214 protein-coding genes, 3 tRNA genes, 2 pseudogenes and 1 riboswitch (1 of these 220 running past the window's edge) are annotated in these 230,145 nt (G+C 64.0%); of the genes and pseudogenes, 75 read left to right on the top strand and 144 right to left on the bottom strand.

Going from position 1 to position 230,145, the window contains the following annotated elements:
• The 4 genes from A3M3_RS0112690 to A3M3_RS0112675 all read left to right on the top strand — a co-directional run.
• Positions 1–985 carry the 3' portion of a fatty acid desaturase family protein gene (locus A3M3_RS0112690; RefSeq protein ID WP_028266655.1) on the top strand. The gene continues 104 nt to the left of window position 1, outside the view, so the window shows 985 of its 1,089 coding nt (coding positions 105–1,089); the start codon falls outside the window, past its left edge; it ends in the stop codon at positions 983–985.
• 135 nt (positions 986–1,120) lie between these two features.
• Positions 1,121–2,086, top strand: coding sequence for a quinone oxidoreductase family protein (locus tag A3M3_RS0112685; RefSeq protein ID WP_028266654.1), 966 nt, complete (start codon positions 1,121–1,123; stop codon positions 2,084–2,086).
• 63 nt (positions 2,087–2,149) lie between these two features.
• Positions 2,150–6,082, top strand: a complete 3,933-nt coding sequence (locus A3M3_RS0112680) for a Pls/PosA family non-ribosomal peptide synthetase (RefSeq protein ID WP_051423338.1) — start codon at positions 2,150–2,152, stop codon at positions 6,080–6,082.
• 79 nt (positions 6,083–6,161) lie between these two features.
• The gene (locus A3M3_RS0112675) at positions 6,162–7,541 is read left to right on the top strand and encodes a M1 family metallopeptidase (RefSeq protein WP_035741720.1); all 1,380 of its coding nucleotides are present in this window, start codon (positions 6,162–6,164) and stop codon (positions 7,539–7,541) included.
• Positions 7,542–7,571: 30 nt separating this feature from the next.
• Here the strand turns inward: A3M3_RS0112675 and A3M3_RS0112670 are convergent, their stop codons facing one another.
• From A3M3_RS0112670 to pheS, 3 genes are all read right to left on the bottom strand, one after another.
• Positions 7,572–8,135 (bottom strand): 4'-phosphopantetheinyl transferase family protein, encoded by a 564-nt coding sequence (locus A3M3_RS0112670; RefSeq protein ID WP_081736908.1) that lies wholly within the window; start codon positions 8,133–8,135, stop codon positions 7,572–7,574.
• A 128-nt stretch (positions 8,136–8,263) separates the two neighbouring features.
• Positions 8,264–10,813, bottom strand: a complete 2,550-nt coding sequence (gene pheT, locus A3M3_RS0112665) for a phenylalanine--tRNA ligase subunit beta (RefSeq protein ID WP_028266650.1) — start codon at positions 10,811–10,813, stop codon at positions 8,264–8,266.
• A 2-nt stretch (positions 10,814–10,815) separates the two neighbouring features.
• Positions 10,816–11,877, bottom strand: coding sequence for a phenylalanine--tRNA ligase subunit alpha (gene pheS, locus A3M3_RS0112660; protein WP_028266649.1), 1,062 nt, complete (start codon positions 11,875–11,877; stop codon positions 10,816–10,818).
• Between the two features lie 177 nt (positions 11,878–12,054).
• Between pheS and A3M3_RS0112655 the strand changes: the two genes are divergently transcribed.
• The gene (locus A3M3_RS0112655) at positions 12,055–12,711 is read left to right on the top strand and encodes an SIMPL domain-containing protein (RefSeq protein ID WP_028266648.1); all 657 of its coding nucleotides are present in this window, start codon (positions 12,055–12,057) and stop codon (positions 12,709–12,711) included.
• Positions 12,712–12,739: 28 nt separating this feature from the next.
• Here A3M3_RS0112655 and pcp read toward each other — a convergent pair whose 3' ends face one another.
• On the bottom strand, positions 12,740–13,390 hold the full coding sequence (pcp, locus tag A3M3_RS0112650) for a pyroglutamyl-peptidase I (RefSeq protein ID WP_028266647.1): 651 nt from the start codon (positions 13,388–13,390) through the stop codon (positions 12,740–12,742).
• 112 nt (positions 13,391–13,502) lie between these two features.
• Here pcp and A3M3_RS0112645 point away from each other — a divergent pair, with 112 nt between their 5' ends.
• Positions 13,503–14,597: an Rv2578c family radical SAM protein gene (locus A3M3_RS0112645; protein ID WP_028266646.1), complete on the top strand. Its 1,095-nt coding sequence runs from the start codon at positions 13,503–13,505 to the stop codon at positions 14,595–14,597.
• An 8-nt stretch (positions 14,598–14,605) separates the two neighbouring features.
• On the opposite strand, the gene A3M3_RS0112640 is transcribed toward A3M3_RS0112645, so the two are convergent.
• Positions 14,606–15,046, bottom strand: a complete 441-nt coding sequence (locus A3M3_RS0112640; RefSeq protein WP_028266645.1) for a (deoxy)nucleoside triphosphate pyrophosphohydrolase — start codon at positions 15,044–15,046, stop codon at positions 14,606–14,608.
• A gap of 145 nt (positions 15,047–15,191) precedes the next feature.
• On the opposite strand from A3M3_RS0112640, the gene A3M3_RS0112635 reads away from it, so the two are divergent.
• Positions 15,192–16,400, top strand: a complete 1,209-nt coding sequence (locus A3M3_RS0112635; RefSeq protein WP_028266644.1) for an MFS transporter — start codon at positions 15,192–15,194, stop codon at positions 16,398–16,400.
• A 50-nt stretch (positions 16,401–16,450) separates the two neighbouring features.
• On the opposite strand, the gene A3M3_RS0112630 is transcribed toward A3M3_RS0112635, so the two are convergent.
• The 5 genes from A3M3_RS0112630 to infC form a co-directional block, all read right to left on the bottom strand.
• The gene (locus A3M3_RS0112630; RefSeq protein ID WP_028266643.1) at positions 16,451–17,368 is read right to left on the bottom strand and encodes a cation diffusion facilitator family transporter; all 918 of its coding nucleotides are present in this window, start codon (positions 17,366–17,368) and stop codon (positions 16,451–16,453) included.
• Positions 17,369–17,446: 78 nt separating this feature from the next.
• Positions 17,447–18,343: a TrmH family RNA methyltransferase gene (locus tag A3M3_RS0112625; RefSeq protein WP_028266642.1), complete on the bottom strand. Its 897-nt coding sequence runs from the start codon at positions 18,341–18,343 to the stop codon at positions 17,447–17,449.
• A 26-nt stretch (positions 18,344–18,369) separates the two neighbouring features.
• Complete coding sequence (rplT, locus tag A3M3_RS0112620) at positions 18,370–19,026, bottom strand: 50S ribosomal protein L20, sunset domain variant (protein WP_028266641.1); 657 nt, start codon at positions 19,024–19,026, stop codon at positions 18,370–18,372.
• A 117-nt stretch (positions 19,027–19,143) separates the two neighbouring features.
• The gene (gene rpmI / locus A3M3_RS0112615) at positions 19,144–19,338 is read right to left on the bottom strand and encodes a 50S ribosomal protein L35 (protein WP_028266640.1); all 195 of its coding nucleotides are present in this window, start codon (positions 19,336–19,338) and stop codon (positions 19,144–19,146) included.
• Positions 19,339–19,451: 113 nt separating this feature from the next.
• The gene (gene infC / locus A3M3_RS0112610) at positions 19,452–20,495 is read right to left on the bottom strand and encodes a translation initiation factor IF-3 (protein ID WP_028266639.1); all 1,044 of its coding nucleotides are present in this window, start codon (positions 20,493–20,495) and stop codon (positions 19,452–19,454) included.
• A 379-nt stretch (positions 20,496–20,874) separates the two neighbouring features.
• Here infC and A3M3_RS0112605 point away from each other — a divergent pair, with 379 nt between their 5' ends.
• A complete protein-coding gene (locus tag A3M3_RS0112605) occupies positions 20,875–21,261 on the top strand; it encodes a DUF1844 domain-containing protein (RefSeq protein WP_028266638.1) in 387 nt (128 codons plus the stop codon).
• Between the two features lie 74 nt (positions 21,262–21,335).
• On the opposite strand, the gene A3M3_RS24940 is transcribed toward A3M3_RS0112605, so the two are convergent.
• The 8 genes from A3M3_RS24940 to A3M3_RS0112565 all read right to left on the bottom strand — a co-directional run bounded on the left by A3M3_RS24940 (position 21,336) and on the right by A3M3_RS0112565 (position 27,563).
• Positions 21,336–22,670, bottom strand: a complete 1,335-nt coding sequence (locus A3M3_RS24940) for an MFS transporter (RefSeq protein WP_051423153.1) — start codon at positions 22,668–22,670, stop codon at positions 21,336–21,338.
• 58 nt (positions 22,671–22,728) lie between these two features.
• On the bottom strand, positions 22,729–23,625 hold the full coding sequence (locus A3M3_RS0112595) for an SseB family protein (protein WP_028266637.1): 897 nt from the start codon (positions 23,623–23,625) through the stop codon (positions 22,729–22,731).
• The gene (gene priA, locus A3M3_RS0112590; RefSeq protein ID WP_028266636.1) at positions 23,625–24,371 is read right to left on the bottom strand and encodes a bifunctional 1-(5-phosphoribosyl)-5-((5-phosphoribosylamino)methylideneamino)imidazole-4-carboxamide isomerase/phosphoribosylanthranilate isomerase PriA; all 747 of its coding nucleotides are present in this window, start codon (positions 24,369–24,371) and stop codon (positions 23,625–23,627) included. Before priA ends, A3M3_RS0112595 begins: the two co-directional genes overlap by 1 nt.
• 63 nt (positions 24,372–24,434) lie before the next feature.
• A complete protein-coding gene (locus A3M3_RS28535) occupies positions 24,435–24,593 on the bottom strand; it encodes a hypothetical protein (RefSeq protein WP_197023217.1) in 159 nt (52 codons plus the stop codon).
• Between the two features lies 1 nt (position 24,594).
• The gene (hisH, locus tag A3M3_RS0112580; protein ID WP_028266635.1) at positions 24,595–25,350 is read right to left on the bottom strand and encodes an imidazole glycerol phosphate synthase subunit HisH; all 756 of its coding nucleotides are present in this window, start codon (positions 25,348–25,350) and stop codon (positions 24,595–24,597) included.
• A complete protein-coding gene (hisB, locus tag A3M3_RS0112575; protein WP_028266634.1) occupies positions 25,347–25,973 on the bottom strand; it encodes an imidazoleglycerol-phosphate dehydratase HisB in 627 nt (208 codons plus the stop codon). The genes hisH and hisB overlap by 4 nt, the downstream gene beginning before the upstream one ends.
• 41 nt (positions 25,974–26,014) lie before the next feature.
• The gene (locus tag A3M3_RS0112570; protein ID WP_028266633.1) at positions 26,015–27,133 is read right to left on the bottom strand and encodes a histidinol-phosphate transaminase; all 1,119 of its coding nucleotides are present in this window, start codon (positions 27,131–27,133) and stop codon (positions 26,015–26,017) included.
• Positions 27,134–27,203: 70 nt separating this feature from the next.
• A complete protein-coding gene (locus tag A3M3_RS0112565) occupies positions 27,204–27,563 on the bottom strand; it encodes a LysM peptidoglycan-binding domain-containing protein (protein WP_028266632.1) in 360 nt (119 codons plus the stop codon).
• A gap of 366 nt (positions 27,564–27,929) precedes the next feature.
• Between A3M3_RS0112565 and lexA the strand changes: the two genes are divergently transcribed.
• The gene (lexA, locus tag A3M3_RS0112560; protein WP_028266631.1) at positions 27,930–28,679 is read left to right on the top strand and encodes a transcriptional repressor LexA; all 750 of its coding nucleotides are present in this window, start codon (positions 27,930–27,932) and stop codon (positions 28,677–28,679) included.
• A gap of 57 nt (positions 28,680–28,736) precedes the next feature.
• Here lexA and A3M3_RS0112555 read toward each other — a convergent pair whose 3' ends face one another.
• Both A3M3_RS0112555 and hflX read right to left on the bottom strand, forming a co-directional pair.
• On the bottom strand, positions 28,737–30,800 hold the full coding sequence (locus A3M3_RS0112555; protein WP_028266630.1) for an ATP-dependent DNA helicase: 2,064 nt from the start codon (positions 30,798–30,800) through the stop codon (positions 28,737–28,739).
• Positions 30,793–32,355 (bottom strand): GTPase HflX, encoded by a 1,563-nt coding sequence (gene hflX / locus A3M3_RS0112550; protein ID WP_028266629.1) that lies wholly within the window; start codon positions 32,353–32,355, stop codon positions 30,793–30,795. The genes A3M3_RS0112555 and hflX overlap by 8 nt, the downstream gene beginning before the upstream one ends.
• Positions 32,356–32,588: 233 nt before the next feature.
• Here hflX and A3M3_RS0112545 point away from each other — a divergent pair, with 233 nt between their 5' ends.
• Positions 32,589–32,780, top strand: a complete 192-nt coding sequence (locus A3M3_RS0112545; RefSeq protein WP_028266628.1) for a hypothetical protein — start codon at positions 32,589–32,591, stop codon at positions 32,778–32,780.
• A gap of 6 nt (positions 32,781–32,786) precedes the next feature.
• Positions 32,787–33,401 (top strand): class I SAM-dependent methyltransferase, encoded by a 615-nt coding sequence (locus A3M3_RS0112540; protein WP_028266627.1) that lies wholly within the window; start codon positions 32,787–32,789, stop codon positions 33,399–33,401.
• Here A3M3_RS0112540 and dapF read toward each other — a convergent pair.
• The 7 genes from dapF to A3M3_RS0112505 all read right to left on the bottom strand — a co-directional run bounded on the left by dapF (position 33,382) and on the right by A3M3_RS0112505 (position 40,446).
• On the bottom strand, positions 33,382–34,350 hold the full coding sequence (gene dapF, locus A3M3_RS0112535; protein ID WP_028266626.1) for a diaminopimelate epimerase: 969 nt from the start codon (positions 34,348–34,350) through the stop codon (positions 33,382–33,384). The two genes, A3M3_RS0112540 and dapF, sit on opposite strands and share 20 nt — an antisense overlap.
• Positions 34,351–34,381: 31 nt before the next feature.
• On the bottom strand, positions 34,382–35,323 hold the full coding sequence (miaA, locus tag A3M3_RS0112530; RefSeq protein WP_051423337.1) for a tRNA (adenosine(37)-N6)-dimethylallyltransferase MiaA: 942 nt from the start codon (positions 35,321–35,323) through the stop codon (positions 34,382–34,384).
• A gap of 7 nt (positions 35,324–35,330) precedes the next feature.
• Positions 35,331–36,863 carry a tRNA (N6-isopentenyl adenosine(37)-C2)-methylthiotransferase MiaB gene (gene miaB / locus A3M3_RS0112525; protein WP_051423336.1) on the bottom strand — a complete coding sequence of 511 codons (1,533 nt, stop codon included), beginning with the start codon at positions 36,861–36,863 and terminating at the stop codon, positions 35,331–35,333.
• 70 nt (positions 36,864–36,933) lie between these two features.
• Positions 36,934–38,175, bottom strand: coding sequence for a hypothetical protein (locus A3M3_RS0112520; protein ID WP_035741714.1), 1,242 nt, complete (start codon positions 38,173–38,175; stop codon positions 36,934–36,936).
• A 129-nt stretch (positions 38,176–38,304) separates the two neighbouring features.
• Positions 38,305–38,865 (bottom strand): regulatory protein RecX, encoded by a 561-nt coding sequence (locus A3M3_RS24935; RefSeq protein WP_051423151.1) that lies wholly within the window; start codon positions 38,863–38,865, stop codon positions 38,305–38,307.
• Between the two features lie 55 nt (positions 38,866–38,920).
• A complete protein-coding gene (gene recA / locus A3M3_RS0112510; protein ID WP_028266622.1) occupies positions 38,921–39,967 on the bottom strand; it encodes a recombinase RecA in 1,047 nt (348 codons plus the stop codon).
• A 239-nt stretch (positions 39,968–40,206) separates the two neighbouring features.
• Positions 40,207–40,446 carry a DUF3046 domain-containing protein gene (locus tag A3M3_RS0112505; RefSeq protein ID WP_028266621.1) on the bottom strand — a complete coding sequence of 80 codons (240 nt, stop codon included), beginning with the start codon at positions 40,444–40,446 and terminating at the stop codon, positions 40,207–40,209.
• Positions 40,447–40,487: 41 nt separating this feature from the next.
• Between A3M3_RS0112505 and A3M3_RS0112500 the strand changes: the two genes are divergently transcribed.
• Positions 40,488–40,985, top strand: a complete 498-nt coding sequence (locus A3M3_RS0112500) for a MarR family winged helix-turn-helix transcriptional regulator (protein ID WP_028266620.1) — start codon at positions 40,488–40,490, stop codon at positions 40,983–40,985.
• Positions 40,986–41,078: 93 nt separating this feature from the next.
• On the opposite strand, the gene A3M3_RS0112495 is transcribed toward A3M3_RS0112500, so the two are convergent.
• The 16 genes from A3M3_RS0112495 to A3M3_RS24915 all read right to left on the bottom strand — a co-directional run bounded on the left by A3M3_RS0112495 (position 41,079) and on the right by A3M3_RS24915 (position 56,656).
• A complete protein-coding gene (locus A3M3_RS0112495) occupies positions 41,079–41,531 on the bottom strand; it encodes a helix-turn-helix domain-containing protein (protein WP_028266619.1) in 453 nt (150 codons plus the stop codon).
• Positions 41,532–41,662: 131 nt separating this feature from the next.
• Positions 41,663–42,166: a CinA family protein gene (locus A3M3_RS24930; protein WP_035741712.1), complete on the bottom strand. Its 504-nt coding sequence runs from the start codon at positions 42,164–42,166 to the stop codon at positions 41,663–41,665.
• Entirely contained in the window at positions 42,163–42,765 is a 603-nt protein-coding gene (pgsA, locus tag A3M3_RS0112485; RefSeq protein WP_028266618.1) for a CDP-diacylglycerol--glycerol-3-phosphate 3-phosphatidyltransferase, read from the bottom strand. The genes A3M3_RS24930 and pgsA overlap by 4 nt, the downstream gene beginning before the upstream one ends.
• A gap of 9 nt (positions 42,766–42,774) precedes the next feature.
• A complete protein-coding gene (locus A3M3_RS0112480) occupies positions 42,775–45,648 on the bottom strand; it encodes an FtsK/SpoIIIE family DNA translocase (RefSeq protein WP_028266617.1) in 2,874 nt (957 codons plus the stop codon).
• Between the two features lie 174 nt (positions 45,649–45,822).
• On the bottom strand, positions 45,823–47,514 hold the full coding sequence (locus tag A3M3_RS0112475; RefSeq protein WP_028266616.1) for a ribonuclease J: 1,692 nt from the start codon (positions 47,512–47,514) through the stop codon (positions 45,823–45,825).
• A 27-nt stretch (positions 47,515–47,541) separates the two neighbouring features.
• A complete protein-coding gene (dapA, locus tag A3M3_RS0112470; protein WP_028266615.1) occupies positions 47,542–48,453 on the bottom strand; it encodes a 4-hydroxy-tetrahydrodipicolinate synthase in 912 nt (303 codons plus the stop codon).
• 98 nt (positions 48,454–48,551) lie between these two features.
• Complete coding sequence (locus A3M3_RS24925; protein ID WP_051423150.1) at positions 48,552–48,950, bottom strand: hypothetical protein; 399 nt, start codon at positions 48,948–48,950, stop codon at positions 48,552–48,554.
• 64 nt (positions 48,951–49,014) lie between these two features.
• The gene (locus A3M3_RS0112460) at positions 49,015–49,503 is read right to left on the bottom strand and encodes a hypothetical protein (protein ID WP_028266614.1); all 489 of its coding nucleotides are present in this window, start codon (positions 49,501–49,503) and stop codon (positions 49,015–49,017) included.
• Between the two features lie 4 nt (positions 49,504–49,507).
• Complete coding sequence (gene dapB / locus A3M3_RS0112455; RefSeq protein WP_028266613.1) at positions 49,508–50,266, bottom strand: 4-hydroxy-tetrahydrodipicolinate reductase; 759 nt, start codon at positions 50,264–50,266, stop codon at positions 49,508–49,510.
• A 172-nt stretch (positions 50,267–50,438) separates the two neighbouring features.
• Entirely contained in the window at positions 50,439–50,894 is a 456-nt protein-coding gene (locus tag A3M3_RS0112450) for a molybdenum cofactor biosynthesis protein MoaE (RefSeq protein ID WP_028266612.1), read from the bottom strand.
• Entirely contained in the window at positions 50,884–51,384 is a 501-nt protein-coding gene (locus A3M3_RS0112445) for a MogA/MoaB family molybdenum cofactor biosynthesis protein (RefSeq protein WP_028266611.1), read from the bottom strand. Before A3M3_RS0112445 ends, A3M3_RS0112450 begins: the two co-directional genes overlap by 11 nt.
• Positions 51,381–51,926 carry a cyclic pyranopterin monophosphate synthase MoaC gene (gene moaC, locus A3M3_RS0112440; RefSeq protein WP_028266610.1) on the bottom strand — a complete coding sequence of 182 codons (546 nt, stop codon included), beginning with the start codon at positions 51,924–51,926 and terminating at the stop codon, positions 51,381–51,383. The genes A3M3_RS0112445 and moaC overlap by 4 nt, the downstream gene beginning before the upstream one ends.
• Positions 51,914–53,134, bottom strand: coding sequence for a molybdopterin molybdotransferase MoeA (locus A3M3_RS0112435; RefSeq protein WP_028266609.1), 1,221 nt, complete (start codon positions 53,132–53,134; stop codon positions 51,914–51,916). The genes moaC and A3M3_RS0112435 overlap by 13 nt, the downstream gene beginning before the upstream one ends.
• Before the next feature lie 39 nt (positions 53,135–53,173).
• Complete coding sequence (locus tag A3M3_RS0112430) at positions 53,174–54,739, bottom strand: molybdopterin-dependent oxidoreductase (RefSeq protein ID WP_035741710.1); 1,566 nt, start codon at positions 54,737–54,739, stop codon at positions 53,174–53,176.
• Positions 54,736–55,938, bottom strand: coding sequence for a sensor histidine kinase (locus A3M3_RS24920; protein ID WP_035741708.1), 1,203 nt, complete (start codon positions 55,936–55,938; stop codon positions 54,736–54,738). Before A3M3_RS24920 ends, A3M3_RS0112430 begins: the two co-directional genes overlap by 4 nt.
• Positions 55,925–56,656 carry a response regulator transcription factor gene (locus A3M3_RS24915; protein WP_035742811.1) on the bottom strand — a complete coding sequence of 244 codons (732 nt, stop codon included), beginning with the start codon at positions 56,654–56,656 and terminating at the stop codon, positions 55,925–55,927. Before A3M3_RS24915 ends, A3M3_RS24920 begins: the two co-directional genes overlap by 14 nt.
• 166 nt (positions 56,657–56,822) lie before the next feature.
• On the opposite strand from A3M3_RS24915, the gene moaA reads away from it, so the two are divergent.
• Both moaA and A3M3_RS0112410 read left to right on the top strand, forming a co-directional pair.
• Positions 56,823–57,953 carry a GTP 3',8-cyclase MoaA gene (gene moaA, locus A3M3_RS0112415; protein ID WP_028266607.1) on the top strand — a complete coding sequence of 377 codons (1,131 nt, stop codon included), beginning with the start codon at positions 56,823–56,825 and terminating at the stop codon, positions 57,951–57,953.
• A 4-nt stretch (positions 57,954–57,957) separates the two neighbouring features.
• A complete protein-coding gene (locus A3M3_RS0112410) occupies positions 57,958–58,224 on the top strand; it encodes a MoaD/ThiS family protein (protein ID WP_028266606.1) in 267 nt (88 codons plus the stop codon).
• A 27-nt stretch (positions 58,225–58,251) separates the two neighbouring features.
• On the opposite strand, the gene A3M3_RS0112405 is transcribed toward A3M3_RS0112410, so the two are convergent.
• The 9 genes and pseudogenes from A3M3_RS0112405 to truB all read right to left on the bottom strand — a co-directional run bounded on the left by A3M3_RS0112405 (position 58,252) and on the right by truB (position 66,398).
• Entirely contained in the window at positions 58,252–58,713 is a 462-nt protein-coding gene (locus A3M3_RS0112405; RefSeq protein ID WP_028266605.1) for a DUF1579 family protein, read from the bottom strand.
• Between the two features lie 173 nt (positions 58,714–58,886).
• Positions 58,887–60,230: a M16 family metallopeptidase gene (locus A3M3_RS0112400; RefSeq protein WP_028266604.1), complete on the bottom strand. Its 1,344-nt coding sequence runs from the start codon at positions 60,228–60,230 to the stop codon at positions 58,887–58,889.
• 153 nt (positions 60,231–60,383) lie between these two features.
• Positions 60,384–62,636, bottom strand: a complete 2,253-nt coding sequence (locus A3M3_RS0112395; protein ID WP_028266603.1) for a polyribonucleotide nucleotidyltransferase — start codon at positions 62,634–62,636, stop codon at positions 60,384–60,386.
• Between the two features lie 254 nt (positions 62,637–62,890).
• On the bottom strand, positions 62,891–63,160 hold the full coding sequence (rpsO, locus tag A3M3_RS0112390) for a 30S ribosomal protein S15 (RefSeq protein ID WP_028266602.1): 270 nt from the start codon (positions 63,158–63,160) through the stop codon (positions 62,891–62,893).
• 187 nt (positions 63,161–63,347) lie between these two features.
• A pseudogene (locus A3M3_RS28075) lies at positions 63,348–63,455 on the bottom strand (tryptophan 2,3-dioxygenase); the annotation flags it as partial.
• A 110-nt stretch (positions 63,456–63,565) separates the two neighbouring features.
• A complete protein-coding gene (locus A3M3_RS0112380) occupies positions 63,566–64,549 on the bottom strand; it encodes a bifunctional riboflavin kinase/FAD synthetase (RefSeq protein ID WP_028266601.1) in 984 nt (327 codons plus the stop codon).
• A gap of 120 nt (positions 64,550–64,669) precedes the next feature.
• Positions 64,670–65,119 carry a membrane protein gene (locus A3M3_RS0112375; RefSeq protein ID WP_028266600.1) on the bottom strand — a complete coding sequence of 150 codons (450 nt, stop codon included), beginning with the start codon at positions 65,117–65,119 and terminating at the stop codon, positions 64,670–64,672.
• Positions 65,120–65,121: 2 nt separating this feature from the next.
• Complete coding sequence (locus tag A3M3_RS0112370; RefSeq protein WP_028266599.1) at positions 65,122–65,475, bottom strand: hypothetical protein; 354 nt, start codon at positions 65,473–65,475, stop codon at positions 65,122–65,124.
• A gap of 2 nt (positions 65,476–65,477) precedes the next feature.
• Positions 65,478–66,398, bottom strand: a complete 921-nt coding sequence (truB, locus tag A3M3_RS0112365; RefSeq protein WP_028266598.1) for a tRNA pseudouridine(55) synthase TruB — start codon at positions 66,396–66,398, stop codon at positions 65,478–65,480.
• 86 nt (positions 66,399–66,484) lie between these two features.
• Here truB and A3M3_RS0112360 point away from each other — a divergent pair, with 86 nt between their 5' ends.
• Positions 66,485–67,639 (top strand): pyridoxal phosphate-dependent aminotransferase, encoded by a 1,155-nt coding sequence (locus A3M3_RS0112360; RefSeq protein WP_028266597.1) that lies wholly within the window; start codon positions 66,485–66,487, stop codon positions 67,637–67,639.
• Positions 67,640–67,669: 30 nt separating this feature from the next.
• On the opposite strand, the gene A3M3_RS0112355 is transcribed toward A3M3_RS0112360, so the two are convergent.
• The 6 genes from A3M3_RS0112355 to rimP form a co-directional block, all read right to left on the bottom strand.
• On the bottom strand, positions 67,670–68,155 hold the full coding sequence (locus tag A3M3_RS0112355; protein WP_035741706.1) for a nucleoside deaminase: 486 nt from the start codon (positions 68,153–68,155) through the stop codon (positions 67,670–67,672).
• Positions 68,156–68,270: 115 nt separating this feature from the next.
• Positions 68,271–68,780 carry a 30S ribosome-binding factor RbfA gene (gene rbfA, locus A3M3_RS0112350; protein WP_028266595.1) on the bottom strand — a complete coding sequence of 170 codons (510 nt, stop codon included), beginning with the start codon at positions 68,778–68,780 and terminating at the stop codon, positions 68,271–68,273.
• Positions 68,781–69,052: 272 nt separating this feature from the next.
• Positions 69,053–71,929 carry a translation initiation factor IF-2 gene (gene infB / locus A3M3_RS0112345; RefSeq protein ID WP_028266594.1) on the bottom strand — a complete coding sequence of 959 codons (2,877 nt, stop codon included), beginning with the start codon at positions 71,927–71,929 and terminating at the stop codon, positions 69,053–69,055.
• A gap of 152 nt (positions 71,930–72,081) precedes the next feature.
• Positions 72,082–72,393 carry a YlxR family protein gene (locus A3M3_RS24910; protein ID WP_231497335.1) on the bottom strand — a complete coding sequence of 104 codons (312 nt, stop codon included), beginning with the start codon at positions 72,391–72,393 and terminating at the stop codon, positions 72,082–72,084.
• 271 nt (positions 72,394–72,664) lie between these two features.
• Positions 72,665–73,645: a transcription termination factor NusA gene (gene nusA, locus A3M3_RS0112335; RefSeq protein WP_028266593.1), complete on the bottom strand. Its 981-nt coding sequence runs from the start codon at positions 73,643–73,645 to the stop codon at positions 72,665–72,667.
• Positions 73,645–74,268 (bottom strand): ribosome maturation factor RimP, encoded by a 624-nt coding sequence (gene rimP / locus A3M3_RS0112330; RefSeq protein ID WP_028266592.1) that lies wholly within the window; start codon positions 74,266–74,268, stop codon positions 73,645–73,647. Before rimP ends, nusA begins: the two co-directional genes overlap by 1 nt.
• 126 nt (positions 74,269–74,394) lie before the next feature.
• Here rimP and A3M3_RS0112325 point away from each other — a divergent pair, with 126 nt between their 5' ends.
• From A3M3_RS0112325 to A3M3_RS0112315, 3 genes are read left to right on the top strand one after another with little or no spacing between them, the layout of a single operon-like run.
• Positions 74,395–75,492, top strand: a complete 1,098-nt coding sequence (locus tag A3M3_RS0112325; protein WP_155854370.1) for a DUF4439 domain-containing protein — start codon at positions 74,395–74,397, stop codon at positions 75,490–75,492.
• 51 nt (positions 75,493–75,543) lie between these two features.
• On the top strand, positions 75,544–76,272 hold the full coding sequence (locus A3M3_RS0112320) for a VIT1/CCC1 transporter family protein (RefSeq protein ID WP_028266590.1): 729 nt from the start codon (positions 75,544–75,546) through the stop codon (positions 76,270–76,272).
• A 35-nt stretch (positions 76,273–76,307) separates the two neighbouring features.
• The gene (locus A3M3_RS0112315) at positions 76,308–77,330 is read left to right on the top strand and encodes an aminoglycoside phosphotransferase family protein (protein WP_035741699.1); all 1,023 of its coding nucleotides are present in this window, start codon (positions 76,308–76,310) and stop codon (positions 77,328–77,330) included.
• 12 nt (positions 77,331–77,342) lie between these two features.
• Here A3M3_RS0112315 and A3M3_RS0112310 read toward each other — a convergent pair whose 3' ends face one another.
• Both A3M3_RS0112310 and A3M3_RS0112305 read right to left on the bottom strand, forming a co-directional pair.
• Positions 77,343–78,140 carry a sulfite exporter TauE/SafE family protein gene (locus tag A3M3_RS0112310; protein ID WP_028266588.1) on the bottom strand — a complete coding sequence of 266 codons (798 nt, stop codon included), beginning with the start codon at positions 78,138–78,140 and terminating at the stop codon, positions 77,343–77,345.
• A complete protein-coding gene (locus A3M3_RS0112305) occupies positions 78,137–79,948 on the bottom strand; it encodes a proline--tRNA ligase (RefSeq protein WP_028266587.1) in 1,812 nt (603 codons plus the stop codon). Before A3M3_RS0112305 ends, A3M3_RS0112310 begins: the two co-directional genes overlap by 4 nt.
• Before the next feature lie 290 nt (positions 79,949–80,238).
• On the opposite strand from A3M3_RS0112305, the gene A3M3_RS0112300 reads away from it, so the two are divergent.
• The 3 genes from A3M3_RS0112300 to A3M3_RS0112290 are packed head-to-tail and all read left to right on the top strand — an operon-like array spanning position 80,239 to position 82,396.
• Positions 80,239–81,030 carry an ABC transporter ATP-binding protein gene (locus A3M3_RS0112300; protein ID WP_081736786.1) on the top strand — a complete coding sequence of 264 codons (792 nt, stop codon included), beginning with the start codon at positions 80,239–80,241 and terminating at the stop codon, positions 81,028–81,030.
• 8 nt (positions 81,031–81,038) lie between these two features.
• Positions 81,039–81,782: an ABC transporter permease gene (locus tag A3M3_RS0112295; RefSeq protein WP_035741695.1), complete on the top strand. Its 744-nt coding sequence runs from the start codon at positions 81,039–81,041 to the stop codon at positions 81,780–81,782.
• Positions 81,779–82,396, top strand: a complete 618-nt coding sequence (locus A3M3_RS0112290; RefSeq protein WP_028266584.1) for a TetR/AcrR family transcriptional regulator — start codon at positions 81,779–81,781, stop codon at positions 82,394–82,396. The genes A3M3_RS0112295 and A3M3_RS0112290 overlap by 4 nt, the downstream gene beginning before the upstream one ends.
• A gap of 61 nt (positions 82,397–82,457) precedes the next feature.
• On the opposite strand, the gene A3M3_RS0112285 is transcribed toward A3M3_RS0112290, so the two are convergent.
• The 5 genes from A3M3_RS0112285 to dxr form a co-directional block, all read right to left on the bottom strand.
• Positions 82,458–83,351, bottom strand: a complete 894-nt coding sequence (locus A3M3_RS0112285) for a GNAT family N-acetyltransferase (RefSeq protein ID WP_028266583.1) — start codon at positions 83,349–83,351, stop codon at positions 82,458–82,460.
• Complete coding sequence (gene ispG, locus A3M3_RS0112280; RefSeq protein WP_028266582.1) at positions 83,314–84,480, bottom strand: flavodoxin-dependent (E)-4-hydroxy-3-methylbut-2-enyl-diphosphate synthase; 1,167 nt, start codon at positions 84,478–84,480, stop codon at positions 83,314–83,316. Before ispG ends, A3M3_RS0112285 begins: the two co-directional genes overlap by 38 nt.
• A gap of 66 nt (positions 84,481–84,546) precedes the next feature.
• Complete coding sequence (locus tag A3M3_RS0112275; RefSeq protein ID WP_028266581.1) at positions 84,547–84,840, bottom strand: YciI family protein; 294 nt, start codon at positions 84,838–84,840, stop codon at positions 84,547–84,549.
• 74 nt (positions 84,841–84,914) lie between these two features.
• A complete protein-coding gene (locus A3M3_RS0112270; RefSeq protein ID WP_028266580.1) occupies positions 84,915–86,246 on the bottom strand; it encodes a M50 family metallopeptidase in 1,332 nt (443 codons plus the stop codon).
• 17 nt (positions 86,247–86,263) lie between these two features.
• Positions 86,264–87,448 carry a 1-deoxy-D-xylulose-5-phosphate reductoisomerase gene (gene dxr / locus A3M3_RS0112265; protein ID WP_028266579.1) on the bottom strand — a complete coding sequence of 395 codons (1,185 nt, stop codon included), beginning with the start codon at positions 87,446–87,448 and terminating at the stop codon, positions 86,264–86,266.
• A gap of 38 nt (positions 87,449–87,486) precedes the next feature.
• On the opposite strand from dxr, the gene A3M3_RS0112260 reads away from it, so the two are divergent.
• Entirely contained in the window at positions 87,487–88,956 is a 1,470-nt protein-coding gene (locus tag A3M3_RS0112260; protein ID WP_028266578.1) for a lipase maturation factor family protein, read from the top strand.
• Positions 88,957–88,974: 18 nt separating this feature from the next.
• On the opposite strand, the gene A3M3_RS0112255 is transcribed toward A3M3_RS0112260, so the two are convergent.
• From A3M3_RS0112255 to A3M3_RS0112225, 7 genes are read right to left on the bottom strand one after another with little or no spacing between them, the layout of a single operon-like run.
• Positions 88,975–89,811 carry an HpcH/HpaI aldolase/citrate lyase family protein gene (locus A3M3_RS0112255; RefSeq protein ID WP_028266577.1) on the bottom strand — a complete coding sequence of 279 codons (837 nt, stop codon included), beginning with the start codon at positions 89,809–89,811 and terminating at the stop codon, positions 88,975–88,977.
• Positions 89,808–90,341 carry a MaoC family dehydratase gene (locus A3M3_RS0112250; protein ID WP_051423147.1) on the bottom strand — a complete coding sequence of 178 codons (534 nt, stop codon included), beginning with the start codon at positions 90,339–90,341 and terminating at the stop codon, positions 89,808–89,810. The genes A3M3_RS0112255 and A3M3_RS0112250 overlap by 4 nt, the downstream gene beginning before the upstream one ends.
• A complete protein-coding gene (locus tag A3M3_RS0112245; protein ID WP_028266575.1) occupies positions 90,338–91,090 on the bottom strand; it encodes a CoA transferase subunit B in 753 nt (250 codons plus the stop codon). Before A3M3_RS0112245 ends, A3M3_RS0112250 begins: the two co-directional genes overlap by 4 nt.
• Before the next feature lie 2 nt (positions 91,091–91,092).
• Positions 91,093–91,860, bottom strand: a complete 768-nt coding sequence (locus A3M3_RS0112240) for a CoA transferase subunit A (protein WP_028266574.1) — start codon at positions 91,858–91,860, stop codon at positions 91,093–91,095.
• A 19-nt stretch (positions 91,861–91,879) separates the two neighbouring features.
• The gene (locus A3M3_RS0112235; RefSeq protein WP_028266573.1) at positions 91,880–93,055 is read right to left on the bottom strand and encodes an acyl-CoA dehydrogenase family protein; all 1,176 of its coding nucleotides are present in this window, start codon (positions 93,053–93,055) and stop codon (positions 91,880–91,882) included.
• Positions 93,056–93,057: 2 nt separating this feature from the next.
• Entirely contained in the window at positions 93,058–95,187 is a 2,130-nt protein-coding gene (locus A3M3_RS24905; RefSeq protein ID WP_051423146.1) for an acetyl/propionyl/methylcrotonyl-CoA carboxylase subunit alpha, read from the bottom strand.
• Positions 95,188–95,191: 4 nt separating this feature from the next.
• Positions 95,192–96,799, bottom strand: a complete 1,608-nt coding sequence (locus A3M3_RS0112225) for a carboxyl transferase domain-containing protein (protein ID WP_028266572.1) — start codon at positions 96,797–96,799, stop codon at positions 95,192–95,194.
• 153 nt (positions 96,800–96,952) lie between these two features.
• On the opposite strand from A3M3_RS0112225, the gene A3M3_RS0112220 reads away from it, so the two are divergent.
• Entirely contained in the window at positions 96,953–97,582 is a 630-nt protein-coding gene (locus A3M3_RS0112220; protein WP_035741691.1) for an SACE_7040 family transcriptional regulator, read from the top strand.
• Positions 97,583–97,658: 76 nt separating this feature from the next.
• Here the strand turns inward: A3M3_RS0112220 and A3M3_RS0112215 are convergent, their stop codons facing one another.
• The 3 genes from A3M3_RS0112215 to pdhA (A3M3_RS0112205) are packed head-to-tail and all read right to left on the bottom strand — an operon-like array spanning position 97,659 to position 101,238.
• Positions 97,659–99,065 (bottom strand): dihydrolipoamide acetyltransferase family protein, encoded by a 1,407-nt coding sequence (locus tag A3M3_RS0112215; RefSeq protein WP_028266570.1) that lies wholly within the window; start codon positions 99,063–99,065, stop codon positions 97,659–97,661.
• Positions 99,062–100,072: an alpha-ketoacid dehydrogenase subunit beta gene (locus tag A3M3_RS0112210; RefSeq protein ID WP_028266569.1), complete on the bottom strand. Its 1,011-nt coding sequence runs from the start codon at positions 100,070–100,072 to the stop codon at positions 99,062–99,064. The genes A3M3_RS0112215 and A3M3_RS0112210 overlap by 4 nt, the downstream gene beginning before the upstream one ends.
• Positions 100,072–101,238, bottom strand: coding sequence for a pyruvate dehydrogenase (acetyl-transferring) E1 component subunit alpha (gene pdhA / locus A3M3_RS0112205; RefSeq protein WP_028266568.1), 1,167 nt, complete (start codon positions 101,236–101,238; stop codon positions 100,072–100,074). The genes A3M3_RS0112210 and pdhA (A3M3_RS0112205) overlap by 1 nt, the downstream gene beginning before the upstream one ends.
• Before the next feature lie 194 nt (positions 101,239–101,432).
• Here pdhA (A3M3_RS0112205) and A3M3_RS0112200 point away from each other — a divergent pair, with 194 nt between their 5' ends.
• The 3 genes from A3M3_RS0112200 (at position 101,433) to A3M3_RS24900 (ending at position 103,105) form a co-directional block, all read left to right on the top strand.
• A complete protein-coding gene (locus tag A3M3_RS0112200) occupies positions 101,433–101,912 on the top strand; it encodes an Lrp/AsnC family transcriptional regulator (RefSeq protein ID WP_028266567.1) in 480 nt (159 codons plus the stop codon).
• Positions 101,913–102,087: 175 nt separating this feature from the next.
• Complete coding sequence (locus A3M3_RS0112195) at positions 102,088–102,501, top strand: DUF4383 domain-containing protein (RefSeq protein ID WP_028266566.1); 414 nt, start codon at positions 102,088–102,090, stop codon at positions 102,499–102,501.
• 28 nt (positions 102,502–102,529) lie between these two features.
• Entirely contained in the window at positions 102,530–103,105 is a 576-nt protein-coding gene (locus A3M3_RS24900; RefSeq protein WP_231497249.1) for a hypothetical protein, read from the top strand.
• Between the two features lie 171 nt (positions 103,106–103,276).
• Here A3M3_RS24900 and A3M3_RS0112185 read toward each other — a convergent pair whose 3' ends face one another.
• From A3M3_RS0112185 to rpsB, 6 genes are all read right to left on the bottom strand, one after another.
• Complete coding sequence (locus A3M3_RS0112185; RefSeq protein ID WP_028266565.1) at positions 103,277–103,861, bottom strand: DivIVA domain-containing protein; 585 nt, start codon at positions 103,859–103,861, stop codon at positions 103,277–103,279.
• 21 nt (positions 103,862–103,882) lie between these two features.
• Positions 103,883–104,806: a phosphatidate cytidylyltransferase gene (locus A3M3_RS0112180; protein WP_028266564.1), complete on the bottom strand. Its 924-nt coding sequence runs from the start codon at positions 104,804–104,806 to the stop codon at positions 103,883–103,885.
• Positions 104,806–105,363, bottom strand: coding sequence for a ribosome recycling factor (gene frr, locus A3M3_RS0112175; protein ID WP_028266563.1), 558 nt, complete (start codon positions 105,361–105,363; stop codon positions 104,806–104,808). Before frr ends, A3M3_RS0112180 begins: the two co-directional genes overlap by 1 nt.
• Positions 105,364–105,464: 101 nt before the next feature.
• Positions 105,465–106,202 carry a UMP kinase gene (gene pyrH, locus A3M3_RS0112170; protein ID WP_028266562.1) on the bottom strand — a complete coding sequence of 246 codons (738 nt, stop codon included), beginning with the start codon at positions 106,200–106,202 and terminating at the stop codon, positions 105,465–105,467.
• A gap of 159 nt (positions 106,203–106,361) precedes the next feature.
• A complete protein-coding gene (gene tsf / locus A3M3_RS0112165) occupies positions 106,362–107,198 on the bottom strand; it encodes a translation elongation factor Ts (protein WP_028266561.1) in 837 nt (278 codons plus the stop codon).
• Positions 107,199–107,319: 121 nt separating this feature from the next.
• Positions 107,320–108,183 (bottom strand): 30S ribosomal protein S2, encoded by an 864-nt coding sequence (gene rpsB, locus A3M3_RS0112160; protein WP_028266560.1) that lies wholly within the window; start codon positions 108,181–108,183, stop codon positions 107,320–107,322.
• A gap of 432 nt (positions 108,184–108,615) precedes the next feature.
• On the opposite strand from rpsB, the pseudogene A3M3_RS27470 reads away from it, so the two are divergent.
• Positions 108,616–109,128: pseudogene (locus A3M3_RS27470) on the top strand (M23 family metallopeptidase); the annotation flags it as partial.
• Between the two features lie 12 nt (positions 109,129–109,140).
• On the opposite strand, the gene A3M3_RS0112155 reads toward A3M3_RS27470, so the two are convergent.
• A complete protein-coding gene (locus A3M3_RS0112155) occupies positions 109,141–110,331 on the bottom strand; it encodes an acyl-CoA dehydrogenase family protein (RefSeq protein WP_028266559.1) in 1,191 nt (396 codons plus the stop codon).
• Between the two features lie 379 nt (positions 110,332–110,710).
• Here A3M3_RS0112155 and A3M3_RS0112150 point away from each other — a divergent pair, with 379 nt between their 5' ends.
• The 3 genes from A3M3_RS0112150 (at position 110,711) to A3M3_RS26975 (ending at position 112,817) form a co-directional block, all read left to right on the top strand.
• A complete protein-coding gene (locus tag A3M3_RS0112150) occupies positions 110,711–111,397 on the top strand; it encodes a hypothetical protein (protein WP_028266558.1) in 687 nt (228 codons plus the stop codon).
• 96 nt (positions 111,398–111,493) lie between these two features.
• Complete coding sequence (locus A3M3_RS0112145) at positions 111,494–112,366, top strand: SGNH/GDSL hydrolase family protein (RefSeq protein ID WP_028266557.1); 873 nt, start codon at positions 111,494–111,496, stop codon at positions 112,364–112,366.
• Positions 112,367–112,496: 130 nt separating this feature from the next.
• A complete protein-coding gene (locus tag A3M3_RS26975; RefSeq protein ID WP_051423145.1) occupies positions 112,497–112,817 on the top strand; it encodes a hypothetical protein in 321 nt (106 codons plus the stop codon).
• A 2-nt stretch (positions 112,818–112,819) separates the two neighbouring features.
• On the opposite strand, the gene A3M3_RS0112135 is transcribed toward A3M3_RS26975, so the two are convergent.
• Both A3M3_RS0112135 and A3M3_RS0112130 read right to left on the bottom strand, forming a co-directional pair.
• On the bottom strand, positions 112,820–114,091 hold the full coding sequence (locus A3M3_RS0112135; protein WP_028266556.1) for an MFS transporter: 1,272 nt from the start codon (positions 114,089–114,091) through the stop codon (positions 112,820–112,822).
• The gene (locus A3M3_RS0112130; RefSeq protein WP_028266555.1) at positions 114,088–114,546 is read right to left on the bottom strand and encodes a MarR family winged helix-turn-helix transcriptional regulator; all 459 of its coding nucleotides are present in this window, start codon (positions 114,544–114,546) and stop codon (positions 114,088–114,090) included. Before A3M3_RS0112130 ends, A3M3_RS0112135 begins: the two co-directional genes overlap by 4 nt.
• Before the next feature lie 287 nt (positions 114,547–114,833).
• Between A3M3_RS0112130 and A3M3_RS24890 the strand changes: the two genes are divergently transcribed.
• The 8 genes from A3M3_RS24890 (at position 114,834) to A3M3_RS24880 (ending at position 123,554) form a co-directional block, all read left to right on the top strand.
• Entirely contained in the window at positions 114,834–115,730 is an 897-nt protein-coding gene (locus A3M3_RS24890; protein ID WP_051423144.1) for a prephenate dehydratase, read from the top strand.
• A 506-nt stretch (positions 115,731–116,236) separates the two neighbouring features.
• Complete coding sequence (acsA, locus tag A3M3_RS0112115) at positions 116,237–118,081, top strand: acetate--CoA ligase (protein WP_028266554.1); 1,845 nt, start codon at positions 116,237–116,239, stop codon at positions 118,079–118,081.
• The gene (pdhA, locus tag A3M3_RS0112110) at positions 118,078–119,079 is read left to right on the top strand and encodes a pyruvate dehydrogenase (acetyl-transferring) E1 component subunit alpha (protein ID WP_051423143.1); all 1,002 of its coding nucleotides are present in this window, start codon (positions 118,078–118,080) and stop codon (positions 119,077–119,079) included. The genes acsA and pdhA (A3M3_RS0112110) overlap by 4 nt, the downstream gene beginning before the upstream one ends.
• Positions 119,076–120,056, top strand: coding sequence for an alpha-ketoacid dehydrogenase subunit beta (locus A3M3_RS0112105; RefSeq protein WP_028266552.1), 981 nt, complete (start codon positions 119,076–119,078; stop codon positions 120,054–120,056). The genes pdhA (A3M3_RS0112110) and A3M3_RS0112105 overlap by 4 nt, the downstream gene beginning before the upstream one ends.
• 7 nt (positions 120,057–120,063) lie before the next feature.
• Entirely contained in the window at positions 120,064–121,428 is a 1,365-nt protein-coding gene (locus A3M3_RS0112100) for a 2-oxo acid dehydrogenase subunit E2 (RefSeq protein ID WP_231497248.1), read from the top strand.
• The gene (locus A3M3_RS0112095) at positions 121,425–121,667 is read left to right on the top strand and encodes an acyl carrier protein (RefSeq protein WP_028266550.1); all 243 of its coding nucleotides are present in this window, start codon (positions 121,425–121,427) and stop codon (positions 121,665–121,667) included. Before A3M3_RS0112100 ends, A3M3_RS0112095 begins: the two co-directional genes overlap by 4 nt.
• A gap of 226 nt (positions 121,668–121,893) precedes the next feature.
• Positions 121,894–122,682 carry a TetR/AcrR family transcriptional regulator gene (locus A3M3_RS24885; protein ID WP_051423142.1) on the top strand — a complete coding sequence of 263 codons (789 nt, stop codon included), beginning with the start codon at positions 121,894–121,896 and terminating at the stop codon, positions 122,680–122,682.
• 41 nt (positions 122,683–122,723) lie between these two features.
• Positions 122,724–123,554, top strand: coding sequence for a glucose 1-dehydrogenase (locus A3M3_RS24880; RefSeq protein WP_081736785.1), 831 nt, complete (start codon positions 122,724–122,726; stop codon positions 123,552–123,554).
• A 277-nt stretch (positions 123,555–123,831) separates the two neighbouring features.
• Here the strand turns inward: A3M3_RS24880 and A3M3_RS24875 are convergent, their stop codons facing one another.
• From A3M3_RS24875 to A3M3_RS0112065, 4 genes are all read right to left on the bottom strand, one after another.
• On the bottom strand, positions 123,832–125,181 hold the full coding sequence (locus A3M3_RS24875) for a phosphoribosyltransferase family protein (RefSeq protein WP_035742789.1): 1,350 nt from the start codon (positions 125,179–125,181) through the stop codon (positions 123,832–123,834).
• A gap of 86 nt (positions 125,182–125,267) precedes the next feature.
• Positions 125,268–125,942 (bottom strand): BON domain-containing protein, encoded by a 675-nt coding sequence (locus A3M3_RS0112075; protein ID WP_028266549.1) that lies wholly within the window; start codon positions 125,940–125,942, stop codon positions 125,268–125,270.
• Between the two features lie 333 nt (positions 125,943–126,275).
• Positions 126,276–126,683 (bottom strand): DUF302 domain-containing protein, encoded by a 408-nt coding sequence (locus A3M3_RS0112070; protein WP_028266548.1) that lies wholly within the window; start codon positions 126,681–126,683, stop codon positions 126,276–126,278.
• 33 nt (positions 126,684–126,716) lie between these two features.
• Positions 126,717–126,974, bottom strand: coding sequence for a metal-sensitive transcriptional regulator (locus tag A3M3_RS0112065; RefSeq protein WP_028266547.1), 258 nt, complete (start codon positions 126,972–126,974; stop codon positions 126,717–126,719).
• A gap of 122 nt (positions 126,975–127,096) precedes the next feature.
• Here A3M3_RS0112065 and A3M3_RS0112060 point away from each other — a divergent pair, with 122 nt between their 5' ends.
• The 5 genes from A3M3_RS0112060 (at position 127,097) to A3M3_RS0112040 (ending at position 130,751) form a co-directional block, all read left to right on the top strand.
• On the top strand, positions 127,097–127,714 hold the full coding sequence (locus A3M3_RS0112060) for a rhodanese-like domain-containing protein (RefSeq protein WP_028266546.1): 618 nt from the start codon (positions 127,097–127,099) through the stop codon (positions 127,712–127,714).
• Positions 127,711–128,469 carry a sulfite exporter TauE/SafE family protein gene (locus A3M3_RS0112055; RefSeq protein WP_028266545.1) on the top strand — a complete coding sequence of 253 codons (759 nt, stop codon included), beginning with the start codon at positions 127,711–127,713 and terminating at the stop codon, positions 128,467–128,469. The genes A3M3_RS0112060 and A3M3_RS0112055 overlap by 4 nt, the downstream gene beginning before the upstream one ends.
• A gap of 22 nt (positions 128,470–128,491) precedes the next feature.
• Entirely contained in the window at positions 128,492–128,833 is a 342-nt protein-coding gene (locus A3M3_RS0112050) for a rhodanese-like domain-containing protein (RefSeq protein WP_028266544.1), read from the top strand.
• Between the two features lie 32 nt (positions 128,834–128,865).
• Complete coding sequence (locus tag A3M3_RS0112045; protein ID WP_028266543.1) at positions 128,866–129,162, top strand: rhodanese-like domain-containing protein; 297 nt, start codon at positions 128,866–128,868, stop codon at positions 129,160–129,162.
• 176 nt (positions 129,163–129,338) lie between these two features.
• A complete protein-coding gene (locus tag A3M3_RS0112040; protein ID WP_028266542.1) occupies positions 129,339–130,751 on the top strand; it encodes a rhodanese-like domain-containing protein in 1,413 nt (470 codons plus the stop codon).
• A 130-nt stretch (positions 130,752–130,881) separates the two neighbouring features.
• On the opposite strand, the gene A3M3_RS24870 is transcribed toward A3M3_RS0112040, so the two are convergent.
• From A3M3_RS24870 to A3M3_RS24860, 3 genes are all read right to left on the bottom strand, one after another.
• Positions 130,882–133,059: a transglycosylase domain-containing protein gene (locus A3M3_RS24870; RefSeq protein WP_231497247.1), complete on the bottom strand. Its 2,178-nt coding sequence runs from the start codon at positions 133,057–133,059 to the stop codon at positions 130,882–130,884.
• A gap of 322 nt (positions 133,060–133,381) precedes the next feature.
• On the bottom strand, positions 133,382–134,278 hold the full coding sequence (gene lgt, locus A3M3_RS24865) for a prolipoprotein diacylglyceryl transferase (protein WP_035741683.1): 897 nt from the start codon (positions 134,276–134,278) through the stop codon (positions 133,382–133,384).
• 62 nt (positions 134,279–134,340) lie between these two features.
• Positions 134,341–135,855, bottom strand: a complete 1,515-nt coding sequence (locus A3M3_RS24860; protein WP_051423140.1) for a DHA2 family efflux MFS transporter permease subunit — start codon at positions 135,853–135,855, stop codon at positions 134,341–134,343.
• 41 nt (positions 135,856–135,896) lie between these two features.
• Here A3M3_RS24860 and A3M3_RS0112020 point away from each other — a divergent pair, with 41 nt between their 5' ends.
• On the top strand, positions 135,897–136,430 hold the full coding sequence (locus A3M3_RS0112020) for a MarR family winged helix-turn-helix transcriptional regulator (RefSeq protein ID WP_028266541.1): 534 nt from the start codon (positions 135,897–135,899) through the stop codon (positions 136,428–136,430).
• Positions 136,431–136,757: 327 nt separating this feature from the next.
• On the opposite strand, the gene A3M3_RS0112015 is transcribed toward A3M3_RS0112020, so the two are convergent.
• The 5 genes from A3M3_RS0112015 to A3M3_RS0111995 form a co-directional block, all read right to left on the bottom strand.
• A tRNA-Ile gene (locus A3M3_RS0112015) sits at positions 136,758–136,831 on the bottom strand.
• 92 nt (positions 136,832–136,923) lie between these two features.
• Positions 136,924–138,120: a glycosyltransferase gene (locus A3M3_RS0112010; protein WP_028266540.1), complete on the bottom strand. Its 1,197-nt coding sequence runs from the start codon at positions 138,118–138,120 to the stop codon at positions 136,924–136,926.
• A gap of 110 nt (positions 138,121–138,230) precedes the next feature.
• Positions 138,231–139,136, bottom strand: coding sequence for a DMT family transporter (locus A3M3_RS0112005; protein ID WP_028266539.1), 906 nt, complete (start codon positions 139,134–139,136; stop codon positions 138,231–138,233).
• Positions 139,136–139,759, bottom strand: a complete 624-nt coding sequence (locus A3M3_RS0112000; protein WP_028266538.1) for a CDP-alcohol phosphatidyltransferase family protein — start codon at positions 139,757–139,759, stop codon at positions 139,136–139,138. The genes A3M3_RS0112005 and A3M3_RS0112000 overlap by 1 nt, the downstream gene beginning before the upstream one ends.
• Positions 139,760–139,809: 50 nt before the next feature.
• Positions 139,810–140,658, bottom strand: coding sequence for a phage holin family protein (locus A3M3_RS0111995; RefSeq protein ID WP_028266537.1), 849 nt, complete (start codon positions 140,656–140,658; stop codon positions 139,810–139,812).
• A 176-nt stretch (positions 140,659–140,834) separates the two neighbouring features.
• On the opposite strand from A3M3_RS0111995, the gene A3M3_RS0111990 reads away from it, so the two are divergent.
• From A3M3_RS0111990 to A3M3_RS0111980, 3 genes are read left to right on the top strand one after another with little or no spacing between them, the layout of a single operon-like run.
• On the top strand, positions 140,835–142,064 hold the full coding sequence (locus A3M3_RS0111990; RefSeq protein ID WP_028266536.1) for a multidrug effflux MFS transporter: 1,230 nt from the start codon (positions 140,835–140,837) through the stop codon (positions 142,062–142,064).
• 43 nt (positions 142,065–142,107) lie between these two features.
• Positions 142,108–142,287 carry a hypothetical protein gene (locus A3M3_RS0111985; RefSeq protein ID WP_028266535.1) on the top strand — a complete coding sequence of 60 codons (180 nt, stop codon included), beginning with the start codon at positions 142,108–142,110 and terminating at the stop codon, positions 142,285–142,287.
• Between the two features lie 59 nt (positions 142,288–142,346).
• Complete coding sequence (locus A3M3_RS0111980; protein ID WP_028266534.1) at positions 142,347–142,754, top strand: hypothetical protein; 408 nt, start codon at positions 142,347–142,349, stop codon at positions 142,752–142,754.
• A 48-nt stretch (positions 142,755–142,802) separates the two neighbouring features.
• Here A3M3_RS0111980 and A3M3_RS0111975 read toward each other — a convergent pair.
• Positions 142,803–142,875: transfer RNA gene (locus tag A3M3_RS0111975), tRNA-Asn, on the bottom strand.
• Positions 142,876–143,298: 423 nt separating this feature from the next.
• Here A3M3_RS0111975 and A3M3_RS26970 point away from each other — a divergent pair.
• A complete protein-coding gene (locus tag A3M3_RS26970) occupies positions 143,299–145,911 on the top strand; it encodes a fibronectin type III domain-containing protein (protein WP_231497246.1) in 2,613 nt (870 codons plus the stop codon).
• Between the two features lie 65 nt (positions 145,912–145,976).
• Here A3M3_RS26970 and A3M3_RS0111965 read toward each other — a convergent pair.
• From A3M3_RS0111965 to A3M3_RS24845, 13 genes are all read right to left on the bottom strand, one after another.
• Positions 145,977–146,049 (bottom strand) — tRNA-Asn (locus tag A3M3_RS0111965).
• Between the two features lie 62 nt (positions 146,050–146,111).
• A complete protein-coding gene (gene dnaG, locus A3M3_RS0111960; protein WP_028266533.1) occupies positions 146,112–148,079 on the bottom strand; it encodes a DNA primase in 1,968 nt (655 codons plus the stop codon).
• A 62-nt stretch (positions 148,080–148,141) separates the two neighbouring features.
• Positions 148,142–149,452 carry a deoxyguanosinetriphosphate triphosphohydrolase gene (locus tag A3M3_RS0111955; protein WP_028266532.1) on the bottom strand — a complete coding sequence of 437 codons (1,311 nt, stop codon included), beginning with the start codon at positions 149,450–149,452 and terminating at the stop codon, positions 148,142–148,144.
• Positions 149,453–149,565: 113 nt separating this feature from the next.
• Positions 149,566–150,747 (bottom strand): tRNA dihydrouridine synthase DusB, encoded by a 1,182-nt coding sequence (dusB, locus tag A3M3_RS0111950; protein ID WP_028266531.1) that lies wholly within the window; start codon positions 150,745–150,747, stop codon positions 149,566–149,568.
• Between the two features lie 46 nt (positions 150,748–150,793).
• Positions 150,794–151,405: a response regulator transcription factor gene (locus A3M3_RS0111945; protein ID WP_028266530.1), complete on the bottom strand. Its 612-nt coding sequence runs from the start codon at positions 151,403–151,405 to the stop codon at positions 150,794–150,796.
• Positions 151,402–152,571, bottom strand: coding sequence for a sensor histidine kinase (locus A3M3_RS0111940; protein ID WP_028266529.1), 1,170 nt, complete (start codon positions 152,569–152,571; stop codon positions 151,402–151,404). The genes A3M3_RS0111945 and A3M3_RS0111940 overlap by 4 nt, the downstream gene beginning before the upstream one ends.
• Before the next feature lie 22 nt (positions 152,572–152,593).
• Positions 152,594–153,370, bottom strand: a complete 777-nt coding sequence (locus A3M3_RS0111935) for an ABC transporter permease (RefSeq protein WP_028266528.1) — start codon at positions 153,368–153,370, stop codon at positions 152,594–152,596.
• Positions 153,367–154,305 (bottom strand): ABC transporter ATP-binding protein, encoded by a 939-nt coding sequence (locus A3M3_RS24850; protein WP_051423137.1) that lies wholly within the window; start codon positions 154,303–154,305, stop codon positions 153,367–153,369. The genes A3M3_RS0111935 and A3M3_RS24850 overlap by 4 nt, the downstream gene beginning before the upstream one ends.
• Before the next feature lie 104 nt (positions 154,306–154,409).
• Positions 154,410–155,834, bottom strand: coding sequence for a YibE/F family protein (locus A3M3_RS0111925; RefSeq protein WP_035741681.1), 1,425 nt, complete (start codon positions 155,832–155,834; stop codon positions 154,410–154,412).
• Between the two features lie 166 nt (positions 155,835–156,000).
• The gene (locus A3M3_RS0111920; protein ID WP_028266526.1) at positions 156,001–157,374 is read right to left on the bottom strand and encodes an FAD-binding oxidoreductase; all 1,374 of its coding nucleotides are present in this window, start codon (positions 157,372–157,374) and stop codon (positions 156,001–156,003) included.
• A gap of 215 nt (positions 157,375–157,589) precedes the next feature.
• The gene (locus A3M3_RS0111915) at positions 157,590–158,564 is read right to left on the bottom strand and encodes a GNAT family N-acetyltransferase (RefSeq protein ID WP_028266525.1); all 975 of its coding nucleotides are present in this window, start codon (positions 158,562–158,564) and stop codon (positions 157,590–157,592) included.
• 2 nt (positions 158,565–158,566) lie between these two features.
• Positions 158,567–159,952, bottom strand: coding sequence for a glycine--tRNA ligase (locus A3M3_RS0111910; RefSeq protein WP_028266524.1), 1,386 nt, complete (start codon positions 159,950–159,952; stop codon positions 158,567–158,569).
• A 115-nt stretch (positions 159,953–160,067) separates the two neighbouring features.
• Positions 160,068–161,141, bottom strand: coding sequence for a DMT family transporter (locus tag A3M3_RS24845; protein WP_051423136.1), 1,074 nt, complete (start codon positions 161,139–161,141; stop codon positions 160,068–160,070).
• A 24-nt stretch (positions 161,142–161,165) separates the two neighbouring features.
• On the opposite strand from A3M3_RS24845, the gene A3M3_RS0111900 reads away from it, so the two are divergent.
• Complete coding sequence (locus tag A3M3_RS0111900; RefSeq protein ID WP_028266523.1) at positions 161,166–161,396, top strand: RNA-binding S4 domain-containing protein; 231 nt, start codon at positions 161,166–161,168, stop codon at positions 161,394–161,396.
• Positions 161,397–161,463: 67 nt separating this feature from the next.
• On the opposite strand, the gene A3M3_RS0111895 is transcribed toward A3M3_RS0111900, so the two are convergent.
• The gene (locus A3M3_RS0111895) at positions 161,464–162,132 is read right to left on the bottom strand and encodes an alpha/beta hydrolase (RefSeq protein ID WP_028266522.1); all 669 of its coding nucleotides are present in this window, start codon (positions 162,130–162,132) and stop codon (positions 161,464–161,466) included.
• A gap of 69 nt (positions 162,133–162,201) precedes the next feature.
• Here A3M3_RS0111895 and A3M3_RS0111890 point away from each other — a divergent pair, with 69 nt between their 5' ends.
• The gene (locus A3M3_RS0111890) at positions 162,202–163,044 is read left to right on the top strand and encodes an SGNH/GDSL hydrolase family protein (protein WP_051423135.1); all 843 of its coding nucleotides are present in this window, start codon (positions 162,202–162,204) and stop codon (positions 163,042–163,044) included.
• A 66-nt stretch (positions 163,045–163,110) separates the two neighbouring features.
• Positions 163,111–163,506, top strand: a complete 396-nt coding sequence (locus tag A3M3_RS0111885) for a hypothetical protein (protein WP_028266520.1) — start codon at positions 163,111–163,113, stop codon at positions 163,504–163,506.
• Position 163,507: 1 nt separating this feature from the next.
• Here A3M3_RS0111885 and metX read toward each other — a convergent pair whose 3' ends face one another.
• Positions 163,508–164,629, bottom strand: coding sequence for a homoserine O-acetyltransferase MetX (metX, locus tag A3M3_RS0111880; protein WP_028266519.1), 1,122 nt, complete (start codon positions 164,627–164,629; stop codon positions 163,508–163,510).
• A 13-nt stretch (positions 164,630–164,642) separates the two neighbouring features.
• Positions 164,643–164,758: riboswitch (SAM riboswitch) on the bottom strand.
• 213 nt (positions 164,759–164,971) lie between these two features.
• On the opposite strand from metX, the gene A3M3_RS26965 reads away from it, so the two are divergent.
• Positions 164,972–167,332, top strand: a complete 2,361-nt coding sequence (locus A3M3_RS26965; protein ID WP_231497244.1) for a S8 family peptidase — start codon at positions 164,972–164,974, stop codon at positions 167,330–167,332.
• A 58-nt stretch (positions 167,333–167,390) separates the two neighbouring features.
• On the opposite strand, the gene A3M3_RS0111870 is transcribed toward A3M3_RS26965, so the two are convergent.
• Positions 167,391–168,707 (bottom strand): bifunctional o-acetylhomoserine/o-acetylserine sulfhydrylase, encoded by a 1,317-nt coding sequence (locus tag A3M3_RS0111870; protein WP_028266518.1) that lies wholly within the window; start codon positions 168,705–168,707, stop codon positions 167,391–167,393.
• A gap of 245 nt (positions 168,708–168,952) precedes the next feature.
• Between A3M3_RS0111870 and A3M3_RS0111865 the strand changes: the two genes are divergently transcribed.
• The gene (locus A3M3_RS0111865) at positions 168,953–169,591 is read left to right on the top strand and encodes a VOC family protein (RefSeq protein ID WP_028266517.1); all 639 of its coding nucleotides are present in this window, start codon (positions 168,953–168,955) and stop codon (positions 169,589–169,591) included.
• A gap of 191 nt (positions 169,592–169,782) precedes the next feature.
• Here A3M3_RS0111865 and A3M3_RS0111860 read toward each other — a convergent pair whose 3' ends face one another.
• Positions 169,783–170,547, bottom strand: a complete 765-nt coding sequence (locus A3M3_RS0111860) for a CPBP family intramembrane glutamic endopeptidase (protein ID WP_028266516.1) — start codon at positions 170,545–170,547, stop codon at positions 169,783–169,785.
• Positions 170,548–170,686: 139 nt separating this feature from the next.
• Between A3M3_RS0111860 and A3M3_RS0111855 the strand changes: the two genes are divergently transcribed.
• The gene (locus tag A3M3_RS0111855; protein ID WP_081736783.1) at positions 170,687–171,367 is read left to right on the top strand and encodes a histidine phosphatase family protein; all 681 of its coding nucleotides are present in this window, start codon (positions 170,687–170,689) and stop codon (positions 171,365–171,367) included.
• A gap of 19 nt (positions 171,368–171,386) precedes the next feature.
• Here A3M3_RS0111855 and A3M3_RS0111850 read toward each other — a convergent pair whose 3' ends face one another.
• The 11 genes from A3M3_RS0111850 to tdh all read right to left on the bottom strand — a co-directional run bounded on the left by A3M3_RS0111850 (position 171,387) and on the right by tdh (position 182,774).
• On the bottom strand, positions 171,387–172,178 hold the full coding sequence (locus A3M3_RS0111850; protein WP_028266514.1) for a DeoR/GlpR family DNA-binding transcription regulator: 792 nt from the start codon (positions 172,176–172,178) through the stop codon (positions 171,387–171,389).
• A gap of 23 nt (positions 172,179–172,201) precedes the next feature.
• Positions 172,202–173,041, bottom strand: coding sequence for a class II fructose-bisphosphate aldolase (locus A3M3_RS0111845; protein WP_028266513.1), 840 nt, complete (start codon positions 173,039–173,041; stop codon positions 172,202–172,204).
• On the bottom strand, positions 173,038–173,991 hold the full coding sequence (locus A3M3_RS0111840; RefSeq protein ID WP_028266512.1) for a 1-phosphofructokinase family hexose kinase: 954 nt from the start codon (positions 173,989–173,991) through the stop codon (positions 173,038–173,040). The genes A3M3_RS0111845 and A3M3_RS0111840 overlap by 4 nt, the downstream gene beginning before the upstream one ends.
• Positions 173,988–174,944, bottom strand: a complete 957-nt coding sequence (locus tag A3M3_RS0111835; protein WP_028266511.1) for an ROK family protein — start codon at positions 174,942–174,944, stop codon at positions 173,988–173,990. The genes A3M3_RS0111840 and A3M3_RS0111835 overlap by 4 nt, the downstream gene beginning before the upstream one ends.
• An 8-nt stretch (positions 174,945–174,952) precedes the next feature.
• Positions 174,953–175,900 (bottom strand): SIS domain-containing protein, encoded by a 948-nt coding sequence (locus tag A3M3_RS0111830; RefSeq protein ID WP_028266510.1) that lies wholly within the window; start codon positions 175,898–175,900, stop codon positions 174,953–174,955.
• A 204-nt stretch (positions 175,901–176,104) separates the two neighbouring features.
• Positions 176,105–177,328: an imidazolonepropionase gene (gene hutI / locus A3M3_RS0111825; RefSeq protein WP_028266509.1), complete on the bottom strand. Its 1,224-nt coding sequence runs from the start codon at positions 177,326–177,328 to the stop codon at positions 176,105–176,107.
• 11 nt (positions 177,329–177,339) lie between these two features.
• Entirely contained in the window at positions 177,340–178,437 is a 1,098-nt protein-coding gene (locus tag A3M3_RS0111820; RefSeq protein ID WP_028266508.1) for an NAD(P)/FAD-dependent oxidoreductase, read from the bottom strand.
• An 80-nt stretch (positions 178,438–178,517) separates the two neighbouring features.
• Entirely contained in the window at positions 178,518–178,988 is a 471-nt protein-coding gene (locus A3M3_RS0111815) for a pyridoxamine 5'-phosphate oxidase family protein (protein WP_035741678.1), read from the bottom strand.
• 80 nt (positions 178,989–179,068) lie between these two features.
• Positions 179,069–180,469 carry a 6-phospho-beta-glucosidase gene (locus tag A3M3_RS0111810; protein WP_028266506.1) on the bottom strand — a complete coding sequence of 467 codons (1,401 nt, stop codon included), beginning with the start codon at positions 180,467–180,469 and terminating at the stop codon, positions 179,069–179,071.
• Between the two features lie 5 nt (positions 180,470–180,474).
• On the bottom strand, positions 180,475–181,683 hold the full coding sequence (locus tag A3M3_RS0111805; protein ID WP_028266505.1) for a glycine C-acetyltransferase: 1,209 nt from the start codon (positions 181,681–181,683) through the stop codon (positions 180,475–180,477).
• A 44-nt stretch (positions 181,684–181,727) separates the two neighbouring features.
• The gene (gene tdh / locus A3M3_RS0111800) at positions 181,728–182,774 is read right to left on the bottom strand and encodes an L-threonine 3-dehydrogenase (protein WP_028266504.1); all 1,047 of its coding nucleotides are present in this window, start codon (positions 182,772–182,774) and stop codon (positions 181,728–181,730) included.
• Between the two features lie 113 nt (positions 182,775–182,887).
• Here tdh and A3M3_RS0111795 point away from each other — a divergent pair, with 113 nt between their 5' ends.
• Entirely contained in the window at positions 182,888–183,820 is a 933-nt protein-coding gene (locus A3M3_RS0111795; RefSeq protein ID WP_028266503.1) for a LysR family transcriptional regulator, read from the top strand.
• Positions 183,821–183,904: 84 nt separating this feature from the next.
• On the opposite strand, the gene A3M3_RS0111790 is transcribed toward A3M3_RS0111795, so the two are convergent.
• The 5 genes from A3M3_RS0111790 to A3M3_RS0111770 form a co-directional block, all read right to left on the bottom strand.
• Positions 183,905–184,516, bottom strand: coding sequence for a hypothetical protein (locus A3M3_RS0111790; protein ID WP_028266502.1), 612 nt, complete (start codon positions 184,514–184,516; stop codon positions 183,905–183,907).
• Positions 184,517–184,708: 192 nt separating this feature from the next.
• On the bottom strand, positions 184,709–186,217 hold the full coding sequence (gene gatB / locus A3M3_RS0111785; RefSeq protein ID WP_028266501.1) for an Asp-tRNA(Asn)/Glu-tRNA(Gln) amidotransferase subunit GatB: 1,509 nt from the start codon (positions 186,215–186,217) through the stop codon (positions 184,709–184,711).
• Positions 186,217–187,812, bottom strand: a complete 1,596-nt coding sequence (gene gatA, locus A3M3_RS0111780) for an Asp-tRNA(Asn)/Glu-tRNA(Gln) amidotransferase subunit GatA (protein ID WP_028266500.1) — start codon at positions 187,810–187,812, stop codon at positions 186,217–186,219. The genes gatB and gatA overlap by 1 nt, the downstream gene beginning before the upstream one ends.
• A 4-nt stretch (positions 187,813–187,816) precedes the next feature.
• Positions 187,817–188,113 carry an Asp-tRNA(Asn)/Glu-tRNA(Gln) amidotransferase subunit GatC gene (gene gatC / locus A3M3_RS0111775; protein ID WP_028266499.1) on the bottom strand — a complete coding sequence of 99 codons (297 nt, stop codon included), beginning with the start codon at positions 188,111–188,113 and terminating at the stop codon, positions 187,817–187,819.
• A gap of 146 nt (positions 188,114–188,259) precedes the next feature.
• The gene (locus A3M3_RS0111770) at positions 188,260–189,732 is read right to left on the bottom strand and encodes a CitMHS family transporter (RefSeq protein ID WP_028266498.1); all 1,473 of its coding nucleotides are present in this window, start codon (positions 189,730–189,732) and stop codon (positions 188,260–188,262) included.
• A 219-nt stretch (positions 189,733–189,951) separates the two neighbouring features.
• On the opposite strand from A3M3_RS0111770, the gene A3M3_RS0111765 reads away from it, so the two are divergent.
• Both A3M3_RS0111765 and A3M3_RS0111760 read left to right on the top strand, forming a co-directional pair.
• Positions 189,952–191,751 (top strand): sensor histidine kinase, encoded by a 1,800-nt coding sequence (locus A3M3_RS0111765; protein ID WP_028266497.1) that lies wholly within the window; start codon positions 189,952–189,954, stop codon positions 191,749–191,751.
• Positions 191,748–192,422 carry a response regulator gene (locus A3M3_RS0111760; RefSeq protein ID WP_028266496.1) on the top strand — a complete coding sequence of 225 codons (675 nt, stop codon included), beginning with the start codon at positions 191,748–191,750 and terminating at the stop codon, positions 192,420–192,422. The genes A3M3_RS0111765 and A3M3_RS0111760 overlap by 4 nt, the downstream gene beginning before the upstream one ends.
• A gap of 51 nt (positions 192,423–192,473) precedes the next feature.
• Here the strand turns inward: A3M3_RS0111760 and A3M3_RS0111755 are convergent, their stop codons facing one another.
• Both A3M3_RS0111755 and A3M3_RS0111750 read right to left on the bottom strand, forming a co-directional pair.
• Positions 192,474–192,866 carry a RidA family protein gene (locus tag A3M3_RS0111755; RefSeq protein ID WP_028266495.1) on the bottom strand — a complete coding sequence of 131 codons (393 nt, stop codon included), beginning with the start codon at positions 192,864–192,866 and terminating at the stop codon, positions 192,474–192,476.
• A 64-nt stretch (positions 192,867–192,930) separates the two neighbouring features.
• Complete coding sequence (locus tag A3M3_RS0111750) at positions 192,931–193,443, bottom strand: GNAT family N-acetyltransferase (RefSeq protein ID WP_028266494.1); 513 nt, start codon at positions 193,441–193,443, stop codon at positions 192,931–192,933.
• A 361-nt stretch (positions 193,444–193,804) separates the two neighbouring features.
• Between A3M3_RS0111750 and A3M3_RS0111745 the strand changes: the two genes are divergently transcribed.
• The gene (locus A3M3_RS0111745) at positions 193,805–195,160 is read left to right on the top strand and encodes an LLM class flavin-dependent oxidoreductase (RefSeq protein WP_028266493.1); all 1,356 of its coding nucleotides are present in this window, start codon (positions 193,805–193,807) and stop codon (positions 195,158–195,160) included.
• 17 nt (positions 195,161–195,177) lie between these two features.
• Here A3M3_RS0111745 and A3M3_RS0111740 read toward each other — a convergent pair whose 3' ends face one another.
• The 10 genes from A3M3_RS0111740 to A3M3_RS0111695 form a co-directional block, all read right to left on the bottom strand.
• Complete coding sequence (locus A3M3_RS0111740) at positions 195,178–196,353, bottom strand: AAA family ATPase (RefSeq protein ID WP_028266492.1); 1,176 nt, start codon at positions 196,351–196,353, stop codon at positions 195,178–195,180.
• Entirely contained in the window at positions 196,350–197,183 is an 834-nt protein-coding gene (locus tag A3M3_RS0111735) for an inositol monophosphatase family protein (RefSeq protein ID WP_028266491.1), read from the bottom strand. Before A3M3_RS0111735 ends, A3M3_RS0111740 begins: the two co-directional genes overlap by 4 nt.
• Positions 197,180–199,441 carry an NAD-dependent DNA ligase LigA gene (gene ligA, locus A3M3_RS0111730; RefSeq protein WP_442853102.1) on the bottom strand — a complete coding sequence of 754 codons (2,262 nt, stop codon included), beginning with the start codon at positions 199,439–199,441 and terminating at the stop codon, positions 197,180–197,182. The genes A3M3_RS0111735 and ligA overlap by 4 nt, the downstream gene beginning before the upstream one ends.
• 70 nt (positions 199,442–199,511) lie before the next feature.
• Complete coding sequence (locus tag A3M3_RS0111725; protein ID WP_028266489.1) at positions 199,512–200,171, bottom strand: dihydrofolate reductase family protein; 660 nt, start codon at positions 200,169–200,171, stop codon at positions 199,512–199,514.
• A gap of 35 nt (positions 200,172–200,206) precedes the next feature.
• On the bottom strand, positions 200,207–200,827 hold the full coding sequence (locus tag A3M3_RS28070; protein ID WP_035741673.1) for a hypothetical protein: 621 nt from the start codon (positions 200,825–200,827) through the stop codon (positions 200,207–200,209).
• A 91-nt stretch (positions 200,828–200,918) separates the two neighbouring features.
• Positions 200,919–201,728, bottom strand: a complete 810-nt coding sequence (locus A3M3_RS24830; RefSeq protein WP_051423133.1) for a PP2C family protein-serine/threonine phosphatase — start codon at positions 201,726–201,728, stop codon at positions 200,919–200,921.
• Between the two features lie 106 nt (positions 201,729–201,834).
• On the bottom strand, positions 201,835–202,998 hold the full coding sequence (locus A3M3_RS0111710) for an adenylate/guanylate cyclase domain-containing protein (RefSeq protein WP_028266487.1): 1,164 nt from the start codon (positions 202,996–202,998) through the stop codon (positions 201,835–201,837).
• On the bottom strand, positions 202,988–203,623 hold the full coding sequence (locus A3M3_RS0111705) for a PH domain-containing protein (RefSeq protein WP_028266486.1): 636 nt from the start codon (positions 203,621–203,623) through the stop codon (positions 202,988–202,990). The genes A3M3_RS0111710 and A3M3_RS0111705 overlap by 11 nt, the downstream gene beginning before the upstream one ends.
• A complete protein-coding gene (locus tag A3M3_RS0111700) occupies positions 203,616–204,524 on the bottom strand; it encodes a biotin--[acetyl-CoA-carboxylase] ligase (protein ID WP_028266485.1) in 909 nt (302 codons plus the stop codon). The genes A3M3_RS0111705 and A3M3_RS0111700 overlap by 8 nt, the downstream gene beginning before the upstream one ends.
• Before the next feature lie 47 nt (positions 204,525–204,571).
• Positions 204,572–205,477, bottom strand: coding sequence for an SDR family oxidoreductase (locus A3M3_RS0111695; RefSeq protein ID WP_028266484.1), 906 nt, complete (start codon positions 205,475–205,477; stop codon positions 204,572–204,574).
• A 211-nt stretch (positions 205,478–205,688) separates the two neighbouring features.
• On the opposite strand from A3M3_RS0111695, the gene A3M3_RS0111690 reads away from it, so the two are divergent.
• The 13 genes from A3M3_RS0111690 to A3M3_RS0111630 all read left to right on the top strand — a co-directional run bounded on the left by A3M3_RS0111690 (position 205,689) and on the right by A3M3_RS0111630 (position 221,202).
• Positions 205,689–207,272 (top strand): acyl-CoA carboxylase subunit beta, encoded by a 1,584-nt coding sequence (locus A3M3_RS0111690; protein WP_028266483.1) that lies wholly within the window; start codon positions 205,689–205,691, stop codon positions 207,270–207,272.
• A complete protein-coding gene (locus A3M3_RS0111685; RefSeq protein ID WP_197023213.1) occupies positions 207,269–207,523 on the top strand; it encodes an acyl-CoA carboxylase epsilon subunit in 255 nt (84 codons plus the stop codon). The genes A3M3_RS0111690 and A3M3_RS0111685 overlap by 4 nt, the downstream gene beginning before the upstream one ends.
• A 136-nt stretch (positions 207,524–207,659) precedes the next feature.
• Positions 207,660–209,345: a DUF885 domain-containing protein gene (locus A3M3_RS0111680; RefSeq protein ID WP_028266481.1), complete on the top strand. Its 1,686-nt coding sequence runs from the start codon at positions 207,660–207,662 to the stop codon at positions 209,343–209,345.
• A gap of 230 nt (positions 209,346–209,575) precedes the next feature.
• The gene (locus tag A3M3_RS0111675; RefSeq protein ID WP_028266480.1) at positions 209,576–210,994 is read left to right on the top strand and encodes a dicarboxylate/amino acid:cation symporter; all 1,419 of its coding nucleotides are present in this window, start codon (positions 209,576–209,578) and stop codon (positions 210,992–210,994) included.
• 97 nt (positions 210,995–211,091) lie between these two features.
• Positions 211,092–211,577 (top strand): heavy metal-binding domain-containing protein, encoded by a 486-nt coding sequence (locus A3M3_RS24825; RefSeq protein WP_051423132.1) that lies wholly within the window; start codon positions 211,092–211,094, stop codon positions 211,575–211,577.
• 105 nt (positions 211,578–211,682) lie between these two features.
• Positions 211,683–212,324 (top strand): TetR family transcriptional regulator, encoded by a 642-nt coding sequence (locus A3M3_RS24820; RefSeq protein ID WP_035741670.1) that lies wholly within the window; start codon positions 211,683–211,685, stop codon positions 212,322–212,324.
• Positions 212,325–212,369: 45 nt separating this feature from the next.
• Positions 212,370–214,892, top strand: a complete 2,523-nt coding sequence (locus tag A3M3_RS0111660; RefSeq protein ID WP_028266479.1) for an MMPL family transporter — start codon at positions 212,370–212,372, stop codon at positions 214,890–214,892.
• 320 nt (positions 214,893–215,212) lie between these two features.
• Positions 215,213–215,884, top strand: a complete 672-nt coding sequence (locus tag A3M3_RS0111655; RefSeq protein WP_028266478.1) for a Maf family protein — start codon at positions 215,213–215,215, stop codon at positions 215,882–215,884.
• 160 nt (positions 215,885–216,044) lie between these two features.
• Positions 216,045–217,808: a collagen-like protein gene (locus tag A3M3_RS28890; protein ID WP_051423131.1), complete on the top strand. Its 1,764-nt coding sequence runs from the start codon at positions 216,045–216,047 to the stop codon at positions 217,806–217,808.
• Positions 217,809–217,811: 3 nt separating this feature from the next.
• On the top strand, positions 217,812–218,249 hold the full coding sequence (locus tag A3M3_RS0111645) for a hypothetical protein (RefSeq protein ID WP_028266477.1): 438 nt from the start codon (positions 217,812–217,814) through the stop codon (positions 218,247–218,249).
• Positions 218,246–218,752, top strand: coding sequence for a phage tail protein (locus A3M3_RS0111640; protein ID WP_028266476.1), 507 nt, complete (start codon positions 218,246–218,248; stop codon positions 218,750–218,752). The genes A3M3_RS0111645 and A3M3_RS0111640 overlap by 4 nt, the downstream gene beginning before the upstream one ends.
• A gap of 107 nt (positions 218,753–218,859) precedes the next feature.
• On the top strand, positions 218,860–219,255 hold the full coding sequence (locus A3M3_RS24810) for a GNAT family N-acetyltransferase (protein WP_155854368.1): 396 nt from the start codon (positions 218,860–218,862) through the stop codon (positions 219,253–219,255).
• A gap of 138 nt (positions 219,256–219,393) precedes the next feature.
• Positions 219,394–221,202 (top strand): acetyl/propionyl/methylcrotonyl-CoA carboxylase subunit alpha, encoded by a 1,809-nt coding sequence (locus tag A3M3_RS0111630; RefSeq protein WP_028266475.1) that lies wholly within the window; start codon positions 219,394–219,396, stop codon positions 221,200–221,202.
• A 90-nt stretch (positions 221,203–221,292) separates the two neighbouring features.
• Here the strand turns inward: A3M3_RS0111630 and A3M3_RS0111625 are convergent, their stop codons facing one another.
• Positions 221,293–222,702, bottom strand: coding sequence for an MFS transporter (locus tag A3M3_RS0111625; protein ID WP_028266474.1), 1,410 nt, complete (start codon positions 222,700–222,702; stop codon positions 221,293–221,295).
• A 302-nt stretch (positions 222,703–223,004) separates the two neighbouring features.
• Between A3M3_RS0111625 and A3M3_RS0111620 the strand changes: the two genes are divergently transcribed.
• The 4 genes from A3M3_RS0111620 (at position 223,005) to A3M3_RS28065 (ending at position 228,581) form a co-directional block, all read left to right on the top strand.
• Positions 223,005–224,411: an MFS transporter gene (locus A3M3_RS0111620; protein WP_028266473.1), complete on the top strand. Its 1,407-nt coding sequence runs from the start codon at positions 223,005–223,007 to the stop codon at positions 224,409–224,411.
• Position 224,412: 1 nt separating this feature from the next.
• Positions 224,413–226,629, top strand: coding sequence for a molybdopterin oxidoreductase family protein (locus A3M3_RS0111615; protein ID WP_028266472.1), 2,217 nt, complete (start codon positions 224,413–224,415; stop codon positions 226,627–226,629).
• A complete protein-coding gene (locus A3M3_RS0111610; protein WP_028266471.1) occupies positions 226,626–228,188 on the top strand; it encodes an FAD-dependent oxidoreductase in 1,563 nt (520 codons plus the stop codon). The genes A3M3_RS0111615 and A3M3_RS0111610 overlap by 4 nt, the downstream gene beginning before the upstream one ends.
• 246 nt (positions 228,189–228,434) lie before the next feature.
• Positions 228,435–228,581 carry a lmo0937 family membrane protein gene (locus A3M3_RS28065; RefSeq protein WP_155854367.1) on the top strand — a complete coding sequence of 49 codons (147 nt, stop codon included), beginning with the start codon at positions 228,435–228,437 and terminating at the stop codon, positions 228,579–228,581.
• A 109-nt stretch (positions 228,582–228,690) separates the two neighbouring features.
• Here the strand turns inward: A3M3_RS28065 and A3M3_RS0111600 are convergent, their stop codons facing one another.
• Positions 228,691–230,106 (bottom strand): NAD(P)H-quinone dehydrogenase, encoded by a 1,416-nt coding sequence (locus tag A3M3_RS0111600; protein WP_028266470.1) that lies wholly within the window; start codon positions 230,104–230,106, stop codon positions 228,691–228,693.
• Positions 230,107–230,145: the final 39 nt, after the last annotated feature.

Genomic DNA, 230,145 nt, shown 5'->3' with positions numbered 1-230,145 from the left:
GCTCTTGAAGCGTCGCGTCGGCTTTTACGTCAGCGTCTTCGCGGCATTGGTCCTCTTGTTGACCGGCACTTGGTTCGGCTTCGCCCTCATCGGGCACAGCTGGTACCAACTCCTCATCGCAGCGGCCCTCGGCATTCTCTGCACCCAATTGAGCTTCCTGGCCCACGAGGCCGGCCACCGCCAGATTTTTGCCTCCCGCCGGGCCAATGACTGGTCTGCGCGCATCCTGGCCACTTCGGTTGCCGGCATCAGTTACTCCTGGTGGGAACAGAAGCACGGCGCACACCACAACAACCCGAACGTGATTTCCAAGGACCCGGACATCAAGACCGGAGCCCTGGCGTTCCACGTTGAAGCCGCTGCCGGAAGGAACGGACGCTTCGCGTTCCTCACCCGTAGGCAGGGCTGGTTCTTCTTCCCGCTCCTGATGCTGCTGGGCATCAGCCTGCAGTGGGAGTCCTTGATGTACATCCTGCGGCCCGGAGCCATCAAGCACCGCTGGGTAGAGACCCCCATCCTCCTGGCGCGCCTTCTCGCGCTGCCGGTCCTCGCCTTCACCTTCCTGCCGCTTGGCATGGCATTTGCCTTCCTGGGCGTCCAGATCATGGTGTTCGGCTTCTACATGGGGGCTTCCTTCGCCCCGAACCACAAGGGCATGCCGGTCCTGCCGACCGACTCGCGCGTCGATTTCCTGCGTCGCCAGGTTCTGACTGCCAGGAACATCTCCGGCGGCCCCTTCATGAATATCCTCCTGGGCGGCCTCAACCACCAGGCGGAACACCACCTTTTCCCCGACATGGCACGCCCCCATTTGCGCCGCGCCTCGGAGATCGTTCGAAGCTACTGCGAAAAGCACTCCATTGCCTACACCGAAACCACGTTGATGCAGTCGTACGCAATCGTCGTGCGCTACCTCAATGAGGTAGGACTCGCCGCCGGCCGCGGCTTTGACTGCCCTGTTGCTTCCGCGCACGGTAGAGGCTGACACGCACCGAAGACCACCGGGCACATCACGGCGAACCACGGCCCTCAGCCGCTGACTGGACACTCGGCGGACTCCGTTCCCTAGGATGGTTGTGTGAATGCGGGCACGAAAGTGCCTCGACGGAGAAGGAGAACCATGACGCGTGCGATCATTGCCCGGCAAGCCGGAGGACCCGAAGTCCTCGAACTCACCGAAGCAGAGGTTCCGGCCCCTGGTCCGCGCCAGCTCCTCGTCAAAGTTGCAGCCGCGGGAGTGAACTTCATTGACACCTACCAACGCAGCGGCATCTACAAGGTTGAGTATCCGCTCACCCCGGGCTCCGAGGCGGCAGGCACCGTGGAGGCCATCGGTGCAGGCGTTGAGGACTTCGCCGTCGGGGACAGGGTCGCTACCGCTGAAGGATCCCGCAGCTATGCGGGTTACACCCTGGTTGATGCGGACAAGGCCCTTCCGGTTCCGGACGGCGTCGACGACCACACTGCAGCCGCCCTTCCGCTGCAGGGAATGACCGCCCACTACCTGATCAATTCCTCGTTCCGGGTGGAGCCGGGACACACTGTCCTGACCCACGCCGGTGCTGGCGGGGTGGGTCTCATCCTGACCCAATTGCTCAAGGAGCGCGGCGCCCGTGTCATCACCACTGTCTCTTCGGACCAGAAGGAAGTCCTGGCTCGGCAGGCCGGCGCGGATGAGGTCCTGCGTTACGCCGGATTCGCCGACAAAGTCCGTGAACTGACCAACGGCGAAGGGGTCCACGTCGTGTACGACGGTGTCGGCAAGGACACTTTCGACGATTCGCTTGCTAGCCTGCGCATCCGTGGCTCGCTCGTCCTTTTCGGGGCGGCCTCCGGGCCTGTGCCTCCCTTCGATCCCCAGCGGCTGAACGCCGGCGGATCGTTGTCCCTCACCCGCCCCACCCTCGCCCACTTCCTGCAGAACCCGCAGGAGCGGCGCTGGCGTTCGGCCGAAGTCTTCGGCGCTGCAGCCAGCGGCGCGCTCAAAGTCCGGATTGGCGGAACCTACCCGCTCGCCGAAGCCGCGCAGGCCCACCGCGACCTCGAAGGCCGCCAGACGACGGGCAAGCTACTGTTGATCCCGTAGTCGGAGCAACGGCCACGGGACCGCTGACACTTTTTGTTCACCTCAATCCGAGAAGCTTCGAACGTGACCCAGGAACATGACATCCCGGCGGATCGCCTGGAACTCCAAGCGGTGCACCTGCCTCAACTGCAGGGCGCGTCAGCCGTGCCGCCCGCGCGGACGCTCGTCGAAATCATCGATGACACGGCACGGTCTTATCCGGAAGCATCTGCCCTCGACGACGGCCACAAGTCACTCAGTTACTCCGAGCTCATGGCGCAGGTGCGCGGTTTTGCCGCCACGCTCAATGCAGCGGGACTTGGCCCCGGAGACACGATCGGCGTGCGGATTCCGTCCGGCAGCAACGATCTCTACATCGCCATCCTGGCAATCCTTTCGATCGCGGCCGCCTATGTACCTGTAGACGCAGACGATCCCGAGGAGCGGGCACGGCTCGTTTTCAAGGAAGCCAAGGTGACTGCGGTCATCACAAAAGGCCGCAAGATTGAGCTTTCCGGGGAGCGTCCCACGCCGCACCCTGCCCCCCGCGCACCCGGCCTGGATGACGATTCCTGGATCATTTTCACCTCCGGCTCCACAGGCACGCCCAAGGGCGTCGCTGTTCAGCACCGCTCGTCGGCCGCGTTTGTCGACGCCGAAGCCCGGCTCTTCCTGCAGGAAGATCCCATCGGACCACAGGACCGGGTCTTGGCCGGCCTTTCGGTAGCCTTCGACGCCTCATGCGAAGAGATGTGGCTGGCATGGCGGCACGGCGCCTGCCTCGTACCCGCTCCGCGTGCCCTGGTGCGCTCCGGCATGGACCTTGGTCCGTGGCTGATCAACCACGGCATCACGGTAGTGTCCACCGTTCCCACGCTCGCAGCCTTGTGGCCCGCAGAATCGCTTGAAAACGTGCGCCTGCTCATCTTCGGGGGCGAAGCCTGCCCGCCCGAGCTCGCCGAACGACTCGCGGTGGACGGCCGCGAAGTGTGGAACACCTATGGGCCCACCGAAGCAACGGTGGTCGCTTGCGCGGCCCCTCTCGGCGGTGACGGCCCCGTCCGGATCGGCTTGCCCCTGGACGGCTGGGACCTCGCCGTCGTCGACGCCGCCGGGGTTCCCGTCCCGGAAGGCGAGACGGGCGAGCTGATCATTGGCGGCGTCGGACTGGCCCGCTACCTCGATCCGGCCAAGGATGCCGAAAAGTATGCCCCGATGCCATCCCTGGGCTGGGAACGGGCGTACCGCTCCGGCGATCTGGTCCGCTACGAGAAAGCAGGCCTCATCTTCCAAGGCCGCGCGGACGAGCAGGTCAAGCTCGGCGGCCGGAGGATCGAACTCGGTGAGATCGACGCCGCGCTGCAGGCCTTGCCGGGCGTCGCAGGGGCCGCCGCGGCAGTCCGTACGACGGCGGCCGGGAACCAGCTGCTTGTCGGTTACCTGGCGCCCGCCGGGCCCGAGGATATCGACCTCACGGCTTCGCGCGTGCTACTGACCGAGAGCCTTCCGGCGGCGCTGATTCCCCTGTTGACGGTGGTCGATTCCCTCCCGACAAAGACCAGTGGAAAAGTTGACAGGCATTCCCTCCCCTGGCCGTTGGCGGGTGCAGGAGCCGCCGATGCGGAGAAGGCACCGCTCAACCTGCCCGAAGACGCCCAATGGGTGGTTGAACAATGGGAGAGCGTCCTCGGCTCCAGCGTCACCTCGCTCGACGCCGATTTCTTCGCCTATGGCGGCGGCTCCCTCGCTGCGGCCCAGCTCGTCTCGGCCCTGCGCGTGCGCTACCCCACCGTCACGGTGGCGGAGGTCTACGCCACCCCTCGGGTGGGTGCCCTGATCGACGCAGCGCGGCAGTCGTTGCCCGAAGGCGGTATCCAAGGTCCACCGGCAGAACGCACCGTTCGCCCGACCTCCCGGAAATCTCAAATCTTCCAGACCCTCATGGGCATCTTCCTCAACATTCTGGTGGGCATGCGTTGGCTCACCTACCTCATGGCCGCCAATCGCCTGCTCGCGGACTACGCCGGATTCTCTGCGGCTCCGGTGGTGTCCTGGTGGTGGATCCTGGCGTCCTGGCTGGTGTTCGTCAGCCCGCCGGGCCGCATGGCCATATCGATTCTGGCTGCGCGCATTCTGCTGCGTGGTGTCCACGCCGGTACCTACCCGCGTTCGGGCAAAGTGCACTTGAAGTTGTGGCTGGCCGAGCAGATCCAGGACCTCTCGGGTGCCATCAGCCTGGCCAGCGCGCCGTGGGTTCCCTACTACGCCAAGGCACTGGGTGCGAAGATCGGGAACAACGTCCAATTGCACTCTTTGCCCCCGGTCACGGGGCTGCTTTCCCTGGGAAGCGGCTGCAACATCGAACCCGAAGTGGATCTCTCCGCCTGGTGGATCGACGGCGACTACGTCCACATCGGTGCCATCCATGTGGGTGCCGGTGCAACGGTGGGCTCCCGCAGTACGCTCATGCCCGGAACCAGCATTGGCGCCGGTGCCCGGGTGGAGCCTGGTTCCGCCGTCCTGGGCAAGGTCAAAGCCGGACACCTCGTTGCCGGGTCCCCCGCCCAACGCCGTGGCAAAGCCAAGAATGATTGGCCGGAGACGCCGTCGTCGCACCACCTGATTGGCCGGCTCTGGTTCGCGGCGTTCGCGACGGCCTCGGCATTGCTGGCTCTGATCCCCTACGTCTCGGCACTTGCCGGCGCCAGCGTAGTCGTGGCCTTTATCCAGGGCAGGAACTCCTTGCAGGACGCCTTTCCGGAGCTCTTGCTCGCCATCCCTTTGGCCGCACTCGCCTGGTTCCTGTGCAATCTCCTGCTCATCCTGGGCACTACGCGGATGCTCGGCATCGGCCTCAAGGAAGGGTATTACCGCGTTCGCAGCCGGGTGGGTTGGCAGGTCTGGGCAACTGAACGCGTCCTGGACCTGGCCCGGGACCTGCTCTTCCCCATCTATGCCAGCCTGTTCACGCCTGTTTGGCTGCGCCTCCTCGGGGCTAAAGTCGGCCGCAACGTGGAAGCCTCCACCGTGCTTCTACTGCCGCGCATGACAACAATCGGCGAAGGCGCCTTCCTCGCGGACGACACCATGGTGGCCTCCTACGAGCTCGGCGGTGGTTGGATGAAGATCGGGCCCGCCAAGATCGGCAAACGCTCCTTCCTCGGTAATTCGGGCATGACGGCCGCGGGCCGGAGCGTCCCCAAGAACTCACTGGTCGCGGTGCTGTCTGCAACGCCTGCCAAGGCAAAATCCGGCACCTCATGGCTGGGCAGTCCGCCCGTCAGGCTGCGCCGGACAGTCGTCGATGCCGACCAGAGCCTCACCTTCAACCCGCCGCTGGCCCTCAAGACCAAACGGGCCCTGTGGGAATTGTGCCGCTTGGTACCGGTCATCCTCACGGTGGCGATCGCCGTCGGCATCATGTGGGTCCTTGACTGGATTGCTTCGGAATCCTCCTACTGGCTCGCGGCAGTCCTGGGCGGCGTCGTTATCCTCGCCGCGGGTGCCCTGGCCGCGGCTAGTTCGGTCGCCGCGAAATGGATCCTTGTGGGCCGCATCAAGGCGGGCGAGCACCCCCTGTGGAGCTCGTTCATCTGGCGGAATGAGGTGGTGGACACCTTCATCGAGATGGTCAGCGCCCCGTGGTTCGCGCGTTCAGCTTCCGGTACACCGGCGTTGGTGTGGTGGCTCCGGGCGCTTGGCGCAAAAATCGGCCGGGGTACCTGGTGCGAAAGCTACTGGCTGCCCGAAGCCGACCTCGTCACCCTTGGCGAAAGTTCCACGGTCAACCGTGGCTGCGTGGTCCAGACGCACCTCTTCCACGACCGCATCATGAGCATCGATACCGTGGTTCTCGGAGACGGCGCCACTATGGGACCGCACGGGGTCATCCTGCCGCGCGCCAGCATCGGAGCAGGCGGAACGGTAGGGCCGGCGTCGCTCGTCATGCGAGGTGAAACTGTTCCCGCCGGTACGTACTGGATGGGCAACCCCGTCAGCCCATGGTCCGGACCGTAGCGTAGATTAGCAAGCGGGCTTATAAATACCAGCCATGACCACACCAGTACAACCAGTTACACGGAGGCAGCCAGCGCATATGAGCCCTAGCGAACCAGGAATAACCAAAATTGCCGCCGATGCCTATGCCCTGCATCACGGAAGCATGGCATTCCAGGTGTTGCGGTATGAATTGGACCTGGACTACAGTCTGGGTAGCAATCGGCTCAACGGCCGCGCAGTGCTTCGCTGTGTGGCACTCGAGGACACGGACTCGCTGATCCTGGACCTGGTGGGCCTGAAGGCTTCCAAGATCCTGGTGGATGGCAAGAAGGTCCCGAAGTTCAGCCCGCGCGGCGAGCACCTCGTGATAACCGTCAAGGAACCGCTGGCAGCAGGCCAATCATTCACCGTCGAACTCCGTTACGACGGTAATCCCAAGCCGCGCAGGGGCCTCTGGGGCGAAGTAGGCTGGGAAGAGCTCGACGACGGCGTCCTGGTTGCCGGGCAGCCGAACGGCGCTGCGTCCTGGTTCCCCTGCAACGACCACCCACAGTACAAGTCCAGCTACTTGATCAGCATCACCACTGATGACAACTACCGCGCCATCTGCAATGGCCGCCTCGTATCGCACAGCAAGAAATCGAGCCGTGAGACCTGGGTCTATGAACAGGCCGAGCCGATGGCGAGCTATCTCGCCACAGTGCAGATCGGACGATACAAGCTCCACCAGCTCAGCCCTTCCGTCGCCCGGGCCGGCCTTGGAACAGCACATCATGCCGAGGTCCCGCGGCACAGTCCGGTGCCCCAATTCGTCGCCGTGGCGCCCGGCTTGTTGACCGAGGCCCGGGAAGGACTGGCTCGGCAAGCCGACATGATGCGCACCTTCGAAGACTGTTTCGGTCCGTATCCTTTTGCGGAGTACACCGCCGTCGTCACCGAGGACGAACTGGAAATCCCCCTCGAGGCCCAGACCCTCTCCATCTTTGGCCGGAACCACATGGAACAGTCGTGGGAGGCGCAACGCCTCATCGCCCACGAATTGTCCCACCAGTGGTTCGGCAATTCGCTGACCGTGAGCAGTTGGCGTGATATCTGGCTGCACGAGGGCTTCGCCTGCTATGCGGAATGGATCTGGTCCGAAGAGACCGGAGTCATGTCCCTCGCCACCCGTGCGAGGGCCGCCTGGCGCAAGCTCGACGCCGGCGCCCAGGACCTGGTGATCGGCGACCCCGGACCGGAGCGGATGTTCGATGACCGTGTCTACAAGCGCGGCGCACTGGCCCTCCACGCTGTGCGGCTTGCGTGCGGTGACGCCATGTTCTTTGGCTTGTTGCGGCATTGGACCGAGACCAAGCGCCACAGTTCGGTGTCCACGGCTGAATTCATCGCCACGGCCAACGCCTTCGTTCCGGGACTCGACGCCGCACGTGTACTGGAGCCGTGGCTTTATCGGGCGAGGCTCCCGGCTTTCAGCTGATCAGCCTTCAGCTGGTACAAGGCAGTTCAGCTAATGGGAGGTTGCTGCGAGGGCGGCAAGCAGTCCGGCCGGAAGATCCCGACCGTCAGCCCTGGCAGGGAGTTCAAGATCCCACAGCCCCGGCCTTTCCAGCACGTCGAAAGAATCAGGGCTCACCCGGAGCCCTTCGCCTGTCATCTTCAACCAAGCTTCCTTGCGCGCCCACAAACGAGCGCGTTCGTGCGCCCGGCGACCCGGTTCCACCGCGTCGACATGGCGATGCTCGCGTGCGGTCAGGGCGACGTCGTCGAAGCCGGCAAATTCGGTGCCCGCAGCATTTTCCATATCAACTCCCAGCCTGAGCCCGGGTTCCGGATGCACGACGGCGGCAAACAGCACCCAGCCCGACGCCCGCGAGGCGCTGAGCAGCAATGGTGCGGGGCCGCCGTCGAGCAGGTATCCTGGCCGGCCATGAGCAATATCCGGACCAGCGCCACACTCCGGGCACTCATAGGCGGCGTGGAGCTTCGAAGCGGGAACCGTCAGGAGCGTTGCGGCAAAGTTCTGCTGGGCCACCCTGGACGCCAGGAATTCCCGCCGTAGGACCGGGGACATGGCGTCGCCCCGAAGGGTCTCGGCCGGAGACAGCAATTCCGCCGCGATCTGCTCGATGGCGGCGGAATCAGCAGGATCCAGGGACTGGATGCGAACAGCCAGCCCCTGGATCCCGGTGTTGGTACTGGTCAGCGCTGGACTGCTCCGAATCGCTCCGCGGCGACTGCGACAGCGGCCTCGCGGGCCTCCGACGCTTCATCGGCCGTCAGGGTGCGGTCCATGGCACGGAAGCGCAGCCCGAAAGCAAGCGACTTCTTGCCCTCCTCGATACCTTGGCCCGCGTAGACATCGAACAAGGCGACGTCTTCGAGAAGTTCGCCCGCGCCTTCCCGGAGGGCAGCCAGTACGGCGTCCGCTGGGATCTCCTGCGGCACCACCAGGGCAACGTCCTGCGTCGCCACCGGGAAACCGGAGATGTGCTTGGCAACAATGACGTCCGGGGCGGCGTCGAAGATCGCGTCCACGTTGAGCTCAAGTGCCACTGAACGCGCCGGCATGTCATGGGCGGCGAGCAGTTTGGGGTGCAATTCGCCGGCGTAGCCCACCACGTCACCCGAACGGAGCGCGAGCTGGGCGGCGCGGCCCGGGTGGAACGCCTGGTGGCTGCCTTGGCTCACCACGAGCTCGACGCCGAGGACGTCGCCGATGAGCCGGGCAACATCAAGGGCGTCGGCCCAGTCCCAAGCGCGCGGTTTGTGTTCCGCGGCAGCCGGGGAATCATGGCCGGTCAAAACGGCGGCGATGTACAGCGGCTGGTCCGGGACGCCGTCGTACAGTCCATCGAGTACCTCGGCGGAAGGCTTGACACCCAGCGGCGGGATGGAGGCAGTGCCCAGTTGACCGTCGGGAAGGAACACCGATCCTGCCTCGAAGAGGGCGAGGTCGCGGAAACCGCGGGAGTGGTTGCGGCGGGCAACCTCTATCAGGCCAGGAAGCACCGAAGTGCGGAGGAACCCGTGTTCCTCGCTGATCGGGTTGGCCAGTTTGAGGGCGGTACGTGCCGCGCCTTCCTCGGCCACACCGAAAACATCATTGGCTGACTTGGAGACGAACGGATAGGAGAGGACTTCGGTCAGCCCTGCGTCAGCCAGGGCCTGGACCACACGGCGTTTCTGCTGTTGGGTCCGGGTCAGGCCGCGGCCGGGAGGTGCCACGGGCAGCGTGGCCGGGATGTTGTCGTAGCCAACCAGCCTTGCGATTTCCTCGGCGAGGTCTTCCTTGGTTTCCAGGTCATTGCGCCAGCTCGGTGCGGTGACCACGTAGGCGCCGCCCACCTCGTCCTTCAGCACGATGGCACCGAGGTCCCTCAGGGAACCCGTGATCTGGTCTTCCGTGAAGTCGATCCCGATCCGGGCGGCCGGGTAGCCGGCCGGCAGTTCGATGGTCAGTGCGTCGGGGGCGGTGCCGACATCGGTCCCGGCTTCGTCAGCCGTTCCACCCGCCAGTTCAACCAGGAGGTCGACGACGCGCTGCGCCGCAATGTGGGCAACCTGCCAATCGACGCCGCGCTCAAAACGCTTGGACGCCTCCGACGGCAGCTTGTGCCGGCGACGGGACCGGGCGATCGAAACCTCATCGAAGTGCGCAGCCTCGACCAGGACGTTGGTGGTCGAAGCGGAGACCTCGGTGTTGGCCCCGCCCATCACGCCAGCGATGCCGATGGCACCGGAACCGTCGGTAATCAGGAGATCTTCGACGTCGAGCGCACGCACTTTGCCGTCGAGGGTGGTGATCTTCTCCCCGGCCACGGCGCGGCGGACCACGATGTCGCCCGAGAGCTTGTCGAGATCGTAGCAGTGGTTCGGCTGGCCGAGTTCGAGCATCACATAGTTGGAGATGTCCACGGGGAGCGAAATCGAGCGGATGCCGGCCAAGCGCAGTCGCGAAACCATCCATGGCGGGGTGGGGCGGGTAGCGTCCACGCCGCGGACCGTGCGGGCCACGAAGCGGTCGCACCCGGGATTGCCGTAGATGGGGGCGTCGTCGTTGAGCTTGACGCCATAACCACCGGAGAGTGCCGCCGGGGCGTTGACCCGGGCGGCTGGGTCCGTGAAGACAGTTCCGGTGGCGTGGGCATATTCGCGGGCGACGCCACGGATCGAGAACGCGTAACCACGGTCCGGAGTGACGTTGATTTCGGCTGCTTCATCGTAGAGGCCAAGCAGCGCCATGGCGTCGGTGCCGATCTCTGGATCCAGGCCGATGCGGGAGAGCACCAGGATGCCGTCGTGGTCCTCACCGATGCCAAGTTCACGTACCGAGGCGATCATGCCTGCGGACAAATGACCGTAGGTTTTGCGAGCCGAGATGTGGAAGTCGCCCGGCAGCACTGCTCCCGGGAGAGTCACCACGACTTTGTCCCCCTCGACGAAGTTGTGGGCACCGCAAATGATGCCCTGCACACCGGAGGGGTCGATGCCCTCGCCGGTCAGGGTCTGCTCTTGCCCTTCAGGAACAACGCGGACCTGGCACCAGTTAATGGTCTTGCCGTTGGACTGCGGCTCCTTGACGAGGCTCAGGACTTGACCCACCACAATGGGACCCTTGAGGGCATCCGTCGGGCGGTGGACGGCTTCTTCTTCAAAACCGACCTTGACGAGTTCCGCCATGACCTCTTCAGCCGTGGCGTCGGCCGGAACCTGCGCGAATTCACGCAGCCAGGAAAGTGGAATACGCACTGTTAGATCTCCATCCCGAAGTGCTCGCTGAAACGTACATCGCCCTCGATCATGTCGCGCATGTCGCCGACCTCGTTGCGGAACATGAGCGTGCGCTCGATGCCCATGCCGAAGGCAAAGCCTGAATATTCGTCCGGATCGATGCCGGCGGCGCGCAGGACGTTGGGATTGACCATGCCGCAGCCGCCCCATTCGATCCAGCGGGGACCTCCCTTGGCACCCGGGTGCCAAATGTCCAGTTCTGCGGAGGGCTCAGTGAACGGGAAGTAGTTGGGACGAAGTCGGATCTGTGCCTCGTCACCGAACATCTGCCGTGCGAAGTGTTCCAGGGTGCCACGCAGGTCGGCCATGCTCAGCTTCTTGTCGATGGCCAGGCCTTCGAACTGGTGGAACACGGGCGTGTGGGTGGCATCCAGTTCATCGGTGCGGAAAACCTTGCCCGGGCACAACACGTAGATGGGAACTTCACGCTCCAACATGGAGCGGACCTGTACTGGGGAGGTGTGAGTGCGCATGAGCAGGTGCGCCTCGGGAGGTTCCACGAAGAACGTGTCCTGCATTTCGCGTGCCGGGTGGTCAGGCTTGAAGTTAAGGGCGTCGAAGTTGAACCACTCGGATTCGACTTCCGGCCCTTCGGCGATTTCCCAGCCCATGCCGACGAAGATGTCCGCAACGCGATCCTGTAGCGTGGACAGCGGGTGGCGGGCGCCGGCACGGCGGCGCCGCGGCGCTGCCGTGACGTCGACGGTTTCCTCCACAAGGATACGGGCGTCGTTCTCGGCTTCGAGCACAGCGGTACGGGCTGCGAGCGCCTGGTTGACGCGGCCACGGGAAGAACCCATGAGCTTGCCTGCGGCGGCCTTTTGTTCTTTGGCCAAACTACCGATTTCCCGGTTGGCAAGGCTCAAGGGCGACTTCTCGCCGGTGTGCGCCAAGCGGACGGCCTTGAGTTCTTCGAGGGAGGATGCGGCGGCAATCGCGGCGACGGCTTCCTCAACGGCAGCGGTGATGGCGGCTTCATCCAAAGGGTTCGGGATGGCAGCGCCCGGCAAAGTGTCAGTCATCTACTGTTCTTAGCTACGAGTCGGAATTGGTCTTCACCAGGCGGAGCCATGGCGAAAGCAGGAGCAATGCTCGCCAGAGGGGTCCGGCGGCACTAACCCCAGTCTAGTAGAAGGCTCCGGCCGGGATTTAACCCGTGACACCGTCCAGGCCCCTGGCGATACAGCTAGCATGGCATCATGACACCGCGGCGCACCGTTACCGTCTCCGGAGAGGGTTCCGCCGAAGCCGTTCCCGACCTTCTCACGCTCACGCTCGCCGTCGAGGTCAGGCGCGACGCCGCCGGGGCGGCTTATGACGACGCCGGACAGCTTGCCGCTGCGGTGACGGACGTCCTGCGGGAGCACGGTGTGGCCGGTCTTGACTTGCGGACCAGCGGCCTCAACTTGCGGGCTGAACTGGTCTGGGCCGAAAACCAAGGGCAAAAGCTCACGGGTTATGTTGCTTCAACCACCTTGGTTGCCCGTGTCAGCCCGCCGTCAGCGGCTCCCTCGGCCATCTCTGCCGCAGTCGCTGCAGGCGGTGACAGCCTGCGCATCAACGGGATCGAACAAGGATTCACCGATTCCTCCGCCGTTGCGGCGCTGGCACAGGAAGCCGCCTGGCGGGAGGCCGAAGCGAAGGCCGCTCGATTTGCGGCCCTTGCCGGCTCCCGGTTGGGGCAAGTGCTGTCCATCGAGCAGCGGCCGGAGCAGGAGTCGCCGATTCCGTTGATGGGCGACATGAAGCGCGCGTTTGCCAGCGAAGGCCTCGCCATCGAAGCGGGGTCCGTGGCGGTTTCCGCGAGTGTAGTGGTGCAGTGGGAGCTGGCCTCGCCGGAAAGCCGTGCCGGCTGATCCGGAAGTGCTAGTGGGAGGTGCCAGCCTAGTGAAGAGCTCCCGCAGGGAGCTTCGCGTCCGCTGCAGTTTCAAGTGCAGTACGTACGACGACGGCGATGCCCTCGCCCATGTCCCGCGCGGCCATGGCGGGTGTGGTGCTCCCTTGCGGCAGCATGGATTCGTCATAGGGAACGTGGATGAACCCACCCCTCGTTCGTGCGGCAACGGCCTCCTTCGAGAGTTCATGCATCAGGGAATAGAACACGTGGTTGCACACATACGTCCCGGCTGTTTGGGAGACCTCTGCCCGGATTCCGGCGATCTGCAATGCCCTCAGCGCGGACTTAACCGGAAGGGTACTGAAGTACGCCGCCGGAGCTGCGGGAACCACCGGTTCGTCGATGGGTCGGTTTCCCGCATTGTCCGGAATCCTGGCGTCATCGACGTTGATGGCCACGCGCTCGAGGGAAAGCCGGTCCCGGCCACCGGCGAGCCCGAGGCAGATGACCAGCTCCGGGCGCAGCTGCACCAACGCTTCGCGAAGGACCACAGCGGATTCACCGAAAACGCACGGTAGCTCGACTACCTCCACTTCGCGTCCTTCGGCACGCAAAATCTCCTGCGCCAGGAGGGCGGAAGTCCACGAGGGATTGCTGGGATCGCCGCCAAAAGGCTCGAACCCCGTCAGCAGAATCATGGACCCACCCTAACAACAGCCGAGCGCGTTCCGGGAGCCCGTTGCGGACTTCCGGCGGCCGTTCCTTCAGCGGGCCTTGACAATAGTTAGAACATATATTCGAATGGAGGTCATGAGATGGGACGCACAGGCACTTTCGCCACAACGTGGTCCGGTAACGGGAGACAACAGCAACAGCAGTGCATCCGGAGCCGCCCCAGCTCCGGATGCACTGCTGCCGCTGGCCGGGCTTGTGCGTTCCGTCTCAACCCCCGAGTTCTCCGGAGTCACCTTTCATGAGGTCACCGCCAAATCGGTGCTCAATAAGGTGGCGTCCGGTTCCCGGATGCCTTTCGAATGGACCGTCAACCCCTACCGCGGATGCAGCCACGCCTGCGTTTACTGCTTCGCGCGCAAGAGCCACACGTATCTTGAATTCGACGCCGGCCACGATTTCGATTCCCAGGTGATCGTGAAGATCAACGCCGCAGAGGTCCTGCGCAAGGAACTGTCCAAACCCTCGTGGGGCCACCATCACGTGGCCTTGGGCACCAACACGGATCCGTACCAGCGGGCGGAGGGGCGCTACCAGCTGATGCCCGGAATCATCAGTGCCCTCGCCGATTCCGGCACGCCCTTCTCCATCCTTACCAAGGGAACCCTCCTGGGCCGCGACATTCCCCTGCTGAAGCAGGCCTCCAGCCAGGTGTCCGTGGATCTGGGCATCTCGCTGGCCATGACGGACGAAGCCCTCGCCTCGCTTGTCGAACCGGGCACGCCGGCGCCCCGCGTAAGGCTCAAACTCATCCGCCGGCTGCGCGAGGCCGGGCTCCCCTGCGGAGTGATGGCCATGCCTATCCTGCCTTGGCTCACGGACAGCGACGATGCCTTGGAGTCGCTCTTCACTGCGCTGTCCGAGGCCGGTGCCACGGGTGTGACGGCCGGGGCGTTGTACTTGAAACCGGGCACCCGCGAGTGGTTCATGCAGTGGCTCGCGGCCAATCACCCTGGCCTCGTCGGAAAGTACCGGGGTCTTTATGGCCAAGGCTCGTACGTTTCAAAGGAATACAAGACCTGGTTGAGTGGCCGCATCAGCCACTTCAAAGCCCGCCACGGCTTTTCCGGAAGCAGCGGCTTCAGCCACAGGAATGCGGCCGCAGGAAAGGAACCGGCAGGGTCCCTTCCGCGTACGTCCTTTCCAGCAACGGGCCAATCCACCCTTTTCTAGCCCGGCCTCTAGCCAAGCAGCCCTGAAGCCACCCGTTCCAGCAACGCATGGACAATCGGCAGGTCGGCGGGAATCCATGGCAGCGCGAACGCTTCTTCGGGGTTGCCGAGCGGGATCCAACGGAGTTCATCGTGGTCCTGCAGCGGACGTGGCTCACCGTCGAGCAGCTCCGCGAACCAAACCCGCATGGCGGCCCGTTCATTCAAAGGCCAAGTGGAACCGTTGTCGGGCTCCACTTCGCTCCCGAGCCGGACGGCGATTCCAAGTTCCTCGAGCAGTTCGCGGTGCAACGCTTCTTCGAAGGATTCCCCGGCCTCGAGCTTTCCGCCGGGGAACTCCCACATCCCGGCGAATTGCGGTGGGGCGCTGCGCCGGGCGACCAACAGCCGCTTCGGGTTCTCCAGGGAATCGACGACGGCGGCGCCCGCTACGCTTATCAGTCCAGTCACCGGAACAGTCTATTGGCCGTCAGGTCACGGACCCTCCTATGGAAGTCGCCACATGGCGGGACATTCCCTGGAGTCTCGCACTAAGCTTGAAAATCGGATTTATTCCCGTTCGAGCGCCTCCAGCTCAGCCCCAAGAAACAGGACGATGACCACTACTGCAGTCAGTAACACCTCCAAAAAGTACGGAAGCCGTCACGTGACGTTGGCGATCTTCGCCCTCGCCATGGGTGGATTTGCCATCGGCACCACGGAATTCACCATGATGGGTTTGCTCAAGGAGATCGAACAGGGACTCAACATCAGCACACCGGAGGCAGGGAACCTTATTTCCGCCTACGCGCTCGGGGTGGTTGTGGGTGCGCCCGTCTTCGCGGCTCTTGGTGCACGGCTCCCCCGCAAGCAACTTGCCTTGGGTCTCATGCTGTTCCTGTCCGTGGCCAACCTGACGTCCTACGTTGCGCCGGACTACGGAACCATGCTGATCACCAGGTTTGCCTCTGGATTGCCCCACGGCGCTTTCTTCGGGATAGCGGCAGTCATCGCAGCGAGCCTGGTTGCTCCCACGAAGCGCGGCTGGGCGATTTCCATGGTCATGGGCGGCCTCACCATCGCCAACGTCATCGGCGTGCCCGCAGCCACCTGGCTTGGCCAAAGCTATGGGTGGCGGCTCCTGTTCGTGGTGGTCGGCGTCATCGGCCTGGCAACCAGCGTGCTGCTATGGAAGTTTGTTCCCTTTGAAGCCGCCCACCCCGACGCAAGCATCCGCAGGGAGCTTGGTGCGCTCAAGCGCATCCAGGTATGGCTGGCGCTGCTGATCGGAATCATCGGTTTTGGCGGATTCTTCGCCACCTACACCTACATCTCGCACACGATGACTTCGGTAGCCGGAATCCCCCAGAATCTCCTGCCGCTGGTAGTTGCCCTTTACGGACTCGGCATGGTGGCGGGCAATATCCTGGGCGGCCGGATCGCCGACAAGTCTGTCATGGGAACCATCTACCGGGTCCTTCCCGCGATCGCGCTGGCCTTGGTGGCTTACGCCGTTGCGGCTCACTGGGCGTGGTCCGCGTTCATCATGGTCTTCATCGTGGGCGGGATCGGCTCCATGCTGGTTCCGCCCTTGCAGACGCGGCTCCTCGACGCTTCGCCGGACGCGCCGTCGTTGGCTTCCTCGTTAAACCATTCCGCCCTCAACATCGCCAACGCCCTGGGCGCATTCCTCGGCGGGGTGGTCATCGCTTGGGGTTGGGGCTACGTGGCCCCCGCCCTCGTCGGCGCCGCACTGGCCCTCCTGGGGCTCGGCGTCGCAGGCATCAGTGGCTGGCTGGAACGCAAAAAGCCGCTGGCTGCGTAACCCTTCCCAGGACCCGCAACCAGCGGCTCGTGTGTCGGTGCCTCGTCGGCTCAGATCTGGACGCGCTCGACGTCCGGTTCAAGGTAGATGACCCGGGCGGTCGGCACTGCGGAGCGGATCCTGAGTTCGGCGTCGTCGATCGCCTTGGCAATGGCCTGTCCGGTGTCTGCCGCTCCCACACTGATTTTCGCCGCCACCAGCAACTCTTCGGGTCCCAGGTGCATGGTCTTCAGGTGGATGATGCGGGTGCCACCGGACTCAATGGCTGCGGTGATGCGTGCGTTATCCTCTTTGGTGGCTGATTCGCCGAGGAGCAAGGATTTGGTTTCCACCGCAAGTACCACTGCGATGGACACAAGCAGCAGGCCGATCATTCCCGTTCCTGCCGCGTCCCACACGCCATTCCCGGTGAGGAGAGTCAGGCTGACGCCGAAGAGCGCGAAAACGAGCCCCAAGAGGGCTCCGAAATCCTCCAGGAGGATCACGGGCAGCTCCGGCTGCTTGGCGTTCCGGATGAACTTGATCCAGCTCTGGTTACCGCGCAATGGATTGGACTCGCGGATGGCCGTCCGGAAGGAGAACGACTCCGCAACAACGGCCCCCAGCAGCACCACCAGGGGCACCCACCAGAAACCACCTTCAATCGCGTGGGGGTGCTGGAATTTCTGCCAGGATTCGTACAGTGCAAAGAGGCCACCAACGCTGAACAGCACGATCGAGACGATAAACGCGTAAATGTAACGTTCACGGCCATACCCAAACGGATGTTCGGAGCTTGCCGCACGTCGCGAGCGCTTCCCACCAAGCAGCAGGAGCAACTGATTGCCGGAGTCGGCAACCGAGTGGATCGCTTCCGCCAACATGGAGGACGACATCGTGAGCACGAATGCGACGAACTTGAGTACGGCAATCGCCAGGTTGGCAGCCAGCGCTGCCACGATCGCCTTGGTACCGCCATTTGCAGCCACGGAAGCTCGCCTTCTTCTTCGGATTCGGAGGATGTGAGGGATGGGCAGGAACGGACCGGGGCATGTGCCCGGAAAAAGTCAGGAAGCCTGCTGGGAGCGCGCGCTGGCGTAAAGGCAAACCGTAGCTGCTGTCCCGAGGTTCAGGCTTTCCGCCGAACCGTAAACCGGCACTGCAACACGATGGTCCGCGAGAGCCAGCTCGGACTCCGAAAGTCCTTGGGCTTCGTTGCCGAACAACCAAGCTGTCGGGCCCTCAAGGGCATAGTCGGAGCGAGCTGCCGAGGCGCCCAGGCGGCGAGCAGCGTTCTCGTCCTGGAGCTTGTCCAGATTGAGGGTGCCGTAACCGTCCGCGGCGAGGATTCCCATGCCACGATCCTTGCACAGCGCCACGAGCTCCTCGACGTCCGCGCCCAGGACAACCGGCAGGTGGAAGAGGGAACCGGCTGTGGACCGCACGGCCTTCGGGTTGTAGATATCAACGCTGGAGGCCGTCAGGACTACCGCATCCGCCCCTGCCGCATCGGCTGCTCGAAGCACGGTTCCAGCGTTGCCGGGGTCCCGCACCTGGCACATGACCGCGATCAGGCGCGGTCCGGCGTCGAGCACTGAATCAAGGCTCACATCCACAAAACTGCAGACAGCAACAATGCCTTGAGGATTGACGGTGTCCGCCATGGCGGCAAGGACCTCATCATTTGCGAGCCGCAAGGTGACTCCGTCGGCGAGCTCGGCAAGTTCCGGGAGCCGGTCCAGACAGCTTTCGCTTGCGTAGACTTCGTGCACGACGCCGGGCTCCCCCGCCTTGGTCCGTTCCCGGTGCAGGACCAGCGCTTCCCGCACTGCCTGCGGGCCTTCTGCCAGAAACCTGCCCCGCTTTAAACGGGCCGGGCGCCCTGCAAGCTTCGCGACATCCCTGACCCGATCGGCTCGGGGATTGGACATCGGAAGTTCTTGCGGGCGCCCGGTTTCGTTCATATACAGAACTTTAGTGGCTGTTGCGACTAGTTCTTGATCTGCTGGCGGGCTTCGCCGCCGGCAGGCTCGAAGCCTGCAGCCTTTGCAGCTTCAACGGTGGAGAACCAGTACTCGGCAACCGTCACGTCGTACCAGGTGGAACCCGGAACGTGGTACTTGTTGGACTCGGCGTTGCCCTTGATGGCGTGGCCTTCCGGTGCGGCTTCGCCTTCAACGGCAACAACTGCGCCTTCAATGGCCGGCTTCTCGGAAACCGCTGCCTTGACGGCAGGAGCGGTCTTGGCGGCCGGAGCAGCCTCTGCCTTGGCAGCCGGAGCGGAAGTGTCGGCGGGCAGGGAGTCCTTGGCGACCTTGACCAGCGCGGCGAAAGCATTGGCGTCAGAGACGGCCAGCTCTGCGAGCATGCGGCGGTCAACCTCGACCTCAGCAGCCTTCAGGCCCTGGATCAAACGGTTGTAGGTCAGGCCGTTGGCGCGGGATGCCGCGTTGATGCGCTGGATCCAGAGGCGACGGAAGTCACCCTTCTTCTTGCGGCGGTCGCCGTAGCTGTACACAAACGAGTGCAGCAGCTGCTCTTTGGCCTTGCGGTACAGGCGAGACCGCTGACCGCGGTAACCCTTGGCCCGTTCGAGGACAACCCGACGCTTCTTGTGGGCGTTTACCGCCCGCTTCACACGTGCCACGTGCGTACTCCTTCAAAATTCTTATCCCAAGCTGCTACTGCCGGAAACCCGGCCGGCCTGAGAAGGCTTTGGTGTAGTCGGCAGCCACCGGATGGCAGCAACCAGAAAACTTGGAACTTAGACGCCGAGCATCTTCTTGATGACCTTGGCATCGCCCTTGAAGACGATCCTGTCGCCGGCGAGGCGACGGGTCAGGGTGGAGGACTTGTGCTCCAGGTAGTGGCGACGGTTGGCCTGCTGACGCTTCAGCTTGCCGGTACCGGTCAGCTTGAAGCGCTTCTTAGCACCACTGTGGGTCTTCATCTTCGGCATGGGAACCGATCTCCTTACGTGTCCGCAGACTGGTCTGCAGTTCTTTCGTGCAGCCATCCCGTAGGGGATGGCTGCTGCTTCTTGCCGGGCGGAGGCTGGCCTCCTGCGGCTGACTAGTTGGTCTTGCGTGCCGCTGGCTTCGGAGCGGCCTTGGGGGCTGCCGGCCGAGCTGCAGGCTTCGGAACCGCGGGCTTTGCCATCGGCTTCGGTACTGGTGTAGCAGCAGGCTTGGGGGCAGCCGGCACCACAGGCTTAGGAGCGGCCTGCTCAGGAGCCTTGGCCGGTGCCGGCGCGGCGACCGGCGCTGCTTCCACGGCCGGAGCCTCTTCAACTACAGGGGCTGCTTCAACCACAGGGGCTGCTTCAACCACAGGGGCTGCTTCAACCACAGGGGCTGCTTCAACCACCGGAGTCTCTTCAACAGCAATCGTTTCCTCGGCGGCCGGAGCTACCTCAGTTTCGACAGCTTCTGCCTCAACGGATTCCGGTGCGGTTTCCTCAGCCGGGGTTGCTTCGCTCCGGGTTCCTTCGGCCTGGGCCAGAAGTTCCGCCGGAAGCAGGTCAGCGAGTGACTGGGTCAAGGGAGCATCCTCGCCCGACACGTCAATCCGGCCTGCGGCCTTGGCTTCATTCTGGGCCTTGGCTTCTGCGCGCTGTGCGGCGCGACGAGCCTCGGCCTTGGCCTCAGCCTTGTTCTTCAGGGGGCCGATCACCATGACCATGTTGCGGCCATCGATGCGCGGGCTGGACTCGATCACGCCAACTTCGGCAACGTCCTCAGCGAAGCGCTGCAACAGGCGGATGCCCATTTCGGGGCGCTGCTGCTCACGTCCACGGAACTGGATCATGGCCTTGACCTTGTCACCAGCACCCAAGAAGCGAAGCGCATGGCCGCGCTTGGTCTCGTAGTCATGGGTATCGATCTTCAGGCGGAAGCGGATTTCCTTCAGAACCGTGTTGGTCTGGTTCTTGCGGGCCTCACGGGCTTTAACAGCGGCTTCGTACTTGTACTTGCCGAAGTCCATCAGCTTGCACACCGGAGGCTTCGCCTGCGGTGCAACTTCAACGAGATCCAGATCAGCCTCGGCAGCAAGACGCAGGGCGTCCTCAATACGGACGATTCCTACCTGTTCGCCGGCGGGGCCGACCAAACGCACCTCGGGGACGCGGATACGCTCATTGATTCTTGGCTCGCTAATGTCAAAGCTCCTGTTGTTGTGATGAGTATTCCACCGGCAAATAGAGAAGGCCCCCAATTGCTGGCGCAATCGAAGGCCTCGAAGATCGGAAACGGCCCCTCAATGGAGGCGTTCGCATCATCCAAGGGTGACCTTGAATGATGTCCGACCAGGTACCCGGCAACTTACATCCCCGAAGGGAAACGGCTGACGCGGGTGGGAGAGAACTCCGCTTGCAAACTGAAAATCAATTCTACAGAGATCGGCGGCTAACCGCACATTAACGGTAGGTAGCAGAACACTGCGTGAGCCATAACGAAATGGCGACTTCCAGTCGGTCTGTGACAAGCTTACCAGCATGAGCACTTCAGACAGCAATTCCCCCGACCACGAGCCCACCGGTGCTGGTGCCGGAGTAGCCCAGCAGATCCGCGACATTTCGGAAGTTCCGGCTGTTGAGGTCATCACCACCGGTGCCGTTCACCTCATGAGCGCAGCAGCCGTCAAGGTGGGGTTGGCCGACGACCCCCATGCCGAGGATCTCAAAGACCTTGACGAAGCCCGCAAATTGATTACCGCTTTGGCCGGGCTGGTCACAGCCGCAGCCCCGGAAATCGGTTCACAGCACGCCGGCCCCTTGCGCGATGGCCTGCGCTCCCTCCAGCTGGCGTTCCGCGAAGCCTCACTGATCCCGGACGAGCCAGGAAAGGGCCCGGGCGAAAAGTTCACGGGCCCGGTCAACTGACCCCGACTCTCCTGTTAGGCCGCGACGGCGGGCTGGCCTTCTGGCCGGCCCGCCGTCGTCGTCTGCCTGCCAGCTCAGTTCGCTGGATCCTTCGGGCCGGCCTGGGTGATGGTCATGATCCGGCGCCGACGCAACTGGAGAAAGAGCCCCGCGAGGCACAGCACCACTCCCGCTGTTCCGACGGCCACGAATCCAGCCCACGGCCCGACCCCGTCGATGAAGATCCCGGCGAAAGGCGAGCCAAAGGCCACGCCCGCCGTCAGAGCCGAGCCGTACCAGCCCATTGCTTCGCCACGGCGGTCCTCCTCCACGATGTCGGCGACCTTCTCGGAGGCCGCGGACAGCACCGGCGCACACAGCAGACCGGGCAGCAAGGACACCAAGGCAAGGGTCCAGGTGTCAGTGGCGAAGCCCATAGGAATGGTCAGGGCCGCCATGCCCAGGAGGAGCAGAATCGGCGAGACGGGCCGGTGCATCGCTCCGTAGATGAGTCCCCCGACCACCGAGGCGGCGCACCAGAAGAAGAAGACAATTCCGATCTCGCTCTCGTGCCCGCCGCGCTGCAACACCGCGACGATTCCGACGTCGGTACCGCTCAGGACCATGCCGGATCCTGCGGCAACGGCAAACACGGCGGCCACCGCCGCCGTGAACCAGGTGAAGTTCCTGGCCATCTTTCCCCGCAGCCCGGAAGAATGGGAAACCGTCGGCGCCATCTCCGACGCCGCTTCCTGCAGATGGGCCGGGGCCGACGCAACCACCGCCGCTTCGGCCGCATGGAGCTCATCAGCATCCCGATCAGCAGCCTGGCTTGCATTAAGGACATGATCGCTGCGGGTTGGCGGGTTGAACCACAGAAGGAAGAGCCCCGCGGCCGAGGTGCACACACCGACGACGGTCAGTCCCAGGACAGTGAAACCGCTCGTGGCGACGACAGCTCCGGCCGCGGGGCCGATCATGAAGACCACTTCGGTGGCAATCGAATCCAAGGCGTACGCAGAGCGCCGTTGCTCGCCATCCACGAGGACGCCAAGGGACTGACGGATGACGCTGAAGATCGGAAGGGCCAGGAGGCCCCCGACGAAGACGAGCGGCAAGATCCATTCGTAACTGACATGCGGCACGATCGACCAAATGACCAGCTCCGAGACCACCGAAGGGATCAGTGCCTTGCGCAGGCCGACCGTGTCCACGCGGCGTCCCCGCCATGGAGCGCCGATAGCGATGCCTATCGTGAAGACCGCGGCAGCCGCGCCGGCGGCAGCGTATCCCTTGTTCAGGGTCAGCACAATGTGCAGCGTGAGCAGGACGCCCGCAGCGGAGTGCGGTATCCGGGCAACCATACCGACGAGCAAGAGGCGCCGCACGGACACGATGGACAGCATCTGGCGGTAGAGAGCGAAATTCACGAGCTACATCCTCTGTTCTGCCGCAGGCAGGACAAGGACGTTCCCCTTGCGCCTTCGGCTACTGCGCCGCCCGCTGCAGGCTGACTTCGATGGAGTCGACCCGCTCGGCGAACAATTCATTCTGCGCCCAACGTCCATTCAGCCCGGAGACGAGATCCTGGATGGCTGCGGCGTCCAGCCCGTCTTCGAGGTACAGCACCACTCGAAGCTCGGGTCCTGGTCCGCCGCCAGACATGGTAGACCCGTCGGCGACGCGGGAAGCCACACCGGAGCCTGGCCGGACCTCAAGCCGCCGCACCGCAGGATGTGTCCCCGCCAAGGAATTGAGAGCAGACTCCAGTTCACCATCAAGGTAAGACGGCGTCCAGTCGCGCTGCTGTGCCAGTGACCACATGGCCGGACGGCGCACCACGAAGGTGACTTCCGAGCCCGGATCCACCACTAACAGCTGCGCGCCTTCGGAGACGGCGGACAGGGCAGCCCGGGCCGCATAGACGGCGACAGGACGGGCCTGAGGATGCCAGGCTTCCAAGGCGGCAGCCGAAGTGAAGACCGGCATCGCCGTCCGGCCGTCCGGAGCCTTGAGCGTCACGAGGGCCATGTCTGCCTGCTTGTCGACGTGGAGACCCTCCACGCCCTCGGACTCCTCGGCGAGCTGGGCCACCACCGGGACAAAGACCCTCGCCGTAGCCAAGGAAGCCACGACCCCTGCTTCGGTTCCGGTGCCGGCCAGCAGGGCTGCGACGGCGGCGACGTACCCGGCGTCGGCCCCTCCGTCGTCGTCCTCGAAATTGTGGATTCTGGCCGCGTCTCCGCTCAGGTTCCTGCCCGCCCAAGGCTGGCCGGCAGAGTCTCCCGCTCCCCCGGCGCCTGCAAGGGCCGCCGCGATGTGGCCTGGCAACGCGCGGGGAGCGGCGCCCGCGGCCTCAGCGGGCTGGTTTGAGTCGCGGGACATCAGCGGCGGCCGGCGACGTCCAGGGCTTGCGGGAGCGTGAAGGCGCCGGCGTATAACGCCTTGCCGACGATCGCCCCTTCAACACCGAGCGGCACAAGCTCCCGCAGCACGCGAAGGTCTTCCAAGCTGGAGATTCCCCCGGACGCAACCACCGGCTTGCCGGTCTTCTCCACCATCTGGCGCAGTAGTTCGACATTGGGACCCTGCAGCGTTCCGTCCTTCGTGACGTCGGTGACAACGTAACGGGAGCAGCCAGCATCCTCCAGGCGGGCGAGCACCTCCCAGAGATCCCCGCCTTCCTTGGTCCAGCCGCGGCCCGCGAGCGTTGTGCCGCGGACGTCGAGCCCGACGGCGATCTTGTCCCCAAAGCGGTCAATGGCCCGGCGGGTCCATTCCGGGTTCTCCAACGCGGCTGTGCCGAGGTTCACACGGGCGACGCCGAGATCGAGCGCCCGCTCAAGGGATTCGTCGTCGCGCAGTCCGCCGGAGAGCTCCACCTTGAGGTTCAGTTGCGAGACGACCTCGCTGATGAGCCGGGCATTGTTGCCACGGCCGAAGGCGGCGTCCAGGTCAACCATGTGCACCCATTCGGCCCCGGCGTCCTGCCAGTTCAGTGCGGCTTCCAGCGGGGTGCCGTAACTGGTCTCGGAGCCGGCTTCTCCTTGGAGGAGACGAACGGCCTGGCCGTCTACAATATCGACGGCGGGCAGGAGTTCCAGAACGGGCAGTTCGGAGGCGGTGGTCATTGAGGTCCTCGGTGTTGTGGGGGACGGGCATCAGGCGCCCGGCAAGCTATTTGGCAGGCAAGGTCATTTGCCAGGCAGGGTGAAGAGATACGCGGCCAGCAACGCCAAGCCGGCCAGTACGTAGAACGAAATGGAGACCCAGGCGGGACGTTTCTGCTGGTGGAAGGAAATGCCTCCGCCAACCAACAAGCCGGCCGCGCCCATGAAGATAACAGACCACATCTTAGGCAGCGCCCCCGGCCTCTGATGCTTCGGCCTGCGGCAATGCCGGCGGACGCAGGCTCTCAACCCAGTTGCGCAGGAGGCGGGCTCCGGCGTCGCCCGATTTCTCGGGATGGAACTGCGTAGCGCACAGCACACCGTTCTCCACGGCGGCGATGAACCGGGCACCGTGCTCGGACCACGTCACCTTAGGCGGTGCCATGCGAGGCTGGGCGACATCGAATTCCCACTTCTGCACGCCGTATGAGTGCACAAAGTAGAAGCGTTCATGCTCGACGCCGGCGAACAGCTTTGATCCTTCCGGCACGTCCACCGTGTTCCAACCCATGTGCGGCACGACGGGTGCGGGGAGAAGTTCCACCTTGCCCGGCCACTCACCCATGCCCTCGGCTTCGGTTCCGTGTTCCACTCCGGCCTCGAACAACACCTGGAGTCCGACGCAGATACCGAGGACAGGCCGGCCGCCTGCAACACGGCGGCCGATCATCCGGATGGCATCGACTGCCTTGAGCTCACGCATGACCGTTTCGAAGGCACCGACGCCGGGGACCAGGAGGCCGTCCGCATTCAGGACGTCTTCAGGCTTGGCGCTCAACGTGACTGCCGCACCGGCCCGTTCCAACGCCCGGACAGCCGATCGGACATTGCCCGATCCGTAATCCAAGACGGTAACGGTCGGCTTTCCTTCAGGCGAGACAATGCGGGCGGCAGCCTTGGGATCCACAACGGCACCATCCTTGAGGATGTGCCTGCTCACAAGGCACCCTTGGTGGACGGAATGCCTTCGACGCGGGGGTCGGACTCGACTGCGGAACGGAGCGCACGTGCGAAGGCCTTGAACTGGGCCTCCACAATGTGGTGCGGATCCCGCCCGGCCAAGACGTTCATGTGGAGGCAGATGCCTGCGTGCAGAGTGATTGCCTCAAAGACGTGGCGGGTCAGCGAACCGGTGAAGTGTCCACCGATCAGGTGGTATTCCTGGCCGGCGGGCTCCCCGCCGTGGACCAGGTACGGGCGGCCGGAGACGTCCACTACGGCGTGCGCCAACGCTTCATCCAGCGGGATGGTGGCCTCGCCGAAGCGCCGGATGCCGGCCTTGTTGCCCAAGGCGGTGCGGAGGACTTCACCGAAGGTGATGGCAACGTCCTCCACGGTGTGGTGGGCATCGATGTGGGTATCTCCGGTGGCTTTGACCGTCATGTCGATGAGCGAATGCTTGCACAGCGCCGTCAGCATGTGGTCATAGAACGGCACCGAAGTGCTGATATCCGAGACCCCCGTGCCGTCGAGGTTGATTTCAACCAGAACGGAGGACTCGCTGGTGGTGCGTTCCATGCGTGCTGTCCGGGCGGCCGCCGTGCTGGCGCCGTTTTCGCTCATTGTTGGTCCTTAGAGGAGGAAGGGGTGGGTCTGGTTCAAGTCTAGGCCGGTGCGGAGACTTGGCCGTCCCGCAAGGCTTCAAGTGCCTCAAGGAAGGCCGTGGTTTCCGGCTCGGTACCGGCAGTGACCCGGAGGTGGCCCGGTATGCCGACGTCGCGGATGAGGACTCCACGGTCCAGCAGTCCCTGCCACAGGGCATGGGGGTTTTCGATGCCACCGAAGAACACGTAGTTCGAATCGGAGGCCGCTGGCTTGAATCCCATGCGGGTCAACTCGCTGACAATGCGATCGCGTTGGATCTTGATGTCTTCAACGTCGGCCATGAGGGCCTCGCGGTGCCGGAGTGCGGCCAGCGCGGTTGCCTGGGTGATGGCGGAGAGGTGATATGGAAGGCGGACCAAGCGGATGGCATCGGCGACCTCGGGGGCAGCCGCCATATAACCGATGCGCGCCCCGGCGAGGGCGAAGGCCTTGCTCATGGTCCGGGAGACAATAAGGCGCTCCCGGCCAGGGAGGAGCGTCAACGCACTGGGCGTGTTGTCGTGGGCGAACTCGTGGTAAGCCTCGTCCACGATCACCACCGTCCGGCTCGCCTCGCCGGCCTCGTAAACGGCTTCGACAACATCCAGGCCAAGTCCCGTGCCGGTCGGGTTGTTCGGGGAGCAGAGGAACACCACGTTTGGCTGGAGCTCACGGACCTGTGCTGCGGCCGAGGCCGCATCGAGTCCATAGTCCTCAGCACGGGCTCCCGCGATGTACGCAGTATCGGTTCCACTGGCGAGCAAGGGGTACATCGAATACGTGGGCGGGAAACCGAGAGCGCTCCGGCCCGGGCCACCGAAGGCCTGGAGGATCTGCTGCAATACCTCGTTGGAGCCGTTGGCTGCCCAAATGTTCTCGGCCTTCAGCTCGTGGCCGAGGTATTCGGCAAGCGCCTCACGCAGTTCAGTGAACTCGCGGTCAGGGTAGCGGTTCAGTCCAGTGGCGGCTGCCGCAACGGCCTCGGTGATGGCCGCCTGGACATCGGCAGGTACGCCATGGGTGTTTTCATTGACGTTGAGCAAGATCGGAACATCAAGCTGCGGCGCGCCATAAGGGCTCAGCCCGCGAAGGTTGGTCCGGAGGGGAAGTCTGTCTAGTCGCTCAAGCTGATCACTCACCATGACAGTTTAAGGTGCCGCGGCGGATGCCCCGAAACTGTGACGCCCCTGGCATCCGCTCCCGGTGCTGCTAAGCGGCCGGAACGAACAGCTGCTGTCCCGGTAGGATGCGGCCGTCCTGGAGGTTGTTGAGCTGGATGATCTCCGCAACGACGTCGCGCGGATCCCTGGAAGGTGCAGCAGTTCCGGCAATCCCCCACAGCGACTGGCCGGTTTGCACTGTGACACTCGTACTTGCGGTGCGCTGCAGCTGGTTCGCCGAATCAGCGGCCTTGGCCGGCGAATTCAAGAATCCCGCCAAGCTAAGCAGCACGGCTGCCAAAAGCATTGCCGGCACACCGAAGAAGACCATACGGCCCCGGCGTGTCAAACGAAGCCGAGCAGGCGCCGTGCCGTGACCCGACGGGTGGGTGGTAATGATTGCGGACATGAGCTGAGCCCTCCTGAACAATGCCGAATCCCGGAAATCCCTGGAGTGCGGCTGCCAATTCTTGCCTTCAGTCAGTGTTTGCGGGGCTGTTCCTCGTCGATGTTTTCGAACGATTCGAACCAAGAACCGGATCCCGCCACACTTGTTAGAACACATATTCGAACCTTGCTATGACATTTTTAGCACTTATCAACGAACGGTGTCGAGACTCGCTAGAACAAATGTTTGATAAACGCCTGTGCCTGCCCTACGTTTGAGTGAAGAAACCAGCACTGAATCAGTGCAACAGGAGGGTCTGACATTTCAGGCCGCAGTCCCGGCAAGCGCCTAGCGCGGAACGGGCGGAACGGAAGGGCGTTGGCGAACATGGCAGCGAAAGCCACTGGTAGTGGGTCCGCATCACCACGGAGCCAGCAGCCGCAAAAGGCCCCCAAGAGCCTTACCGTCCGCCAGAAGAAGATCCTGGAGACCATCCAGCGCTCCGTCAACGATCACGGCTATCCGCCGTCGATGCGCGAAATCGGAGACACCGTTGGCTTGGCCAGCTTGTCCAGCGTCACGCACCAGTTGTCACAGCTCGAAAAGCTCGGCTACCTTCGTCGCGATCCCAAGCGTCCGCGCGCCATGGAAGTCCTCATGCCGTTGACCTTGGATGGCGGTTCCAACATCCCCGGGGTTGAAGCGCCGGCGAAGCTCCGCAGCGCTGGTGGCCTGGCCGTCACGGAGCTCGCGAGTGCCAGCGACACGGCCATGGTGCCCCTCGTGGGCCGCATTGCCGCCGGTGGGCCCATCTTGGCAGACCAGACCGTTGAAGATGTCCTGCCGCTGCCCCGTCAGTTGGTAGGCCATGGCGAGCTGTTCATGCTGAAGGTGGCCGGTGATTCCATGATCGACGCAGCTATCTGCGATGGAGACTGGGTGGTGGTGCGGCGCCAAAACGATGCCATCAACGGCGACATCGTGGCAGCCCTCCTCGACGACGAAGCCACCGTCAAGACCTTCCGTCAGCGCGACGGCCACACATGGCTGCTCCCCCAGAACACGCAGTACGAGCCCATTCTGGGCGACCAGGCAACCATCATGGGCAAGGTCGTTTCGGTCCTGCGCTCGCTCTAGGCCCCTGCGCTAGCTCTGGGAGACCGTCGCCCTCAGCCGTTGCCCGGGGGGAAATCGCTAGGCCTTGGCCGAGTCGGCATACAGCCGTTCGAGCGCACCGTGGACCACTGAACGGTCCGTGGTTGCCCAGAAGGGCGGCAATGCCGCCCGGAGGAAGTTGCCGTAGCGTTCGGTCGAGAGCCTGGAATCCAGCACTGCCACGACGCCTTTGTCACCTGTCGAACGGATGAGCCTACCAGCCCCCTGGGCGAGCCGGATGGCCGCGTGGGTGGCGGAAACTGCCATGAAACCGTTGCCGCCGGCCTGCGCTACCGCGCGGGACCGTGCTGTCATCAGGGGATCGTCCGGGCGGGGAAACGGGATCCGGTCGATGACGACCAGGCGGCATGAACCGCCGGGCACATCAACGCCCTGCCAAAGCGACATCGTGCCGAAGAGGCAGGTGTCCTCCTCCTCGGCGAATTGCCTGACCAGGGCGGCCATGGTCGATTCACCCTGGCACAGGATCTTAACGTCCAACCGTGACCGCATCGCTTCCGCGGCGTCTTCTGCCGCCCGTCTTGAAGAAAAGAGGCACAAGGCTCCACCATGGGACGCCTTGATGAGCTCCTCGAGTTCGTCGAGTGCTTCAGGCGAAGTGCCACGCCCGGGCTTGGGCAGGTGCCGGGCGACGTACAGCATGCCCTGTTTGGGGTAGTCGAAAGGCGAGCCCACATCTACGCCGGTCCAACTCGGAGCGCCCTGGCCCGTCAGTCCGAGCCCTCCTGCCGTGGCCTCGAACGCGGAGCCGATGGCCAGGGTTGCGGAGGTCAACACCACTGTATGTCCCGTGAAGAGCCCTTCCCGCAGCCGTCCGGCCACGCTGAGCGGAGCAATGTTGATGAGGACGGGCGAATCCTCGTCAGGCGCCGTGTAGCCCTGCTGCGGATCATAGGTACTGTTCCGGGAGAGCCACACGACTTCCTGGTTTTCCCGGGCCGAGAGCAGCCGTTCACACAGTTCCAGGATCAGCATTAGCCGTGACCGCGCAAGTTGGCGGCCGCCGTCGACCGCGTTGGACGAATCCCCCTTCGAATCGGACAGCGCCGCACGGCAGGCTTCCCGGAGCTGGTCCACGCAATCAAGTTGTTCGTCGTTGAGCCCATGGGGCAGGAGCCCGGAGGCCGCGCCGATCATCGCGAGGTCCAAGCGGTCCGCGGCGGCGTTCAGCGCGTCCACGGTGATGGCTGTGTGTTTGCGTGCGCTCGAGGCAGCGGCGTGGATCATTGCGACGGACAGTTGCCCGGACACGGCACCGGTTACGCGGTCCTGGAGCTCATGGGCTTCGTCCACCACCACAACGTCGTACTCGGGCAGCACGGCCAGCCCTTCGAAGGCGCTGACGGCGAGCATCGCGTGATTGGTGACCACGACGTCGGACTCTGCGGCGCGGTGGCGGGCCAGTTCACTGAAGCATTCCTCCGCCATGGGACATTTTTGCGCCCCGAGGCACTCCATGGACGTGACGGATACCTGACGCCAGGCCCGGTCCGTCACGCCGGGCATGAGCTCGTCCCGGTCCCCCGTCATGGTCCTCCCGGCCCATTCACGCAGCCGCAGTACTTCCTTGCCAAGCTGCGAGGCCGGTCCACCGATGGCTGCGGCGAGGTGCGGAACGCTGGTGTCCTCGCCGAGGGAGAACAACTGCCCCTCGGCAGGCTCCTCGCTGGGGAATCCGCCCTCCAGCTTGTGCCGGCATACATAGTTGGCGCGGCCTTTGACGAGAGCGATAGTGACCGGGCGTTCGAGCTCTGGGTTGATGGTCTCCAGAAGCCGTGGCAGATCCCGGCCCACGATCTGTGTCTGGAGGGCGAGGGTTGCCGTGGACACGAGTGCGGGCTTGTTGCTTACCATCGCGTGGGCAATCAACGGAATCAAGTAGGCGAGGGATTTACCCGTGCCCGTACCCGCCTGGACCAACAGGTGTTCGCCGGTCTCTATCGCCCGTGCCACCTGCTTGGCCATCTGGTGCTGGCCCACGCGGTTTTGGCCGCCCATACCGGCAACGGCCTTGTCCAGGAGTTGGAGCGCGGTCCGCTCTCCCCGGGTTTCCCCGCGCTCCCCTGCTTCCGGATCAACCATTGCTGACGAACGACTCCAGTTCGGCGGCGAGGTTCTCATGGACCATGGCCACCACGCGGGTGCCTTCCTCCTCATGCTCAAGGCTGAGGATTTCGGCGTCAGTGTTGTGGAGCTTGTTGATGAGCTCACCGCGGTTGTAAGGAATCAGCACCTCAAGGCGCACGCCGGGACGCGGAATGGCTTCGCTGATGGCCCCAAGGAGTTCGGCGATGCCCTGCCCCGTGCGCGTAGACACGACCACATGGCGGGGCTCTTTCTGCTTGAGCCGCTCAACGACAAATGGATCCGCGACGTCCGCCTTGTTCAGGACGATGATTTCCGGGATCTTCCGGGCATCGACTTCGCTGAACACTGTACGGACAGCCGCTATCTGGCCTTCGGGGTCCGGATGCGAAACGTCCACAACGTGGAGGATCAGATCGGCGTCGGCCACTTCTTCCAGCGTGGAGCGGAAAGCCTCTATGAGCTGGGTGGGCAGTGAGCGCACAAAACCGACCGTGTCCGAGAGTGTGTAGCCAATCCCGTCCGGCGTCTGAGCCTTGCGGACGGTGGGATCGAGCGTGGCAAACAGCGCGTTCTCCACGAGCACGCCGGCATCCGTCAGGCGATTGAGCAGCGATGACTTACCGGCGTTCGTGTAACCGGCGATGGCGACCGAAGGAACCGCATTCCGACGGCGGTTGGCCCGTTTAGTCTCGCGGGCCGGCTTCATCGCGGCGATTTCACGCCGAAGCTTTGCCATTCGGGTGCGGATCCGGCGACGGTCCAGTTCGATCTTGGTCTCACCAGGACCGCGGGAACCCATGCCGGCGCCGGCTCCACCCACCTGGCCACCAGCCTGACGGGACATGGAATCGCCCCAACCACGCAAGCGCGGCAACAGGTATTCCAGCTGCGCCAGCTCAACCTGTGCCTTGCCCTCGCGGCTCTTCGCGTGCTGCGCGAAGATATCCAGGATCAAGGTGGTGCGGTCCACTACCTTGACCTTGACGATGTCCTCGAGGCCGCGCCGTTGGGATGGTGCCAGTTCGGCGTCCACCACCACGGTGTCTGCCCCGGTGGACAAGACGATGTCCTTGAGCTCCATGGCTTTGCCTGAGCCAAGGAACGTTCCGGGGTCCGGCTTCATGCGGCGCTGGACGATTCCGTCCAGGACTTCCGAGCCGGCAGTCTCAGCCAGCGCGGCAAGTTCCCTCAGGGAGTTCTCGGCGTCAGCTAGGGTACCTTCGCTCCAGAGGCCGGCCAGCACGACGCGCTCAAGGCGCAGCTGCCGATACTCAACTTCAGTGACGTCTTCAAGTTCCGTGGACAGGCCCGCGGTGCGGCGCAAGGCCCGGCGTTCGGCCAGATCTTCCTGGTCACCGTCGTAGATGCTGTGTTCGTCGTCCAAGCGGGAAATCGCCTGGGCCTTGCCAAACACGCCCTTCGGTTCGTCGCCTTCCTGCGATACGGCAGGTGCGTCCTTGGAGAGAATCCGGTCGATGACAGCCTGGATTTCTTCAGGACTCAGGTCCTGGGCGTCGGAATCGGGTCCGGTGTTCTTCTGCGTGGTCATGGTCTCCTTTAGGGGTTCGGCATTTCCAGAATAGTGCCGATTCGGGTCTTGTGGCGCGGAATTCGCGCAGGGCTGATGCCTGGCAGGGCTTTGCCGATGGTCGGAGATCTCCATCCGGGTTTCGGCGCGCGGATTGCGTGCGGGGAAACACGGTTAGACACAGGAAAACACGGGACGATCTGCAGAGTGTCCAGACGTCGAAAAGGCATCTGGAACGGACATACCAAGGCGGAATGGCGCTGCACATGAAGCAGGCCTGCGTCGCGGGCGATGCCGACTACTCAGCCGGTTACTCAGCCGGCTACTCAAAGATCAAGAACATGCCCACCACATTACCAGCCGTCGTCAAGCCCGGCCTGCACTGCTGGCCGGGCCGGTATGCACGACGCGCGGTTTCCCTTGCCCGCTGCTGGCCACTAATCTGACAAGCTATGGAGTCTGCTCACTATTTCAGCGCACAGCCCGCGGGGCCGTTCACCCGCAAGCCCCTCACGGTGGAACTGGCCGGCGCGACCCGCCGGCTCCAGACATCGAGCGGCATCTTCAGCCCCGACAGTATCGACAAGGGAACTGCGATCCTGCTCGCGGAGGTGCCTCCGCCAGCCCCGCAAGGAAACCTGCTGGATATCGGCTGCGGCTGGGGACCCATTGCGCTGACGATGGGTCTCATGGCTCCCCACGCACGCGTCCACGCGGTTGATGTCAACGAGCGCTGCGTCACCTTGACCAACGAGAACGCCGCCTTGCTGGATCTTGGCAATGTCACCGCGTGCTTGCCCGACGACGTCGACCCCGCACTGACGTTCGACACCATCTGGTCCAACCCACCCATCCGTATCGGCAAGGATGGACTCCACGAACTGTTGCTGACATGGTTGCCCCGGCTGGCCCCTGGCGGAAACGCCTGGCTCGTGGTGCAGAAGAACCTCGGCGCGGATTCACTTCAGCGCTGGCTCGCCGAGACGCTCGACGGATCATTCTCGGTCTCCCGGGAGAGCACCTCGAAATCCTTTCGCGTCTTGCGAATCAGGAAAGAGAGCCAGTAGCAACAATCACGGCGGGTCCGCTGAGCTCCACGTGTTCGCGCCCGCTTGCTCCCGGGAAGAACCGCACGCCTACGACGCCGCCCGGCACCTTGACGCGCCACGTGTCGGGAGCGCCTTCCCCGGCCCAATGACGGATCGCGACGGCGGCCGCGCAGGCACCGGTGCCGCACGATTGGGTTTCCCCGACGCCCCGTTCGTGGACGCGCATTGTGATGTTGCCCATGCCGTCATGCACGAGTGGCTCCGCGGGAACCACGAATTCGACGTTGGTGCCGTTGACCGGTTTGGGATCCACGACGGGCGCCTTGAATAGCTGGGTGGATGCGAGCTCTGAAAGCTCGGCCAATGCCACCACGGTGTGGGGGTTGCCCATGCTCACAGATAGTGCCGGGCGGGCCACCTCCAGTCCGTCGGCACTGACGAGGGAGTCCATGGCCTTGCTAGTAGCATCCTGGGGGAAAATGAACTCCCAAGGGCCCATGTCCACCGCGTAGCCGTCAGCGGTCCGGACGATCTTCTTGATGCCGCCGCGGGTCCCGATAGTGAGCGATTCACCCGGATTGAGCGTGACAAGGCCCTGTTCGATGAGGAAATGGACGAAGACCCGGACGCCGTTGCCGCACATTTCGGACAGCGAGCCGTCACCATTGCGGTAGTCCATGAACCACTCGGCACTTGAGTCTGCTTCGAGAAGCTGGCGGCCTTCGGGCAGGAATCGTGACGGGACAGCGCGGATGAGCCCGTCCCCGCCAATCCCCAAGTGGCGGTCGCAAAGCGCCGCGACCTGCTCCGGAGAGATCTGATGCGCGTCCTCGGGGTCCGCGATCAGGACGAAGTCGTTGCCCGTACCATGTCCCTTGGAGAAGGCAAGTCCGTGAAGACCGGAGGCGGGTACGGCACCGCCGGCAGCAGAAGGCTGCGGGGCGGAAAAAGCAAGGGTTTCATCCATGGCTCAAGGCTACCTGTACTGGCGGTTGCGCCTAAATCACGGACGCCCGCTTTGCGGAGATTCCTGCCGCCTTGGCCACCAAATCCGGGTCCTGCCAGTCAAGCCAGTGGATCCGGGGGTCGGCGCGGAACCACGTGAGTTGGCGGCGGGCGAATTGTCGGGTGGCCACGATGGTTTCCTCGGCAGCCATTGCGGTGTCCGTCTCGCCGTCGAGAACCCTGAGGAACTGGGCATATCCCAGCGCCCGGGAAGCCGTCTTGCCTTGTCGCAGCCCGGCGGCGTCCAGCCGCTCAACCTCATCGAGAAGCCCGGCGCCGACCATCCGGTGCACGCGCTCGGCCAAACGTTCGCGCAGTACCGTGCGGTCGACGTCGAGCCCTATCTGCACGGCTGGCTGGAAGTACTCTCGCTGCGGCATGAAGGAACTGAAAGGGCGCCCGGTGAGCTCGAAGACTTCCAGGGCCCGGATGACGCGGCGCGCGTCGCCGAGCCTGCCCGCGGAAACGGGGTCGACGCGTTGCAGGCGTTCCTGGAGGGCGTGGAGACCGGATGATTCCCACTCTTGCTCCAGCCGTTGCCTGACGGCAGGATCCGTGCCGGGAAATTCCAACACGTCCAGGGCCGCCCGGACGTAGAGGCCGGAGCCGCCGACCAGGATGGCCCGCTTGCCGCGGCCATGGATGTCCCGTATAACCGCACGGCACTCGGTCTGGAAAGCAGAGACGCTGGCTTCCTGGGTGACGTCCATCGTGTCCAGGAGATGGTGGGGCACTCCCCTGCGTTCCGCGACGTCGATCTTGGCCGTGCCGATATCCATGCCGCGATAGAACTGCATGGCATCGGCGTTGATGACCTCGCCGTCCAGCGCGAGGGCGAGGTTTACGCCGAGATCGGATTTGCCGGAGCCAGTGGGCCCGACGACGGCGATCACGGAAGGCGTCGGATCGGCCGATCCGCCCGGTGCTGTGGGCACGCCCAAGCTATCCCCGTCGAACGGGAAGAGAAGGCATGCCGAGGGAGACGCCCTTTGAACCTGAAGACTCTGCGCCTGGCGCACTCGGCGCCGGAACGCCGCATGAATCCGCCTGCGAGCGGTCCCATGCGTCCCCTGCGCGGGAGCGCCGGAGGCTGTAATCCGCCGCCGTGGCCGGGTCGGAGACAAGGTGGAAGGCTGCCGCTTCGGTAATGGTCACCGTGACGAAGTCGCCGGGCCGTGGAGTATCGGCGCCTTCCGGAACGGAGAAATGCACCAGTCTCTGGTCCCGGGACCGGCCGGACAAACGGTGGGTTTCCTCGGCCTTGCGACCAGACTGTGCCGTGACGAGAAGCTCGACCCGCCGTCCCAACTGCTGAGCGTTCTCCTCAGCCGCGATGCGGTCCTGGAGAGCTGTCAGCCGCTCGTAGCGCTCCTGGACAACTGCCTTGGGCAGCTGCTCCGGAAGGTCCGCGGCCGGCGTGCCCGGGCGTTTGGAGTACTGGAACGTGAAGGCTGAGGCGAAGCGTGACTTCTCGACGACGTCGAGCGTGGCTTGGAAGTCTTCTTCCGTCTCGCCGGGGAAGCCCACGATGATGTCGGTGGTGATCGCGGCGTGGGGGATCTTGTCGCGGACCTTGTCGAGGATGCCCAGGAACTTCGTGGAGCGGTAGGAGCGGCGCATGTCCTTGAGCACTTTGTCCGAGCCGGACTGGAGGGGCATGTGCAGCTGCGGCATGACATTGGGGGTCTCGGCCATCGCGTCGATGACGTCGTCCGTGAACGCAGCCGGGTGCGGGCTCGTGAAGCGGACACGCTCTAGGCCTTCGATGTCACCGCAAGCGCGGAGCAGTTTGGAGAACGCCAGGCGGTCGCCGAATTCCACCCCATAGGAGTTCACGTTCTGGCCGAGCAGGGTGACCTCGACTGCGCCGTCGTCGACCAATGCCTGGATTTCGGCCAGGATCTCGCCGGGACGGCGGTCCTTCTCCTTGCCGCGGAGAGAAGGCACAATGCAGAACGTGCAGGTGTTGTTGCAGCCTACGGAGATGGAAACCCAACCCGAGTACACGGAATCACGCTTCGTGGGCAGGGTGGACGGGAAGACGTCCAAGGATTCCAGGATTTCGAGCTGCGCCTCGTTGTTGTGGCGGGCCCTGTCAAGCAACGCCGGTAGTGCCCCCACATTGTGGGTGCCGAAAACGGCATCCACCCAAGGAGCCTTCCGGACGATGGTTTCGCGGTCCTTCTGCGCCAGGCATCCTCCCACGGCAATCTGCATGCCGGGATGAGCGGCCTTGACCTGCTTGAGTTCCCCGAGGTTGCCGTACAGCTTGTTGTCGGCGTTCTCGCGGACGGCGCAGGTGTTGAAAACCACGACGTCGGCTACGCCGCCGTCGACGGGCACGTAACCTGCGTCCTCCAGGAGACCGGCCATCCGTTCGGAATCATGGACATTCATCTGGCAACCGAAGGTGCGGACCTGGTACGTGCGTTTCGCCCCGTGCTCGGGTGCCAAGTCGCCCCCAGGGGCCTGGATGGGTTGCTGAAGGGATGCTGGTGCAGGTGCTACGGAAGGGGAACTCACCCATCTAGGGTAGCCCCTCAAGCTAGTACCAGTTGAAGCCCATCTCATGCTGCCACGCGTTGCAGGGAGAACCGTAGCGGTCCCGGATATAACCGAGTCCCCAATCGATCTGGGTCCGGTAGTTGCTGAGCCAGTCGCTGCCGGCCGAATAGTACTTGTCCGGTGGCAGTGCCTGCGCGATGCCGTAGGCACCGCTGCTGGGGTTGGTGGCATCCGTCATCCAGCTTGATTCCTGGGTCCACAGCTGGGACAGGCACTGCATTTGGTCCTGACCCCAACCGTAGGCACCGAGCCGGGAGGAGGCATATTGCCGCGCACCTGCAGGGTCGTTGGCCACGCCTCCGCCGCTGCCTCCTCCGCCTCCGGGACCCGCGCCGCCTCCTCCGCTGCTGATCGGGACTACGGGGGCCTGGGGCTGCTGGGCTTGCCTATTGGCTGCGGCCGCGGCGTCGGCTTCCGCCTGGCGCTGCGCTGCCTCCCTTTTGGCTTCCTGGGCCGCCTGATAGGCGGCAAGCGCCGCCTGGCCCTCTTGGTATTTCTGTGCAACTGCGGCAGATGTGGATGTCAAGGAAGCGAGCTGTGAAACGAGGGTCTGTCGCTGGCCGTCCGTGGCGGCGACGCTGTCCTCGGCGGCGCGCCGGGCAGACTCTGCGGCTTGGGCCTTTGCCGCGGCGTCGCTGTCCAACTGGGCCAAAACATCCCGGGCGGCCTGCTCCTGGGCAGTTGCAGCCGCAGATGCCCGGGATGCGCTCAGTGCATCATCGTGCAGCTGAGCCGTGCGATCCAGAACCCTGTTCAACAAGGCGAAACTCTGGAGGTTGTCTGGTTCGATGGCGGCATTCGCAAGGGACCAGGGACCGGGATCGAAGCCACCGGACTCGTATGCCTTCACCACGAGGGAAGACGTGGCCTTCTTCAGCGAGTCCGATTTTGCCTTGGCTTGCTGGGAAGCCTCAGCAAGTTTCTGCGTCACGGCCTCCTGATGTTGCAGAGCGTCGTGGGCCTTCGCGTACTCGGTTCCCGCCTTGATGGCTGCCGCACCGAGTTCACCGGACTTCTGCTGGAGGCCAACCAGTAACTGGTTGATACGATCTACTTCGGCGCTTGCCGCTGCTTCATTTCCTTGGGCCTGTTGTACCTCGGCCCAACTGGGATAGCCCGACGGCGGAGCATCGTCGTCCGCGGAGGCCGGGCCTGCTTGGAGAAGCGACGCGACAAGCAAGGGCACAATGATTGCCGAAAGCCGTAACGACAACGGTTTCATTGGATCTGACCTGCTTCCCGACCCGGAACACACGTCCAGAACCCTAGCCGAAAGCCGTCAATAACCCAGCTAACCCCGCCGCCCGGGACCATACTCACAGGCAGCTCTCAGTTTCCAGAGCAACCCGGTTTAGCTGATGCGGGGCGCCTCGTGACCACTAGGTCCACCGGCGCGGCGGGACTCGGCCTCCCCTGCCAAAGCTTCGTCCAAGACCTCGCCAACAATCCGGAACGCCGCTGACGGTTGGTAGCCCTTGCGGGCAAGCATCGACGCGAGCCGCCGTGTCTGCTTGTCGCGCGCGGTCCTGTCGGAAAGGTCGATGCCTGCCCTCAACCGGCGGGCAACCAAGTCCCTTGCCGCATTTCGCTCGTCGTCATCGCTCACTTGGCCCAGCGCCTGCTCCGCTGTTTCCGCGTCGATGCCTTTGTCCGCCAATTCGCGTCTTAAGGCACCCCGGGCGAGTTTCCTCGACTGGGAACGGCTGCGGACCCACATCTCGGCGAAGTCAGCGTCATCGATGAGCCGGACTTCCTCGAAACGGTCCAACACGGCTTCAGCCACATCTTCCGGCACCTTCCGCTCAGCCAGTTTGCGCGCAAGCTGAAGCCTGCTTTTGGGCGAGTTGGTCAGTTGACGGAGGACGATAGCCCGTGCAACCGCTTCCGGATTGGCTTCAGGGTCTGATGCCACGGAGGAATCCGCGGACGGACTACAGGACCTTGAGGACTGAGACTTGCCTTGGCGCTTAGCCGTCAACGGCCTTCAACTTCGGCGATGTTTCGGTTTCGGCAGGCTTGACTCCGACACCAAGCTTTTCCTTGATGAGCCGCTCGAGGTCCGCGGCCAACTCCGGGTTGTCGCGCAGGAAGCGGCGGGAGTTCTCCATACCCTGCCCGAGCTGGTCTCCGTCATAGGTGAACCATGAACCGGACTTTTTGATGATGCCGTGCTCGACACCCATATCGATAATGCCGCCCTCACGGGAAATGCCCTGGCCGTAGATGATGTCGAACTCGGCGATCTTGAAGGGCGGAGCCATCTTGTTTTTAACGATCTTGGCCTTGGTGCGGTTACCTACCGAATCCGAGCCTTCCTTCAGCGTCTGGATGCGGCGGACGTCGATGCGGATGGAGGCATAGAACTTCAGGGCCTTACCACCGGTAGTGGTCTCAGGAGAACCGAAGAAAACGCCGATCTTTTCACGGAGCTGGTTGATGAAGATGGCGGTGGTCTTGGTCTGGCTCAGCCGGCCGGTGATCTTACGGAGGGCCTGGCTCATCAGACGGGCTTGGAGGCCGACGTGGGAGTCGCCCATTTCGCCTTCGATTTCAGCGCGGGGAACCAAGGCGGCGACGGAGTCGATCACGATGACGTCCAAGGAGCCCGAACCGATCAGCATGTCCATGATCTCGAGCGCCTGCTCACCGGTATCCGGCTGGGAAACCAGCAGCGCGTCGGTGTCAACGCCCAGTTTCGCGGCGTATTCGGGATCGAGGGCGTGCTCGGCGTCGATGAAGGCTGCAATGCCGCCCTGACGCTGGGCGTTGGCCACGGCATGCAGTGCCACAGTGGTCTTACCCGAGGATTCCGGGCCGTAAATCTCCACCACACGACCGCGCGGCAGCCCACCAATGCCAAGAGCGACATCCAGGGCGATGGAACCGGTGGGAATGACCTCGATAGGCGCCCGGACTTCGTCCCCCAGACGCATGACCGAACCCTTGCCGAATTGCTTGTCAATCTGGGCAAGCGCTGCCTCGAGCGCCTTCTCGCGATCCTGATTTGCCGCCATGGTTCACACCTCTGATGCTTTCTCGCTGTGGACTGGCCTGAACGGCCGCTTTCCTGTCTTATCCGACGCTAGTACGGGCCGCTGACAATTTTGCGTGCGACTTCGTCTATGTGGATAACCACGGGCTTCGAATGAGCCGAAAACCGGTCCGCTAGGGTCAATTTTCCTCTGAAAGGAGCATAGCCTCATCCGAACAGATATTCGAACAAATTTGTTGGCGTGTCCCTGGGCACTGGAAGTCAGAACGTTCCTGGGCCCTTGTCGGCAGGCTTGACGTCCCTGCCGAGGCGTCGTTCCGGCGGAACATCCTGGACCTCGCACAGGGCAAGCCAGACGTCGCGGGGGCTATAGCCCGCGGCCAGCGCGTCGGCGGCCGTACGGCCGCCGACGCCGGCCAATATAAGAGAGCTGCTGAGGACCCGGGAGTAGCCAGCCCCGAATTCATCGTCCATCAGCCGCCAGAAGTCACTGATTCGCACCAATAGAGTCTCTCACGGGACCGGACTCTAGAATGGTTGTCATGAGCAACACTCCCGACGACGCACCAGAGATGCTGGATGCAGGCGACAATGTTGACGCCGCCCTCCAGCAGGTGGAACACCAGTTGAGCATGTTCTGGCGGCGCGCACGATCACTATCGCACCAGTTATCTCGCCAGGTCCATCCGGACATGGAACCAGCCGCTTACGGACTGCTCTCGATCATCCGCAACGAGGGCCCCATTCGCCTGACGGAGCTCGCCTCATGCATCGGCGTCGGGAAGCCTTCGGTGAGCCGTCAGATCGCGTTCCTCGAGAGCATCGGGATGGTCTACAAGGAGGCCGACCCCCAAGACGGCCGTGCCCAGTCGATCCGACTTACCCCCAAGGGGGAGGAAAAGATGCATCAGGTCCAGGACGCACGCCGGCAAGTCTTCCGGGAACGCCTGGGTGAGTGGCCGCTGGAAGAAATCCAGACGCTGGCTGATTACATTGAGCGGCTCAACGCTGCTTACGGCGAAGGAACCGGCAAGGACTGAGGCCACGAATCCGCACGAGCCACAAAGACCCAAGAAGGAGGGCCTCCAGCTGGAGGCCCTCCTTCTTTACTTCAAGTATTCGGCGATATCCGTCTAGCGTGCTCCGGAGAGCATGCCCTGGGTGAAATCGTCGTTCAATTCGGCGCTGAGCTCGCGGTCGAGATCGCGGCCATAGCGCTGGGCGAATTCCTGGGGGACCGTGTCCGGAACAGCGACGCCTTCGGCGACGGCAACCCGGTCACTGACCTCGCGGAGCATGCCGGACAATGGAACGTCCAGAGCTGAGCAAATCGAGGACAGCAGCTCTGAGGATGCTTCCTTCTGGCCACGCTCAACTTCGCTCAGGTAGCCAAGGGAAACGCGGGCGCTGTGCGAGACTTCGCGGAGCGTGCGGCCCTGACGCTGGCGGACATCGCGCAGGACATCACCGATTTCGTGACGCAGAATAACCATTTTGCGCTCCTTCTGTTCGCTCGGTGCCTTCTCGGCCAAGCCCACATCCTTCCAGCGGACAACGCCGTTTACGGATACGGGCTGCTTAACCATCTGTATCGCCTTGCTCCCTCGTAAGTCCGGTTCACCGTGCAGGTGCACCGTTGTTTTCTACATCCTAGGCGCCCCGGCCATTCCGAGGCGACACAATGTAACAACTATTGGGCCACTGTTTTTGTTCCCGGCTACTTTACGTCTGGTAAGTCGGCACGGACGAGGCACTCCAGCAAGCGCTCCAGTGCGGCCACGGTTGCCTGCGCACGGATACTCGGACGATCCCCCCGAAAGGAATAGGAATGCGCCGCGGCTCCGCTCGACGTGGCGACGCCAATGAAAACGGTACCCACGGTTTTCCCGTCGTGCGGCAAAGGCCCCGCAACCCCCGTGGTGGATACTCCGACGTCGGCCCCGCACGCGCGCCTGGCGCCGGCGGCCATGGCCGCCGCCACCTCGGCGTCGACGGATCCGACGGCGGAGAGCAACTGTCCGGACACACCAAGGATCCCCGCTTTGACCGAATTCTGATAGGCGACCACCCCGCCTTGGAGCATGCCTGACGCCCCTGGAGTGTCCGCGAGGGTCGCGGCCACCAGCCCGGCCGTCAGGGATTCCGCGGTAGCCACGGTGATGCCCCGCTCGATGGCAGCGTAGACGGCGGACGCGGCCACCTCCTCAACGGCGCGGCTCATCGCCGCCTGCCGGCTGTGCGGAGCTTGATGGCCTCGATGACGTATTCGACCCCGGTCCACAGGGTGATGGCGAGGGCAACGATCATGACCCAGAACGCAACGCTGACGAGCCACGGAGCGAAAGAATTCAACGGCAGGATGTAAAGGAAAATTGCGACAGTCTGGATCACGGTCTTGAGCTTGCCGCCGCGCGAAGCCGGCATGACGCCATAGCGGATCACAAAGAAACGCAAGGCGGTGATACCCCATTCACGCACAAGGATGAGGACGGTGATCCACCACGGCAGCTCCCCCAGCACTGATAAGAGCACAAGTGCCGATCCGATAAGCAATTTGTCGGCAATGGGGTCCGCGATCTTGCCGAAGTTGGTGACGAGGTTGCGGCTGCGGGCGATGTCGCCGTCGAGCTTGTCAGTGTAGATGGCGACGGCGAAGGCGAGCACGGCTGCCCAGCGCCAGATGCCATGCCGGCCGTTGTCCGCCAGGAGGAACCAGACGAAGAACGGGACCAGGACAATCCGAAGCATCGTCAGGAGATTGGGCAGGTTCCAGATATCGGAGCTGCTGAAACCGGCTTTGCTGCCGTCGGATGTAGTCACCCCTCTAGGCTACCGTCCGGTCAGGGACCAGGCGTCTTCGCCGGCATCGTCTTCGTCATCGGAGGCGTCTGCTCCGTCGTGGTAGTCCCTGGCTTGCTTCCGGTTCTCAAGATCGGTGGCGACCAGGTCCTCTGCGTAGCCCCCGACGGCGATATTCGCGTTCGCGTTCTCGCTCAAGGCAGCTGTGTGGGCATCGGGACTGGCTGGAGCATCCTGGCCCTTCATGGCCGCCAACACGGGAGCGAGGTCGTCCGGTTTGACCAAGACATCGCGGGCCTTGGAGCCTTCGGACGGTCCGACGACCCCGCGGGATTCCAGGAGGTCCATGAGGCGGCCCGCCTTGGCGAAGCCGACGCGGAGCTTGCGCTGCAACATCGAGGTGGAACCGAACTGCGTGGTGACCACGAGTTCGGTGGCCTGAAGCAAGACCTCGAGATCGTCTCCGATATCATCGTCGATCTGCTTCTTCTGCGCCTCGGGGGCCACGTCGTCGCGATACACGGCCTTGAGTTGGCCCTTGACGTGCTCAACCACCCGGTGGATTTCGGACTCCGTGACCCAGGCGCCCTGCACGCGCATGGCCTTCGAGGCACCCATGGGCAGGAACAGGGCGTCACCCTGGCCAATGAGTTTCTCCGCGCCGGGTTGGTCCAGGACCACGCGGGAGTCAGTGACGGATGATGTGGCAAAGGCCATGCGGGACGGCACGTTCGCCTTGATGAGGCCAGTGACGACGTCGACGGATGGACGCTGGGTGGCCAAGACCAGGTGGATACCTGCGGCACGGGCAAGCTGGGTGATGCGGACAATGGAGTCTTCGACGTCGCGCGGGGCAACCATCATGAGGTCAGCGAGCTCGTCGACGATCACCAACAAATACGGGTACGGCTTGATGATGCGCTTGGAGTCGACCGGCGGCACCACCTTGCCGGCGCGGACCGCCTTATTGAAATCGTCGATGTGCTTGAAGCCGTAGTTGGCGAGGTCGTCGTAGCGGGCGTCCATTTCGCGGACCACCCACTGGAGAGCTTCCGCGGCTTTCTTGGGATTGGTGATGATAGGCGTAATGAGGTGCGGAACACCTTCATAGGCGGTCAGTTCCACGCGCTTGGGGTCCACCATGACCATGCGCACTTCGTCCGGTGTGGCCCGCATCAGGATGGACGTAATCATCGAGTTCACGAACGATGACTTACCCGCACCCGTAGCACCGGCAACGAGCAAGTGCGGCATCTTGGCGAGGTTCGCCACGACATAGCCGCCCTCGACGTCCTTGCCGACGCCCATCACCATCGGATGGTCTGTCCGCCTCGCGTTCTGGCTGCGCAGGACATCGCCGAGGGACACGGTTTCGCGGTCCGTATTAGGGATCTCGATACCGATGGCGGACTTGCCCGGGATGGGGCTGAGGATGCGGACATCGCTCGACGCCACGGCATAGGAAATGTTCTTCGACAAAGCCGTAACGCGCTCCACCTTGGTGCCCGGTGCGAGTTCGATCTCGTAGCGGGTCACGGTGGGGCCGCGGCTGAACCCGGTGACCGTGGCGTCCACGTTGAATTGCTGCATGGTGTCTGTGAGGGCGGCTACGACGGCGTCGTTCGCTTCGGTACGTTCCTTCGGGATGGACCCCGGGGTCAGGTTGTCCGAGGAGGGCAGGGTGTATGTGACGTCGCCGGCGAGAGACAGTTGCTCGGTCCGCTGCGGGATCGGCGTGGGGGGCGGCGGCGGACTGACCGGCGCCGAAGGCACGATCACGGGGGCTGCAGCCGGGGATAGTGCGGCGGTCGGCGCAACCATGGGGATCGCTTCGGTCGCGTTGTCCGCAACCGCCTTCGGGGTTCCCAGCCCCTGCGCGGCTTTGATCTTCTCGACAGCGATTTCGGCCTGAGTGGGCCGGCGCACCCCTGGCGGCACGGACGGCGCGCCGTTTGCGGGAGGAACGTCGTCGTCGACGATTGCGTGTTCGAACGCCTCGTCGCCGACATAGCCCTCAAGGGTGGCGTCGTCGTGATCCTTGCCGAAGAAGCGCTTACGGCGCTTCTTCGGGGGTGCCCCCGTTGCCGCGTTTTCGTAGAGGTAGCTGCGGTCATGCGAATCTCCGCGCTGCGCTTCGGTATCCACCAGGTCGACGCCCATGAGGTGCTCGTAGGCACCGCGAATACGCCGCGGAATGGCCCCGAAGGGCGTCGCCGTCACGATCAGGACGGAGACGAAAGCCAAGCCGCCGTAAACCATCACCGGCACCGCGGGATGGATTGCGGTAAGTGGAGACGCCGCGAGGAAGCCTAGCATCCCGCCTGCCCGCCGGAGCCCGTCAAAGCCATCGGCAACAGTCGGCTGACCTCCGAGGATGTGGGCCAAACCGGTGCCGGCGAACGCCATGATCAGGAATCCGATGCCTACGCGATTGTTGCCCCGGCTGTCCGCCGGCTGCCGGAAGAGCCGGAAAGCGCACACGAACAACATGAGCGGCAAGAGCAGGGATACCCAGCCGAAGGTGCCGTTCACGATGCCGTAGACAACGTCCGGGAACCAGCCTTTAAAGCCCCACCATGCGAAAGTTGCGATAAAGACGCCGAGAGCGAGGTTGAAAAGCGCCGCACCGTCCCGGCGGTCCGCCGGTTCCAGGTTGCTGACGTCGTAGCCGATCCGGCGAATGCCCGCACCCACCACGTGCCCGATTCCCAGCCAGACGCCGGCAATCGCCCGCAGGATCCATGGCTGTTGGGGTTCGACGACGGCGGCCTGCTTGCCGCGGGCCGTGCCGGTGCCGCTCCTGCCGGTCTTTGCCGGGGTCCGGCCGCTGCCCGAACGTGAACCTGCCCCGGCGGGTTTGCTGTTGGAGCTGCCTCTAGGCGCGGAGGTAGTACGAGTCGCCATATCGGCCACGCTACCCCAACCCGTCGTGAATCCCGCGGATTTCAGGGGCGCGAAGGAGCCATGTTGCTCCTGTTGAGCGACCATCGGGTCCACCCGATCGCGCTGCGGTCCTGAAACAGGAGTGGCCCGGTTCGCGGGAACCGGGCCACGCCTGTTCGGGGCTATGCCGCCGGGCTATGCCTCCAGAACCAGGGGGATGATCATGGGGCGCCGGCGAAGCTTCCGGTTGACCCACGTGCCGATCACGCGACGGACCACTTGCTGCAGCTGGTGGTTGGTGTGGTCCGAGTGGTGAAGGACAGCGTCTTCAAGTGCCGCGTTGATCTTCGGGATGATCTCGTCGAATACCGAATCGTCCTCGGCCACACCGCGGGCATGGATCTCGGGACCCGAGACAATCTTGCCTGTGGTGCGGTTGATCACGGTGATAACGGAGATGAAGCCCTCGTCGCCGAGGATCCTTCGATCCTTGAGGTCGGCGTCGGTGATTTCGCCCACACTGGAGCCGTCAACGTAGACGAAGCCCACTTCCACCTGGCCCACTACGTTGGCTTTGTGGTCCTTGAGGTCAATGACCGTGCCGTTGTCGCTGAGGATGACGCGGTCCGAGGGCACGCCGGAATCCTCCGCCAAGTTGCCATTGGCGATGAGATGCCGGGTTTCTCCGTGCACAGGCATCGCGTTCAGCGGCTTGAGGATGTTGTAGCAGTACAGCAGCTCGCCGGCAGCTGCGTGACCGGAGACGTGCACCTTGGCATTGCCCTTGTGGACGACGTCGGCACCGAGCTTGAGCAGCCCGTTGATGATTCGATAGACCGCGTTCTCGTTGCCCGGGATAAGGCTCGAGGCAAGGATGACCGTGTCCCCCTGGCCAACGACTACACGATGGTCTCCACTGGCCATCCGCGACAGGGCTGCCATTGGTTCGCCTTGGGAACCGGTGGACATCAGGACCACGCGGTGATCCGGCAGATTGTCGATGTTCTTGATGTCCACCAGGATTCCCGGCGGAACGTCAAGGTAACCCAGCTTCGCGGCGATGGCCATGTTGCGCACCATCGACCGACCCACAAAGGCGACATTGCGGCCGTGCTGGGCGGCAGCGTCGAGGACCTGCTGGACACGGTGCACGTGCGAGGAGAAGGACGCGACGATGATGCGCTTCTTGGCCTGGCCGAACAAACGGTCCAAAGTAGGACCGATTTCCTTTTCCGCCGTGGTGAATCCGGGGACATCCGCGTTGGTCGAATCCGCCATGAACAGATCCACTCCCTCTTCGCCCAGGCGGGCGAAGTGACGCAGGTCCGTGATGCGGCCGTCCAGGGGCAGCTGATCCATCTTGAAGTCGCCCGTGTGCAATACGTTGCCGCCATCGGTCCGGATGAAGACAGCCAGAGCGTCCGGTATGGAGTGGTTGACGGCGACGAATTCGCATTCGAACGGACCGAACTGCTCCACTTGCCCTTCGGCAACCGTGAACGTGTACGGCTTGATCCGATGTTCCTGGAGCTTGGCCTCAACGAGGGCAAGGGTCAGCTGGGAACCGACTAACGGCAGGTCCGGGCGCAGGCGCAGGAGGTATGGCACAGCGCCGATGTGGTCTTCATGGCCGTGCGTCAGGACGATGGCAACGACGTCATCGAGCCGGTCCTCGATGTACGAGAAATCGGGCAGGATCAGGTCAACGCCCGGCTGGGTCTCTTCAGGGAAGAGCACGCCGCAGTCGACCACCAGCAGCTTGCCGCTGATTTCGAAAACGGCCATGTTGCGGCCGATCTCCCCCAGCCCGCCAAGGGGCACAATCCGGAGCGTTCCCTGCGGAAGTTTGGGCGGGGTGACAAGTCCGGGAAGGGCGGTTTGGGTCATAATGCGCTACTTTCCGGCGGAATCCTTCTAGACAGTGAAGTCCATTCCAGCTTCCGCCAAGTCCTCGCGGATGATTGCGATCTCGGCGGCGTCCGGCTCCACGAGGGGCAAACGGACAACCGAGTTGGGCAGGACTCCCTGCCATTTAAGAATTTGCTTGGCGGCAACGGCACCTTGGACCCGGGTCATGGTGGCGCGGATCACGGGCTCCAGTTCGAAATTGATCTTGCGGGCCGTGCCGAGGTCGTTCGCGTTGATCGCGTCGATGAGCTCACGGAAACGCCGGGTGACGACGTGGGTAGTAACGCCTATCAGGCCCACCGCGCCCATGGCCATCCACTGGAGGGTCAGGCCGTCGTCCCCCGAATAGAAAAGAAGGTCGGTTTCAGCCATGACCCGCGTGGCAGCTGCGAAATCTGCCTTGGCATCCTTGACCGCAACGATGTTGGGGTGGGCGGCGAGACCGATCATTGTCTCCGGCGCGATCTGGATGGCCGAGCGCCCGGGAATGTCATAGAGCATGACCGGCAGCTCCGTAGCGGAGGCAATGGCCTCGAAGTGGGCACGGACGCCTGCTTGGCTCGGCTTGTTGTAGTACGGCGTGACGATCAGGAGCCCGTCGACGCCGAGCTTCGCGGCTTCCTGGGAGAGGTGAACCGAGTGCGCGGTGTCATTGGTTCCGGTTCCAGCGATGATTGCTGCACGACCGCCCACGGCTTCCTTGACAGCGCGGAACATGCCGAGGTTTTCCTCGTCGGTGAGCGTAGACGTCTCCCCGGTTGTTCCGGTGACGACCAAGCCATCGCAGCCCTCGTCAACCAGCTTGACTGCCAGTTCCTGTGCCTGCTTGTAGTCGACTTCGCCGTCCGCGGTGAACGGGGTGACCATGGCGGTCAGAAGGGTACCGAGGGCAGGAACGTTCGCACGAGAGTCAGACATATGAAAAACGTTACCCTGTCAGCCGCAGGTTAGGAGAATAGGGCTCACGTGATGGTCGTCAAATTCAGCGAATGGAGAGCAGAGCCCAGACTGAAGCGTCAGCTGGACCGGCCACCCTTGACGCTCGCCGAGCCGCCTTGGATCCTACCTTCCGGAGCACCCGGATTCCGCGGCGATTCGGGTGCGCAATACCGGGCAACCGCCGACTCCCGCAAACGGTCCGCCCACGTTCCCAGCCGCTGGGCCGCCCGCACGTAGTCGAACAATTCAACGGGCGTCAGCGACTCAAGGTCGGTTTCCGCGAGCCGCCTGGCGAGTTCGGCGCCCGGCGGTTGTTCGCCCAGAACCGTTCCCTCGCGCCGCCACTGGACATCTTCGGGCGGCTCCCCCACAACGAGTTGCCGGAAGAGGAAGTCCACGACGCCCGGGCTCATCGCCTTCATGGGCCCGTTCAGGCCTTGGGGATACGCGTCGGGCCGCTTCGAAGGATCGTTCATGCCGCCATGCTATTCGAACATATATTCGAATACAAGACGTGCACCAAAACTACTCCGAGAGACGCTATCGCTCCGCCGCGGTGGGCTCAGCGCGGAAAAGGCGTCCGGCGTCGCGCATTGCCTCTCTGGCCCGCTTGCGGTCCCCGGCGGCGTCGTAGGCGCAGCTGAGGCGGAACCAGGAGCGCCAGTCCTCGGGCGCCGCCTCGGCCTCCACACGGTACTTCTCAAACTCGGCGTCCGCGGCGGACCGCACGATGCGCCCCCCCGGTGTACGGGGCAAGTTGTCCACGGGCAGCCCGCCTTCGGCTTCGAGCACCTTGGCCATCTTCTCGGTGCGCGCGCCGAACAGCAGCTCGCGGATCAGTGCCCATGCTCCGATGAGGGGGAGGACCAGGTACGCCGCGCCGATTCCCTTGGCTATCAGGTTCGGGTCGCTGAGCAGCAGGATCGAGCGTTCGAAGGTAACCACGAGGTAGAGAACCAACAACAGGGTGACGGCACCAACCCAGATCTTGGTGCGGTTCTCCTTGAATGCGTTCCAGAGCGAGCCCATGCGCCTAGAGCCCCAGGTCCAGATAGCCATCCAGGCCGACTGTCAGCCCGGGGTGGGACGCCACATTGCGTAGTCCCAGCAACACTCCAGGCATGAATGACGCCCGGTCGAAGGAATCGTGGCGGATGGTTAGTTGCTCTCCTGGCCCGCCGAGGAGCACTTCCTGATGCGCCACGAGCCCGCGCAAGCGGACGCTGTGGACGCGAATTCCATCGACCTCACAACCACGGGCACCGTCAAGGGCGGTGCCCGTGGCGTCCGGGCTCGCCGGCACGCCGGCTTCTTGGCGGGCGGCGGCAATAAGCTGGGCCGTGCGGACGGCCGTGCCCGACGGCGCGTCCACCTTGTTCGGGTGGTGCAGCTCGACAATCTCCACCGATTCGAAGTACTTGGAGGCCTTGGCGGCGAAGGCCGAGGCGAGGATGGAGCCGAGAGCGAAGTTAGGGGCGATCAGAACGCCTGACTCCGGGTTCACTGCAAGCAACTCGCGCAATGCCGCAAGCCTCGCAGCGTCCCAGCCGGTGGTGCCGACAACAGCATGCATGCCGTGCTCGACGGCGAAATGGACGTTCGCTTCCGTGCTATCCGGAACGGTCAGGTCGACGACATACTTGGCGCCGGCGTCGAGCAGGGTGTCAAGGGAGTCACCGCGGCCGAGTGCCGCGACAAGCTTCATGTCGGCTGCCGCTTCCACCGCCTTGACGGCTTCGATACCCATGCGCCCCTGGGCGCCCAGCACGGCAACAGCAAGTTGTTCGGTCATGCCCTTAACCCTACCGGGCGGCACGCATCGGAATTTCCCTGTGGCAACCCCTGGTCGCGGGTTGGTGGCTGCCTCAACGTGGGGTCGCCGGAACGGTGCCGGTTCGCCGGAACGCTCCGGCGAACCGGCACCGTTCCAGCGATTTCGACGGGAAGCAGACCCCTGCGCCCGGCTACTCCCCTGCGCCGACCCACTCGACTGTGCCGTCGCTGAAGAACTGTTCCTTCCAGATGGGCACTTGCGCCTTGATTCTGTCGACAAGCTCCGAGCATACGGCGAAGGCTTGTCCGCGGTGTGCTGCGGCCACGGCGCACACGAGCGCAGGGTCGCCAACCTCGAGCAGACCGATCCGGTGTGCTGCCCAAATACGCACAGGCTGGGCTGCTTCGCCTGAGTGCTCCGTCACGAGTTCGGCCACAACGTCGGCCATGACCTGATGGGCGGTGGGGTGGGCGCTGTAGCTGAGCCTGTCGACCGGCTTGCCGCCGTCGTGATTACGGACCACGCCACTGAAGCTCACCACCGCTCCGGCAGTGTCCGATTCCACGGCTGCTATGGCCTGGTCCACGGAAATCGGCTCCGCGCTGAGGACCGCCCTGATGACTTCGAAGTCGGTTTCAGTGGTCATGACTTCCCTCCAACTGATCGCATAGGTGGGCGATGACAGGATCAAGAACGGCAAGCCCGTCCATCACCCCCTTCGGCGAACCCGGCAGGTTCACGATGAACGTCTTGCCGGCTGTACCGGCATGGCCCCGGCTGAGCATCGCCATGGGGGTTTTGGCGGCTCCGGCGCGGCGAATGCCTTCCATGAGCCCCGGTATTTCGCGATCCAACAACGGCAACGTGACTTCCGGGGTGCGGTCATCGGGGCTCAGTCCCGTGCCGCCGCTGGTAATCACGACGGCGGGTTCCTGGGTCAGGAGCGCACGTATGGCGGCGCCGACCGGCTCGCCATCCGGCACCACCATGACGGGGAAGGTCTCGTAGCCGTGCTCAGCCAGCCAGTCCAGGATGACCGGGCCGCTCTTGTCCTCGTAGATTCCTGCTGCCGCGCGGTTGGACGCGATGACGACGCCGGCCTTGCGCGGTCCGCGGCGGGGTTCGCAGGCGTTCACGCGCGTCGCCCTTCGCTGGGCGTGCCGGACGAAACGGGAAGGGCCCAGGCGCCGCTCTTTCCGCCGCTCTTGGCCAGCACCTGGATGCCGCTGATAACGGCGTGCTTATCTACTGCTTTGATCATGTCGTAGACGCTCAAGGCAGCCACCGAGGCAGCGGTCAAGGCTTCCATCTCCACGCCTGTGACGCCTCTGGTTTTCACCGTTGCCAATACAACTACCGTGTCCGGCCCGAGTTGGAAGTCCACGGTGACCTTGGAAATCGGCAGCGGGTGGCACAGGGGTATGAGGTCGGGCGTTTTCTTGGCTGCCATGATGCCGGCTACGCGCGCCACGGCCAGGGCGTCCCCTTTGGGAAGCTCACCTGCGCCGAGGAGGGCAAGTACTTCCGGGGTGCTCCGGACGGTGGCGGTGGCGGTCGCCTCCCGCGTGGTCACGGCCTTTTCGGAGACATCGACCATTTGGGCGGTGCCGTCCTGGCGCAAGTGGGTGAGGCCGCCGACAACGCCGGCGGGATCTGAAGTTTCATTCACAACATCCATACTTCCACTTCCGCCCCGGCGTCGAGTTCCGTGACGCCTTCCGGAACCTGGATCAGCGCGTTCGAGTTGGCGAGGGCATGGACGAGATGGGATCCGACGCCCCCCTCAAGCCTGACGGTCCCCCCCGGAAGCAGCGTGCCCCGGCGGACCTGGTGCTTGCCCGCGGGCGAGGTCAAGGACTCCGCAAGGCGCGCCTGCAGGCTCGGCCGCAATGCGGGGCTGCCCAAGACGGCGGCGAGCGCGGGGCGCAGGAACATTTCGAAGGACACAAGGCAGCTCACCGGATTGCCCGGGAACCCGAGGAAGGGCACGCCGTCGAACGTTCCGATCCCTTGGGGGCCACCGGGCTGCATGGCCACGGACACAAAATCAACGGCTTGGCCCCCCATCGCCTGCCGGACCACTTCATAGGCGCCCTTGCTGACTCCGCCGGTGCTGACGATAAGGTCGCTGCTTGCGGCATGGCTGCGCAGGAGCGCCAGCAGGGCGGAAGGATCGTCGCTGCTGATGCCCGTCCGCGTGACCCGAAGGCCGGACTGCATCATGGCCGCTTCAAGCAGGGTTCCATTGGAATCGTAGATCTTGCCTTCCGGTAACGACGTACCGGGTTCCACCACTTCGTCGCCCGTGGTCACCAGGAGCACGTGCACGGGGGTGCGGACCTCGACGGCGGTCATCCCCAAAGCGGCGAGCAGCCCCAATTGGCCAGGTCCGAGAGCTGTTCCGGCCCGCAGTGCGACTGCTCCCGCGGCGATGTCGCTCCCGGCATCGCGGACGAACGTTCCCGGCTCTGTAGTGGGAAGGCGAACGGTTGCTGTCACCCCGGGAGCGGGGAAGACATCCGGCAGTGCCTGTTCGATAGGCACGACGGCGTCGGCGCCCTCAGGCATCATGGCCCCGGTCATGATGGGAGCCGCGGTGCCGGGCGCGAGTCGCATCGGGGCCGCACCGGCCGGGACCGGGTCCACCACTGTCAGCTCCGCGCCGGCGTCGCTCCCTGCATGCGGTGTGAGATCCGCCGAGCGGACGGCAAACCCGTCCATCTGGGAATTGGCGAACGGCGGCAGGCTGAGCGGGGCCAGCACATCGACGGCGAGAACCCTGCCGAGCGCGGCCATCAGGGGCAACTCCTCAGTACTCCCCCGGCCGGGAAGGCCGGACAGCAGTTCCTGGACGGCTTTGCGGTGGGCTGCGACGGATCTGGCCACGGTGTTCCTCCCGGTTGTTTTTGCTCAGACCTACACAGCCTAGTTTGAGTTGACCGTGACGTGGATGGTGTGGAATCCCGTGGCGCCGTCCGGAGCAACAGGAGCTTGGGCTTCGGGCTGGGGCGTACCGTTCGCATCCGTGGCACGGACCTGCACCTCGTGGTTCCCCGGGCCCAAGTCAACGCCGAGCTGCCATTGGTACCATGTGTCCGAGGAGATCCCAGGCGCGAGCTTGGCTTGCTGCCAGCTGCCGCGGTCGACGCGAAGCTCAACGCGGGATACCCCACGGTGTTGAGCCCAGGCGACCCCGCCGAACTGCACGGTTCCGGCCTTGACCGAGCGGCCGTCCCGGGGCACGTCGATGCGGGACTGCGTCTTGATGGGTCCGTGGTCGCTCCAGCCACGGGGAACCCAGTAACCCTGGTCGTCAGCGAAACGGGTGACCTTCAGTTCCGTCAGCCATTTGGTAGCCGAAACATATCCATAGAGGCCCGGGACGATCATCCGGACGGGAAAGCCATGTTCCAGCGGCAAGGGTTCGCCATTCATGCCGACGGCAAGGATGGCGTCCCTACTGTCGGTGAGCGCTTCGAGGGGAGTTCCGGCAGTCCAGCCGTCGGTACTACGGGATAGCACCATGTCCGCCCCGGGCTTGGGTCCTGCCATGGCCAGGAGTTCCCGGACCGGCCAGCCCAGCCAAAGCGCGTTGCCGATCAGGTTTCCACCGACTTCGTTGGATACGCAAGCGATGGTCACGTAGCGCTCGATCATCGGTTTGCTCAGCAGGGTGGCGAAATCCAGCTGGACTTCGCGATCCACCAGGCCAGTCACCTTGAGGGTCCAGTCCGGTGGGTTCACGGCTGGTGGGATCAGCGCGGTATCGATCCGGTAGAAGTCGCTGTTCGGCGTGACGAGCGGCTGCAGGCCCGCCAAGGTGAGTGCGGCGCCGTCGGGAACCTTCTCCGGTGGGGTGACCGGGGCGGGCAGTGCTAAGCCACGGCGGAAATCGGAAGCTACCGTTCCTGCCCTCCGGACCACCGTGGTGACGATCCCCAGGGCGACGGCGGCGATCGCCGTTCCACCCAACAGTTGCACAAAGCTTCGGCGGGCCAACGGCATTTCGACCGTCTCGGGCTCGGGACGCCAGGTTTCGAGTCGCTGGATCAGGAGCCGGAGGAAAAGCATGGTGACGATCGTGGCCACGACCGGGGCGATCGCAGCAGTGGGTGCCGCTTGGGCACGGGTCAGCGCGGCGGCCAGCCCCGCCGCTCCGGCGAGCAAGGCAAGCGCCAATCCTGCTCCCTTTCGCCGATACTCCAGAAGTCCGGCGACCGCGGCGAGGAGCAAGGTCACCAGGGCGATGCTGACGATCAGGGCAATTTTGTCCGCGGTGCCGAACAGGTTGACGGCCAGCTCCTTGGCCCAACCCGGTACCGCGTCGATCACCACGCCACCCAGTGCCGTAACGGGCGAAACAGACGGGCTCAGGAAACCGGCCAGCAACTCGCCGACCGCCACCCCGACTCCGATGGCCGCCACGCCGCATACCGCCGCCCACCGGACGGCGGTTCTTGTACTGGCTCTCTTCGATGTGGTCTTGCTCATGGTGTGCCTGTCTGTTTGGTACTCGTTTCGGGAAGCGGAAGCCGGAGCGTGAATCGGCAGCCCTCCCCTGTATTTGCTACGGTGACGCTGCCGCCGTGGGCCTTGACGATGCCTGCCACCATGCTGAGCCCCACGCCGGCACCGCTGTAGCGCGGCGCATCCCCGTCGAGCGGCATTCCTGCGCTGCGGGAGCGGTCCTTTTGCCAGCCGGTTTCGAAGACATGGGAGAGATCGTCGTCGGCTATGCCACCGCAGCTGTCCAGGACGTCAACGACGGCGTCGCTGCCTTCGCGCCCGACGCTGACCATGACCCCGCCGTCGGGCCGGCTGTAGATGATCGCGTTGAGAAGTACGTTGCGCACGGCCCTGCCCAGGCTGGGTCCGTCCGCGACGGCCATGCACTCCCTGTCCCCGCCGCCGTCGAGCCGGACGCGTCGCTGGGCGGCGAGCGGGGCAAGATCGGCGATGGCATCGCTCACGAGGTCGTAGAGGTCCAAAGCTTCTGCGCTCAGCCGGAGCGTCCCCGCCTGGATCTTGGATAGTTCCAGGAGGTCGTTGACCATCACCGCCATCTGGTCCGCCTGGGTGATGATCTTGCGGTAGTACGCGGGGACGTCGGAGGCCATGCCGTCTTCCAGCGCTTCGGCCATGGCCCGCATGCTGGCCAAGGGGGTCCGGAGGTCGTGCGAGATCCAGGAGACCAGTTCCCGGCGGGCGGTTTCGACGGCGGCCTCCCGGCGCCGGGATTCCTCCAGTTTGATGCTGCTCGCTTCGAGTGCCCCGGCGAGCTGGGCAAGCTCGGAGTTCATGGCCGGTACGGACCGCCGCGAGGCCGATGGTGGGAGCACCGAATCGCCGAGGGCTTCGCCGCTCCCGAGGCGACGCGTCGCGGCAACCAGCCGGATGGCGTTGCGGGACACCCCTGCCCCGAGGACCAAGGAAATAGCAATAGCCACGGCCGAGGCCACCCCGAGGATGTACCACATGACCTCGAGATCCCGGGCGGAAATGAACATCGCGTTGAAGGCGCTCACCATTCCGGCCACAAGGACGCCTACAGTGGCCACCACCACGAGGCAAATCTGCACCAGGATCGACGCACGACGCAGGAAACGCAGCAAAGCAAGCGTCAAGGCACCTATGAGGACAGCCCACAGCAGCATCCAGCCCAGGATGGTGAACATTTCAGTTGCCTGCATGTCCGCCTTCCTTCGCGTCGAAACGATAACCGACTCCCCAGACAGTCTTGAGCAGCACCGGCGTCGTCGGATTGTCCTCGATCTTTTCGCGCAAGCGGCGGACGTGGACCGTCACCGTGGACAGATCTCCGAACTCCCAACCCCATACTGCTTTGATGAGCTCTTCACGGCTGAACACCTGGTTGGGCCGGCGGAGCAGGAAAGCCAGCAAATCGAATTCCCGCACCGTCAGCATCAGCGGCTTGCCGTGATGCAGGACCGTGCGCGAGGCCGGATCCAATGCGAAACCGGCGAGTTCCACGGGAGGTTCCGGGCTGAATTCCCGGATGCTCCGGCGCAGCACGGATTTCACCCGAAGGACCAGCTCGCGCGGCGAAAAGGGCTTGGTGACGTAGTCGTCCGCCCCGGTCTCCAAGCCCAGGATCCGGTCGTCTTCCGTACCAAGGGCGGTGACCATGATGATGGGAACGCTCATTGCCAGACGCAACCTGCGGCACACTTCCACGCCGTCGAGTCCCGGCAGCATGCGGTCCAGGATGACGAGATCGGGCCGCCTGGCGGCTGCGAGGTTCAGGGCTGCGAAGCCGTCGCCTGCATGATCGACCTGGAAGCCTGCCTGGACCAGGTACTCACGGACGACGTCGGCGATGGTCTGTTCGTCTTCGACCAGGAGGATACGGCGATTGCCAAGTTCGGCAGCGTGCGGGGCGGGCTGCATGTTCACACCTTCAGCATAGATTCGAGGGCAGCCCGCGGTGCCCGTTCCGGGCGTCCCCGGGGCAACCGTACGTATTCCGTAAGAACTGCCTCTCCGTTGAGCCCGCATACGGACATGAGCAGTGGTCGATATCACGCTTCGGGCCTGCCTGGCGTAGCCTGAATCCATGAGTGTTCAGCTAGGCATGCCGTTGCCCGCTCCGGGCGATGGGACGGGAACCAGCGTTTCTGCGCCCCCGCCGCGCCCTGCAGGAACTCCGGTGGGCCTGTTCGACCGTTACGGACGCCGCGCCACCGATATGCGTTTGTCCCTGACCGACAAATGCAATCTCCGGTGCACGTACTGCATGCCTGCCGAGGGCCTCGAATGGTTGTCCAAACAGGCCGTCATGACCGCCGCCGAGATCGTCCGGATTGTGCGGATCGGTGTCGAACAACTCGGCGTCCGCGAACTACGCCTGACCGGAGGCGAGCCCTTGGTCCGTGCCGACCTCGTAGACATCATTGCGGCCCTGCGCAACGCGCACCCCGAGCTGCCGATCTCCATGACCACCAACGGCGTCGGACTCGACAAGAAGGCGGCAGCGCTCAAGGAAGCCGGGCTGACACGCATCAATGTCTCGCTCGACTCTTTGCACGAAGAAACGTTCACCAAGCTGACCCGGCGGCCGTTTCTGGACAAGGTGCTGGCCGGCGTCGATGCGGCCTGGGCTGCGGGCTTGGGACCGGTCAAGATCAATGCCGTCCTCATGCGCGGGATCAACGACGCCGAGTCACCCGATCTCCTCGCCTGGGCTGTGGACCGCGGCTATGAGCTGCGTTTCATCGAACAAATGCCACTGGACGCCGATCACGGTTGGACCCGGCGGAACATGATCACCGCGACAGAGATTCGGGAGCTGCTATCCCGCGACTTCGTGTTGGGTCCGGACCCGCGCGAACGCGACGGCGCTCCGGCGGAACGCTTCGAAGTACGACGCCGGGACGCCGCATCCGCTGAAGCCACGGGTCCGGTGCTGGGCACCGTCGGCATTATCGCCTCAGTCACCGAGCCGTTTTGTTCCGATTGCCGGCGCACACGGATTACCGCCGAAGGCAAGATCATGAGCTGCTTGTTTTCCCGCGAGGAATTCGACCTTCTCGGCTTGCTTCGGCAAGGAGCCAGCGACGACCAACTCGCCCAACGCTGGCAGGACGCCATGTGGATCAAGCCCAAGGCGCACGGCATGGACCACACCGGACTGGGCGCGCCGGACTTTGTCCAGCCCGACCGCAGCATGAGCGCAATCGGAGGCTAGGACTGTGCTCGTACGTTACTTCGCCGCCGCACGGGCCGCGGCAGGCCTTGAAGAGGAACACCACGACCTTCCGGAGGGAACCAGCCTGGAGGGGCTGCTCACCGTCCTGCTCGCCGTCGAACGTCCGGAACCCCCCGCGGGCACTCCGCCCCTGGCCCGGATCATTTCGCGCAGCAGCTTCCTGCGTAATGAGGTAGCCGTCCGCGACCGTTCGGCACCCCTCGGTGCGGACGACGTCGTCGACGTCCTCCCGCCGTTCGCCGGCGGCTGACGGTTGGCCGTTGTGCCGGCTTGCGCACTAGACGCGCCGGCACACGGAAATCATGAAGGGACTGAATGTTGGGGCATCCCCGAGCCTCAGTTCCGCTATGTGCGTCAGCACGCCACCGTCAACTTTGAATGTGTGTCGCGCAGTCCCGCGAGGGCTACGCCGCTCGAGACTCAGCGTGCCGTCGTGCCAATGTCCCCGAGCCGGGGCTTCCGGTGGCCGGCCCATGCTGTCAACGTAGTACCACAAAGTGTCTCCGTGCTCCGGGTCAACCGTGAAGACGCCGTGCCCCTCGAAGTGTGTGCCGTCAGGCTCGACATGCCGGTAGCTCTGCACCAGCGCGTATCCTCCGGCAGCCCGCGAGAAGGTCATTTCGGCGACGGCGGTCCGGGCAGGGCCCCACGGCGACGCGGCGAGCTCGGTACTCCCCCGCCAATGCCCCAAGAACGCCTCGAGCGCAGTGTTCGCATGACTTTTCAGTGGCCCGTTCATGGCGACTCCCGCGCAACGACGATGGATACGTCACCATCATGTTCCCGATCGCGTAGGCGCGTCCACCCTCCACCACCGGACATGCCCCCTCCTCCAAGCCAGGAATGGACATATCAGGGTTATGTCCCCTCCTAGGCTCGAGCGGAGGGCATGTCCATGGGTGGTTGCTGCGTTCAGAGGCCGAACGTCTCAGTTTCGTCGAAGGGTCCGACGACGGTTACCGTGCGCGGGGCTGCAGCGAGCACATGGGCTAGTTCCTGGACTTGCCCGGCTGTGACGGCCTTGATGCGGGCAAGGGTTTCGTCGATGTCCTGGAATTCGCCGGAGACGAGTTCGGCGCGGCCAAGGCGCGACATCCGGGAACCGGTGTCCTCAAGGGCCAAAACGATTCCACCGCACAATTGGCCTACGGCCTTGCGTAGTTCTTCGTCCGTGATGCCGTCAGAAGCAAGCTTGTCCAGTTCGGCGCCCAGGAGTTCCAGGACCTGTTTGACCTTCGACGGCGTGCAGCCGGCATACATGCCGAAGTAACCTGCGTCCGCATAGGCAGAGGCAAAGGAATAGGTGGAATAGACGAGGCCCCGCTTTTCGCGGATCTCCTGGAAGAGCCGCGAGGACATGCCGCCACCCAGCACCGCGTTCAGGACGCTCATGACAAAGCGGCGGTCGTCCGTGGCAACGATGGACGGGCAGCCCATGATGATGTTTGCCTGCTCCACGGGACGCTTGATCACATGCAACCCGGCAGTGCCCGTAATTTCGGCACGCTCGGTGGAGCGGCGTTCGACGGGCGCAACGGTGTCCTTAAGCTCCCAGCCGGCTGTCCGCAAGGCGTCCAGCACCAGGCGGCAGACGACGTCGTGATCCAAGCCGCCGGCGGCAGTGATGACGATCTCGTCCGGCCGGTAATAGCGCCGGTAGTGCTCCCACACCGAGTCGCGGGACACGGCCTTGATGGCGGCAGGGGTGCCACCTATCGGGCGGCCGAGCGGATGCATCCCGAGGACTGCGGCGACGAATTTTTCATGCGCGACGTCGGTGGGGTCATCGCTGTCCATCGCGATTTCCTCAAGGATCACGTCGCGTTCCTGCTCGAGTTCTGCAGGATCCAGCACGGCACCGGTGATCATGTCCGCAATGACGTCAATAGCCATGGGCAAGTCCGTATCCAGCACCCGGGCAAAGTAGCAAGTGCTTTCCTTCGCCGTGGCCGCATTTGATTCACCGCCCACCTCGTCGAAAGCAGAAGCGATCTCCAGGGCCGTCCGTCGCTTGGTGCCCTTGAACAAGAGATGCTCCAGAAAGTGGGTGGAGCCATGTTGGCCGTCCGCTTCGTCCCGGGAACCGACACCCACCCAGAATCCTATGGTTGCCGAGCGCTGCCCCGGCATGGCCTCGGTGAGCACCCGAACGCCCCCCGGAAGCACTGAACGCCGGACAACGGAACCGCCTTCGGCACCATGGATCAGTTCGCCGCCGGGCACGGTCTGCGCCAGAGGGAGGGGTACGACAGTCATCAAGACCTTTCAGTTCTACGGGAATTCACGGGTGTCAAATCTGGCTGCAATCGTACCAGCGGGTTCATCGCCCTTGGGACGGGGTTCCGTCGTTAAGCCCGGCAGGACCGGTGGACATGTCCACCGGTCCTGCCGCATGCGTACCGTTTCAGGCTACTCTGCGGATACTTCGGCCTCTTCGAGGGAAGCTTCCTCTGAAGCAGCGCCTTCTTCCTCGGCCACCACCGGGGAGAGGGAGAGCTTGCCACGGTCATCGATCTTGGTGATCTCGACCTGGATCTTTTGGCCCACGGAGACGACGTCATCAACGTTGTCCACGCGCTTGCCGCTGGCGAGCTTGCGGAGCTCGGAGATGTGCAGCAAGCCGTCCTTGCCCGGGGTCAGGGATACGAACGCGCCGAAGGTAGTGGTCTTGACGACCGTACCCAGGTAACGCTCACCGATTTCCGGGATCTGCGGGTTGGCGATGGCGTTGACCGCGGCGCGTGCTGCCTCGGCAGACGGACCATTGGTAGCACCGATGTAGACCGTGCCGTCGTCCTCGATCGAGATGTCGGCGCCGGTGTCTTCCTGGATCTGGTTGATCATCTTGCCCTTGGGGCCAATGACCTCGCCGATCTTGTCAACGGGGATGTTGACGGCGATCACGCGCGGTGCGAACTCGGAGAGCTCGTCCGGGGTGTCGATGGCGGCGTTGATGACATCCAGGATGTGCAGGCGGGCTTCGCGGGCCTGCTTCAGGGCTGCAGCCAGGACCGACGCCGGAATGCCGTCGAGCTTGGTGTCCAGCTGGATGGCCGTGACGAACTCGGACGTACCGGCAACCTTGAAGTCCATGTCGCCGAAAGCGTCTTCGGCGCCGAGGATGTCGGTCAGTGCAGCGTAGCGGGTCTGGCCATCAACCTGGTCGGAAACCAGGCCCATGGCGATACCGGCAACAGCGGCCTTCAGCGGCACACCTGCGTTGAGCAGGGACAGCGTTGAGGCACAGACGGAACCCATCGACGTCGAACCGTTGGAGCTAAGGGCCTCGGACACCTGGCGGATGGCGTACGGGAATTCCTCGCGGGACGGCAGCACCGGAACCAGGGCGCGCTCGGCGAGTGCACCGTGGCCGATTTCACGGCGCTTCGGGGAACCGACGCGACCGGTCTCACCGGTGGAGTACGGCGGGAAGTTGTAGTTGTGCATGTAGCGCTTGCGCGTGACGGGAGACAGCGAGTCGATCTGCTGTTCCATCTTGAGCATGTTCAGCGTGGTGACACCCAGGATCTGGGTTTCGCCGCGCTCGAAGATGGCGGAACCGTGAACGCGCGGCAGGACCTCCACCTCGGCGGTCAGCTGGCGGATGTCCGTCAGGCCACGGCCGTCGATGCGGATCTGGTCCTTGAGGATGCGCTGGCGCACAACCTGCTTGGTCAGGGAGCGGAAGGCTGCGGACAGTTCCTTCTCACGGCCCTCGAACTGGCCGGCGAGGGCACTGAGGACCTCGTCCTTGAGCTCGTCGGATGCGTTGTCGCGGTCCTGCTTGTCGGCGATCTGGAAGACAGCAGCAAGCTTCTCGGCGGCAGCGGCTTCAACGGCGGCGTAGGCGTCATCCTGGTAGTCCAGGAAGACCGGGAACTCAACCGTCGGCTTGGCAGCGCGGGCGGCCAGGTCGGCCTGGGCCTCGCACAGGGCCTTGATGAACGGCTTGGCGGCCTCGAGGCCCTCGGAAACGACCTCTTCGGTGGGAGCGGTGGCGCCCTGTTCCTTGATGAGGTTCCAGGAGTTGTCCGTGGCTTCGGCTTCAACCATCATGATGGCGACGTCGTCACCAGCGACACGTCCGGCGACAACCATGTTGAAGACGGCGTTCTGGAGCTGGGAGTGCTTGGGGAAGGCAACCCATTCGCTGCCTTGTTCGTCGGCGATGAGGGCAACGCGGACGCCACCGATCGGGCCGGAGAACGGCAGTCCGGAAAGCTGGGTGGACATGGACGAAGCGTTGATGGCGACGACGTCGTAAAGCTCGTCCGGGTTGATCGCCAGCACAGTGACGACGATCTGGACCTCGTTGCGAAGGCCCTTGACGAAAGCCGGGCGCAAGGGGCGGTCCATGAGGCGACAAGCCAGGATGGCTTCGGTGGACGGGCGGCCTTCACGGCGGAAGAACGAGCCCGGGATGCGGCCGGCAGCGTACATGCGCTCCTCGACGTCCACGGTCAGCGGGAAGAAGTCGAAACCTTCACGCGGAGACTTGCCAGCGGTGGTTGCGGACAGCAGCGCGGTGTCTTCGTCGATGTAGACCATCGCCGCACCGGCTGCCTGCTTGGCAAGGCGGCCGGTTTCGAAGCGGATAACACGCTTGCCGAAGCGGCCATTGTCGATGATGGCTTCTGAGAACTGGATTTCGGGACCCTCCATTGAGAGTCACCTCCGTTTCTTGTTGAGCGGAAGTCCTCCCGCATCGACCCAGGCCAGCGTCCGTTCCTGGCCTGTACGACACCCGGTCATCGATCGAGACCCACGGGCTGCGCCTTCATCACAGAAGGCCGCTCCCGGAGATCACTACCGAGGACCGCGAATGCGCGATGCGGTTGAATTCCTGTTAAAAGATGAATGTAGTTATGGAGAAAAGGCGGCCCGTTCCGCGGAGGATCGGGCCGCCCGAAGTCAAACTAGCGACGCAGGCCGAGGCGCTCGATGAGCGCACGGTAGCGGGCAATGTCAGTCTTCTTGAGGTAGCCCAGCATGCGCTTGCGCCGACCCACCATGGCCAGCAGACCGCGCTGGGTGTGGAAGTCGTGCTTGTGCTCCTTCATGTGCTCAGTCAGATCCTTGATCCGCTGAGTCAGGACTGCAATCTGGACCTCCGGCGAACCGGTGTCGCCCTTGGACGTTGCGTATGCCTCGATGATGGACTGCTTAACAGCGGCTTCAAGTGCCACGTGAACTCCTAGAGTTGTGCCGTGTGTCCCGATTCAGCGCCTCGCTGCCGGGTTGTTTGTGCCAAAGACCGCACACAGAACAGGTCCAGCCGCCACGGACTGCAGCCGGATCCATCCCCCAGTTTACCGGCAGCCCGGCGATGTTGTCGAAAGCTGCCGTGTGACCCTCCTCAAAGACCGGCTCGGGTCACTGACCGATCTCGGTGCGGACGGCGAACAGTTCCGGGACGAAGGTCAGTTCAAGGGCCTTCCGAAAGAAGGAAACGCTGCTGGAACCTCCGATTCCGGTCCGGAGTTCATCCAGGACCAGCTTCAGGTAGGGGCCGTAGCTCATGCGTGAGCGGAAATCCTTGACGATACCGTCGCCAAGTGGCCTGATATTTCCTCAACGCTCACTTTACGCCGCTACTTATTCAACAAGAGATCGTGGGCCTGGATGACGTCCAGGCCCATCTGGTCGACAAGTGCCTCGGGTCCGCGGTAGGCCACCATGCCTCGGAGCCGCGCAGTAAATTCCACGACCACGGTCTGGCCGTATAGGTTGAAATCCTCCACGGCCTCTTCCGGACGGTCGATCACGTGGGCTTCCACTTGTCGGCTCACGCCGTCGAACGTGGGGTTGGAGCCCACGGAAATCGCGGCGGGCCACCGGGTTCCGGACTCGTCAACAAGCCAGCCCGCGTAAATTCCATCCGCGGGAACATAGCCCGTTGCGCTATGGTCGAGGTTCGCCGTGGGAAAGCCAAGGGCGCGTCCGCGCGCGGCCCCATGGACCACTTCACCCCGCATTCGGTGCGGGCGTCCGAGGATGACGGCTGCGGTCTCGACGTCGCCTTCCGCGAGGGCCTCGCGCACCCAGGTGGAAGAACAGCGGCGGGGGGTGCCGCCGTCGTCGTGCACTGGAAAATCCTCCGCACCAAACTCATTGATGACCTGAACGCCGAATCCCAGCTTCTTCCCGAGCGCCTGCATCGTGCCGACGTCACCGGAGTTGCCTACGCCGAAACGGAGATCGTGGCCCACCACGACGTGCGCCGCGTGAAGCCCGTCCAGCAGAACGGTCCCGACGAATTCCTCGGGGGTCATGCCGGCAAGTGCAAGGTTGTACTTCATGACGAGGACAGCGTCCAAGCCAGCGGCGGCCAAGGCATCGAGCTTGTCCTGCAACCCCATGATGAGCTCGGGCGCGGAGTCGGGTTGGTGGACTTGGGCGGGGTGCGGATCGAAAGTCACGACGACGGACCGGTCACCGTGCTGCCCTGCCGTGCGCAACAGCTGCGCCAGCACCTGCTGGTGTCCGCGATGGACGCCGTCAAAATTCCCGATGGTGACGACGCAGGGACCGAAATCCTCGGGGACTTCGGTGGGATCGTTCCAAATGTGCACCATCAACCTCGCCTTTTTGCTGCTGGTAATCGCTACGCTCTGGCGGCCTGTTCCGGCGCCGGAATTCTCTAAGGTTACCTGTTCTCCAGGGCTCTCATGCCCGGGAGCCGAGGCCCGCCCTTCCTACTCCGTCAGCCGTGCCGGGCGTCGGCGGTAGAGCCAAAGCAGGCCGAGAACCGGCAGAATCAACGGGACAAAGCCATATCCGCGGCCGAAGACGGACCACACGGTGTCGTGCGGGAACGCCACGGGATCGAAAAGGCTGATGGCACCAACCACGATCACTCCGATCAGCTCCACGAGGACAGCGGCCAACGAAACTTTGAACCAGGTGCGGCCCGGTTTCGCGAGTGAGACGGTCGCCACGATGTACACCACGGCTGCGAAGGCCGAGAGGATGTGGGCCAAGGGTGCGTCCGAGAACTTGGTCAGGATCTGGTAGCCGGCACGGGCCGTGGCCGAGATCGCAAAAACCCCGTAGACCGCAATCAGCAGCCTCCCCGGACCGGTATTGCGGGTGTCCCGGTTCTTCTTCCGGGTGGTTTCAACAGTCACTTCGTGTGCTTCTTCCAATGTCAGTACCAGATCTGGTTCATGCGGGCCGCCATGACCAACGCGGTGACGCCCACGGCGCCCATGACGAAATTACTCCAACGGGTCCGTTCCAGGATGGACCAGTAAACGGCAACCACGGGAAGCATGAGGGCCGTGATGATGTAGCCCCAGAACTCCCATGCCTCCCCCGCGATCTTTTCACCCATCGCGACGCGGATGATCGATCCCACGAGATAGACCAGCAGGACGAGTTCGACAGCGGCGACGGACAGGATGGTGACGTCATTCGGGGCCTTCTTCATGATGCCGGCCACGACGCAGGTGATGCTCGACAGCAGGCCGACGATCAGGACTGCGTAAAAGTATCCGTCCATGGCTACTGCGCCCGCTTTTCGTTGTCGGGGGCGAATACGAGGACGGGCTTGGCGAAACTTCCCGCATCGGCCAGCAACGCCACCAGCTCCCCTGCCGGTGAGAACGCGGCAGCCGGGTTCTCGGCGGTGGCTGCCTCCGCCGTGCCGGTAGCGGGCCCCGCGGCGATCCTGCGGCCAAAGGAGATCTCGGTGGTTTCCGCGTCGCTCAGCTCCCGATTGGGCATGAGCGCCCGGGCCGCGGCGGACATGTCGAGGACTTCCAGTTCCTCGGCAAGCTGTTCTAGGGTCCTGGCCTGTTCAAGGGAGTATGGCCCCACCCGGGTGCGGCGCAGCGCCGTGAGATGGCCGCCGACGCCGAGCGCCTCGCCCAGGTCGCGCGCCAGGGCGCGGATGTAGGTGCCGGAGGAGCACTCAACCGTGACGTCGACGTCAACGACCCTGCCGCCGTCGACCCCGCGGATGGCGTGGATCTCGAACCGGTGGATCGTCACCGGGCGGGCGGCGAGTTTGACTTCTTCCCCCGAGCGAACGCGGGCATAAGACCGTTCGCCGTTGACTTTGATGGCGCTGACGCTGCTGGGAACCTGTTGGATCTCGCCGCTGAGCTGCGCGACGCCGGCGCGAATGGCTTCATCCGTGACTGCGCTGGCATTGCGGCGCTCCGTGATCTCGCCTTCGGCATCGTCGGTGATGGTGGATTCGCCGAGCCGGATGGTGGCGGAGTAGGTCTTGGAGGTGCCAACGATGTACGTCAATAGCCGCGTGGCTTTGTTGATGCCGAGCACGAGCACCCCTGTGGCCATGGGGTCCAGGGTCCCTGCATGGCCCACTTTCCGGGTACCGGCGAGGCGCCGCATCCGACCAACCACATCGTGGCTGGTCCATCCTTGCGGCTTATCAACGATTACCAGTCCAGAAAGCACGCCTCCCAGTATATCCACGCGGGGGCATGTTTCCTGCGGCCGACGGCTCCCCTGGACGGATGGGCGCCACGGCTAAGATGGCTCCCATGCCTGAGCTTGCCGCACACATCCGCGAAGTGCCCGTGAACCAGATCCGGGAGATCACCGAGGCCGCTTGGGGGACTCCCGGGGCGATCATCCTCAGTATCGGCGAACCCGGCTTTGCGCTGCCCCGGCACATTCTGGAAGCGGGGATCGCCTGCTTGGACAGGGACGAGACGAACTACACTCCCAACGCCGGAATCCCGGCCTTGCGGGAAGCATTTGCCGAGCGCTTCCGGGCCCACAACAAGGTGGACATCGGCGCAGAGCGCGTGTACGTCGTCGACGGGGCCCAGCAGGGGTTGCACTTCGCCATGAGCCTGCTCCTCTCCCCTGGCGACGAGATCCTGATCCCCAACCCGGGCTACCCCACTTTTGCGATGACCAGCCACTTGCTTCACGCCGTCCCTGTACAGTATCCGCTCTATCCCGAGCACGAGTTCCAGCCCCGTATCGAGGACATTGAGGTCCTGGTCACTCCGCGCACCAAGGTGTTGGTCCTGAATTCGCCGTCCAATCCCCTGGGCGCGGTGATCGGCGAGGAAGCCACGCGCCAGCTCGTGGAACTGGCGGTCAAGCATGATCTGTGGATCATTTCGGATGAATGCTACGAAGCCTTCACCTTCGATGTTCCGCACACGAGTCCTGCCCGTTTCGACAGCACTGTTCCCGGGGAAGCCCGGGTCTTCACGTCCCTGACCCTGTCCAAGACCTACGGACTCACGGGCCTGCGGATCGGGGCCCTCATTTGTCCGCCGGGCCTGGAGCGGAAGATGAACAATGTCATGGAGGCAATAGTTTCCTGTGTGGCCTCGCCTTCCCAGTACGCCGCCGTCGCAGCCCTGACGGGCCCGCAGGACTATGTGGACACGGCACGGAAGCACTACCGCTCCAATCGTGACGCAGCATCAGCGGTGCTGGCAAAGAAGGGCATTCCCTTCCTGGGAGCCCAGGGGGCCTTCTATTTATGGGCGGACGTCTCGCATGTTAGCGGCGGCGACGTCCGCGCCTGGGTGCGCCGCTTCCTCGCGGAATCCGGAGTGGCTGTCGCACCGGGTACCGCGTTCGGTTCCATCGGCGAGGGCTGGATCAGAATTGCGCTATGCGGGGATCACCAGCAGCTGCTCGACGGCGTCGGGCGGCTTCCCGAGCGTGCTTGAGGCTGCGGGCTTGGCCCGCCGCGGCCCGGTTCAGTAAGCTGTCCGATTCTTGTTTTCCCGCCACGCGTCGAAGGGAGCTTCCGACGCCGCAACTTTGGTGTGCTGAATAGGCAGCAGTTCAGGCCGGGTGCCGTCGAAATATTCGTAGAACACGGCGTCGTCGAAACCGGCAGCCGCAGCGCCGCGCCGGTCCGCGGCAAAGTAGACGCGGCTTATTCGTCCCCACAAAGCTGCTGAGAGGCACAAAGGGCATGGTTCGCAGCTCGCGTACAGCACCGACCCGCTGAGATCGAAGCTTTTCAGTTCCAACGCCGCCCGCCGGATCGCGACCACTTCGGCGTGGGCCGTGGGGTCGTTGTCGCGGGTCACCCGGTTGACGCCGTCATGGAGCCGCCCATCCGGCGTGACCACGACTGCACCGAACGGACCGCCGCCGTCGGCCACGTTTTGCACCGCGAGCCGCACGGCGTGTTCAAGGTAAGCTTCAGGACTTTGAGCTGGATCGGGCGCCACCATGCTCCGATCTTAGCGACGACATGCCACTTTGAGGCCGGTTTCATCATTAAACGGGGAAGACCGGATCAGGCAGTCTGCAGACTTGCGGATCCAGTCTTTCCCAGGATTAGGCGGCTTATTTGCCGCCGTCTTCGTCGATGTCTTCATCGGCGCGGAGGTCGATGTCTTCTTCGTCAAAATCGTCTTCGTCGATGTCCGCATCCTGCGTGCCATCGCTCTTGTAGGGATCTGCATCGCCTGCGTGCTTGGCGCCGGCGGCCAGGGCGGCCACCTCGGCGTCGCGCTCCTTGGCCGTGCGCAACAACGCCTCAAGGTTCGACGCATTGACCGGAATGAGGTCCGCGACGAACTCCAAGGTAGGAGTCAGGCGCACAGTGATATTGCGGCCCACCTCTTGGCGGAGGACCCCTTTCGCCTTCTCCAAAGCCCTGGCGGCATCCGCCTGGGCAATCTCGTCACCGAAGACGGTGTAGTACACGGTGGCGTGCTGAAGATCGTTGGTGACGCGGGCATCGGTAATAGTGATGCCCTCAACCCGGGGATCCTTGATCCGCCGGCCTAGTGCTTCAGCAACAACAACCTTAATCCGCTGCGCCAACTTGGCAGCGCGTGCCGGATCAGCCATTTCAACTCCTAAAATTTTGCGTACGACGGCGCGTTGGCGGCTTACGTACTTAAGTTCTGTATGCGCGACGCGCCCAAGGCAAGTCGCCGACGGACCCGCGTTGGGTTTTTTCGGCGGCCAGGGAGTGGCATCGGGCCTGTCGGAGCCGGGCGGTTTGAGATCGCAGATCGAAAACCGTCCGGCGAAGGGGCGGGGCCGCCGGAAAAATCCAACGGCCCCGCACCTTTCAGCCGGGCGCCCCCTACAACTCGGAGGCTCCCCGCTAGAACACCTTAGACGCGCGGCTTTTCGCGCATCTCGAAGGTCTCGATGATGTCACCTTCGTTGATGTCGTTGTACGAGCCAAGACCGATACCACACTCGAAGTCCGTGCGGACCTCGGTGGCGTCGTCCTTGAAGCGCTTGAGCGTCTCAACGGTGAGGTTGTCGCCGATGATCTTGCCATCGCGGCTGACGCGTGCCTTCGTGTTTCGGCGGATGATGCCGGAGCGGACGATGGAACCGGCGATGTTTCCGAACTTGGAAGAACGGAAGACTTCGCGGACCTCGGCGGTACCGAGCTGGACTTCCTCGTACTCCGGCTTGAGCATGCCCTTGAGGGCCAGCTCGATGTCATCGATTGCCGAGTAGATGACGGAGTAGAAGCGCATGTCCACGCCTTCACGATCGGCCAGGTCGGCCACGCGCTCGGCGGGCTTGACGTTGAAGCCGATGATGATGGCGTTGTCCACCGTGGCGAGGTTGACGTCGTTCTGCGTGATGGCACCCACACCGCGGTGGATGACGCGCAACTGAACGTCGGTGCCGACGTCGATCTTGAGCAGGGCGTCTTCGAGGGCTTCGACGGCACCGGAAACGTCACCCTTGAGGATGAGGTTGAGGGTGTCGATCTTGCCGTCGGCCACTGCCTTGTCGAAGTCCTCGAGGCTGATGCGCTTGCGGCGCTTGGCCAGTGCCGCGTTGCGATCGGCTGCTTCACGCTTTTCAGCGATCTGGCGGGCCGTACGCTCATCGGAGGTCACCAGGAAGGTGTCACCGGCGCGCGGCACGTTGGACAGGCCCAGGACCTGGACCGGACGTGACGGAAGCGCGATGTCGAGGGCGTTGCCGTCTTCATCGAACATGGCACGGACGCGGCCGTGGGCTGTACCGGCCACGATCGTGTCACCGACGGCCAAGGTACCGGACTGGACCAGGACGGTCGCCACGGCTCCGCGGCCCTTGTCAAGGTTCGCTTCGATGGCGATGCCTCGAGCGTCCTTGTCCGGGTTGGCGCGCAGGTCCAGGGCGGCATCTGCGGTCAGCAGGACGGCGTCGATCAGTTCGTCGATGTTGATGTTCTGGCGGGCAGAAACCTCAACGAACATGGTGTCTCCACCGTATTCTTCGGGAACCAGGCCGTACTCGGTGAGCTGGCCCTTGACCTTGTCCGGGTTCGCGCCGTCCTTGTCGATCTTGTTGACCGCGACGACGATCGGCACGTTGGCCGCCTGTGCGTGGTTGAGTGCTTCCACCGTCTGCGGCATGACGCCGTCGTCGGCTGCGACAACCAGGATGGCGATGTCGGTGACCTTGGCACCACGGGCACGCATGGCGGTGAACGCCTCGTGACCGGGAGTGTCAATGAAGGTGATGTCGCGCGGAGTGCCTTCGTGGATGTGGCTGATCTGGTAGGCGCCGATGTGCTGCGTGATGCCGCCGTGTTCGCCGGCAACCACGTTGGTCTTCCGAATCGCGTCGAGCAGCCGGGTCTTACCGTGGTCAACGTGACCCATGACGGTGACAACCGGGGGACGCGCTTCGAGGACGTCGTCGCCTTCGGCTTCCAGTTCGGCATCGAGGTCGATGTCGAAGGAGTCGAGGAGCTCGCGCTCTTCGTCTTCCGGAGAGACAACCTGGACCTTGTAGCCGAGTTCGGCGCCGAGCAGGCCGAAGGTGTCTTCGTCCAGAGACTGGGTAGCCGTTGCCATTTCACCAAGGTGGAAGAGCACGGTCACCAGCGCTGCGGGGTTCGCCTCGATCTTGTCGGCGAAGTCCGTGATGGACGATCCACGACGGAGCCGGACCACGGTGTTGCCGTCGCCGCGGGGTACGGATACGCCGCCCAGCGACGGAGCACTCATCTGCTCCAGTTCCTGACGCTTTGCACGCTTCGACTTGCGCTGCTTGCCGCGTCCTGCGCCACCCTTGCCGAAAGCACCCTGGGTGCCGCCGCGTCCACGGCCGCCCTTGCCGAAGCCACCGCCGGCGGGAGCTCCGCCGCCGGTGCCTGCGCCAGGAGCGCCACCCGGACGGCCGGGGCCGCCGCCGCCGGGACGGCCTGCGCCACCCGGGCGGCCTGCGCCACCGGGAGCGGGACGCTCGGTGCGGTTGGGCATCATACCCGGGCTGGGACGGTTGCCTGCGGGACCACCTGCGGGCCGCGGAGCGCCCGGGCGGGGGGCACCGGGGCGGGGTGCACCCGGACGCGGTCCACCGGAACCGGCTGCGGGACGGGGACCGCCTGCACCGGCTGCGGGACGCGGACCGCCTGCACCGGCCGCGGGACGCGGACCGCCGGGACGTTCGCCGTCAGTGCGGCCACCGCTGCGGGGCATGCCCTGCGAGGTCGCAAAGGGGTTGTTGCCCGGGCGGGGAGGACGCTCGCCGTCGCCACGGCCGCGGGGCATGCCCTGCGAGGTCGCGAACGGGTTGTTGCCCGGACGGGGGCCGCCGGCGCGCGGAGCCTGGCTGCCCGGACGTGCGGGGGCAGGGGCTTCGGCCTTGGGGGCCGGACGGGCGCCCGGCTTGGCGGAAAAAGGACTTGCCGTTGCTGCCGGAGCCACAGGCGCTGCCGGGGCGGGGGCCTCAGCCTTGGGGGCGGGGGCCGGAGCCTTGGGTGCTGCTGGTGCAGCAGGGGCGACGGCGCGGGGTGCTGCCGGGGCAGCAGCGCGGGGTGCTGCCGGGGCGGCAGCGCGGGGTGCTGCCGGGGCAGCCGCCTTTGCGGCGCCGGCACCCGGGTAGGCGTCGCGAAGCTTCTTCACGACGGGGGCCTCAATTGTTGAAGAGGCGGAGCGAACGAATTCGCCCAATTCCTGCAGTTTTGTCACTGCATCTTTGGAAGTAATACCGAGCTCTTTAGCGAGCTCATGTACGCGGACCTTGGCCACATTTCTCCTGTCTCGGTCCGCACCGAGCCAGGCACGAACCGTCTACTTCTTACTGCGGGCCCCCGCCACGAATGCAGCGGAAAGACCCTGTGCAAAGCGCAACAAAGTTGTCATCGTTGCGCACTCATCGCTGGGAACTCATCGGGTTTCCATCAGTTTTCTAACCCGCTTTCAGATTTGGACGGTTTTCCTGCTTCCACGTGGTGGGTGTCGGCAGGGGGTATGACTGTCGCCAAGTAACGTTCGACGGCGGTGGCTTCGCTTGCGCCCGCGAGGGCCCTTGCGAAAGCACGCCGTTTGCTTGCCAGCGTCAGGCATGAGCTGCTGGGGTGCAGCCACGCACCCCGGCCAGCCATCCGGCGTCGTTCATCCACCAGGACGACGGGTGACCCGTCGCCTTCGGCGACAAGCCGGATCAACTCGCTCCGCTTGCCTTGTTTCCGGCATCCGATACAGGTGCGCACAGGCTGGGGCCTGGTCTGAAGCAGTTCAGTCACTGGGTGTATCAACCTGCCTCAGTGCCTTTACCTGTCTCTACGATTCTGCTTTCATTGGCGGCCGCCCTTGACTCGTGGAGATTGTTGCCTCTACAAATCACGAGCACGCCAAAGCGCACGGATACCGGACATAGGCCCGGTTCCATCCATTCTAAGCCCCAGGAGGCCCGGCCACCGAATCCGCATGATATGGGGATCCGGGGCGGGGCTATCCGGGGCTATGTCGCGCTGGAAGGATCTAGTTGCCCTTGGCTGGAGTGGCGTCGGAGACGATGTCGATACGCCAACCGGTCAGCTTGGCCGCAAGGCGGGCGTTCTGGCCTTCTTTGCCGATAGCAAGGGACAGTTGATAGTCGGGAACAACCACCCGGGCAGAGCGGGTGGCCTCATCGGTGATAGTGACGGAATTCACGCGAGACGGGGAAAGCGAGTTGGCGATGAAGGTCGCTGGATCCTCGCTGAAATCGACAATGTCGATTTTCTCGTCGTTGAGTTCGGTCATGACGGCGCGCACGCGCGAGCCCATCTCGCCAATGCAAGCGCCCTTGGCGTTGATCCCGGGAGTATTGGCTTTGACGGCCATTTTGGTCCGGTGCCCGGCCTCACGTGCCAGCGCCACGATCTCGACCGAGCGGTCCGCGATCTCCGGAACCTCCAGTTCGAAGAGCTTCCGGACGAGGCCTGGATGCGAACGCGACAAGGTAATGGACGGCCCTTTGGTCCCGCGGTGGACGTCCACTACAAAGGCGCGCAGGCGATTGCCGTGTGTGTACTTCTCCCCCGGCACCTGCTCAGGAGGCGGTAGCAGGGCTTCCACGGACCCAAGATTCACCTGGATCATGTGGGGGTTGTTGCCCTGTTGGATCAATCCCGCAACGAGTTCGCCCTCACGGCCCTTGAATTCGCCGAGGACGTTGTCATCCTCAACGTCGCGCAAGCGCTGCAGGATGATCTGCCGCGCAGTGCTCGCCGCAATGCGGCCGAACCCGGCAGGGGTGTCCTCGAACTCGCCGATGGCTTCGCCGTCGTCGTCGATTTCCGTCGCCCAAATTGTCACGTGTCCGCTCTTGCGGTCAAGCTCCGCACGGGCCTTCTCGAAAGCGCCCGGCGTCTTGTGGTAAGCCACCAGGAGCGCCTGCTCGATGGTGGGGATCAGGAGGTCCAGCGGGATTTCACGCTCACGCTCCAGGAGTCTCAGCGCACTCATGTCAATATCCATTAGGCCTCCTCGGAAGGTCCGTTGTACTCGTCTTCCAGCACGGCCTCTTGGAGGTGGCTGAACTCTATCTCGACTTTTCCTTGGCGGATCCTGTCGAAAGGAATCTTCACGGGGTCGCCCTGCTTGGGCTTCATCCCCTTCTTGACCTCTTGCTCGGGAACCAGAGTGACGCCGTCGTCGTCGACCGACTGGATCCGGCCCGTCAGGTTCTCGCCCTGGATGACGTTGACCTTGACCATGCGTCCGCGGGCCCGGTGCCAGTGCCGCGGCTCCGTCAGGGGCCGGCCGACGCCGGGCGAAGAGACCTCGAGATCGTACGGACGGCCGTCGGTGCGGGGATCGTTGTCCAGGATGTCCGAGAGCGCCCGGGAGATCTCGGCGATGACGTCCAGGCTGACGCCGCCGGTCTCCTCCTGGGGCAGGTCGATGACCACGTGGACTACCCGGTGCGAACCTGCAACCTGGATGGCAACATCCTCAAGGTAGAGCCGGCTTGCCAGGACGGCAGGCTCCAGAAGGGCCCTTAGCCTGCTCTCCTCGGGGCTGCGGACCTCGCGTTGTGCTGGATGGCTCAGATCCGTTCCAGCCTGGTCTGTTGAAGTCGTGGCTTCCGAATGACTCATTTGGCCAGCCGCCTCCCGATAGATGATGTTGTGACTACTAGCTTAACGATAATTACGGCGGCGTGGTGCACGGGGTGGCTTGAGAAGCGACGCAAGTTGTGACTGAGCGTGACACCATGGTCTGTTGTGAACCACAAGACTGCCGAGAAACCACGAAGCCATGGCTGGATGAGAGCCCTCCTGGTGGCTTTGCTTGTAGTTCTCGTGGTGGGAGTGGGCACGGTACTTGTCCCGCGGGACGCGGGAAAACCGCAAGCGGTGCCGTTTTCTGACACTGCCCGCGCGGATGCCCTCTCTGCGAGCGAAACGCTTTTGGGTAGCGCATTGCTCCTGGAGGGCACGACGTCGGGCGGCGCCACAGCCGGGGAAACTTCCGCTGGCAACGACGTCGCGGACACTGTGATGTTGCTGACAAGTCAGGCGGAAGCGCTCCTGCCGCCTTCGAGCCCCTCGACATCGAGTGCCCCCTCCGCGGCTTCCCCGAGCCCCGCCTCCAAGCAAGACCGCCCCACAACACGGGCCGCTCTCGTCTCCTCGCTCTCCTCCAGTGCCTTCAGGCGATTGGCGGACGCCGCGAACGCCGACGGCGGCCTGGCACGGCTGCTTGCCGCCGTCGGGACCTCTCAACTGCTTGAGTCATCAAGGCTCGCCACGGCCTGGGGCCTGCCGGTACCGGCAACTACGGTCGAGACGACCACCGCCCCGACGGCGCCGACGAGTTGCCCCGCATTGCCTGGAGCGTCAGCCACGGCTGCCCCTCCTGATTCCACGCGAGCCGACCTCGCCGGAGCCCTTGCCGCCGTCGTCAGCTCCGAACAGGAAGCGATCTATGCGTACCAGGTGGCCCTCACGAAGCTGGATACGAAGGAATCCGCAACCGCCGCCACCTGGCTGGACCGCCACCAGGAGCTGCTCCGGGGAGCGGAAGCTCAAGGTCGCCTGCACTGTATTGCCACGCCTCCGCGGGAAGCTGGCTACCGCCTGCCTGATAGTTTCGCCGCCAAACCCGGAGCAGCACTGGGAAGCATGGAGGCCAGCTCGCTGACTGCCTATGCCGATCTGGTGGCGCTATCAGAGGGCCAGACCCGCCAGTGGGCTATCAATGGTCTCGTCGATGCCGCCAAACGCAGCCAAGCCTGGGGAACGCCGGTTGGCCCCTTCCCCGGACTTTTGATCGACAAGGCCTCCTTGCCGTCGCTCGCGTCCCCCACACGTTCTCCATAGGAAAGCCTTTCTTTGCTAGCGGCGGCCGTTCCCGAGTGATTGGGTTGTACCATGGCTTCCATTGAAACTGCAGCACTGCATGAGAACGAACCACACGCCAATGACCTGGCCCACCGGCTCAATTGGCTTCGAGCCGGCGTCCTAGGCGCCAATGACGGCATTGTTTCCGTTGCCGCCATCGTGGTCGGCGTTGCCGGAGCCACCACGAACTCAGGCGCTGTCCTCGCTGCCGGCGCGGCCGGACTCGTAGGTGGCGCCGTGTCCATGGCATTGGGCGAATACGTATCCGTCAGCAGCCAAAGCGACAGCCAGAAGGCACTCATCGAGAAAGAGCGCCGCGAGCTGGCCGAGCAGCCCGAAGAGGAACTGGCCGAACTCACCGCGATCTACGAATCCAAAGGTCTGCGGCCTGAAACCGCACGGAAAGTGGCCGTGGAATTGACGGAGCACGACGCTTTGGCCGCCCACCTTTCAGCTGAATTGAACATCAACGAAGACGACATCGTCAGCCCGTGGCATGCCGCCTTCGCCTCGGCCGTTGCGTTCATTCTGGGTGCTGTGCTGCCCTTGCTCGCGATCTTGCTTCCGCCCCCCGGTCTGCGCGTGCCGCTCACCTTCATTTCCGTGCTGCTCGCGCTGGCAATCACCGGCGCCCTTGGGGCATGGATCGGCGGTAGCTCGAAGGTCCGCGCGTCCGTACGCGTTGTCATCGGCGGGGCCCTCGCCCTCGCCGCAACATTCATCATCGGTAGCCTCCTGGGCTCCAGCGGAGTTGTCTGAACCACTCAAGGAGCGCCTTGGGTAGTCTGACGGTGATGACTACTTTCGTTTCCATCCCTGGCGACCTCCAGGCACGCTACTCCCGCACCGCGGAGGGACGCGCGTGGCTCTCGGCGCTGCCCGGGCTGATCAACAGCAGGTTCGAGCGTTGGCATCTGTCCCTGGACCTGGAACCAGGGGCGCAACCATGGAGTGGCCATGGCGCGATCGTCATCCCGGTTCTCTACAACGGCGCCCGTTCGGTCCTCAAGATAGCGTTCCCGCACCCGGAAGCCCTCGTCGAGCGGCACGCGCTGGCCCTCTGGGGCGGTACCGGTGCCGTGCGGATGTTCGACGCCGATGCCGCCTCCTGCGCGATGGTGCTGGAGCGGCTCGACGCCGTCAGTTGCTTGCATAGCGCGCCCTTGGACGAGGCCCGCGACGTCTGGGGAACGCTCGTGAGGGAACTCAGCATCGAGCCGGACGAGCGCCCGGAATGGCAAGACTTTGAGCACATAGCGGCCCAGGCCGAGCGGTGGAGCGACGAGTTGCCCGCGGAGTGGGATCGCCTCGGTCAGCCCTTCCCCCGGTGGCTCCTGGAAGCCGCCTTGGAGGTATGCCAGACCCGCGGCGCTGTTGGACGCCGCGCGGGCAAGGACGTCCTCGTGCATTGTGATCTGCACTTCATGAATATCCTCCCGCATCTCAACGGCGCCGAGCCGATCGGAGAACGCAGCTACGTCGCTATCGATCCGCAGCCGATGATCGGGGAGGCCGAGTTCGCCGTGGCCCCGATCTTGTGGAACCGCATCCGCGATCTCTCCACGACGGCACCGGAACTTGCACTCCTTGAACGCTGCTCGGATTTCAGCAGCGCAGCTGGCCTGGACGGCGAGGCAGCCCGCGAATGGGGCCTGGTCCGGGAGGTCGAAAACGCCCTGTGGTATGCAGGAAGACCACGGCATGAAGGCGATCTGGCCCGCTCCATGTGGGTGGCCAGCACTCTCGCAGGAAGGCCCTTGGACGGCCTGCCCGCCGCACACGAGTTGCCGGAACCGGGCCGGATCAGCTCCAACTAGGAGCGCAGGCGCCTACCGGGCGAAGTAGTCGTGCCACACATCAATGCCGAGCTTGACGATCAACGCGGCAACCACGATCAGGAACACCACGCGCACGAAGCGGCTGCCTTGCTTCACGGCCGTCCGGGCGCCGAGATAGCCGCCAGCCATGTTGGACAAGCCCAGGATGAGGCCTAAGCCCCACAGCAGCGATCCGTGAGGCAGGAAGAACAGGAGCGCCCCGGCGTTCGTCGCCATGTTGACGATCTTCGCTTTGGCGCTCGCCTCGAGGAAGGCATAGCCCATGGCGGAAACCAAGGCGATCACGAGGAACGAGCCGGTCCCGGGGCCGATCAGGCCGTCGTAGAATCCGATCACGGCACCTATGGCGCAGGCCACGACGTAGTGCCTGTGGCCGTAGTGGCGCAGGGCGGTCAATTCACCGGCATTGGGCCGCAGTGCCGTGAAAAGCGCGACGGCGATCAGCGCCACGACGATGATGGGTTTGAACACGCTCGCGGGAAGATTGGCGGCAAGGATGGCTCCGCCGAAGCTTCCGGCCAAGGCAATCACCGCCATCGGTATGGCGGTCTTGAGGTCGGGTCCCACGCGCCGGTAGTACGTGGTGGCGCTGGTTGTTGTCCCGAAAATCGAGCCCATCTTGTTGGTGGCCAGCGCCTGGACCGGGCTGATCCCCGGAACCAGGAGCAAGGCGGGGAGCTGGATCAGTCCCCCGCCACCCACCACCGCGTCAACCCAGCCGGCCCCGAATCCAGCCACCACGATCATGATGAGCGTGCCGAGCTGGATCGATTCGAAGCCGGAGATCACTTCTGGCGTACGGCGTTGACCACGTAATCGGCGGCCTTCTCGATAGCCACGTTTTCGGCCTCGCCGCTACGACGGTCCTTGATCTCCACGACGCCGTCCACCAACCCGCGTCCAACCGCCACGATGGTGGGGACGCCCACGAGTTCGGCGTCACCGAACTTCACGCCCGGGGAAACCTTGGGACGGTCGTCGTAAATCACGTCGAGGCCGGCGGCTTCGAGTTCCGCCGAGAGTTTCTCCGCCGCGGCGAAGATTTCCTCGCCGCGTCCGACGGCGACCACGTGGACGTCCGCCGGGGCCACTGAGCGCGGCCAGATCAAGCCACGGTCGTCGTTGTTGGCTTCGGCCAGGGCGGCCACGGCACGTGTCACGCCGACACCGTACGAACCCATCGTGACCACAACCTGCTTGCCGTTCTGGTCAAGGACCTTCAAATCCAAGGCCTCGGCGTACTTGCGGCCGAGTTGGAAGATGTGACCCATTTCGATGCCGCGGGCAGTCTCCAAGGGACCGGAGCCATCCGGGGCTTCGTCTCCCGCGCGAACCTCGGTGCATTCAATGACGCCATCCCAAGAGAAGTCACGGCCGGCTACGAGACCGAAGACGTGCTTGCCGTCTTCGTTCGCTCCGGTGACCCAGCTGGTACCGGAGACAATCCGCGGGTCCACAAGGAAGAGCAACTTGGACGTGCCTTCAAGGCCGAGCACAGCTTCGCCGAGGACCAAGCCGGGGCCCATGTAGCCCTTGACGAGTTCCGGGATTTTCTTGAGGTCTTCCTCATTCGCCGCCTCCAGCCCGATTTCTCCGGCAATCGGAAGGAACGAACCAATGTTGGCTTCGACGCGCTTGAGGTCCACGGCGCGGTCGCCCGGCACCCCGATGACCACAATCTGGCGCACGCCCGTGGGCAGCGTGACGGCGAGGACCACATTCTTGAGCGTGTCGGCGGCAGTCCAGGCTCCGCCGTCGGAATCGCTGCGGGGAGCGAGCTGGTTGGCTGCGGCCACGAGGGTTTCGATGGTGGGCGTGTCCGGAGTGTCCAGGACGCGTGCGGCAGGAGCGTTGCTGAAGTCGATCTCGGCCGGAACCACGGTGGTCACGGCTTCGACGTTGGCCGCATAGCCGCCCGCCGAGCGCACGAACGTGTCCTCGCCGACTTCGGTGGGGTGCAGGAATTCCTCGCTCTTGGATCCACCCATGGCACCGGCTGTTGCGGCCACGGGAATGACCTCGAGTCCGAGGCGCTCGAAGATCTTCAGGTACGCGGCGCGGTGGGCAGCGTAGCTGGCATCCAGGCCGGCGTCGTCCACGTCGAAGGAGTAGGAGTCCTTCATGATGAATTCACGGCCGCGGAGGAGGCCGGCACGGGGACGCGCTTCGTCACGGTACTTGTTTTGGATCTGGTACAGGCTCAGCGGCAGATCCTTGTACGAGGAGTACAGATCCTTGACCAGGAGGGTAAACATCTCCTCGTGCGTGGGGGCGAGCAGGTAGTCGGCGCCCTTACGGTCCTGGAGGCGGAACAGCCCCTCGCCGTATTCGGTCCAACGGTTGGTGGCCTCATAGGGCTCCCTGGGCAGCAATGCGGGGAAATGGACTTCCTGGGCGCCGATGGCGGCCATTTCCTCGCGGATAATCTCCTCGACCTTGCGCAGGACGCTCAATCCCAACGGCAGCCACGTATAGATGCCCGGTGCGGCGCGACGGATGTACCCGGCGCGCACGAGGAGCTTATGGCTGGCGACTTCGGCGTCGACAGGATCTTCACGCAAGGTGCGCAGGAACAGCTGGGAGAGGCGAATGACCACGGGTCAGAATCCGTTTCTATGGCAAGAGCTGGCAAAAACTACTGTGTACCAATCTACCGGCTTCGAGCTGAGCAACCTGCCGCTCGCCGGCTCCTTCCCGGACACATACCCACCGCTGGCCCACAATGCAGATGAGCCACGCCACCCTTGCCTTCCAAGGCAACGGCCGCTCCGAACCTATGGCTAGCACACTTTTCAAGGACTTGCCCACAGCAGTTTCGTTGACCCCGGCCGGTGACAGGTCTAGCTTTTATTCATCACCTGATGAATAAGTAACTTCGGAGGCCACGATGTCCCACAGCGCAGCAGTGAGCACCGCCCTAAGTATGACCACGGCAGTCAAGGCAGTGGGCCTGCATGTCTCGCGCGGCCGCAAGAAGATCCTGCGCGGCTTGGACTTCGCCATCGAGCCGGGCCGCATCACGGGACTGCTCGGACCTTCCGGAAGCGGCAAGACAACCCTCATGCGCAGCATCGTCGGTGTCCAACGCCTCACTGCCGGCACCATCGAGGTGTTGGGCCGCCCAGCCGGCACCCCGTCATTGCGGCACGACGTCGGATACGTCACCCAGGCGCCAAGCGTCTACGCGGACCTCAGCGTCGAGGCGAACGTCAGATATTTCGGAGCCATGCACGGCGCGACGGCGGCGGATACCGCTGAGGCGATTGCCGCCGTCGGGCTCGAAGCACTGGTAAGGCGGAAGACAGCCGATCTGTCCGGAGGAGAATTCAGCAGAGTTTCCTTGGCCTGTGCACTCGTCGCGCATCCGTCACTGCTGATCCTCGACGAACCGACAGTGGGCTTGGACCCGGTGTTGCGTGCCGAGCTGTGGGAACGGTTTGCCGCCTTGGCGGAATCAGGCACCACACTGCTGGTATCCAGCCACGTCATGGAAGAAGCCTCACACTGCTCTTCCCTGCTCCTGCTCCGCGGCGGATTGCTGCTAGCGCAGCTCAGCCCGGAGGAACTCAGCGAGCGTGGAAAGAGCCACGATCTGGAACGGGCGTTCCTGCACATCATTCAAGAAACGGACGATGCTCCGACCCACCGGGGCGTAAGTGAAAGCCAGGTGGCGTCATGAACCCAAGGATGATGCTTGCCACAACCAGAAGGGTGCTGGATCAACTGCGGCACGACCACCGCAGCGTCGCCTTGATCCTGGTTGTTCCCGCGCTGCTGCTCACCGCCGTGTACTTCCTTTACGAAAACGAGACCTTGCCTCCTGGACTCCCCCGTACCTTCGATCGCGTGGGACTCCAGATGCTGGCCATCTTCCCGTTCGTTGTGATGTTCCTGGTCACGTCCATCACGATGTTGCGGGAAAGAACATCCGGAACGTTGGAGCGGCTCCTGACAACGCCCATCCACAAGGCCGATCTGCTGTTCGGCTATGGACTCGCTTTCTCCCTCATGGCTGCCCTGCAATCCCTTGTAGCGACCGCAGTGGCCTACTGGATCTTCCATTTGGATATCAAGGGCGATCCAGGGTACGTGGTGATGATCGCCGTCATCAATGCAGTCCTCGGAGTGGCGCTGGGTCTGTTTTGCTCGGCCTTCGCACAGACCGAATTCCAAGCGGTCCAGTTCATGCCCGTGGTGGTGGTGCCGCAAATCCTGTTGTGCGGACTCTTCGTCTCCCGGGAACACATGAACGGCTTCCTGGAGAGCATCTCCAACGTGCTGCCGCTGACATATTCGGTTGATGCCCTCCAGCAGATCGCTGGAAACGCGGAAGCGACGCAGGCCATGTGGCAGGACGCGGGCATCATGGCGGCAATTGTGGTGGGAGTTTTGGTCCTGGCCTCGTTCACCCTCCGACGGCGGACCTCATGAGCGGCCCCTTGCCTCCCCTCCGGCGGGGACGCCGAAGCGGCGGAGGCGATTCCCGCGAACTCATCCTGGCGACAGCCCGCCGGCTCTTCGCTGAGCATGGTTTCGACGGAACCAGCCTGCGGCAAGTGGCCCGCGAAGCGGAGGTGGACCCGGCCATGGTCCACCACTTCTTCAAGAACAAGGACGAGCTCTTCGCCCACTGCATCGAGCTTCCGGCCGATCCCGAGCAAGTGCTTGCCGGCGTCGAGTCCTTGGCTCCCGCGCAACGCTCGGAAGCAATCGTCCGTGCCGTGTTGCGCTTGTGGGAAAGCCCGGCCCAGCACGGGCTCGTGGCGTTCGTCAGGGGAACAATCGGCTCAAAGGCCAAGACCGCTCTGCTGCGGGAAATGGTTTCCAGGACCATACTGTCCAGAATCACAGCGGGTCTCCCCGGAACCCCCGCGGAAGCGAGGATGCGCGGCAACCTGATCGCCAGCCAGATAGTAGGGCTCATGCTCATGCGCTACGTGGTCCGGCTGGAACCTTTGGCCTCGGCGTCCCCGGACGAGGTGGTCCGGCTCGTCGCCCCAAACGTCCAGCATTACCTCACGGGTGAACTCACCTTCCCCAACTAGCTCGCATTTGTTGTCGTTTTGAGCCGTCAAAACGACAACAAATGCGAGCTAGTTGGGCGGGTCAGTACAGGACGGTCGCGAACGTTCCGAGGCGCCGGAATCCGACGCGCTCATAAGTGGCGCGAGCCCTGGTGTTGTACTCATTGACGTACAGGCTCGTGACCGGGGCGAACCGCTGAGCCAACACCACTACTCCCGCCATATACCCGGCGCTGAGTCCTTGACCGCGGAACTCGGGATTCATCCAGACCCCTTGGACCTGGGTGGCCTGCGCCGTGACCGCCCCGAGTTCGGCTTTGAACTTCACGGTGCCGCCAGCCTCGATGTGCACCAAGGAGTGGCCCTGCCGGATGAGCCCGGCAACCCGGCGGCTGTAGAAGTCTTCGCTTCCGAGAAAGGGCGAATAACCCACTTCTTCCTCGAACATGGCTGCACATGCGGGCAGGATGCGGTCGAAGTCCGCGATGTCTCCGAAGCCGAGTTGCGGATTAGCCTCGACAGCAGGTGGACCCGACATGGCCAGAAGGGGCTGGTCGGCACGTACCTCGTGGGCGAAATGACCCAGTTGCTCCAACCGCGAATGGAGTGCCAGCACGGCCTCCGCGGGCCCGAAGATCGAGGCGTAGCGGCGGCCTGCCCGGTGTGCAACGGCCGCCACCCGGGGAGCCAGTTCCGGGTCCAGCTGCACCGGAACCAGATTGGCACCAGCCCAGCAGGCACCCACCAAGCTGTCGCCGTCGAAGACTCCAAAGATGCTCGCACCACCGGAAGTGGGCGCTGCGCTCCCGGACGAGTCAAGGTGCGCCAAGATAAAGACGTTCGCTACCGGGTCTTCCATCGCGAGCGCGCGTAGCTCCGTGGTATCGGCAGCGCCGAGCACACGGACGGTGACACCGTCCAGTCCGGCGCCAGTCTCGTTACGAGACGCTAACCACGGGGCTACCCTTGACAGCATCTTCGCCATCGGCCTCCCCCATCTCTTCAGCGATACGCATGGCCTCTTCAATCAGTGTCTCAACAATCTGGCTCTCAGGAACAGTCTTGATGACTTCGCCCTTCACGAAGATCTGTCCCTTGCCGTTTCCGGAGGCCACGCCGAGATCGGCTTCACGTGCCTCACCCGGGCCGTTCACGACGCAACCCATGACGGCGACGCGCAGCGGAATCTCCATGCCTTCAAGCCCGGCTGTCACCTGCTCGGCGAGCGTATAGACGTCTACCTGGGCGCGGCCGCACGAAGGGCAGGAGACGATTTCCAGCTTGCGCGGGCGTAGGTTGAGGGACTGCAGGATCTGGTTTCCGACCTTGATTTCCTCAACGGGCGGCGCGGAGAGGGACACGCGGATGGTGTCTCCAATGCCCCGGGAGAGCAGTGCACCGAAGGCCGTGGCGGACTTGATGGTGCCCTGGAATGCGGGTCCGGCCTCAGTAACGCCAAGATGCAGGGGCCAGTCGCCCTTTTCGGCAAGCATCTCGTAGGCCGCCACCATGATGACGGGGTCGTTGTGCTTGACGGAGATCTTGAAGTCATGGAAGCCGTGTTCTTCGAACAGGGAGGCCTCCCAGACAGCGGACTCTACGAGGGCTTCCGGCGTGGCCTTGCCGTACTTCTTCAAAATGCCGGGCTCAAGGGATCCAGCGTTGATGCCGATCCTGATGGAGGTGCCGTGGTCCTTGGCGGCCTTGGCGATTTCCTTCACTTGATCGTCGAACTTGCGGATGTTGCCCGGGTTAACACGCACCGCGGCGCAGCCTGCCTCGATCGCGGCGAAGACGTACTTGGGCTGGAAGTGAATGTCGGCGATCACGGGGATCTGGGACTTCCGGGCGATGATCGGCAGTGCCTCGGCATCATCCGCGGAAGGGCACGCAACACGGACGATGTCACAGCCGGACGCCGTCAGTTCCGCAATCTGCTGCAGGGTGGCGTTGATGTCCGTGGTGGGGGTGGTGGTCATCGATTGCACGCTGATGGGCGAATCGGATCCGACGCCTACCGAACCCACCTTGATCTGGCGGGTCTTGCGGCGGGGCGCCAGAACGGGGGGCGGGGCTGACGGCATTCCCAGGCTGACCGAGGTCACGTGGACTCCTTGGATTGAAATGGGTAGATCATATGGCTGGGGTCCGTGCCCCGGCCGGCGATGCTGCTAGGAAGCGTGGGCGGAAAGCACTCCGATAATAGGGTTCCACTCCGACGTCCGGATGCCTGCAATCCCTCGCGCTGTGGCGAACGGGTCCTCCTTCAGCGTGGCGTTGAGCTCGGACTCATCGGCGGCCTTAAGCAGCAGCAGCGCCCCTGCACCGTCGGTATAAGGGCCGCTTGCCAGCAAAGTCCCCTGCTCGGCAAGGCCGGCGAGCCAAGCACGGTGAGCAGGGCGGTTCGCGTCGCGCACCGCGGCGGACTCGACGTCGTACACGTACTCAACAGCGAAAACAGTCATATGGATAGCCTATCCCCCCAATTCGGGGGCCGGCCCAATCGGGAGCGTCCAGCGCACCTGCAGGATCAGACCGATCAGCCGAAGAGGTTGACGGGCTTGACGATGTCCGCGTAGATCAGCAGGGCGCTCATGGCCATGAGCAGGGTGGCGACGACGTACGTGAGTGGCAGGAGCTTGGCGATGTCAAAGGCTCCCGGGTCCGGCTTGTGGAAGAGCTTGGCGATGCGACGCCGGGCTCCCTCGTAAAGCGCGCCCGCGACGTGTCCGCCGTCGAGCGGCAACAGTGGAATCAGGTTGAAGATGGCGAGGGCGAAGTTCAAGCCCGCAAGAAGCCCGACGAGGGCGGCGACTCGCGATTGCAGTGGAACCTGTTCCATGGCCGCAACTTCACCGGCCACCCGGCCGACGCCCACCACGCTGATGGGGCCGTTGGGATCGCGCGGCCCGGAGCCGAAGGCCGCTTGCGCCACGCCGACTACCCTTGCGGGCAGGTTGAGGATGACTCCGGCGATTTGCTTGATGTTGTCGCCTGCCATCGGAAGAACGCTCGACGCCGGTTGGGGCACCATGGCGGTCTGGGCGCCGATGCCGAGGAATCCGACTTCCTCATAAAGCGGTTTGCCGTCCGCGCCCTTGGCCTGCTGGCCGTTGTCACCAATGACGGGACGAGCGGAAAGGACCGGGGTTACTTCGGTGGTAATGCTCTTGCCGTTACGCTCCACCGTAATTTGGACCGCCTTACCGGCGGAAGCCCGGATCCAGCTGCTCATGTCGGCCCAGCTCGTCACCTGCTTGCCATCGAAGCTGGTGACGACGTCATTGGGCTGGAGCTTGGCGGCTGCCGCCGGGGTCAGCTGGCAGTTCGGCGAGTTGGGGTCAACGGTTTCTCCGGCGTTGACCTGGCACTTGGACACATCAGCAATGGTGGTGGTGGGGGTGGACACGCCGAAGCCCATGAGCAGCACCGCGGTCAGAACGAGGCCGATGAGCAAGTTCATGGCCGGGCCGCCGAGCATGATGATGATCTTCTTCCAGACCGGGAGCCTGTAGAAGACCCTGTTTTCGTCGCCAGGGCCCACGTCCTCATGTGCCGCGGACCGGGCCTCGGTGGCAAGGGTCTGGAACATCCCGGTGCTGGAAGGCCGGACACTGCCATCTTCCTTGTTGGGCGGGTACATGCCGATCATGGCAACATAGCCGCCCAGCGGGATGGCCTTGAATCCGTATTCGGTCTCGCCTTTCCGGGTGGACCAGAGGGTGGGGCCGAAACCGATCATGTACTTCGTCACGCGCACTTTGAACAGCTTGGCGGGCAAAAGGTGTCCCACCTCGTGCAGCGCGATGGAGACGGCCACGCCGATCGCGACGAAGACGACTCCGAGAATGAACAGAATAACGGGATTCATGCCTTAAGTACTGCTTCCTAGAGGGTGCTGTTGGCTAAACGATCGTGGGTGCGTGTGCGTGCCCACCTCTCAGCATCCAATACCGAGTCCACTGTCAGCTCCAAGGATCCTGAATGTTCGCTGAGGACGGACTCGACGGTGTCCACGATGTCCGTGAACCGGATTCTGCCTGCGTGGAAGGCCTCCACCGCTTCCTCGTTGGCAGCGTTGAAGACCGCCGGATAGGTACTTCCTTGTTTCGCGGCGTACTTGGCCAGTTCCACTGCAGGGAAGGCGAGCGAGTCGAGAGGCTCGAACGTCCAACTGGTGGCTTGGGTCCAGTCGCAGGCCTTGGCGGCGCCAGGCACGCGGTCCGGCCATCCCAATCCGAGGGCAATGGGCAGCCGCATGTCGGGCGGAGATGCTTGGGCGATGATGGAGCCATCGACGAACTCCACCATCGAATGCACGACGGATTGCGGATGCACCACGACGTCGATCCTGTCCAAGGGCACGTCGAAGAGCAGGTGCGCTTCGATGACTTCCAGGCCCTTGTTGACCAGGCTGGCCGAGTTGGTAGTGACCATGAGGCCCATATCCCAGGTGGGGTGGGCCAGCGCCTCATCCGGGGTGACGTCGCGAAGTTGCTCGCGGCTGCGGCCGCGGAACGGGCCGCCGGAAGCCGTCAGAATGAGTTTTTCAACCTCGTTGTCGGTTCCGGCGCGGAGGCATTGGGCAATGGCCGAGTGCTCGGAATCGACGGGCACGATCTGGTCAACAGCCGCCGCGGCCTTCACCAGCGCGCCGCCCACGATCAGGGATTCCTTGTTCGCGAGGGCGAGGATAGCGCCGGACTTGAGGGCTGCGAGGGTCGGCGCCAGCCCAATGGATCCTGTGATGCCATTGAGCACGACGTCGGCTTCAATCGCAGCGATCTTGGTAGACGCATCCGGCCCGCTGATAATCGCCGGATCGTAGTTCCTGAGTCCGGCGGCTGAGGCGGCGGCGGCAATGAGTTTCTGGAGTTCGTGGGCTTCACCGTACGCGATTCCGACAGCCTGGGCCCTGGTATGGACGGCCTGCCGTGCGATGAGTTCCAGGTTGCCGCCTCCCGCGCTCAGCGCCACTACCTCGAACAGGTGGGGAGCGGCGTCGACGACGTCAATCGCCTGTGTGCCAATGGAACCAGTGGACCCGAGGAGAATGATCTTGCGCGGCTGCATTGCTTAAGTATCCCGCACGCTAGGCGTAGCGTTGGTTTGTGGACTGGGTCTCGTGGTTCGAGGCGCCGGATTATGAGTTCGCCCGGCAGGTGCTCCAGCGTGGCACGGCTGCGCTGTATTTCATCGCATTCCTGTCCAGTCTCAACCAGTTTCCGGCGCTCCTCGGCGAGCATGGGCTGCTGCCGGTGCCGAGGTACGTGGACGGTCAAAGGATCTTGCGCCGGCCCAGCCTGTTCCGCTGGAAATACTCGGACGCTTTGCTCCGCGCAGTGTGCGCCGCCGGACTTGCCGTGTCCTTGGCGCTCGTGGCCGGGCTGCCGCAGCTTGGGCCGCCGTGGCTTCCCCTGACCGCGTTCCTGGCTTTGTGGCTGCTCTACATGTCGATCGTCAACGTCGGCCAGACCTTCTACGGTTTCGGCTGGGAGATGCTGCTGCTGGAGATGGGTTTCACGGTTGCCTTCCTCGGTTCGGAACAGACTCCCCCACCCAAGACCATCCTCGTGCTACTGGTGTGGCTACTGTTCAGGCTGGAGTTCGGCGCGGGAATGATCAAGATCCACGGCGGCAGCGAATGGCGTGATTTAACCGCCCTGTACTACCACCACGAAACGCAGCCCATGCCCGGGCCGTTGAGCCGCCTGGCGCATCTCCTGCCCAAACCTCTTCATCGCTTGGAAGTTCTCGGCAACCACTTCGCCCAGCTCGTGGTGCCGTTCTTCCTCTTCGCCCCGCAGCCGCTCGCCAGCATTGCCGCGGGGATTGTCGTCTTCACGCAGCTCTGGCTTGTGGGGAGCGGGAACTTCGCCTGGCTCAACTGGTCAGCGATCATCCTTGCTTTCGCTGCCGTGAGCGACCCCGTGGCCCACGCCGTGCTGCCGTTCATCCCGCTTCAGCGCAACCCGGCTGCCACCGCGGTTCCGCAAACCCCGGTCTGGTGGCTCGCCGTCGTCCTTGCGGTAACAGTGCTCCTCTTGGTACTCAGCTATTGGCCCATCCGCAATCTTCTCTCGCGGACGCAGCTCATGAACGCCAGCTTCAACCGATGGCAACTGGTGAACACGTACGGGGCGTTCGGGACGGTGACGCGGCACCGGGTGGAAATCGTGGTGGAAGGCACCCAGGCCGACGTTCCCGTCGACGAGGCCGATTGGCGCGAATATGGCTTCAAGGGCAAGCCCGGCGACGTCCGCCGGCTGCCCCGCCAATGGGCGCCGTACCACCTGCGCCTCGACTGGCTGATGTGGTTCCTGCCTTTGCGCACGGTGCACGAGGAGTGGTTTTACGCGTTCCTGGGCAAACTGCTCGACGCCGATCCGCCCACCTTGCGCCTGTTGCGGCGAGACCCGTTCGACGGCGCGCGTCCGCGCTGGGTGCGCGCGCGCAGCTTCCTGTATCGCTTCGCGACGAGGGCCGAGTTCCGCGAAACGGGTCAGCGCTGGATCCGGATGGAGCTCTACGAGGTCATCGCCCCGTTGTCGCTGCCGAAGTCACGGCGGCACGACCACTAGTTTCCGGCAGACAGCCCTTCAGGAAATCCGGGCCCTGCGCAGCGTGGACTCGGCGTGTTTGAGGATGGGTCCGTCCACCATTTTGCCCTTGTACTGGAACACCCCGGTCCCGGCCGAAGCCGCAGCGTCAAGCAACTCGCGCGCCTCGGCGACAGCCCCGGGAGATGGAGCGTAGGCTTCGCGGACAACGGCAACCTGGTTCGGGTGGATGCAGGCCTTGGCACCGAATCCGCTGGCCACGGCGTCCGCGGATTCCACGCCCAGTCCGGCAAGGTCGGGAATATCGACGTAGACCGAGTCGATGGCTTCCTTGCCCGCGGCTTTGGCGGCCAGCAGCACGGTAGAGCGGGAGTGCGTCGCAACGGCACGGTAGCCGCCGTCGGCCTTGCGGCTGGAGGTGCCACCCATGGAAGCAATAAGGTCCTCCGCACCCCACATGAGCCCGACGACGTTGGGAGCCTGGGCGATTTCGCTCGCATTGATGATCCCTTTGGCCGTCTCGCACAAGGCGATGACGTGGTACCCCTCGAGTGCTTTCAGCTGTTCGCCGGTCTCGGCCTTGGCCAGCATGACGGTCCGGTAAGGGGTGTGCGCGAGGCAGTGCATGTCCTTCTCGAAGTCCGGGGTGCCCGCCGGGTTGACGCGGACAATCGTGCGGCTCGGATCAAGCTCGGCCGTCTCGCCACCGGAGCCAAGCTGGGCCAGGATCGCCCCCCGGGCCCTTTTCTTATCCCCGGGCGCAACGGCGTCCTCCAAGTCGATGATGACGGCGTCGGAACGCTCGGCGGCCTTTTGAAACCGTTCCGGGCGGTCGGCGGGGCAGAACAGCAAAGCGGGGCCCATCGTGAAGGTCATATATTGATTGTCCCCTGTTGCGCCTCCAGATGCGCGGTCCGGGTCCACATGAGACATGCCCTCGTCGCCAGCGCCACCACCGTACCGCCTTGGTTGCGGCCTGTGTGCTGCATGGTCACGACCCCCTGCCCGGGACGCGACGACGACGCCCGCTTCCCGGTGACGACAGTCTCCGTGTAGAGGGTGTCACCGTGGTAAAGCGGGTGCGGGAACGAAACGTCCGTCAAGCCCAGCTGGGCAATGATGGTGCCCTGCGTCAACTGCGTGACGGACTGTCCCACCATCGTGGACAACGTGAACATCGAGTTCATGAGCCGCTGCCCAAACGGCTGGGTGGCACTCCACGCCGCGTCCAGGTGCAGGGCCTGGGTGTTCATGGTCAGCGTGGTGAACAGGACGTTGTCCGTTTCCGTCACGGTCCGCCCGGGCCGGTGGGCATAGACCACGTCTTCTTCGAGTTCCTCGAAGTAGAGGCCCCTCTGTTCAATAACACGGCGCTCAGGGACACGGGGCTCAGGGGCGCCGGTCATACGGTCAGCTCCTGGTCCTCTTCGAAAAGCTCGACGCCGGTCGCCGCCGCAACGTCTTCCGCGGAGACATTCGGTGCCAACTCGCGCAGCACAAGCCGCGATTCCCCGCCTTCGGAGACGACGTCGATCACAGCGAGGTCGGTGATGATCCTGTCCACGCAGCCCTTTCCCGTCAGGGGCAAGGAGCATTCCTTGACGATCTTGGGCTTCCCGTTGCGGTCCACGTGCTCCATCATCACAATCACTCGCTTGGCACCGAAGACAAGGTCCATGGCACCGCCCATGCCCTTGACCATCTTCCCCGGAACCATCCAATTGGCAAGGTCCCCGTTGGCCGCAACCTCCATGGCGCCCAGCACTGCGACGTCCACGTGGCCGCCACGGATCATGCCGAATGAGGTTGCGGAGTCGAAGAACGCGGCGCCCGCGTTGACGGTGACCGTTTCCTTGCCGGCGTTGATCAGATCAGGGTCCACAGCATCCTCCGCCGGGTACGGGCCCACCCCGAGGATGCCGTTCTCGGAATGCAGGATCACCTCGACCCCGTCAGGGATGTAGTTGGGAATGAGGGTGGGCATGCCGATCCCGAGGTTGACGTATTGTCCGTTGCTGAGTTCGCGGGCCACCCGGGCGGCAAGTTCGTTGCGCGTCCAGCCTTTGCCCTCGTGGTGTTCGACGTCGGCCCGGCGGTATTCGTGCCGGACCGCCTCGGGGCGCGGAGGTACGTCCTGCGTGCTGGTGGAATCCATGGCTAAGCTCCTGCCTGCTCGGTCAAAGCGACGGTCCGCTTCTCGATGCGCTTCTCGGTGTCCGGCGAAAGCACAACCCGTTGAACGAAGATGCCCGGAGTGTGGATGTGTTGTGGATCCAGTTCGCCGGGTTCCACGAGCTCTTCCACCTCGGCGATGGTGATCCGGGCCGCCATGGCACACAACGGATTGAAGTTCATGGCCGTCGCATGGAACACGAGGTTGCCGTGCCGGTCGCCCTTCCAGGCGTGGACCAGCCCGAAGTCGGGTGTCAGGGATTCCTCGAGGACATAGTCAGCCCCATTGAAGGTGCGCACTTCTTTAGGTGAGGACGCGATCGCCACGTTGCCGTCGGCGTCGTACTTCTGTGGAAGTCCGCCTTCCGAAACTTGTGTCCCGACCCCGGCAGCCGTGAAGAACGCGGGGATACCGGCGCCGCCGGCGCGCAGTTTCTCGGCCAGAGTGCCTTGCGGAGTGAGCACCACCTCGAGCTCGCCGGCAAGGTATTGCCGCGCGAACTCCTTGTTTTCACCGACGTAGGAGCTAATGGTCCGGCGGATGCGTCCGTCCCGGAGCAGGATGCCCAGGCCCCAGTCGTCCACGCCGCAGTTGTTGCTGACCGTTTCAAGGTCCGTGGTGCCTTGATCGTGCAGCGCGTCGATGAGCGCCACCGGGATACCGCACAAGCCAAAACCGCCCACGGCGAGCGATGCGCCGTCGTGGATGTCCTTCACCGCTTCCGCGGCGCTGGCAACAACTTTGTCTATCATCGTTTACCTTCCCTGACGGTTAAAGGCCCAGCTCGCGGGCGATGAGCATCAACTGGACCTCGGTGGTGCCTTCCCCGACTTCCAGGATCTTGGAGTCGCGGTAATGGCGTGCCACCGTGAATTCGTTGATGAAGCCATAGCCACCAAACACCTGGGTAGCGTCCCGTGCGTTGTCCATGGCTGCCTCGCCTGCGACCATCTTAGCGATGGCCGCTTCGGTCTTGAACGGCCGGCCGGCAAGCATCCTCGCGGCCGCGTCGTAGTAGGCCAGCCGTGCGGTGTGGGCCCGAGCCTGCATGCGGGCGATCTTGAACTGGATGGCCTGGTATTTGCCGATGTTCTTCCCGAAGGCCATGCGTTCCTTGGCATATTTCACGGACAAATCGACGCAACCCTGGGCTGCACCGGTGGCGAGCGCGGCGATGGCGATGCGGCCTTCGTCCAAGATGGACAGAAAATTGGCGTACCCCCGTCCACGGACACCGAGCAGGTTCTCTTCGGGCACGCGGACGTTGTTCAACGTCAGAGGGTGGGTATCGGAGGCGTTCCAGCCCACCTTGTTATAGGCCTTCTCTGCAGTGAAACCGGGCGTGTCGGTAGGGACCAGGATGGTGGAGATTTCTTTCTTGGTGCTCCCGTCTTTGCGTTCGTGCTGCCCGGTCACGGCGGTGACGGTGACGAGCCGGGTAATGTCGGTTCCGGAGTTGGTGATGAACTCCTTGTTGCCGTTGATGACCCAGTTTTTTGCGTCTCCGACGCCCTCAAGGTGGGCGTTGGTCTTGGTGCCGCCTGCGTCCGAACCCGCTTCCGGTTCGGTCAGCCCGAAGCCTGCGAGCGCCTCGGCCGAGGTCAGCTGCGGCAGCCAGTGTTCCTTCTGCTCCTGGGTGCCGAAGCGATACACCGGCATGGCGCCGAGCGAGACGCCCGCTTCCAGGGTGATGGCCACCGATTGGTCCACCCTGCCCAGCTGCTCCAGTGCGAGGGCGAGCGCGAAGTAGTCCCCGCCCATGCCGCCGAACTCTTCAGGGAATGGCAAGCCGAAAAGGCCCATCTCCCCCATCTGCTTGACCACTTCGTAGGGGAAGCTGTGTTCCTCGTCGTGCTTGGTGGACACAGGGGCAACTACCTCGTCGGCGAATTCCCGGACGGAATCGCTCAGGTCCTGGTATTCCTCATTGAGTTCAAAACTTGGCATGGCTAGGCTTCCTCGTCTTTCTGGTTATCTGCTGTAACTTCAGGGGCCGGTTCCCCCGGCGCTTCCGGGGTTGCGTCCGTGGTGGATTCCGGAGCCACGTGGATGGTGGCGAGGACTTGGTCTGCCTTGACGAGGTCCCCGGTTTTGCTGCTGAGGTGCACCATGCCGGAGACGGAGGCCACCAGTTGGTGTTCCATCTTCATCGCTTCCACCGAGAGGAGGACCTGGCCTGCGTCGACATGATCCCCGTTATGCACGGAAACGGAGACGACGGTTCCCGGCATGGGAGACCGGACTTCCGGGTCCGCTGCGCCTTCTTCCCGCTGGATGCCCGCGAGGATGCGTTGGAGCCTGGCCTCGCGGTCCAGGATTTCCAGGCGGCAGGACCAGCCGTCGCTGCCGAGCCAGAGCTCGCGTGTTCCACCCACCGTAGATGGCGAGCCGTGCGCAAAACGGTGCTCGACGCCGTCGAGCACCAGCACCGCCTCTCCCCCAGACCCCTGCCGCATGGCGGTTGAGTGCTCGACGCCGTTATCCACGCGCGCGGTGAAGCCCGGCCCGTTAGCGGTCAGCCCCACAACCGCCAGGCCGCCGTCGGGACGTGCGATGGTGGTCTTCCACGGCGCGGGGGCGCCCAAGCGCCAGCCATCGGGGGTGTTCCACGGTGCTGTCGTTCCGGCAGCTACCGTCGTGGCCCGGCTAAGAAGGGCCGCGGCGATCAGCTCGGCGTCGGTCACGTTGCGGAAGTCCAGGGCCTCGAGCTTGCGCTCGATCAAGCCGGTGTCGAGGCGCCCGGCGCGGACGTCGTCGTCGTTGATCAGGAGCCGCAGGTATTCAACGTTCGTGTGCACGCCCAGCAGCGTGTAGTCCCCCAGCGCGTGGTCAAGGGTGTCCAACGCGGCTTTGCGGTCCGGGCCCCAGGCAATGACCTTTGCGAGCATGGGATCGTAGTCGCCGGTGACGGACAGACCCGAAAGCATGGCGGAGTCGACGCGCAGGTGCGGATCGTTGCTTGCCCGTTCCCGGAGCGTCACGATTTCGCCGATGGATGGCAGGAAGCCGCGTTCGGGCACCTCAGCGTAGACGCGCGCCTCCACCGCGTGCCCGTCAAGCACGACGTCGGCCTGCGCCACCGTGAGGACCTCACCTGCGGCGATGCGCACCTGCCATTCGACAAGATCGACGCCCGTCACCATTTCGGTGACGGGGTGCTCCACTTGGAGTCGGGTGTTCATCTCCATGAAGAAGAAGTGCTCCGGGTCCTGGTCCGAAACAAGGAACTCGACTGTGCCCGCACCGCTGTACTTGACACTTCGGGCAGCCTGGCAAGCGGCCTCGCCGATCCGGGCCCGGACCTCGGCACCGTGCGCCAGTGACTCCAGCAAGGGCGACGGTGCTTCCTCGATGACTTTCTGGTGGCGGCGCTGCAGGGAGCATTCGCGCTCGCCGAGGTGGATGACGTTGCCGTGGTTGTCGGCGAGGACCTGGACCTCGATATGCCGGGGCGATTGGATGAGCCTTTCCAGGAACAGGGTGTCATCACCGAACGCACTCGCGGCGACGCGCCGGGCCGTCAATAGGGTGGCCGCCATATCCTCGAGCCGCTCCACGATATGCATCCCTTTGCCGCCGCCACCGGCCGAGGGCTTGATCAGGAGGGGGAAGCCGACGCCGGGCGCTGCCTCGATCAGTGCCTCGTCGCTCAAGCCCGGTTCGGCGATGCCCGGAACGCACGGAACGCCATAGGACATGACGTGGTTCTTGGAACGGATCTTGTCGCCCATGATCTCGATGGCATCAATGCCGGGGCCGATGAACGCGATACCGGCTGCGTCCAGCGCCTTGGCGAACTCCACGTTCTCGGCGAGGAATCCGTAGCCCGGGTGGACGGCTTGGGCGCCGCTTTGCAGGCATGCCTCGATGATGGCGTCTATCCGCAGGTAGCTGTCCGCCGCCGCGGCTGTGCCGATCCGGACGGCAGTGTCTGCTTCGCGCACGTGGCGCGCTCCGGCGTCGGCGTCTGAATACACCGCTACGGAGCGGATCCCCATGGCCTTGAGCGTGCGGATGACGCGGCAGGCGATCTCGCCGCGGTTGGCGACGAGCACGGTATTGAAAGAGGTGATTGTCATGGGGTCACATCCGGAAGAGGCCGAAGGAGGTTTCCGGCAGGGGTTGGCGGGACACAGTATCGAGGGCCATGCCCAGGACACGCCGGGTGTCGGCCGGGTCGATGATCCCGTCGTCCCACAGCCGGGCGGTGGAGTAGTAGGGGCTGCCCTGGTCCTCGTATTGCTGTTTGATGGGGGCCTTGAAGGCTTCCTCGGCCTCGGCGGACCATTCCTCGCCGCGGGCCTCGTATTGGTCCCGTTTGACGGTGGCCAGCACACTGGAGGCCTGGTTCCCGCCCATCACCGAAATCCGGCTGGCCGGCCACATCCACAAGAAGCGCGGCGAATAGGCCCGCCCGCACATCGAGTAGTTTCCGGCGCCGAAGGAACCGCCGATCACCACGGTCAGCTTCGGCACCCGGGCAGTAGCCACAGCGGTGACCATCTTGGCGCCGTTCTTGGCGATGCCACCGTGTTCGTAGTCCTTGCCCACCATGAAACCGGAAAGGTTCTGCAGGAAGACCAACGGGATGCCGCGCTGGTCGCACAGCTCGATGAAGTGCGCGCCCTTGAGCGCGGACTCGCTGAACAGCACCCCGTTGTTGGCCACGATGCCCACCGGGTGGCCGTGCAGCTTCGCGAACCCCGTCACCAAGGTGGTGCCGTAGTTTTTCTTGAACTCATGGAACCTCGAGCCGTCCACGAGCCGGGCGATGACTTCACGGACGTCGTACTGGGCATTGACGTCCGTGGGAACGGCACCATAGATTTCGCCCGGGTCCACCACGGGCTCGACGGCGGTGTCCACCTCCCAGACGGGGGCCGCCGGCTTGGGCAGGGTGGAGACGATGTCGCGGACGATCTGCAGGGCATGCTCGTCGTTCTCGGCCAGATGGTCCGTCACACCCGAAATCCTTGAGTGGACATCGCCACCGCCAAGCTCCTCCGCCGTGACGATCTCACCGATCGCGGCCTTCACCAACGGGGGACCACCCAGGAAAATAGTCCCCTGGTTCCGGACAATCACCGTCTCATCACTCATCGCCGGCACATAGGCACCCCCGGCGGTGCAGGAGCCCATCACCGAGGCAATCTGCGGGATCTTCGCCGCGGACATCTTCGCCTGGTTGAAGAAGATCCGGCCAAAGTGCTCCTTGTCCGGGAACACCTCGTCCTGCTTCGGCAGGAACGCACCCCCGGAATCCACCAGGTAGACGCACGGCAGCTTATTCTCCAAGGCGATTTCCTGCGCCCGGAGGTGCTTCTTCACCGTCATCGGGTAATACGTCCCACCCTTGACCGTGGCGTCATTGGAGACCACCATCACCTGACGGCCGTGCACCAAACCGATCCCCGCAATGATCCCGGCGCCGGGCGAATCATCGTTGTACATCCCATTGGCCGCCAACGGCGCAATCTCCAAAAAGGGGCTTCCCTCGTCCAACAAGTAATTGATGCGCTCCCGCGGCAACAACTTCCCCCGCGCAACATGCCGCTCCCGCGACTTCTCCGGACCACCCAGAGCCGCCACGGAAAGCCGCTTCTTCAACTCTTGCACCAGGGACAGCTGCGCCTCCGCGTTGGCCGCGAACTGATCGCTGCTGGTATCCAGCTGGCTGACGAGTGTCTCCATCGACTGCGTCCCATCCCGGCCCATGGCCATCTCAGTTAGTACCGCATAACTGGAATTTAGGTTAGTCTCTATTAACTGTGTTGTCCATCACCTCGGCACCGGACTTGGCTCGGTACCCGACGTGGAATTGGACGCTTGCAAAGAGGAGGAATTGTGGCCACCTTCCCGGGGAGCCCCAAGCAGGACAGCCAGGCGCCGACCCAAAGAAGCCAGGCCAAGGAAACACGGCGCAAAGCGCTTCTCGCCGCCGCGGCCGGACTGTTCGCTGCAGATGGCTTCAACCGGGTGTCGCTGGAGGACCTGGGTGCCGCAGCAGGAGTCAGCGGCCCGGCCGTGTACCGGCACTTCCCCGGGAAACAGGCCGTTCTCGCCGAGCTGCTGTTGAGCGTCAGCCGCAATCTGCTCGACGGCGGCCACACCGTAGTGTCCGAAGCCTCCGACGCCCAGTCCGCATTGCGCGGACTCGTGGAATTCCATGTTGACTTCGCCCTCAGCAATCCCGATGTCATCCGGGTCCAGGACCGCGACTTCAGCAACCTGAGCGCCTCCGACCAAGCCGAAGTCCGCACCCTCCAGCGCAACTACGTGGAACTGTGGGTGGGCGTGCTTGGCGAACTTCATCCAGACACCGATCCCGGAGAGCTACGGGTCCGGGCCCACGCTGCCTTCGGCTTGATCAACTCGACCCCCCACTCGGTCCGGCATCACGGGCGCCGCATGGCGGTCAAAAGCGCCAGGCCCATCCTCGAACGTATGGCTCTCGCAGCCCTCACGGCTGACTAGAGGCCCGACTGACTCGCAGTTGTTGTCGTTTTGAGGGCTCAAAACGACAACAAGTGCGAGTTAGTCGGGTGTGGGACTAGATCATGGTTATGACTGCTGCCGGGTCAGACAGAATCGCGCCCAGGTCGGCCAGGAATTTCGAGCCTTGTTCGCCGTCCACCAGCCGGTGGTCGAAAGCCAGGCTGAGCGACATCACTTGGCGCACCGCGAGTTCGTCGTTGTGCACCCAGGGAGCTTTGCGCACCGATCCCAGTGCCACGATGGCAGCCTCGCCCGGGTTCAGGATGGGGGTTCCGGCGTCGATCCCGAAGACACCGATGTTCGTGATCGAGATGGTCCCGCCCGCCAGATCCGCCGGAGAGGTCCTGCCGGAACGCGCCGTGTCCGTGAGCTCGGACAGCGCCGTGGAAAGCTCCAGCAGCGTCATCTTGTCCGCATCCTTGATGTTCGGAACCGTCAGGCCCCGCGGCGTGGCTGCCGCGATGCCCAGGTTCACGTAGTTGAACTGCACGATCTCCTGTGCTGCTTCGTCCCATCGGGAGTTCAGGCTCGGGTTCCTGCGCAGGGCAATCAGGACTGCCTTGGCCGCGAGCGTCAACGGCGTCAGCTTGTAACCGGCGAACTCCCGGCTGGTCTTCAGCCTCGCCAGGAGCTCCATGGTTGGCGTGACATCGACAGTCAGGAACTCCGTCACATGCGGCGCCGTGAACGCGCTCTGCACCATGGCTGCGGCCGTGAACTTGCGGACTCCCTTGATGGGAGTACGGGTCTCGCGTTCACCGGGCACGCCCGCGTAGACCGGGGCGGGCGCGGGGGTGACCACAGACACAGAGACTTGCCTCTGGTCCACAGCGGCGAACTCCTGGACATCGGAACGGGTGATGAGCCCTCCCGGTCCGGTCCCCTTGACCATCTCAAGGTCAATTCCGAGGTCCCTTGCCAGTTTGCGGACCGGAGGCGTGGATCGCGGACGTTCCTGTTCGGCCGTCGGCTCGCTTGGAACAGCCACTGGCGCCTGGACAGGCTGCTCGGCGAGCGCTTCGTTCACGGGCTCGTATTCGGTAACGCCTCCGTCAAAGTTCCGTTGGCGCCGGGCCGGGCGTCCGGACTTTTCGACGACGGCTCCGTAACCCACCAGGTTTGGCTCACGCTTGGCCAAGGCCCCTTCGGAGTCGGACGCCCCGGGAGTACCGGCATCGGAACCGGAATCACCGGAAGGTGAGGCACCGGCGTCGTCGACTTCAAAGGAAACGATTGGCTTGCCGACCTCGACCACCGAACCGGCTTGTTCGTGTAAGGCCGCAACGGTCCCGGCGAAGGGTGAGGGCAACTCCACCACGGCCTTGGCCGTCTCGACCTCGGCAATGACCTGATTCAAGGTCACAGTATCCCCCACCGCAACCTTCCAGCTCAGAATTTCCGACTCTGTGAGTCCTTCGCCGAGGTCAGGAAGCCTGAATTCCTTGATCATGGTGGCGCTCATCCTTCCAGGCCGCTCAGGGAGTTGCCGCGGCCAAGAGCCCGGTCCACGCCGTCAAGAATCCTGTCCAGATCCGGCAGATGGTGCATTTCGAGCTTTGAGTACGGGTACGGAATGTCGAATCCGGTGATCCGGACCGGCGCCGATTCAAGGTAGTTGAAGCAGCGTTCGGTGATGCTGGCGGCGATTTCCGCTCCAAGACCGCCTGACTGTGCAGCCTCATGGGTGATGACCAGCCTGCCGGTCTTACGCACGGAGGCTTCCACTACAGGGAAGTCGATCGGCGCCAGGGAGCGCAGGTCGATAACCTCCACGGAGATGCCTTCATCGGCGGCAGCCATGGCGGCGTCGCCCGCGGTTTTCACGAGCGGGCCGTAAGTCACCAGCGTGACATCGCTTCCGGTGGTGACCACCCTGGCCTTTTCCATGGGAAGTGCCGTCAAGAGATCCGCGGTCTCATCCACTTCACCCTTGTCGTGGTAACGGCGCTTGGGCTCGAAATACAGCACGGGATCGTCCGAGGCGATGGCTTGCTGGATCATGGTGTAGGCGTCCTGCGGATTGGAGACGCTGATGACGCGCAATCCCGAGGTGTGGGTGAAGTAGGCCTCCGGCGATTCGGAGTGATGCTCCGGTGAACCGATTCCGCCGCCGAAAGGAACGCGGATGGTGATCGGCATCTTGACGCGGCCCTGGGTCCGGTAGTGCATCTTCGCAACCTGGCTGACGATCTGGTCGAACGCCGGGTAGATGAAGCCGTCGAATTGGATTTCGCACACCGGACGGTAACCACGGTAGGCCAGGCCGACGGCGGTCCCGATGATCGCGGATTCGGCCAAGGGAGTGTCAACGACGCGGTGTTTCCCGAAGTCCTTCTGGAGGCCGTCGGTCACGCGGAAAACGCCACCGAGTGAGCCAATGTCTTCACCCATGAGGACAACTTTGGGATCGTTTTCGAGGGACTTGCGCAGGCCGGCGTTGATGGCGCGGGCGAATGTCAGCTTGCTCATCAGAGTGCCCCTTCCTGGGTGGATCCGCTGAAGTTTTCCAGATATCGGGAGTAGTGGTCCTTCTGGCGTTCGATCCAGGAATTGGGCGTGCTGTAGACGTGGTTGAAAAGGTCCAGCGGGGCAGGATCCGGCATGTTGATGACACCTGTCCGCAGCTCCCTGGCCACCTCGTCGGCTTTGGCCTGGGTCTTGGCCTCGACCTCTTCCGTCAGCAGGCCTTTGCTGCGAAGGAGCGTCTTGAGGCGGACAATCGGATCCTTGGCCGCCCAGTCTTCAAGCTCGTTGGCGTCGCGGTAGCGGGTGGGATCGTCCGCCGTCGTGTGCGGGCCCATCCGATAGGTCACCGCTTCAATGAAGGTGGGCCCGCCGCCCTTGCGCGCCCGGTCCAGTGCAATGCGGGTGACCGCCAAAACGGCCAGAACGTCGTTTCCGTCGACGCGCATGCTGGGGATTCCAAAGCCCGAGGCACGATCGGCGATCTGGATGTGGGACTGGATCCGGACGGGTTCGGAGATGGCCCAGTGGTTGTTCTGGCAAATGAACACCACGGGCACTTGGAAGCTTGCGGCGAAGACCATCGCCTCGTTGACGTCGCCCTCGCTCGTGGCGCCATCACCGAAGTACGCAACCGCAACGGAGTCGGCGCCATCATGCTGGATGCCCATCGCGTAGCCGGTCGCGTGCAATGACTGCGAGCCGATGATGATTTGCTGGGTGGCGATGTTGTGGCGGTACGGGTCCCAGCCGGAGGAAGCGTTACCGCGCCAGGCACGGACCAGGTCCGTGACCTCGACACCGCGGCAATAGGCCACGCCGTTGTCCCGATAGCTGGGGAAGACGAAGTCGTCATCCCGGAGGGCCCTGCCCGAACCGATCTGCGATGCTTCCTGGCCCAGCAGTGGCGGCCACAGGGCCAACTCCCCCTGACGCTGCAAGGCCGTGGCCTCGGCGTCGATGCGACGGATGACCGTCATGTCCTCATACAGCGAGCACAGTTGCTCGTCGGTGACATCGCTGACCCAGAGATCAAACTCCGGGTGGCTGATGCGTTCCCCCTCGGGGGAAATCAGTTGGACCAGGTTCCCGCCGGTCCGACGAGGGTTTCCTGCACTGATTCCGGGATTCGGAGCCTTGTAGGCGTCCTGGCCGGCTTCGTCCGTCAACACAGTTGATCGCACCTTTCAGCTCGTGCTCGCAGGCCGGGGGTGGACTTGTGATCCAGCCGTGGGCCAGCACCCGGGCGTCGTCGCCTGGATTAATTGTGACCCTACTCACAATGCTCATTGGGTACAACCACCATCGAAAATTCTGCGCATTCTGCCCTATCTGGCAACCTCCTACCGTGCTAACGTTGCGCATTATGCAAGCTTTGGATGGCACTGACACTCGTCTGCTTTCGGCCATGGCGAAGGACCCCCGCGGCACCGTGGTGGCCTTGGCACAGAAGCTGGGACTATCGCGAAATACGGTTCAGGCCCGGATGGCCCAGCTGGAGAAGAAACATGCGTTCCTCTCCTTCGAACGGCGTATCAACCCGGCCGCCCTCGGCTACCCGCTCATGGCGTTCATCTCCGTGCATGTGCAACAGCAAAAGCTCGGGCAGTTGGTTGCAGACCTCGCTGAAATCCCGGAAATCCTGGAGGGCTACGGGCTGACCGGATCGGCTGACCTCCTGCTGCGAGTGGTAGCGCTCGACGCCGAGGATCTGTTCCGTGTCAACGGCAAAATCCTTGCGTGCGATGGAGTGGAACGGACCGACACCGCCATGTCGATGGGTGAATTGATTCCCTTCCGGGTGCAACCGCTGTTGAACAGGAGTACCAAGAAGGCAATGGCTTGACGCCATCCGTCGTCCGTCCCGATCTGACGCCGACGCCGACGCCGTTGCCGAAAAAAAATTCGCGCCCTCCCACCCATCCACTTCCCCTCCTGGTCCGAATATCTGTTTGAGAGCCCCGTCCGGGGTTTCAAACACAGGCCGGATGCAAATCCGGCCATACCGGAAGGTTTGGACCATGCGCACTTCGCCCAACCGCCTGATCGCCACCGTCTTTGGAGCGGTCTACCTGCTCGTGGGTGTCATTGGATTCTTCGTCACCTCGGGAATCGGATTCTTCGCTACCGAGGGTGCCAATCTGATCATCTTTGCGGTAAATCCCCTGCACAACATCATCCACCTCGCCATCGGCGCAGCTTTGCTGTATGCCGGCATGAACAGCGCCACCCTGTCCAAGGCCGTGAACTCGACCGTGGGCGGCGTCTACCTGCTGGTTGGTATCCTCGGGCTGTTCCTCGTCGGCTCGGCCCTGAATATCATTGCCCTTAACGGCGCAGACAACGTGCTGCACCTGGCCAGCGCAGTGGTGCTGCTCGGCGTCGGCCTTTCGCAGGACAAGGTTCCGGCAAACACCGCCAGGGCCCACGTCTAGGAGAATCTGAACCCGGAAGGAGCCGTCCGTGTCAGCTCAAGCAGCGACCTCCGTGGGAGCCACGGCTGGGGCGTCCGTCACCCTGTTTTCGTGTTTCGCGGGAATGGGGGCGGGCCTCGTGGAGCTTTCGATCGCATCAAGCTACATTTCGAGCCGGGGATCGCTCATGTGGGCGGGCGGCATCTTTGCGGTCTGGGGCCTGGCGCTGCTCGCCAGCTCGATTGCCAGTCTCCAACGGGGGCGGCTCCGGTTCCGTAAACCGACAACCATAGGCCTCTTCGTGGCCGTGCTCGTGCACGTCGCCGTGCTCGTGGCAGGCATTGCCCAAGGAGTACTCGACGGCGGGCATCTGGCAGCCTTGTTCCTGGTCCTCATGGCCCTGGGATCCTCTGCGTGGCTCGCCAGAAGATTCCGCGACGACGCTGGCGGAGACGACGCCGGTGGAGCAGCCGCGCCCCCACGGACGGGTGCGCTCTTGGCGGCTGCCTTCGCCGCCGCCGTCGTTGTCGCAGCAGTGACGACGCCGGGACTCGCCGCTTCGGTGGCCGGTCAGCATGCCGTCCCGCATGGAGGGCATTCCCTGCCAAGCGGCCACAACCACTAGACGCCCCCAGCGACAGTTGCGGCGAGAATCCCTCCCGTTCCAACATTAACTCCCGGATGCTCGCTCAGCTATGAAGCCAAAAAACGGAACCCTCCTGCAGATCTGTGAATTGATCTGCAGGAGGGTTCCTTCCTTTGGCCGTATTTGTGAACGAGCGTCGGCTGTCTTCGCTTAGTCGATCGCCGCCATGAGTTCGACCACCCGGTCCAGGAAAGCGTCAACTTGTGCCTCTTCGTAGCCGTCGTGACCCTTGGCCGCAGAGAATGAAGCACGGCGGACACTATCGACACTCAGTGGTTTGTCATTTTCGAGGTACCCGATAAGGGAAAGGCACAAGGCATCAACCTCGGCGATGTTGTAGCTACGCGCCCGCTTTTTCTCCGGCCGGCGGAAGCGTTCGCCGTCCGGTCTGTGCAAGCGGCCGCGCAACACCCCGGAAAGTTTGCCGATTTTGAGCAGCCAGGCCTCCTCGCCTTCGGCGGCTATCAACTCATCACGTTCACGGCGCGCAAAAGCGTCTTCGAGGCGATCCAGCGCGGCGTCCACAGCAGCAGCGTCATAGCCGCCCTTGACGGGATCGAAAGAAACAGCACGGACATCGTTGCTGCCGATCCTCTCCGAGGTCCCGGCCTTGTTTTCGAACGACAGCCGGGCGAGCTGGAAGAACTGGTCAACCTGCTTTGCGTTGTAGCCGTATTTGCTATGCTCCACACGCTCAAATGCTGCGGGGATCTGGCGACGAATGTCCACTGCCACTGTTTTCCTTCTGGGTGGTTGTCAGGCGCCGCTCAACAGCGCGAAAAGAATAAATGCTGTGGGAGCCGCGAAGACGATCGAGTCCAGGCGGTCCATGACCCCGCCATGCCCGGGGAGAATGCTGCTCATGTCCTTGACGCCAAGCTCCCGCTTGACCATTGATTCAGCGAGGTCGCCTGCGGTGGCCGCCGCGACCATTCCGACGGCAAGAACCACGCCAACCCACCACGGCCTACCCAGGACGAAAATGCTGGCAAGGACACCGATGACCACGGCACCGCCCACCGAGCCTCCGAAACCCTCCCATGTCTTCTTGGGGCTGATCTTGGGAGCCATCGGGTGCTTGCCGAACAATGCGCCCACGAGATAACCAAAAGTGTCATTGGATACCACCAGCAAGAACATCACGGCAATCTGCCAGGCGCCTGCCGGAACTTGTCCACCGGGCCAGGGACCCGCCGTCGTCGCTCCCCCGCCCACATGGAGGGGCAAGATGGCGAAGCTGATCAGAAAGGGGACCCAGGCAAGTGTGAAAATTCCCGCAAAGACGCTGCGGGGCGCCCCGGCTGCGCTTTCAAGCGAGCGCCACAGCAAGACGGCCGTGCTGCTGAGCACCATCGCAAAAAGCAGGCTTTCGGGACCGCCGAAGTAGGCTGCCAGCGGCATGGCCACCGTGCCAACCAGCACGGGGACAATCGGCATCCGCGTTCCTTGGCCTTCCAGAGCCCGGAAAATCTCCCACACCCCGAGCACCGCGAAGGCCGTCGTCAAGAGAACGAAGCCCAACGGCAGGAACAGCAGCCCCCCGAGAACCGCAACGAGCATGGCAAGCCCGACGCCGATGGCCGCCGGAAGATTCCGGCCGGCCTTGGGCGTCGGGTTGCCGCGTTGGCGCCTGGCGCGTGTGGGAATTCCCCGCGCGGGCGCCGGCTCAGCCTCGCTCATCAGACCTCGAGCAGCTCGGCTTCCTTGCGCTTGAGAAGCTCGTCGATACCGTCGACGTGTGCCTTGGTGAGGGCGTCGAGTTCCTTTTCGCCACGGGCACCTTCGTCTTCGCCGGCTTCCCCGTCCTTGACGAGCTTGTCCAGGGAGTCTTTGGCTTTGCGTCGGATGCTGCGGATGGTAACCTTTGCGTCTTCGCCCTTGCCTTTGACGATCTTGACGTACTCCTTGCGGCGTTCCTGGGTCAGCTCGGGGATGGTGATCCGGATGACGTTGCCGTCGTTGGATGGGTTCGCACCCACCTCGGAATCGCTCAAGGCCCTTTCGATATCGCGCAGTGCGGTCTTGTCATAAGGGGTGATGAGAATGGTCCTGGCGTCCGGAATTGCGAACGAAGCCAGCTGCTGCAGCGGTGTGGGGGTGCCGTAATATTCCACGATCACCTTGCTGTAGAGCCCGGGGTTGGCGCGACCAGTACGGATGGTCGCGAAATCCTCCTTGGCCACCTCAACCGCCTTGTCCATCTTTTCCCCGGCTTCGAGCAAGGTTTCTTCGATCACGGTTTCTCCTCAGAAATAGTCGCGCCCCGTCCACGGGCCGCGATGCACAATAAATTTCCGCCCCTGCAGGCGGAAGAGTCCTAGAAATATCCTAGCCCTTGCTAGGGAGTGACCAGGGTGCCCAGTTTTTCGCCGAGGATGGCGCGGGTGACGTTCCCTTCGCCTTCCATACCGAAGACCACCATGGACAAATCGTTGTCCTTGCACATGGTCATGGCGGTCTGGTCCATGACGCGGATGTCACGGCGCAATGCGTCGTCGTAGCTGAGCCTTTCGAGCTTCTCGGCCGAGGGATCCTTCTTGGGATCCGCCGTGTAGACGCCGTCCACACCGCTCTTTGCCATCAGGACGACGTCGGCGTGCACTTCGAGCGCGCGCTGGGCGGCCACGGTGTCAGTGGAGAAATAAGGAAGACCTGCGCCCGCACCAAAGATAACAACGCGGCCCTTCTCCATGTGGCGGATGGCGCGGCGCGGAATGTAGGCCTCAGCCACCTGGCCCATGGTGATGGCGCTCTGGACGCGGGTCTCAACGCCCGCTTGCTCCAGGAAGTCCTGAAGGGCCAGACAGTTCATCACCGTGCCGAGCATGCCCATATAGTCGGCTCGCGAGCGGTCCATGCCGCTCTGGGACAATTCGGCTCCCCGGAAGAAGTTGCCGCCGCCGACCACGATTGCCACCTCGACTTCGGAAACGGCTGCGGCAATCTGCTTGGCGATAGCGCGGACGGTTTCCGGGTCTACACCGAGCTTTCCGCCGCCAATGACCTCGCCGGACAGCTTCAGCAGCACGCGGCGTCGGGACTTCCCGGGCTGGATTGCAGTGTTCTCGGTTTCCATGGTGCCTTCCCGTTGATGGACTCTGGCTAGATTATCTTGCTGAGGGGCGCGGCAGAAAGCTGCTCACTGTAGATACGCTCGGCGCGTGCCTGCCGGGCGCACGGGCCGTTGCATGCAAAAGGGGCGGCCACCGCGGTGGCCGCCCCTTTTTAAATCTGACTAGTTTCCGACGCGGAAGCGGGCAACTGCAGTTGCCTTGACGCCAGCCTCTTCCAGGACCTGTGCAACGGTCTTCTTGGAGTCCTTGGCGAATGCCTGGTCCAAGAGAACCTCACCCTTGTAGAAGCCCGTCACGCGGCCTTCCACGATCTTCGAAAGGGCGGCTTCCGGTTTGCCTTCGGCCTTGGCGGTCTCTTCGGCGATGCGACGCTCGGACTCGACCAGTTCAGCCGGGACGTCTTCGCGGCTCAGGTAGTTTGGAGCCATGGCTGCAACGTGGACTGCGACGTCGTGGGCTGCGGTAGCAGCGGCGTCGCCCTCGCCCTCGACGGCGAACAGGACGCCGACCTGGGCCGGGAGGTCCTTGGAGGTCTTGTGCAGGTAAGCGTCAACCGTGCCGCCTTCAATGCGGGCGATGCGGCGGACAACAACCTTCTCGCCGAGGACGGCGCCTTCTTCGACGACAACCTCGGAAAGGGGCTTGCCGTCGACGTCGATGGCCAGCAGGGTCTCGAGGTCGGCAGCACCGGACTCGACAGCGACGGCCAGGACCTTGTCGGCCAGCTGGATGAATTTGTCAGCCTTCGCGACGAAGTCGGTCTCGCAGTTGACCTCGATCATTACGCCGACGCCGCCCGTGACCTTGGCTGCAACCAGGCCTTCCGCGGTGGAGCGGCCTTCACGCTTGGTAGCGCCCTTGAGACCCTTGATGCGAATGATCTCGATGGCCTTCTCGGCGTCGCCGTTGGCCTCGTCAAGAGCCTTCTTGACGTCCATCATGCCGGCGCCGGTGCGCTCGCGCAGGGCCTTGATGTCAGCAGCAGTGTAGTTCGCCATGTGAACCCCTCTGTCTAGAAATTTATGTGTTTACGGACTGACAGGACGGCAGCCCACCGTGTGGGCCGCCATCCTGTCAGTAGTTCCCTGCGCCGATATCCGGCGTCGGGAAGGTCCGGATTTACTTGTCTGCTTCGGCTTCGCCGGCCGGTGCTTCAGCAGCAGCCGGAGCTTCGGCGGCCGGGGCTTCAGCAGCCTCGGCAGCCGGGGCTTCGGCCTTGCTGCCTTCGAGGAGCTCGCGCTCCCACTCAGCCAGCGGCTCTTCCGGTGCCTCTGCAGCACCGGTTGCGCGCTGGTTACGAGCGATGAGGCCCTCGGCAACAGCGTCGGCAACCACGCGGGTCAGCAGGTTTACGGAGCGGATGGCGTCGTCGTTGCCCGGGATCGGGAAGTCAACTTCGTCGGGGTCGCAGTTGGTGTCCAGGATGGCAACAACCGGGATGTTCAGCTTCTTGGCTTCGTCAACAGCCAGGTGTTCCTTCTTCGTGTCAACAACCCACAGAACGGAAGGAGCCTTGGTCAGGTTGCGGATACCACCGAGGTTGGTTTCCAGCTTGGTGAGTTCACGCTTGAGGAGCAGGAGCTCCTTCTTGGTGTAACCCGAGCCTGCGACGTCCTCGAAGTTGATCTCTTCGAGTTCCTTCATGCGCTGGATGCGCTTGGCAACGGTCTGGAAGTTGGTGAGCATACCGCCCAACCAACGCTGGTTGACGTACGGCTGGCCAACACGGGTAGCCTGCTCAGCAATTGCTTCCTGGGCCTGCTTCTTGGTGCCGACGAACAGGACGGTGCCGCCGTGGGCGACAGTAGCCTTGACGAACTCGAAGGCGCGGTCGATGTAGGACAGCGACTGCTGAAGGTCGATGATGTAGATGCCGTTGCGCTCCGTGAAGATAAATCGCTTCATCTTCGGGTTCCAACGACGGGTCTGGTGTCCAAAGTGGACGCCGCTGTCAAGCAGCTGGCGCATAGTTACGACGGGCATGCCGACGCTCCTTCCGGCAGGTCATTCATGAGAGAGCCACACGGGCCGCTCTTACCCTGCCAATAGTTGACGGTTAATAGCCGGACCCGAACGGGCCTTGGCTCCTGGCATCCATTGCACTTCTCATCCGGCCAATGACTCGCCGGACCGCAAGAGGCACAATCCTCCGCAGCGTTGAATCCATGGGGATTCGCAATTGGAGGGTTGGATACGCGTAGTCAGTCCGGAGCCCCCGCGCAACTGAATGAGAAGCGCTTCTGAACAAGCTTGAGGGCACAGCAGACTGCTCCACCAAGTGTACTACAGCGCCTTCAGCCTCATGACCGCGATGCATGAGGTTTAACTTCGATGTTCCCGCTGTTTTCGCTCCGTTTTTCCACATAGCCAAACGTGCCACTTTCGGTACCCACGGAGCTGACCAAGGCTTGATCCATGAGAATGGTAAGCCTCCTAGCCCATCTACTCGTGACTCTGGCGTTGGGTGCAACACCCGCCGGTGCTGCGCCGAATTCCGGCTCAGCCGCTTCAACCAGCACTCGCCCGGACTGGGTGTGGCCGCTATCCCCCAGGCCCACGGTCATGCGTAGTTTCGATCCACCGGACAAGCCCTGGCAAAGCGGGCACCGCGGCGTGGATTTGCAAGCAGCCATCGACGGCGCCACGGTCGCCGCTCCTTCCGGCGGAACCGTGAGCTTCGTGGGCGTCGTGGTGGATCGGCCGGTGATCACCATCGACCACGGAAGCGGGCTACGGAGCAGCTTTGAGCCCGTGAGCAGCGAACTCAAAGAGGGCGCTACGGTCAACAAAGGTCAAGCGATCGGGGCGGTGAAAATGGGCCATTGCTCCGCGTCGCCGTGCATCCACTGGGGTGTGCGGCGCGGGGAAGACTACGTCAACCCGCTTGCCTTCGTCACGGATCTTCGGCCGTCGGTGTTGCTGCCAATAGAGCTGCCGTCGTCAGACGATGGCCGAAATCCCCGTGATGGCCCGCCCCGTGACGAGGGTGTTGATTTCGTGGGTGCCCTCGTAGGAATAGATCGCCTCGGCATCGGCGAAGATCTTGGCCATCTCATAGTCAGTGACAATACCGTTGCCGCCCAGGATGCCCCGGCCCAGTGCGACACTTTCTCGCATGCGCGCCGTGGTGAAGGCTTTCGCCAACGCGGATTGCTCATCCTTGGCCAGTCCGGCATCCTCAAGCTGGGCCAGGCGGACCATCATGCCCATGGAGGCGACTGTGTTGCCCAGGATCTGCACCAACTGTTGCTGCACCAATTGGAACGAAGCCAAGGGCCTCCCAAACTGCGTCCGTTCAACGGCGTAGCGGCGAGCAACGTCGAACGCTGCAAGCTGCTGCCCCACAGCCTGCCACGCGACCGAGAGCCGCGTGACTTTGAGGACCTTGTTGGTATCCCTGAAGCTATTGGCGTTGGCCAGCTTGAAGAAGTCCGGGACCACCACGTTTGCGAGCGTGATATCGGCGTTTTGGACGGTCCGCAGCGAAATCTTGTTCTCGATCTTGCTGGCTTTGAATCCCGACACGCTCGTGTCCACCAGGAAGCCCTTGACCTGGCTGTCTGCGACGTCGCGTGCGAAAACCACTACCCAGTCAGAGAAGGTGGCATTGCCGATCCAGCGCTTGGCTCCATTGAGGATCCAGTTGTCTCCTTCGCGGCGCGCAGTGGTCCGGGTCCCGCCTGCGACGTCCAAACCTCCCAAGGGCTCGGTAAGTCCAAAGGCGCCGATCTTCTTGAGGGCGTAAATGTCCGGCAGCCAGGCATCCTGTTGCTCTTGAGATGCCAATGCCTCGATGCAACCGGTGAACAAGCCGTCGTGAACGCCCATGAACGTGGCAATGGAGGCATCGGCGCGGGTTGCCTCAGCATGGACGAGGCCTGCGAACACATTGGAATAGCCCTGCCGCCTTACCGGGCTGACCAGATCGATCTCGGCCAGCTTGGGGATCAGGTCCATAGGGAACTCCCCACGGTTCCAGCAATCCACGGCAATCGGCTTGACCTCACGGGAAATGAAAGCCCGAATCTCGGCCAGCCGGTCCTGTTCCTTGCCCGTGAGCAGCTGCTCAAAGCCATAGAAGTCACCATCGGCGTACGGGAGGTTCTCAAGGTCGATTGCTAGCTTGGACATGGCACTCCTTTGCGTAAGTTACTGGTGAGTAACATACAGCAATGGCAGCCCTCCACACAAGCAACCAGATGCATCAGGAATGGCAGAGGGCATCCTGGGAAGTGCCATGGTCCGCGGCTGAAACAATCCCCGTTAACCTCCGGGTTTCCGTGTGTTTGCCCTTTACGCGGCTCCCTCCCGGCCCGCATCCATAGCTTGGCAGGGACATCGTTTCCCCAATCCAAGGACGATTTTCAATGCCTGTTACACCCAACAAGCCCAAGCGCACCTCCGTGGTATTAGTGGGAGCGGCCTTGCTGCCTTCACTCTTGCCTCCGTTGCCCTGCCGGCATCCGCTGTTGAGGAGAGCGAAGCACAGGCCCCGGCCGCCGGATTCACTGTGAAGACGTTTTCCCCGGTCGGCGCTGAGTCAGCACCTGACGACATCACGCGGATGGGCGACTCCGTGTACGTCTCGTTCCATAATGACGTTGGTCCCTTGGGCGAGGCCTCCGCGAACGGCGCCACAGCCAGCACCGTTCAGCAGTTCAGCGTCGACCGAAAACCCGGCAAGTCCTGGCAAGTCACGGGCAAGGTTGATGGTCTTACGGCTGATCCGGAACACCACCGTCTTCTCCTCACCGCCAGCGAGGATGGCAACTCAAGCTTCTCAACCCTCAGCCCGGACCCGGCGAAGCCGCTGACTACGTACACATATTCGGGCCTCACCCACGGTGGTGGCACCGATGCCGTATCTGTCGTGAACGGGAAGATCCTGGTCAGCGCTTCAGCGCCGGCTGATACTTCCGGCCCGGCCGCCTATTCCGTAGCGTTGGAAGGCACCACCGCCAAACTGACGCCCGTCTTCGGCGACAGCGCTACGGCTACCGCAGCCAATGGTCCCCAGGCTGGAAAGACAACCACGCTTGGCCTCACGGACCCGGACTCCAACACCCAGGTTCCGGCCTCCGCTCCGCGGTTTAAGAACTCCTTCATGCTTGACGCGCAGGCGGACCGGCAGTTGATCTTCACCTCCAACCCGGGCGGCGGTGACGAGGACAAGCAGGATTCGCAGGACGGCAAGTAACGTCACGCCGCCCCTGCAGGGGCAACCCGAAATCACCGTGCGACCCGCCCCGTCGCCCCCATGGCGCGTTCGGCCGGGTAGGGGCACTATGGAGGGATGAACGCTCCCAGCGCCGACAGTCCGGCGGAGGGTGGCTCCGCTGGCTTCGGGGCCGGCCTGCACCCGTGGAGCCGTTATGTGGCCCTAGGGGATTCGTTCACGGAAGGCGTGGGAGACCCGGAACCGCGGAGCCCGGGGGGTCTGCGGGGCTGGGCAGACCGGGTAGCGGAAGAACTGAGTGCCGGACACGAAGATTTCGCCTACGCGAACTTGGCGATCCGTGGACGGTTGCTCCACCAGATCCTCGATGAGCAGGTCGGCCCGGCCCTGGCCCTGAAACCGGATCTGATCACTGTCAATGCCGGTGGCAATGACTTGATCTTCCACAGAAGCGATCCCGACAAACTTGCCGCCCGGATGGACGCCGGCGTGGAACTCCTGGCCTCTACCGGTGCAACCGTTGTGTTGTTCGCCGGCCCGGACTGGGGCGCTACGCCGGTGTTGGGACGGACCCGCACCAAAGTCGCCATCTTCAACGAGAACTTGCGCACGATCGCCGCGCGCCACGATGCGGTCATCGCCGATCTCTGGGCGCTGCGCCAACTCACCCACCCACGAATGTGGGATCCGGACCGGCTGCATTTCTCCCCACTGGGCCAGCACACCATCGCCATCATGGTGCTCGATACCCTCAACGTTCCCCACACCTTGGAGCCGATGACACCGAAAGACCTGGCCGGGCGCACCTGGCGCGAGGCAAGGGCCGATGACATTGTCTGGGCACGGGAGCACCTGTTCCCGTGGGTCCTGCAACGTATCAAAAAAGGGATCCCCGACGACGGGCGGCACGCAAAGCGGCCGGATCCAGGCCCTGTGTTTGGCACCTGGATGCCGCCCGGTACGTTCGTCGGAAACGATCCCGAAAGCTAATGGCGAGCTCTTCTGCGCGGCAGATCTACTTCCTCTCGCCGAAGAATTCCTGTCATCTGCTTGACCTCAGGCGTAGTCTAAACAGAATTCACTTTCGGGAAGGCCTTGCAGGAAGGCGGTATTCACCAGCGTGAGCATCAAGGACGAATGGGACCGGCTCGATTCCGGAACCCGAACATGGCTACTTGAAAATCCGGCATGCGTTGTCCTGCCGCCCGCCATGTCGGCCAAGTTCAGCAAGGGCGCGCACGGCGACATTGAGTGCGACCCGCGTGGTCAGGTTGTCGTCTCCCGGGACGACCACGATTTTATCCGCGAGAAAGCGGAGGCCGCGGGAACAATCCGTGTTCCCGCGGGCGAATATCGGTTCTTCGACACAGCGCCCTTGCCCGTTATCAGGAAAGCCCCGCCTGGAATGCGCGCTGCAGCTTGGCCGGATAAGGCCCATTAAGATCAGTTGCTGCCTTCGGCCGAGCCGCGTACCTTTCGAACGATGACCTTCCGGATTTGGCTCCGGAAGGTCAGGCTCCTGCTCCGGCTGACCACGATCACCGAGCACAAGGCCGTCAGCAGGACGACCGTTCCGCCCACTGCCACGGCCCAGCGCGCACCGAATTCAGTGCCGATCCACCCCATGAGCGGAGCCCCGACAGCAGTCCCGCCCTGCATAACGGCCATATACAGCGCCAGCACACGTCCCCGGAATTGTGGCTCGGCCGAGAGTTGGATGCTCGTATTGCAGCTGTTCAGGAAAGTCATCGATCCGATGCCGACTGGAATCAGGGACACCGCGTAGAACCAGAACGACGGGGACGCACTGCCAACGAGGGTGAAGAAACCCAAACAGATGGCCCCGCCCAGCAGGAAGCGCATCCGCGGGCCGGACCTTCGGGCTGCCAGCAACGCCCCGGCGAGCGTCCCTACCGCCATGATGGAGCCCAACAGGCCGAACTCCCCCGGGCCCATGCCGAACTCCGTGGTGGACATGAGCGCATTGGTCACCGGGAAGTTCATGCCGAAGGCTCCCAGAATCCCGACCATGCAAAGGATGAGTATGAGATCCGGGCGCCTGCTGACGTAGCCGAAGCCCTCGAGAACCGGATGTTTCCCGTTGCCTGCCGGCACCGCCGGGAACAGGGCGGACGGCCGAATGCGCCACAAGGACACGATGACAGCGGCGAAACTGGCCGCGTTGAGCAGGAAGACCGGTCCCGTGCCGATCCAGGCAATCAGCACCCCGGCAATGGCTGGTCCGGTGAGCCGGGCGGTATTGAAGGAGGCAGAGTTGAGTGCCACGGCGTTTGCAACATGTTCCTGCCCCACGAGCTCGGAGACAAAAGCCTGGCGTGCCGGCCCGTCAATGGCGCCGGTCACCCCAAGGCACAAAGCAGCCACATACACCTGCCACAACTGCGCCGAGCCGGTCAGGACCAGAAGCCCAACCAGCAATCCACACAAGCCCATGGCCGACTGCGTCCAGCGCAGGATCACCAGCTTCCGGTACCGGTCCGCAAACACACCCCCATACGGTCCGAGCAAAAGCATCGGGAGGAACTGCAGCCCCGTCGTGATACCGACGGCCGTACCGGAATGATCGGTCAGGACCGTCAGCACCAGCCAGTCCTGAGCGACCCGCTGCATCCACGTGCCGATGTTGGACACCAATGCCCCGGACGCCCACAACCGGTAGTTGCGGTTCTCCAGTGCCCGGAACATGGCGCTCATCTTGCGCTCATCTCCTGCAGGATGTGCGCCGCTTGGCTCAGCGTCCGGCGCTCTTCCTCGCTGAGTCCCGCAACCCGCTGAGCCAGCCAGGCGGTCCGCTGGCTCCGGGCCTCCTCCAGGACTTCCTCGCCGGCTGAAGTGATCCGGATCTGGATCTGGCGGCCATCCACGGGATCCGCCGAACGCGAAACAAATCCCTTGTCGGTCAGCGAATTGACGATCCGGGTCATTGACGGCGCCTGGACATGCTCCCGCTCCGCCAGCTGGCGGAGCGTCTGGGACCCGCTCCGAAGATGGGCCAGGACCGTGTACTGCCCCGGCGTCAGTACATCACCGCTGGCCTCGATCCGGAGCCGCCGTGATGTGCGCATCACGGCAGTCCGCAGCTCGATCGCTAGGACATCCGGGCGTATACCCTCCCCGGGGTGAGTGAAATCCGCTTTGGCCTTGGTCATAGATCCTCCCGAGCCGCAAGACGCCATGGTTAGCGACGCTAATTAGCAATGCTAAACATATTCTGGTCTATTCGTGAAAGTCATGAAGATGGTTATGGAGGCCATGACGGGTCGCCGGCGGCCGAAGCGGCCCCACCCCTGCCCTGATACCGGTAATCTCGAGAAGGTCGTGGGAAAGACTGGCCTGATCGCGGCCCCGAGGCGGAGCTCTGCCCGGTGACCCTGCCATATTTGGTGCCAACCGCACCCTATTTCCGGCATACCAAGAGAGTGGAAGTATCTGATTTATGTCTCGTAAGGTCGCATACCAAGGAGAACCGGGCGCAAATTCAAACATCGCCTGCATGCAGATGTTCCCGGATCTGGAATCGGTGCCTTGCCCCAGCTTCGAGGACACCTTGGACTTGGTCAAGAGTGGAGAAGCGGATCTCGCGATGATTCCGATTGAAAATTCAATCGCAGGACGGGTCGCGGACATCCATGTCCTTCTCCCGGAATCCGGACTCCACATCGTTGGTGAGCACTTCCTCCGCATCCGCTTCCACCTGCTGGGGATCCCCGGAAGCAAAATCGAACAGGCGCGTGAAGTTCACAGTCATGTGCACGCGCTGGGCCAGTGCCGAAAGCTGATTCGATCGATGGGGCTGAAACCCGTAGTGGCTGGCGACACCGCGGGTTCGGCGCGGGAGGTTCGCGATTGGAATGACCCTTCCAAGGTATCCCTGGCTCCTCCGCTCGCCGCGAACATCTACGGCCTTCAGGTGCTAGCGACAGACGTTGAGGACGACCCGAGTAACACGACCCGCTTCGTTGTCCTCTCGAAGGAACGCCGAGAACATTCCCCCGAAGAGAACCAGGGGCCGGTTATGACAAGCTTCCTGTTCCGGGTCAGAAACGTGCCTTCCGCCTTGTATAAAGCTCTGGGCGGCTTCGCTACGAACGGCGTGAACATGACGCGTCTTGAAAGCTACATGGTTGGAAATGAATTCGCCGCAACTACTTTCATGGCCGACGTCGAGGGGTCTCCGAGCGATGATTCAGTACGCTTGGCGCTTGAGGAACTCGAATTCTTCACCGACGAGCTGAGATTGCTCGGCGTCTATCCCGCTTCTCCCTACCGGGCCAAGTCCCGCACTATTCCTGACGCCGGACGGACCAAGGGCAGCACGGATTTCCTGTCCTGAAAAAGCCCCTGGGCGAACCGTCGCCGCCATGCCGTGTCGCGAGCTCGCGGCGAACCTTTTGGACCGCCCGAATTCTTCTGCGATCGGGTGGCTGACAGCAATCATCTAGAAGATTCCGACCCGTCCGGCTTCAAGTGGTCCAAGTGTGGGGTGCTGGCCCTTCAGCACGTCCATTGTGCCGCCTTCTTCGGTGTGCACAACCACGTGTTCCTGCACAAGCCACGTGTGCCCGAATTTCAACCGAGTTCGAGGCTTCATCCTCGACTATTCGAAGCATGCCGGTGGACAAGTGCATGGTCGAATCGATGACTTGGCCGCGGGTTTCGGCCCATCGTCGTGCCACCTGGCTGGCCCCGTGCTGCCGGGAGCACCGGGCCCGTCGTCGCTGTCCAGCGCAACGGCCGAGCTCTCGGCGAAATCGGTGTAGTGGGCGAATCTTGCTCCGGGCCACCTGTGCGGGACTTTCGACTCTGGGCAGCACGGCAGGGCCGGAGTCCGATGTAACCATGACTGCAGGGACCGAACCATCCACCCGGTGGCCCACGATTTCCAAGGACATCTCCGGTTTTCCTGTTCCGCCGAATCTGGTGGATTACGAGGCGGCGTGCGCCCGTTTCTCTTGGGATCAAGCCCGGCGCACCATGACTGGGCTGCCCGGTGGACGGGGCATCAACATCGCCTACGAGGCGGTGGACCGCCACGCCGCGGGTGAGCACGCCGGCCGCGAGGCACTTCGTTTCGTCCGTGCCGACGGCAGCACCCATTCCATCAGCTTCGCGCAGCTTGCTGGGCAGACCAACCGCTTTGCCGGCGTGCTGCGAAGCTTGGGAATCGGACGCGGGGAGCGTGTCTTCTCGCTGATCGGCCGAAGTCCGGCCCTTTACATAGCAGTGCTGGGCACATTCAAGAACGCCAGCGTTTTCTGTCCGCTGTTCTCAGCGTTCGGCCCCGACCCGGTCCGTCAGCGGCTGCACTTGGGATCGGGCCGGGCTCTGGTCACGACGCGGCAGCTGTACCGCAGGAAGATCGCGCAGATTCGCGACTCGCTCCCGCAACTAGGACATGTCCTGCTAACCGACGCCGACGGCGACCCGGAACCGGGCACCCTTGACCTCGCCGCCCTGATGCGGGAAGCCGCGCCGGACGGGGAGATTGCCGCGACGCAGGCCGAGGATATGGCTCTGCTGCACTTCACGAGTGGCACGACAGGGACACCCAAAGGGGCCATCCACGTGCACGACGCCGTCACCGCCCACTATGCAACCGGCAGCTTTGCATTGGACCTGCATCCCGGGGATGTCTACTGGTGCACGGCTGATCCCGGTTGGGTCACCGGCACCTCTTATGGTGTGATCGCGCCGCTCTCGCACGGGGTGACGAGCATCGTGGACGAGGAGGAGATGGACGCGGACCGGTGGTACCGGATCCTCGCGGAACAGCATGTGACTGTCTGGTACACGGCCCCTACTGCTCTGCGCATGCTGATGAAGGCCGGCGCGGAGCGCGCCGAGGGCCACGATTTGTCTGCCCTGCGCTTCGTCGCCAGCGTGGGCGAACCGCTCAACCCGGAGGTCGTGGTGTGGGGGCAGGAGGCCTTCGGCCAACCGGTGCACGACAACTGGTGGCAGACCGAAACGGGCGGGATCATGATTTCCAACTTCGCATCCACGGAGATCCGGCCCGGTTCAATGGGACGGCCACTGCCCGGCGTCGAAGCTGCCTTGGTGGAGCGCGATGACCAGGACGAGCCGGTTGTCCGGGATGGCGAGGCGGTTCTCGTGACGGAGCCTGACACAGTGGGCGAACTGGCACTCCGGCCCGGCTGGCCTTCGATGTTCCGGGGATACCTGCACGAGGACGAGCGCTACCGCCGTTGTTTCGTAGGGGGCTGGTACCTCACCGGGGACCTCGCGAAAAGGGACGCCGACGGGTACTACTGGTTTGTCGGACGGGGCGACGACGTGATCAAGTCCTCGGGGCATCTGATCGGCCCGTTTGAAGTGGAAAGTTCCCTGATGGAGCACGAGGCCGTGGCTGAGGCCGGAGTAATCGGCGTCCCCGATCCGGTGGCCGGAGAGGTTGTCAAGGCCTTCGTGGAACTCCGTCATGGCTGGGAACCTTCCGAAGCCACGCGAATGGACATCATTGGTTTCGCCCGCAAACGACTGGGTCCGGCGGTGGCGCCGCGGTTGCTGGACTTCACTACCGCGCTGCCCAAGACTCGCAGCGGCAAGATCCTCCGACGCCTGCTCAAAGCCCGCGAACTTGGCCTGCCTGAGGGCGACACCTCAACCATCGAGTCCTCTCCCGAAGCCTCCCCTCAGAATGCCTCAGCTGAGGACCGGAAGTGACCGGCCCCCTGTCCCCGGCGCACCACGGCCTGGATCCAGAGCACGGCCGGCACCTGCTGCTGCAGATGCTCCGGATACGCAAGCTCGAGGAAAAGTGCGTCGAGCTCTATAGTGCCGCGAAGATCCGCGGGTTCCTGCATGTCTACATCGGAGAGGAAGCCGTGGCGGCGGGCGTCCTGGATACCCTGTCCCCGGAAGACGCCGTCGTCGCCACCTACCGGGAACACGGCCATGCCCTGCTCCGCGGCGTCGAAGCGGGGGCGATCCTGGCTGAAATGTACGGCTGCCTGGAAGGTTGCTGCCGCGGCCGCGGCGGCTCGATGCACCTCTTCGACGCCGCCACGCACTTCTACGGAGGAAACGCGATCGTGGCGGGCGGGCTGCCACTCGCCGTCGGGCTCGCCCTGGCGGACAAGATGGCCGGACGCTCCAACGTCACAGTGTGCTTCTTCGGCGATGGCGCCGTGGCGGAAGGCGAGTTCCACGAAAGCCTCAATCTTGCCGCTCTCTGGCAGCTTCCAGTGCTGTTCTGTTGCGAAAACAACCTCTACGCCATGGGTACTGCGTTGGGCCGCTCGGAATCACAGACAGATATCGCCCTCAAGGCTGCCGGCTACGAGATCTCGGCCTGGGCCGTGGACGGAATGGACGTCCTCGCAGTCGAGGAAGCGGCCCGCCGCGCCGTGGACGCCGTGCGCTCAGGCGGCGGCCCGCACTTCCTGGAAATGCGCACTTACCGTTTCCGCGCCCACTCGATGTTCGACCCCGAACTGTACCGTGAGAAGGCCGAAGTCCTGAAGTGGCAGGAGCGGGACCCGATCACCCTGCTCCGCAGGAGCATGGAAGCGGCGGGCCAGCTTGCCGGGGAAGAGTGGGCGCAGCTGGAGTCGGCCGCCGACACGGAAGTCGCCGCCGCCGTCGACTTCGCCGAAACGGGGACGCTGGAGCCGATTGAGGAACTCACGCGCTTTGTCTACAGCGACCGGAGGACGCCATGAAGTCCAGCTACCGGGAGGCCCTCCGGGCTGGGATCCGCGATGCGATGCAGCGTGACCCTGGCGTGTTCCTGATGGGCGAAGACGTTGGGTCTTACGGCGGATCGTTCGCGGTGAGTCTGGGGTTGTTGGAGGAATTCGGCCCCGAGCGCATTCGGGACACCCCGCTGTCCGAGTCCGGCTTCGTCGGCGCCGGCATCGGCGCTGCGCTCGGTGGGATGCGGCCGATCGTGGAGATCATGACCGTCAACTTCAGCCTGCTCGCCCTGGATCAGATAGTGAACAATGCCGCGTGCTTGCTGCACATGTCCGGCGGACAGTTCCACGTGCCGCTGGTCATCCGGATGACCACGGGGGCAGGCCGTCAGCTGGGTGCCCAGCATTCACACAGCCTTGAAGGCTGGTACGCGCACATCCCCGGGCTTCGCATCCTCGCCCCGGCCACCCTCGAGGACGCCCGCGGCATGTTGTGGACGGCGCTTGAGGACCCTGATCCGGTACTGATCTTCGAGCACGGCTCGCTCTACAACGTCACCGGCGAACTCGACGACAACGCCGGCCCGGTGGACATCGACACCGCTGCGGTCCGGCGCACCGGTAATGACATTTCGCTGATCACCTATGGCGGGACGCTTCCCGTCGTTCTCGACGCAGCAGAGCAGCTCGCGGGCGAAGGCATCGACGCCGAGGTGTTGGACCTGCGCACGCTCCGGCCGCTCGACGACGCCACGATCCTCCAATCCGTGGCGCGGACGCACCGGGCAGTCGTGGTGGACGAAGGCTGGCGCAGCGGGAGCATCTCGGCGGAAATCAGCGCCCGGATCACCGAGAACGCGTTCTTCGACCTGGACGCCCCCGTGGGCCGGGTCTGCAGCGCCGAGGTCCCGATCCCCTACGCCAAGCACATGGAACTGGCCGCTCTGCCCTCCGTAGAGCGGATCGTTGCCGCGGCCCGCGAGGCGGTAGGAACCCGTGCCTGATTTCCTGATGCCTTCTCTCGGGGCCGACATGGAGCACGGCAAGCTCGTCGAATGGCTGGTCAAGCCCGGTGATTACGTCCGCCGCGGCGATCTGGTAGCCGTCGTAGACACCGACAAGACCATCATGGACGTGGAGTCCTTCCAGGAAGGCGTGGTCACGGAACTCCTGGTCGGTATCGGCGAAACGGTCCCGGTGGGCACACCATTGGCCCGGATCACACAGACCCCGGCAGAGACTGCTACCCCAGCCCATGCAGCGCCGGTCGCCAAGACGACGGCCAAGGCGGGCCTTTCGAAGGCGGCTGCGCCGATACCGGCTGCCCGGGAAGCTGTTGAGCCACACCCGAAAGAAGCCGCTTCAATCGCACCACCGATCCGGCACCTCGCGCACCGGCTGGGGGTTGAGACCGTGAAGATCCACGGCACCGGCCGGGGCGGGGCAATTACCCGGGCGGACGTCGAACAGGCCGTCGCCGCCCCCTCCCGAAACCGTGTCCGGTCTTCCCCCCGCGCCCGTCGGCTCGCGGCCGAACTCGGCGTCGAACTGGCCGCCATCAGCGGCACCGGCCCGCAGGGCGCCATCACCGAGGCCGACGTCAACCGCGCCGAAGCCCCGGCGCCCGAGAGCCCTTCGCCCTCCACACAAGCGACCCCGAAGCCTGCATCGGAAGAACCGGCCGCGGGGAAGCTTTCGGATGCGGGCGAGCGTGTGGCCAGCCTCCGTCGCGCCATCGGCGCCCTGATGTCCCGCTCGAAAAAATCCATCCCGCACTACTATCTGAGTGCCACCTTGGATTTGCGGGCTGCCGTCGACTGGATGCAGTCCGTTAACGCCGAGCGTCCTGTGGCCGCCAGGCTCGTCCCCTCTGCCCTCCTGCTCAAGGCCGCGGCCCTTGCGGCCAGGGAAGTACCGGAAGTGAACGGTTTCTATGACGACGACGGGTTCCGGCCGAGCGACTCGGTTCACCTCGGCGTCGCGGTGGCACTTCGCCAGGGTGGCCTTGTGGCACCCGCAATCCACGACGCCGACACACTGCCCGTTGAGACGCTGATGGAGAAGCTGCGGGACCTCGTCAGCCGTGCGCGTTCGGGTCGCCTGCAGCGTGCCGAAATGGCCGATCCCACCCTCACCGTGACCAACCTCGGGGACCTCGGGGTCGAGAGCGTCTATGGCGTGATTTACCCCCCGCAAGTCGCGATGGTCGGCTTCGGCCGAGTGATGGAACAACCCTGGGCGCAGAACGGCATGCTCGGGGTGCGCCACGCGGTCATTGCCACCCTCTCTGCCGACCACCGGGTCAGCGACGGCATGCGCGGTGCCCGCTATCTCGCGCGCATCGAAGAACTCCTGCAGAAACCGGAGGAACTATGAACGAGCAGGAAGCCCGCATGGCTGCCCAAACCGCCATCGGCAAAGTCGCACCGGACGTTGACATGGCGGACGTGGACGAGGATTCCCGACTGCGGCAGGACCTTGAACTTGATTCCCTCGATTTCCTGCGGCTCGTGGAAACCATCGACACGGACACCGGCATCAACATTCCCGAGCGCGACTATCCCGCGGTGGCCACCATCAAAGGACTCATCGCATACCTTGCCGCGCACGGCTGAGCGCCGCGCCGGAGCCCTCGGGACGGACTCCGGCGGGGCTCAGTTTCCCCGTGTGGGGTCTTCGTCCCGCGGTGTCGCCGCCGTCGATGACGAAGTCGGCTCCTGTCCTGTCTTCCGCCGGCCAGCGTCATGTGGGCTGCAGAACAGGGCCTTTGTTCTCTGTCGAGGTACCGCGACGGAGGATCTACTAAACACAACGGGAGATTTAGGTTCAAGATATGGCGAAGTGGACGTGGTTCTCATGGGCAAACTGATCCGGTTGCTGACCCGAACGGCAATGATGGCAGGGGACCAGATCCGCACTCCCCCGTTATCCGGCGGACCACAGGATGATGACCAGCGGGCGAGAGTTCTCGACACTGCGGTCATTCATTTCGCGGCGAGCGGCTTTGCCACCCCTGGCCTCGCGGAGATCGCCCGTACCGCAGGCCTCGCTACCGATGACATCCTTGCCCTCTTCGGAGACGAAGAAGGGCTGCGCCGGGCATGCGACGACCACGTGCTCGAGGCCGTAGTGGGGTGGGCCCGCGAAAAAGCCACACTTGAGGGCATGCGAGAGGTCATGCGTTCCTACCAGGCTGACCCCCGCAACTATCAGGCCCAGATGGCCTACCTCGGACGCGTCGTGGTGGAAAACACTCCTGCTGCCCCCCGGTTCATAGACGTGCTGGTCGATGAGAGCGAAGCGATCATCAGGGCCGGCATCCGCGATGGCACCATGCGCCCATCCGATGACCCACGAGCACTCGCCGTCCTGACTGCGACCACCGTACTGGGCTTGATAACCATGGCCCCGCACATCGAAAGGGCCCTCGGGCTGCCCGCGTCACAGCAGCAGATGCTGCTCCGTCTGGCACTGCCGGCCCTGGAGATCTACACGCACGGCCTGTACACCAACGACTCTTACCTGACACTAGTCCGCGGCGCCGTCTCCGCCCTCCAGCAGACACAACAAGAGGAGCAAACACCCGGAACCGGATCCCCGAAGGCCCCATCCCAAGCAGACAGCAGCTGAGCGCACCGCCACTATCCAGCGCCAAACCAAAGGAGCATCACATGGAACGAGTCATTGACAAAGTAGCCTTGGTCAGCGGGGGTGCTCGCGGCATTGGAGCCGCCGTGGCATCGCGGCTGCACGGCGAAGGGGCAAAGGTCGTCATAGGCGACATCCTGGACGACGAGGGAAAGGAGACCGCGGAGCGCATGGGCTCCGGCGCGCTATACGTTCATCTCGACGTGACCAGCCCGCAGGACTGGCAGACAGCGGTGAGCGCCGCCGTCGAAACCTTCGGAGGCCTGAGCATTCTGGTGAACAATGCAGGAATCGTGAACTTCGCCTCCATCGAGGACTACACCCTGGAGCAATGGAATACCGTCATCGGCGTGAACCTGACCGGCACGTTCAACGGGATCAAGGCCGCGATCCCGGCCCTGAAACAATCCCGGGGCGGCTCGATCATCAACATATCCTCGATCGCCGGGATCCGCGGCTACGAGCAAATCCCCGGATACACAGCCTCGAAATTCGGCGTACGCGGACTGACCAAGAGCGCCGCACTGGACTTGGGCCGCCATGGGATCAGGGTCAACTCCGTCCATCCCGGAGTCATCTCCACCCCGATGACGGCCGACATGCCGATGGACATGAGCCACGTGGCACTTGGCCGCCTGGGTCACCCAGGAGAAGTCGCGGACCTCGTCCTGTACCTGTCCTCCAACGAATCATCCTTCGTCACCGGAGCCGAGTTCGTGATCGACGGTGGCGACACCGCAGGGACCGTAACCCCACCCGAGGACCAGGAAACAGGCGTCATGGGCAGCCTGCCGGAGGGCCAGCTCAAAGAGACCCCGCCCCTGGCCACGCAGCCGCCCGACACATCGTCCTGATACCTCCATATTTTCGATGTTGGAAAGGTCCCAGAGTGCCCGGCCGCTGAACTACCGGATTACGCCCAAGCCGTAGAGGAGGCCAGCGGCCGGTCACCCGGCCGTCACGGCATGAAGGGTGCATGGCGTCGGTTTGTTTGAACGTGCGCGTCGATCAAAACTCATGGGCGGTACGGCGTGGCGCGTCCGGCGTAGATGGGCGTAGCCCGACACGAAGAAGGCTGATATGCCTTGGCCGTCACGTGGAATCCGCCCGGTGTGGGGAGCCCGGCATGGCTCATCCGCCTGGTGAAGACTCCTGTATCCGGGAAGACTCCTGTATCCGGGCAGGCAACAGATAGTGGACGAACCAGTTCGCGGCGAGTGTCGCGGCTTGGGCGAGTGTTCCAGGTTCTTCGAAGAGGTGTGTGGCTCGAGGGATGATCTCCAAGCGGGTCGGGGACTGCATCATGGCCATGGCCTGTCGGTTGAGGGCGAGGACCTCGGGATCGGCGGCTCCTACGATCAGCAGGGTCGGTGCGCGCACGGCGGCCAGCCGCGGGCCAGCCAGGTCCGGACGGCCGCCTCTTGAAACAATGGCTGCTATTCGCGCATCCGGTTCGGCCGCAGCCCATAGCGCTGCACCGGCGCCCGTGCTGGCGCCGAAATAGCCGATGCGGCTAGTCGAGGTGTCGTCATTGCTGCCAAGCCACCGGGTTGCTGCCGTGAGCCGACGCGCAAGCAGGACGACGTCGAATACGTTCGCCCGGTTGACTTCTTCAGCGGGAGTCAGCAGATCCAAGAGGAGTGTGCCCAGTCCCGCGCCCTGGAGTACAGAGGCGACGAACCTGTTGCGGGGGCTGTGGCGCCCGCTTCCGCTGCCGTGGGCGAACACGACGACGCCGTCGCACCGGGCTGGCAGGTGCAGGGTTCCCCGGAGTCCGAGGGCACCGGAGGGGATTTCCACTTCCCGGTCGACGCCGGCATGCTCCGCTTTCCGGAGGGAAGGCAGCCGCTGCTCTGCGACGTCAAGCAGTTGCACTACCTCTTCGTCCTCGGTGGGGGAGAAATCGCGGTAGTGGCAGCCGACGGCCTGGAAGTCCTGCGCCGATACCAGGCAGACGACGTCGTCGGGCTCCGTCAGCGAGGGCAACAGCCCGGCGGGGGCCACCGGCACGGCCAGGATCACTCGGGCAGCGCCCAATTGCCGCGCAACCCGGCAGGCAACACGCGCTGTGGAACCGGTTGCGCAACCATCATCCACCACGATTGCCGCGCACCCGCGAAGGTCCCTCCGGGGCCGCCCCTGGCGGTACCTCACAACCCGGGACTCCAATAAATCACGCTCGCGACGTTCGACGGCGCCCACGTCAGTATCGCTCACACCCGTGGCAGAGATGGTGCGTGGGTCAAGTACACGGGCGTTTCCTTCGCCAATGGCTCCCATGGCTAGTTCCGGTTGGAACGGTACGCCAAGCTTGCGCACCACAATGACGTCCAAAGGCGCGTCGAGCACTTTTGCCACCTCGAACGCGACCGGAATTCCACCGCGGGGCAACCCCAGAACCACCACGTCCTGCCCCTTCAACGGGGCCAGTCGTTGTCCCAGTCTCCGGCCGGCATCCACCCGGTCCCGGAACTCGTACATCACAATCACCATCCTGTCCGGATCCTCGCCTCCGCAGGGACGGGCGTTTGGTTAAGGTTCACCCGCTTGCGAAGCGTTGGGACTTTCTATTCCGGCTGCACGTCAAGTTGGTTGTGGACTGCGCTCACGTGGGGTGAGGACCAGGCAGCTTTGCCCGCTGCTTTGCGTTCGTTCCAGCTTGCGACCCTGCCGGTGAGTGTCACTTCGGTCCCGTCGACCGCCACCACGATCCCTTCAGCGTCCAATGCCGCCTGCCGGGCGATGGCGTTCTTGACCCGGGTCTTGGTATCGAGCGCCGAAGCACGGCTCTTGAGGGTGATGAGGTTCTGCACCGACCGGACGCCCCGGAGATGTTCGACGGCGTGGGCTGCTGCTTCACGTTCGTAGTTCCAATCCACGTTTCCCGTCAGGGTGATGGCGTGGTTACGGACTTCCAGGGTGACCGCTCCCTCGGGGACGACCGCGTTTCCCCGGAGAGCACTGAGGGCGGCTTCGGCGATGTCGGTGTCGGTTACCGGGCCGCCGAGGTAGCGGACAGTCAGTTCATCGGCGAGGGCCGTGACTCCACGCACCCGCAGGGCAGCCTTCCTGGCCGCCAACCGGGCCGAGTAGCTAGGAACCTCGCCCGTCAGCGTCACGGCTCCCGAGGTGACCGCGACGCCGATGTGGGACGCATCGACCTCCGGTGTCCAGTCAAGCTCATTCAGAACGGCTTGCTGCAGATCATGATCCGAGCGGGGCGCATTGGCAGAAGTGGTCATGATGGATCCTTATCCTTTCGTCCCGGCAAGAAGCACTTCCAGGAACGGCTGACGGGGATGGGCTATCAGACCAGGTACCCGCAAGCCGCCGGGGTACTTCCATTTCATTCCCAGATGCCGCGGACCGGGTAGGGGCATAAGCCCCTACCCGGCATTATCACCACCAAGGATTCCAAGGCCCCGGAATCGGTGTCCAGGACCTCCTTTGGCTATTACTGGAGGTCTCGTCAAGTGTGGCTGTCGCATCCACCCAACTATGGCCGCCTCAACCGACTAGGCAGCGTTCAGCTCCCGGTTGGTGAAAATCTGAGGGACCACTACTTCGATGGTCGCTCAGGGTTTGAGTGCGGCGAGGGCTTTGTGCAGGCGATTGGCAGCGTCGTCGGCGACCTCTTTGACGGCCGGTGCGGAGCTGAGCTGGACCATGGTCTGCGGGTCAATGGCTTCGATGGTGGTGATTTCCGCCCCTTTGCCCCGCCGTACGACGACGTTGCAGGGCAGCAGCGCGCCGATTTCCGGTTCTGCAGCGATGGCCCGGCTGGCCAGGGCAGGGTTGCAGGCACCAAGGATGGTGTAGTCGCCCACGGTGTCAGCGGCTTCGGCTCCAAGTTTGGCTTCGAAGGTGGAGCGCACGTCGATTTCGGTCAGGATTCCGAACCCCTGGGCTGACAGGGCGTCGCGGGTGCGGTCCAGCGCTTCGGCCCACGGAAGATCGATGGTCGTGCTGAGCGTGTACGTCATTGGTTCTCCTTGGGTGAAAAGAGGGCGGGTTGATCAGGCGAGGGAGAGGAAGAGCTTTTCCAGCTCTTTCCTGTCCATGCTTGCGTCCTTCTGGATGATGCACTGCTCCAGGCCTGTGGCGATGATGGCGAATCCTGCCCGGTCCAGGGCCTTGGAGACGGCCGCGAGCTGGGTGACGACGTCCTTGCAGTCCCGGCCTTCCTCCAGCATGCGGGTGACGGCGGCGAGCTGGCCCTGTGCCCGCTTGAGGCGGTTGATTACAGGCGTGAGTTCTGAGGGGTTGAGTTCCATGGGTTTCTCCAAAAGTCGGGCATCTCCACCCATGCTATACCCCCTAGGGTGTTTTGACTACCCCCGGGGGTATCTGTAATACTCGGTGGGGTATTCACGTTTTACCTATCGAGAGGCCAGTAATGACTTCCCCTTCCACGGCTCCAGCCGGTACCGCCCTTGCCCCGGAGGCCCTGCGAACCTGGATCGCCGAGCACCAGGACCTGATGGTGATCGATGTTCGTTCCGCCGCCGAGTTCGAGTCCTTGCACATCAAGGGCTCATACAACGTGCCGCTGCCTTTGCTTTCCGAGCACACCAAGGAGCTCGCCGCGAAGCTGGGCTCTCGCGTGGTTCTGGTATGCCAGTCCGGAGCGCGCGCCGAACAGGCACGCCAGCGCCTCGGCAAATCAGGGATCGACGGCGCCTACGTCCTGACGGGCGGCGTGCCCGAGTTCGCTGCCGCGGGCGGCGATGTTGTCAAGGGCAAGGACCGCTGGGACCTGGAGCGCCAGGTTCGCCTGGCTGCAGGTTCCTTGGTGGTACTGGGCCTGGCCGGGGGCAGGTTCGTCTCCCCCAAGGTACGCATGCTGGCGGGGGCTATCGGAGCCGGCCTGACGTTCTCGGCCGCTACCAACACGTGCGCCATGGGCAAAGCCCTCTCTGCCATGCCGTGGAACAAGACCGCCACGGAGCCAACCCGCGAAAACGCCATCCTGACGCTTCCCGCACCGACGCTTGAAGAGGACGCCGCGGCATGATTCCGGCCCTGGGTCTGGGGCTCGTCGTCGGGATCGTCCTGGGCGTAGTGGGCGGCGGCGGGTCGATCATCGCCGTTCCGGCCCTGGTGTACGGGGTGGGCATGAGCCCGGCCCAGGCCATTCCCACCTCGCTGCTGGTGGTGGGGGTGTCCTCGCTGGCCGCGCTGCTGCCCCGGGTCCGGGAGGGCCTGAACTGGCCGGTTATCGCACTGGTCGGGACTGCCGGCATCCCGGCTGCATGGGGCGGTGCGGCCGTAGGCCGGCTGCTGGACCCGAACATCCTAATGCTGGCCTTCGCCGTGATCATGGTGGCAGCGGGCATCCGGATGCTCAAGAAGCCGCGCGAATCCGAAGGGTCCTGCAGCACGGGGCCGCACCGGGCCTTCCGGTCCTGCGCCCCGAAGGCCGTGGGGGTAGGGCTGCTGGTGGGCTTCCTCACCGGACTGCTCGGGGTGGGCGGGGGCTTCCTCATCACCCCCGCGCTGACCATCTTCCTGGGCCTGCGCATGAAGCAGGCCGTCGGAACGTCCCTGGCGATCATCGTCATCAACTCCGCCGCCGGATTCACCGCCCACGCTGCCGGGTACACCATCGACTGGGCCACCACCCTGGCGTTCGCGGTCCCGGCCATCCTGGGTTCCCTCATCGCCGCCAAGCTGGCCCGCCGCCTGAAGGACAAGCACATCCGCATCTCCTTCGCGGTACTCATCTTCGCCGTCGCGGTATGGGTCACCGCCGGCACCGTCACCGCCTGACCACACCAAACAGGAGAACACCATGGGACTGATCGATTCCCTCAAGAAGGCCTTCAGCAAGCCCTACAGAACCATAAGCGTCGCCCAGGCCAATGAGCTTCTGGCCTCGGGCGCCACACTGATCGATGTCAGGTCCGCCCAGGAATGGCGCACCGGACGCGCGCCCCAAGCCAAGCACGTCCCCCTGGACCGGCTACAAGTCAGCCAGGCGGGGATCCCGAAAACCCGGCCCGTGATCGCCGTGTGCGCCTCCGGGGTACGGTCCGCTACCGCGGCCCGGCTGCTCGCTGCGAAAGGCTACGAGGCCTACTCGCTGCGCGGCGGCATGGCGGCCTGGCGCCATGCCGGCGAACCCGTCCGCTGACAACAGCCCACAATATTTCGAAGGAGAATCCAATGGCCGAAATCACCATCACCGAAGCCGATCAGCGCCGTTCCACCGCCCGCATCCTCGACGTCCGCGAGGACTTTGAAGTCGCCGACGGCATGGTCCCCGGCGCCCTGCACATCCCCATGGGCCAGCTGCAGGAACGCCTGTCCGAACTGGACCCGGGAGTCCCCGTCATCGTAGTTTGCCGCGGCGGCAACCGCAGCGCCGCCGTGGCTGACGCCCTCAACGGCGCCGGCTTTTCGGCGGACACCATGGCCGGCGGCATGATCGCATGGACCCGCGCCGGCCTCCCCACCACCTGAGCCTGCAATCCCGCCACCAACCACTAAAGACAACACCCAATGCCAGCGGCCTGGAAGAGATCGTCCAGGCCGTAAGGAATCTGGACATGGACACGCTCCGGGCTGATGAAGCCCGGCACCTCGTCTAAGCACACCGAAAGAATTCCCCTCCACCCCTATCCGAAGGAGAGCACCAGATGCTTATCGAGCGCATTTACGATGAAGATCTCGCCCAGGCCAGCTACCTGATTGGCTGCCAGGCCAAGGGTGAAGCGATTGTTGTCGATGGCCGCCGCGACATCGCGGTGTACCAGGATCTCGCCGCAAAGAACGGCATGGAAATCATTGCCGTCACCGAAACCCACATCCACGCCGACTACCTCTCCGGCACCCGTGAACTTGCCGCCGCCACCGGCGCGAAGATCTATGTCTCCGGTGAAGGCGGCCCGGACTGGCAGTACGAATTCGACGGCGAACGCCTCTACGACGGCGACACGATCACCTTGGGCAACATCAGCATCCAGGCTGTGCACACACCGGGCCACACCCCCGAACACCTGTCCTTCCTGGTGACCGACGGCGCGTTCAGCGACCAGCCCGGCTACCTGCTCTCCGGCGACTTCGTCTTCTCCGGGGACCTGGGCCGTCCGGACTTGCTTGATGAGGCGGCCGGCGGCGTGAACACACGCTTCCTCGGCGCCAAGCAGCTCTTCGCCAGCCTGCGGGACAAGTTCCTGACCCTGCCGGACTACGTCCAGGTCCATCCGGCCCACGGCGCCGGCAGCGCCTGCGGCAAGGCCCTCGGTGCGATTCCGTCTTCCACGGTGGGCTACGAGCGGCTCTACGCCTGGTGGGGCCCCTACCTCGCCTCGAATGACGAGCAGGGCTTCATCGACGAACTCCTCGACGGCCAGCCCGACGCCCACGCTTACTTCGGGCGGATGAAGCGCGAAAACCGTGAAGGTCCGGCCGTCATGGGTGAGCGTATGCCCCTCACGGAGCTGGACATCGCCGACGTCGCGACGGACCTGGCAGCGGACAAGGTCACGTTCATCGACACCCGTCCCAACAGCGAAGTCCATGAGGGAACCGTTACCGGCTCCCTGAACGTCCCCGCCGGCAAGTCCGTGGCCAGCTACGGCGCCTGGGTGGTGAACCCCGAGACGGACAAGAATCCGCTGGTGCTGCTGGCACAGGACCAGGACCGGGCCCAGGACATGTGGGACCATCTGGTCCGGGTCGGCATCGACAACGTTGCCGGCTACATCACCAGCATTGACGGGTTGCCAACGTTCATGCCAAAGCTGATCCAGCCGGCCGACCTCGCCGACTTCGACGCCGCCATGGTGCTCGATGTCCGCAACAAGACCGAGCACACCGCCGGCCGTATCCCCGGCTCCCACCAGCTCAGCGGCGGCCGCGTCATGTGGCGCCTTGACGAACTGCCCACCGGAGGCACCATTGTGAGCTACTGCCAGTCCGGTGTCCGGAACTCCGTTGCCGCCAGCGCCTTGCGCCGCGCCGGATTCGACGTCGTCGAACTCGACGGCAGCTACGCAGCCTGGACCATGTGGCAGCAGGCGCAGCAGAAGGCCGTCGCAGCAAATTAACCCCAAGCCGTCCGGGCCTGTCCCCCCTCCGGCCCGGACATCCAGCCCGGGCGCGTCCCCCACGCGCCCGGGCACCTTTATGAGCCCACCATGAACGGTCCCGCCGGGACCGGCGCCACCAACACTGGCATTAGCCCTTCCTGTTTCCGTTGCCGGGCTTCGACAGGGCTGTCGAGGGCTGGGCCGCGGAACCGCCGATGAGGTTCTGGGGCGGGGCGTCGAAGTCGCCGTGGTCGTAGAGACCGACGACCTGCTGCATGTACTGCCCCCATTGTGGTCCGGCGATGTAGGCCCCGTCTACCAGTGGGTAGTATTTGCCGTTGACCGTGATGTCGCGTCCGAGCCGGGAAGGACCGCCGTTGAATGGGTCTCCGAAGAAGGACGCCGTTGCCAGGCCTTTCGTGTAGCCGAGGACCCAAGTCTGGTTGTTGTACTGGTTGGTGCCGGTTTTGGCGGCGTCCGGGACGCCGAGCTTCTGCGGGATGAGCAGGCCGGAGCCCTTGGTGAGGACGTCTTGGAGGACATTGGTGGTGGCCTTCGCGACATCCGGTTTCAGGGCGTTCGGCTGGCACGTGGACGTCTGGCCGCCGATTCTTTTGCCCGCGGCGTCGTCGACCTCGGCGATCGAGATGGGTGCGCAGTACGTGCCGTCCGCGGCGAAGGTTGCGAAGGCGTTGGCCATCGTCAGGGGGGCGACGTTCTGGCTGCCCAGGATGTTGCCCAGGGTCGAGAGGTCGATCTTCTTGTCGTTCCCGTCGCCCAGGTGCAGGCCGATGGCGTCGGCGGCCCTCTGGACGTCACAGAAGTCGTTCAGGCCGGCGAGGGACGCGAACGTCGCGGTGTTGATTGAATTGTAGATGCCCTCGCGGACGGACATGGGCCGGTACCAGCCGGGTTCGTCGTTCTGGAGGTCTGTAGAGGGTGGAAGCGTGCTGTCGAACCATCCCTGGACGGGGCCGCATGTCGTCTTCCACGGGTAGTTGACGCCGTAGCGCCGCCTCGACGCGTCGACAATCTGGTTCGTCGTTTTGCCTTCGCCGAGCCAGGCCGCGAGGGTCACGGGCTTCATGGTCGAACCGGGCTGCATGCCGCCCACGCCGCCCAAGTCGTTGCCGTTGGCGTCCGCGCGGTCGACGTTGAAGTTGTAGGTCGAGACGAAGTCGGTGCCTTGGCCGGCGAGCGTGCGGGAGTTCTGCGCCATGGCGAGGACGTTGCCCGTGCCGGGCTGGACCGTCACGAGGGAGGCTCCCCATTTATCCGGGTTCGCCCCTGTCGTGGCGTCGACCTGGGCCTGGGCGGGACCTTGGAGGCGCGGGTCCAAGGTGGTCTTGATGGTCAGGCCGCCGCGCATGATCTTCTGGATCCGGTCCTCCTGTGTCGCGCCATAGGCCGGGTCGTTCTGGATCTGGTGGAGGACGTAGTCGCAGAAGTACTGGGCCTGGACGGCGTAGGCGCAGCCCTGCTTGGGCGGATTGACCTTCAGCTGGATCGGGGAGTTGACGGCGTCGTCGTGTTGCTGCCGGTTGATGTAGCCGTGCTGAAGCATCGCATCCAGCACCAGGTCCCGCCGCGTCTTGGACGCCTCGGGGTGCTGGGTCGGGTCAAACAGGGAGGGGCCGTTGACCAGGCCGGCGAGCAAGGCCGCCTGAGGCACTGTGAGGTCCTTGGCATCGACGGAAAAGAAGTACTGGCTGGCGGCCTGGATGCCGTAAGCGTTGCCGTTGAAGCCGACGATGTTGAGATAGCCGGCGAGGATCTGGTCCTTCGTGAATTGCTTCTCGAGGGCGATGGCGAGCTTCATCTCCCGGAGTTTGTCGCTGATGCTCTTCTGGCCGTTGAGCACGACCTGGGCGTCCTTGCCCTGGGCGATGAGGTTCTCATTGAGCACGTTGGTCACGTACTGCTGGGTCAACGTGGAGGCACCCTGCCGGGCCCCGCCGCTGTTCGTCACAAGGGCGCGCAGGATGCCTGTCGGGTCGATGCCCCCGTGCTCGTAGAAGCGGTAATCCTCGATCGCGACGATGGCGTCCTTGATGTTGGGGGACATCTGCTCGAGGGGAACCTGGGTCCGGTTCTCGTTGAACAGCGTCGCGATCTGGGATCCGTCTGCCGCGAGAACCCTCGTCACCTGCCCGGCAGGGGCCACGGTCAGCTCACTGGGCAGCCCGTTGAAGAACTGGACCGAGCCGTTCGCCGTGATCCCGGCCACCGCTGCGGCGGGCACCATCAGGCCAGCCACAAGCACCCCGCAGACGGCGCTCACGCCGAGGAAGACCAGGATCCGGCCGAGAGTTGTTCCCGTGTCCAAGAGCGGGTTCCTGGCCGGATTGGACCCCGCACCGCGCGGGAGCCCGCCTCGTCCACGGGGCCAAGGCCGAATTCGTATCCGATTGAACATATCTTCCTCAGGTTCTCTGGCGATGGATCGTGTTGGTTGTCGGGCCTGGTCCCCCCGCGCCTCTCAAGCGCCCGGGTTCCGAGGCTGGTCACATCGGGGGGCTCGGAAGCGGGAGCCCGATACGCCGCCCTGGGTAGCCTTCCCGGTCTCCCAGCCCCCTCGATGGCCTCAGCCGTACGGTGCCGGACGGGCAAGCCGGTGGAGGCAAGGATCTTTCCCCGGAAGGTGCCTTTCATGAGCATAAAGACATTCCTTCGGTGAGGGTTGTCTGCGGGGCGGAGTCCCCGGGCACGGCCATCGAGCGTCTGCGCCGGAACAGCAGGGCAAACGCGACGGCACCGGCAAGGAAGATCAGGGCGGCAACCCAGGTGTTCACCCGGAGCCCCAGGATCAGGTTGGCATAGTCGGAGCGCATCAGTTCAAAAGCGAAGCGTCCCGCCGTGTATCCGGCAACGTACAGGGAGAACACGCTTCCCGCCCCGAGAGTGAAGCGCCGGTCCACATACAAAAGAAGCAGCCCGACGACGACGCACCACAGCGATTCGTAGAGGAATGTTGGCTGGAAATAGCCCAGGATTACCGGAGCACCGGAGGGATCGGTCACCGCTGACCCAGTGGCAGGGTCTATCTGGTGGATCTGGAGTCTCCACGGCAGGGCCGTCGGATCCCCGTAGAGCTCGTTGTTGAACCAGTTGCCCCACCGGCCCAGGGCCTGGGCAAAAACCACCCCCGGTGCCACCGCGTCCAGGAACGCAACCAAAGATACCTGCGCCCTGCGGCAGCCGATCCACGCCCCCGCTACCCCCAGGGCCACGGCGCCCCAGATCCCCAGGCCGCCGTCCCAGATGGCAAAGGCATTCCATGGATTCTTCCCCGGAAAGAAATAAAGCTCAGGGTCGGTGATGACGTGGTAGATCCGGCCCCCGATGATCCCTGCGGGCACCGCCCAAAGGCAAATGTCCAGCACCTGCCCGGCCTGGCCGCCCCGGGCGGTCCAACGCCTGGAAGTAAGCCAGACGGCCAGACCGATCCCGGCGAGGATGCACAGGGCGTAGAAATGGATCGTCAGGGGGCCCACGTGAAAGGCGCTCACCGTCGGGGACGGAATGAATGAATCACTGGCGGTCATGAAGGTTCGGGATCCTGTTCGGGAGGTTTGGGCAAAAACATTCTTGCTCGGCAACCTTATGGTCAGCCGAGTTCCGGACGGCCCTCCGGGTCCGGAACAGCCCTGGGGCGGGCGCGCCGTCCCAGGAATGACAGTACAACTGCCACGGCACCGAGGACCGCGAAGAGTGCTACGGCCATCCGAAATCCGAGTCCGGGAAGCGGGGCCGCTCCCCCGCTGTTTCCCAGGGCGTTAGCGAGGGAGTAGGCGACGGCGCCCAGGGCGACGCCAAGGGAGGTTCCGACGCCCCGGGTCATGTTCAACACTCCACTGACCATGCCCGCCTGATGGGCGTGACCGGCCGCTGCGACGGACGCGTTGTTGGCCGGGGTGAATAGGCCCAGGCCAAGCCCCATGGCCGCGAGGGCGGCTGCCGTGACCCACAAATCGCGGGGGGAAAAGACCAGCACAGCCAGGGCGGTCGTGACCAGTCCCATGCCGGCCGATGCCGGCAACCGGGCCCCGAACCGGTCCGCGAGCAGGCCTGCAACGGGCGCGACGAGACCCAGCGCGACTGGCAGGACCGTCAGCAACAGTCCGGCCTGGGCAGGGGGGAGGGAATACTCCGACTCCAGATGGAGGGGCGTGACGAACAGGACTCCGAACAACACGAGATAGCCCAGCAGCCCCGTCGCGACGCCCCGGCTGAAGCTCCCCGACGTGAACAGCGACAGGTCCACCAAAGGGTGTCTTGCCCGGCGCTCCCGCATGACAAAGAAGGCGAAAAGAACCAGCGATGCCCCCAGCAGCCCGAGAACAACGGAGTCGCCGAAGCCGAGCCTGGCCGCCTCCGACAAAGCCAGGAGCAGGGCGCCGACGGCCGGCATCAGAGCAACCAGCCCCAGCCAGTCCAGTCGAGCGCGGGGGGCCTTGACGTGGGTGCGCGGGAGCAGGAACCAGCCCAGCAGCAACCCGATGACCCCTGCGGGGATATTGACGAAGAACACCCACCGCCACCCGCCCAGGCCGATGAGGAGTCCACCGACCGAGGGGCCCATGGCCAGGCCGATGGCCTGGGCGGCGCCCTGGAGGCCGATGGCCTTGCCGAGTTTCCCTGCGGGCATGCTGGTCCGGATCAAGGCAACACTGTTGGCCTGCAGCATGGCCGCACCCACCGCCTGGACGGCCCGGGCGACCAGGAGCCAGGTGATGTCAGGGGCAAGCGCGCAACCCAGGGACGCGAGGGTGAACAGCGCGAACCCATAGGTGTAGAGCAGCTTCCGCCCCACCATGTCCGCCAGTCGGCCGACCGCGGAGATGCTTCCCACGAGCACCAGAAGGTAGATCAGCGCCACCCACTCCACCTGGGCGAGCGAGGCGTTCATGTCAGTCCTGATGGCCGGCACCGCCAGGGTCACGATGCTGGCATCCAGCTGGCCCATGAACGCGCCGATACACACAGTTGCCACGACCAGCCACGGGGCACCGGGGCGTCGCCGGATCCAATCAGGCCTGGCCGGTTCCCTCCACAGCTTCCCCCAGCCGGTGGGTGAAGCTGCAGCGAAAGGGGCTGCACCTGAAGAAATTTGTTCGGTCACAGAACTATTCTATAAGGGGAATACCGGGATAGGCTAATGGCATGAACACCGCCAATGCATCCGCCCCGGCCACCGACCCGACGGTCCGTGAGTACGCGGGCGCCGATGCCTGGTCCCTGACCGGCGTGATCACCCGCCTGCGGCGGGTCCTTCGCTCGAGCGTTCGGCAGGAGTTCCCGTGGGAATCGCTGCCCATGGCCCAAGTGGAGGTTCTTCAGCGTCTTGCCGATGAGCCCGGCATGGGCGTCAGTGATCTGGCTGAACGTCAACGGCTGGCGACCAATACGGTCAGCAGCCTCGTCCAGCAGATGGTGACCTCAGGGCTGCTCGAACGTACGCCCCGTCCGGGGGACCGCCGGGCCGTGAACTTGCGCCTGACGCAGTCCGGCACGGAGATATTGGCAGCATGGCAGGCCGCCAACGACCGAAGACTCGGCCAAGCCCTGGAACGGCTCCCCGAGGCCTATCAGAACGTGATAGAAAACGCCGTCCCGGCCCTGGCCGCCCTCGCCGCCCTACTGGAAACCGAGGACCAGACCCAGAACCCGGCCCGGCAAAACGGGACCCGGCCGTGACAGGCATTCCCCGGCCGCTACGCGTAGGCAGATACTGGTCCGTTCTCCTGCTCGACGTCTCATAGGTCATCGCCCTTCTCGTCCTCGCCCTGACGCCGCCGGCCGAGCTCGCTGCCACACACCAGAGGACCGAAGAGCAATGATTGGCGCCACCGGCGGCGAGCGGCGACGTTTTTGGACGACGACACACGAGGCACCCGACAACACCTCACTGTTGGAGGCATTCGGAAACTAGCTCGATCCGTTTCCGGTGGATCACTGCCTCAGAACGCAAGAAACGAAAGAGCCCCTGCCCTGCGTTTCCGCAGCTCAGGGGCTCTTTTCGGGTAGGGCTACTCGGACTTGAACCGAGGACCTTAGGATTATGAGTCCCGCGCTCTAACCAGCTGAGCTATAGCCCCTTAAAGTGTCTGGAAAGCTTCCTCATGAAGTTTCCCGGGCCAAGACACTCTAGCAATAATAGTCATCCCGAAGGCTCAGGCGCACACCGGGACTAGATGACCTTGTCCTCGTAGGACGCTCCGCGGTAGAGATCCTCGAACGTCTGCAGGGTGCCTTCGATGCTGTGCGGCTCCACCATCGCGCGGCTGGCCTTGCCCATGGCTTCGAGCTCGCCAGCCGGCAGACGAAAGAGCTCGGTGATCCTGGCTGCCAATTCCTTGCTGTCGCCAGGGGTGAAAAGATGCCCGTTCTCACCTTCGCGGACAAGATGCGGCAGGGCCATCGCGTTGGCGAGGAGAACCGGCGTCGACGCCGACATTGCCTCAAGCGTCACGAGTGACTGCAGTTCCGCCGTTCCGGGCATGCAGAACAAGTCAGCGCGAATGTACGCCTTCCTCAGGTCCTCATCGCTCGCCAGGCCCAGGAACCTGACCCGCTCCCCCAGGCCCAGGCGCTTCGCTTGGGCCTCCAACGCACCACGGACCTCTCCGCCGCCGACAATTTCAAGATGCACATTGAGTTCGGCAGGTGTCTTGGAGACGGCGTCGATCAGGACATCCACGTGCTTCTCTTCGGCAAGGCGGCCGACGAAAAGAACGGTGGGGTTGGGATTCGGCTCGAGTTCTTCGCCCGGCTTCAGTTCATAAGCAGCCGCGTCAATACCGTTGGACAAAGGCAGGACCTTGCGAAGGAAAGCATGCTGGTGCATGGCCTTCGCCGCCAGCGGCGTGGGAGTGGTGACGACGTCGGCCTGGCCCATGACCTTGCCCATGTCCTTCCACGAGACTCGCCCGATAATGTCCTTGAACCACTGCGGGAACGGCAAGAACGGGTTCAGGTTTTCCGGCATGAAGTGGTTTGTGGCCACGATCCGGATGCCGCGCTTCTTCGCCTCGTAAAGAACGTGCTCGCCGATCATGTAATGGCTTTGGATATGAACGACGTCGGGCTGCACCTTGTCGAAGAGCAGCCGGATGTCGTTCTTGATTTCCCACGGGTAGCAGATGCGGAAGTACTCGTGCGTAAAGACTCCGTGGGACTTCAAGCGGTGCACCGTGCCTTCATCACAGAACTCGGTGAAGCTCTTGCCGTTGTCTGCCCGGCAGGCGAGCACGTGGACGTCGTGGCCCCGCGCCTTCATGCCTTTGGCAAGCCGGTAACCGAACTGAGCAGCACCGTTGACCTGAGGGCGGTAGGTCTCCGCCGCAATCAGGATGGTGAGGGGTTTGTTGGTTTCGGGAATGGTCACGTGGAGAACTCCTGATGGTCACGGTGCGAACATCGCAAAACGTCTGGCCTTGCGGTGTCTTCGCCGGTTGCCTGCCGCGGATGTGCGGGGCACGGTTGTCGAACTTTGCCCTAGGCCTTCCGGCTTGCTGCCGCCTTCGCGTCACGTTTCCGCTTGGTGACCTCGGGATGGTGCCGGCTCAGGGCAATAACCCCCACGATAGCAAGGGAAGCGGCCACAGCCATGCCGATTCCCACCACGGCGTGGACATCGGGACGAAGCTCACCCAAAATGGCGATCCCGACGGCGATCCCGACAATGGGGTCGACCACGGTCAGGCCTGCGATCACCAAATCGGGCGGCCCCCCGGAGTAGGCATTCTGCACGAACCACGAACCGAGCCCGCCTGCAGCCACAATGGCTACCAGCGTGTACCACTGCACGTTGAGCAGAAAGTGCCCGTTCGGGTCCAGCAGGTGCCTGCCGATGATGCGCGTCAGCACCGCGACGAATCCGAACAGCACTCCGGCACCCAAAATGTACACAAATGCGCTCAAACGGTGCCGGAACATGACAGCCAAAGTTCCAAAGAGCCCGACCGCGAGGGTCAATAGGAGCACGATGGTAATTTCGTCCTCGCCGCTGACGTGGTGGTTTTCCTGGGTGGCGGTGACGGCGAGCAGGACGAACATTGCCGAGCCCGTCACGCAAGCCGAAATCGCTACCACGGTGCCCCGATTGATACTGAGCCCCTGGTCCTTCGCGTTGACCACGGTGGTGATGACCAACGCGATGGCACCGATGGGCTGCACCACCGTCAGGGGGGCCGACACCAGCGCGATAGCGTTCATTCCCATGCCCAAGCACAGCAACAGCAGGCCAAACATCCAGCGCGGATTCCGGAGAAGCCTCAGAAAGCCCGTCGAACTCAGGGCAAGGCCACCGGTGTCGGCTTTGACAGCGCTACCCTGCCGCTGGGCGCCAATGGCAAGGCAAAAGGCGCCAAGCACCGCAAGAAGGACTGCAACCCAGACCATCAGGGACGACCGCCGTCGTTGGCTTTGAGCTCTTTGCCCTTGCGGAGGATCGCCCAGAAATAGTTGTAGGCAGCCACCCAGTGCCCCGCGAGCCCCAGGCCCAGGCAGATCCAGGCGATCGCGAAGTATGCCCCGGCGAAGGGAACCTCGAGTCTGGAAAAGACCAGAAGCGGCGTACCCAGAAGGAGGAATGCCGTCCGGATCTTGCCGATCCTGCTCACCGGAAGGTCGGGATGGCTATGGAAATAGAACAATGAGGCCGTGGCAAGGACGGCGTCGGGCACCACAAGGGCAGCCAGGTACCACCAATCCACCACCCCGGCGATGGCGAGCGTGACAGCGACGGTGATGAGTGCCAGGCGGTCCGCCACGGGATCGAGGATGCGGCCCAGCTTGGAGGCCTGATTGAAGCGCCGCGCGACGTAGCCGTCAACCCAGTCCGTGCCGCCCATGATCGCGAGGACCAGCACTGCGAAACCGTACTGCCGCTGCCACAGCACCAGCCAGACGAACAGCGGAACGCCCATGAAGCGCAACACCGTCAGGAAATTGGGGACGGTGAAGATGAGATCGTGGTCGATCTGCGGCTTACCGGGGCGCGCGCCCGCACCGATGAATTTCATCTGTCCCCCTTTCCATCGTCCGCGGCTGACGTTGATGCTCGCCGTTCCGATTACTTCTTGAACAGCTTCCGCAGTCCCACTGCAGCCACCGTGGCAGAGGCGGCGAAGAGGAACAGATCCTTCCACCGCGCGGCGAGCCGCTCCGGAAGCCCGGCAGGAACCTTCTCGCCGAAATCTGCGAGCTTCTCGGCTGCAAACCGGCGTCCATCGTGGAACTTGTGGCCGGCAACGTCGAGGAAGGCCTTCCCCTGGGTCTTGACGTCGAGTTCGACCCCGAGCTGATCGCGAACGCCGGCGAGGTGTTCTCGACGCTGCTCCAGCCGGCGGAGCAGCTCTGCTTCGCTCGGGGCTGGGGGGTGCTCGGCTTTGTATGCCTCGGCCTTGGCCGCTTTTTCGGCCTTGGCCTTTTCGGCTGCAGCGGCCTTCACTGCTTCCGCAGCTTTGTACGCCTCCGACGAAGGGTCGAGGATGCTGGCGTCGAAAGCCGTGCCTTCCTTGACGATGCCCAGATCGTGTTTGATGCCGCGGATGGTCTTCTCAGGCACAAGCGGCATGGCCCCCTTGACCGTGCGGAACGCGATGAGCGCTCCGATGAGAATGATCAACAAGAACGCCGCAGCGACGACCAGCGCCGCCAACCACGGGGGCATGACGGTGGCCAGGCCAAGGATAGCCGCCACCACCAAGGCGATGACGAGCAAGGAGAGAAAGATCAATGCAACGCCCGCAAATGCGCCGGCGACCCCCAGCTTTTTGCCTTTGCTCCTAAGCTCAAGCTTGGCCATGCTGATTTCATCGTTGAGCTGCCGCGGCGCCAGCCGGGCCGCAAGTTTCAGGGTCTCCGGCAACGCCGACATTCCCTGGCGCTGACCAGCCTCGCCGCTGTGACGTCCGCTCATAGGTTCCGCCTCACTGCTTCCTTCTTGCTCCTACCCGCCTCCGGCACGGAGACGAATACACCGCCCACGCACACCTGTCCACAAAACTACCATTCAGCTTCAACCTCAACTTCCGGGAAGGTCCCGCGGCGCGCCCCCGGACACCTGATAAATATGATCTGTCACACATAGGATTGATAATCGTGAACACTCCCCCTGTACCGGGCGATTTCCTGAGCCGACGCGAAAAACTCCTCTACATCGTGCTGCTAGGCGCATTGACCGCTCTCGGCCCGTTTACAGTGGACCTCTATCTGCCGGCGTTTCCCGCCCTTGAGCATCACTTCGACGTGTCAGCTGCTGCGATCCAACTCACATTGACAGGCACAACGGTGGGCTTTGCCATCGGGCAACTGATGGTGGGGCCGTTCAGCGACAAGTTCGGACGCCGGATGCCCTTGATCCTTGCAACGGCCCTGCACATCGGATCCTCCCTCGGCGCAGCATTGTCTACGGACATCAACACGCTTGCCCTGTTCCGCGTCCTCATGGGCGTCGGTGCCGCCGGCGGCGGCGTAGTGGCCATGGCCATGGTCCGGGACCTCTTCGCGGGCTATGCCATGGTGCGGATGTTCTCCCGGATGTCGCTGGTGAACGGCCTCGCTCCGATCCTGGCCCCGATCATCGGTTCCCAACTGCTGTTGGTGATGCCTTGGCCCGGGATTTTCTACTTCTTGGCCACCTACGGAATCCTGGTGTTCGTCGCCGCGGTATTCCTTATACGGGAAACGTATCCTGCCGAGCTCCGCCGGCAGAGGACGTCGACGGCTGGCCAACGCTACAGAGCGGTGTTGACCGACCGGATTTTCGTGGGGATGCTGCTGGTCGGCGGGTTCAACTTCGGCGGGCTGTTCGCATACCTCTCGGCGTCGACCTTCCTGTTCCAACAGGTCTACAACTTCTCCCCCCAGGAATACGGCCTGCTGTTCGGCGTCAACTCCTTAGGCATCGTCGCCGGCGTCCAGATCAGCTCCAGAGTCATCAAGCACGTGGCGCCCCAATGGATCCTGGCCTTTGCCACGGCATGGATGCTGCTGATGGCCGCGCTGATTGTGACGTTCGACCTGTGGGGCTTCGGCCTGTGGGGCGTCATGGTCCCTCTATGGTTCTACATCTTCGCCACCGGGTTCATGTTCCCCTGCGTCCAGGTGATTGCCTTGGCCAACCACGGAGCGCAGGCCGGAACCGCCGCCTCCTTGCTGGGCGCCTCGAACTTCCTGATGGCCGGCATCATTCCTCCGGTGGTTGGCTCGCTGGGCGTCGGCTCCGCCATTCCCATGGGGGCGGTCCAGGCAGGCTGTCTGGCGTGCGCTGTGGCAGCCCTCTGGCTTGTGGTGCGACCTCGTTCCGTCCCGTCCATCCACTGATGTGCGAGGCCCCGACTTCCGTGCGGGCAAGTAGGCTCAAACCATGACGCGCAAACCACACCGCAACGGCCGGGGCCTTTTCCTCGGCGCGATACTGGGCGCCGTCGTCGGATTCTTCCTGGGCCGCGGGGCCGGAAACCCGGTGTTTGGAGCCCTGCTCGGTGCCGTCGTCGCTTCCGCGATCCTCTATCGGATCAATCCCGGGCCATGGAAACGGGACTAAGCGGCCTTCCGTGGGTTCGGGGCCTGTTGCCGCTCATAGCCCGGCGATAAAGTTGAGATGTGCCCCGTTGGCAGGAACTCCAACCTATTCCAGCTCCATGGCAGCGCAAGGATGACGGCATCCTCCCGCTGTGGTGGGACCGTCTGTGCACAGTGACGAGCCCGCAATCCGCAGCCCTCTATGCGGCCGGGCTTTTCACCGAGGACCGCCGCCGCCCGATTGCCCAATGGTTCAATCCGAGCAATGGAGCTGCCCTGCTCGTCGCTCCGGAGACCTCTCCCGAATGGCCAGTCCAACGCTTCGGAATCTTCTACGCACCCCCCGGCGGCGGATTCACCCGCGTCCACTCCGCAGCCCACGAATGGCACCCGCGGGAGCCCAGGACCCCGCCAACCGAGGATGATGCCTTCCAGTCCGCCGTGACCGAAGCGGCGAGATTCCTGCAAGTTGAGATGGACTTCGTCTAAGCAAAAAAGTAGGCCCCGCACCGATCATCCAGGTGCGGGGCCTTCGCGCTCCTCCGACTGGACTTGAACCAGTAACCCTTCGATTAACAGTCGAATGCTCTGCCAATTGAGCTACGGAGGAATGAAGCGGTTATGACTTTAGCAAAGGTTTTGCCTCAAGTGAAATCGAGCCAAAGCCATGGCAGACACCCGGAAAATACCCCTCCAGGGTATCGCCCTTGCTGCGGAGATTGGCGCACCCAGACGACCGGGCGCTCAGGCCATCCTTCCGGGCCACGGACCGGCGGTACGCGTATCCGGGCCTGAGTGAAGGGGCGGGAAGCCGGCCCAAAACAGGTACCACCCACTCTTAACCCGTTCCGCGCCTAGCCCATATGCTCCGGACCTGGGGATTCTGACCCGGTCTGTTCAGATAAAGGGGAAGCCGATGCGGCTCCTGACCATACTGTCCCGGCGGCACCGGCGGCTATCTTCCGCGTGGCTCTCGTCCGTTTGGCTCTCGTCCGTTTGGCACTCGTCCATGTGGCACGGGTCGAGCCGTGAGATGCGCAAGCGGTGGTTCCGCTGGGCCGCCGCCGCAGCCGTCCCTTTGTTGCTCGGGTACTCCGTTGGCTACGTCGCGACGCCGGCCCGGGCAGCAACCCCGAAGACCATCATCAGCCTGACGTTCGACGACGGCAATGACGATCAGCTCGCTGCCGAACAGGTACTGAAGGCCAACGGGCTGCACGGCACGTTCTTCATTACGACCAGCTGGATCGGTTCTCCGTCCTGGCTCACGCGAGCCAACCTGAACGCCATTGCCGCGGACGGCAACGAGATCGGTGGCCACACCATAACCCATCCGGACCTCACCACCCTGTCCACCTCGGCAGCCACCAACGAGGTTTGCGGTGGGCGGACCACGCTCGCCAGCTGGGGCTTCAACGCCACAGACTTCGCCTATCCCTTCGCCGCCGAAAACTCTTCGGTCGAACAAATCGTGAAGAATTGCGGTTTTGCCAGTGCCCGCAACTTGGGTGACATCCGCTCCCCGGCCAGCTGCTCGGGCTGTCCCTTCGCAGAAACCCTTCCCCCGGCCAATCCATACAACACAGCGGCGCCGGATGAAGTCGACAGCACCTGGACGCTCCAGAACCTGGAGGATCTGGTCACCAACGCCGAACCGGGAGGCGGCTGGGTCCAATTCACCTTCCACCACATCGCCGTCGGGACTGACCCCACCCTGACCATCAGCCCCACCCTCTTCAACACCTTCATCACGTGGCTCGCCGCCAGGACGGCCAACGGCACGACGTCCGTCCAAACGGTCGCCCAGGCCTTGGGCAACGCAGCCACGCAACCGCCGGTGGCCGCCTTTACCTCCTCGACGGCGGCCCTGACCGCGACGTTTGACGGCTCGACTTCGTCGGATCCAGGCGGGTCCGTGGCGTCCTACAGCTGGGACTTCGGCGACGGTTCCCCGGCAGGCACCGGCGTGAAGCCATCGCACACTTACGCCGCGGCCGGAACCTACCAAGTGAAGCTCACGGTGACAGACAACACCGGCCTGACGGGGACAGTTACGCACGCGGTAACGCTCGCAGCGGCCGCGACGGCACCTGCTGCGCCAACCGGGGCAAGCGCGACGGCGGGCAACGCCTCCGCCGTCGTATCCTGGACCGCGCCGGCTAGCGGCGGTTCTGCGATCACCTCATATACCGTGACGCCTTCGTCTGGTGGCACGGCTTTGGCTCCGGTGACGGTCTCCGGAAGTCCGCCCTCAACGACGGCGACCGTCACCGGGTTGAACAACGGCACGGTGTACACGTTTACCGTGACGGCGACGAACGCCGTCGGGACGTCTGCTGTGTCTGCCGCCTCGGCGCCTGTCACGCCTGCGGCGCCCGTCCCCGGAGTCACCAACGGTGGCTTCGAGTCCGGGCTGACATCCTGGACCACCGGCGGCGTGAGGGCACCCGTGGCATCCACCACTGCCCACACCGGCACCGGCTCTGCGCTCCTGGGCCTGCCATCCGGTGCTGAGCCCCTTGGCGACAGCAGTCTCGCCCAAACCATCACCGTGCCGGCTACGGGGACCTCCACACTGTCCTTCTGGTACCAGCCCCACACCGCGGACGACACCTGCAACGGCACCACCTGCCGCTACGACTGGATGGAAGCCCAAGTGCGCACCACCAGCGGCGCCACGCTGGCCAGCCTGTTCAAACTCAGCAGCAACACCGGCACTTGGACCCAGCTCAGCGCCAATCTCTCCGTCTATAGCGGCCAAACCATCGTGCTCTGGTTCAATGTCCATCTCGACGGTTCGAGCCCCGCGGACGATACCTGGATGTATCTCGACGACGTGGCCCTCGGCAACAGCCAAACAACGGCGACCGCACCATCGGCACCAACGGGAGTGACCGCAACGGCGGGCAACGCCTCGGCTTCCGTGTCCTGGACGGCACCGGCTAACGGCGGTTCCGCGATCACCTCGTACGCCGTGACTGCGCACGCAGGGGCAACTACCCTGGCCCCGGTCACGGTTTCCGGGAATCCACCCGCGACGACGGCGACCGTCACCGGGCTGACTAACGGCACTGCATACACCTTTACGGTGACTGCCACCAACGCCATCGGCACCTCGACGGCGTCGGTCGCATCGGCGTCCGTCACTCCCTCAGGAACCACAACTACGTCAGGCATCACCAACGGCGGCTTCGAGTCCGGGCTGACGGCCTGGACAACCGGCGGCGTCAGGGCGCCTGTGGCATCCACCACCGCCCACACGGGCACCGGCTCGGCGCTCCTGGGCCTGGCATCCGGCGCCGAACCCCTCGGGGACAGCAGTCTCGCACAGACCGTCACCGTTCCTGCTACCGGGACCTCCACCCTGTCCTTCTGGTACCAGCCCCACTCCGCTGAGGACCCCTGCAGCGGCACCGCCTGCAAGTACGACTGGATGGAAGTCCAAGTCCGCAATACCAGCGGCACGGTCCTGGGCAGCCTACTCAAACTCTGCAACGACAACGGCACCTGGACACAGTTCAGCGCCAGTCTCTCTGCCTACAAAGGCCAGACCATCGTGCTCTGGTTCAACGTCCACCTTGACGGCTCCAGTCCGGCTGATGACACCTGGATGTACCTCGACGACGTCGCCCTCACCACCCAGTAACCGGGAAACTTCTCGGACGCCAAAAATCCCCGCCCTCATACGAGGACGGGGATTTTTGAGTAGCGCTCCTCCGACTGGACTTGAACCAGTAACCCTTCGATTAACAGTCGAATGCTCTGCCAATTGAGCTACGGAGGAATGAAGCGTGTATCAGCCTAACAAAGCCCCGGCGGGAAACGAAATCGGCACCGCAAGGGCCCTTAGCTATCCATACGAAGGGCGCGGCGCTGCATCTCCAACTCCATGAGTTCCCGGTTGAGTCGTTGGAAATCCTCCGGCTGGGCTGAAGCATCCAGTCGCTGCAACTGTCCCATCTTGTCCGCTTTGACCCTGGTGATCTGCAGTTCGAACAGCCGGGCCAGGATGTCGCGGCAGTACCGCTGCAGTGCTTCGGACGTGCTGGCGGGCAGAGGCACCACGGCAAGCTCGGATACCAGGGCTTGCAGCGGTTCCGGAACCTCCTGCCGGATCCCCTCGACCCAGGCAACGGGGTCGCCCACATGGGCCAGTCCGGCTGCCCGGACAGCCGTGTGCACTGCGGAGTAAGCCGGCGTGACAAAATGGCAGGCCTCAAACCGTTCCCAGGTTTCGCTACCAGGCACAGCTCCACCGCTCAGCGCAGCTTCGCCGCCCAGCACGGCGGGGTTCTGGATGACCACCTCGAGGGCCTGCCGTTCCATGGCGGCCACGGGATCCCGCGGGTCCGGGCGCATGAAAGCGATGGAAGCGCCCGACGTCGGTGCTGCCGCCGGCTGGCCAGCCTGCGCCGGGGACGGGCCTTGCCCGGTCCCCGTGGCTCCTCCAGTTCCTGAAGTACCCGCCGCTGGCGCGCCGGAGGCAGCCCGTTTGGCGGCCAAACCGACTGCCCGGCTGACCTCTTCGATGGGCATGCCGAGCCAACCGGCGAGCTCACGGACGTAGGCCGGGCGGATGCCCGAATCGCGGATCTGAGCAACTACGGGGGCCGATTCCCGTAGCGCGGCCACCCGGCCTTCCACGGTGTCCAGGTTGTGGCGTTTGAGGGAGGCCCGGATGGCGAATTCGAAGAGTGGGCGCCGGGTCCCGATCAAGTCGCGGACAGCGGCGTCCCCCTTGAGTTGGCGCAGATCACAGGGGTCGGCTCCACTGGGCTCCACCGCTACATAAGTCTGCGCGACGAAGCGCTGGTCCTCCTCAAAGGCGCGCAGCGCAGCCTTCTGCCCGGCGGCGTCGCCGTCGAAGGTGAAGATGACTTCTCCCCCGGTGCCGTCGTCGGACAGCAAGCGGCGGGCAATCTTGATGTGGTCCGTACCGAATGCGGTGCCGCAAGTGGCCACAGCGGTACCGACTCCGGCAAGATGGCAGGCCATGACGTCCGTGTATCCCTCCACCACCACCAGCTGCCGGTCCTTGGCGATGTTCCGCTTGGCAAGGTCGATTCCGTAGAGGACCTGGGACTTCTTGTAGAGCACGGTCTCCGGAGTGTTCAAGTACTTCGGTCCTTGGTCGTCCTCGTAAAGCTTGCGGGCACCGAAGCCGATGGTGTCGCCGGCAATGTCCCGGATGGGCCAGATGAGCCTGCCGCGGAAGCGGTCGTAGATTCCCCTATTGCCTTCCGAAAACATCCCCGTCAACTTCAATTCAGCGTCGGTGAACCCCCGTCCGCGCAGGTGTTTCAGGAGCGAGTCCCAACCTTGCGGCGCATAACCGACACCGAACTGTTCGGCTGCGCCCCGATCGAAGCCGCGGCCGTGAAGGAAGTTGCGGCCCTCGGCGGCGCCTGCCGTAAGTAGCTGGGAACGAAAGAATTCGTCGGCGATCTTGTGGGCATCCAGAAGCCGCTGGCGCTTGCCGACCTCTTCGCGGTTGGGGCCGGTGCCGCCATCTTCGTAGCGAAGCTCATAGCCGATCCTGGCCGCGAGCTTTTCCACCGCCTCGTGGAAGGAACTGTGGTCCATCTTCTGGACGAAGGAGATGGCATCGCCGTCCTCGCCACAGCCGAAGCAGTGGTACCGGCCTACTTGCGGGCGGACAGTGAACGACGGCGAGCGCTCGTCGTGGAAGGGGCAGAGGCCTTTGAAGGTGCCCAGTCCGGCGCCCTTGAGGGTGACGTAGCCGTCCACCACTTCCTTGATATCGGTGCGCTGGCGTACTTCGTCGATATCTTCACGTTTGATCAGGCCAGCCACGTCACCATCCTAGTCGCTCCGGGCGGGCAGCCCTTGAGCCAGTGGACAAGGCAACCCGGCTCCTACCAGAGCGACGGCAAACTACCCACCAGGCGTTCGTACATCGCCAGCGCCGAAACGTCCGTCAGGGACGCCACCTGGTCGATGACGACGCGAAGCCGTGCGCCGTCGTCGGGGGCGTCCCGCCAGTCCGCAGCGAACATCGGTTCCAGATGCCGGTCCCCGCTCGCGTTGAGCACGCCGACCAGGGCGTGCAGGACTTCGCGCTGGCGCTCGTAGACAGGTTGCCGATGATCGGTGGAGATCACGAACGTCGTGGCGAGGCCCTTCATGGCGGCAATCTCCGTGACGGTTTCCTCCGGCACCATGAGTTCCGCGCCGTAGCGGGTGAGGTGGTCCGGGCCGAAGCGGGCACGCGTGGTCTCCAGGGCGCTCTGGCAAAAACGGCCGATCAGCTGACTGGTCATGTCCTTCAGCGCAGCCATCGATTTGCGGCTGCCATCAGCCTCACGGACCCAGACGCTCGTGGCTTCAAGGCGGGCCAAGGCTGCGTCGATTTCGGCGGGATCATTGTGGGGCAGGTACCACTGTTTCGTGTACCCCACCACGCGGGCGCGGTGATCGGGATTGTCCAGCCACTTCAACTGGAAATGGCCGGCCACGATGGCGTCCTCCACGTCGTGGACCGAGTAGGAGATATCGTCGGCGAGGTCCATCACCTGCGCCTCGATGCAGGAGCGGTTGCCCGGTGCGCCGTCACGAAGCCAAGTAAACACGGGCAGGTCGTCCTCATACGCGCCGAACTTGCTGCTCCGCTGTCCGTGGATGACGGGAGCGTCGACGGCTGACCACGGGTATTTGGACGCGGCGTCAAGGCTGGCCCGGGTCAGGTTCAGGCCCGCGGGCCGCCCGTCGGCAGCAAGGACCTTGGGCTCAAGGCGCGTCAGCAGGCGCAGGGTCTGGGCATTGCCCTCGAATCCACCGATTCCGTGGGCTACCTCGTTGAGGGCGGATTCACCGTTGTGGCCGAAGGGCGGGTGGCCAAGATCGTGGCTGAGACACGCAGTGTCCACAACATCCGGATCGCAACCGAGCGCACGGCCCAATTCGCGACCCACCTGGGCAACCTCAAGGCTGTGCGTCAGACGGGTGCGGACGAAGTCGTCGGTGTCCGGGGCCACCACTTGGGTCTTCGCCCCGAGCCTGCGCAGGGCCGAGGAATGCAGCACCCTCGCCCGGTCCCTCTCGAAGTCGGAGCGGTAGGTGTTCTTCCGGGGCTCCTGGACCCAACGCGCTGAGTCGGATTCGACATAGCCGGGAATCCCGCTTGCGCTTTCGGCCGGGCGCGCTGCAGACATCGCTTCAGTTCCCATGGGTATCTGCCTCCTCCGCTTGCCGTGCACCGGCGTCTCTTCAGCCCGTGCCTATGCAGCCAGTTTTCCACGACTCGGGCCGTGAGCGTGCACGCGTCGACCCAGGCCGCGCTCTAGCCGCCGGAAACGTCCAACTCGGCCGCAGCGATGTCGCGGGTCTGGTCTGCGTCCATTTGCCGGCTGAGCAGCCAGTCTTTGGGCAGGGCCGGCTTCTTGGGTGAACCGGCACGGCCGCGCGGGCCCTCCGAGTCGATGCCCGGGTACGGCAGATCCATGTCCAACTGGTCCAGCAGCTCGCGCAGAACCTCGAGGGTGGGTACGGTGGCCAGTTTGGCACGCAGCTCGCCGCCCACGACGTAGCCCTTGAAGTACCACGCCATGTGCTTGCGGATCTCGCGTAGCGCCTTGTACTCGTCGTTGCCGAAGGTCTCGATCATGAGCTCGGCGTGGCGGTACACGCCTTCGGCTACTTCGCGCAGGCCCGGACGGTGGCGCTGCTCGCTTCCTTCAAACGCTGCCTGGAGGTCACCGAAGAGCCACGGGCGGCCTTGGCAGCCGCGGCCCACCACGACCCCGTCGATCCCGGTTTCGCGCACCATGCGTACTGCGTCTTCGGCGGACCAGATGTCGCCGTTGCCCAGGACGGGAATGTCCGGGAGGGCCTCGCGCAAGCGGGCGATCGCGGACCAGTCGGCCTGGCCGGAGTAGAACTGCGCGGCCGTGCGGCCGTGAAGCGCGACGGCGGCAACGCCGGAATCGCGGGCGATGCGGCCGGCGTCGAGGTACGTGAGGTGGTCCTCGTCAATGCCCTTGCGCATCTTGATGGTCAGCGGGATATCGCCCTTGGAGGCTTCCTTGACCGCGGTCTGGACGATGGATGTGAAGAGGTCGATCTTCCACGGCAGGGCCGAACCCCCGCCGCGTCGGGTGACCTTGGGCACGGGGCAGCCGAAGTTGAGGTCGATGTGGTCCGCGCGGTCTTCCTCGACCAGCATCCGCACGGCCTGCCCCACCGTCACAGGATCAACCCCATACAACTGGACGGAGCGGACCTTTTCATCTTCGTCGTGGGAAATGATGCGCAGCGATTCCGGGGTGCGCTCTACGAGGGCGCGGGATGTCACCATCTCCGCGACGTAAAGCCCGCCGCCATATTCGCGGCACAGCCGACGGAAGGCCGAGTTGGTGATGCCGGCCATCGGAGCCAGGATCACGGGGGTGTCCACGGTGATCCGGCCGAGTTGCAGCGGGGGCAGTTCGAGCTTGGGCGAAGGGGGTGTTGCTACGACAGTCACCCGTCCATTGTCTCAAAGCGTGGCAAATCGACCGCACCAGCCGACGCTAGAGCAACCAGCCGTTGTCTTCGGCGATCCGCACAGCCTCCGCACGGGTCCGGCCGCCGGTCTTGGCCATTGCGGCGGAGAGATAGTTCCGGACGGTCCCTTCGGAAAGCCTCGCCGACTTCGCGATATCGGCGACCGTTCCGCCGTCGGACGCTGCCTTGAGCACCTCTCCCTCGCGTTCGGTCAGCGGGCTGTCCCCCGCGGTCAATGATTCCGCGGCGAGGGCGGGGTCCACCACCCGGAGACCCTGGTGGACCCGACGGACGGCTTCAGCCAGTTGCCGCGCCGGGGTGTCCTTGACGACGAATCCGGAGGCCCCTGCCTGCATGGCGCGCTTGAGATATCCTGGCCGCCCGAAGGTGGTGACCATGAGAACCCGGCATGATGGCGCCGCCTGCCGCACGGCCGCTGCCGCACTGATCCCGTCCAGGCCGGGCATCTCGACGTCGAGCATTGCGACATCGGCGGAGTGCTCGACGACGGCGGCCGCCACCCCCGTACCGTCACCCAACTCCGCGACCACCTCGATATCCGGCTCCAGCCCCAACAAAGCCACCAATGCTCCGCGCACGAGCGCCTGGTCGTCTGCGATCACCAATCGAATGCTCATACTTTGACCGCCAATCTGAACCCTCCAAGGTCGCTCGAGCCGATACTCACCGATCCCCCGGCGGCACCCACGCGTTCGCGGATCCCAGCCAGTCCGCTCCCGGAGCGGTCCCCGGATTCGGGGCCGACGCCGTCGTCCTCCACCAGAACGCTCGACGCCGTCAACCGGACGCGGCAGCGCGCGGCACCTGAATGCCGGACCACGTTGGTGATGCCTTCGCGAAGTACCCAGCCGAAGAGCTCCCTGTGCCTCGCGGGAACTTGTTCCACGGTTCCCGGCAATTCGGCGTCGATCCCGGCCGATTCCAATGCCGTCCGGGCGACGGCGAGCTCCGCCAGGACGTTCACGCCACGGTAGCCGGCCACCGTGGCCCGGACGTCGGCGAGCGCACCGCGGGCCAGGTCCTGCACCGCGGCAATCTCGGCCGCGGCTTTGTTCTTGGCCGGGTCTCCGGGAACGGTGTCCAGCATCCTCCCGGCCAGCTCGGCTTTGACGGCGATCACCGTCAGTGAGTGCCCCAGGATGTCGTGCATGTCCCGGGCAACCCGGCTGCGTTCCGCGGCGACGGCGGCATCGGCCAGCTCTGTCTGCGCTTCCCGGAGCCGTGCGGTCTGCCGGATCAGCCGCGCGAAGGCGGACATCATGAGGCCCAGGGACAGGATGATCCCGGCCTGGAGCAAGGCCTGCTCCCCGTTGCCCGTCATCAACTGGGTGGAGAAGGAGACGAGGGACAAAGCGACGATGAGCAAGAAATCCGTGCGCGGCGGAAGGGATGTCATGGCGATGGCGCAAGCGAGGAACGTCCAGGTCCACAAGGCTTCCCTGCCGATGAGGAAGATGACCAGCCCGTTCAGCGCCAAGAGGATGCAGACGGACACGATGCCCGCCCGGACTCCCAGGTGCCAACTGATCCGGGGCAGGAAGACGTAGGCGGCGAAGAACACGATCAGGGACGTCGACGCCGCCGCTTTCCAGGCCAGCGGCTCATCCACGGACCACACGATGTTCCACGTCGGCCAGGCCCACAGCAGGATGGAAAGTCCCGCACCGATGAACCAGCCTCGTGGCCCGGGACCCGCAAACACACCGCGCCGGAACATGGTGCCGGTCAACACCCTTCCGGAGACTACGTCCCTGAAGGAAGTGCCGTCCGGGTTGCTGGTCATGGTGCCCACCTTAGTAGCTTGCTCAGACACGTTTGGTGTCGCGCCGGAAGGCCATCGCGGCCCCGGCCACGAAGATCACGAGCCACAGGACCACGTTGACGATCCACGCCCAGTCGAAGGTGCCGGTGATGGGACTCCGGGCCAGCTGCCCGATCCCGTACGCCGGCGTGAACTTGGCAATGTTCCCGAAGGTCTCGCCCATGACCTCGATCGGCATGAAAAGTCCACCGAGCATGGCAAGGATGGCCAACGCCGGGCCAAGGATCTGCATGACGTTCTGGCTCGGCATGAGGTACCCCACGAACAGTCCGAGGGCTGCGAAGACCAGGGAGCCCAGCCACGCCACCAAGCCCGCTGTCAGCCAGGTCTGTGCATCCATGGTGACACCCGCCAAGGCGCCGATGGCGAACTGGGCCACGACCGCCACGAGGGACAGCGTCAGCGCGGCCAACGCTTTCACTGCGATATACGAGCCGGGCAAGAGGGGCGTGAGGCGCAGCTGGCGGCTCCAGCCTTGGGCCCGTTCCACGGCCACTTGGCTGCCAGCGCCCGTCGCAGCGGTCATCGCTGCATAAACCGTGAGGCTGATGAGGATGTACTGGCCGTAGCTGTGCCCGTTGGGCAGGAGCTTGTCCTTGTTGGACAAGCCGAAAATAAAGAAGAACACGGCGGGCATGAACACGGTGAAGATGATGGTCCGGCGGTTCCGGAGCATGCGCTTGATCTCGATCCAGAGGAACGTGCGGTTGACTCCGCCTGCGGACGGTTTCCGGTCCTGAATGACTGTTGCCGTGCTCATACGAGGTCTCCTTCAAAGTCGATGCTTACGGATTCCGGAATGGCATCGTCTCCGGTGAGCGCCACGAAGGCCTCCTCAAGGTTGTTGGCTGCCACTTCGACGTCGTAGGCTCCCGTGCTGTTGAGCAGGTACCGGACGACGGCGTCCGAGTCGCCCGTACGGACGGTGAGGCGTCCGCCGTCGTACTCGACGCTCTCCGCAGGCGGCATTCCGGCCAGCAATCCGCGCTCGGCTGCCGGAAGCGACGCTTTGACGGTGCGGCCCGAGGCGAGGTTCTTGATCTGGGCGGCGGTACCGTCCGCGACGATGCTGCCTTGCCGGACCAGGACAATCCTGTCGGCGTAGGCATCGGCTTCTTCGAGGTAGTGGGTGGCGAAGATGACGGTGCGTCCGCGCTGGGCGTCGGCCCTGATGGCGGTCCAGAAGTCCCGACGCCCGGCGACGTCCATTCCCGTGGTGGGCTCGTCCAGGATGAGCAAACCGGGATCGGAGACAAGCGCCATGGCGAAGCGCAGGCGCTGCTGCTGGCCGCCCGAGCACTTCTCCACCTTCCGGTCTGCGATCTCCAGGATGCCGGCCCGCGCCAGGACCTCGTCCACGGGTCGGGCGGAATCGAACATCGCCGCGTTGAGCTGCACGGTCTCGCGGACGCTGATGTCCCGCAGCAAGCCGCCGGTCTGCATCACTGCTGCCACCTGGCCCCGGGCGATGGCACCCCGGGGAGTGTGGCCGAAAATGGAAACGCTGCCTTGGTCGGGCGCGCTCAGTCCGAGGATCATGTCGATGGTGGTGGTCTTGCCTGCGCCGTTGGGTCCGAGGAACGCCACCACCTCCCCCGGCTGCACGGTCAGGTCAAGGCCGCGGACGGCTTGGACCTTCCCGAAGCTTTTGTGCAGTCCGGCGGCATGGACGGCCGGCACACTCGTTGTTGTCATGACGCTCCTTGGCTTTTGTTTGCTCTCCTACCATCCAAGCCGTCATCGGCCTCGGGCGCCCGGGCGTGTGTCACCAATGCGGGATGACAAATGTCATGTGGACACTACTGCCGGCGTTCGGCTTCCCTCCGTGCCCGCCTGGTGATCACGACGGCGGCAAGCTCGCCGGTGTCGAACGATTCGAAGGCATCCGCAGACTCTGCGGTTTCCAGCTCACGGACGTCGCCGTCGTCGTGGGCTGTTTCCGAAGCCGGGGTGCCGGCAGCCGCAAGCCTCTTGGAACCGGTCGCCTTGACCACGAGCACCGCGATCAAGGTGGTCACCGGAATGGCCAATACCAAGCCGATGGAGCCCACCAAAGTACGGATGACTTCCTCGGACAGCTCCGCGCTGGTGAGGGCATCAACCAGCGGGCGATCGTAGAGCATGACGATGATGAGGATGGGCAATGCCGCACCGGCGTAGGCGAAAGCGATCGTGTAGACCGTGGAAGCTATGTGGTCACGCCCGATCCTCATGGCCGAAGTGAACAGCTTGCGTGCGCCGGTCTCGGGTGCCAGTTCATAGAGCTCCCACACAGCCGCGGACTGGGTGATGGTGACATCGTTCAGGACGCCGAGCCCGGAGATGATGAGTCCACAGAGGATGATCCCGGAGAGGGAGATCTTGTCCGACATGTTCACCAGGGTGGCGCCTTCGCTGCTCCCGATCCCGGTCAGATTGGCCGCGTCCGTGGCCCAGGCCGCCAACAGCGCCGTAATCCCGAGCCCGAAGATCGTGCCCAGCAATGCGGTGGATGTCCTGGCCGAGAATCCGTGGGCGAAGTAGAGCACCCCTATCATGATGGCCGTGGACCCGACCAAAGCCACGAGCAGCGGCGGCTTTCCTTCCACCAGCCCCGGAAGCATGAAACTGACAAGCACCACGTAGGCTCCGGCCAGGCCAAGCAGCGCCCTGAAGCCACGCCAGCGGGCCACTGCGATGACCACCACCGCGTAAAGGATCGCCAGCAGGGCCATGGGAACGTTCCGCACGAAGTCCAGGAAAACGTACGACGGCGAGCCGTTGCCTGCCGCTGCGCCCTGCACGCGGGAGAGGTTCAGGTAGCGGATGCTGTCCCCGACTTTAACGCCGTGGGACTTGGCGACATCCGGGTTGATGACCACCTTAACAGGGCTTCCCCCTGTGTCCGGTTGCGTGGACGCGTAGGTGCACTGGGATCCTTGCTGTTGCGCACCGTTGCCTTGGGCAGTAGCCGGAGCTTGGGTCCCTTGCGTACAACTCTCCACGGTGACGGCTTGGATCTTGCCGGTATCAAACGTCACACCCGCAGCGGCCTGGTAGGGGCTCGCGAAGGTTATGCCTTCCTTGCTTCCCGACGGCCACATGAGGAACATGGCAACGATCGTGAGCACTGCAATGGGGGCCAACACCGCCACAAGGAGCCAGTTGGCCCGTTTGCGTGCCGCGAGCGCCTGCGGGCTAGGCTCCGAATGCTCCGTGTGACCGTGTGAATGACCGTGACCCATCAGCTGCAAAACCTCATGCCGACTACCCTACGTGGGCCAGCCGGGCATCTGCGACCCGGAACCCGCACCGCCCGGAAACCCACCCAACTAGCTCGCATTTGTTGCCGTTATGAGGGCTCAAAACGACATCTACTGCGAGCTAGTTGGGTCGCGTGCGGGCTGTGGTTCAGGCGGGTTTGATGTTCTGGTTCACATGAAAGAGGTTTCCTGGATCGTACTTGCCCTTGATGGCCTGGAGTCGCTCGTAATTGACCCCGTAGTTCTCAGTCACACGGTTCTGGTCCTCCGCATCCATGAAGTTGATGTAGCCGCTTGCGGCCGAATACGGCCGGAGCGCCTCTGCATAGCTGCGGGCCCAGGCAATATTGGATTCGTTGTCTGCAGGGTCCTGCCATTGTGCCGCGATCACGGGGGCGAACTTCATGCCGCGGTTGACGAACGCTGTGTCCTGGACTCCAACCCGGGCCACAGCACCGTCAATTGGGTAAACATGAACCGCAGTGTTGACGCTGGTGATCGTGGCACCGAATTCCGAGTGCGCACTGATGACACCATCGTTCAGCTCACTGATGAAATTGGCCTTCCAATACGCTTGCATGCCTTTCGGATTGAGCCCATCAAACGCCACGTTGAGTGCCGGATAGGGCATCGGGGTGATCAGGGAGCCGGCCACGGGTGCGGCGTCGAGGAACGGCTGCCACCGGGATTCGCCTTCGGCCAAGTCTCCCGTCCACATCCCGACCACGACACACACGGGCTTGCCGTGCCATTCTTCGGGAAGGAACGGCACCGGTGGGCCTTGGTGGAACCCGAGGAACGCCCCGAACTCTTCGGGAGCAGAGTCCATGTAATCCCGGTAGAACCTGGCCACCGTCTCGGTGTTCTCCGCTCCGTAGATGACAATGCCCACGTGGACCATGTCCATCGGATGCAGCTTGTATTCCAGGGACGTCACGACGCCGAAGTTGCCTCCGCCTCCCCGCAATGCCCAGAAGAGGTCCTCGTTCTGGTTCTCGCTGGTGGTCAGGAACTTGCCCTCTGCCGTCACCACGTCTGCGGAGATCAAGTTGTCGCAGCTCAGGCCGTGTTTGCGGGCAAGATAGCCGATGCCGCCACCCAGGGTCAGTCCGGCGATACCGGTGGATCCCACAATCCCGCCCGTCGTTGCGAGTCCGAAAGCGTGGGTCGCGTGGTTGAAGTCTGCCCAGGTTGTTCCGGCCTCGGCACGTGCCGTGCCCGCTTCGGGGTCGACACGGACTCCGCTGCGGTTGACGAAGTCGATGACCAGAGCATCGTCCCAGGTCCCGAAGCCGGGAGCGCTGTGGCCACCGCCCCTGATGGCCAAAGGAAGGGAGTTGTCCCGGGCGAAGTTCACGCTCGCGATGACATCCGAAACTTGTGCCACCCGGACGATGCCTGCCGGGCGTTTGTCGATCATCCCGTTAAAGACGGCGCGGGCTGAATCGTACTCGGGATCATGGGGGGTGACGAGTTGCCCGCGGAGCTGTTCGCGCAGTCCGTCGAGCGCGTTTTCATTCATAGGTGTTACCGCCGATTCTCTTCATGAGACCGGATTGGTTCCACCCGCCGCTACCCCACCAGACCAACGGCCGGGGCTTACGTCGTCATGCCTACACCCATGCCACGGCATCGTCAAGGGTTTACCCAACTGGCTCGCATTTGTTGTCGCTTAGAGCGCCCATAACGTCAACAACTGCGAGTTAGTTGGGCCAGCAGACAGCGCAGGGCCCGGTTCTACTCGCTGACCACCAGGGTGTCCGCACCGCGGAGCTTCGCCTTGCCCCGCTCAAGCAAAGGATCGACGACGGCGCGCAGGGCCGTCATCGAATCGTCCACTTCGAGGAGCACGGGGTGCTGGTAGGCAATGAGGGCCAGCAGGCCACGGATTGCCTCCTGCGCCTCGTCATCCCGCAAGCGTGGCTCGTGGCCCAGGAAGACTTCCGAAGGTTCATCCGAGCTGCCTTGGGCGTAGCTGATGGCGAAAGCCTGCAACTTGCCCTTGCGGGTGGCCGGAACTCCCGAACCGAAAGCACTGGCCTTGGGCGCGCGCAACACGAGGGCACCATGTGCCCCCGTCAGATCGTCCAGGAACAGCCGCTGCACCGTCGGGATGGCCAACTCGCCCGGATTGTCCCAGTGGTGGACGGCAGTGTAGTACCGGCCGACGACGTCGCTCAGCTCCACCGATCCGGTGGCGAGGTCTTCCACCTGCTCGGAAGCCGCTTGCTCGGAACCGTCCCCGAACACCGGGAGCCGCAGTGGCTCGGGATCGACCACCACAAGTTGCGAACGCTGGATCGGTGCAAGCCCCGCCCACTCGGCGAACGCGGCACCGGACGTGCCGGGCTCCACCTTGCTGCGCAACTTGCTAACCCCCGACGGCGACTGTTCGGCTTCGCGCCGCAGCATGGTCAGGAGCGTGGCACCTATCCCGCTCCGGCGGTGGTCCTTGGCAACCTCGATGTAGGCCCAGAGCCGTTCCGGATGCAGGGAGGCCTCGTGGACTACCCCGGCCGCAACAGGGATGCCGATGCCGTCAACGACGTCCTCCGCCACGATGCACCGGCGCCAAGGCTGGCCTTGACCGCTGTTGCTCGACGGTGCGAAGGCTGCACGGAACTGCTGGCCCGGCAGGGTTTCCGGCCCGCCCCACATTTCCAGGAGGGCGAGGTCGTCGCCCTCCCGCCATTCGCGGTACTCGATTCCCACGCTTAGGCGCCGATCAGTCGCGCGGCCAAGTAGCCCTCAACCTTGTCGAGTGAGACGCGTTCCTGGCTCATGGAGTCGCGCTCGCGGATAGTGACCGCCTGGTCATCCAAGGTGTCGAAATCCACGGTAATGCAGAAGGGCGTACCGATCTCGTCCTGTCGACGGTAACGGCGGCCGATGGCGCCGGCGTCGTCGAAGTCGATGTTCCAGTTCTTCCGAAGCTGCGCGCCCAGCGCCTTCGCCTTCGGGGACAGGTCCTCGTTGCGGCTCAGAGGCAGCACGGCTGCCTTCACGGGTGCGAGTCGCGGGTCGAGCTTCAGGACGGTACGGACGTCGACGCCGCCCTTGGCGTTGGGTGCCTCGTCTTCCGTATACGCGTCGATCAGGAAGGCCATGAAGGAGCGGGTCAGTCCGGCCGCGGGCTCGATCACGTAAGGCGTGTAGCGTTCGTTGGTGGCCTGGTTGAAGTAGCTGAGATCAGTTCCCGATGCCTTCGAGTGCGTGGTCAGGTCGAAGTCGGTGCGGTTGGCGATGCCTTCGAGCTCGCCCCACTCCGAGCCTTGGAAACCGAAGCGGTATTCGATGTCCGTGGTGCCCTTGGAGTAGTGGCTGAGCTTGTCCAGCGGGTGCTCGAAGAACCGCAGGTTCTCTTCCTTGATGCCCAGGCCGGTGTACCAGGACATGCGTTCCTTCATCCAGTACTGGTGCCACTCTTCATCCGTACCCGGCTCGACGAAGAATTCCATTTCCATCTGCTCGAACTCGCGGGTACGGAAGATGAAGTTGCCCGGCGTGATCTCGTTGCGGAACGACTTGCCGATTTGGCCGATGCCGAAAGGCGGCTTCTTGCGGGACGTGGTGAGCACGTTGCTGAAGTTGACGAAGATGCCCTGGGCGGTTTCCGGACGCAGGTAGTGCAGGCCTTCGTCGCTGGCCACGGGACCGAGGAACGTCTTGAGCAGGCCGGAGAATTCCTGTGGTTCAGTCCATTCCCCGCGGGTGCCACAGTTGGCGCAGGCGATGTCCTTGAGTCCGTTTTCGGCGGGACGGCCCTTCTTTTCCTCATACTCTTCCAGGAGGTGGTCCGCACGGTAGCGCTTGTGGCAGGAAAGGCACTCGACCAGAGGGTCCGAGAACACCTCGACGTGACCGGACGCTTCCCACACCTGGCGCGGCAGGATCACCGAAGAGTCCAGGCCGACGACGTCCTCGCGGCCACGGACCACGCTCTGCCACCACTGGCGCTTGATGTTTTCCTTCAGCTCGGCACCCAGGGGGCCGTAGTCCCATGCAGAACGGGAGCCACCATAGATTTCACCGGCCTGGAACACGAAACCCCTCCGCTTGGAGAGGGAAATGACCTGGTCGAGGACGGATTTTGCTGCCATGGGTACTCCAATGTTCTACAGGGCCGCTGGGTGCGGTCCGCGGTTATGCTCTACGGAAACAGTCGTTTGGGGAAACGCTGTCTTGGGGAAAGTGCTGCGCAGGAAGCTGCGAGTCCTAGCCTACCGGCCTTTCGCCTCGGTCCTGCCTCCGGGACCCGACTGCCTGCGCCCGGGCGCGGTTCCGGGAAGTCAGCGCACCCTTTGGCCAGGGCAAGGTGGCCACGATGATGGCGAAGAGCGTCAGCAGGGTGCCCAGGACCGTCGGCAAGGCAACCACTGTTCCGGGCGAGGGAAGGACGAGATCCAGCGTGAGGGATCCGAGTAACTGCCCCGCGATCATCCCCAGGCCGGTCACCAGCACGCCCAGGCTGCGGACGAGCAGGGCGGCCAGGCCGATGAAGACGCAGCCCATGGGGCCGCCGAGGTAATACCACCATTCCGTAGGCAGTCCGTGGCCGGGACCGGCCAACAGCAATTTGATGAGCCAGGCGATCCAAAGGATGGCCGTGCCGGCCACAAAATTCACGACTGTAGCGGCGATGGGGCTGCCGTAGTGCACGGTTGCGGTGCCGTTCATGGCCTGCTGGAAACTCACGAGGCAACCCGCCACGACGGGCAGGAGGAGAGGGAGAACCAAAGTCCCGACGTCGGCGGCCGCCCCGAGGCGAGGCGACACAGCCCAGACGACGGCGGCAATCGTCAGGACGCTGCCCAGGATCCGGACTCCGGTGATCGAGCGTCTGCCTCCGGGCCCCATGCCCGTCCGGTCGACCAGAAGCCCGCTGAGGGTCTGCCCGGTCACCGCGGCCACCGTGAACAAGGCCACCCCAAGCAAGCTAACCGTGAACGATTGGGCGAACACGAAAAGGGCGCCGATGCCGCCGGCCAGGACATAGAACCGTGGAAAGCTGCGTTGCTTGAGGGCAGGCAGGATCCTGCGCAACGCGGCGCGGCCCTTCGGCAGCGCCAAGCCGATCGCGGCGATCAGTACCAGCCCGGTGGTGAAACTCACGACGGCGGCCGCGATGCCGTCGTCGAGCTTGGCCCCCAACGCGCCGTTAATCCGTCCCTGAAGAGGAATCACGAGTCCGGTGGCCACAGCCAGGATCAAGCCTGTGAGCAATGGAAGGGAAGCAGCGCGAGAGGTGGTTACGGACAGGGGGCGGGACGGTTGCGGCACTTTCACCACCCTACTTCAGGCATCATTGCTTGTATGAGCAACCCGGAAATTGAAAAGATCCCGATCCGCGACGACATGATCCGCCTCGGTCAGCTCCTGAAGCTCGCCAACCTGGTGGAGGACGGAGTCGAAGCCACCGAACTCATTAAGAACGGGCTGGTCAAAGTCAACGGCGAGATCGACGAACGGCGCGGACGTCAACTCCATGCCGGCGATACGGTGACCGTCAACGGACAAACCGTGCGGATCACCCGGGATTCCTAAGGCAACGCGGGGTCACTTACGGCCCATTAAATGCCTCTGAATGGGCCGTAAGTGACCCCGCGTTGATTTAGACGGAGGTGAGAACCTTGTGTTCCAGGAATTCGCCCACATGGCCGATTTCCTGCTGGTTGATGCCATGCCACATACCCGTGTAGAGCACCTTGGTGACGTCCGTGTGCCGACGAGCCCACTCCATGGTGTATTCGATCTTGTCCGGGGTAATGACAGGATCCTGCTGGTCCCGTCCCCAGAAGAGCGGCACGGAACCGTCCAGTTCCGCGTCGCGGAACGACGGGTCCCCCTCCGCATCGACTGCGAAGCCTGAAAGTCCGACGACGGCGGCAAAGTCCGCCGGCCGCTGCCGGAGCAGCGAGGTGGCCATGGCCATCCCCATGGAGAATCCGAGGAGTGTCACGGAGCTGTGGTTGGACTTGCAGGAATCCAACCAGGAAAAGACATATTCGGCCGCGGCCTTGACGGCGTCGAGCGAATAGTCGATGGACGCGGTGAGCGGGAACCACGTGAAGCCCGGACCCGTGGCGATCGGTGCGCGGAGCGAGGCCACCACGAATTCCTGGGGCAGCAGGCCCGCAAGGCTGAAGAGGTCTTGCTCGTTGGATCCGTAACCGTGCAAGAGGACCAGCAACGGCTTTCCAGCCCGTTCTTCCTCTTCGTGGGACCACAAAACGACAGGATTCGGAAAAGCAGGGGCAGGAAAGGCGGAGGCTTGACTCATGGGACTATTCTTACAGTTACCCATGAGTAACAAGCTACGGGCGCGTAGCGTTGCGGCAAGAGGCAGGAAATGAACGTGAGTGACACTGATTCCACAGTGGGGGAAAATTCGGAGGAGCGGATTCATCCGTGGACCCGGTACGTGGCGTTAGGTGATTCGTTCACCGAAGGCATCGGCGACCCCGAACCGGGCAATCCCGGCGGACATCGCGGCTGGGCCGACCGCGTGGCAGAGGAACTGAGCCGGGGACAGCGGGATTTCGCCTACGCCAACCTGGCTATCCGTGGGCGGCTGCTTCAGCAAATCCTGGACGAGCAACTTGGCCCATGCATGGACCTCAAGCCGGACCTTATCAGCATCTCCGCGGGCGGCAACGACCTCATCCGGCCCGGTGGCGATCCAGATGCCCTGGCCGAGAAGCTCGATGCCGCCGTACAGACCTTGAGCTCCGAGGGTGCCACTGTCATCCTGTTCAACGGCCCGGACACCCTGTCATCAGTACTTGGCCGGATCCGCGGCAAAGTGGCTATCTACAACGAGAACCTCCGCACAGTGGCCACCCGCCACGATGCCGTGGTGGCGGACATGTGGTCCTTGCGGCAACTTGCCAACCCACAGATGTGGAACGAAGACCGGCTGCATTTCTCGCCGCTCGGCCACCACACCATCGCCGCAATGGTCCTTGATTCGCTCAACGTGTCCCACAATCTCGAGCCGCTCCTCCCCAAGCCGCTCCCCCAGCGCAGTTGGCGCGAAGCGCGCTCCAGCGACCTCGTGTGGGCACGGGAATATTTCGTCCCGTGGGTCATCCGCCGGATCCGCCATCAGTCCTCAGGCGACGGAATCCTGCCAAAACGCCCGACGCCGGGACCTGTCTTCGGTCCGGCCGATATTGTTGTGCCCCGGAGCTGACCGGGGCCACAACAGCTTGCCACAGGCGCGGGGACTAAGCTGGAAGAGGACAGGAAGGCCTCCACCGTGAACAATTTGATCTTCTGGATCATCGTCTGCTCTTGGCTGATTCCCATGGGGATCCGCATGTACAACCGCTCGCGCCAACGCAGGATCCGGGACTTCCCTCCGCAGAACTACCCCGGACCGAACTACCCTGGACCGAACTACCCGGGTCCTCCCCAGAATTACCCCTACGGATACCCGGCACAGCCCCCGGTGATCATCCCGGCTGAGCCGCAGCCCCCGGTGGCGACACCCGCGCCGCAGGCCGCCCCGCCGTCGTCGGCTACTCCCTCATCCAATGCCGCCTACCAAGGCTACCGGGCACGGAAACTTGCCGAACTGGACCAGCAGTACAGCGACGGGAAGATTCCCATGGAGGAATACATGAAACTCCGCCAGGAGATCATGAACGGCTGATTCAGCTGAAGAATGCCTCGCGCAGCTGGGGGCCGAGTTGGCCGATCTCGGTGAGGAAACCGTCGTGCCCGATCGGCGCTTCGATCACGTGGACAGGAACCTCTCCGGGCAACGCCTTGGCCAGCTCCTGGGATTGTTCGGGGAAATAGAGCCGGTCCGAGTCGACCGAGGCAACGAAGAATTTCGCCGTCGCCACGGACAGCGCATCCTCCAGTGAGCCGCGGCCGCGCGTGACGTCGTGGCTCATGAGTGCCTCAGTGATGGCGATGTAGCTGTTGGCATCGAAACGCTGGACCAGCTTGCTTCCCTGATGGTCCAGATAGCTTTCCACCTGGTAGCGGCCCCGCTCCCCCAAAGCGGAGGCGCGGAGCGGCGCTTCGCTGCCTTGGGCCTTCCTGCCGAAGCGGAAGTCCAGTTCATCTGCCGAACGGTAGGTGATATGTGCGATGCGCCGGGCGAGGGCCAAACCGGCCTCGGGCGCAGCCTGCCCATAGTAGTCGCCACCGTTGAAGGCGGCATCTTGCCGGATAGCGAGTGTCTGGGCCTGGGCGAAGGCGATCTGTTCGGCGGTGCTGTACGCACCGATCGAAATGACGGCACAGCGCTTGACACGGTCCGGGTAGCTGACCGCCCATTCCAGTGCACGCGCGCCGCCCAGGGACCCGCCCACCACGGTGTGCCAGCTATGGATCCCGAGGGCGTCCGCCAGCCGGGCTTCGGCCACGGTACTGTCCCGCAGAGTCACGAGCGGGAAACGGGAACCCCACGGCTTGCCGTCCGGAGCGGTCGACGACGGCCCCGTGCTGCCGTTGCAACCTCCCACGATGTTGACGGAGACGACGAAGTAGCGCTCGGTGTCGATGGTGGCGCCGGGACCGACGAGCTCCTCCCACCAGCCTTCCTCGTCGCTCGCGCCACGGGCAACATGCGTGCTGCCCGTGAGGGCATGTTCCACCAGGACTGCGTTGGAAGCATCGGCATTGAGCCGCCCCCACGTCTCGTACGCAAGGACCACCTCGGGCAGGAAACCTCCGGCCTCCAGTTCGAGTCCGCCGATCGAAACATACTTCAACGTTCCGTCCTGGGTACCGGAGCGGGGTATGGCTGTTGCAGCAATTGTCATTCGTTGACACCTCACATCGCGCTTGCCTGCCGCCAACACAGCGGAGGGCCAGGTCTTCACCCGGGGCACCCCGCCGCGAGAGGAGGGTTGCCGGCCAGCAAGCCGGGGCTGTCGCTGGCGCTCATGACCTACAGGAAGAGTCTAGGAAATCCGGACCCCTCCTGACGAAGATTATGACATCTTTGTGACACTTCGCCGCGTTTTGTTCGCTTACGCGAGAGGCTGTGAGCCTTGAAATTGAAGGGTCGGGTGATGCCTGTGTTACAGGAGATAGAATCGGGCAGCAGCCTGCATCCTTAGGATGCCTCCCCGGCACTGTCCGTCACAGGAAGATTGAAGCTCGTGAAAAAGCCTTTCGGCCTCGGTCCGATAGCCCTGTTCTTGCTCGCGTCATGTTTCACTTTCGGAGTGCCGCTGCCGGCGCATGCCGACACGGGAACGGGCGAAGACCGCTACGTTGTCCACTACGCCGAAGGCACGGACGTTGCCGGCAAGACCGCGGAGCTGCGCTCGCAGGGAGTCGCGGTGGACCAAACGTTCACGCATGCCCTCAAGGCCGCCGTCGTCACCGCGACGCCCGCGAAGGCCGCTGCGCTGGCGACGTCGAACCGGGTTGTCTCCGTGAACCGTGACACTCCGGTGCGGATTACGGATACCCAACAGCCGGCGCCCTCTTGGGGCCTTGACCGGATCGACCAGCGCACCCTTCCTTTGGATGGAAGCTACACGCCGCCGTCGAACGGCGCGGGCGTCACCGTCTACGTGGTGGACACCGGGATCGCTTCCGCCAACACGGATTTCAGCGGCCGCATCCTGCCCGGATTTGCCGGTGTCACCCCCGACGACGGGCATGGCACCGAGGACTGTAATGGTCACGGAACCCACGTTTCAGGAACAATCGCCGGAACCAAGTACGGTGTGGCCAAATCCGCCGACATCGTCCCTGTCCGGGTGCTCGATTGTGCTGGCTCAGGCACAGCGTCGGATGTCATTGCCGGCTTGGACTGGATAGCTGCGAATCACCAAGCCGGAACTCCCGCAGTTGCCAACCTCAGCTTGAGCGCGGAGGCGATAGACACCACTCTCGACGCTGCCGTCCAAGGCGTCATCGATCACGGGGTCACCGTAACCTTGGCCGCAGGCAACCAAGGCCAAAACGGCTTACCCGCCGCCGACGCATGCAACAGCTCGCCCGGACGGGTTGCCGCCGCCTTGACCGTAGCGGCCAGCGACACCACGGATCACCAAGCATCGTTCTCCAACTACGGCCCTTGCGTGGATCTCTACGCGCCAGGCGTCGGTATCGTTTCTGATTGGTATACCTCACCCACCGCGACGAACACCTTGGACGGAACATCGATGGCCTCTCCCCATGTGGCAGGGGCCGCCGCCATGCTCCTCTCCATGCACCCGTCGTGGAGTCCCGCGCAGGTCTCAGCAACGTTGACTGTCGGCGCAACGGCCGGGATGGTCCAGTCGACCGGAAACTGCATGCCTAACCGGCTGCTTTACGTCAGCCCTTCGCTCTTCTCCCCATCTCAAGACCCCATGGGCGGTTTTGCGGCTACGACCCCTTGCAGGCAACTTGACACGCGGGACGGAACCGGTGGTGTCAACGGGCCGGTCGCCCCTGGACAGACCATCAGCGTCAAAGTTGCCGGACGCGGCGGCCTCCCCGCTTCCGGAGTTTCCGCTGTGGCGATGAACATCACGGTGGCCAGCCCGACGTCGAATGGCTTCATCACCGCCTATGCCGGTGGAACCAATCGACCGGCCACCTCCAACCTGAATTTTGCTCCCGGGCAGATCGTCCCGAATTTCGCGATCACGCCGGTGGGGTCCGACGGAACGATTTCCTTCACGAATAGCTCCAACGGCACTGTCCAACTCATCGCCGACACCACCGGTTACTACCTTGCCGCTGGCGCATCGCCCGCTCCCGGGACGTTCTCCGCCCAGGCTCCGTTCCGGCAATTGGATACCCGGGACGGTACCGGCGCGCCAAAACAAGCCGTCGCTCCCGGAGGTACCATCGTCGTCAAAGTCACCGGGCGCGGCGGCGTCCCGGCGTCGGGGGTTTCGGCTGTTGCGATGAACATCACGGTGGCCAACACCACGTCCAACGGCTTCATCACTGCCTACGCAGGCGGGAGCCCGCAACCGAACGCCTCGAACGTCAACTACGCACCAGGGCAGATCGTCCCCAACTTCGCCATCACCCCCGTGTCCGATGCCGGAACAATCTCCTTCACCAACACCTCCTCCGGCACCGTCGAACTCATCGCCGACACTTCCGGTTACTTCCTTGGCGGTGCGGCTACGGGTGCCGGCGCGTTTTCCGTCCAGGCTCCGTTCCGGCAATTGGATACTCGTAATGGCACTGGAGGGTTCACCGGTCCCGTGCGAGCGGGACAAACCATCAACGTCAAAGTCACGGGGCGCGGTGGCCTCCCTGGCTCGGGGGTTTCGGCCGTTGCGATGAACATCACGGTCGCCAACACCACGTCCAACGGCTTCATCACCGCCTACGCGGGAGGAACCCCGCAGCCGAGCACCTCGAACGTGAACTACGCAACAGGACAGATAATCCCGAACTTCGCCATTACGCCCGTTGCTCCGGATGGCACTATTTCCTTCACCAATAACTCCTCCGGCACAGTGCAGCTCATCGCGGACACTTCCGGGTACTACATCGCGGGTTGACCCCGTGACGGGCGCCCATCCGAAGGGGCGCCCGTCACGGAACGAACCGGCAATGCGTCTAGGCGCTCTTGGCTGACCGGAATCCGGCCTCAAGGTCTGCGAGGATGTCGTCGATGTGCTCGATTCCGACAGAAAGGCGCACCAGGCCGGGGTTCACTCCTGCTACGGCCTGCTGTTCAGGCGTCAGCTGGCTGTGTGTCGTGGACGCAGGGTGGATGACCAAGGAGCGGACATCGCCGATATTTGCCACGTGGGAGTGCAGTTCCAAGGCGTCCACGAAGCGTTTGCCGGCGTCGATCCCGCCACGGATCGTGAAGGACACCACCGCTCCGGTGCCTCGCGGCCCGTACTTGCGGCCGCGTTCGAACCAAGGGCTGGAAGGCAGGCCCGCATAGGCGACCGACTCGACGTCGTCGCGCCCCTCGAGCCACTTCGCCACTTGCTTGGCGTTCTGCACATGGCGTTCCATCCGGAGGCTGAGGGTCTCGATTCCTTGGGCAATCAGGAAAGCGTTGAACGGGGACACGGCCGAGCCGAGATCGCGCAGGAGCTGGACCCGGGCCTTGAGGATGTAGGAGAGGTTGGCCCCGAGGGCACCGTCCTTGCCCAGGTCGCGGGCATAGACCAGGCCGTTGTAGCTGGGATCCGGGGTGTTGAAGTTGGGGAAGCGCTCAGGGTCCTTGCTGAAATCGAAGTTGCCCGAGTCCACGATGACGCCGGCAATGGCCGTTCCGTGCCCGCCCAGGTACTTGGTGGCCGAATGCACCACGATGTCCGCGCCCCATTCAATGGGGCGGATCAGGTAGGGCGTGGCCAGGGTGTTGTCCACGACGAGCGGGACTCCGGCCTCGTGGGCGGTCCGTGAGACGCCCTCGATGTCCAGAACGTCTTGACGCGGGTTGGAGACCACTTCGGCAAAGAACAGCTTGGTGTTTGGCTGCACGGCATCCCGCCACTGGTCCAGGTTGTCCGGGTCTTCGACGAAGGTTACGGATATCCCGAACTTCTTCAGCGTGTGGGCCAACAGATTGTAGGTCCCGCCGTAGAGGCTCGGGCTGGCGACAACATGGTCGCCGGCCTCTGCCACGTTGAGGATGGCGAACGTTTCCGCTGCCTGGCCGGAGCTCAGCAAGAGTGCAGCCAAGCCACCCTCAAGGCTCGCGACGCGCTGTTCCACCGCATCCTGTGTCGGGTTTCCGATTCGGGTGTAGATAGGCGCCAGCTCGGCCAGCGCAAAGCGGTTTGCCGCGCTTTCAGCACTGGGGAAGACAAACGAGGTGGTCTGGTAGATGGGGAGCGCCCTGGCGCCGGTAGCGGCGTCCGGCTCCTGTCCTGCGTGGATCTGGCGCGTTTCGAATGACCATCCTTGGGACATGCGGACTCCTCGTTGCTCGTGCTCTGGGCCGTGGTTCGGCGTGCGGGCCTGCGGTTTTCAGCCCGCTGGCCACTATTGCCGCAAGTCTAGGCAGGGCTACGCACCTCCGGAAGCTTTGTGACGAACCCTGTAGTTTTCGGTCCTAGGACGACATGAGGTGACCTGGAGCGTCATCTCCGATACATCCCACCTTAGTTAGGGTTGACTTAGCTGAGAGGTCCATCACAAAGTGCCAAGATGAAGCCATGCGCATGGATCACGTCTCTTACGCTTGTGAACGAGATGGCCTACTGGCCACCACCGAGCGGATTTCCGCAGCATTGGGAGTGGACGCAGTCCGGGGCGGAGTGCATCCGCGCTTCGGTACCCGGAACATGATCATTCCCCTTGCTGACCACAAATACCTGGAGGTTGTGGAGGTCCTTGACCACCCGGCCTCCGACAAGGCACCCTTTGGACAAGCTGTCCGTGCACGCTCCGCTGCCGGAGGTGGCTGGATGGGCTGGTGCGTCGCTGTTGACGACCTGAGCCCCTTCGAACAACGCCTCGGACGCGCCGCTGTGCCCGGCAACCGCAAGTTTCCGGACGGCCGCGAACTCGTCTGGTCGCAAATCGGCATCCTGGGGCTCATCGCCGACCCCCAGGTCCCGTACTTGCTCCGTTGGGAGGGTGACCCCGCACTTCACCCGTCCCTCGTCTACCCGAGCGATGTCAAGATGTCCAGCCTTACCATTGCCGGGTCGGCCGAACGCGTCACCGAGTGGCTCGGAGAACCCGTGGAGAAGCCGCTTGAGGACGTTGCCGTCCAATGGATGGCCCCGCATGGAACGCCCGGAATCATGTCGGTAACGTTTGAAACCGCCAACGGAGCCGTCACCATCTGACGGACCACCGGACCAGGAAGGCCCGGAAAGACTTCGGCCGCCATATGCGGGTGCCAATGGCGTCACCTGCAATGGCGGCCGAAACCTTTTAACCGGTCACATATTCGCCCAAGACTCGCAAACGGACGCAGGACACGCGTGTCCGGGCGTCGCCCGCGAATGCGGGTGTCCTTGGCGAATATGTGTGTCGCCTACCCCAGTCCGATTGCCTTACCGAAAACGCTGAAGCCCACGAACGCCACGATGTCCAGAATGGCGTGGGCCACCACGAGCGGCATGACCCTTTTGGTTTTGGTGTAAATCCAACCGAACACCAGCCCCATCACCGCGTTGCCAATGAACGGCCCAAAGCCTTGGTACAAATGGTAGCTCCCGCGTAGGAGCGCGCTGAGCACAATCGCCAAGGGAGTGCTCCACCCGAACTTCCCGAAACGGTCCAGGAGGTAGCCCACCACGATGACTTCTTCGACGACGGCGTGCCGCATGGCCGACAGCACCAGCACCGGCACCGTCCACCAGTAGGAATCCAAGCCGCTCGGGATGATCGCGGTGGTAATCCCCAGTGCCCGGCCGGCCGCATAAAGACCCAGCGACGGGATCCCGATCAGGGCGGCGAGTCCCAGTCCCTGCAGCGCGTCACGGCCCGGGCGTGCGAAGTTGAAGCCCAGCCGGGTGAATCCCGAGGGGCTCTCCGCCGTTTGGCGGTGCATCGACAGGAAATAGAACACCAACACCACCGGGACCAGGGCAAAAGCGATGTCCAGCAACTGGTAGGTGAGGTCGAAGTACTCGCGCGTGCTCTGGGAGCGATTAAGGGTTGACGTTGCCTGTGACAACGGCGCACTCGTCATCTTGTCCAATAGCTGCACCACGGAGTACACGGCCGATTGGCCCAGGGACAAGCCGAGGACAATCAGCACTTCGGCGCGCAGCCGGCGCGTTGAGGCAAGGAGCATGTTCCTATCTTGCCTGCATTTGCCTGATGTTTCCCGGGAGCCGGCCGCATTCGCCCGGCGCCCGCATTCGCCCGCCGCCCGCACGAGCCGGGTAGCGCCTGCACGGGTATGGGAAGGGATGGACCCTATGCTTGGGAGGATGAGCGCGCCAGGAAGAATCTTCATGATCCGGCACGGCCAATCCGCCGCCAATGCCGACACTTCCATCTACAACCGTGTGCCCGACTACCGCATCCCGCTGACCGGCCTTGGCCTAGAGCAGGCCAAGGCCGTAGGTGAGGAGTTGCGCAAGCAGCTCGACGGCGAGCCTGTGTGCGTCTACGTCTCGCCATACCTTCGGGCCTACCAAACCCTCGAGGCACTGGATCTAGGGAGCCTGACGGAAAGGGTGATCGAGGAACCCCGCCTCCGCGAACAGGACTGGGCCAACTTCCAGATTGCCGGAGACATCGGGGACCAAAAGGAGCTTCGCAACCTCTACGGCCATTTCTTCTACCGGTTCCGCGAGGGCGAATCAGGGTCCGATGTCTACGACCGTATTTCGTCCTTCATGGAAACGCTGTACAGGCACTGGGAGAAGCCCGATTACGCGCCCAACACCCTGCTGGTGACCCATGGCCTGACGATGCGCCTCTTCTGCATGCGTTGGTTCCACTGGTCGGTGGAGTATTTCGAGTCCCTCAACAACCCGGAAAACGCCGCCCTCCGGACGCTAATCCGGAACGATGAAGGCAAGTATGACCTGGACACACCATTCAGCCAGTGGGTGCAGCGAAGCACTGACGAAACAGTAATGAACGCTCCGCCGATGAACTTCTAAGGGACGGCGACGCCCGAAGCTAGGCGCCCTTGGCCACGATCACTTCGGTGCCGCCGGCTTCGAATGCTTCCTTGGCCTCGACGGTGATGCCGGAATCTGTGATGAGACGACGGAAATCGTACCCAGCCATGGCCGCGAAGGCACGCTTGCCGATCTTCGTGGAGTCGGCCAGGACATAGGAGTTGGTGGCGCGGCGAGCCATCGCGGTATTCACCATGGCTTCTCCCTCGTCGGTGATGGTGGGGCCGACCTTCGGATCGACGCCGTTGACGCCGATGAAGGCGATGTCCAGGGCAACCTTCTGCATGATGACATCGGTATAGGGTCCAACAAGTTCGTAGGAACGCGGGTTCAGGATGCCGCCTGTCACCATGATCTTGATGTTGGGCCGCACCGCAAGCTGGGCGGCGATGTTGATGGCGTTGGTGACCACCGTCAGCATGGGCCGGTTGGAAGGTGCGTTAAGGTCTTCCCGGGTGGACAGGACTTGTGCCAGCGCCGTGTTGGTGGTGCCCCCGCTGAGTCCGATCACGGCCCCGGGCATAATGAGTTCGGACGCAGCCAGGGCAATCTGTTGCTTGGCCTCCGCGTGGTCGTCCCTGTTGTAACGCCCGGGGAGCTCGTAGGCCACTGATCCCGTGGTGGCACCGCCGCGGGTACGGCTCAGGAGCCGCTGCTTGGCCAGGCTGTCCAGATCACGCCGTGCCGTGGCCGGTGAGACGGCTAGACGAGTCACGATGTCCTCGACCTCAACGTGCCCTGACTCGGCGAGGAGATCAAGGATGGCTGTCAGTCGATCGTTGCGGGTCATCACAAACCTTCCGGAGATTGGAACTAGTTCACTTTCGCGAACAGCGTCAGCAAACGTGCGGTTTCCAACACGAGGGAATCCCGGCCGGCCTTGATGTACCTGCGGGAGTCCACCACTGAAGGGTTGGCATCCAGGTACTCACGGACTGCGCGGGTGAAGAACCCGTTCAAGTGTGTGGATACGTTGATCTTAGTCATACCGGCCCGGATTGCCGCGACAAGCGTCTCATCAGCCACGCCGGAGGAACCGTGGAGGACGAGCGGCATCTTCGCCGCCTTCTTGAGCCGGGCGATGAGGGCAAGATCGAGGGTGGCGTTCCGTTCGGTCATGGCATGCGAGGAACCGACGGCGACGGCGAGCGCGTCAACCCCGGTGGCGTCCACAAAGGAGCGGGCCTCGGCCGGATCGGTTCGGACCCCCGGAGCATGGGCGCCGTCCTTGCCTCCGACCTTTCCGAGTTCTGCTTCAACGTAGACGCCGCGCTTCCTCGCGTATTCGGCGACCCGACGCGTGACCTGAACGTTCCAGTCGTACGGCAAGTGGGCGCCGTCGTACATCACGGACCCGAAACTGAGGTCGACGGCCTGAAGGGCCAGTTCTTCGGACTCTGCGTGGTCAAGGTGCAGGGCCACAGGAACCGAGGCGTCCCGGGCGATCGACATGGCACCCCGGGCGATCGGCACGAGCCCGCCATGGAAACGGACGCAGTTCTCGGAGATTTGCAGGATCAGGGGAACGCCCGCCGCCTCCGCCCCGGCCACCAGGCCTTCTGCGGTTTCGAGGTGGATGACGTTGAAGGCGCCCTGTCCGATGCCATGGGCCGCGGCGGCATCCATGAGTTCCCGTGTGTTGACGAGGGTCACGGGGTCTCCTTCCAGCTGAGAATGAGTTGGCTTTCGAGGTCGGTGTGGAGCGGCGAGATCTCGCCGGCGGCCGGCATGAGAACCGCGGCGGCGGACCAGGCTGTTGCCCGGCGGAGAATCCCGGGAATATCAGTGATGTCAGTCATCCCGTTCGCGAGGGCGACGGCGGCCGCCGCTACTGCGGCGTCGCCGGCTCCGGTGGGGTTGCCACTGAGCGGTTCCGGGAGGCGTGCGCTCCAATAGCCGCCGGGGGTGGCATGGTGGAAGGCGAGCATGCCTTCAGCGCCGGCACTGACCAGGACGGTCTTGGCGCCCAGAGCGATCAAGTGCCGTGCTGCGGACTCGAGGCTGCTTTCCCTTGTTGCGTCGAGGAGTTCGTGATTGTTGGGTTTGAGCAGATCCGCCCCGGCCCGCGCGGCGGCGATGATCGCGGGACCGGAGGTATCGACGACGGCCGGGATCCCGGCGTCGTGCGCCAGGCGTACCAGCGCCGGGTAGAAGTCCGCCGGTGCGCCGGGCGGCAGGCTGCCGGAGCCGACAAGCACTCCGGCGCCGTGCCCGTCGAGGGCCTCGACGACGGCGGCAGCCAGTGCCTGCCATTCGGCAGGCCGGAGGGGGCTCCCCTCCTCGTTGAAGATGGACGTCTCGCCGCCCACGGTATCGACGAGGGCGATGCTGCGCCGTGTTTCCGCTGCAACTGGAATCAGGCGATGGGGCACGCCACTGTTGCGGAACTCGGCAGCGAATTCCGCGCCGACCGCACCGCCCGTGGGAGCCAGTGCCAACACTGGATGGCCGAGCTGGTGCGCCACGCGGGCAACGTTGAGGCCTTTTCCCCCTGCGCGGCTGAGGGGCGTGCCGATGCGATGGCTCGCACCGGGAGTGATCCCGGCGACGTGGTAACTAAGGTCGATCGCCGGATTGGGGGTGACGGTGATGATCCTTTTCATGACCTTGCCCGCGTGCCGGAGGCGGCCTTCGCAGCCGGGAGCAAGGCTCGCGCGCGCATGGCGGCGCCGAGCAACCCCGCGTCCTGGCCCAACTCGGCACGCATGATGATTGGCCGGCGTTGGAAGTCGAGCAGCTCGTCAAGGCGGGAACGGAGCGGCTCAAGGAGTCCTTCCCCTGCTTCCGCAAGGCCGCCTCCCACCACCACCGCTTCCGTACCGATGATGCTGACACATTGGCTCAGGCTGAAAGCCAGGGCGTCCACGGCGTCGGCCCAGATCCGCGCCGCCAGTGTGTCGCCGTCCTTGGCCCGTTCCAGGACTTCGCGGGCACCGGGGAGCGGAATTCCGGCCTTTGCGCTGTAGCGCCGGGCGATCGCTCCGGCGGAACCAACGGCTTCGAGGATCGTATGGCCGGAGCACTCCGAATCCGGGTCCGGAACAAGGGCGTGGCCCAGTTCCCCGGCGAAACCACCCGCCCGGACCGGGTAGCCGTCGGAGATGACAGCGGCGGCGATCCCGGTGCCCACCACCATGACCACGATGTTTCGGAAATCCCGGGGTGCGCCGAAACGGAATTCTGCCTCGGCGGCAGCGCTGACGTCATGTCCGAAGGCGACGGGTAGCCCGAGTCGCTGCGAGGCCTTCTCCCCGAAGGGAAAGTTCCGCCACCCCAGGTTCGCCGAGTAGATCCCCACACCGATATCGGAGTCGACGATTCCCGGAACCACAAGGCATGCGGCCTTCGCCGGGTGGCCGGGGAACTCGGCGGCAAACTCCGAGGCCAACGCTTCAACGGCGTCCAGGATCGCTTCGCCAGCCCGCAAGGGATCACGGGGCGTTGCGACGCGGCGCAGCCCAAGGATGTTCCCGCTTGCGTCGACCAGGCCTGCCTTCAGGTCCGTACCGCCGATGTCAAAGGCAAGGACCGCGGATTCAGCGGCTCCGAGAACCATGGGAAGACCTAGGCCGTGGCGTTCAGGACGACAGAGCGTGTGAGGTTGCGGGGCACATCCGGGTCGAGCCCGCGGACCCGTGCCCGCTCAAGGGTGACCCTGTGGACCCGGGTCAGCTCGGCGAGCGGATGCTTGCCGGTGTTGACGTAGAGAGCGCCTGTACGGGCCATGTCTGCGTCCAGGCCCTCGGGCTGCGCCCCGAAGAGCCAGGTGACCCGGCCAGGGGCTGCGATGGAAATGGGGCCGTGCCGGTATTCCATCGCCGGATAGGATTCCGTCCAGCCTTGGACGGCTTCGCGCATCTTGAGCCCGGCTTCGTGGGCCAGGCCGACAGTCCAGCCGGTACCGAGGAAGGTGAACTGTTCGGCATCGAGGAACTCCTGGGACACGGGCTCAGTGACTGCACGGCGTGCCTGCTCGATCGCGGTGTCGAATTCGAAGCCCAAGCTCGCCAAAAGGTACACCAGCGCGGTGGTGGCGAAGCGGGTCTGCACCACCGATTTTTCGTCGGCGTAGGCCAGGCCTATGACGGAGTCGGACAGAGCGGTAATAGGTGAGTTCACATCGCCGATCACCGCAATGGTCCTGGGTTTTCCACCGACAGCCTTAGCGCGCAGTTCCTCCAGGAGCTCAAGAACCTCCGTGGTGGTGCCGGAGCGGGTGATCGCGATGACGGCGTCGTACTGGCGAGCGGCGCTGTTGTGGTTGAGGAAGGCTTCCGACGCTGCGAACGCGTCAGTCAGGCCTTTGCCCGCGGCTTCGCGGGCAGCAGCGTAGCTCTGCGCCATGAACCATGAGGTGCCACACCCGACGACTGCGATCCGCTCGCCGTCAGCGGGCAGCAGGTGCCCTGCCTTGGCTCGCTCAAGTTTGCATTGCTCGATGGCCCGCTGCCAGACCTCGGGCTGCGAAACAAGTTCTTCTTCCATGAAGGCCCCGAGAACATTGTTGCTCATCTCACTTACCATCCCTGTCCACATTTCTTCGACGTGCACTTCAGCATTCAATCATTTGACGTTTTCTGATCTATAGAAACACTAAACGATCATTTTCAATCGCACAAGGATCGTGGAGGCTCTAGCATGCCGAAGGAAGAAAGCAGGGCCCCTCCCTACGGAGAGACCCTGCATTTGGCTGCCGTTTTTTGCGGTATTGAGATGCTAGAGCGCGCGGACTCCGGCCCGCCACACAGCAAACGTCAGCGGGATGCCCGGCCTGTACGCCAGATGCGTGGCCGACGGCGCCCTGAGCATATGGAGATCGGCGCGGTGCCCGACGGCGATCGAACCCACCGCCCGCTCGCCGTCGACGTCGTTGCCCGACTCCCGCCCCAACGCCAGCGCACCGCCGTAAGTCGCCGCCCGGACGGCCTCGTGGACGCTCAAGTGCATTTGCAGCACCGCAGTTGTGACACAAAAAGCCATCGAACTCGTGTATGAGGTGCCGGGGTTGCAGTTCGAGGCCAACGCAATCTGCACTCCGGCGTCGAGCAAAACCCTGCCCGGAGCGAGCGGCTGGCGCGTTGAGAGATCGCAGGCCGGCAAGCACGTGGCCACTGTGCCGCGCGAACCCGTTCCAGTGGACGCGTCCCAGCCGCTCCACGAGCCCGCGAGCGCCTGGATATCGGCCTCGCAAATGTAGTTGACGTGGTCAACGCTCGCCGCGCCGAACTCGACTGCCAACTGGACACCGGGCCCCTCACCCAGCTGGTTGCCGTGGACACGAAGGCCCAGCCCCGCATCACGGCAGGCCGACAAGACGCGGCGGGATTGCCCTTCGGTGAAAGCACCGCGCTCGCAGAACACATCGGCCCAACGCACGTACGGGCGGACGGCGTCGAGCATCGGGCCGCAGACGAGGTCCGTATATTCCTCGGGGTCGACACCGGCCGGGACCAAGTGCGCGCCCAGGTAGGTGACTTCGTCCACGGTGGCTGCGGCGATGCGTGCACTGCGCGCCTCGTTCTCAAGGTCCAAGCCGTAGCCGGTCTTGCTCTCAAGGTAGGTGGTGCCTTGGGAGACGGCTTCGTCCACGCGTCCGGCGGCGAGGCGCGTCAGTTCCTCGTCGCTCGCGGCACGGGTGGCGCCAGTGGTGACCGCGATGCCGCCGGCGCTGTAACTCTGGCCCGCCATCCTCGCCTCAAATTCGGCGGTGCGGTCCCCCGCGAAGATCAAGTGCGTGTGCGAATCCACCCATCCCGGGAGCACGGCGCGGCCTCCCGCGTCCACGCGCTCATCGGCCGAGGGAGCCTCCGAGGCGTGGCCGATCCACGAGATCCGCTCACCTTCGATCACCACGGCCGCATCCTGGAGGACGCGATGCTCCGCGTCCTGGGTCATCAGTTCGCCGATGTTGCTAATCAGTGTGCTCGTCTGCCCGCTCATGAACCTATTGTTCAACGGCGGATGGACCAACGGGCGGCGGCGAGCTCCCCTGGTGTCCGGGATACGGGACTGGTCTCCGAACCATGGCCAAGGATTGCAGCTGCCGCGAGCTCGGCGATCGCGGAGGATGTCTGAAAACCGTAGCCGCTTTGGCCCGCGAGCCAGAAGAAGCCGGGAGCCTCCGCGTCGAAGCCCACCACCGGTACGCCATCGGCAGCTTCCGTGCGCAGCCCGGTCCAGGCCGAGGCGACCGAACGGATGCCCAGCGAAGTCAGGGAATTCAACCGGGCCACGAGCTCTTCCACGTCGCCGGGCCGCGGCCGCGCGTCCTCGGCGCCGCTCGGCACCTTCTCCGACGGCGAGATCAGGACTTGTTCGCCTTCGCGCCGGAAATAATACGAATTGTCCGCCGCAGCCACCAAGGGGCTGCCTGGCGGAAGGGGGCGTTCGACGTCGACGATCGCCGCCGTCCGGCGGTACGGCTGCAATCCGAGCTTCTCCACCCCGCTAAGCACCGCAAGTTCGTCCGCCCAGGCACCGGCCGCATTGACGACGACGCCGGTCTGGAAGCCCTCCAGCCCGGCCCCCAGTTGCCATCCGGAGCCGAGTCGCTGGGCCGAGTGCACCCGCGCGCCGGTGATGATGTCCACTCCCCCGGCCTCCGCGCGTTCCTTGTGGTCCTCCAGCAGCACTGGTGCGTTACAGGCGAAGGATCCGGTATCCAACCCCGCAGCCGTGAAAGACCCCGGATTCAGTGCCGGGCACAGTTCAAGGGCTTCGGCGTGCGTGATGGAATGCATGTGCCCGCTGGCTTCCGCGCGGACCGTCGCTTCGTCGCCCACCAACAGGAAGGACCGCGGTTCCAACACGGGTACCTGCAACGCGGCGTCGCGGGCAGCCATGAGTTCCAACGTGCGTACCGTGAGTTCCTGCACGACGGCGGGACCGAGGCTGGGGATCAACTGCCGCGCCGAGCGGGAGGACGCGTGGTAGGCGAGCGTTTGTTCGGCTTCCACGAGGGCCACCGAACATTGGCCGGCCAAAGCGGAAGCCAGTGACAACCCGGCGATGCCGCCACCGACAATCACCACATCATAATTTGCAGCCATCCCTCCATCCTGACAGCGCGGAAGCCTGGATGTAAGGGGACCGGTGGCGAAGGGATCGGTTTCGAAGGGCGTGGCGCGGGTTACTCCACCGACGACGGTTTGATGCCGCTGTAGGGAGTCCACCAGGTCAGGGGCGCCGTGACTGTGAAGCGCCGCCCTGAGATTGAGTCCGCGGGAATCCGCACGAAGTGGTCCTTCCTGCCCGCTTGCCAGGGAAAGAGCGGGAGGGCGAACGAGTCAACCACGTCCTCGGGCGCTTTCAGCGGGACAGCCTTGCCGTGGAGCACAACGCTCCAGGCGACGCCCGTGTCCTCATTGACACCGTCGACTTCCATGGCCACCGGGAATTCGCTCAGGGCGGCGTCCAGCTTTGTGCCTGTCCCCGTCCTGAAGACGACGGTCCCGTGGTCCACCGTGTAGTTGATGGGGAAAATGTCCGGGCGGTCGCCGAGCCATACGGCGAGTCTGCCAACACGCACGCTTCTCAGGAGATTCCAGCATTCCTGGGGATCCAACACCTCGGCGGGAGCTTGCACTGCATCATTATTCATAGTGCCGATCCTAGGCCCCGGATCCCGATCGGCACAGCAGGCCAGGTGCGGGTCAAGGGGCCAGGCAAGGGTCGGGGACTTTAGCGGAGGTACTGAAGCTGCTCGAAGTGATCGATGTAGGCGTCAAGGAGCTCTTGAGCCACCCTGACGGAATCCACCAGGGGGTTCATTGCCAGCGCCTTGTAGGCCGAACGCCGGGAACCCGTCAGGGCAGCATGGATGGTTGCGCGTTCCACGGCTTTGGCGTTGACAACGAGCCCTAGCGCGTAGTCCGGCAACGGCCGGGCCGGGAGGAGGCGGACTTGCCCGGCATCCACGAGGCAGGGTGCCTCGATGACGGCGTCGGCGTCGAGCTCGGCCACGGTGCCCCTGTTGGGGACATTCAGGATCAGCCGGGCCGCCTCCCCTTGGCGGATGGCCCGCATGATGGCCAAGGCAACGGACTCGTAGCCGCCGGTCACCAGGTCCTCGGGTGCCCGTTCGAAGGTTCCGGCTGCCTCCCTATTGCTCTGCATGTACGTCTCTTCGCGGTCCAGCTTGGTCTTTTCCCAGAGCCGGAGGGCTGCCTTCGAGGTCGGACTCCGCCGGGCGGGCGCCGCTCCGCGCTCGTTCCCGTTCCGGAGCCCGTTGTAGAAGGACGATTGCTGCCGCGCCAAGTAGGCGCCGCGGGTGCTTTCGGCGCGACGATCGGCGTCGAGCGCTTCCCGCCTGAAGTAGTAGTAGTGCAGATACTCATTGGGAACCGCTCCCAGCGCCTGGATCCACGAAGCGCCGAAGAGCCGGCCCTCCTCAAAGGACTCGATAGCGCCGGCGTCGGCCAGGAGGCGCGGCAGGACGTCCTCGCCGTCGACTGCCAGTCCCCGTAGCCAGCCGAGGTGGTTCAGTCCGAAGTAGTCGATTTCCACGGAGCCATCGCGAAAGGCCGCCGCGCCGCGGTGGATTCCGGCTGCGAGAAGGCATCGTCTGGCCAGCCCGAGCGGCGAATCGCAGATCCCCACCACCTTGGTGCCGAGGACTTCCGTCATGACCTCGGTGATGACTCCGGCGGGGTTGGTGAAGTTGATGAACCAGGCCTCCCGCGCGTGCTTTTTCACGGCCTCGGCGATGTCCAGGACCACGGGGATGGTCCGCAGGGCGTAGGAAATCCCTCCTGCGCCCACTGTCTCTTGCCCGATGACGCCATGTTCAAGGGCAATCCGTTCATCGGCGGCACGCCCCTCCAGGCCGCCCACCCTGATGGCCGAGAAGATGAAGTCGGTGCCGGGCAATGCCTCCGACAACCCGGTGAACAACCGCACTGTCGGCGCATCGGGCATTCCCTCGGCCATGTCGGCGAGGACCCTGGCGACGACGCCCAGGCGCGCGGCGTCGGCATCAAACAGCCTGAGCTCGGTGACGCGGCCAGGTTCATGGTCCGCAAGCAGGGCCGAATAGACCAACGGAACCCGGAATCCTCCGCCGCCCAGGATGGTGAGGATCATGGAACTCAGAGCCCCGCGGCGGCGCGGCTCTTCACGAAGGCCTGGACACACGCCTCGACGTCCTCCGAGCTGTGTGCTGCCGAGAGCTGCACCCGGATCCGGGCAGCACCCTTGGGTACCACGGGGTAGCTGAACGCCGTGACGAAGACTCCGTGGTGGAGCATCTCGTCAGCCACCTTCGCGGCAACCACCGCGTCGCCGAACATCACCGGAATAATGGCGTGTTCGCCGTCGAGCAGCTCGAAGCCTTCCTCACTCATGCGCCGCCGGAACAAGGCTGCGTTCTCGAAGAGTCTGGAGCGGAGTTCTCCTGAGCCTTGGACCAGTTCAATGGCCTTGATCGTGGCCGCAACGATGGCCGGTGCCAGCGAGTTGGAGAAAAGGTACGGACGGGCCTTTTGGCGCAGCATGGCGACGATTTCCCTGCGCCCGGAAACGTAGCCGCCGGAGGCGCCGCCGAGGGCTTTGCCGAACGTGCCGGTGTAGATATCCACCCTGCCGGAAACGCCGGCATGTTCCGGGGTTCCCGCGCCCGTGGAGCCCATGAAGCCGACGGCGTGGGAGTCGTCCACCATGACCAGGGCATCGTGCTTCTCCGCGAGATCGCAGATGGCCTCGAGCGGGGCGAGGTAGCCGTCCATCGAGAAGACGCCGTCGGTCACGACGATCTTGCGCCGGGCCGGTGCCTCGCCGGTTGAAGCCTCGATCAGCTTGGCTTCAAGGTCGCCCATGTCCTGGTTGGCATAACGGAAGCGCTTGGCTTTGCTCAGCCGGATGCCGTCGATAATGGAGGCGTGGTTCAGGGAATCGGAGATGATGGCGTCCTCGGCCCCGAACAGGGACTCGAAGACACCCCCGTTGGCGTCGAAGCAGCTGGAGAACAGGATGGTGTCCTCGGTCCCCAGGAACTTTGAGACGCGGGCTTCGAGCTCAAGGTGCAAGTCCTGGGTGCCGCAGATGAAACGGACCGACGCCATGCCGAAGCCGCGCTCGTCCATGGCGGACTTGGCGGCCGCGATGATGTCAGGGTGGTCTGCGAGGCCCAGGTAGTTGTTGGCACAGAAGTTCAGGACAGTGTTCGCTGGCTCGCCGAGCTGGCCTGCGGCAATGTGGCTGGCTTGCGGCGAATCAATGTGACGTTCGGTCTTGAAGAGGCCGGCGGTGCGGATCTCGTCAAGCTCGCCCTGCAGCTGGTCTTTGATGCTTGAGTACATGGCTTGCTCCTGGTACTGGGGTCTTGGGAGGACTTTACGGCGTCTTAGAGTTCGGTCCAGTCGAGGACAACCTTGCCGCCCGTGCCGGCGCGGGCGATTTCGAAGCCCTTTTCCCAGTCGGTGGCGGACAGCTTGTCCGTGACGACGGCGGAAATGTTGCGGTGCAGAGCGGAGTTGGAGGACAACATGGCGCTCATGGCGTACCAGGTTTCGTACATCTCCCGGCCGTAGATGCCCTTGAGGGTCAGCATGTGGGTGACCACTTTGCCCCAGTCGATATCGATGGACTGGCTGGGCAAGCCGAGCATGGCGATGCGTCCGCCGTGGTTCATGTTGTTGATCATCTCAGGAAGGGCCGTGGGATGTCCCGACATTTCCAGGCCGATGTCGAATCCTTCACGCATGCCGAGTTCGAGCTGCGCATCCTTGACGCGCATCTTGGAAACATCGACGGCGAGGTCCACGCCCATCTTCCGGGCCAGTTCGAGGCGGGGGGCGGAGACGTCCGTGATGGCGATCTTGCGGGCCCCGGCGTGGCGTGCGACGGCGATTGCCATGAGCCCGATGGGTCCGGCACCCGTGATGAGCACGTCCTCGCCGACCAGCGGAAAGCTCAGGGCGGTGTGGACGGCGTTGCCGAAGGGGTCGAAGATGGCACCGAGCTCGGGAGTGACGGAGGGATCGTGGTGGACCCAGACGTTGGTCTCCGGGATGACGACGTACTCTGCGAAGGCGCCATCGCGCTGCACGCCAACGGACACTGTGTGGATGCACATCTGGCGGCGGCCGGCACGGCAATTGCGGCAGATTCCGCAGACCACGTGGCCTTCACCGGACACACGGTCACCGACCTTGACGTCGCGGACGTCCTCGCCCACGGCCACCACTTCGCCGTAAAACTCGTGGCCCGCGATCAGCGGCGTTTCGATGATGCCTTGCGCCCAGGCGTCCCAGGACTGGATGTGCAGATCCGTTCCGCAGATGCCCGTGGTCATGACACGGATCTTGACGTCGCTGGGACCTTCCTCCGGCTCAGGCCGTTCGACGAGTTCAAAACCAGCGTGCGGACCGGATTTGTAGAGAGCCTTCATGGGTCTTCCTCACTCAGGATGGGGCGGTTTGTGTGCCGTTTCACTTCATTGAAACCTCACGAACGGTTTAGCACAACTATGTTTTTCTCAATCAACGATTTAGCATTTGCTAAATGGAAGTGCATCAGCTCCAAATGCTCAGGGAACTAGGGGATCTCGGGAGTGTCAAGGCCGTGGCCGAGACTCTCATGGTCACTCCGTCCGCCGTCTCCCAGCAGCTCGCACTCCTGCAGAAATCGGTCGACGTACCCCTCACCCGCAAGGAAGGCCGCGCTTTGGTGCTGACGGATGCCGGCCGGGTCCTCGCAGACGCCGGAGCCGCCGTGGTGAGCGCCATGGCGGACGCCCGAGCCGCGATCGGCGCTTATCACGACTCGCCGGGCTCCACCGTGACCGTGAGCGCCTTCCACAGCGCGGGCCAGGCTCTCTTTGCGCCGCTTGCGGCCTTGCTCGCAGCCGCGCGCAACACTGATCCGGAAAACAGCGTTCCCCGCGTGAAGCTCGCTGACGAAGACGTGGCCCAGGAAGACTTCCCGGGACTCGCCGCGCGGTACGACCTTGTGTTGGCGCACCGCATGGAGCACAGTCCCGAGTGGCCCACCGACAAGGTCGCGGTGATCCCCCTCGCCGACGAACCACTCGACGTCGCGCTGCCTGCCGGGCACCCGCTCGCGGCACGCTGCGAACTCAGGCCGGCCGACGTCGTCGGGCAGCCTTGGGTGACCAGCCGCGCCGGTTACTCTCCCGCGGACGTTCTGGCCGCCGTCGTCGCCGTCAACGGGCGTCCGGCCGATGTCCTGCACCGTATCAACGACTACTCCACGGTGGCCTCGCTCGTGGCAGCCGGTGGCGCAATCGGCTTGCTCCCCCGCTTCACCGCCCAGCGCGTCTTGGACGCGGGTGTGGTGTTGCGTCCGCTGGCGGGGGTGAATTCGGTGCGCAAGATCGACATCCTGGCGAGGCCGGAAACCCTGAAACGGAAATCGGTCATGACGGTCTGCGACGCACTGCAGACCGTCATGACCGAACTTTCCGGGGCTTCCTAGCCCAACTAACTCGCATTTGTTGACGCTTTGGAGGCTCAAAACGACACCAACTGCGAGTTACTTGGCTGCGGGAGGGGACGCCCTCTAAACGCTGCTCCCGTATCCAAGCCGCCGTCCGCCGTCGTTGGGTGACGAGGGCAGCGTACCCGCAATAATGCGGTTCGCTGTGACTGCACTGCCACTCTTGGTGCCGGAGACCACAACGGTGTCTCCCGACTTCAGGTCAGTAGCCTTGATGCTTTGAAGCGACGGCCGCCGGCCTTGCATTCCAGTTCCGGCCCCGGGGAGCTTGACGATGGTGGTAGACGATGTGATCGCGAAGCTCTGCGTGAAACCGTCATCGCTCTTCACTGAAATGCTCGAATCGCTGACGGACTGCACGGTGCCACGCTGTGTCACGAGCGTTGTGAATGTGCCGTCCTTGTTCTTGACTGTGAACTCACTGTGGATCCCTGGGCCTGCGAAACCGCGCGGAAGTACGGGGAATGGCCGGGCCTTGCCGGGCGAAGGGGTAGCGGGCGCGGTAGCGCCGGGCGAAGGGGTAGCGGGCGACGCGGTGCTCGTAGGCGAAGCGCCCACGTACGAGGGGATGATCTGGCCGGCAGCCCAGACTGCGGCCACACCACCGCCGCTCAAGACGACGGCGATACCGCCGGCGATGAGAGCTTTACGAAGCCCCGGAGTCATGGTGGACATGGCCTAATCCTTCCTCCGCTCCTCCCCGAGCCGGTAAGGGGCGGGCAGCAAAGAACTGATGACTCCATGATGAGCCTTGAAGCTGTGTTCCGGCTGTGGATCCAGACCCAACTAGCTCGCAGTTGTCGTCGTTTTGACGGCTCAAAACGACGTTAACTGCGAGCTAGTTGGGGGTGGCGGGAAGCGGTTGGGTTAGCCTTCGACACCGAGCTTCTCGAGGATCAGCTCGCGCACGCGTCCGGCGTCGGCCTGGCCGCGGGTGGCCTTCATGACACCGCCGACGATCGCACCGATCGCCTGCACCTTGCCGCCGCGGATTTTCTCCGCAACGTCCGGCTGGGCCGCCAGCGCAGCGTCGATCGCTTCCAGCAACGGACCGTCGTCGGACACGACCGCGAGGCCGCGCTTCTCGACGATCTCCGCAGGGGTGCCTTCACCGGCGAGGACCCCGTCGAGCACCTGCGAGGCCATCTTGTTGTTGATCTTGCCGCCCTCGACCAGCTTGTTCAGCTCCACGATGGTCGCCGGAGTGACGCCAAGCTCGGATGGGTCGACGTCGGCCGTCTTGGCGCGTCCGACAATCTCGCCCATCCACCACTTACGCGCCACGGAAGCGCTGGCGCCGGCCGCAATGGTTTCCTCGATGGAGTCCATGACGTCGGCGTTCACGACGTCGCGGAACTCAAGGTCCGAATAACCCCAGTCGGCCTGGAGCCGCTTGCGGCGAGCCGCGGGCGGCTCGGGCAGCGTGGCGCGGAGTTCCTCCACCCATTCGCGGGACGCGAGGACCGGAACGAGGTCCGGCTCCGGGAAGTAGCGGTAGTCGTCAGCGTCGGACTTCGCCCGGCCCGACGTCGTCGTGCGCGTGTCCTCGTGCCAGTGGCGCGTTTCCTGAATAACCGGCTCACCGGAGTCCAGGACGGCGGCGTGGCGCTGGATTTCGTAGCGGACGGCGTGTTCGACGGCGCGCAGCGAGTTCACGTTCTTCGTCTCGGAACGAATGCCGAACCGTTCGCGGCCGTGCGGGCGGAGAGAGACGTTGGCGTCGCAACGGACGTTGCCGCGCTCCATTTTGGCGTCGGAGACTCCGAGGTTCTTGACGATCTCCCGAACCGCGGCAACGTACGCCTTGGCGAGCTCGGGCGCGCGGCTGCCCGCCCCCTCAATCGGCTTGGTGACGATTTCTACAAGCGGAACACCCGAACGGTTATAGTCCACCAGGGAGTAGTCGGCACCTTGGATGCGGCCCGTGGCGCCACCCATGTGGGTAAGCTTGCCGGCGTCTTCTTCCATGTGTGCGCGCTCAATCTCGACGCGGAAAACGGTGCCGTCCGAGAGCTCAATGTCCAGGTAACCGTCATACGCAATGGGCTCGTCGTACTGGGAGGTCTGGAAGTTCTTCGGAGTGTCCGGGTAGAAGTAGTTCTTCCGGGCGAAACGGCAGTACTCGGCGATCTTGCAGTTCAGGGCGAGCCCGATCTTGATGGAAGACTCCACCGCAGTCTTGTTCACGACCGGCAGGACACCTGGCATGCCAAGGTCCACCTCGTTGACGTTGGTGTTCGGCTCGTCGCCGAAGACGTTCGGGGCGGAGGAGAACATCTTGGTCTTGGTGTTGAGCTCCACGTGGACCTCGAAGCCAAGGACGGGATCGTACTTCTCCATGGCCTCTTCGAAGCTGAGGATGGCGTCGGTAGACATCAGTTGGAACCTCCGGCGGTGATGGAGCTGGAACCGAGAGCGGGGGCCTGCAGTACAGGGGCCTGCAGTACAGGGGCACGGTCCAACAACGGACCACCCCACTTCTCTTCGAGCAAGGATTCAAGGACGGCACCCACGCGGTACAGACGGGCGTCCTCGCGGGCGGGAGCCAGAAGTTGGATGCCGACGGGCAGGCCGTCTTCGTCGGCCAGGCCGCCAGGCAAGGACAAGCCGGGGATGCCTGCCATGTTCGCCGGAATGGTGGCCACGTCGTTGAGGTACATGGCCAACGGATCGTCCAGCTTCTCCCCCAGCTTGAAGGCCGTGGTGGGAGCCGTCGGCGAAATCAGAACGTCGGCCTGCGCGAACGCGGCATCGAAATCACGCTGGATGAGCGTGCGGACCTTCTGCGCCGAGCCATAGTACGCGTCGTAGTAGCCTGCGCTCAGGGCATAGGTGCCCAGGATGATGCGGCGCTTGACCTCATCGCCAAAACCGGCGGCACGGGTCGCGGCCATGACGCGTTCGATCGTCATGGGGCCGTCCTCCGGCAGTACACGCAAGCCGTAGCGGACGCCGTCGAACTTGGCCAGGTTGCTGGAGACCTCGGACGGCATGATCAGGTAATAGGCGCCCAAAGCGTACTTGAAGTTGGGGCAGGAAACCTCGACGATTTCCGCGCCGGCGCCCTTGAGTAGCTCGAGGGACTCGTTGAAACGGTTCTCGACGCCGGACTGGTAGCCCTCGCCGTGGAGTTCCTTGACGATGCCGATCTTCATGCCCGTCACGTTGCCCGTCTTGGCTGCGGCAACAAGGGTATCGAACGGATCCGTCAGCGACGTGGAGTCGAACGGGTCGTGGCCGCCGATGACTTCCTGCAGCAGGGCCGAGTCCAACACGGTCCGCGAGACCGGGCCGATCTGGTCCAACGACGACGCCATGGCGATGGCACCGTAGCGGGAAACAGCTCCGTAGGTCGGCTTCATGCCGACGGTGCCGGTGACTGCGCCGGGCTGACGGATAGATCCGCCCGTGTCCGTGCCGAGGGCAAGCGGAGCTTCGAAAGCTGCGACGGCGGCCGCGGAGCCACCACCGGAGCCGCCCGGAATGCGGTCCAGATCCCAAGGGTTGCGGGTGGGACCGTAGGCCGAGTGTTCAGTGGAGGAACCCATCGCGAATTCGTCCAGGTTGGTCTTGCCCAGGATGGGCATCTTCGCTGCGCGCAGCTTCTTGATGACGGTGGCGTCATAGGGGCTGTACCAGCCCTCGAGGATCTTCGAACCTGCCGTGGTGGGCTGGCCAATGGTCACAATGAGGTCCTTGACGGCGATGGGCACGCCGGCGAGTACGTGCAGCGCTTCGGCCTCGGCACCGCCAGCCGCGCGGATCGCGTCCACCTCGGCGGCGACGGCGAGCGCTTCTTCAGTGTTGACGTGCAGGAACGCATGGATGCCGGCTGACCCGCCGTCCACCAGTGCGATCCGGTCCAAGTACGCCTGGGTGACCTCGACGGATGTGATCTCGCGAGCTGCCAGCTTGGCGGCCAGTTGCGCTGCGGACAGGCGGATGAGTTCGGTGTTGTTCAATTCAGTCATTCGTTTAGTCCTCATCCAGGATTGCCGGAACCTTGAAACGGCCCTCGAAGGAATCCGGAGCCCCGGACAACGCCTGCTCGGCAGTGAACGTGTGGCCCACGACGTCCTCGCGGAACACGTTGGTCAGCGGAATCGGATGGGACGTGGCCGGGACATCGTCCCCGGCGGCTTCGCTGACGGACTTCACCGATTCCACGATGACGGCAAGCTCGCCGGCCATCCTGTCCAGCTCTTCGGCACTCATTTCAATGTGAGCCAGACGCGCAAGATGCGCGACGTCGTCACGGTTGATCGCAGCCATGGATCTCCCCTGCAAAGTTCAAATGGTTTTCCGGACTAGTCTACGTTGGTTGGACAACGAACGACGCGGGGTCACTTACGGCCCATCCGGAGGTCCGGAATGGGCCGTAAGTGACCCCGCGTTGCTTGGTGCGGGCGATTGCTTTGTTACCCGATGCCGATGGCACCTGTCACCATACCCACCGCGAGCATGACGACAGAGATCACCGCGGTGCGCCAGAGGACCTTTTTGTGGTGGTCTCCCAGTTCCACCTTGGCGAGGGATACCAGGAGCAGGATCGCCGGGACCAAGGGGCTCTGGAGGTGGAATGGCTGGCCGGTAATGGAGGCGCGGGCCATTTCCGCGCCGCTGACGCCGTAGTGCGCGGCGGTTTCGCTCAGGACCGGCAGGACGCCGAAGTAGAAGGCGTCGTTGCTCATGAAGAACGTCATGGGGATGCTGAGCAGACCGGTAATGACGGCCATGAACGGACCCATCTCGGCGGGGATGATGTGGACCAGCCACGCGGACATCTCCTTGACCATGCCGGTGCCGTTGAGGACGCCCGTGAGGACGGCCGCTGCCATGACCATGCTGACCACGGCCACAATGGACGGCGCGTGGGCCACCAACTGTGCGCCCTGTTCCTTGACCTTGGGGAAGTTCACCAGCAGGGCAATGGCGGACCCCACCATGAAGACGTAGGGCAGGGGCACCAGGTTGGCCACGAGCATGACCATCACGGCGACCGTCAGGCCGAGGTTGAACCAGACGAGCTTGGGCCGAAGGGTCTTGCGCTGGGGATCCAGCGCGGTGTCGGTCAGGCCTGTGTCGGCGAGGTCAACCGGCGTTTCGCTGCGTTCGAGGACGCCGACGCCGGCACTTCCGCCGGCGCCAGGCTTAGCGGCGGTGCGGCTCGAGCCCGCCCCGGCGCCCGTGCCGCCCGCGCCCGTGCCACCGTCGCGCCTGCCGCCGTCGAACACGTCACCGGCGTCGGAGGCGTCTCCCCAGATCTCGGGGGCCGCGGCGCGAAGGCGGTTGCGTTCCTGCAGGCCCAACAGCCAAGAGAACACGAAGACGACAACGAGGCCCGCAATGAGGGAGGGGACCATGGGAACAAAGACCTCGTTGACGTCGATCTTGAGGGCGGTGGCTGCGCGGGCCGTTGGGCCACCCCACGGCAGGATGTTCATGGTGCCGTTCGCCAGGCCAGCCACGCAAGTCAGGACCACGGGGCTCATCTTCAAGCGGAGGTAAACGGGCAGCATCGCAGCCGTGGTCAGGATGAAGGTGGTGGAGCCGTCGCCGTCGAGCGATACGGCGGCGGCAAGAATGGCTGTGCCGAGCACCACTTTGGCGGGGTCGTTGCCGAGCTTCCGGAGAATGAACTTCACCAGTGGGTCGAACAGACCGACATCAATCATGAGTCCGAAGTACACGATCGCGAACATCAGGAGCGCGGCCGTGGACGTCATCGACTTCATCGAGTCCATCACCATGCTTCCGATGCCAAGACCGGCACCGGCAAACAGTCCGAAGATGGTGGGAACGATGATCAGCGCCAGAACGGGCGTCAACTTCTTTGTCATGATCAGGGCCATGAACACCGCAATCATTGCGAATCCAAGCAATACCAGCACAGCCGGCTCCTTACATCAGTGAATGGCATCACCTCGATGTGATGCGCGATACAGAACGTATAGTGGCCGGACCCGCAACAAGGCGTTTGCGGGATTTGATGGACATACTGCTGATTGAGAGCATTTTGCTCATTGTGCTCAATGCTTCAATGGAGGGATAGTCCTCGAGAAACAGCGCCGTCCCCTCCGGCCGCCCGATCCCCCGCCGAAGGAGGCAGGATGCCCAAGCTTGCACCGCGCTTCTCGACGCAGACCCTGCTCCTCCAGCTCGGCGTCGTCCTCTTGGTGGTGCTGCTCAGTGGCACGGTCCACGCGTCGCTCGTCTACGGGCGCATCGGCGCAGAAGCGGAAAGCCAGGCGCTGACGTTGGCGCGAACTGTGGCCTCGGACCCGGTGATCCGTTCCGAAGTCCAAGCCATCAGCAAAGAACCGGGAACGCCGCCGGCCGCGGAACTCGCAACGGGGCCTATCCAGGCCACCGCCGAGGCCGCGAGGGGACGCACGGGAGCGTTGTTCGTGGTCGTCACCGACGAGACGGGCCTGCGGTTGGCCCACCCGGACCAAGCCAGGCTCGGCGAACGGGTCAGTACGGATCCCTCGGATGCCCTTTCCGGAAAGGAAGTCACCACACGAAACACCGGCACCCTGGGGCCGTCTGCTGGTGCGAAGGTTCCGATTTATGCATCAGGCTCCGCCACCTCCGTAGTGGGCGAAGTCAGCGTGGGCTACTCGATGGAATCGCTCGGCCAAAGCCTTGGCGAGGACATCGTCCCCATTGCGCTCACGGCGGCAGGCTCCCTGGCTGTCGGCGCCCTTGCATCATTCCTGCTGCGTCGGCGCTTGCAACGGCTGACGCTTGGACTCGAACCCGAAGAGATCAGCACCCTGGTGCATGATCAAGTGGCCGTGCTGCAAGGCGTCGACGACGGCGTGATCGGGATTTCCGCCGATGGCCGCATCACGGTCTTCAACGCTGCGGCGAGGCGACTGCTGGACATCCCGGACGCACCGACAACCCCGAGCTCCCCCGCCCACAGTGACGCCTCCCGGAACGGCCCCACCGATGGACATGTCCTGACGGGCAGCAGCTGGGACGATGCTGACGTGCCGGCACAACTGAAGGCCCTCACCCAACCGTCGGCGCACGACGCCGAAGCCGTCGAAATCGTCGCCGGCGACCGGGTATTGGTTGCCAATGCCCGCAAGGCGCTGCATCGTAAGGAGGATCTCGGCTGGGTTGTCATGCTCCGCGACCGCACCGAACTGCAGCAGTTGACCCGCCAGCTCGATGCTGTCGGCACCATGTCTGCGGCACTGCGGGCACAGCGTCACGAGTTCACGAACCAGCTCCACACAATCGCCGGCTTCTTGAGCATCGGCCAACACGTCCAGGCCAAAGACTATCTCGCCAGAATCTCTGCTACCGGCCCCTTGAAGTTTCCGGTGCAGCAAGCCGAGCTCCTGCAGGATCCCTATCTGCAAGCTTTCGTCGGAGCGAAGGGCGTGGAGGCCGACGAGCGAGGCGTGGCCTTGCGGATTGGTCCTGAGACCCTGGTGCGCGGCCACGTCACCGAGCCGCAGGACGTCACCACGGTTCTCGGCAACCTGATCGATAACGCCGTCAACGCCGCCGTCGCCGGCACGTCAACGCGGCGTTGGGTGGAGCTTGAACTGCTCGACGAACCAGGACCCGACGGCGGCACGTTGCACATCGTCGTCGCGGACTCCGGCGACGGTCTGCGCGGCATCGAGCGCGAAAGGGTGTTCGTGGAAGGATTCACGACGGCGGAACCCACCGACGGCGGAATGGCCAGCGCCGGTGGCCAGGGACTGGGCCTCGCATTGGTCCGGCAACTCGCGCGGCGTCGCGGTGGCGACGTGCGTGTCCTGGAACCTGGCTCGCCCGGTGGTCCTGGCGCCGTCTTCATGGCCACCATGCCCAGAGTCACCCGAACTCCGGACGACGCCGCGCCGGCGGCCCTCTCGACCTCAGCCGAACCCACGGAAGGACAACAATGAGCGAAGACTTCAGGGTCTTGATTGTGGATGATGACTTCCACGTTGCCAAGCTCCACGCCGCCTATGTGGATTCAGTGGCCGGCTTCCTTGCCTTGGCTCCGGTTGGATCCACCACACAGGCGTTGCAGGCGGTGCACAGCCTCCGGCCGGACCTCGTGTTGCTGGACGTTTACCTGCCGGACGGTTCAGGCCTGGATCTCCTGGGCCAACTCGATGTGGATGCCATGATGCTGACCGCGGCTTCGGACGCTGCGTCCATCCGGACGGCCCTGCGCCGCGGGGCTTTGGCGTATCTCCTGAAGCCGTTCACTGCCGAGTCGCTGTCGCAGCAGCTGCGTTCCTATGCCAGGTTCCGGCGGATCCTCGGCAAGCAGCATGCCGTGGACCAGGAAACTGTCGAGCGGGCCAAGCGGTCGCTCATCGCCGGTGACGTGGCGCCGTCGGGCAAGCCTCGCTCGGCGACCGAAGCGTCCGTGTTGGACTCGTTGGCCCCCGGGGCGCAATATTCCGCGGTGGAAGTGGCAGAACGGGTGGGTGTCTCACGGGCCACGGCGCAACGGTACCTCTCCTCGCTGGCCGATGATGGCGCCGTCGAGATCCAATTGAGGTACGGCGCCACGGGCCGCCCGGAACATCGCTATGGCGTCCCCTCCCCAACTGACTCGCAATAGTTGTCGTTCTGAGGGCTCAAAACGACAACAACTGCGAGTCAGTTGGGCTACTCAGGCGCTCTTCTGGGCTACCAGCTCGATTTCGACCAGCATTTCCGGATCAAGGAACGGCAGGACATGGACCAACGAGAGGGTGGGCCGGATCTCGCCGAAGATCTCGCCGTGTGCGCGGCCGGCATCTTCCCACTTGCTGATGTCGGTCAGGTACAACTTGGACTGCACCACGTCCTCGTAGGAGAATCCGGCATCGGCCAGGACTGCTTCGAGCTTCTCGAGGATGTACTTCGTCTGCGAGTAGAAGTCATCGCCCACAATCGCGTTCTTGCCATCAACGGTTCCGGACGCCGCCGTGGCCGAAATAAAGAGGGTATTGTCCACTTGGACTGCCCGGGAGTATCCAAGGGTCTGCTCCCAGACCGATCCCGTGCCGAATGTCTTACGCATGCTGCGCCTTTCTCAGTTTCTGCACCCATCTGCCTTCAAGAGCGATCGGGTTTACCAAGAAACTCTATGGCTGACGGACATCCTGTCGGTAAACGAACAGCTTTATGTCAGTCCCAGGAACAAACCAGTCGCGCTCCGGTTCCCGCACAAAACCGGTCTTGGCGTAGAGCGCATTGGCGCTTTCCCATGTGGCCCCCGTGGTGAGGGAAACGGCGTTGATTCCCTCCGTGGTCCGAGCCTGCTCGACTACTGCCTGCACGAGCGCCCGGCCTGCTCCGGAGCGCTGAACATCCGGGTCAACCACCAAGGTGCGCATTTCGAGTTCGTCCGGGAGGCCAATGTCCGAAAAGTCGCCGCCTGCCTTGGCTGATGTGACGGAACCAATGACTTGTCCATCGCGCTCGGCGACGAAAACATCGGCATGCCGGGCACGGCCGGCCACATCACGGAGCTTCTCCAAATATGGGTGATCCGGGCTGCCGTAGTATCCGGCGGTCACATAAGACGACATCGTGATGCGGGCTACGGCGTCGTAGTCTTTGGGCAGGGCGGGACGGACGGTAATCTGCGAATGCACTGATCCATGGTAGTCGCGTCCGCGGGGCCAAGGGCGCCAAAGGGTCGTTTCCGTGACCGAGCTATCACCCCGAGGCTCACCCAGAGATACGCCGGCGTTCCTTGGCGGGTTCAGATATAGGTGAAGGAGCGTCGCATAGGTGAAGGAGCGTCGAGGAAATACCCCGCAAAGGTGAGCGTGCGTCAGGGACGGCTCACCTATTTTGCCCTCCTCCAACATTGCTTTCCATTGCGCCAGATTGAGCCTGGTTGCTGGCCATGAAGCCCGGTTTCCTGCTGTTGCGGAAAGGTTTCGCCGTGCTGGCGCGCCCAGCTTGTTGCGTGGTTGATTGGCAGCCAAGACAACTTGAAAGGACCCACACATGAGCCCGCAGCAACGCACGCTCCACCTCAACGCATTCCTCATGAGCACAGGCCATCACGAAGCGTCATGGCGGCTGCCCGAAAGCAACCCGCTCGCCAGCACGGACATCCGGCACTACCAGAACCTCGCACGGATTGCGGAGCGCGGCACTTTTGACTCGATCTTCTTCGCCGACTCCCCCGTGATCTTCGGCGACGTCGGACGCCGCCCCGCGGGCAAGCTGGAACCAACCGTGCTGCTCACGGCCATTGCGGCCGCGACGGAAAAGATCGGCCTCATCGCCACCGCGTCCACCACGTACAACGACCCCTTCAACCTGGCCCGGCGCTTCGCCTCGGTGGACTTCGTCAGCGGCGGAAGGGCTGGCTGGAACGTGGTCACCACAGCAGGCCCGGAAGCCGCACGAAATTTTGGAATCGATGACCAGCCCGCCCACGCCACGCGTTATGAACGGGCAGCAGAATTCCTCGATGTTGCAGCCAAGCTGTGGGACAGCTGGGATGACGACGCCGTGCTGGCAGACAAGGAAGCAGGCGTCTGGGCAGACTCAGCCAAGGTCCGCCCGATCAATCACGTTGGCAAGCACTTCCGGGTCCGCGGCCCGCTCAATGTACCGCGCTCACCCCAAGGCCACCCCCTGATTGTCCAAGCCGGCTCCTCCGAGAACGGCAAAGGCCTGGCGGCAAGGTACGCCGAAGCCGTGTTCACTGCCCAGCAAACATTGGAGGATGCACAGGCATTCTACGCAGACCTGAAGGCCCGGACCGTAGCGCTTGGCCGGCTGGCCGACAGCATCAAGATCCTCCCGGGCATTGTCCCCGTGATCGCCTCTACGCAGGCTGAAGCGTTGCGCCTGGAACGGGAATTAGACGAACTCATTCGGCCGGAATACGCGAGGGCCGAACTGGCCAAGACCCTCCGCGTGAAGCCGGAGGACCTGCCGTTGGACCGCCAGCTTCCGGCCGATCTTCCGGACGAGGACTCAATCGAAGGCGCCAAGAGCCGCTACACACTCATTGTGGAGCTCGCCCGCCGGGAAAGCCTCACCGTGCGCCAACTGATCGGCAGGCTGGGAGGCGGTCGGGGCCACCTGACCTTCGCTGGAACGCCGGAGCAAGTGGCCGATGCAATTCAATTGTGGTTCGAAAACGGCGCCGCCGACGGATTCAACATCATGCCGCCCGTGCTGCCGACAGGTCTGGAAACCTTTGTTGAGCAAGTGGTGCCCGTGCTGCGCAAGCGGGGCCTGTTCCGCAATGAATACACCGGCAGCACACTCCGCGAACACTACGGCTTGGATCGTCCCACCGCTCGGTTCTCGGAGGTGGAGCCGCTTACCGGAGCCCTAGCCTGATGAATCCGGGAAAGGAGTCAGCGACTGGGCCAATACCAGGGCGGCCCTTCCAAAGCGCCAAGGTCCTTGATCTTGGTCTCGCCTACGTCCTTGTAAAGCTCGTGTTGGTGCGCGCGTCCGCTTTTCCTCAGGGCGGCGATCAGCGATGCAGAATGCGAGACCACAATCATCTGGCTGCTTTCGCTGGCCTGGACAATGAGCCGGGCCAGCGCCGGAATCAGCTCTGCGTGCAGGCTGGTTTCGGGCTCGTTGAGCACCATGAGTTCCGGCGGCCTCGGTGTCAGCAGGGCTGCAACGAGCATGAGGTAGCGAAGGGTGCCATCCGACAGTTCGGAGGCCGCCATTGGGCGCAGCATGCCCGGCTGTTGGAGTTCGACGCTGAAGCGGCCTTCGACGACGGCGATACGGAGCTTACTGCCCGGGAAAGCGCTGCAAATCGCGTCCTCGAGCAGACCGCTCTGGCCCGTCTCGTGGAGCGTCTGCAAGGCTGCCGCAAGGTCCCACCCGGAATGGTGGAGTACGGGAGTCCTTGTACCGATTTGGGCCTGGCGGGCCGGAGCTTCATGGTCGGTGCGGAAATGGTCGTAGAACCGCCAGGACCGCACCATGTCCCGGACCCTGAGCACTTCGGGGGCCCTGTCCTGGTCGGAGAGTTCAGTGAGCATGCTTTCGTAAGCATGCAGGCGCCGGGAGAGCTCCGTCCACTCACCCTTGGCGCCTCGCAGGCGGGCGTTGGCCCCCTTGCGGTCCACCAGCACCGACCCGGGTCTGGCTACGGGGCCGGAAAAAACCTGTTCGCGCTTGATCTCCGGGTCGAGGTTGAACGCCGACTCCGCTCCGGGAGCCGGGAGCCCGAGGTCGACCAGATAGCCGAAGTCGTCCCCGGCAAAACCCAGTTTCAGGTTCACGGACTCCTTCCGGACAGTTCCCTGGACCGGTACTTCGCCTCGCCGCATGGCTTCACTGATGGTTTCAGGCCCGGCCCAAAGCGTTGAGTTGAGTCCTCCGTCGCGGGCCAGCGACCCCACCACACCCCCTGAGTCGCTCCCGGCACACTCGGACAACAGCCGCAGGGCACGGTACAGCGAGGATTTGCCACTGCCGTTGGAACCGGTGACCAGGTCCAGGCCATGCAACTCCATGGTCAGGTCCCGGATGGAGCGGTAATTGGAAATGGCCAGTGTCCTTATCACGGGAGCGCCCACAACTTGCCCGACAGTTCCAAGGTCCCAGCGCAGGTCCAGGCTTCCAGCCGCTCAGCGTCCGTTGGACCGCCATCCAGCGGGCTGGTCAATCGCGGGCGGCGGACCCAGCAGCCGGCTTCCTCTGCAATCAAAGCGCCCGCCGCGTAGTCGTGCTCGTTGAGCCCACGCTCCCCGAAAGCGTCGTGGGTTCCGTCGGCGACGAGACAGAGGTCCAGCGCGGCCGAGCCGAGACGGCGGAGATCCGCGAAGCCTTCCATGAGGTTCCCGAGCCCGGCGAACTGCTCAGCCCTTGTGGCGGGATCATAGCTGAACCCGGAGGCAACGATCAGCCCGGTGCGGCCGGCGAGCGGTCCGCTCAGTTGGGTGCGTTGGCCATTTTCCTCGAGCCAGGCTCCGTGGCCGCGGGCGGCCGAATAGACACGCCCCAAGGCCGGGGCGTTGACGACGCCGGCCAGCCAGACGCCGTCGGCATCGGCAACCGCCACGGACGTGGCGTAGTAGACGATGTTGCGGATGAAGTTGGTGGTCCCGTCCAACGGGTCGATCGACCAGCGATAGCCGCTGGGCTGCTCGGGCCGGGTCGTCCCGTGCTCTTCCCCCGTAATGGTGTCGTGCGGGCGTTCGGCGGTAATGGCCTCCCGCACGGCGTTCTCGGCCGCGACGTCGAAAGCCGTCACCCAGTCGCCGGCGTCGCCCTTGTTCACGACGCCGAGGCTCCCCGCAATGTTGGGGCCCGAGGGCCGGCCGGCCAGTACCTGCGCACCGGCTGCAGCCGCCGCCCGGGCAACGGCGAGAAGATTCAAAAACTCGGCGGTCATTCGGAGTCCTCCATTTCAGCCAGGGCAACACTTTCGCCCGCGGCAACAGCTGCGTCTTCGTCGTCTGGGCCGGCCCCGCCGGCAGGTTCCAGCACGCCGTCGAGCAATGCCTTGAAACCGTCCTCGTCCAGCACCCGGATACCGAGCTGTTCAGCCTTATCCAGCTTGGTGCCTGCATTCTCTCCCGCCACGACGTAACTGGTGTTCTTGGACACCGAGCCCGCCGCCTTGCCGCCCCGGATGATGATGGCTTCCTTGGCTTCGTCCCGGCTCAAGGTAGGCAGGGAGCCCGTCACCACGATGGTGAGGCCCTCCAGGTTCCGCTGGACACCGGCGTCGCGTTCGTCAACCATGCGGACGCCGGCGGCGGCCCAGCTGTCCACGATCTCCCGGTGCCAGTCCACGGCAAACCATTCCTTGAGCGCCGCGGCGATGGTCGGCCCTACCCCGTCGACGTTGGCTAGTTCCTCCTCGGAGGCGGCCCTGATGGCGTCCATGCTCCCCAGGGCAGTGGCCAAGGCCCTTGACGCGGTGGGCCCGACGTGCCGGATGGACAGGGCAACAAGGACGCGCCAAAGGGGCTGCGTCTTGGCTTTCTCGAGTTCTTTGAACAGTTTTTCCGTAGTGGCCGTGGGTTTCGATGGAGTCTTGGCAGTGGCCTTGGAGTAGAAGTACGGCACGAGTTCGAAGGTGCCCGTGCCCACGCCCTTCGAACGCTTCTCGCGGCGGATGCGCACGTCGGCGAGGTCCTCCGGCCTGAGGCTGAACAAGGCCGCCTCGTTGCGCAGGGGCGGAGTTTCCGGTTCCTCGGGTTGCGTGAGCGCGATGGCTGCTTCCCAGCCCAAAGCCTCGATGTCGAACGCGCCACGGCTCGCCACATGGAAGACACGCTCACGCAGTTGCGAGGGGCAGGACTTCGCGTTGGGACAGCGGATGTCGACATCGCCTTCCTTGGCTGGAGCCAGGGGTGTGTGGCAGGACGGGCATTCCGTGGGCATCACGAACTCGCGCACGGGAGGATCCTGCTGGTCACGCAACGCCAGCACCGGCCCGACAATCTCCGGGATGACATCGCCGGCCTTGCGCAGCACCACGATGTCGCCGATCATCACGCCCTTGGCCTTCACCACGTCCTGATTGTGCAGGGTGGCCATCTCCACGGTGGATCCAGCGACCTTGACGGGTTCCATCACCCCGTAGGGAGTCACGCGGCCGGTGCGGCCGACGTTGACTTGGATGTCCAGCAGCTTGGTGTGGACTTCCTCCGGCGGATATTTGTAGGCAACGGCCCAACGCGGCACCCGCGAGGTATAACCGAGCGCACGCTGCGTAGCGAAATCGTCGATCTTGACCACGATGCCGTCGATCTCGTGCAGGAGGTCGTGCCGATGCTCGCCGAAATGCTTGATGAAGTCCAGGACTTCCTCAAGGGAGCCCAGGACCTTCAGGTACGGGCTGATCGGAAGGCCCCACTCCCCCAGCAGTTTGTACGTTTCGGATTGACTCGCGGAAGCGAGGCCTTCGCGCGCGCCGATGCCATGGACGAACATCCGCAACGGACGCTTGGCCGTTTCTGCGGGGTCCTTTTGGCGCAGCGAACCTGCCGCGGCATTGCGGGGGTTGGCAAGCGGCGCCTTACCGGCCTGGATGAGCGCCTCGTTGAATTCAGCGAAAGCCTTGGACGGAATGAAGACTTCACCGCGGATTTCCACCTCGGAGGGAAATCCGCCGCCGCTCAGTTGGCGCGGGATTTCCTTGATGGTGAGCACGTTGTGTGTGATGTCCTCGCCTGTGGTTCCGTCTCCGCGCGTGGCGGCGCGCACGAGCTTGCCGTCGCGGTAGAGCAGGTTCACGGCCAAGCCGTCGATCTTCAGCTCCGTCAGCCACGCGATGCGGGAAGCCGTGGTGCCTAGCTTTTCGACCGAAGCCTCAGCCCTGCGGACCCACGTTTCCAACTCGTCGAGCGAGAAGACATCCTCCAGGCTGTACATCCTCTGAAGGTGCGCGACGGCGGCAAATGCCGCGGAGACCTCGCCGCCCACTTCCTGCGTAGGAGAGTCGTTGGAAACGAGCTCGGGATGCAGGGCTTCGAGTTCCTCGAGGCGGCGATACAGGGAGTCGAACTCGGCATCCGAGACCGTCGGGGCATCTTCCTGGTAGTACGCGTAGCGGTACTTGCGGACGAGATCCGCCAGGTTTTCGTACTCTTCCCGTACGGATTCGCTTGGAACTGCGGTTTCGCTCTCTGCTGTGCTCACGTACCTATCTTGCCGCAATCCGCGGTCTCCATGGCGGATGACGTGCCACCGTTGCGGCTCCCAGGTTGGCCTACCCGGCCGTGCGGCGAGTGAAGACCAGATGGAGAACTCCGTGTGGAGAAGGGGTCGCTTCGATTTCAAAGCGTTGTTCGAGTCCTTCGAGTCCTTCCCAGAGGCGTTCGCCCCGGCCCAGGACGATTGGCACGACCACGATGTGCATGTGGTCGATCAGATCGGCGTCGAGGAACTGTCGAATCGTGCTGACGCCGCCACCGATCCGGACGTCGAGACCGCCGGCCAGGGCGCGGGCCTGCTTAAGCGCGGAGACGGGGTCGGCGTCAATGAAGTGGAAGGTTGTTCCGCCTGTCATCTCGAGTACCGGCCGAGGATGGTGTGTCAGAACAACCACAGGGGTGTGGAAGACAGGGTCGTCGCCCCACCATCCCTTCCATTCCTCGTCCTCCCAGGGACCGCGTTGGGGGCCGAATTTGTTGCGCCCCATGATCTCCACGCCGATCCCGGGCCCCCACCTGCTGGCGAACGCGTCGTCTACGCCGAAGGATCCCTCCGACTCCCCGTGGATGCCCATCTCGCGGAAGGTGCGCGTCCCGAAAGCCCACTCCATGAGCCGTGAGCCTGCGTGACCGAACGGAGCGTCGAGTTGCTGGCCCTCGCCAGTGCCGAAGCCGTCGAGGGAGACCGAGAAGTTATGCACACGGACGAGGGACATGTCATCTCCTGAAGTGCTTGCCTTTTGCAATCACCTTAGTGCGAGAACCGGTGCCGGCTCCATAAAGCGAAAGCAATGCCGCCTGCCGCCACCAAGAGCACGCCGCCCATGATGGCAACCACCGCGAACATGTCCGAACCCGGCCCGGAAGTGCCGCTCACCGAGGCCGCTTGGGTGGCGTTGAGTCCGTCCTGGATGGGGGTGTTCCAGTTGGACGAAGCCGACGGCGAGGCGCTGCTCGTCGTCGGGCTGTCCGACGGGGTCGCCGGGCTGGAGGCCATAGGAGCCTCCGACGTCGCCACGCTGGGTTCCGGTGCCACCGTCACCTGTGTCATGGTGGCCGGTTCGGGCGCGGCAGGCACGGTTACCACCGGGGCGGGTGCCGGCACCACCGGCACGGGGACGGGTGGCTTGGAGGGCGCCGGATCCACCACCTTCGGCTGGGTAGGCGTGGGCTCGGGTGGTCCCGGGTCCGGGGCAGGGGCAGGGGAAACTTGTCCTTGGTCGGGAGCCACGACGGTCTCGGCATGGGCCGAAAGCAACGGGAATGCACACATCATCATGGCCATGGCCACGCCCGTGAGGGCAACGGAGAACGGGCGACGCACGGCAGCACGGGGCGCGCCGCCAGGGCGCGCGGAAGAGCGTTGGGTCATGTTTACCTCTGCAGGGCGGCACGGGCCGCCCGGAGTTGGGGTGGTATTGACCGGAATCTTCCTACAAAGTCCGGGCGTGTCGCAAATCCGGTCACCCTCGGCGCTCGTGAGATGAGCGAGTACCGGTACTTTTGGCATCGCTGATCGTGAGTCTGGCATCCACCACGATCGCGGTGACGTTGTCGCGTCCGCCGCTGCGCAGCGCAGCCTCGATCAGAGCATCAGCAGACGCTTGGGGGCCGGCCACCGTCCCAAGAATCCGGGACAGGTGTTCGTCGTCCAGTTCTCCGGTGAGACCGTCCGAACACACCAAGATCCGGTCTCCGTCCAGGATGGGCAGCAACCAGAAATCGGCCTCAGTAGCGTCTCCGGTACCTAATCCCCGCGTGATGACATGGCGCCGCGGGTAAACGGCGGCCTCTTCCTCCGTAAGGCGTCCGGTTTCCACGAGTTCCTGGACCTCCGAGTGGTCCACGCTGATCTGGGTGAACAGGCCTTGGCTCAGCCGGTAGGTCCGGGAATCTCCAATGTTCATCACCAGCCAGTAGGGGACGCCGAACTGCTCGACGACGACCACGCCGGACAGCGTCGTTCCCGCCCGGCCACCGGTAGCATTCCGGATCCGGGCGTCGGCGGCCAAGATGCACTCTTGCAGGGCAATCGCGGTGGAGGATCGGACGCCCGCCGCCAACGGGAGCATGTCGCGGAGCGTCTTGACACATAATTCGCTGGCGACCTCGCCTGCCTCGTGTCCGCCCATGCCATCAGCCACCGCGAAGACCGGGTCCGCCGCAAGGAGGGAGTCTTCATTGAGCTCCCTCACGAGGCCGCGGTCTGTCCGGCAGCCAAAGGCCAGTGTCAATCCCGGCTCGGGTGCGGTTGCTGCGGACGGCGAATTCATTCTTGTCCTCGGTGGATGGAACGGTTGCCCAAGCGGTCCCTTGGGCTGCGGAGACGACTATGCCACGATCCGAGAGTCAACCCCAAGGCCTGTGTCCCTTCGGGGATCAGTCGAGAACAAGGCCCTTGCCAAGACCGCGGGCCAACCGGACGGGGAGGATTTCCCCGAAACCGCGGACGTTTTCAGCCTTCTGCGGCACCAGGACAAACCGTTCGTCCTGGCCCAGGGCCCCCGCCGTCATCTCATCGACCAGAACCGTTCCTGGCTCCGCCAAGGCTGTGAGGCGCGCCGCGAGGTTCACCGTGGGCCCGTAGATATCGCCGAGCCGGGAAAGGATGCGTCCCCAAACCATGGCCACGCGGGCTTCCGGGAGGATTTCGTCCTCGGTGAAGGCTTGGGCGAGGGCCAAGGAAATTTCGGCACCGGCCGCCGGTGTTTCGGCAATGTAGAGCACTTCATCGCCAACGGTTTTGACGAGGCGTCCGCCGCCGATGGAAATGATCTCCGCACATTTGTTCTCGAAACGCTGGACCAACTGCGCCAGCGTCTTCTCGTTCATGCGGCGCGACAGGCTCGTGTAGGAGACAAGATCGGCAAAACCGACGGCGCGGGCCAACGGCAAGGGCGCATCGTCTTCGTCCCCTTCGCGGCCTGCCTCGCTGGCCTGCAGGCCGGCCTCGGCACGGACGGCCAGACGCTGCACGCCGGCGTTCATCTGACGGCGCCACGAGTACAACAGGATCTCTTCCATGGCATCGACGAGGTTGGGCAGTTCATTGACCAGCTGTTTGCGGGCAACGGCGTCGGGAATGCCTTGCTGCACCACCATGTCCTCGATCAGCGCTTCAACTTGCCACACCACCATCCGGTCGGTCATTTGCCCGATGGCGCGCGTCACGGAAATGGCAGCTTCCTCAGTGAGCTTTCCGGCGCGGACGAGGTCAAGGATGGTCGAAAGGGCCGCGAGGTCCCGCTCGGTGAACGCCACATCCTGGTCACCGAAGTTGGGGAATCCGAGTGCTCGCCAAAGTTTGCGGGCTGACAACAACGAGACGCCTGCTCCAGCAGCCACTTCGCGTCGCCGGAGTTTGCGTTCGCCGCCCAGCAGCCTGCTTTCAAGGGCCTTGATGGCAACCCGTTCAGCAGACAAGGCGCCGGTTGGCGCAGAGACGACCGGGAGAGCCCCCGTTACTGCTTGGTCCACGGAAGGTTCGGACACGGCGTCGGGCTCGTGGTCCACGTACTCAGGCTCCTGCTCGTCAACGCTCATCTCTTCCACCTTCTCTCATATGCCAGGGCAACGCGGCATCCGGATAGCCGGCTGGCCCACTAAAGTCGCCATCATCGCCGTTTCCCGTCGCGCGGCCGGACTCAAAGTGGACACTCTCCGGAAGCTCGGCCATGGCGTCCAGGATGAAGCTCCTGAACGTGCCGACCTCCGGGACATCCGTCAGGACGGCATCGCCGGGGTGCCCGGTATCCAAGGATATATTCCCGGAGCGCAATATCCGTTGGAGCAGCGATTGCTTGATTCCCACGCCACGCACCGCAGCCAAAGGCACCTGCCAGTCCCCCCTGCGAAGCATTCCAAAACGGGCAACTATTCGTCCGCTTGTCAGAATGTAACGTATGCCGCGCCAGCGGATGAAGGCAGGGAGGCTGTAGCCGAGCAGCACTATCGCAACAACAGCCAGGCACACACCCACCAGCCATTGGTTCCACTCACTCGTGATCACGGGAAGCAGCTTGCCCGGTCCGCCCCTGACTATCCAGGCACACGCGAACGCCGATGCAGCCGGGACAAGGATGAATGCCAGGACGGGACCAATGAGCATCCTTGGCTGTTGCCGCGTGATCACGATGACTTGCTCCCCACGCAGGAGCTCTTTACGCATAGCCGCTTTCGGTAGCCCTTAGATGGACGACGTCGCCGGCGGTCACCACGTGCTCGTGGCCACCATGGTCCACCACCAAAAGGGACCCGTACTCATCCAGCCGGGAGGCGTGTCCCACCAATTCGTGATCGCCCGGCAAATGCGCTTTCACTTCGCGTCCCAAAGTGACCATGACAGCTTCAACCCGTTTGTGGAGGGAAGAGCCGCCTGCCAGTCCTGCCGTGGGGTCGCCGTCGGCATTGCAGAAACTGCGGTAGAGCGCTGCGAAACGGGACAAATAGTTCTGGAGAAGTACGGTGCGGTCCGTGATGGAGGCGCCTTCGAGCAGGAGAGACGTCGCGGTCGGAACGGGCAATTCGTCCTGCTCGAGCGTCACGTTGAGGCCGGTACCCAGGATCACGGCGGGGACCGAACCATCCCCCAGCGGCCCCATTTGGGCAAGGATGCCGGCGATCTTCTTGCCCCTGACCAGGACGTCGTTGGGCCACTTGATTTCGGCGGGCAGGTTTGCGGTTTCCAAGAGGGTCTCGCGCAGGGCCAGCGCGCCCAGCAGGGAAAGCCAGGAGTAGCTCTGGGTCGGGACCGGCAGACCTTGGGCGTTGACGGGACGCAGGACGATCGAAACGGAAATCGCCGAACGTGCGGGAGATTCCCAATGGCGGTCGAGCCTGCCCCGCGCCGCTGTTTGGTGCTCCGCGGTAAGCACGGCGAGGTCGGCCCATTCCTTGGGCTCTGTGGTGACGGCGCGAAGCAGGTCAGCGTTGGTGGAGCCGGTGGTCTCCACGATCTTCAGCTGCGGAATACCAGCGGCCGCGAGGAAACCGGGGTGAAGCAGGGCGTCGCGGTCCAGGCCCGGGCGCGGGGCACGTGGTTCACTGCTGGCGGGCTGTTCGACATCCATAGAGAGAATCCTATCGAGCCAAGCAGGTCCCGGAAGAAGTTGTCCGCTTAGAGGAAGATGTCCGGCACCAGCTTCGCCTCCGGGGCTCCCAAGCTATAGGGTCTGAAGTCTTCAACTCCCGCGGCCTTCAATACTTGTTCGTCGGTGTAGAAGTTACCCGTATCACTTGCTGAACCGCCGTTCGGATTGGACCCGGCCAAGTGCGAGCCGGTCAGAACGGCGTGGGCCGCGTCGGCCATGATCCGGGGACCCCTGGCGGCTTGGACAATCTGTTCCCCGCCAGGCATGTTTCGAATGGCGGCGGTGTCGATCAGGGTGCAAGGCCACAGGGAGTTGACCGCCACGCCGTCGTTCTTGAGTTCTTCGGCCAGGCCCAAGGTGGTCAGGCTCATGCCGTATTTGGCCATGGTGTAGGCCAGATGCATGCCTGCCCACTTCGGGTCGAGGTTCAGGGGCGGGGAAAGGGTCAGAATATGGGCGTTGCCGGATTTCCGCAGCGCGGGCAGCGCCAGCTTGGACAGCAGGAAGGTGCCGCGGACGTTGATGTCCTGCATGAGGTCGTAGCGCTTCATGTCGATCGCGTCAGTTCGGGAGAGATCGATGGCCGAGGCGTTGTTGACGACGATGTCGATCCCGCCGAAGCGTTCAACGGCGGCGGCAACCGCCGCGGCGACGTCGTCGTCGTCGCGGACATCCCCGACGAGCGGTAGCGCCTGCCCACCCGCTGCTTCCAGTTGCTCGGCGGCCGTGAAGACCGTTCCTTGCAGCTTGGGGTGGGGTTTCCCGGTTTTGGCCAGGAGAACGATGTTGGCGCCGTCGCGGGCTGCGCGGGTGGCGATTGCCAGACCGATGCCGCGGCTTCCGCCGGACATCAGGAGGGTGCGGCCCTCCAGTGATCCACGCGCCTGGTAGGGAAGGGCAGGGCTTGCAGAAGCGTCGTTGCTTGAGGTCATGAGGATACTGTAGCCCAGCTATGTTACTAGTGAGTAACATAGCTCGATGCTCGACTTGAAGTCGGAAAATTGTAGGGTTTCTACAGCGGTCCGGGGCTTTTGCGTCATTAGACTAGCCAACAGGGCCAGCACGTTGTACGGATGCTACTTAAGAGCGCATGCCTAACGAAGCAGTGCCAGCATAAATCAGCTACAGAGCCGGAGACATTTAATGAGCCACGATCTGACAACGACAGCGGGAAAGATTGCCGACTTCCGCGACCGCCAGGCCCGTGCAGAACAACCCTCCGGCCCCGAAGCCATCGAGAAGCAGCATGCCCGCGGCAAGAACACCGCCCGCGAACGCATCGACATGCTCCTTGACGTGGGCTCGTTCGTCGAGTTCGACGCCTTGGCCGTCCACCGCTCCACCGCATTCGGCATGGAGAAGAAGAAGCCCCTCGGCGATGGGGTGGTCTCAGGCTACGGCACCGTGGATGGCCGGCTGGTGGCCATCTACAGCCAGGAGTTCAGCGTCTACGGCGGCTCCCTGAGCCAGGTCAACGGCGAGAAGATCGTCAAGGTCCAGGAGTTCGCCCTCCGCAACGGCTGCCCCATGGTCGGAATCAACGACGGCGGGGGCGCCCGCATCCAGGAAGGGGTCGCCTCGCTGGCCATGTTCGCGGACATCTTCCGCAACAACGTCCATTCCTCCGGCGTCGTTCCCCAGATTTCGCTCATCATGGGCCCCTGCGCGGGTGGCGCCGCCTACTCCCCCGCCCTCACCGACTACGTGGTGATGGTGGACAAGACATCGCACATGTTCATCACCGGCCCCGACGTCATCAAGACCGTGACCGGCGAAGACGTAGACATGGAAACCCTCGGCGGCGCCCGCCAGCACAACGCCACGACCGGCACCTCCACCTACCTCGCCAGCGACGAAGCCGACGCGATCGAGTTCGTCCGCGAACTCCTCGACTTCCTCCCGTCCAACAACCTCTCCGAGGCCCCCGTCCTGGAGCACGAACAGGAACTGGAGCTCGACGACGACGACCTCACCCTGGACACTCTCATCCCGGACTCGGCCAACCACCCCTACGACATGCGCAAGGTAATCGAGCAGATTGTCGATGACGCCCATTTCCTTGAGATGCAGTCGCTCTACGCCCCCAACGTGATCATCGGCTACGGCCGGGTTGAAGGCCACACCGTTGGCATCGTGGCGAACCAACCTATGCAGTTCGCGGGCACTCTGGACATCGCCGCTTCGGAAAAGGCAGCCCGCTTTGTCCGCCACTGTGACGCCTTCAATGTTCCCATCATCACCCTGGTGGACGTCCCCGGCTTCCTACCCGGTAAGGACCAGGAGTTCCAGGGCATCATCCGCCGCGGAGCCAAGCTGCTTTACGCCTACGCCGAGGCCACCGTGCCCAAGCTGACGGTTATCACCCGCAAAGCCTACGGCGGAGCGTACATCGTGATGGGATCCAAGAAGCTAGGCGCCGACCTCAACCTGGCCTGGCCCACGGCACAGATCGGCGTCATGGGCGCCCAGGGTGCCGTCAACATCCTGTACCGCCGTGATCTTGCCGCCGTCGCCGAGGCCGGCGGCGACGTCGAGGGCAAGCGGGCCGAAATCATCCGCCAGTACGAGGAAGAACTCCTCAACCCCTACCAGGCTGCCGAGCTTGGCTACGTCGACGCCGTCATCGCGCCATCGGAAACCCGCCTGCAGATCATCAAGGGCCTCCGGGCGCTCCGCGACAAGCGCGCCAGCCTGCCCACCAAGAAGCACGGAAACATCCCGCTGTGAGCGCCGAGCGAAACATCCCCGACTCCGGGCCTGATTCCACTGAAGCGGGGCCGGCCGAGCCGTTGCTTTCGGTGGTCAAGGGAGACCCGACGCCGGAAGAGCTCGCGGCGCTTGCCGCCGTCGTCGCCTCCCTCGGAGCGCCGGAACGAACCGAGACCCCCAGACTCAGTGCGCGGCACTGGCTGCGGCGGCAGCAATTGCGCATGGAGCCCACTCCGGGACCGGGCGCCTGGAAGCGCAGCCGGGGCTGAAGCGGCGCGCTGACCCAACTGACTCGCATTTGTTGTCGTTTTCACGGCTCAAAACGACAGCAAGTGCCAGCTAGTTGGGTGGCCGAAGAGTGCAACAACTCTTTCACAAATACCCGGGCGCGGTTAGGCTCTTGGGGTGACTACTCCTAACACAGCACCGGCACGCCTCCAGACTGCCATCGATGCGGTCGCCGACGCCTACACGGACACCCTCCTTGCCCTCAACCCGAGCCTCGCCACGACCCTCGGCCTGCCCGGACACGAGACCGAATACCAGGACTTCTCGCCCGCCGGCGCAACCGCCTTCGCCAAAGCAGCCCGTGGCGCGCTCGACGAACTTGCCACCCTCGAACCCGTGGACGCCTCCGATGTTGTCACCCTTGACGCGATGCGCGAACGGCTTGGCCTGGCACTCGAGATCCACGAGTCCGGCTGGGACGCCGCGGACCTGAACAACATCGAGTCCCCGGCCCAGACCATCCGGGCGATCTTCGACCTTATGCCCACCGACACGGCCGAACACTGGGTGCACATCGCGGGCCGCGCTGCCAACGTTCCGCATGCGATCGATGGCTATATCGCTTCCCTTCGTTCCGCCAAGGAAGAGGGAAAGGTGTCCGCCGTCCGACAGGTCAGGGTCGTCATCGAACAGGCCAGCAAATATTCGGCCGAGGACGGATTCTTCGCCAGGCTCGCCTCCGAGGCCACCATCGACGGCCGGCCGCTGCCGGCGGAACTGCAGGAAAAGCTCGACGCCGGTGCCGCCGTCGCGCGTTCCGCTTACGCGCGTTTAGCCGATTTCCTCGAAGCCGAGCTCCTGCCCTTCGCCCCGGCAAAAGACGCTGTGGGCCGCGAACGTTATGCACTTTCCTCGCGTTCCTTCCTCGGTGCAACCGTGGACTTGGAGGAAACGTACGCGTGGGGCGTGCAGGAACTCGACAGGCTCATTTCCGAACAGGAGCGCGTGGCCGAGCACATCAAGCCCGGCGCTACCATCGACGAAGCCAAGGCGATCCTCAACAGCGATCCAGAGCGGCAAATCAAGGGAACCGACGCCCTGAAGGCCTGGATGCAGGAGCTCTCCGACCGTGCAGTATCCGAACTTGCCGACGTCCATTTCGACATCCCGGACATCATGAAAACGCTCGAGTGCCGCATCGCGCCAACGGATGAAGGCGGCATCTATTACACCGGCCCGTCGGACGACTTCTCCCGTCCCGGCCGGATGTGGTGGTCCGTCCCCGCCGGCGAGGACACCTTCACCACTTGGGCCGAAACCACCACTGTGTTCCACGAAGGCGTACCCGGCCACCACCTCCAGGTGGCCACCGCCGTGTACCGCCGCGAGCTCCTCAACAACTGGCGACGCAACGTCTGCTGGGTCTCCGGACACGGCGAAGGCTGGGCACTCTACGCCGAGAAGCTCATGCTGGAGCTTGGCTACCTCAAGGACCCGGGCGACCACATGGGCATGCTGGACATGCAGCGCATGCGTGCTGCCCGCGTGGTGTTCGATATCGGCGTCCACCTTGAACTACAGGTTCCCGAGCGTTGGGGCAGCGGCACCTGGACCTCCGAAAAGGGCTTCGAATTCCTCAAGTCCAACCTTCCCATTAGCGCGGGCCAGCTCGAGTTCGAATTTACCCGGTACCTTGGCTGGCCGGGGCAGGCTCCGTCGTACAAGGTAGGGCAGCGGCTGTGGGAGGAAATCCGCACGGAACTTGAACAGCGTCCGGGCTTCGAGCTGAAGTCCTTCCACACGGATGCGCTGAACATCGGCTCCGTCGGGCTGGACACGCTTCGCCGGGCGTTGCTGCAGTAACCCAACTGACTCGCATTTGTTGTCCTTTTGAACGCTCAGAACGACAACAAATGCGAGTTACATGGGTCGAACCGTGCGAGATGTTCCCCACATTCCGTCCGTGAATAACTTCATAAATGATTGGACTGGCGGCGAATTCGCGGGATTTTCGGTTCGCTGGTTGAAAATTCGGGCGTAACATTTCTCAACCTCCGCTCGCAGTGGTATTCGCCGAGATCTAGCGTGTTCCGGTGAGCAATTCATCCAACACTTTGACTTCCGCCGGAAAGACCTCGTCCCGGCTTCCCCAGTGGGCAACCTCCTTTGGCGTCCAGATCATCGCCGCCCTCGTGATTGGCTTGGCACTCGGTCTCCTGGCCAAGGCCACCGGCAGCACCACAAAGGCTCCGAACGGGCTCGGTGCCACGCTGCAGACCATCGGCTCAAGCTACGTCTCGCTGCTGCAGACCGCGGTGGTGCCCTTGATCTTCACCGCTGTGGTGAGCTCCATCGCGAACCTCCGCCAAGTATCCAATGCGGCGAAACTGGCGTGGAACACCTTGCTTTGGTTCGCTATTACCTCGCTCATCGCCGTGCTGATCGGCATCGGACTGGGCTTGCTCCTGCAGCCCGGTGCCGGCACGGGCATCACCAAGAAGGCCGAGTACGCCGGAAAGACCGGCGACTGGTGGGCATTCCTCACCGGCCTCTTCCCCAAGAACTTCCTGGGCCTGGGCGCCAGCACCACTGTCACTGACGGCGTCGCCAGCACCTCCATCAGCTTCAACGTGCTCCAGATCCTAGTGATCGCCATTGCCGTAGGAGTGGCCGCCCTCAAGGTCGGCAAACAGGCCGAACCGTTCCTGAACCTCAACGCTTCCGCCCTTGCCGTCATCCAGAAGGTCCTTTGGTGGATCATCCGCATCGCACCGTTGGGCACCATTGGACTGATCGGCAACGCCGTCGCCGTCTACGGTTGGGACACGATCGGCTCGCTCGGCAAGTTCACCCTGGCCATCTACGCGGGCCTCGTCTTGGTGCTCTTCGCGGTCTACCCCATCTTGGTGAAGGCCCACGGACTGTCCATTAAGCAGTACTACTCGGGTGTCTGGCCTGCCGTTCAGCTCGCGTTCGTCTCGCGCTCCTCGATCGGCACACTGCCGCTCACGCAGCGCGTCACCGAGCGCAACCTCGGAGTCCCGCAGGGCTACGCTTCCTTCGCCGTGCCGCTCGGCGCCACCACCAAGATGGACGGTTGCGCCGCCATCTACCCGGCCATCGCCGCGATATTCGTGGCCCAGTTCTTCGGCATCAACCTGGACATCAGCCAGTACCTGCTGATTGTGGTGGTTTCGGTTCTTGGTTCCGCGGCAACCGCAGGTACCACCGGCGCCGTCGTGATGCTCACGCTGACCCTCTCCACGCTGGGACTGCCGCTCGCCGGCGTCGGGCTCCTCTTGGCGATCGACCCGATCCTGGACATGGGCCGCACGGCCGTCAACGTCGCCGGACAAGCGCTGGTGCCGGCGATTGTCGCCAAACGGCAGGGAATCCTGGACGAATCCCTCTACAACGCGCCTCGCAAGGGAACGGCCTTCGCCGACGACGACCACGCGGTCTCTCCGGAAACGGCAAGCGAGGCTCGCGAGCTCGCCGTTGCCACGACCTGACCGCAGTTCACCATCGCAAGGACAAATCCCTGGGGAATGCCCCGGGGATTTGTCCCTTAAACGGTGAGAAACGATGAATTCTGGATAGGCTCTGTCCATGTTGATCGTTACCTCAAACAAGATTCCGGGCCACAAGATCGACGCGGTCTTTGGCGAAGTCATGGGCCTCACCGTCCGCTCACGGGACATCGGAGCCCAGGTGTTGGCTGGCTTCCGCTCCCTTGGCGGCGGCGAACTGCCCGAAATGACCAAGGCACTGTACGAAAGCCGCCAGGAAGTCATGGCCCGCATGGTCAATGAGGCACAACAACGGGGCGCCAACGCCATCGTGGCCATGCGTTTCGACACCTCTGAAATGGGCGGCAACTGGACCGAAGTCTGCGCCTACGGGACGGCCGTGTTCGCCATCCCCCTGGCCGAAGGCGAGCCCGGTGCCACAGGTCAGTCGATCTACCTGACCAGCGCCGCAGCCCGGCAGTCCACGCAGCCCACGACGCCGGCAACAGCACCGGGACAAACGGCACCGCCGATGCCCGGGCAGTTCCCCGATTCGCACTCTCCCCAACCGCCTTTCCAGCAATAAGGCAGGCGACAACGGCCGGCGACGCAGGAGCGTCGCCGGCCGTTCGTTTTGGTGGACCGAAGATTTAACTTGCTCAGAGTGCAAAGTTGCACTTAGTGTAAGCGCGTGAGTGCTCCCGAAACCGCAGCCTTCCCCTCACGCCGGGAACAGAACAAGCTGGCTACCCGGCAAGCGATCGCCGACGCAGCTCTAGCCGTGCTGCGGAACAGGGGCGTTGGAGGTTTCACCGTGGAGGACATCGCGGAAGAGGCCGGCGTGTCCCGGCGCACGTTCTTCAACTATTTCCCCACCCTCGAAGCCGCTCTGGCCTCCGTGACCGAGGGCTTCCTGGACCACGCCCTGGAACAGTTCCGTTTGCGGCCGTCCGACGAACCGATCCTCGATTCCGCCCGGGCCGCCCTGATGGCGTTGGCGGACCCCATGACGGTCTCCCCCATGGCCGAGCTCTTCAGTTTGACCCAGGACAACCGAACGTTGGCGAGGTCCGAACTTGAGGCCTGGGACCACTGCACCACGCAGATCATCGACGCTGCCCGGCATCGCCTCGGCCCGGATGCCGATGAACTCTATTTGCGGGCCTTGGCCGGGTCCATCATTTCCTGCGGCAAGGCAGCCATGAGCGTCTGGTTCGAAGAGCGCGGCCCGGATCTTTCCCCTGAATCCTTGGCCAGCCTGCGGCAGCACTTGATCGACGCAATGGGTCTGCTCGGTTCAGGCTTCACGGCAACCACCCCTCGCGGCGCATAGCACCCACCCTCCGGCATCACCACCCACCGACAGAACGGTTCCGATATGGCACTCCTGCTCTACCGTCTTGGCAAGTTCTCCTACCGCCACCGCTGGTTGGTGATTTCGCTCTGGCTGGCAGTATTGGTGGCCGTGGGTGGCTCCGCTGCAGCGTTCCACGGCACCATGTCCAACAACTTCCAGATTCCGGGCACCGAAACCCAGCAGATGCTGGACAAACTCAAAAAGGACCTTCCTGCGTCCTCCGGTGGCTCCGCGGGAATCGTCTTCGAAGCGGGCGACGCCGGATTCAACCAAGCCGGCAGGGACGCCATTGCGTCGGCCCTCGCCCAGCTCGAAAAACTGCCGGATGTGCAGTCCACGGTCAATCCGTTCACAACCCAGGCCGCCTTGGACAAAGCACCGTCCGATCTTGCAGCAGGCGAGCAAAAAGCCGCCGCCGGGCAAGCTGAGCTGGACAAGGCCCGGGCCACCTTGGATGCCGGGGACGCCCAAGTCAAGGCCGCAGAGCAACAAATGACCGCGGCCGGTATGCCCGCTGCGCAGATCCAGGCCCAGCTTGCCCCGCAGAAGGCTAAACTTCTGACCGGGCGCCAAAAGCTCGATGACGGACAGAAGCAAGCCACTGATGGTGCCGCCGCCCTTGCATTGGCCAAACGCCAGCTGACAGCGTCCCAGGGCATGCGTTTCGTCTCCGAAGACGGAAAAGCCGCGATCGCGCAGGTCCAGTTCAAGACCTCCATCAATGGCCTGACCCCTGCGGTCCGGCAGCAAGTCCAGGACATTGTCCACGGCGTCTCCTCAGCAGGTGTGACAGCGCTGGCGAGCAAGGAAATCACGGAGGACGTCTCGCAGTTATTCGGTGTCTCCGAAGTCATCGGAATCGCCGTGGCCGCCATTGCCCTCATCGTGATGCTGGGAACGCTTGTGGCCGCCGGCTTGCCGCTCCTCATGGCGATCATTGGCGTGGCCGTGGGTGTCGGGGGTACCTTTGCCCTGACCGGCGTCATCGATATGAGCTCCATTTCGCCGATGCTCGCGCTCATGCTGGGGCTCGCCGTCGGGATCGACTACTCCCTCTTCATCGTCAACCGCCACCGGGGGCAATTGCTTTCTGGGATGGACGCCGAAGAATCAGTGGCGCTCGCCACGGGTACCTCGGGCAACGCCGTCCTTTTCGCCGGTCTCACCGTGGTCATCGCCCTTGCCGCTCTCGTCGTTCCAGGACTCCCGTTCCTCGCCGTCATGGGCCTGTCGGCCGCCGCGACGGTGGCAGTCGCCGTCGTCGTCTCCCTGACGCTGACCCCGGCAGTCCTCTCCCTGGTGGGCCGGAAACTGATTTCGAAGCGCGCCTGGGCCAAGGCCGAACGCCACAACGCCGAACCGGACCACGCTTCTGCCGACCGCGCCGAAGACCAGCGGCGGAGCAGCCGGGGCTGGGGTGGGCTCGTGACCCGCCACCCGGTGGTCGCGCTGCTTGCCGGCGTGGTGTTGCTCGGGGTGCTGGCTCTTCCCGCTTCCCAGCTGCGCCTCGCGTTGCCCGACGGCGGTTCGGAACCGGTCGATTCGCAAGCGTTCAAGGCCTATGACCTCACCCGCACGAGTTTCGGCGAGGGCATGACCGGTCCCATCGTGGTGGTCGGCACGTTCCCGGACGGCCTCAGCGACCAGCAGGCGAAGGCCAAGCAGTTCGATGTAGCGGACAAGCTGCGCAGTGTCGACAACGTCGTGGCGGCCGTTCCCGTGGCCCTGAGCCCGGACCATCGCACCGCGGTTTTCCAGGTCATCCCCAAGGACGGACCTGCCAGTGCCAGCACCGTCCAAGTGGTCTCGGAGCTGCGCGCGAAAGGTTCCGAAATCCAGCAAGCCACAGGCGCCACGATCGGACTGACGGGGCAGACAGCCGGCAACATCGACGTCTCCGCGAAGCTCGGTGCCGCGTTGCCCCCGTACCTGGCGATCGTCGTCGGGCTTTCGCTGATCCTCCTTTTGCTGGTTTTCCGCTCCATCGTGGTGCCGCTGCTCGCCACCGGAGGCTTCCTGCTTTCCCTCGCGGCGGCGTTCGGCGCCGTCGTGGCGGTGTACCAGTGGGGTTGGCTCGGAACCGTGTTCGACGTCGCCAATCCCGGAGCCGTGCTGAGCTTCCTGCCGATCATCCTGATTGGCGTGCTGTTCGGCCTGGCCATGGACTACCAGGTATTCATTACCTCGGGGATGCGCGAATCGTTCATGCACGGTGAAAACGCGAAGCAGGCGGTCCGGAGCGGGTTCAGTCACGCCTCCGCCGTTGTCACTGCCGCTGCCATCATCATGGTCAGCGTGTTTGCGGGATTCATCTTCAGCCACTTGACCATGGTCCGCCCGCTCGGCTTCGCCATGGCGTTCGGTGTGCTGGTGGACGCGTTCGTGGTCCGGATGACCATTGTTCCGGCTGTGATGTACCTCTTGGGCGAGAAGGCCTGGTGGCTGCCGGGCTGGCTGTCCCGGATCCTTCCCGACGTCGACGTCGAAGGCGCCAAGCTGCAGCGCACGACGGCGGCAGGCGGGGCCAAGGAATTGGTCCACTAGGCGTCTGGTTGCGTTAGCGCCTGGTTGCGTTAGCGGCCTGAGCGGGCGTCGGTTCTGTCTCCGGAGCCGACGCCCGCTCAGCTATGAGGCCTTTTCCCCAAACGCACGCTCAGCTATCCGCCCCTTCCCCCAAACGCCCGCTCAGCTATCCGCCCCGTCCCCCAAACGCACGCTCAGCTAAATTCCAGGAACATGTCCACCTTCGGTCATATCCGCAGGAGGGTTGCCCGAATGGGCCACATAAGGGAGCGAGCGTCGGCGGGAACCCCCTTAAAGGTGAGCGGGCGTCGGGGGCTAGGTGAGCGTACTACGCTTGAGCGGTGACCCGATTGATCCTGGCTTCCCAGTCCCCCGCCCGCACCAAACTCCTCAAAGAGGCCGGAATCTACCACGAGGTACTCGTCTCGGATGTGGACGAGGACGCAGTTCAAGCCCGGTACGGCGTGACCGACGCACATGACACAGCGCTCCTCCTGGCCCGCGCCAAGGCCGAAGCCGTCGCCTCCCTGCCCGACGCCGAGGGGGCCTTGGTCATCGGCTGCGATTCGGTGTTCGAGTTCGACGGCGAATCCCATGGCAAGCCCTACACCGTGGACGTCGCCAAGGAACGGATGTTGCGCATGAGCGGTTCCCAGGGCGTCCTCCACACCGGGCATTGGCTGGTGGACTGCCGCGAAACCGCGGCGGACGTCGACGACGGCGAGACGGCCGACGGCACCGGCGCAACAGTCGGAGCCGTATCCAGCGCAGAAGTCCACTTTACGGAGATGAGCGAACAGGATATCGACGCCTACATCGCAACGGGAGAGCCCTTGCACTGCGCCGGGTCCTTCACGATCGACGGCTTTGGCGGGGCCTTCATCCGCAAGGTCGACGGCGACCCGCACGCCGTCGTCGGGCTCTCCATCTCGACCCTCCGCGATCTCCTCGGGCAAGCGAAGGTTGGAATCACCGAACTTTGGACTCAAAACGCCACTGAAAGAGATTCGTAATAGTGCGGTAATACAGCGGGAATTGCTCCGAAAAAGAACATTTCTCCATGATATTGTTCACGAGGACTGGGTTTCGAGGGATTGCAGAATGGCAGCCAGTCGCCTGCCGGTAAATGGGGCAGAATTCCTCGTTACAACATGGTCTCAAGGGGGGTCCAGGATGAGTCCTGCTATTTTGGCATCCAGTTCACAGGGCCGGCTTTCGCCGTTGTCCCGCAAGATTCATCTTTCAGCGTTGGGTTTGCTGCTGGCCGTCGCCGCGACTGGATGCACAGCCTCTAACAACGGCACGAGTCCCGGCACTTTCAGCGCCTGCCTCAACACCCAACAGGGAACCATCAGCTCGGTTTCCCAAGGTAATGCACAGAAAACCTGCGGCGAAGGCGCCGTGACAGTTTCGTGGGGCAAGGACGCCAACGTCTCAAGTGCGGGCGCTCCGGGTCCGACCGGAGCCGCTGGAGCGCAAGGTCCGGCCGGACCGACTGGTGCCGCAGGAGCAAAGGGACCACAGGGCGCAACCGGCGCGACGGGGACCGCTGGAGCCACAGGTGCTCAGGGCGCACAAGGCATCAAAGGCGACACCGGCGCTGATGGCGCCACTGGAGCCCAAGGTGCCAAGGGCGACACCGGCGCTGATGGTGCCACCGGCGCACAAGGCATCAAAGGCGACACCGGCGCTGATGGCGCCACCGGAGCAACCGGCGCTCAGGGCGCGCAAGGCATCAAGGGCGACACAGGAGCCACCGGCGCACAAGGTGCCAAGGGCGACACCGGCGCTGATGGCGCCACCGGAGCAACCGGCGCTCAGGGCGCGCAAGGCATCAAGGGCGACACAGGAGCCACCGGCGCACAAGGCATCAAGGGCGACACCGGCGCTGATGGCGCCACCGGAGCAACCGGCGCTCAGGGCGCGCAAGGCATCAAGGGCGACACAGGAGCCACCGGCGCACAAGGTGCCAAAGGCGACACAGGAGCCACTGGCGCACAAGGTGCCAAAGGCGACACCGGCGCTGATGGCGCCACCGGAGCAACCGGCGCTCAGGGCGCGCAAGGCATCAAGGGCGACACAGGAGCCACCGGCGCACAAGGTGCCAAAGGCGACACCGGCGCTGATGGCGCCACCGGAGCAACCGGCGCTCAGGGCGCGCAAGGCATCAAGGGCGACACAGGAGCCACCGGCGCGCAAGGTGCCAAGGGCGACACAGGAGCCACCGGCACACAAGGCATCAAGGGCGACACCGGCGCCACTGGCGCCAATGGGCTTCCCGGAACGGACGGCAACAGCGTCCTAAGTGGCGTCCTCGCACCGACGGCCGGCGTCGGCAAGGACGGGGATTTCTACCTCAACCTTTCTGATTACAGGATGTACGGACCCAAGTTCCTGGGCACATGGCCAGGAACTGGGCAATCTCTGATCGGGCCGGCCGGTCCGATAGGACCCCAAGGCCCTCCCGGTTTGAACGGCGCTCCGGGCGCTACAGGCGCTCCGGGCGCTACAGGCGCTCCGGGTGCTACAGGCGCTCAAGGTGCCCAGGGCGTTGCCGGCCTAGATGGGCCGCCTCCGGTCTTCACCGGATCCGTGCGATTCATCGATCCCGCCGATACCGTCGGGTACCTGTCCCTTTCCGGCAGCTCGGGCATAGCGGCTGCCGAATCCGACGCCGCGATCGTCATGCCCCGGGCCGGAACAATCAAGGGGCTGGCTGCGAACGTCACCAGCGGCCCGGCCGTGACCGTCACTGTCATGGTGAACGGATCAGCCTCGACGCTGACTTGCTCAATAGCTGCCGCGACCACCTCGTGCAGCGACGGCTTGGACACTGGCACCGTGGCTGCCGGGCAGAGCGTCAGCATCAAGGTAACCCATGCAAACGGCGTCGCGGTGCGGAACCTCCGGTTCTCGCTCGGCTTCAACGCAGGCTGACAAATGGAGACCTCATTCAAGCTCAACCGCAGAACGCTCTTGGTCGGCGGGGCGGGGGCCGTGGTCCTGGCCGTAGCGGGCCAGCTCACGTCCCAAGCGGCTGAACCGGATGTGTTCACTCTTGCCAGTTGGACGCCGCTGCTTGGCCAACAGCTGAAGGCGGGCACCGCCGTCGTTCGCTTAGACAGTGCGGAGGATCTTAGGCGTGCGCCGCGCCCGGGGGAGCACGCGGATCCCGCGGAGCGATTCCGGCTCGGCTTCAGCCTGGTCAATGGAGCGTACCCTCCGGACACAATCGCCATCAGCCATCCCCGGAGCGGGGCGGTCAGTCTCTTCATTACCCACAGCGACGGCAAAGCCTTCGCTATCATCGACAGGCGGGGCGCCACGCTGTTGCCGCCAACAGCCGCAGCCCCTGGAAGCAAAGGACCGAACTCATGACCGATCCATTTATCGGCGAGATCAGGCTCGTCGGATTCAACTTCGCGCCAACTAACTGGGCATTGTGCAATGGCCAACTCCTGTCAATCCAGCAGAACGCAGCCCTCTTTTCCTTGCTGGGCACAACGTACGGCGGCAACGGAACTTCAAACTTTGCCCTGCCCGATCTACGGGGTCGTGCGGCGCTGCACAACGGCCAGGGCCCGGGTCTTTCCAACTACTTCATTGGCGAGGTCAGCGGCTCGGAAACGACAACCCTGACCACCTCGAATCTTCCGCCGCACACCCACCCCGGAATGTACGCCTCGACTACCGAGACGACGGACCGGCCTTCAGCGGGAATGGCGCCCGCCCCTGGCGGTTCCTATGGAGCACCGGACTCAGGAGTGGCACTGGCCTCAACCCAGCAGGCCGGAGGCGGGCAACCTTTCTACAATCTTCCGCCCTCCTTGGTTCTCAACTATGTGATCTCGCTGGTGGGGATCTTCCCATCGAGAGGCTAGGCAGAGCGGCACTGCCGGCGGTACCAGCGCTTCGATTCCGTGCCCCGGAGGACCGCGACGCCGGTTTCCTCCGGGATCTCTTCACATCTGCGGCGCCGGGACGGGATTTGCTTCCACCCGCCTTGCTGGAGATGCAACAGCAGGCGCAGCATCAGCAATGGTCGGAGCTGTGGGGCGGCAACGGAAACGTAGTTGTAGAGGTCGACGACGTGCCGGCCGGCAGGATCTGGACCGCGTGGCGAACGCGTTACGTCCGCATCGTGGACATCGCCCTGCTGCCGGAGTTCCGAGGGGCCGGCCTGGGTGGCCGGTTGCTCGGCGACGTCTGCGAGGCGGCCGACATCGCAGGACTGGACGTTCGGCTGAATGTCGCGCGCGACAACGTTGCAGCCGTGGCCCTGTATCAGCGCAACGGCTTCGTGACGGAGGAGGCCGGCGCCGTCTTCCTGTCGTTACTCAGATGGCATGAATCGGCCCGTGCGCTAAGGCACCGGCCCAGCTGAGCAGTACTGGCAAAACCATCAATCACATTTTGTAGCAACCCTACAAAGACTGGCCGTCTCACACACGGAATCCCCCATGAATATGGGGGAACCCTCAAAATAACGCTAGGCTCCCTGAAGGACAGAAGGAGTCAAAACTTGTCAGCTAATCCGGCGCAGCCCATTTCCAGCCCTCTCACCAAGGTCTTGATTGCCAACCGAGGCGAAATCGCGGTCCGTATTATCCGCGCAGCCCGGGACGAAGGCATCGCCTCCGTGGCGGTCTACGCGGATCCCGATCGCGATGCCCTGCACGTCCGGCTGGCAGATGAGGCGTACGCACTGGGTGGCAACACTGCTGCAGAGTCGTACCTCGTGATGGACAAGTTGATCGAGGTCGCCCGGCAATCCGGCGCGGACGCCATTCACCCCGGTTATGGTTTCCTCGCCGAAAACGCCGAGTTTGCCGCCAAGGTCATCGACGCCGGCATCACGTGGATCGGCCCGTCCCCCGAGGCCATTTCCGCACTGGGCGACAAAGTGCAAGCACGCCACATCGCCGAAAAAGTTGGCGCTCCCCTGGTTCCGGGCACGGCCGATCCTGTGGAATCTGCTGCCGAAATCCTTGCCTTCGCCGAAGAGTTCGGCCTCCCAATCGCCATCAAGGCGGCCTACGGGGGTGGCGGTCGGGGCATCAAGGTGGCCCGGACCGTTGAGGAAATCCCCGAACTTTTCGAGTCAGCCGTGCGCGAGGCCGTTGCCGCCTTCGGTCGCGGCGAGTGCTTCATCGAGCGATTCCTCGACTCCCCCCGCCACGTCGAGACCCAGTGCCTTGCCGATGCCTACGGCAACGTTGTTGTGGTCTCCACGCGCGACTGCTCCCTCCAGCGCCGCAACCAGAAACTGGTCGAAGAAGCCCCGGCACCATTCCTGAGCGCGGAGCAGAACGAGCGGCTGTACGAGTCGTCAAAGGCCATCCTGAAGGAAGCCGGCTACCTGGGCGCGGGAACGTGCGAATTCCTGGTGGGCCAGGACGGCATCATCTCCTTCCTTGAGGTGAACACCCGGCTTCAAGTGGAGCACTGTGTTTCAGAGGAAGTCACGGGCCTCGACCTGGTCCGCGAGCAATTCCGCATCGCCCGCGGCGAAAAACTCGGCTACGGCGATCCTGAAGTCCGCGGCCACTCCTTCGAATTCCGCATCACCGGTGAAGATCCGGGCCGTAACTTCATGCCCGCGCCGGGAACGGTCACCACGCTGAAGAACCCCACAGGACCGGGAGTCCGCATCGACTCAGGTATCGAGCAGGGCGACGTCATCAGCGGGAACTTCGACTCCATGCTCTCCAAACTGATCGTGACCGGCGCAAGCCGCGAACAAGCCCTTCAGCGCTCCCGCCGGGCCCTTGAGGAAATGACGGTGGAAGGCATTCCCACCGTCATTCCTTTCGACCTCGCAGTGGTCACGGATCCCGCGTTCGCCCCGGCAGAGGGCCCTTTCACGGTCCACACGCGCTGGATCGAGACCGAATTCGTTAACAATCTTCCCGCGTGGACGCCCAGTGGAACCGGAACAGAAGCCCCCGACGCCGGTGAGCGCCAGCGCGTTGTCGTCGAGGTTGGCGGCAAGCGACTGGAAGTTGTCCTTCCTGCGAGCCTGGGCGCGGTCTCCGCTGCCTCCGGCGCGGCCACCAAGGGCGCGAAGAGCAAGAAGCGTTCCCGCTCGGCGGGCGCAACAGCTGCCGTGGCGGGCGGTAACGCCCTCACCTCGCCGATGCAGGGCACCATCGTCAAGGTAGCAGTGACCGACGGCGATGTGGTCGCCGAAGGTGACCTGATTGTGGTCCTCGAAGCCATGAAGATGGAACAGCCCCTCACCGCCCACCGGGCCGGCACCATTCACGGATTGCTGACCAGCGCCGGCGAAACTGTGTCCGCCGGCGCCGTGATCGCGACGATCGAGGACTAACCAGCTCCTTAAACAGTCCCGGCCCCGCACGCTGAGTGCGGGGCCGGGACTGTTTAAGGAGCTGTTGAGCGTGAACCTGCTAATGCAAGGTCAGGCCACGTTGTTCGCATAGTCCATGTCCTTTGTTTCCTTGGACAGGATGAGGGCCACGAGCGTCAGTACAGCCATGGCGCTCAGGTAGACGCCCACGAGGACCGTGCTGCCCTTGGCCGATTCCCAGAGCCAGACCGCGATGAACGGAGCCACCGCCGCACCCAGGATGCTCGACATGTTGTAGCTGATGGCGGATCCGGTGTAACGGACGTTGGTGGGGAACAGCTCCGGGAGGAGCGCGCCCATGGGTCCGAAGGTCAGGCCCATGAGCGTGAACCCGAGGATCAGCAACGCCATGGTCCCCACGAAGCCGCCGCTGAACAGTGGAACGAACAGCAAACCGAAGAGCAGGATGCCCGCTGTCACTGCGAGGAGCATCTTTCGGCGGCCGTACTTTTCGGCCAGCGGGCCGGCCACCAAGGTGAAAATGCCGAAGAAAACGACGCCGGCAATCAGCATCCAGAGGAAGTCGTTCCGGCTGAAGCCCAGGCCTGGGACAAACGCCGCGGCGGCCGCGTCGGTCATGGGCTTTCCGGCCTTCGCGGCGGCGGCCTGCGCGCCGGCCAGGGTGGGCTTGGTGCCATAGGTCAGCGTGAAGGTGGTCATCAGGTAGAACAGCACGTAGGTCGCAAGCATGATGAAGGTGCCAAGGATCAGGGGGCGCCAGCTGGTTTTGAACACGCGCCCGACGGGCAGCTTGGCCACCTCGTTGGATTCCAGCACCTTGGTGAAGGCGGGGGTTTCAATGAGCTTGAGGCGTACGTAGAGGCCGAGGATCACCATGACGGCGCTGAGCAGGAACGGCACGCGCCAGCCCCAGGCCGCAAAGGCTTCGGGAGTCAGGGTGTAGCTGAAGACAAGGAAGATGATGTTGGCCAAGATGAAGCCAATCGGCGCGCCCATCTGTGGGAATGTTCCGTAGATCGCGCGTTTGTTGGCCGGAGCGTTTTCCGTCGCGAGCAGCGCGGCGCCGCTCCACTCACCACCGAGGGCCAGGCCTTGGGCGAAGCGCAGGACTACCAGCAGGGTGGGAGCCAGGAAGGTCCAGCCGGGAACCTGGGCGGTGGGGAGGCAACCAATGAGGAACGTGGCGATACCCATGGTTAGCAGCGACGCAACCAGCGTTCCCTTACGACCGAACTTGTCACCGAAGTGTCCGAAAATGATCGAGCCAAGCGGCCTGGCGACAAAGGCGACGCCGAACACTGCGAAGGAGCTCAGCAACTGGGTGGTCTCGTCCGCCGTCGGGAAGAACAATTTGGGAAAGACGAGCACTGCGGCCGTGGCGTAGACGTAGAAGTCGTAGAACTCGATCGACGTGCCGATGAGGCTGGCGAAGATCACCCGCCCCCGCGAGTTCACCGGCTTGACTGACTCGCTTTCCTTGGATTCAGCGATGGAAGACATGTAGTGGTTGCTTTCGTTCACGCCGGCACAGCGTTCGTGGGCGTGCCGACAAAAATTATTGAGAGTTCAATAATAGTTCCCGGCATCCAATAAATGGACAATTGAGTCCAATATACGGACACTTTGAAAAGTCTCATTCCGTGGTCCGCACCACACTGAGCTCAAACAACCTCACCGTCGCCTCACGCACCGGTGACCACCTCCGATAGGCAAATGTCACAGCACGTTTACAAACCGCGACGGTCCGCGAAACGCGCCCTCCCTAACGTGGAAGTACAACGTCCCCCCAAAGGAGGCACTCCGTGACAGTTGACCGCAGCACCGAAATCCTCACCAACGAGCAGGCGCCCACCGCCCTCGTCCCCGAGCTCGAACACCGCCCTGGCCGCTGGATAGCCAATTGGGACGCAGAGAACAAAGAACAGTGGGAAGCTGCCGGCCGTTCCATCGCCAAGCGCAACCTGTACTGGTCCATCTTCGCCGAGTTCCTCGGCTTCGTGGTGTGGCAGCTCTGGTCGATCGTGGTCGTCCAGCTGCCGACCGCAGGCTTCAAGTTCGACACGAACCAGATCTTCTGGCTCATCTCCATCCCCAGCTTGGTCGGTGCCACGCTGCGCATCCCCTACACCTTCATGGTTCCGAGGTTCGGCGGCCGTAACTGGACCATTGTCTCGGCCATGCTTCTGCTGATCCCGACCGCGGGCCTGGCCCTCTGTGTCTCGAATCCCGGCACGCCGTTCGGCGTCATGCTGCTTGTAGCGGGCCTTGCCGGCTTCGGCGGAGGCAACTTCGCCAGCTCAATGGCCAACATCACCTTCTTCTACCCGGCCCGTGAAAAGGGCTGGGCCCTGGGCCTGAACGCCGCCGGCGGAAACCTCGGTGCGGCCATCGCACAGCTCGTCGTTCCGATCGCCGTCACCCTCCTGGCCGCCGGCACCGTCAACCTGCCCATGGCCGGCCTCATCTGGATCCCGCTCATCCTCGTCGCCGCGTTCGGCGCCTGGAAGTACATGAACAACCTCACCAGTGCCAAAGGTGACGTGGCGGGCTCCATTGCCGCGCTCAAGGAACCGCACTTGTGGATCATGGCTTTCCTCTACATCGGCACCTTTGGTTCATTCATCGGCTTCTCCGGAGTCTTCCCCAAGCTCATCAAGGACTACTTCCCGGCTTTCTCCTCCATGCACCTCGGCGCGGTTGTCCTCTCGCTCGCCTTCCTCGGCCCCTTGGTTGGCTCCCTGGCCCGCCCCTACGGCGGACGCATGGCAGACCGCATGGGCGGAGCCCGGATGACGGTCACAGCGTTCGCAGCGATGGCGATCATCACCCTGACCATGGTCTGGACCCTTCCGCTCAAGAACTTCTGGCTCTTCCTGGTCCTGTTCCTGTTCCTCTTCACGGCAAGCGGCTTTGGAAACGGCGCCACCTACCGCATGATTCCGGTCATCTTCGCCACCTCCAGCCGGGCAGCCCGCTCCGGGGCAAGCGCCGCCAGCACCGCACGCCTCGCGTCCTCCTCCCTCGGGCTGATCTCGGCGATCGGCGCCTACGGCGGTTTCGTCATCCCCCAGGTGCTCAACGCATCCAGCGCTTCCGGCTCCTACACCCCCGCGTTCTATGGCTTCGTCGGCGCCTACGTGCTGATGCTCATCGTCTGCTGGGTCTGCTACCTCCGCAAGGCCAACCGCAACTCGATGGGACACATCTAATATGCCCCATGGCGCCGAGACCCACTGCCCGTATTGTGCGCTGCAGTGCGCCATGACCCTGACCCCGGCAGCCCCTTCCGCGCAGCCGGGGTCAGACCGGGCGCCCGCGGCAAAGGCACTTCCCCTCCTGGACGTGTCCGGCCGCGACTTCCCCACCAACCGGGGCGGGTTGTGCCGCAAGGGCTGGACATCGCCGTCGTTGTTGAACCACAGCGGACGCGTCACGGAACCCATGCTCAAAGGCTCCGACGGCGTCCACCGGCCGATCGCTTGGGACGAGGCGCTCATGCTGGTTACCGGAGCCGTGAAACAGACCCGCGAGCGCTACGGAGCCGACGCCGTCGGGGTCTTCGGCGGCGGCGGACTCACCAACGAGAAGGCCTACCAATTGGGCAAGTTCGCGCGCCTGGCGCTGGGAACCTCGCGCATCGACTACAACGGACGTTTTTGCATGTCCTCCGCGGCGGCAGCCGGAAACCGCGCTTTCGGCGTGGACCGCGGTCTCCCGTTCCCCGTGGAGGACCTGGATTCTGCCAGCGTCATCTTCCTTCTCGGCTCCAACGTGGCCGAGACCATGCCGCCCTTCGTCCAGCACCTGCAAGGCGCGCGTGACTCCGGCGGGTTGATCGTGGCCGATCCCCGCCGTTCGGCGACGGCCGAATTCACCGGCGACGGCGGTGGCCTCCACGTGCAGCCGACCCCGGGAACAGACCTCGCCCTGCTGCTGGGTATCTCCCACGTAGTGGTCCACGAAGGCCTTGCCGACACCGGCTACCTCCATAACCGCACCACCGGATACCCGGCGATCGTTCGCAGCCTCGCCGGATTCTGGCCCGAGCGTGTGCAGTCGATCACCGGAGTTCCCGCCACGCTCATCCGCGACACCGCCCGCCGCCTCGCCGACGGCGCCCGGCGGGGCGGCAGCTACATCCTCACCGGCCGCGGAGTCGAACAACACGTCGACGGCACCGACACCGCCACGGCCGCCATCAACCTCAGCCTCCTTCTGGGCCTTCCGGGATCCGCCCGTGGCGGCTACGGCACGCTGACCGGCCAAGGCAATGGCCAGGGTGGCCGCGAGCACGGTCAAAAAGCCGATCAGCTACCCGGCTACCGCAAGATCACCGATCCGGCCGCCCGCGCCCACGTCGCCAAAGTGTGGGGCGTGGATGAATCGCTCATCCCTGGACCCGGCCTTCCGGCAGTGGAACTGTTGAAGTCTTTGGGACAGCCCGACGGCGTCCGTTGCCTCTTCGTGCACGGCGCCAATGTGGCGGTGTCCGCCCCCGACGCCGGTGCGGTGATCGCGGGCCTGCGGAGCCTGGACTTCCTGGTGGTCTGCGATTTCTTCATGTCCGAGACCGCGCTGGAGGCCGACCTCGTCCTTCCGGTCACCCAGTGGGCCGAGGAAGAAGGCACCCTGACCAACCTCGAGGGCCGCGTGCTCCGCCGTCGGAAGGCCCTCACCCCTCCCCCGGGTGTCCGCAGCGAATTGTGGCTCATGGCCCGGCTCGCCGAATCGCTCGACGCGCCGTCCGTATTCAGTGACGATCCCGAGACCGTCTTCGAGGAACTCCGGCTCGCCTCGGCAGGCGGCTTGGCCGACTACTCCGGAATCGACTACGCCATGCTTGACCGCGGAGAAGCGGCCTACTGGCCTTATCCGAGCGGCAGCTCGGGAACGCCGAGGCTCTTCCTGGACAGCTTCGCGCACGCCGACGGGCGCGCCGTGATGGTCCCGGTGGTGCCACAGAAGCGTTCGCAGCGCTCCGCCGTCGTCGGCCCTGATCCCGATCCGCTCACGCTCGTCACCGGGCGGCTGCTGGAACATTACCAATCGGGGGCACAGACCCGTCGCGTGGCCGAACTCGTAACAGCCCAACCGGAAGCTCTGCTACAGATCCACCCTGCGACGGCGGCCGTCCGGGAAATCGCCGACGGTGACTTCGTCAATGTCACCAACGAGCGCGGCGAGGTCCTGTGCAGGGTGGAGCTCAGCAACAGCATCCGGACGGACACCGTCTTCCTGCCCTTCCATTTCCCTGGACCGGGCAGCGCCAACCGTCTCACTGAGGCGGTCACGGATTCCATTTCCGGCATGCCCGAGTTCAAGAAGAGCAAGGTCTGGGTCCGTAGGGCCGCACTGCCGACTGTCGAATCGACGTTGGCTGTGTCAGTGACGTCAGGCTTGTCAATGCACGTCAAGGAGGCATCGTGAGCGAGCGAATAGTGGTGATCGGATTCGGACCGGTCGCGGCCCGGCTGGTCGACGAATTGTTGCCCTCCGTGCGCAGCGGTCTTGTCCAGCTGCTCGTGGTCGGACAGGAAACCGAAGCCGCGTACAACCGCGTCATGGTGGCTGAACTCGGCGTGGGGCGCACCACAGCGGAGGCAATCTCGATGGCCGACGCCAACGATTTGACGGCCGACGGGGTGGAAGTCCGGCTGGGCGTCACGGTCAAACGCATCGACCGGGCCCGGCAGCGAGTGGTCCTCTCGGACGGAACCGTGCCCGGCTTCGACCGGCTGGTATTCGCCACTGGCTCGCGGCCCGTCATTCCCAATCTCACCGGAATCAACCCTGACCCTTCGCACCCGGTACTCCCCTCGGGGGTAACCGCACTTCGTGACCTCCGCGACGCCGCGCAACTGCGCGACGCCGTGGCTGCCCGCCAGCGCGTGATCGTCCTCGGTGGCGGCGTGCTGGGGCTTGAAACAGCCCTGGCCGCGGCGGAAGAAGGCGCCCAAACCACCGTGGTGCACAATGGTTCCTTTCCGTTGGGCCGCAATATCGACCGCGGCGGCGGAGCCGTTCTCGCAGCGAGCCTGCGCAACAGCGGAATCACCATGGTGGGCAACGCCCGTTCCACCGCAGTGGAGCACAACGGCCCGGACGGAACGTTCTCCGCCCTGGTGCTCAACGACGGCTCAAGGATCGAAGGCGAGCTGCTGGTTCTCTCTTGCGGTGTGCGCCCCAGGATTGAACTGGCTGAAGGCTGCGGCCTGCCCGCCGCCACCGGCATCCTGGTGGATCACCACCTGCGGACCTACCACGAGCCGCACATGTTTGCGATCGGCGACTGCGCCGAAGTCCGCTGCGCCGAGGCCGAATGCCCCGAATGCCGCACGGCGCCGGGCCCTTCCGGCCTGGTGGGTCCGGGCTGGCGCCAGGCCGAGTGGCTCGCCGAGTACCTGATCCTCCTCGCCGAGGGTGGCCAGGATGCCGCAGACACCCTGTCACCCCTGCCGCAGGAGAAACCCGGAGTGGTGGTCCTGAAGGCGCGCGGGATCAACCTCGCCGTCGCTGGCGACAACGCAGCCGAACCATGGGATGAGGAACTCCTCAGTACGGGGGCTTCAGCGGGGAAACCGCGTCGGCACGTGGCCCAATGGGTCGATCCCGAGCACGGCCGCTACGTCAAGATGACTACACGGGGCGGCGCCCTCGAAGGACTCGTGGCCGTGGGCACGCCGCGCACGGCCGCGGAGCTCGTGATGCTGTTCGAACGCGGCTCCGAGCTGCCCGCCGACCGTTCGCTCCTCCTTCGCCTTGACGGCCCGGACCAGTTGGAATCCGCAGGTACCGCCCATGACCCACAGCGTACGGTCTGCCGTTGCGCAGGCATCAGCGGAGTGAGCATCGAGGAAGCAGTGCTGGATGGCTGCTCTTCGGTACCCGAGGTTTCCAAGGCGACCCGCGCGGGGACGGGATGCGGCGGATGCCATGGAGACATCAAGGGGATGATCGAAAAGCACTTTCAAGGGGTTGCAGCGTAAGGGAGCTTCCCGGCGTCGCGGTCCAAAACGGATGGCAACTATCGGTTATTCCCTTGCCGTTCTCAGGAACCCGATCCTGGCATATTGTGAAGCACACCACACGATACCCGTGTGGGCCTTCGGCCGGAATCACTAGCTTGGATCGATATTGTGGCTCCAGAAGAGAACAGGATTGATAACAAGTACGCAGAGCAGCCGAGGCGCAGGATCAGCATTTCCGTCCACAGACAAACAAGGGAGACTCACATGTTGCTTTGGATAGCCATTATCATCGCTGTTCTCTGGCTTCTCGGCCTGATCGGTAACATCGGCGGCGGGTTCATCCACCTGCTTTTGGTGATTGCCGTGATCCTTCTGATCTTCCACTTCATCCGTGGCAGGTCCCGCGCGTAAATTCGAAAGCTGCCTTCCGCCGCTGACCGCACCGGCGGCGGAAATCCCGCCGCCCGGCGCTGCCGAGCGGCGGGTCCGCACATGAGGCAACCGGTTCGAACCGCTGCTGCTACATATGCACGTGCAACCGGCGCGCCGCTTCCGAGATGGACCCGGTCAGCGAGGGGTACACGGTAAATGTGCTTGCTAGATCGTCGACGTGTAGTTTCTGCTTCACCGCAACGGCGATCGGGAAGATGAGTTCGGAGGCGTTGGGGCCAATGACCACGCCGCCGATCACCGTTCCCGAGCCCTTGCGCGCGATGATCTTGACGAATCCCTCTTTGGTGTTGCGCATCTTGGCGCGGGCGTTGCTCAGCAAGGACAGCATGACCACGTCACCTTGATACTTGCCTGATTCAAGGTCCGCTTCGGAGACGCCCACGGAGGCGATTTCCGGTGACGTGAAGACGTTCGAGGCCACTTGGTGGAGCTTGATGGGCATCACTCCGTCGCCCATGAAGTGGGCCACGGCAATGCGGCCTTGCATCGCTGCGACAGAAGCGAGGGCCAGGATTCCCGTGCAGTCGCCCGCGGCGTAAATGTTCGATGCCGTGGTGCGGGAAACGCCGTCAACCTTGATGTGGCCGGACTCCGTGACAGCCACGCCTGCCTCTTCCAAGCCGATTCCGGCGGTGTTGGGGATTGACCCCACGCACACGAGACAGTGGCTGCCGGTCACGACCGAACCGTCCCCCAAGGTGACCTGCACTCCAGCATCGGTGCGCTCCACGGCTTCGGCCCGCGAGCGGGACAGAACGCGCACGCCGCGGCGCTTGAAGACGCCTTCAAGGACTTGGGCCGCGTCCGTGTCCGAACCCGGCAGCACCTGGTCGCGGCTCGAAATGAGGGTGACATTGGAGCCAAGGCCGTTGTAGGCGGAGGCAAACTCGGCCCCGGTGACCCCGGAACCCACAACGATCAGGTCCTTGGGAAGTTCATCGAGGTTGTAGATCTGTGCCCAGTTCAGGATGCGTTCACCGTCGGGCTTGGCTGTGGGCAGTTCGCGGGGGTGTGCACCAACGGCCAGGAGGATGGCGTCAGCAGTAATGGTCTTGATGCCGTCGGAGGTGATGACCTCGATCGTGTGGTTGTCCAGGAGCTTTCCGGATCCCATCAGGATCTCCACTCCGAGCTGCTCCAGGCCTACCCGGATGTCGTCGGACTGCTCCCGTGCGAGGTGCAGGACACGGTCGTTGATGTGACCCAGATCGGCACGCATGCCGGGCGCCACATCGCTGCCGTCGACGGCGAACTTGACTCCCAGCTCCCCCGCCTCGCCAACGCGGGTCATGAGATCCGCCGTCGCGATCAAGGTTTTGGAAGGTACGACGTCGGTGAGGACGGCGGAGCCGCCGAGGCCGGCGCGTTCGATGAGGGTGACCCGCGCTCCCAAATGCGCCGCGACCATGGCCGCTTCATATCCGCCTGGACCTCCGCCCAGGATTGCGATTCGTGGTGAGCTGAAGTCAGGATGCATGGTCACAATTTTCCATTGTTACTTATTGGCGCCGTACCTGCCACT

Source organism: Arthrobacter sp. MA-N2 (assembly GCF_000517125.1).
Taxonomy (GTDB): Bacteria; Actinomycetota; Actinomycetes; order Actinomycetales; family Micrococcaceae; genus Arthrobacter; species Arthrobacter methylotrophus.
Note: the sequence above shows the minus strand (reverse complement) of the source record. Positions and strands in the feature narration are given on the sequence as shown.

Coding starts and splice junctions, on each gene's coding strand:
- A3M3_RS0111765 (WP_028266497.1), top strand. CDS start 189,952: ATGCCCAAGCTTGCACCGCGCTTCTCGACGCAGACCCTGCTCCTCCAG.
- A3M3_RS0112245 (WP_028266575.1), bottom strand. CDS start 91,090: ATGGATTCCACCAGCACGCAGGACGTACCTCCGCGCCCCGAGGCGGTC.
- A3M3_RS0111945 (WP_028266530.1), bottom strand. CDS start 151,405: ATGAGCATTCGATTGGTGATCGCAGACGACCAGGCGCTCGTGCGCGGA.
- A3M3_RS24915 (WP_035742811.1), bottom strand. CDS start 56,656: ATGCAGCCCGCCCCGCACGCTGCCGAACTTGGCAATCGCCGTATCCTC.
- A3M3_RS0112285 (WP_028266583.1), bottom strand. CDS start 83,351: ATGCTGTCAAGGGTAGCCCCGTGGTTAGCGTCTCGTAACGAGACTGGC.
- A3M3_RS0112545 (WP_028266628.1), top strand. CDS start 32,589: ATGGCGCTGCACATGAAGCAGGCCTGCGTCGCGGGCGATGCCGACTAC.
- A3M3_RS0112300 (WP_081736786.1), top strand. CDS start 80,239: ATGTCCCACAGCGCAGCAGTGAGCACCGCCCTAAGTATGACCACGGCA.
- A3M3_RS0111865 (WP_028266517.1), top strand. CDS start 168,953: ATGCGCATGGATCACGTCTCTTACGCTTGTGAACGAGATGGCCTACTG.
- A3M3_RS28070 (WP_035741673.1), bottom strand. CDS start 200,827: ATGACCCAACGCTCTTCCGCGCGCCCTGGCGGCGCGCCCCGTGCTGCC.
- A3M3_RS0112250 (WP_051423147.1), bottom strand. CDS start 90,341: ATGACCGGCGCCCCTGAGCCCCGTGTCCCTGAGCGCCGTGTTATTGAA.
- A3M3_RS0111640 (WP_028266476.1), top strand. CDS start 218,246: ATGACCGATCCATTTATCGGCGAGATCAGGCTCGTCGGATTCAACTTC.
- rbfA (WP_028266595.1), bottom strand. CDS start 68,780: ATGGCTGATCCGGCACGCGCTGCCAAGTTGGCGCAGCGGATTAAGGTT.
- A3M3_RS0111890 (WP_051423135.1), top strand. CDS start 162,202: ATGAACGTGAGTGACACTGATTCCACAGTGGGGGAAAATTCGGAGGAG.
- A3M3_RS24830 (WP_051423133.1), bottom strand. CDS start 201,728: ATGAATTCGCCGTCCGCAGCAACCGCACCCGAGCCGGGATTGACACTG.
- A3M3_RS0112360 (WP_028266597.1), top strand. CDS start 66,485: ATGCCTGAGCTTGCCGCACACATCCGCGAAGTGCCCGTGAACCAGATC.
- A3M3_RS0112625 (WP_028266642.1), bottom strand. CDS start 18,343: ATGAACGAAACCGGGCGCCCGCAAGAACTTCCGATGTCCAATCCCCGA.
- A3M3_RS24925 (WP_051423150.1), bottom strand. CDS start 48,950: ATGAACGATCCTTCGAAGCGGCCCGACGCGTATCCCCAAGGCCTGAAC.
- A3M3_RS0112655 (WP_028266648.1), top strand. CDS start 12,055: ATGACACCGCGGCGCACCGTTACCGTCTCCGGAGAGGGTTCCGCCGAA.
- hflX (WP_028266629.1), bottom strand. CDS start 32,355: ATGACCACGCAGAAGAACACCGGACCCGATTCCGACGCCCAGGACCTG.
- A3M3_RS0111860 (WP_028266516.1), bottom strand. CDS start 170,547: ATGCTCCTTGCCTCAACGCGCCGGCTGCGCGCCGAAGTGCTGATTGTC.
- A3M3_RS0111745 (WP_028266493.1), top strand. CDS start 193,805: ATGAGCCCGCAGCAACGCACGCTCCACCTCAACGCATTCCTCATGAGC.
- lgt (WP_035741683.1), bottom strand. CDS start 134,278: ATGACCGCCAGTGATTCATTCATTCCGTCCCCGACGGTGAGCGCCTTT.
- A3M3_RS0111755 (WP_028266495.1), bottom strand. CDS start 192,866: ATGCGTAAGACATTCGGCACGGGATCGGTCTGGGAGCAGACCCTTGGA.
- A3M3_RS0112500 (WP_028266620.1), top strand. CDS start 40,488: ATGAGCAACACTCCCGACGACGCACCAGAGATGCTGGATGCAGGCGAC.
- moaA (WP_028266607.1), top strand. CDS start 56,823: ATGAGTGTTCAGCTAGGCATGCCGTTGCCCGCTCCGGGCGATGGGACG.
- A3M3_RS0111815 (WP_035741678.1), bottom strand. CDS start 178,988: ATGAATAATGATGCAGTGCAAGCTCCCGCCGAGGTGTTGGATCCCCAG.
- A3M3_RS0112240 (WP_028266574.1), bottom strand. CDS start 91,860: ATGATAGACAAAGTTGTTGCCAGCGCCGCGGAAGCGGTGAAGGACATC.
- A3M3_RS0112155 (WP_028266559.1), bottom strand. CDS start 110,331: ATGTCCAAGCTAGCAATCGACCTTGAGAACCTCCCGTACGCCGATGGT.
- A3M3_RS0112460 (WP_028266614.1), bottom strand. CDS start 49,503: ATGGGCTCGCTCTGGAACGCATTCAAGGAGAACCGCACCAAGATCTGG.
- A3M3_RS0112105 (WP_028266552.1), top strand. CDS start 119,076: ATGAAGTCCAGCTACCGGGAGGCCCTCCGGGCTGGGATCCGCGATGCG.
- A3M3_RS0112095 (WP_028266550.1), top strand. CDS start 121,425: ATGAACGAGCAGGAAGCCCGCATGGCTGCCCAAACCGCCATCGGCAAA.
- metX (WP_028266519.1), bottom strand. CDS start 164,629: ATGACAATTGCTGCAACAGCCATACCCCGCTCCGGTACCCAGGACGGA.
- A3M3_RS24905 (WP_051423146.1), bottom strand. CDS start 95,187: ATGACAATCACCTCTTTCAATACCGTGCTCGTCGCCAACCGCGGCGAG.
- rpmI (WP_028266640.1), bottom strand. CDS start 19,338: ATGCCGAAGATGAAGACCCACAGTGGTGCTAAGAAGCGCTTCAAGCTG.
- A3M3_RS0111645 (WP_028266477.1), top strand. CDS start 217,812: ATGGAGACCTCATTCAAGCTCAACCGCAGAACGCTCTTGGTCGGCGGG.
- A3M3_RS0112070 (WP_028266548.1), bottom strand. CDS start 126,683: ATGACGTACACGCTCAGCACGACCATCGATCTTCCGTGGGCCGAAGCG.
- A3M3_RS0112020 (WP_028266541.1), top strand. CDS start 135,897: ATGAACACCGCCAATGCATCCGCCCCGGCCACCGACCCGACGGTCCGT.
- A3M3_RS0112135 (WP_028266556.1), bottom strand. CDS start 114,091: ATGAGCGCCATGTTCCGGGCACTGGAGAACCGCAACTACCGGTTGTGG.
- A3M3_RS24875 (WP_035742789.1), bottom strand. CDS start 125,181: ATGTACGAGTTCCGGGACCGGGTGGATGCCGGCCGGAGACTGGGACAA.
- A3M3_RS0112645 (WP_028266646.1), top strand. CDS start 13,503: ATGAGATGGGACGCACAGGCACTTTCGCCACAACGTGGTCCGGTAACG.
- A3M3_RS0112430 (WP_035741710.1), bottom strand. CDS start 54,739: ATGAGCAAGACCACATCGAAGAGAGCCAGTACAAGAACCGCCGTCCGG.
- A3M3_RS0112685 (WP_028266654.1), top strand. CDS start 1,121: ATGACGCGTGCGATCATTGCCCGGCAAGCCGGAGGACCCGAAGTCCTC.
- A3M3_RS0112540 (WP_028266627.1), top strand. CDS start 32,787: ATGGAGTCTGCTCACTATTTCAGCGCACAGCCCGCGGGGCCGTTCACC.
- A3M3_RS26970 (WP_231497246.1), top strand. CDS start 143,299: ATGCGCAAGCGGTGGTTCCGCTGGGCCGCCGCCGCAGCCGTCCCTTTG.
- pheS (WP_028266649.1), bottom strand. CDS start 11,877: ATGACTGACACTTTGCCGGGCGCTGCCATCCCGAACCCTTTGGATGAA.
- A3M3_RS0112255 (WP_028266577.1), bottom strand. CDS start 89,811: ATGACCTTCACGATGGGCCCCGCTTTGCTGTTCTGCCCCGCCGACCGC.
- A3M3_RS0111805 (WP_028266505.1), bottom strand. CDS start 181,683: ATGTACTCAAGCATCAAAGACCAGCTGCAGGGCGAGCTTGACGAGATC.
- A3M3_RS0112290 (WP_028266584.1), top strand. CDS start 81,779: ATGAGCGGCCCCTTGCCTCCCCTCCGGCGGGGACGCCGAAGCGGCGGA.
- A3M3_RS0111955 (WP_028266532.1), bottom strand. CDS start 149,452: ATGGGAACTGAAGCGATGTCTGCAGCGCGCCCGGCCGAAAGCGCAAGC.
- A3M3_RS0112295 (WP_035741695.1), top strand. CDS start 81,039: ATGATGCTTGCCACAACCAGAAGGGTGCTGGATCAACTGCGGCACGAC.
- A3M3_RS0112270 (WP_028266580.1), bottom strand. CDS start 86,246: ATGAATCCCGTTATTCTGTTCATTCTCGGAGTCGTCTTCGTCGCGATC.
- A3M3_RS0111855 (WP_081736783.1), top strand. CDS start 170,687: ATGAGCGCGCCAGGAAGAATCTTCATGATCCGGCACGGCCAATCCGCC.
- pcp (WP_028266647.1), bottom strand. CDS start 13,390: ATGATTCTGCTGACGGGGTTCGAGCCTTTTGGCGGCGATCCCAGCAAT.
- A3M3_RS0111725 (WP_028266489.1), bottom strand. CDS start 200,171: ATGTCCCTCGTCCGTGTGCATAACTTCTCGGTCTCCCTCGACGGCTTC.
- A3M3_RS0112060 (WP_028266546.1), top strand. CDS start 127,097: ATGACTTCCCCTTCCACGGCTCCAGCCGGTACCGCCCTTGCCCCGGAG.
- nusA (WP_028266593.1), bottom strand. CDS start 73,645: ATGGATATTGACATGAGTGCGCTGAGACTCCTGGAGCGTGAGCGTGAA.
- A3M3_RS0111985 (WP_028266535.1), top strand. CDS start 142,108: ATGACGCGCAAACCACACCGCAACGGCCGGGGCCTTTTCCTCGGCGCG.
- A3M3_RS0111830 (WP_028266510.1), bottom strand. CDS start 175,900: ATGAGCAACAATGTTCTCGGGGCCTTCATGGAAGAAGAACTTGTTTCG.
- A3M3_RS0112595 (WP_028266637.1), bottom strand. CDS start 23,625: ATGTCCCGCGACTCAAACCAGCCCGCTGAGGCCGCGGGCGCCGCTCCC.
- A3M3_RS0112405 (WP_028266605.1), bottom strand. CDS start 58,713: ATGAACGGGCCACTGAAAAGTCATGCGAACACTGCGCTCGAGGCGTTC.
- A3M3_RS0112100 (WP_231497248.1), top strand. CDS start 120,064: ATGCCTTCTCTCGGGGCCGACATGGAGCACGGCAAGCTCGTCGAATGG.
- rimP (WP_028266592.1), bottom strand. CDS start 74,268: ATGAGTCATTCGGAAGCCACGACTTCAACAGACCAGGCTGGAACGGAT.
- A3M3_RS24930 (WP_035741712.1), bottom strand. CDS start 42,166: ATGAGCCGCGCCGTTGAGGAGGTGGCCGCGTCCGCCGTCTACGCTGCC.
- A3M3_RS0111625 (WP_028266474.1), bottom strand. CDS start 222,702: ATGTCTTCCATCGCTGAATCCAAGGAAAGCGAGTCAGTCAAGCCGGTG.
- A3M3_RS0111700 (WP_028266485.1), bottom strand. CDS start 204,524: ATGGATGTCGAACAGCCCGCCAGCAGTGAACCACGTGCCCCGCGCCCG.
- A3M3_RS0112195 (WP_028266566.1), top strand. CDS start 102,088: ATGCGCACTTCGCCCAACCGCCTGATCGCCACCGTCTTTGGAGCGGTC.
- A3M3_RS0111810 (WP_028266506.1), bottom strand. CDS start 180,469: ATGATCCTCACCATCCTGGGCGGCGGAGGATTCCGGGTTCCGTTGGTC.
- A3M3_RS0111790 (WP_028266502.1), bottom strand. CDS start 184,516: ATGTCCACCATGACTCCGGGGCTTCGTAAAGCTCTCATCGCCGGCGGT.
- A3M3_RS0112400 (WP_028266604.1), bottom strand. CDS start 60,230: ATGACTGTCGTACCCCTCCCTCTGGCGCAGACCGTGCCCGGCGGCGAA.
- A3M3_RS0111895 (WP_028266522.1), bottom strand. CDS start 162,132: ATGAGTCAAGCCTCCGCCTTTCCTGCCCCTGCTTTTCCGAATCCTGTC.
- A3M3_RS0111835 (WP_028266511.1), bottom strand. CDS start 174,944: ATGGTTCTCGGAGCCGCTGAATCCGCGGTCCTTGCCTTTGACATCGGC.
- A3M3_RS0112315 (WP_035741699.1), top strand. CDS start 76,308: ATGACTACTTTCGTTTCCATCCCTGGCGACCTCCAGGCACGCTACTCC.
- A3M3_RS0112555 (WP_028266630.1), bottom strand. CDS start 30,800: ATGGTTGATCCGGAAGCAGGGGAGCGCGGGGAAACCCGGGGAGAGCGG.
- acsA (WP_028266554.1), top strand. CDS start 116,237: ATGACTGCAGGGACCGAACCATCCACCCGGTGGCCCACGATTTCCAAG.
- A3M3_RS0112005 (WP_028266539.1), bottom strand. CDS start 139,136: ATGGTCTGGGTTGCAGTCCTTCTTGCGGTGCTTGGCGCCTTTTGCCTT.
- A3M3_RS0112225 (WP_028266572.1), bottom strand. CDS start 96,799: ATGGAGACACTCGTCAGCCAGCTGGATACCAGCAGCGATCAGTTCGCG.
- A3M3_RS28890 (WP_051423131.1), top strand. CDS start 216,045: ATGAGTCCTGCTATTTTGGCATCCAGTTCACAGGGCCGGCTTTCGCCG.
- rpsB (WP_028266560.1), bottom strand. CDS start 108,183: ATGCCCGTCGTAACTATGCGCCAGCTGCTTGACAGCGGCGTCCACTTT.
- A3M3_RS0111820 (WP_028266508.1), bottom strand. CDS start 178,437: ATGGCTGCAAATTATGATGTGGTGATTGTCGGTGGCGGCATCGCCGGG.
- hutI (WP_028266509.1), bottom strand. CDS start 177,328: ATGAGCGGGCAGACGAGCACACTGATTAGCAACATCGGCGAACTGATG.
- A3M3_RS0112395 (WP_028266603.1), bottom strand. CDS start 62,636: ATGGAGGGTCCCGAAATCCAGTTCTCAGAAGCCATCATCGACAATGGC.
- A3M3_RS24890 (WP_051423144.1), top strand. CDS start 114,834: ATGTCTCGTAAGGTCGCATACCAAGGAGAACCGGGCGCAAATTCAAAC.
- A3M3_RS0112450 (WP_028266612.1), bottom strand. CDS start 50,894: ATGACCACTGAAACCGACTTCGAAGTCATCAGGGCGGTCCTCAGCGCG.
- A3M3_RS0111795 (WP_028266503.1), top strand. CDS start 182,888: ATGGAAGTGCATCAGCTCCAAATGCTCAGGGAACTAGGGGATCTCGGG.
- A3M3_RS0112180 (WP_028266564.1), bottom strand. CDS start 104,806: ATGAGCGAGGCTGAGCCGGCGCCCGCGCGGGGAATTCCCACACGCGCC.
- A3M3_RS0111910 (WP_028266524.1), bottom strand. CDS start 159,952: ATGGCAGCAAAATCCGTCCTCGACCAGGTCATTTCCCTCTCCAAGCGG.
- A3M3_RS24920 (WP_035741708.1), bottom strand. CDS start 55,938: ATGCAGGCAACTGAAATGTTCACCATCCTGGGCTGGATGCTGCTGTGG.
- A3M3_RS0112275 (WP_028266581.1), bottom strand. CDS start 84,840: ATGACTGTTTTCGCTGTTGAGTACGTGTACGACGTCGAGTCCGCCGCG.
- A3M3_RS0112210 (WP_028266569.1), bottom strand. CDS start 100,072: ATGAGCAAGCTGACATTCGCCCGCGCCATCAACGCCGGCCTGCGCAAG.
- A3M3_RS0112635 (WP_028266644.1), top strand. CDS start 15,192: ATGACCACTACTGCAGTCAGTAACACCTCCAAAAAGTACGGAAGCCGT.
- A3M3_RS0111695 (WP_028266484.1), bottom strand. CDS start 205,477: ATGACCTCAAGCAACGACGCTTCTGCAAGCCCTGCCCTTCCCTACCAG.
- A3M3_RS0112235 (WP_028266573.1), bottom strand. CDS start 93,055: ATGCCAAGTTTTGAACTCAATGAGGAATACCAGGACCTGAGCGATTCC.
- A3M3_RS0112370 (WP_028266599.1), bottom strand. CDS start 65,475: ATGGACGGATACTTTTACGCAGTCCTGATCGTCGGCCTGCTGTCGAGC.
- A3M3_RS28535 (WP_197023217.1), bottom strand. CDS start 24,593: ATGTGGTCTGTTATCTTCATGGGCGCGGCCGGCTTGTTGGTTGGCGGA.
- A3M3_RS0111925 (WP_035741681.1), bottom strand. CDS start 155,834: ATGGGTCACGGTCATTCACACGGTCACACGGAGCATTCGGAGCCTAGC.
- A3M3_RS0111840 (WP_028266512.1), bottom strand. CDS start 173,991: ATGAAAAGGATCATCACCGTCACCCCCAATCCGGCGATCGACCTTAGT.
- dxr (WP_028266579.1), bottom strand. CDS start 87,448: ATGCAGCCGCGCAAGATCATTCTCCTCGGGTCCACTGGTTCCATTGGC.
- A3M3_RS0112000 (WP_028266538.1), bottom strand. CDS start 139,759: ATGAAATTCATCGGTGCGGGCGCGCGCCCCGGTAAGCCGCAGATCGAC.
- hisB (WP_028266634.1), bottom strand. CDS start 25,973: ATGAGCGAAAACGGCGCCAGCACGGCGGCCGCCCGGACAGCACGCATG.
- tsf (WP_028266561.1), bottom strand. CDS start 107,198: ATGGCGAACTACACTGCTGCTGACATCAAGGCCCTGCGCGAGCGCACC.
- A3M3_RS0112050 (WP_028266544.1), top strand. CDS start 128,492: ATGGGACTGATCGATTCCCTCAAGAAGGCCTTCAGCAAGCCCTACAGA.
- A3M3_RS0111615 (WP_028266472.1), top strand. CDS start 224,413: ATGCCCCATGGCGCCGAGACCCACTGCCCGTATTGTGCGCTGCAGTGC.
- A3M3_RS0112670 (WP_081736908.1), bottom strand. CDS start 8,135: ATGTCCCCGGTCCTACGGCGGGAATTCCTGGCGTCCAGGGTGGCCCAG.
- dapF (WP_028266626.1), bottom strand. CDS start 34,350: ATGGATGAAACCCTTGCTTTTTCCGCCCCGCAGCCTTCTGCTGCCGGC.
- gatC (WP_028266499.1), bottom strand. CDS start 188,113: ATGGCTGCGATCAACCGTGACGACGTCGCGCATCTTGCGCGTCTGGCT.
- A3M3_RS0112520 (WP_035741714.1), bottom strand. CDS start 38,175: ATGAAACCGTTGTCGTTACGGCTTTCGGCAATCATTGTGCCCTTGCTT.
- A3M3_RS28065 (WP_155854367.1), top strand. CDS start 228,435: ATGTTGCTTTGGATAGCCATTATCATCGCTGTTCTCTGGCTTCTCGGC.
- A3M3_RS0111900 (WP_028266523.1), top strand. CDS start 161,166: ATGAGCAACCCGGAAATTGAAAAGATCCCGATCCGCGACGACATGATC.
- A3M3_RS0111710 (WP_028266487.1), bottom strand. CDS start 202,998: ATGAGCGTTGACGAGCAGGAGCCTGAGTACGTGGACCACGAGCCCGAC.
- A3M3_RS0112675 (WP_035741720.1), top strand. CDS start 6,162: ATGAGCCCTAGCGAACCAGGAATAACCAAAATTGCCGCCGATGCCTAT.
- dapA (WP_028266615.1), bottom strand. CDS start 48,453: ATGTCTGACTCTCGTGCGAACGTTCCTGCCCTCGGTACCCTTCTGACC.
- A3M3_RS0111850 (WP_028266514.1), bottom strand. CDS start 172,178: ATGACCCGCAACGATCGACTGACAGCCATCCTTGATCTCCTCGCCGAG.
- moaC (WP_028266610.1), bottom strand. CDS start 51,926: ATGGATGTTGTGAATGAAACTTCAGATCCCGCCGGCGTTGTCGGCGGC.
- A3M3_RS0111705 (WP_028266486.1), bottom strand. CDS start 203,623: ATGCGTAAAGAGCTCCTGCGTGGGGAGCAAGTCATCGTGATCACGCGG.
- A3M3_RS24850 (WP_051423137.1), bottom strand. CDS start 154,305: ATGACAACAACGAGTGTGCCGGCCGTCCATGCCGCCGGACTGCACAAA.
- A3M3_RS0112495 (WP_028266619.1), bottom strand. CDS start 41,531: ATGGTTAAGCAGCCCGTATCCGTAAACGGCGTTGTCCGCTGGAAGGAT.
- priA (WP_028266636.1), bottom strand. CDS start 24,371: ATGACCACCGCCTCCGAACTGCCCGTTCTGGAACTCCTGCCCGCCGTC.
- A3M3_RS0111935 (WP_028266528.1), bottom strand. CDS start 153,370: ATGAGCACGGCAACAGTCATTCAGGACCGGAAACCGTCCGCAGGCGGA.
- A3M3_RS0111870 (WP_028266518.1), bottom strand. CDS start 168,707: ATGTCCCAAGGATGGTCATTCGAAACGCGCCAGATCCACGCAGGACAG.
- A3M3_RS24880 (WP_081736785.1), top strand. CDS start 122,724: ATGGAACGAGTCATTGACAAAGTAGCCTTGGTCAGCGGGGGTGCTCGC.
- A3M3_RS0112145 (WP_028266557.1), top strand. CDS start 111,494: ATGAACGCTCCCAGCGCCGACAGTCCGGCGGAGGGTGGCTCCGCTGGC.
- A3M3_RS0112215 (WP_028266570.1), bottom strand. CDS start 99,065: ATGAGCGCCACCATGATCAAGGAATTCAGGCTTCCTGACCTCGGCGAA.
- gatB (WP_028266501.1), bottom strand. CDS start 186,217: ATGTCTACCGACGCCATCCTCAGCTTCGAAGAGGCCATGGAGAAGTAC.
- A3M3_RS0112565 (WP_028266632.1), bottom strand. CDS start 27,563: ATGTCCGCAATCATTACCACCCACCCGTCGGGTCACGGCACGGCGCCT.
- A3M3_RS0111735 (WP_028266491.1), bottom strand. CDS start 197,183: ATGACCGCCGAGTTTTTGAATCTTCTCGCCGTTGCCCGGGCGGCGGCT.
- lexA (WP_028266631.1), top strand. CDS start 27,930: ATGGCAGCGAAAGCCACTGGTAGTGGGTCCGCATCACCACGGAGCCAG.
- A3M3_RS0112380 (WP_028266601.1), bottom strand. CDS start 64,549: ATGGTGCACATTTGGAACGATCCCACCGAAGTCCCCGAGGATTTCGGT.
- A3M3_RS0112320 (WP_028266590.1), top strand. CDS start 75,544: ATGGCTTCCATTGAAACTGCAGCACTGCATGAGAACGAACCACACGCC.
- A3M3_RS0111660 (WP_028266479.1), top strand. CDS start 212,370: ATGGCACTCCTGCTCTACCGTCTTGGCAAGTTCTCCTACCGCCACCGC.
- A3M3_RS0111940 (WP_028266529.1), bottom strand. CDS start 152,571: ATGACCAGCAACCCGGACGGCACTTCCTTCAGGGACGTAGTCTCCGGA.
- A3M3_RS0112040 (WP_028266542.1), top strand. CDS start 129,339: ATGCTTATCGAGCGCATTTACGATGAAGATCTCGCCCAGGCCAGCTAC.
- A3M3_RS0112065 (WP_028266547.1), bottom strand. CDS start 126,974: ATGGAACTCAACCCCTCAGAACTCACGCCTGTAATCAACCGCCTCAAG.
- gatA (WP_028266500.1), bottom strand. CDS start 187,812: ATGACTGAATTGAACAACACCGAACTCATCCGCCTGTCCGCAGCGCAA.
- A3M3_RS0111760 (WP_028266496.1), top strand. CDS start 191,748: ATGAGCGAAGACTTCAGGGTCTTGATTGTGGATGATGACTTCCACGTT.
- A3M3_RS0111995 (WP_028266537.1), bottom strand. CDS start 140,658: ATGAGCGGACGTCACAGCGGCGAGGCTGGTCAGCGCCAGGGAATGTCG.
- A3M3_RS0112605 (WP_028266638.1), top strand. CDS start 20,875: ATGAGCACTTCAGACAGCAATTCCCCCGACCACGAGCCCACCGGTGCT.
- A3M3_RS0112075 (WP_028266549.1), bottom strand. CDS start 125,942: ATGACCACTTCTGCCAATGCGCCCCGCTCGGATCATGATCTGCAGCAA.
- dapB (WP_028266613.1), bottom strand. CDS start 50,266: ATGACCGAACAACTTGCTGTTGCCGTGCTGGGCGCCCAGGGGCGCATG.
- recA (WP_028266622.1), bottom strand. CDS start 39,967: ATGGCGGCAAATCAGGATCGCGAGAAGGCGCTCGAGGCAGCGCTTGCC.
- A3M3_RS0112480 (WP_028266617.1), bottom strand. CDS start 45,648: ATGGCGACTCGTACTACCTCCGCGCCTAGAGGCAGCTCCAACAGCAAA.
- pyrH (WP_028266562.1), bottom strand. CDS start 106,202: ATGGAAACCGAGAACACTGCAATCCAGCCCGGGAAGTCCCGACGCCGC.
- A3M3_RS0112200 (WP_028266567.1), top strand. CDS start 101,433: ATGCAAGCTTTGGATGGCACTGACACTCGTCTGCTTTCGGCCATGGCG.
- tdh (WP_028266504.1), bottom strand. CDS start 182,774: ATGAAGGCTCTCTACAAATCCGGTCCGCACGCTGGTTTTGAACTCGTC.
- A3M3_RS0112055 (WP_028266545.1), top strand. CDS start 127,711: ATGATTCCGGCCCTGGGTCTGGGGCTCGTCGTCGGGATCGTCCTGGGC.
- A3M3_RS24825 (WP_051423132.1), top strand. CDS start 211,092: ATGTTGATCGTTACCTCAAACAAGATTCCGGGCCACAAGATCGACGCG.
- A3M3_RS0112475 (WP_028266616.1), bottom strand. CDS start 47,514: ATGACCCAAACCGCCCTTCCCGGACTTGTCACCCCGCCCAAACTTCCG.
- A3M3_RS0112045 (WP_028266543.1), top strand. CDS start 128,866: ATGGCCGAAATCACCATCACCGAAGCCGATCAGCGCCGTTCCACCGCC.
- A3M3_RS0112355 (WP_035741706.1), bottom strand. CDS start 68,155: ATGGTGGCGCCCGATCCAGCTCAAAGTCCTGAAGCTTACCTTGAACAC.
- A3M3_RS0111690 (WP_028266483.1), top strand. CDS start 205,689: ATGAGCCACGATCTGACAACGACAGCGGGAAAGATTGCCGACTTCCGC.
- A3M3_RS0112130 (WP_028266555.1), bottom strand. CDS start 114,546: ATGACCAAGGCCAAAGCGGATTTCACTCACCCCGGGGAGGGTATACGC.
- A3M3_RS0111920 (WP_028266526.1), bottom strand. CDS start 157,374: ATGAATGAAAACGCGCTCGACGGACTGCGCGAACAGCTCCGCGGGCAA.